Raw genomic sequence first — 230686 nt, 5'->3', positions numbered from 1 at the left:
CAGCAGTGACAGCCCCTGCAGCAGGCCAATGATCAGCCGGTCCGCATCGCCGAACAGAATGGCGGTGGACTTGACGCCAATCTTGAGGTCGTCGTCGCGATCCACCATGGCGTAGTAGGTATCGTAGGCCACGGTCCACAATAGATTGGCCAGAAACAGCAGCCAGGCATTGGGCATCAGTTCGGCTTCCAGCGCGGTAAAGGCCATGGGGATGGCCCAGGAGAAGGCGGCGCCGAGCACGACTTGGGGCAGGTGGGTGTAACGCTTCATGAAGGGGTAGCAAAACGCCAGCAGCAGGCCGCCGAATGACATCAGCACAGTGGTGTAGTTGGTATAGAGCACCAGTATGAACGCCAGTATCATCAGCACGGCGAACAGGTACAGTGCCTCGCGGCTGCTGACCCGGCCTGAGGGTATCGGGCGCGCTTGGGTGCGTTTCACATGGCCGTCGACCTTGCGGTCGGCGAAGTCATTGATAACACAGCCACCGGCGCGGGTCAGCACCACACCTGCGGCAAAGATCAGCAGTATGTCGAGTGGCGGCACGCCGTCGGCGGCTATCCACAGGGCCCAGAAGGTCGGCCACAACAACAGGTAGATGCCAATTGGCTTGTTGACCCGAGACAGCTGGATATAGGCGTCCAGGCGATCACGCAGATGCTCGAACAGACTTTGGCTAGCGGGTGGCTGATGCATGGGCGTTATCCGTTGTGGCTCCGATAGCGGGGATATTCGACGTGCCGGAGCGCGGGCAGGAACACCTCGCACACCAGCAGGGGCTTGTTGGCGAGCCGGAACACCGAACGACGGGCCCAGAGCGGGTCGCTGCCGTGCAGGCGCAGCTGGCCGATCTGCAGTGGCTCGCGCTGCATCGACAGGTCGCTGAACAGCAGTGTCCCCAGGGAGCGGCTGCCCACGCCCCTGAGCTGACGCTGGGGCCCAGACAGGGTATCGATGGGAAACACCGAGCGGGCATAGACCCAGGGCTCACCCTGGCCCAGTAGCTGCACCTCGCGGATCAGCGCCTGGCGCCTTGGTGGCATGCCCAGAGCGCGAGCTTCGGAGCGGGTCGGACGGGCATAGCCCAGACGCACCAGCCGGACACTGAACTGGCCGTGGCTGGCCCGTGTCAGCCGCTTTGTCAGGCTGCCGCGATCCTGCAGCCAGTTGCGCCAGGGCTGCGGTGCGGCCAGCCGGGACGGTCGCCTGAAGGCGCGCCAGCGGGCCGGGAAATGGTTGCGAGTCAGGGCTTGAGCGGGTGTCACGGCAGGCTCCAGGCCAGGAAAGGGGCCTATCTTAGCACTCAGGTTGCTGGGCTCAAGCGGGCGCGGGCATACATCTTCGTGCCCAGGCTGTGGTAGCATCGCGCGATGAACGAAAAGACGACAGAATTGAGTGCCGAACAGGTACGTGCGCTGACCGAGCGCTGGGTTGAGGTCATGGTGGTGGGGGAGAATCTGTGCCCCTTTGCCGCGGCGGTACTCAAGCGTGAGCAGCTGCGTTTTGCGGTTTCACAGGCGTGCAGCGCCGAGGCCGTGGCCCGTGATTTCCTGCAGGAACTGGCCCTGATCCAGCAGGCGCCGGAAGAGGAGATTGCCACCACGCTGCTGATCCTGCCCACAGCCCTGGGTGACTTCTACGATTATCTGGACGCGCTGGCGCAGTGCGAGGCGCTGATCGCCGAGGCCGGGCTGGAGGGCGTGTTTCAGCTGGCCAGCTTCCATCCGCGCTATCGCTTTGGTGGCGTGCCGGCCGACGATATCAGCCACTGGACCAACCGCTCGCCCTACCCGATGTTTCACCTGCTGCGTGAAGGCCAGATGAGCCGCGTGCTGGCGCACTATCCCGACCCGGACGCCATCCCCGAGCGCAATATTGCCCACCTGCGGGCGCTGGGCCGCGAGGGGCTGATCCGGCTCTTCCCGCCCTTCGCCGATTACTGCTGTTAACCTGGCGGACAAATAGGTTCCCTCCCTATTTGTCCGTCACGCCATCAAAACGGGCGCAGGTGCGTGGACATGCTGGTTTTGATGGTGTTCGCATTGGCCTGCGGCCAATGATGAAGCATCCCTGCTTCATGCATTAACCCGCTGGGTTAATAAACGGCGGCCTAACGGCAATGGCCGCGGCGCTTTAGGCTACCGCGGCCATTGTATGCTGTGCCTGTGAGCGACGCGACTCAGGTGTCGTCGTCGTCGTCGGGGGCATCGGTTTCTTCACGCACGGTGCGACGCATTTCCTGCAGGCTTTGATGACGCACGTCTGTGCCGCTGACCAGATAGACCAGATGCTCGGCCAGGTTGCAGACGTGATCGCCGATACGCTCGAGCGAGCGCAGCACCCAGATCACATTCAGCACGCTGCTGATGGAGCGCGGGTCTTCCATCATGTAGGTGGCCAGCGAGCGCATGGCTGAACGGTATTCCTGATCCACGGCCTTGTCCTGCTTGGCAACCTGGTAGGCCAGGTTGATATCGCTGCGGGCAAAGGCGGTCAGGACATCGCGCACCATGACGCGTACCAGGCTGCCGATATGGCGAATTTCCTGGTAGCCGCGGGGAGACTCGCCCCCCTTCACCAGCTCAATGGCCTGACGCGAGATGCGGGTCGATTCGTCGCCGATACGCTCCAGATCCACCACGGCGCGGGAGATCGCCATGATCATGCGCAGGTCGCTGGCGGCGGGCTGGCGGCGGGCGATGATGCGGGTGCAGTGCTCGTCGATCATCAGCTCCATGTCGTTGGTCTGCTTGTCGCCGCGCAGTGAGCGTTCGGCCAGATCGCTGTCGCCGTTCAGCAGGGCTTCGATGCTGTCCTGCACCTGGCGCTCCACCATGCCGCCCATGGTCAGCAGTTCGGTCCGGATCTGCTCCAGATCTTCGTTGAACTGCTGGGAAATGTGGGTGCTGTAGCCGTCTTTTTCATATTCCACGGTGTCTTTCTCCGTAGCGGTTATTCGGGTTATCGCATCGTTAGGGGCAACAGCATCAGCCGTAACGGCCGGTGATGTAGTCTTCGGTCTGCTTCTGCACCGGCTTGGTAAAGAGGGTGTCCGTGACGCCAAACTCGATCAGGTCGCCCATGTACATGAAAGCGGTGTAGTCCGATACGCGGGCGGCCTGCTGCATGTTGTGGGTGACGATGGCGATGGTGAAATCCTTTTTCAGCGAATGGATCAGCTCCTCGATCTTCAGGGTCGAGATCGGATCCAGTGCCGATGCCGGCTCATCGAGCAGCAGGACTTCGGGCTTCACGGCGATGGTGCGGGCGATGACCAGACGCTGCTGCTGACCACCGGACATGCCCAGTGCGCTTTCGTGCAGCCGGTCCTTGACCTCGTCCCAGAGGGCGGCGGAGCGTAGCGCCCATTCCACGGTCTCATCAATCAGGCGCTTTTTCTTCAGGCCCTGAATGCGCAGGCCGTAGGCGACGTTTTCGTAGATGGACTTGGGGAAGGGGTTGGGCTTCTGGAATACCATGCCAACGCGACGGCGCAGCTCGGCGACATCCACGCCGCGGCCGTAGATGTTGCTGTCGTCCAGCAGAATCTCGCCGTCAATGTGGCAGCCGTCCACCAGGTCGTTCATGCGGTTGAAGCAGCGCAGCAGTGTCGACTTGCCGCAACCCGACGGGCCTATAAAGGCGGTGACCCGGTTCTTCGGGATCAGCATGTTGATGCCGTGCAGCGCTTCCTTGTCGCCGTAGCGCAGGCGCAGGTCATTGACCTTGAGGGTGATTTCCTCGTCGTCCATGTTCAGCACACGGGGGTCGCGCTTGAGCGAGGAAATGTCGATCGCATGGGATTTCATATTGCTAGTCATGTCTCAAACCTTTGTTAAGTCAGCGCGTCAGGCCGGCGTTACATTTCAAGCGCTTTGTACTTCTCGCGCAGGTGGTTGCGAATCGCGATGGCCGAGAAGTTCAGCAGGGCGATGACCACCACCAGCAGCAGCGCTGTGGCATAAACCAGCGGACGGGCCGCTTCCACGTTCGGGCTCTGGAAACCCACATCATAGATGTGGAAGCCCAGGTGCATGAATTTCTGATCCAGGTGCAGGTAGGGGTAGTTCATGTCCAGCGGCAGGCTCGGTGCCAACTTGACCACGCCCACCAGCATCAGCGGCGCCACTTCACCGGCGGCGCGGGCAATGGCCAGGATAACACCGGTCATGATGGCCGGGCTCGCCATGGGCAGTACCACCTTCCACAGGGTTTCGGCCTTGGTGGCGCCCAGTGCCAGCGAGCCTTCACGTACGGCGCGGGGGATACGGCTCAGCCCTTCCTCGGTGGCGACGATCACCACCGGTACTGTCAGCAGCGCCAGGGTCAGGGAGGCCCACATCAGGCCGCCGGTACCAAAGGTTGGCGAGGGCTTGGCTTCAGCGAAGAAGAGGTCATCGATGTTGCCCCCCAGGAAGTAGACGAAAAAGCCCAGGCCAAAGACGCCGTAAACGATGGACGGCACGCCAGCCAGGTTGTTGACGGCGATGCGCAGCACGCGGGTGGTGAAGCCCTGGCGGGCATATTCGCGCAGGTACACCGCGGCGATAACCCCGAACGGCGTCACCATCACGGACATCAGCAGCACCATCATGACGGTGCCGTAGATGGCCGGGAAGATGCCGCCTTCGGTGTTGGCTTCACGGGGATCATCGGCGATGAATTCCCAGATCTTGGCCGCGTAGTGCACGACCTTGTCGCCCAGATGCATGCTGTTGGGCAGGAAGGCGCGCACAACCTTGGACAGCTGCACTTCCACGCTGCGACCGTCGGCTACTTCGGCCACGAAGCTGTCGCGGTTCAGTGCATTGCTCAGTTCCAGCAGCTGTACCTGCAGAACTTCGTACTCGGCATCGAGCTCGTTGCGCCTGGCTTCAATGTCGGCATAGGGCTGCGGATCTGTGACGTTTTTCAGCTCCAGTGAGCGCTGCTTCAGGCGCAGGCGCTCCAGTTCATAGTTGATGGAGCCGATAACGCCTTTCTGGATATCCTCAATCTGGGCATGCAGATCCTGGGCGCGGCTGATGCGACGCTGAAAGTCCTGCCACAGCGCATCATATTCCGGGCCTGGAGCGTAACCGTCATGCTGGGCGACCAGTTCGCCGTCCTGCTTGATGGCCTGCAGATAACCGTAGAGGTTGCCCCATTCGCGCCGTTCGGCGACAAACATCATCGCCGGGTAGCTGCGTTCGGTGACGCGGTCGTCCAGCGCCCAGACGAAGTCGGCGCCGGTGATATCGCGGTTACCGACCTTGAACAGGTCGCGTTTCATGTGTTCCAGGCCTGCGGGCACATCGACGCCGGAATCGCGCAGCTGGGCGGCGGGTACAAACTCGGACTCCACCAGTTCGCCCACCAGCACGGAGCGCTGTCCGCTCTGTTCGTAGCTGGCGCTGAGCACGTCGGCGGGCCAGAAGTGGCCCAGGCCGCGCACGGCGATCAGGGCCAGCAGGCCCAGTACCATGATGATACAGATGGCCACGGCGCCGGCGTTGAGCCAGACCCAGGGGGAGCCGGAGCGGGTCCAGTCGGAAACGGAAATTCTCATCACATTAATCCTCAGTCACCCGATTACAGAGAGCCATATTTCTGGCGCAGATGCTGGCGAATGCTCTCGGCCAGGGTGTTCACCATAAAGGTGAACATGAACAGAACGAAGGCGGCCAGGAACAGGATGCGGAAATGGGTGCTGCCCACTTCGGACTCCGGCATTTCCACCGCGATATTGGCGGCCAGGGTACGCATGCCCTCAAAGATGTTTACATCCATGATCGGGGTGTTGCCGGTGGCCATGAGTACGATCATGGTTTCACCCACCGCACGGCCCATGCCGATCATCACCGCCGAGAAGATACCGGGGCTTGCGGTCGGCATGACCACGCGCACCAGCGTTTGCCAGGGCGTTGCACCGAGCGCCAGTGAGCCGTAGCTCAGGCTCTTGGGTACCGCGAAGATGGCATCCTCGGTGATCGAGAAGATGGTCGGGATAACGGCAAAGCCCATGGCGATACCCACCACCAGAGCGTTGCGCTGGTCGTAGCTGATGCCCATGGTCTGGCTGACCCACAGGCGCAGGTCGCCGCCGAACAGCAGGTTTTCAACCGGGCTGGCCAGTGCAAAGCTGAGCCAGGTTCCCAGCATGACCACCGGAATCAGCAGGGCGGCATCCCAGCCATCGGGCAGCAGGAAGCGGATGCGATTGGGCAGTTGCGCCCAGCCAAAGGCGAAGGCCAGGATCGATGCCGGGACCACCAGCAGTATCAGGAAGACCGCGGCCAGGTTGAGCTCCATAAAGGGCGCCAGCCAGAGTCCGGCCAGAAAGCCCAGAATGACCGTTGGCAGGGCTTCCATCAGTTCGATCACGGGTTTTACCTTGCGGCGCAGCCCCGGAGCCATGAAGTAGGCAGTGTAGATGGCGCCGCAGATGGCCAGCGGGGTGGCCAGCAGCATGGCGTAGAAGGCGGCCTTGAGGGTACCGAACGCCAGTGGCATCAGGCTGTATTTGGGCTCGAAGTCATTGTTGGCGGCGGAGGACTGCCATACGTAGGCCGGTTCTTCATACCCCTCATACCAGACCTTGTCCCAGAGCGCGGTCCAGGAAATATCCGGGTGCTCGTTGTGAATGGCCCAGAAGCTCAGGTTACCGTTGCGTTCCAGCAGCATGGCGTTGGAGCGTGGTGCATAGGCGATCTGGTTGGCGGGACCGTCGAGCAGCTTCTCGCTCAGTACCGTGCGCTGCGCCGTGGTGTTGAACAGTTTCAGAGTGCCTTCGCTGTCCAGGGTGGCAAAGCCCTTGCGGCGATGTTCGGTGGTAAAGCTCGACAGGGTGCCGCCATCGGTGTCGAAGTTGCGAATGGGGGTCAGCTGCCAGCTGCCCTGCTCATCACGCACCAGGAACCACTGGGAGACGCGGCCCTTGCTGTCGGCCAGCATCAGCGAGTTGCCGCCCAGCAGCAGTTCAAATGCTTCTATGTCGCCATTGGTGGCGTTGATGATCTGGGTGATGCTGGCGTCATTCGGTGCCTGCAGATCAGCCACGGCGAGCTTGCCGCCCTGGGCGGCGATCAGCAGCCAGCGACGATCCGGCATCAGCAACAGCTTGGTGGCCTTGACGTTGGGCTGTGCCAGACGGGTTGTTTCGATGCTGGTTTCCACTTCACCACTGAGGAAGTTCTCGCTCAGTTCGATATCGGTGCGGGTCAGGCTGCTGGCGTTGCCGCCGATCAGGCGCCAGTTGTCGCCATCACCGTTAACGGTCAGCAGTTCCAGCGGACCGTCGCCCATCGGGATGGGGTCGGTGCCCAGCGGATAGACCAGTTCCGGCGACAGCACGCGGACGCCATCGGGGTAGGAGGCCTTGTAATCGTGGCGCAGTACCAGGGCATTGCCGTTGCTCAGACCCAGCGCAAACAGGCGACGGGCGTCGGAGATGAGGGCAAAGCTGCTGATGGATACGCCTTCGGGCAGGTCCAGCGACTGCTGCCTGACGATGTCACCGCTGCGGGTGTCAAAGAAGATCACCTCGGCCGCATCGGTCAGACGCAGGCCAATCTCTGCCTGCTCTTCCATGGCCAGATAGAGGGTCTTGCCCTGACCCGGCAGCGGGTAGGGGCTGACGACCTGGCCGTTCTGCTGCCAGGGCTCGACGGCGGCGGAACGAAACAGCGGCATTACTTCATACAGCAGATAGAAAAAAATCAGCAGAATAGCGACGATAACGCTGATGCCGCCGATGCTGATACCCAAGGTAGCAGCCTTGTCCTTGAACGCACGCATCTTGCGCTTGCGTCTGGCGGAGGGCGTATTGAAGTCGAGCTCGGGTACGCTAACTGTGGCTTCGTTGCTCATGACACTCGGTTCCCGGAAGTCCTGAATATACGGCGGCTACAATAATGCAGTTATGTGACGCTTTTGTTACATGCCGCGAACAATAAAATGCAGGGATGCTGTCGCCAGCACCCCTGCATTTCGTAACACCCCATGTCGCTCCGGTAGCGGCTTAAAACCGACCGGGGGAGACTGTGTTACAGGCCCAGGTCAGCCATCTGTTTTTCAACAACTTTGGCGGGCAGCGGGATGTAGCCGTCTTTCACGACCACTTCCTGACCGGACTTGGACATGACCAGCTTGAGGAACTCGCGCTCCAGTGGCTGCAGGTCGGTACCCGGCTTCTTGTTGATGTAAACGTAGAGCGAACGTGCCAGCGGGTATTTGCCGGTAATGGCGTTTTCCGGAGTGGCTTCAACGAATTCTTCACCGGCCTTCTTGGCCAGCGGCAGGGCACGTACGGAAGCGGTCTTGTAGCCGATACCGGAGTAGCCCAGGCCGTTCAGCGAGGTGGAGACAGACTGTACAACAGAGGCAGAGCCGGGCTGTTCGTTAACGTTGTTGCGGAAGTCGCCCTTGCACAGCGCTTTTTCCTTGAAGTAACCGTAGGTGCCGGATACTGAGTTGCGACCGAACAGCTGGATGCTCTTGTCGGCCAGAGTACCGTCCAGGCCCAGCTGGCCCCAGTTGGTGACGTCATCAAAGGCGCCGCACTTGCGGGTCGACGAGAACACGGCGTCAACCTGGTCGATGCTCAGGCCGGCGATGGGGTTGTCCTTGTGGGCGAACACGGCCAGGGCGTCGATGGCCACGGCAACGGCGGTCGGCTTGTAGCCGTACTTCTGCTCGAAGGATTCCAGTTCCTTGTCCTTCATCTTGCGGGACATGGGGCCTATGTTGGAGGTGCCTTCGGTCAGGGCTGGCGGCGCAGTTGAGGAGCCGGCGGCCTGAATCTGGATATTGACGTTGGGGTACAGACGCTTGAACTCTTCAGCCCAGAGGGTCATCAGGTTGGCCAGGGTGTCGGAACCGACGCTGGACAGGTTACCGGAAACGCCTGAAGCCTTTTCGTATGTCGGCAGGTTGGGGTCCAGCAGATCGGAGGCGTTGGCAGTCAGGCAGGTTGCCGAGATGGCAACGGCTGAGAGCAGCTTTTTCATCGGTGTCATGGTTAGCTCCTGAAGAGTTGTAAGAGTCAGCGGTCACTATAGGGCTGATCCATGACACTAATGTGACAGCCTGCGAGGGCGGAGGGATTGCAGTGGGAGGCTGGCGCGCTGCAGGTAGTGATTTGTGCAGCTGCGAAGATTACACTCTGTGCATCCGAATAAGTGCATCCAAAAATTACAGGTTGGAATACAGATCATGTCCAGTGTTGATGAGCACAATCCGCTGCCCGACGGCGAGCTGAGCCTCAAGTTGCCGGCCAGCAGTCAGGCAACCAACATGTTTGGCGATGTCTATGGCGGCTGGGTGGTGGCTCGGGCCGTTGAGGCGGCGGAAATTCGCGCCGCCAAGATTGCTGAAGGCCGTATTGCCACGGTGTCGGTGGGGAGCATGGACTTTCTCTCGCCGGTGCTGGTCGGCACCATTCTCAGCTTCTATACCCGCGTGGTCGAACTGGGTAACAGCTCGGCGCGTATTCTGGTTGAAGTCTGGGGTCGTTGCCCGGATGGACGGGAACTGCGCAAGGTGACCGAAACCGAATGCGTCCAGGTGGCCATCGATCAGCACGGCCATATTCGCCCGCTGCCCACGCAGTAATCGTCTTTGCCGTTAAATGAGCCTGTTTCACCTTTGAGTGGCACCTCCAGCTGAACAATGTCGGGGTTTGATGGACTAACAGGGCCCCGCTTGGCCTGCGCTTTGGAGATGGCACACAGATGCGACGTATAAAACTACTCAGGATGGCGCTGTCGACCTTGCTCGGATGGCGCCGCCAGGGCTATTTCATTCCCTATCGCTACGCCGACCAGCTGCCGCTCGCAACGCCATCCTATCCTGCGCTGGAGACTCTGCTGGCGCGCCATGAACCGCAGTTCAGTCAGTTGCTCAGTGCACTGGATAGCTTCGCGCCACAGCTGCAGGGCTTCAGTAATACCCCGCCGCCGCTGCCACGCTGGCAGCAGAGCTGGTTTCCCCGTCTGGATGGCGCCATCGCCTACGGCCTGACCCGGCTGCAACGTCCGCGGATGATTATTGAAGTGGGGTCAGGTCATTCCACGCGCTTCTTTGCCAAAGCCTGCCGGGACGAGGGGCTGGATACTGAAATGATCTGCATTGATCCGGCGCCGCGGGCCGATATCCAGTCCCTGAACCTGACGCTGGTCCCGACGCCGGTACAGCAGGCAGACTTGGCCCTGTTCGAGCGTCTGCAGGCGGGGGATCTACTCTTTATTGATTCCAGCCATCTGCTGCTGCCGGGCAGCGATGTCGACTGGTTGCTGAACCGGGTCTGGCCGCGTTTGGCCGCCGGCGTGCTGGTGCACTTTCATGACATTCTGCTGCCCGACGACTACCCCGAGCAGTGGCACTGGCGCGGGTACAACGAACAGCAGGCAGTGGCGGTGTTGCTCAGTAGCGGCGCTGCTACACCGCTCTGGTCCAGCCATTACGCCGCCAGTCGCATGCAGCCCCAGTTGCAGCACAGTTTTGTGGCGGGGCTGCCAATGCCGGATGAAGCCCTGGAAACCAGCCTGTGGCTGCGCAAGGTCACACCGGCGCTGGATGCTATGTAGGACGCAGCGCGGAAGACTGTGTTTCTTACAGCGGCTGCAGGTTGGCGTAGCCGAGCATCAGCCACTTGGAACCCTCGTCATCAAAGTTCACCTGCACTCGAGCCTTGGGTCCAGAGCCTTCGTAGTTGACCACTATGCCTTCACCAAACTTGGCGTGGCCGACGCGCTGCCCCAGGGAAATGTTGGTGGCGGGCACCTCGGCGTTGGCCAGTGAGGAACCGCCGCCCTGAAACAGGGGCTCGCTCGGGCTTCGGGCGGTCAGCGGGCGGCGCACCTGGGCATTGAGGCGCACTTCCTCGATCAGCTCGGGCGGCACTTCCTGGATAAAGCGCGAGGCGCGGTTGAAGTTTTCCTGGCCGTGCAGGCGGCGTGATTCAGCGTAGGTCAGATACAGTTTCTGCTTCGCCCGGGTAATGCCGACGTAGCACAGGCGACGCTCTTCCTCGAGCCGGCCGGGTTCCTCGATCGACATCTTGTGGGGGAACAGACCTTCTTCCATCCCCGCCAGGAACACCAGCGGGAACTCCAGCCCCTTGGCCGAGTGCAGTGTCATCATCTGCACGCTGTCCTGGTGCTCGTCGGCCTGGGCATCACCGGCATCCAGTGCCGCCTGATCGAGAAAGGCGACCAGCGGCGTGCGGGCTTCACCTTCCTCGGTGTCGATATCTTCCTGCCAGCTGCCGGCAAACTGGCGCGCAGCGGTGATCAGCTCATCAAGGTTTTCGAGGCGAGACTGTGCCTTTTCACCCTTTTCCTTCTCGTGATGCTGTACCAGACCGCTGTGCTTGATCATGTGCTCGGTCTGCTCGTGCAGCTGGGTATCCCGAGTCTCAGTATCGAGCCTGTCGATCAGCTCAAGGAAGCCCCGCAGGGCATTGCCGGCACGGGCTGGCAGCAGCCCCTGCTCGATAATTTCGCAGGCCGCCTGCCACATGCTCAGTTCCTGCTCGCGGGCGTGCTGGCGCAGCAGTTCGATGGTACGGGTGCCTATGCCGCGGGTCGGTACATTGATCACGCGCTCCATGGCGGTGTCGTTGTGACGGCTCGACATCAGGCGCAGATAGGCCAGGGCGTTCTTGATTTCCAGCCGGTCGTAGAAGCGCTGTCCGCCGTAGATGCGATAGGGCACGCCTGCGCGGATGAGCATTTCCTCGAGAATACGAGACTGGGCGTTGGAGCGGTACAGCACGGCGGAGTCGACCCGCAGGTTGCCGTCCTGTACCCACTGCTGGATGCGGCCGACAATAAAGCTGGCTTCGTCCTGTTCATTGAAGGCCGAGTAGACCGACAGTAGCTCGCCATCGCTGCCTTCGGTCCAGAGCTGCTTGCCAAGGCGCCCCTGGTTATTGCCGATCACGGCGTTGGCCGCCTGCAGGATGTTTTTGGTGGAGCGGTAGTTCTGCTCCAGCTTGATGGTCGTGGTGCCGGGGAAGTGTTCCGGCAGGTTCTGGATATTCTCGATGCGGGCGCCGCGCCAGCCATAGATCGACTGGTCATCGTCGCCGACGGCCATCAGCTTGCGCTCTGTGCCACAGAGCAGGCGCAGCCAGGCGTACTGGATGGCGTTGGTGTCCTGAAACTCATCCACCAGCAGGTAGCGAAAACGCTCCTGGTAGTGCTTGAGCAGCGCCGGCGAGCGATCGCGCAGCAGCTCAAGACTGCGCAGCAGCAGTTCGCCGAAATCGATCATGCCGCCACGCTCGCAGGCCTGTTCGTAGGCTACGTAGATATTCAGCATGGTGCGCTGGAATGGGTCGTTGGAGGGCTCTATGTGGCGCGCACGCAGGCCTTCGTCTTTCTGGGCGTTAATAAACCACTGGAACTGTCGCGCCGGCCAGCGCTGTTCGTCCAGGTTCATTTCCTTGGCCAGACGCTTGATCAGGCGCAGCTGGTCGTCGCTGTCCATGATCTGGAAGTTGTCCGGCAGGCCGGCATCGCGCCAGTGCGAGCGCAGCAGGCGGTGCGCCAGGCCGTGGAAGGTGCCCACCCACATGCCGTGGGGGTTGAGTCCCAGCAGTTCTTCGATACGCCCGCGCATTTCCCGCGCGGCCTTGTTGGTAAAGGTCACCGCCATGATCGAGTAGGGCGAGATGTCCTCGACCTGGATCAGCCAGGCAATGCGGTGCACCAGCACGCGGGTTTTGCCGGAGCCGGCACCGGCCAGCACCAGCAGATTCTGCACAGGTGCAGAGACCGCTTCGCGCTGGGCATCGTTGAGTGAGTCAAGAATCGGGGTTAAATCCATGGCGGCAACAATCGGGCTCTGCGGTTGATCTCGGGGCCGTCTGCGCGTTAGTCGCGGGCGACCCCGGGAAGATAAAGGGCTGTATGGACGTCCAGTATAACCCGAACGACTACGATTGGCTGCCGCCCTGATTCAGGGCAGCTGCGAAGGCTGTTCTATGCGGTGCAGCAGAATGCGCTTGAGCTCGTCGGGGTTCTTGAGCTTCATTTCAACGCCCTGGCGCCCGGCCTGTTCGATACCCAGCCAGGGAATCAGGCGCGAGAGCCAGAAACGCATGGCGGCGGTGCGGGTCAGCTGTGACCAGACCTGACGCTCGTCGTCGGTGAACGGCCGTACAGCGTTGTAAGCCTGCAGCAGGGCAGCTTCACGTTCAGTGTCTATGCTGCCGTCTGGCTTGGTGCACCAGTCGTTGGCCACTATCGCCAGATCGTACAGCAGATAGGCAGTGGCGGCGTTGTAGACATCCAGAATGGCGCTCACGTCGGTGCCATTGAAGAGCGCGTTGTCGTGAAAGAGGTCACCATGGATCACGCCCATGGGCAGATCCAGTTTGGCTGCACGCAGGGCATCGAAGTTACGCACTTCGGTGCTGAGCAGCTGGGCTTCATCTTCCGGCAACAGGCGAGCAATCTGCTGGCTCTCGCGGCGCCACCAGAAGACGCCGCGGTGGGCCTGGCGGTGCAGATAGAACTCGGAGCCGGCCAGATGCAACTGGGCCAGGGCTGCACCAGCGGAGCTGCAGTGCGCCGGGCTGAGTTCTGTCTGGGACACATGCTGGCCACCAAAGCGCGGCAGCAGCAGCGCCGGGCGGCCGTGCAGTTGCTTCAGGGCAATGCCGTCACGGTCCTTGAAGGGTGCGGGCACCGGGCTGCCGCGCTCGGCCAGCCAGCAGGTCAGCTCGACGAAAAAGGGCATTTCATCCAGCGTAAATTCTTCGAACAGTGTCAGGACAAACTCCTGTTCGAGGCCGGCAGGGCTTTTAAGCGTGACAAAATAGTTAGTGTTTTCTATACCGCCTTCTATACCCTTGTGGGCGACCAGCGTGCCGAGATCAAAGTCGGCCAGCAGGCGGTTGAGGTCCTGAGCAGTTACTTCTGTATATACCGCCACAATATTACCAGCTGAAGATGACCCATTTGGGGATTAGCAGGGAGGATTCTTCGAAGCGGCTGAATTCACCGCTACCCTCGACCGGCACCAGATAATAGGGCTTCCCGACTTTGGGAACCACCTTGACCTCTTTCAGCACACCGTTGACGCGGTATTCGTAAAAGGCGCGTTCGTCGTTATGGCGAATGGTGATTTGCGGGGCGTCTTGCCCGAACTCCGGCAATGTCTCCGCCTGCGCCGGCGGCACCAGCAGAAGGCTGGCGAGCAACAGCAGTTTTTTCATCATATTTCCATATTCGTTGGTTGGCTGCGGCATATTTAATATGATTGTCAGCCCTGACACTATCCCCCGGCACTAACAATCATGGATACCGCTATGAGCGAGCAACACCCATCCCTCATTCTAGTCGACGGCTCTTCCTATTTATACCGTGCATTCTTTGCTTCCCAGCAGGCCGACATGCGCACCAAAGAGGGCTTTCCGACGGGCGCGGTGCGGGTGGTGACCTCGATGCTGCGCAGCCTGATCAAGCAGTACCCGAAAAGCCCGGTGGTGGTGGTGTTCGACGCCAAGGGCAAAACCTTCAGGGACGAGCTGTTTGCCGAGTACAAGGCCCAGCGGCCATCCATGCCCGATGACCTGCGGCTGCAGATAGAGCCGATTCACGACATCATCCGTGCCATGGGCCTGCCCCTGCTGATGGTGGACGGGGTCGAGGCCGATGATGTGATCGGCACTCTGGCGCGTCAGGCCAGCGCCCAGGCCATGAGTACGCTTATCTCCACCGGGGACAAGGATATGGCGCAGCTGGTGGACGAACATGTGACCCTGATCAACACCATGAACGATGTGCGCATGGATGCCGCCGGGGTGCAGGAAAAATACGGTATTCCCCCGGAACTGGTAATCGACCTGCTGGCGCTCATGGGCGACAAGGTCGACAACATTCCTGGCGTGCCGGGGGTGGGAGAGAAAACGGCGCTGGGGCTGTTGCAGGGTATTGGCGGCATAGCCGCGCTTTATGAAAATCTCGACAAGATTGCCACCCTGGGTTTTCGCGGTGCCAAGACCATGGCCAAGAAGCTGCAGGAAAACCGCGAAGCGGCGGAGCTTTCGTACCTGCTGGCGACCATCAAGACCGATGTCGAGCTGGATCAGGGCGTCACCGACTTTGGCCTGCCGACGCCGGACAATGAAAAGCTGCAGGAGCTGTTTGGCCGCTTTTCGTTTCGCAGCTGGATTCAGGAACTGGGCACCTCGTCGCGGGCACAGAGCATAGCGCAGGCCGCTGCCGATGCCACGGCGGGCACTGTGGCCACAGAACCCTCTCAGATCGAATACGAAACCTTGCTGGAACAGGCGGATCTGGACCGCTGGGTCAGCGCGCTCAAGGCTTCAAGCCTGTTTGCCTTTGATACCGAAACGACCAGTCTGGATTCCATGCAGGCGGAGCTGGTGGGTGTGTCTTTTGCCATTGAACCTGGCCGTGCGGCCTATGTGCCCCTGGCCCACGACTATGTGGGCGCACCGGAGCAGCTCGATCGCGCCGCCGTGCTGGCCCAGCTCAAGCCGCTGCTGGAAGATGCCAGTCTTGCCAAGGTCGGCCAGCACATCAAGTACGACATGAATGTGCTGGCGCGCTACGGCATCAAACTCCAGGGGGTGGCCTTCGATACCATGCTGGAGTCCTATGTACTCAACTCAGTGGTAACGCGCCATGACATGGACAGCCTGGCCGATCTTTATCTGGGACAGCAGACGGTGCACTTCGAGGACATCGCCGGCAAGGGCAAGAAACAGCTGACCTTCAACCAGATCGCGCTGGAGCAGGCAGCGCCTTATGCCGCCGAAGATGCCGATATCACCCTGCGGCTGCACCAGGTGCTGCATGCCCGCCTGAGCGAAGAAGGCTCGCTGCTGCAGGTCTTCGAGGAAATCGAAAAGCCGCTGATTCCGGTGCTGTCCCGCATTGAGCGCAACGGGGCCCTGGTGGATGCCAACTTGCTGGGCAAGCAGAGCGTGGAGATCGGCGAGCGCCTGGTGACGCTGGAACGCGAGGCGTTCGAGCTGGCGGGGCGGCCATTCAACCTCAGTTCCCCCAAGCAGCTGCAGCAGATTTTCTATGAGGAACAGAAGCTGCCGATACTGAAAAAGACCCCCAAGGGCGCGCCCTCGACCGCCGAGGAAGTGCTGCAGGAGCTGGCGCTGGATTACCCGCTGCCCAAGCTGATTCTGGAGCACCGGGGTCTGAGCAAGCTCAAGTCCACCTATACCGACAAGCTGCCGCTGATGATCAATCCGACCACCGGCCGCATTCATACGTCTTACCATCAGGCCATTACCGCCACCGGACGGCTGTCGTCCACCGATCCGAACCTGCAGAACATCCCGATTCGCAGTGCCGAGGGGCGGCGTATTCGTCAGGCTTTTATTGCGCCCGAGGGTTATCGCCTGGTGGCGGCGGATTATTCCCAGATCGAGCTGCGCATCATGGCGCACCTGTCGCAGGACCCGGGGCTGCTGAGTGCTTTCGCCAAGGGTGAGGACATTCATCGCGCCACGGCGGCGGAAGTGTTCAAGGTTGCACTGGATCAGGTCAGTATCGAGCAGCGGCGCAGCGCCAAGGCCATCAACTTCGGCCTGATCTACGGCATGTCGGCCTTCGGTCTGGGCAAGCAGCTCGGCATAGGCCGCAATGAAGCGCAGCAGTACATCGATCATTATTTTGCGACCTACCCGGGTGTGCAGCGCTACATGGATGACATTCGCGAGAAGGCGCGGGCCCAGGGTTACGTCGAGACGGTGTTCGGACGCCGGCTCTATCTGCCGGAAATCAATGCCAGCAATGGCATGCGCCGTCAGGGGGCTGAACGCACGGCCATCAACGCGCCCATGCAGGGTACGGCGGCGGACATTATCAAGCGTGCCATGGTGCAGGTGGCGCAGTGGCTGGATGATGCGGGGCTGGATGTCCGCGTCATCATGCAGGTGCACGATGAGCTGGTGTTCGAGGTGCGGGAGGATCTGGTCGATGCTTTCGTGCCGGAAGTGAAGGCGCGCATGGCCGCGGCGGCGAAGCTGGATGTGCCCCTGCTGGTGGAAGCGGGCGTCGGCCTGCACTGGGACGAAGCACACTAGTCGGCTGTCGGGAAGGGGCATTCAGGGGCGGTTCAGAGAATAACTTCTGGCCGCGCCGGAACTTTCGGTTCCTGGCAGAATCAACCGATACGCAGAGTCACATTTTCACATTTGTCTGTGCCATGGTAGTGATCTCTGACATAAGAAGCATGCGTTGAAGCCCTACAGCTGTCTGTAATTCCCCTTCCAGCCAGTTGCAGGGCTTCTTTTTGTGCTTCTGTTCCTGTTACCTGTGCGCTCAGGCGTCGTCGTCCAGGTCATCATCGTAGTCAGCATCAAAATCGGCGGCATCAGCGTCGATTGAGTCGAGCTGCAGCCAGCCGTTGAGGCGGCTGTGCAGTTGCTCGATGCCGCTTTTCTTCAGTGCCGAGAAGGTCTGGACGCTGACGTTGTCGCCCAGGCGAGCCTTGAGCTCCTTGCGCACGCTGAGCAGGGTGCTCTGGGCCGGACCGCGCTTGAGCTTGTCGGCCTTGGTCAGCAGTACATGCAGCTGCATGCCGGTGGATTCACACCAGCCCACCATCATTTCGTCGAACTCCTTCATGGGGTGGCGAATATCCATTACCAGCACCACGCCACGCAGGCAGCCGCGTTTCTGCAGATAGGCATCAAGGTGCTTCTGCCAGTGCTCCTTCATGGCCACCGGTACCTTGGCATAGCCATAACCGGGCAGGTCGACGATGCGCGTACCCGGAACATTCAGGTCAAAGAAGTTGATCAGCTGCGTGCGCCCCGGTGTTTTCGAGGTGCGGGCCAGCTTGGAATTGTTGGTCAGGGTATTGATTGCACTGGACTTGCCAGCATTGGAACGGCCGGCAAAAGCAACCTCGGCGCCTGCGTCTTCCGGGCACTGGCTCAGGCGAGCCGCACTGGTGTTGAAAACGGCGCTGTTGTACTTGATGGGCGTATCAGAGGTGGGCATAGAGGCTCGCTTTGGTGCCTTGGTCGGCGGCAGAACAGATTGTATCCGTTCCAGTTTATGTGGGTATTGGTTATAATGCCGCCAAATTTTACCTGTGGCTGCGTATAACTGCCAGTCAAGGCGATACACTGAATGCAAGTTTACGCCGGTGCGCCGGGGTAGACTCAAACTTTATCAAGCAAGAGTCTGGGCTAGTCGATGAATAAACTACTGATCAGCTTACTGGTGACCTTTGGAATTTCGGGCGTAGCTCAGGCCGCAGGTGATGCCGCTGCCGGCAAGGCCAATACGGCTGTGTGCGCCGCTTGCCATAGCGCCGACGGCAACAGTGCCGTACCGAACTTCCCCAAGCTGGCCGGGCAGAACGAAGCCTATTTGCTCAAGCAGCTCAAGGAAATCAAGGCCGGTTCCCGCCAAGTTGTTGAAATGACCGGATTGCTGGGCGGTTACAGCGATCAGGATCTCGCCGACATTTCAGCCTACTTTGCCAGCCAGAAAGTACAAATTGGTCAGACGCCGGAAGATCAGGTCGCTGCGGGTCAGCAGATTTACCGCGCCGGTCTGAAAGACAAGGGCGTTGCTGCCTGCACCGCCTGCCATTCGCCCAATGGTACCGGTGTCGACTCGGCCGGCTTCCCGGCGCTGAGCGGCCAGCACGCCGTCTATGTTGAGAAGCAGCTGAAGGCATTTCGCGATGGCGCGCGCGCGAATGACCCCAATGGCATGATGCGTGACATCGCAGCCAAGCTCAGCGACACCGAGATCAAGGCCGTTGCTGCTTACGTTCAGGGTCTGCACTGATCTTCTGCGTTCAGCCAGGGTTTTGTTAAGGCAGCTTAGGCTGCCTTTGTTGTCTTGGAGATCCGTACCGGCAAGTGGCCATTGGCGGGGCCTGGCGAGAGTCGAGTACTTGTAGTGCCACAGTGAACTTTGGTGGCTGAAGAGAGTCCCCGTATATCTACAGTTTTCGGAGAAGGGAAGATGATTAGAAAATTCTGTGTGGGTCTGGTGGCACTGATGCTGTCGCTGACGGTTTGGGCCGCCGAGGCAGAACCGTTTCAGGACGGTGTGCAGTACGAAACGCTGCCCTTCGCGGTGAAGACGGCGGATCCCGCCCGGGTTGAGGTCACCGAAATGTTTGGTTACCTGTGCCCGCACTGCAACAGCTTTGAGCCGCTGGTCGCAGGCTGGCACAAGCGCCAGAACGCCGACGTGCAGTTTGTGCGTGTGCCGGTGGTCTTCGGACGCAGCTGGGAGCCTTTTGCCCGTGCCTATTACACCGCTGAGCTGATGGATGTGGTCGACAAAAGCCATCAGCAGATGTTCGACGCTATTCACCTGAACAAGCAGCGCTTTTCCAAGCCGGAAGACATGGTGGAGTTTTATGGCAAGCTGGGCGTAGACCGCGAGAAGTTCGGCAAGCTGATGAACTCCTTTGCCGTCAACACCAAGCTGAATCAGGGCGAGTCCAAGGCCCGCAGCTATGAAATCACCGGCGTGCCGACCATGGTGGTCAATGGCAAGTATCGCGTTACCGCAGCCTCTGCGGGCGGTCACCGTCAGATGCTGGAAGTGGTCGACTATCTGGTCGAGAAAGAACGCAAGTCCATGTAAGACCCTGCGTGAACGTCAAAAGCCGTCGGACCTGTCCGGCGGCTTTTCTGTTTGTGGTGCTGCCAGCCGGGTCGCCTGTTATTGATGTGCGTTTCTTTACCTGCTCGCGACCAGCAGGCACACTTGGGCGCGGCAGGCTTGGCCCTCGCCTTTTAGTTTTAGTCAGTCAGACAGGATTCCCTACAGGTGCGACGACTTCTGCGCATAGTAAAGATTGCTCGAGTGTTGGCCCGCTATCGGCTGGATACCTTTTTTGATCAGATACCGCTGCCCTGGTATATGCGGCTGTGCCTGCGCCTGCTGCCCTGGCGTTACTTTATTGCCGTGAATCAGCCGCAGGGCGAGCGGCTGCGGCTGGCGCTCGAGGCGCTGGGACCGGTATTCATCAAGTTTGGTCAGATGCTGTCGACGCGGCGTGATCTGCTGTCGGATGAAATCGCGTTTGAGCTGCAGCGGTTGCAGGATCAGGTACCGCCTTTCCCGGGGGAGGAGGCACGCCTGATTGTGGAAAAGGCGCTGGGCAAGACAGTGGGCGAGCTGTTCGCGCAGTTTGAAGCCGAGCCGCTGGCCTCGGCCTCGGTGGCCCAGGTACATGTTGCCAGGCTGCATAACGGTCGCGATGTGGTGGTGAAGGTGGTGCGTCCAGGCATAGACCGCACCATCCGCAAGGATGTTGATCTGCTCTATACCTTTGCCCAGTTGTTGCAGTGGAGCTGGCCGGAAGGTCGCCGACTGCGCCCGGTCGAGGTGGTGCGCGAGTATGAACAGACCATTTTTGACGAGCTGGATCTGCGCAAGGAAGCGGCCAACGGCTCCCAGCTGCGGCGCAACTTCGAACAGTCCGAGATCCTCTATATACCCGAAATTTTCTGGGACCTGACGCGCCGCAACGTGCTGGTCATGGAGCGGATTCAGGGCATTCCGGTGGCGGATATCGAGCAGCTGCGGGCGCAGAACACCGACATGAAGGCGCTGGCCGAACGCGGTGTCGAGATATTCTTTACCCAGGTGTTCCGGGATAGCTTTTTCCATGCCGACATGCACCCCGGCAATATCTTTGTGTCGCGCGATAAGCCGTCACAGCCGCAGTACCTGGCGGTGGACTTCGGTATCGTGGGTTCACTGACACCGGAGGATCAGAACTATCTGGCGCGCAACTTCCTGGCCTTTTTCAAGCGCGATTATCGCCAGGTGGCACAGCTGCATATCGATTCCGGCTGGGTGCCGCCGGATACCAACCTGTATGCGTTTGAAACGGCCATACGCAGTGTCTGCGAACCCATTTTCGAGAAGCCGCTGAAGGATATTTCCTTTGGTCAGGTACTGCTGGGTCTGTTTCAGACCGCACGGCGCTTCAATATGGAAGTGCAGCCCCAGCTGGTGCTGCTGCAGAAGACCCTGCTCAATGTCGAAGGTCTGGGGCGGCAGCTGTATCCGGAGCTGGATTTGTGGAAGACCGGCAAGCCGTACCTCGAGAACTGGATGAAGAACCGTGTCGGTCCCAAGGCGCTGTTGCGTACGGTCAAGGAGCAGGCGCCCGAGTGGCTCGACAAGCTGCCCCATATGCCACAGCTGGTGTTCGACGCGCTGCAGCAGATCAAGCGCATGGACGCCCATCAGCGTGCCCAGCAGCAGCTGGGTCTGCAGGCGCAGGAGGCTGCCGCACGGCGTCGTCGGCGCTCCCGCGCTGCTGGTGTGGCGCTGCTGGTGCTGGCCGTCATGCTGGGTGCGGGGGATCCTGAGCCCTGGCTGCAACAGCTGTCGGCTGCTGGATGGCTGATGGCCGCCGGTGGCTTTTATCTGCTACTAATGCATTAGGCCTGCGGCCGTTGTGGCTTGGCGTTAACAGGGGCTTCGGTTATTCTTGCCTGCTCCAGTCGGTTTTAGGGTCAAAAAGAAGTTATGTCAGAACTCTGGCTCGATCAGGTGAAATGGAATAACGATGGCCTGGTTCCCGCCATCGCTCAGGACCACAAGAGCGGCCATATCTTGATGGTGGCCTGGATGAATCGCGAGGCGCTGCAGCTCACGGTGCAGGAGCAGCGCGGCATTTACTGGTCACGCTCGCGGCAGAAGCTGTGGCGCAAGGGCGAAGAGTCCGGCCATGTACAGCAATTGCATGAAATCCGCCTCGACTGCGACGGCGACGTTATTCTTCTCCAGGTGGAACAGCTGGGCGGTATCGCCTGTCATACAGGGCGTGCAAGCTGCTTTTACAGCGTGCTGGACGGCGCACACTGGATTCCGGTGGATCCGGTGCTCAAAGAGCCTGGCAGTATCTATAAAAAGTCCGAGAATCCGGCCGATGAATGACGTTTTGCAACAACTCGGTGTTTTACTGGAAGAGCGCAAGACGGCTGCGGCCGACAGTTCCTATGTCGCCAGCCTGCATGCCAAGGGTCTGAACAAGATTCTGGAGAAGGTCGGCGAAGAGGCCACGGAAACGCTGCTGGCTGCCAAGGATGCCAGCATCAGTGGCGATAACCGCGATCTGATATACGAAACGGCGGATCTGTGGTTTCACAGCCTTGTCATGCTGTCTCATCTGGGCGAGTCACCCCAGGCGGTACTGGATGAGCTGGCGCGTCGCTTCGGGCTGTCCGGGCTGGACGAAAAAGCCGCCCGCAGCAAGGATTGACGCATGACAGGCTGTATTTTCTGTCGGATTGCCCGGCATGAAGCTCCGGCCTGCATCCTGTACGAAGATGAACTGATTGTGGCGTTTCGGGACAGGGCTCCCAAGGCGCCTGTGCACTTGCTGGTGGTGCCCAGAAAGCACGTTTGCAATCTGGCGGATCTGCAGCGACAGGATCAAAGCTTGATCGCTCATATAATGATGAAATTACCGCAGATAGCGCGGTTGAGTGGCCTTGAGAACGGTTTTCGCACGGTGACCAACACGGGACCCGGCGGCCGCCAGGAGGTCTACCACCTGCATTTTCATATTCTTGGTGGCGGCACCTTGCCAGCCATATGATTCGGGAGAGATGTTATGGGTTTTGGTGGTATTAGTGTTTGGCAGCTGCTTATCGTGCTCGCGATTCTTCTGTTGCTGTTTGGCACCAAGAAACTGCGCAACATTGGTGGCGATCTCGGCGGTGCTCTGAAGGGCTTCAAGAAGGCGATGTCGGACGATAGCGAAGATGCCAAGGATCCGAAGAAGCTGGATAAAGAGGCAGACGCTCAGTTCTCCGAAAAAGTCGACACGGCGAAGAAAGAAGCCGTTAAAGACGACAAGAAGGCTGATTAATAAGCCAATACGGGCCCCTGAATGTTCGATATAGGCTTTGCTGAGCTACTTATTGTGGCTGTCGTTGCGTTGCTGGTGCTTGGTCCGGAGAAACTCCCGACGGCGGTGCGTACCCTCGGACTATGGATGGGAAAGTTCCGCCGCACGGTGAGCGGTATCCAGACCGAGATCTCGGAAGAGTTGCGGCTGGATGAACTGCGCCGTAATGCATCCATCGAGAAAGACCGGCTTGAGGAAGAACTCTCCGAAATGAAAACGCCTTACAAGTCTGTCAAGTCTGAGGTCAGTGATGCTGCGCCTTTCGGCGAGGCTCAGGTGCCGTCCGGTGACGACGCTGTAGCGGGTGGCAACGCCGCTGCGCGCGACAAGGCGGAGCCCTGATGGCTAAGCTGAATGAATCGGAATCCGGGGCGGAGGAGCAGCCGCTGATTTCCCATCTGGTGGAGCTGCGCCAGCGACTGATCTGGGCGTTACTCATCGTCATGCTGGTGTTTTTGAGCCTGTTCTATTTTGCCAATGACCTCTACGCTTATCTGTCCGAACCGCTGACTGCGCTCTTGCCACCTGGCACCAGCATGATAGCAACGGATGTGACCTCGCCATTCTTCGCGCCTTTCAAGCTGACGCTGGTGTTGTCGATCTTTGCCGCCATGCCTTTTATCCTGCACCAGATCTGGGGTTTTATCGCACCAGGCCTGTACAGCCATGAACGGCGTATCGCGATTCCCCTGCTGATTTCCAGTATCGCGCTCTTTTATAGCGGTATTGCCTTTGCCTACTTTGTAGTCTTTCCGCTGATCTTTGGTTTCTTTACCAGTGTCGGGCCGGAGAACGTCGCGGTGATGACCGATATCAGCAGCTACCTCAATTTCGTGCTCAAGCTGTTCTTTGCCTTTGGTATCGTGTTCGAGATTCCCATCGCGACCCTGCTGATCATCTGGAGTGGTCTTTCCACCGTAGAAGACCTGACGAGTAAGCGCGCATATGTAGTGGTGGGCTGTTTTGTCGTGGGCATGTTGCTGACACCGCCAGATGTGATTTCTCAAAGCTTGCTGGCGCTGCCCATGTGGCTGTTGTTTGAACTGGGTATTATTCTGGGGCGCGTTATTGTGCGCAAACCAAGTGAAGATGACGCTGAGACGGATGAGCAGGAATAGCGGGTAGCAGTAATCGCTCGGTAGGCTTGAGAGCTGAGAGCGGTGCTAGTGGTTAATACTTATATAAGGCGCCTGAATCAGGCGCCTTTTACTTTATAGGTGCTTTTGAATTTCTGGGTTCCTGGTTCTGTATTTGTAGCGCGAGGCGGTTTTTCAGCGAACGGGCCTGGCTTTGGTCAACTTCTGTATGCATGCCGCTCTATATTAGGCCCGCAGCCTGGGTTTTAAGCCCTAAAACCCCCTTTTTGGGTTTTATTACAGTTAATTACACGGGGGCTGTTGACTCTGATCTGGGGCAATGTAGAATGCGCACCTCGCTTAGGGAAAGCGGCTTTAACAGCCACCGAACAGAGCGAGGAAGTCGGAAGTAAGTGGTTGATTTTCAAGTGTTTAGCTTGATGAATCGGCCGGCAGTATCGGCTTGTGAGTCACTCGTTTTTCTCCTCGGCTTCGGTCGGAAATGTTGAAAAAAAGAGTTGACTTAAAACACCGAGGCGCTAGAATATGCGCCTCACTTGAGACACGGGATCAGCGGCAACGATCCTCGAGTCCAAGCGCTCTTTAACAGATTGATCAGATAATTCGTGTGGGCGCTTGTCAGGATAAGGCATAAATAGCTTTATCAAGGTAAGCAACCCTAATGTGAATTCATTTAAGTTGTTATAGCTTGAGTCAGAATTATCGATACTTCGGTATCTTGATTTAAAACTGAAGAGTTTGATCATGGCTCAGATTGAACGCTGGCGGCAGGCCTAACACATGCAAGTCGAGCGGTAGAGAGAAGCTTGCTTCTCTTGAGAGCGGCGGACGGGTGAGTAACGCGTAGGAATCTACCTGGTAGTGGGGGACAACATTCGGAAACGGATGCTAATACCGCATACGCCCTAAGGGGGAAAGGAGGGGATCTATTTATAGACCTTTCGCTATCAGATGAGCCTGCGTAGGATTAGCTAGTTGGTAGGGTAAAGGCCTACCAAGGCGACGATCCTTAGCTGGTCTGAGAGGATGACCAGCCACACTGGGACTGAGACACGGCCCAGACTCCTACGGGAGGCAGCAGTGGGGAATATTGGACAATGGGGGCAACCCTGATCCAGCCATGCCGCGTGTGTGAAGAAGGCCTTCGGGTTGTAAAGCACTTTCAGTGGTGAGGAAAGGGTAGCGGCTAATAACCGTTACCTGTGACGTTAGCCACAGAAGAAGCACCGGCTAATTCCGTGCCAGCAGCCGCGGTAATACGGAAGGTGCGAGCGTTAATCGGAATAACTGGGCGTAAAGCGCGCGTAGGTGGTTGAGTCAGTCAGATGTGAAAGCCCCGGGCTTAACCTGGGAACTGCACCTGATACTGCTTAACTAGAGTACGGTAGAGGGCAGTGGAATTTCCTGTGTAGCGGTGAAATGCGTAGATATAGGAAGGAACACCAGTGGCGAAGGCGACTGCCTGGATTGATACTGACACTGAGGTGCGAAAGCGTGGGTAGCAAACAGGATTAGATACCCTGGTAGTCCACGCCGTAAACGATGTCGACTAGCCGTTGGGAGACTTGCTCTCTTAGTGGCGCAGCTAACGCAATAAGTCGACCGCCTGGGGAGTACGGCCGCAAGGTTAAAACTCAAATGAATTGACGGGGGCCCGCACAAGCGGTGGAGCATGTGGTTTAATTCGACGCAACGCGAAGAACCTTACCTACTCTTGACATCCAGAGAACTCGCTAGAGATAGCTTGGTGCCTTCGGGAGCTCTGAGACAGGTGCTGCATGGCTGTCGTCAGCTCGTGTTGTGAAATGTTGGGTTAAGTCCCGTAACGAGCGCAACCCTTGTCCTTATTTGCCAGCACGTAATGGTGGGAACTCTAAGGAGACTGCCGGTGACAAACCGGAGGAAGGTGGGGACGACGTCAAGTCATCATGGCCCTTACGAGTAGGGCTACACACGTGCTACAATGGCCGGTACAGAGGGCTGCAAACCCGCGAGGGGGAGCCAATCTCACAAAACCGGTCGTAGTCCGGATCGCAGTCTGCAACTCGACTGCGTGAAGTCGGAATCGCTAGTAATCGTGGATCAGAATGCCACGGTGAATACGTTCCCGGGCCTTGTACACACCGCCCGTCACACCATGGGAGTGGGTTGCACCAGAAGTAGCTAGTCTAACCTTCGGGAGGACGGTTACCACGGTGTGGTCCATGACTGGGGTGAAGTCGTAACAAGGTAGCCGTAGGGGAACCTGCGGCTGGATCACCTCCTTAAACGACATGGCTTGTTCTGGCATAGCGTCCACACGAATTATCTGATCTTGAAGTTAAAGCGAGTGAGCTTTAAACAGTGTGTCCTGTTCACAGGGTGCATGATTTAAAGCTTCAATGCTTTATCGCTCTTTAACAATGTGGATTCGAATTAATTCGAGATATGTCTTGTACTGTAGTACAAGCGCCAATGGCGAAAAATCTTATCGAACTCTCGTCCTTACCAGACGCCTTCGGGTTATATGGTCAAGTGACGAAGCGTGCACGGTGGATGCCTTGGCAGTCAGAGGCGACGAAAGACGTGGTAGCCTGCGAAAAGCTTCGGGGAGGTGGCAAACAACCTTTGATCCGGAGATGTCTGAATGGGGAAACCCACCCAGTTTACTGGGTATCTTTTAGCTGAATACATAGGCTTTAAGAGGCGAACTCGGGGAACTGAAACATCTAAGTACCCGAAGGAAAAGAAATCAATTGAGATTCCCTTAGTAGCGGCGAGCGAACGGGGATTAGCCCTTAAGTTGGTTTGGTGTTAGCAGAAGGCGCTGGAAAGTGCCGCCGTAGTGGGTGATAGCCCCGTATGCGAAAACGCCTTATCAATGAAAACGAGTAGGACGGGACACGTGTTATCCTGTCTGAACATGGGGGGACCATCCTCCAAGGCTAAATACTCCTGACTGACCGATAGTGAACCAGTACCGTGAGGGAAAGGCGAAAAGAACCCCTGTGAGGGGAGTGAAATAGACCCTGAAACCGTGTACGTACAAGCAGTGGGAGCGGTTCTTGAGACCGTGACTGCGTACCTTTTGTATAATGGGTCAGCGACTTAATTTCAGTAGCAAGGTTAACCGTCTAGGGGAGCCGTAGGGAAACCGAGTCTTAATAGGGCGTTTAGTTGCTGGGATTAGACCCGAAACCGGGCGATCTATCCATGGGCAGGTTGAAGGTTGAGTAACATCAACTGGAGGACCGAACCGACTACCGTTGAAAAGTTAGCGGATGACCTGTGGATCGGAGTGAAAGGCTAATCAAGCCCGGAGATAGCTGGTTCTCCTCGAAAGCTATTTAGGTAGCGCCTCATGTCTCACCACCGGGGGTAGAGCACTGTTTCGGCTAGGGGGTCATCCCGACTTACCAACCCGATGCAAACTCCGAATACCGGTGAGTGCAATCATGGGAGACACACGGCGGGTGCTAACGTCCGTCGTGAAAAGGGCAACAACCCAGACCACCAGCTAAGGTCCCAAAGTTATCACTAAGTGGGAAACGATGTGGGAAGGCTCAGACAGCTAGGAGGTTGGCTTAGAAGCAGCCACCCTTTAAAGAAAGCGTAATAGCTCACTAGTCGAGTCGGCCTGCGCGGAAGATATAACGGGGCTAAGTGATACACCGAAGCTGTGGATGCCATTTATGGCATGGTAGAGGAGCGTTCTGTAAGCCGTTGAAGGGAAAGCTGTGAGGCATCCTGGAGGTATCAGAAGTGCGAATGCTGACATGAGTAACGATAATGGGGGTGAAAAACCTCCACGCCGGAAGACCAAGGTTTCCTATCCAACGCTATTCGAGGTAGGGTGAGTCGGCCCCTAAGGCGAGGCAGAAATGCGTAGTCGATGGGAAGCAGGTTAATATTCCTGCACCGGCGGTAACTGCGATGAGGGGACGGAGAAGGCTAGGCGAGCGCAGCGTTGGTTGTCTGCGTTTAAGGATGTAGGTTGGGGGATTAGGCAAATCCGGTCCCCCTTAAGACTGAGATCTGATGACGAGGTTCTTAGGAACTGAAGTCGTTGATGCCACGCTTCCAGGAAAAGCCTCTAAGCTTCAGGTTACCGCTGACCGTACCCAAAACCGACACAGGTGGTCAGGTAGAGAATACCAAGGCGCTTGAGAGAACTCGGGTGAAGGAACTAGGCAAAATGGTGCCGTAACTTCGGGAGAAGGCACGCTCCTGATGGTGACCCCCTTGCGGGGTGAGCTGTTGGGAGTCGAAGATACCAGGTGGCTGCGACTGTTTATTAAAAACACAGCACTCTGCAAACACGAAAGTGGACGTATAGGGTGTGACGCCTGCCCGGTGCCGGAAGGTTAATTGATGGGGTTAGCGCAAGCGAAGCTCTTGATCGAAGCCCCGGTAAACGGCGGCCGTAACTATAACGGTCCTAAGGTAGCGAAATTCCTTGTCGGGTAAGTTCCGACCTGCACGAATGGCGTAACGATGGCCACACTGTCTCCACCCGAGACTCAGTGAAATTGAAATAGCTGTTAAGATGCAGTTTACCCGCGGCTAGACGGAAAGACCCCGTGAACCTTTACTATAGCTTCACAGTGGACTTTGACATTACTTGTGTAGGATAGCTGGGAGGCTTTGAAGCGTGGACGCCAGTCTGCGTGGAGCCAATCTTGAAATACCAGCCTGGTACTGTTGAGGTTCTAACTCTGGACCGTAATCCGGTTCGAGGACATTGTGTGGTGGGTAGTTTGACTGGGGCGGTCTCCTCCCAAAGAGTAACGGAGGAGCACGAAGGTACCCTCAGCATGGTCGGAAATCATGCATTGAGCGCAAGAGTAGAAGGGTGCTTGACTGCGACACTGACACGTGGAGCAGGTACGAAAGTAGGTTCTAGTGATCCGGTGGTTCTGCATGGAAGGGCCATCGCTCAACGGATAAAAGGTACTCCGGGGATAACAGGCTGATACCGCCCAAGAGTTCACATCGACGGCGGTGTTTGGCACCTCGATGTCGGCTCATCACATCCTGGGGCTGAAGCCGGTCCCAAGGGTATGGCTGTTCGCCATTTAAAGTGGTACGCGAGCTGGGTTTAGAACGTCGTGAGACAGTTCGGTCCCTATCTGCCGTGGGCGTTTGAGATTTGAGAAGAGTTGCTCCTAGTACGAGAGGACCGGAGTGAACGAACCTCTGGTGTTCCGGTTGTCACGCCAGTGGCATTGCCGGGTAGCTACGTTCGGACGGGATAACCGCTGAAAGCATCTAAGCGGGAAGCCCCCTTCAAGATGAGATCTCACTGGGGCCTTGAGCCCCCTAAAGGGCCGTTTAAGACTAAGACGTTGATAGGCGGGGTGTGTAAGCGCTGCGAGGCGTTGAGCTAACCCGTACTAATTGCCCGTGAGGCTTGACCATATAACGCCCAAGGCGTTTGGTTGCCTGCTCCGACTGAAAAGAACGAGCAGGCGAAAAGCACGAGAGAGACGAGATTGACGCATTGGCACGAGCTTGTGCTGCAGACAAGACACCGCACACTTTCAACAGAAAGCACGTACCCTCGAATTAAGCTACGTCGCGACAGACCACCATCTGTCGCGGCCAGAATCCATATTGTACAAGTTTTGCTTGGCGACAATAGAGCTGTGGAACCACCTGATCCCATCCCGAACTCAGTAGTGAAACGCGGTATCGCCGATGGTAGTGTGGGGTTTCCCCATGTGAGAGTAGGTCATCGCCAAGCATTTAATAACGGAAACCCCGGTCTCGATGAGGCCGGGGTTTTTCCGTATGGGGTATTGTTCAGCGATGACCCTCACATGGGGACGGTAGACAGCGCCGTTTGCGGCCGCCCAGCCATGTGATAGTAGGGTCAAAACGGGACTTGTCGAAGCGCAGCTTTGACCCGGTTTGACGACCGCGGCCTCTATTTAATGGGTAAATGGGCCCGCGGGACGGCTCGCCAGCGAGGCGCCAAGCATTTATTCAACGAAAACGCCCCGACCTCCGGTCGGGGCGTTTTCGTATGTGGAATTTGAAAATCCGCGGTAAGGGCCGGCTGATTTGTCCACTCAGGCAGCCGTGCCAGGCATCTAATCTGCTGTGTTTTAGCGGCTAGGCCAGGAACGTTGGTCGCGGCTGCTGCCTTCGGAGCGATTTATCCAATATTGGATCTTGAACGGGTTGCCTAGGCTGGCGACAGGGGGAGAGCCTGAGTTGCGGCTAACCTGGAAGCGGCCGTCACAGCCCAGGGTTTCGTCTTTGGGGGTTACCGATATTCGCCCGGCGCCGACACCGCGGGCAGAGTCAAGTTTGCCGGATATCCTGAGCTGGGGTTCGTTGCTGAAAATGCCTACACCACCGTAGATCCAGGTATCTCCTCGCACGGGCATCTGGTGACTGAATTCGCCGCTGGCATTGAGTGTCGTGCTGAAGTTGAACGTCGGTGCTCTTCCCAGCGAGCCTTCAAGTTTTCCATTCGTAACCTTCAGGCTGATCAGGTCCTGATAGCGGGCGCAGTCGATTTCAACCGGACCTGCGAGGGCGCCATAGGCCACCTTGTGGGAATAGGCATTGCGGGCCAGTCCCTGCCAGTTGCCACTGAGCGTCATCTGATTGAGTTGATCCGGCGCCGGCGGCTCATACCAATAGCTGGGGGATGCGCAGCCGGTCAGCAAAGCGGCGGTAACTATCAATTGAGTTATGTGCAGCGGTTTCATCGGGCGCTCCTGCAAACTTGGTGTTACTGGTCAGACTCTGTCCAGGTTGCTCGGTTCACTGTGTATCATCTATCTATCGGAGAATTGAGTTATGTGCCTCATGCCTCATGCCTAAGCACGGGCGCAGGGTAAGTTTATGTTTTGTAATAATTATTGAGCTGACCCCAGAGGGGTCGCAGCGTTTTGGAGGCGATGCGTCAGGCCTGCTGAAGAAGTAAGGCTGTGTTGCGCGTGGACACTGGGTCGCCAATCGACTAGAATACTGCCGGTTTGCCTGCCCGCAGGGGTGGCTAAGCCCCAAATTATATAGAGCGAGGTAAAGTTTCGGTTTTACCTCGCTTTTTTGCACCTGTTCATTTTTGTATCGGCTTGTTTGTAACGCATCACGCGGGGGAGGTTCACTTGACGAGACCAGCCATTTTGGCCCTTGAAGACGGTAGTATTTTCAGGGGGGTGGCAATTGGTGCCGACGGACAATCCAGCGGGGAAGTTGTTTTTAACACCTCCATGACCGGATATCAGGAAATCCTGACAGATCCGTCCTACTGCCGTCAGATCGTAACCCTGACATACCCGCACATCGGAAACGTAGGTACCAACGCCGAAGACGAAGAGTCTGCCAAGACCTGGGTTTCCGGTCTCGTCATTCGCGATCTGCCTTTGCTGGCGAGCAACTTTCGCAGTGAGCAGTCGCTGGATACCTACCTGAAAGCCAAGAATATTCTCGGCATCGCCGATATCGATACCCGTCGTCTGACCCGCATTCTGCGGGAAAAAGGCGCGCAGAATGGCTGCATCATGGCCGGTGATTCGGTTGATGAGGCTGTTGCGCTGGCTGAGGCCAAGGCGTTTCCGGGCCTCAAGGGCATGGATCTGGCCAAGGTGGTTTCTACCACTGAGGCGTACAGCTGGAACTCCTCAACCTGGACACTGGGTGTGGGCCATGTTGACAAGGACCCGTCCGAGCAGCCATTCCATGTTGTCGCGTACGACTACGGTGTGAAGCGTAATATCCTGCGCATGCTGGTTGAGCGAGGTTGCCGTTTGACGGTTGTACCGGCTCAGACGCCCGCCGCTGAAGTGCTGGCGCTGAATCCGGATGGCGTTTTCCTGTCCAACGGCCCTGGTGACCCAGAGCCCTGTGATTACGCAATTCAGGCGATCAAGGCGATCTGCGAGACAGATGTACCGGTTTTCGGTATCTGTCTTGGGCATCAGCTGCTCGCGCTGGCCTGCGGTGCCAAGACGGTGAAAATGAAATTTGGCCACCACGGCGCCAACCATCCGGTACAGGATCTGGACTCATCCCGCGTGATGATCACCAGCCAGAACCATGGTTTTGCGGTGGATGAAAGTACGTTGCCGTCCAACGTCAGGGTGATTCATAAGTCGCTGTTCGATGGGTCTTTGCAGGGCATTGAACTGACGGACCGTCCGGCCTTCAGCTTCCAGGGACACCCTGAAGCCAGCCCGGGACCGCAGGACGTGGCGCCGCTGTTCGATCGCTTTATCGAGCAGATGCAGGCCCGCAAGGACGCCTGAGCAACACGCAGTTACAGCTAACAGATTTGACTGGTTTATATCGATGCCAAAACGTACGGACATTAAAAGTATTCTGATTCTAGGCGCAGGGCCGATCGTAATCGGCCAGGCCTGTGAGTTCGACTATTCCGGTGCTCAGGCCTGCAAGGCGCTGCGTGAAGAAGGTTACCGGGTCATCCTGGTGAACTCCAATCCGGCCACCATCATGACCGATCCGGCGATGGCGGATGCGACCTATATTGAGCCTATCAACTGGAAAACAGTTGCCAAGATCATTGAAAAAGAACGCCCGGATGCTCTGCTGCCCACCATGGGCGGCCAGACTGCACTGAACTGTGCGCTGGATCTGGACCGCGAAGGCGTACTGGCCAAGTTCGGTGTCGAGATGATCGGCGCCAGCCAGGATGCCATCGACAAGGCCGAAGACCGCGAGCGTTTCGACAAGGCGATGAAGTCCATTGGTCTGGCATGCCCACGTGCAATGATTGCCCACAGCATGGAAGAGGCGTTGCAGGTTCAGGCGTCCATCGGCTACCCGGCCATTATTCGCCCGTCGTTCACCATGGGTGGCTCAGGCGGTGGTATCGCCTACAATCGTGAAGAGTTCATCGAGATCTGCGAGCGAGGTCTGGATCTGTCCCCGACCAGCGAGCTGCTGATCGATGAGTCTCTGATCGGCTGGAAAGAGTACGAGATGGAGGTCGTTCGCGACAAGAACGATAACTGCATCATCGTCTGCACCATCGAAAACTTCGATGCCATGGGCGTACACACCGGTGACTCCATCACGGTTGCGCCGGCTCAGACGCTGACCGACAAGGAATACCAGCTGATGCGGGATGCGTCCATCGCTGTCCTGCGCGAGATTGGTGTTGAAACCGGCGGTTCTAACGTCCAGTTCGGTATAGACCCGAAAACCGGCCGCATGGTCGTGATCGAGATGAACCCGCGTGTTTCGCGCTCGTCTGCGCTGGCGTCCAAGGCAACCGGTTTCCCGATTGCCAAGATCGCCGCCAAGCTGGCCATCGGTTACACCCTGGATGAACTGCAGAACGACATTACCGGCGGTCGCACACCGGCGTCCTTTGAGCCTGCGATCGACTACGTCGTTACCAAGATTCCGCGTTTCACCTTTGAAAAATTTCCCCAGGCCAATGATCGTCTGACGACCCAGATGAAGTCGGTCGGCGAAGTTATGGCCATCGGCCGTACACAGCAGGAATCGCTGCAAAAAGCACTGCGCGGTCTGGAAGTGGGTGCAACGGGTCTGGATCCGATCGTAGACCTGGAAAGCGAAGACGCCCGCAGCGATATTATCCGCGAGCTCAAGCAGCCCGGCGGCGAGCGTATCTGGTACATCGGTGATGCCATGCGTCTGGGCATGAGCGTAGATGAAATCTACGAACTGTCGGGCGTTGATCCCTGGTTCCTGGTTCAGATTGAAGACCTTATCAAGGACGAAGCGCGCGTTTCCAACATGGCCCTGTCCGATATGGACAAGGACAAGATTTACCGCCTCAAGCGCAAGGGCTTCTCTGATGCCCGTCTGGCCAAGTTGCTGGGCGTGAGCGAGAAGCAGTTCCGCAAACAGCGGCACAGCCTGGGCGTGCGCCCTGTCTACAAGCGTGTGGATACCTGCGCGGCGGAATTCGCTACTGACACGGCCTACATGTACTCGACCTACGAGGAAGAGTGCGAGGCCAACCCGTCAACGCGGGACAAGATCATGGTCATCGGCGGCGGTCCTAACCGTATCGGTCAGGGCATCGAGTTTGACTATTGCTGCGTCCACGCGGCCCTGGCTGCCCGTGAAGACGGTTTCGAGACCATTATGGTCAACTGTAACCCCGAAACGGTTTCCACCGACTACGACACCTCTGATCGCCTGTACTTCGAGCCGATCACGCTGGAAGACGTACTGGAGATCGTTGAAGTCGAGAAGCCCAAGGGCGTGATCGTGCAGTACGGTGGCCAGACGCCGCTGAAACTGGCGGTGGCCCTGGAGCAGGCCGGTGTGCCCATTATCGGTACCAGCCCGGAAGCCATTGACCGTGCAGAAGACCGTGAACAGTTCCAGCAGATGCTCAAGCGTCTGGGCCTGAAACAGCCACAGAACGCGACTGTGCGTAGTCTGGAAGCGGCCGTGATCGAAGCGGCCAAGATAGGTTACCCGCTGGTCGTGCGTCCGTCCTACGTCCTCGGTGGCCGGGCGATGGAGATTGTTTACAAGGAAAGCGAACTGCGTCGCTACATGACCAACGCGGTCAAGGTTTCCAACGACGCGCCTGTGCTGCTGGATCACTTCCTGAATGCTGCTGTTGAAGTCGATATCGATGCCATCTGCGATGGCAAGACCGTCGTGATCGGCGCCATCATGCAGCACATTGAACAGGCCGGCGTACACTCCGGCGACTCCGCCTGCTCGCTGCCGCCTTACAGCCTGGCGGCCGATGTGCAGGACGAGATGCGCGAACAGGTCAAGAAGATGGCACTGGAACTGGGTGTTGTCGGCCTGATGAACGTACAGCTGGCTTACCAGGATGGCGAAATCTACGTTATCGAAGTCAACCCGCGTGCATCCCGTACCGTGCCTTTCGTCTCCAAGTGCATCGGCGTGTCGCTGGCCAAGATTGCGGCCCTGGTGATGACCGGCAAAACCCTGCAGGAGCTGGGCTTTACCGAAGAGATTGTGCCGACCAACTTCTACGTCAAGGAAGCGGTATTCCCGTTCAACAAGTTCCCGAGCGTGGATCCGATTCTGGGCCCGGAAATGAAGTCGACCGGTGAAGTCATGGGTGTTGGCGAAACCTTCGGCGAAGCCTTCATGAAAGCCCAGATTGGTGCCGGCGAAAAAATGCCGAAGAAAGGCAAGGCCTTCATATCGGTACGCGATGTCGACAAGGCGGGCGTGGTCAAGGTGGCCAAGTCTCTGCTGGACCTGGGCTTCTCCCTGGTGGGCACGGGCGGCACCGTCAAGCTGCTGGCCGAGCATAACCTGCCGGCGACGGCGGTGAACAAGGTCATGGAAGGTCGGCCGAATATCGTCGACATGATCAAGAACGATGAAATCGTTTATGTGATCAACACCACTGAAGGTCGCAAGGCGATTGCAGACTCGTCTGAAATTCGTCGCAGCGCATTGCAGCACAAGGTGCCGTACACCACGACTTTGGCAGGCGCAGAAGCCATGACCATGGCGATGGAATACGGTGAAGAGAAGGTGGTGCGCAGCCTTCAGGACTTGCATGCAGGTATTGCGAAATGAAACGAGTTCCCATGACTGTCGGCGGCGAACTGGCTCTGCGTGCAGAGCTGGATCGTCTGAAGTCCAAAGATCGTCCGCGTGTTATCGCGGACATCGCCACTGCGCGTGCGCACGGTGATTTGAAGGAAAATGCCGAGTACCACGCGGCGCGGGAACAGCAGGGCTTCATCGAAGGCCGGATTCAGGAACTTGAGTCCAAGCTGTCCCAGTGCCAGGTGATCGATGTCACTACGATCCCCCACAGTGGCAAGGTGTTCTTCGGCGCGACTGTACTGATTGCCAACGTCGACAGCGGTGATGAGGTTCGTTATCAGATCGTTGGTGACGACGAGGCCGATATCAAGCTGAGCAAGATTTCGGTGAATTCACCGATCGCGCGCGCCCTGATTGGCAAGGAAGAAGGCGATATCGCCTGTGTGGCGACCCCGGGCGGTGAGATCGAGTACGAAATCGTCGAGGTGAAGCACATCTGATTGTGCTGTGGCATAAAAAAACCGCCTGCTGGCGGTTTTTTTTATGTGCTGCGAAGGCTTAGCGCAGCAGGTTAGACAGCTTGGGGTTGGGTTCCAGCGCCTTGCGGTAGATCAGGGCGATGTTGCCGATCTCCTGTACCAGTGTGCACTCCACAATGGTGCAGAGCTCCTGGATAAGCTGTTTCTTGATTTCGCGCTCGCCAACCGCAAACTTCACCTTGATCAGTTCGTGGTCGTCCAGGGCACGGTCGACTTCCAGCTGCAGGTTTTCGGTCAGTCCCTTACCGGCAACGGTCACGATCGGGTTCAGTTTGTGGCCGATGGTGCGCAGCTGCTTCTTTTGCTCGGGCGTCAGGCTCATACTAGAATACGTTGCCTCGTGATTGTGTGGGTCGGGCTTGCGTGTTAAAACGGGCCACGATGAAAACAATCAATCATTTTACCTGAGTTGCCCATCGCTGAGTAGCGTTGCAACCATTGATCGGTCTGGAATTACAAGTGGCAAGATCTAAAAGCAGTGGTCAGTGGTTAAAGGAACATTTTGATGACCGCTACGTCAAACAGTCGAAATCCGACGGTATGCGCTCCCGCGCCAGCTACAAGCTGAAGGAACTGAACGACAAGGATCGGTTACTGCGCCCGGGCATGACAGTGGTCGACCTGGGCGCAGCGCCCGGTGGCTGGTCCCAGGTGGCCAGCGAACTGGTGGGGGACAATGGTCGCGTTGTGGCGTCGGACATACTGTCGATGGACTCGCTGGCCGGTGTCGAGTTTGTACAGGGCGATTTCACCGACGAGGCCGTGCTGGCGCAAATTCTGGCAGCGCTGGGGGATGCGCCGGCAGACCTTGTAATTTCCGATATGGCCCCCAATATGAGTGGTATGTCCGGAATAGACCAGCCTGCAGCAATGTATCTGGTTGAACTGGCGCTGGATATGGTGCGTCAGGTGCTTAAACCAGGCGGCTCTTTTCTGGTCAAAGTGTTTCAGGGAGAGGGGTTCGATGCCTATCTCGCGGATGTGCGGCAGAGCTTTACCAAGGTAGTGACCCGCAAGCCCGATGCATCGCGCGCGCGCTCCCGTGAGGTCTACCTGCTCGGCACAGGCTTCAAGGGCTAAACAGTCCGTAGTACCGCGCCGGCCTGGCTGTCATGGCACAGGGTGGTGAGTGAAGTAGTCAGGCCAGTTAAACTGGTGTACTTTTGAAGCGCGAATTTTCGTGCTTGAGCGTCAATTGAGGGTAGTCCTTTGAACGATATGGCAAAGAATCTGGTCCTCTGGCTGGTTATTGCTGCGGTCCTGCTGACCGTTTTCAATAACTTCAATGCCGAGGGAGATTCCCGCAGACTTACATATTCCGACTTCGTGGCAGAAGTCCAGGCTGACCGCGTGTCCAAGGTTGTCATCGATGGTTATACCATCCAGGGGCAGCGGCAGAATGGGGAGCGGTTCGAGACTATTCGTCCTGCACTGCAGGATCCCAAGCTGGTTGACGACCTGCTGCTGCACAAGGTCATCATTGAAGGCAAGCAGCCTGAGCAGCAGAGCATCTGGACCCAGCTACTGGTGGCGTCATTCCCGATACTGGTGATCATTGCTGTTTTCATGTTCTTTATGCGCCAGATGCAGGGCGGTGGCGGTGGCAAGGGGCCTATGTCCTTTGGCAAGTCGAAAGCCCGCATGATGAGCGAAGACCAGATCAAGACCACCTTTGACGATGTGGCCGGTGTGGAAGAGGCCAAGGAAGACGTCAAGGAACTGGTCGATTACCTGCGCGATCCCGGCAGGTTCCAGCGGCTCGGTGGCCATATTCCGCGCGGTGTACTGATGTCTGGTAACCCGGGTACCGGTAAGACACTGCTGGCCAAGGCGATCGCCGGCGAGGCGAAGGTGCCTTTCTACAGTATTTCAGGTTCGGACTTCGTCGAGATGTTTGTCGGTGTGGGTGCGTCCCGTGTCCGTGACATGTTCGAGCAGGCGAAAAAGAATGCGCCCTGCATTATCTTTATCGATGAAATCGATGCTGTTGGCCGTCACCGTGGTGTTGGCATGGGCGGCGGCAATGACGAGCGCGAGCAGACACTGAACCAGCTGCTGGTTGAGATGGACGGCTTCGAAGGTACTGAGGGTGTCATCGTCATCGCCGCCACCAACAGGCCTGACGTGCTTGACCCTGCACTGCTGCGTCCCGGCCGTTTCGACCGCCAGGTACATGTCGGCCTGCCGGATATCCGTGGTCGCGAGCAGATTCTCAAAGTGCACATGCGCAAGGTACCGCTGGCAGACGACGTCAAGCCTGCACTGATTGCCCGTGGCACGCCCGGCTTTTCCGGTGCTGATCTGGCCAACCTGGTGAACGAGGCGGCGCTCTTTGCTGCCCGTGACAGCCGTCGCACCGTTGGCATGCTGCAGTTCGAAAAAGCCAAGGACAAGATCATGATGGGCGCCGAGCGCAAGTCCATGGTCATGTCCTACAAGGAACGCCTGAATACCGCCTACCATGAAGCCGGCCACGCTATTGTCGGGCGCCTGATGCCCGAGCACGATCCGGTGTACAAGGTGTCCATTATTCCCCGCGGCCGGGCACTGGGTGTGACCATGTTCCTGCCGGAGGAAGATCGTTACAGCCATAGCCGTCGCACGCTCATTTCCAATATCTGTTCGCTCTATGGCGGCCGTATTGCGGAAGAGATGACCCTGGGCAAGGATGGCGTTACCACCGGTGCTTCCAATGACATTCAGCGTGCCACCAGTCTGGCGCGCAGCATGGTCACCAAATGGGGCCTGAGCGAAGAGCTGGGGCCGCTGTTGTATGACGATGAAGACGGCGACCCGTTCACCCGTGGTTATGGCGCACCTGCCAAGCAGACGTCTGAAGAAACCCAGCGTAAAATCGACTCGGTGGTGCGCAGCATCATTGATGACTGTTATGTTGAGGCGCACCAGCTGCTGGAACAGAATCGCGATATTCTCGAAGCCATGGCGCATGCACTGATCAAGTACGAAACCATCGATTCAGGCCAGCTGGATGAACTGATGGCTCGCCAGCCAGTGACACCGCCGGATGACTGGGTCGACACCGACAGCAGCGCTCAGGCGACTGAAGCTGCCGATGCCGATGAGAAGTCTGCACCTGCGGCCGAGGCGCAGTCAGGCGACAAGGATGAGCAGTCGAACGTCGATGCCGGGAAGGAAGAGACCCCTCCGGCGGAAGATCCGGATATGCCGGAGTCAACGGATCCCAAGTTGCACTGATCTAACCGGCACTGATTAGTATCGAAAAAGGCTGGCCCGGCAGGGCTGGCCTTTTTGTTTTGGAGGCAATGGTATTGAGTAACACCAAACTGAAATGTGGCGCACGGGAGCTGGATCTGTCCCGGGTGCAGGTCATGGGTATCCTGAATGTAACCCCCGATTCTTTCTCGGACGGTAACACCCTGTATCAGGCCGGGCAGCCCGCCTGCGAGAAAATACTCGGGCGCGCAGCCCGGATGGTGCAAGAGGGCGCGACTATCCTCGATCTTGGCGGTGAGTCAACCCGCCCAGGCGCTGTGCCTGTCAGTATGCAGCAGGAGCTCGACCGAGTGCTGCCGGCACTGGAGCTGATTCAGCGCGAGCTGGATGTTATTGTCTCGATTGATTCCAGCACGGCACAGGTATTCATCGAAGCTGCAAAGCTGGGCGCGGGCATGCTCAATGATGTCCGTGCGCTCGGCCGTGATGGTGCTCTGGCGGCTGCAGCAGCAACCGGGCTGCCGGTTTGTCTGATGCACATGCAGGGCAATACGCCGGCGGACATGCAGCTGGCGCCACACTATGAGGATATCATTGCCGAGGTTGGCGACTTTCTGCGCCAGCGCGTGCTGGCCTGCGAACTGGCGGGAATCAGTCGTGATCGTCTGTTGCTGGATCCGGGCTTTGGCTTTGGCAAGACACTGGAGCACAACCTGCGCCTGCTGAACCAAATGCAGCGCCTGCAACAGCTTGAGTTGCCGCTGCTGGTTGGCACCTCGCGCAAGAGCATGATTGGCCAGGCGCTGGACCGTCCGGTGGATCAGCGCCTGGCGGGCGGGCTGGCAACGGCGGTGATTGCGGTGCAAAAAGGTGCGAAAATTATCCGTGTACATGATGTGGCGGCAACGGTGGATGCGGTGCGCATGACCGAGGCTGTGATGATGGAATCAAAGGGAGAACAGGCGTGACGAAACGTTATTTTGGCACGGACGGCATACGCGGCAAGGTGGGGCAGCACCCGATTACACCGGACTTTGTGCTCAAGCTGGGCTGGGCAGCGGGCAAGGTGTTTGCGCGTTCCGGGCAAAGCCGTATCCTGATCGGCAAGGACACCCGCATCTCGGGCTACATGTTTGAATCGGCGCTGGAAGCGGGGTTGTCCGCCGCCGGTGTGGATGTGTTGCTGACCGGTCCGATGCCGACCCCGGCCATTGCCTACCTGACCAAGACCTTTCGTGCCGATGCGGGCATTGTGATCAGCGCCTCGCATAATCCGTTTTACGATAATGGCATCAAGTTTTTCTCGGCATCGGGCACCAAGCTGCCGGATGAGGTTGAGCAGGCAATCGAGGCTCAGATGGATATTGCCATGTCCACGGTGGAGTCCCATGAGCTGGGCAAGGCCCGTCGTATCGACGATGCTGCCGGGCGCTACATCGAATTCTGCAAGGGCACGGTCAGCGGGGCCCTGAGTCTGAAAGGTCTGCGTATTGTGCTCGACTGTGCCAATGGCGCCACCTATCACGTCGCCCCCCAGGTGTTCGAGGAGCTCGGTGCGCGGGTGATTCGCATGGCGACATCCCCCGATGGTATCAATATCAATGCTGAGTGTGGCGCTACCGATCCGGCCGCCTTGCAGCAGCGCGTGCTGGCGGAAAAGGCGGATATAGGCATAGCACTGGACGGTGATGGCGACCGGATCATTATGGTGGATGCCGCCGGTAACGTGGTGGATGGTGATGAAATCCTGTTTATTATCGCGCGCCAGATGCAGCTGCAGGGGCGACTGACCGGCGGTGTTGTAGGCACCCTCATGAGTAATTACGGGCTTGAGCTGGCACTGCAGCGCAATGATATTCCCTTTGTGCGGACCCAGGTTGGGGACCGCTATGTGCTGGAAGAACTGGGTCGCAGGGACTGGTTCCTGGGGGCCGAGAATTCAGGTCATGTGATATGCCGCCATCTGACCAGCACCGGTGATGGCATTGTTGCCGGGCTGCAGGTGCTCAAGGCCATGGTGGAAAGCGGCGATACCCTGGCACAGCTGAAAGCCGGCATGAGCAAGCTGCCGCAGGAAATGATCAATGTGCGGATCGCCAAAAAGGTGGATATCAGCGGGGTTGCCGAGATTGACCAGGCAGTGGCCCGGACTGAGGCGCGGCTGGGTAATTCCGGACGCGTGCTGCTGCGCCCGTCGGGCACGGAACCTGTCGTGCGGGTCATGATCGAGGGTGAGGATGGGCAGCTTGTGGCAGAGCTGTGCCGAGAGCTCGCCGATGATGTTGAAAAAGCATTGCAAGCGCTTGTATCTTAAGGTCGCCTCAGTTAATATTTGCGCCTCTTTCGAGAGGGGACACCGATGCGTAAGAGTATCGTAGCTGGAAACTGGAAGATGAACGGCAACCTGGCAGCGAATGCTGAACTGGTTACAGGCCTTCTGAGTACGCGTTCTGGCAGTGATAACGTCGACGTATTGGTCTGTCCACCTGCGGTATATATACCTCAGGTCGCAGCCTTGCTGCAGGACAGTAATATTTCCCTGGGTGCGCAGAATGCATCCGCTTTCGAAAAAGGCGCTTATACCGGCGATCTTTCGCTCTCCATGCTTGCCGAGTTCGGTGTCCAGTACGTTATTCTGGGGCATTCCGAGCGTCGCGCACTGTTTGGCGAAGATGATGCCCAGGTCGCCGACAAGTTTCGCGCTGTCGTGGCTGCAGGCGTTACGCCGATTGTGTGTATCGGCGAAACGCTGCAAGAGCGTCAGGCGGGTCAGACGCTGGACGTTGTCAGTCGTCAGCTCAGGGCGGTGCTTGACGTTGCCGATAAGGCAACGCTGGCAAATGCCGTTGTCGCGTACGAGCCTGTATGGGCCATAGGTACGGGATTAACAGCAACACCGGAGCAGGCGCAGGAAGTGCATCAGGCGCTACGCGCACTGATTGCCGAGTACGACGCCGCTGCGGCGCTGAAAGTGAGAATTTTGTACGGTGGCAGCGTGACTGCCGATAGCGCGGCGCAGTTGTTTGGAAAGCCCGATATCGATGGCGGTCTGGTAGGTGGAGCCTCTTTGAAGGCAAAAGATTTTCTTGCGATCTGCAGTGCAGCTGCAGACGCATCGGCAAATGGTTGATTAAATGGAAACTCTGGTTCTGGTTGCACACGTGCTGCTCGCCGCTGCGATTATCGCACTGGTTTTGCTGCAGCAGGGTAAAGGTGCAGAAGCAGGCGCTGCCTTTGGTGGTGGTGCTTCCCAGACCGTATTTGGCAGTCAGGGAAACAGCAGTTTCCTGGGCCAAATGACCGCAGTGATGGCGGTGGGTCTGTTTGTTACCAGTTTTGTTTTGGCCGTGTTCGCTAAGGACAAGGCCGAAACGGTTGGCGATGCTGGTATTCCAGCGCCGATCGTGATCGAGAGCAGTGCGGCGGAGCCGCAACTGCCGGTACTGGAAAGCGCACCTAAGCCAGCGGCTGATGCCGATGTGCCTAGCGCTGAGTAAGTACCAACCTGGTGTTGCCCAAGTGGTGGAATTGGTAGACACGCTATCTTGAGGGGGTAGTGTCCCTAGGACGTGCCGGTTCGAGTCCGGCCTTGGGCACCATATTGAAAGAAAGACAGGAAACGTGTAATATAACGCACCTGTTTGTTGCGGGGTGGAGCAGTCTGGTAGCTCGTCGGGCTCATAACCCGAAGGTCATAGGTTCAAATCCTGTCCCCGCTACCACCTTATTCGTGTATCTTCGAAAAGGCCCCTCTTTAGGGGCTTTTTCGTAGGTAAATCAAGGCATTGGTGCCGCGATCAATAATGGGTCCAACAGAGACCCATTTTTTGTTTCCGGCGTCCGAATCGGTGCTTGCCAACAAGAGGTTTGCCGGTGTCAGCAAAGCTGAAATTGCTACATGAATTGATTGAGCCGGGCGTTATATCGCTTGGATTCGAGCTGTGGGGCATCGAATATCTTGCCCACGGTGTTCACAGTGTACTGCGTGTCTATATTGATGCTGAAAACGGCATTACCGTTGATGACTGCGCCAAGGTGAGTCATCAGATCAGCGGTGTGCTGGATGTTGAAGAGCCTATCAGTGGCCAGTACAACCTGGAAGTTTCATCCCCCGGGCTGGACCGTCCCCTGTTCACGCTTGAGCAGTTTGTCGCTTTTACCGGCCACAAGGTTGAGATACGCCTGAGAGTGCCGTTTGAAGGGCGCCGCAAGTTCAAGGGGCTGCTTAACGGCGTCGAAGGTGACGAAGTCCTGGTGGTCGTAGATAAAGAAGAATATCTGTTGCCGATCGATTCCATCGATCGCGCGAACGTAGTTCCGCAGTTCTAAGGAACGCGAAGGATTGAGCGAGGCAGTGGCATGAATAAAGAGATTCTACTGGTAGCAGAAGCAGTTTCGAACGAAAAGGATGTGCCCAAACAGGTCATATACGAAGCGATCGAACTGGCACTGGCGACAGCGACCAAAAAACGTTACGACGAAGAGGCTGAAATCCGGGTTGAGATCGACCGGGTCACCGGCGATTACGACACTTTCCGTCGCTGGCTGGTTGTAAGCAATGAAGGTGTGGCGGCGCTCGGTACCGAGTTGACGCTGCAGGAAGCGCACGAGCTGGATATTAACCTCCAGCCGGGCGATCTGTATGAGGAGGCCGTTGAATCCGTCAAGTTTGGTCGCATTGCCGCCCAGACAGCCAAGCAGGTTATCGTGCAGAAGGTACGTGAAGCTGAGCGGGCCAAGGTCGTTGCCATGTATCAGGATCGCGTGGGCGAACTGATCTCCGGCAGCGTCAAGAAGGTGACACGTGACAATGTTATCGTCGATCTGGGCAACAACGCCGAAGCCCTGCTGCCGCGCGAATTTCTCATCGGTCGGGAAACCTTCCGCATGGGCGATCGCGTACGCGCCATTTTGCATGAAGTCCGTGCCGAAGGTCGTGGCCCTCAGCTGGTACTGAGCCGTTCCTGTTCCGCGATGCTGATCGAGCTGTTCCGCATCGAAGTGCCGGAAATCGCCGAAGAAGTGCTCGAGATCCGTGCGGCTGCACGTGATCCGGGGTCGCGCGCCAAGATCGCTGTCAAAACCAACGATGGCCGTATTGATCCGGTGGGCGCCTGTGTCGGCATGCGCGGTGCGCGTGTTCAGGCGGTGTCCAACGAGCTCAATGGCGAGCGTGTGGATATCATTCTGTGGGATGACAATCCCGCGCAGCTGGTTATCAATGCCATGTCTCCGGCGGAAGTCGCGTCTATCGTCATCGACGAAGAAACGCACTCCATGGATGTGGCTGTCGCGCAGGAAATTCTTGCGATGGCAATCGGTCGCGGTGGCCAGAACGTGCGTCTGGCCAGCGAGCTGACCGGATGGACGCTGAACGTGATGACCGAAGAAGCGGCGGCTGAAAAGCAGGAGTCGGAACTCGGTTCTATCATGGAAATCTTCACGCGATATCTGGATGTCGATGAAGATATGGCCGAAGTGCTGGTCGCCGAAGGCTTTACGTCCCTTGAAGAAGTGGCGTATGTGCCGGTTGATGAAATGCTTGAAATTGATGGCTTTGATGAGGACACGGTTGAAGAACTGCGTTCGCGAGCCAAGGATGCCCTGCTGAACCTGGCGATTGCCAGTGAAGAGGTGCTTGAGAACGCAGAGCCTGCGGCGGATTTGTTGGAAATGGAAGGTATGGATCGTCATACCGCCTTCCTGCTGGCAGCCAAGGGTGTGATCACGATGGAAGACCTGGCAGAACAGGGCGTCGAAGATCTGCTGGATGTTGAAGGCATCGATGAAGAGAAAGCCGCAGTACTGATCATGACCGCCCGGGCTCCCTGGTTTGCGGACGATGAGTCTGGGTCAACGGATTAGGAGAGAAAACCAATATGGCAGAAGTAACAGTACAGCAACTTGCCGATGTGGTTGGTGTTTCCGTCGAGCGTTTGCTTAAGCAAATGCAGGAAGCAGGTATCAAAGGTAAGGCCGATGGCTCCAAGGTTTCCGAAGGCGAGCGCCAGGATCTACTGACATACCTGAAGCGCAGCCACGGTGAAACCACGGATTCCGGTGAACCTAAGAAAATCACACTCAAGCGCAAGACGACGTCGCAGCTGAAAGTCTCCGGTGCCTCCGGCAAGAAGAAGACGATCAACATCGAAGTGCGCAAAAAACGCACCTACGTCAAGCGTGCCGACGCTGACGGCGACGCGGCTCCGGCGGAACAGGTAGCAGAGCAGACGACTGGCGCCGCCGTTGAGCAGGCCGCAGCGCCTGCACCGGCCGCCGCGGCTGCAGCCCCGGTTGCCGCGCAGCCTGCCGCTGCCGTCGCACCGGCCGCGATCGACACCAAGTCGGTCAAGGCTGTTGAAGGCGAAGAACAGCTGGCACCGCCTGCATCCAAGGCAGATCCTCGTGAAGAGGCGCTGCGCAAGGAGAAGAAAAAGCAGCAGCAGCTGGCGCGCCGCACCACTACGGATGACAAGAAACCGTCCCGTGGTGCCAAGTCTGCCCGAGGCCCGAGTCGCGGCTTCGGCGGCGATGACCGTGACGGTCGTCGTGGTGGCAAGCTCAGCCGTGGTCCTGGTAAAGGACGTGCGCGCGGTGGCAAGCCGAACGTACATGGCTTTAAAGAGCCCCAGGCGCCGCAGGTGCATGAAGTTCAGCTGCCCGAGAGTCTGACGGTGGCGGAACTGGCCAAGAAGATGTCGGTCAAGGCGGCCGAGGTCATCAAGGTGATGTTCAAGATGGGCGCCATGGCGACTATCAACCAGGTCATCGACCAGGATACAGCGTCGCTGATCGTGGAAGAGATGGGTCACGTTGCCAAGCCGATGCAGGAAAATGCGGTTGAATCGGCGCTGATGGAAACTATCCAGCAGCAGCAGGGCGAAACCCAGGGCCGCGCGCCGGTCGTGACCGTTATGGGTCACGTTGACCACGGTAAAACATCACTGCTCGACTACATTCGTACCACCAAGGTGGCTGCGGGCGAGTCCGGTGGCATTACCCAGCATATAGGTGCTTACCACGTCGAAACTGACAATGGCATGATCACCTTCCTGGATACACCGGGACACGCGGCCTTTACCGCCATGCGTGCCCGCGGTGCCAAGCTGACTGACATCGTTATCCTGGTTGTGGCTGCGGATGACGGCGTTATGCCGCAGACCGAAGAGGCTGTACAGCATGCGAAAGCGGCTGGCGTGCCCCTGGTTGTGGCCGTTAACAAGGTTGATAAGGAAGACGCCGATCCGGATCGTGTCAAAAACGAACTGGCCCAGCGCGATGTTATCCCGGAAGACTGGGGCGGCGAAGTTCAGTTCGTCAACGTCTCTGCCAAGACAGGCGAGGGCATCGACAAGCTGCTTGAAGCCATCCTGCTGCAGGCTGAAGTACTGGAACTGAACGCTGTGCCTGAAGCTCCGGCCCAGGGTGTTGTGGTCGAGTCCCGTCTGGACAAGGGCCGCGGTTCGGTTTCCACCGTGCTGGTTCAGAACGGTACCCTGCGCAAGGGCGACATCGTCCTGGCGGGTCTGCACTATGGTCGTATTCGTGCCATGCGCGATGAGAGCGGCAAGGATATCGAAGAAGCAGGTCCGTCCATTCCGGTGGAAATCCTGGGTCTCGATGGCACGCCGGGTGCCGGTGACGACTTTGCATCCGTCAGCAGCGAGAAGAAAGCGCGTGAAGTTGCACTCTTCCGTCAGGGCAAGTACCGCGAGATCAAGCTGGCACGTCAGCAGGCTTCCAAGCTGGAAAACCTGTTTGCCAACATGCAGGCCGGCGATGTGAAATCGCTGAATATCGTCCTGAAAGCGGACGTGCGCGGATCCCTCGAAGCCCTGTCCCAGGCGCTGGAAGATCTGTCCACCGACGAAGTGAAGGTCAATATTGTTGCCGGCGGTGTCGGTGGTATCTCCGAGACCGAGGCACATCTTGCCGTGGCATCGAGCGCCCTGATCATCGGCTTCAACGTGCGTGCTGACAACCAGGCCAAGGCCATTGTCGAACGTGAAGGTCTGGAACTGCGCTACTACAGCGTTATCTACGACATCATTGATGACGTTAAACAGGCTATGACCGGCCTGCTGTCACCGGAATTCCGCGAGCAGATCGTTGGCATCGCCGAAGTGCGCGACGTCTTCCGTTCACCCAAGCTTGGCCTGGTGGCGGGCTGCATGGTTACGGAAGGCACCGTGCACCGCAACAAGCGTATCCGCGTGCTGCGTGAGAACGTCGTGGTCTACGAAGGTGAGCTTGAGTCGCTGCGTCGCTTCAAGGATGTCGTGCAGGAAGTTCGTCAGGGTATGGAATGCGGTATCGGCGTCAAGAACTACAATGACGTCAAGGTCGGAGACCAGATCGAAGTCTTCGATACCATTGAAGTTCAGCGGACACTCTAAACGCCATGGCACGAGAATTTACTCGAACTCAGCGGGTAGCGGACCAGGTCCAGAAGGACCTGGCCCAGCTGATCCAGCGACAGATCAAGGATCCGCGCCTAGGCATGGTTACCGTCAGTTACGTGAAGGTAGCCAAGGACCTCGGTTATGCCGACGTCTATGTCACCGTCATGGCGTTTGGCGCCCAGACCGATGAAGAGCAGACAGTGAAAGAATCACTGTCTGTCCTCAACAAGGCTGCTGGCTTCCTGCGCCATGAGCTGGCGCGCGGCATCAAGCTGCGTGTCATGCCGGAACTGCGTTTTCACTTCGACGAGTCCGTCGACCGTGGTCGCCGTCTGCACAGCCTGATTACTCAGGTGAATCAGCCGGAGCCGGGTTCTGAATCGACCGATGATTCAGCGGATAAAGCGGACGAGGAATAAGGCATGACCGAGGGCAGAAAACGCCGCGGTCGGGCGCTGGACGGCATTCTATTGCTGGACAAGCCCGCCGGGATAACCTCCAACGGCGTACTGCAGCGGGTCAAGCGTCTGTATGGCGCGGCCAAGGCCGGTCATACAGGTGCGCTGGACCCTCTGGCAACCGGCATGCTGCCGATTGCATTCGGTGAAGCCACCAAGTTTTCCCAGTTCCTGCTGGATGCCGACAAACGCTATCTGACCACGGCCAAGCTGGGTATCCGCACGGACTCCAGTGACGCCGATGGTGAGGTGGTGGAAACCCGTCCGGTACCCGTTTTGGATGAAGCGCAGATTCTGGCGCTGCTGGTTGAGCACTTCTCGGGTGAAATCGAGCAGGTGCCCTCCATGTTCTCGGCCCTGAAGCACAACGGTCAGCCGCTCTACAAGCTGGCGCGCAAGGGCATTCAGGTCGAAGTCAAATCACGCCGTGTCACTATCTTTCACTGCCGTCTGACCGCCTTGCGCGAGGACGAAATCGAGCTGGATATCCGTTGCTCCAAGGGCACCTATATCCGCTCCATCGTGGAAGATCTCGGGCTTTTGCTGGGGTGTGGTGCTCATGTGAAACAGCTGCGTCGTCTCGATGCGGGGCCCTACAAGGCTGAGCAGATGATCACCCTCGATGCGCTGCAGGACCTGGCCGCTGAACAGCCGCAGGATGACGGGGAAAAGGGCATACAAGCCCGGCTTGATAGGCTATTATTGCCGGTCACCAGCGCCCTGGAAGATATTCCTTCCCTGACGCTGGATGGCGCACAGACGCAGCGTATCCTTATGGGGCAGCGTCTGGCATTGCCGGAGCAGGCTCCGGCAGAACTGATAAAGCTGATTGCAGGCGAAACCGGAGTCTTTCTGGGGATCGCCGAAATATCGGATGACCGCGTTCTGCGCCCCCGCCGCTTGCTGGCGACGGGCTGAAACGGTTATCGATAGCCCGGGTTGTCGCTCCCTGAGTGGCGGGCATGATGATTGGCGTTGTACTGATAATATGCTCGGTGCATCGTTTCTTCCTAACAGGCGGCACTAGCCGCATGCATATTAATATTGGAGCTGGATACAATGGCATTAGCTGTAGAGAAAAAAGCAGAGATCGTTAAAGACTTCGCCCGCGCTGAAGGCGATACAGGTTCTCCTGAAGTTCAGGTTGCCCTGCTGTCTTTCAACATCCAGGGTCTGCAGGATCACTTCAAAGAGCACAAGCACGATCACCACTCCCGTCGTGGTCTGATTCGCATGGTTAACCAGCGCCGCAAGCTGCTGGACTACCTGAAGAAGAAAGATGCTGATCGCTACCTGAAGCTGATCGCGCGCCTCGGTCTGCGCCGCTAAGTTGATGTTTCTGAGGCCATACAATGTATGGCCTCAGTTTTATCCGGCTAAGACGTTTTATCCGGATAAGCGTTACCGGGAGTGAAAGCTTCCGCGAGCAAGGATAGAACCCGCCCTTGATCGGGCGAGACCAACGCCCTGATATCATCCCAGACTGTTCATCCCGCCCGTACTCAATTGCGCTTTGCGCCAGAGTGCAACTGAGTACTGGCTTTTAACGAAGGACTGAATGCGACGGAGTGGTACAGGGGACGATTCTTCGAACAGATGAGGTAATCTATGTTTCAAGTAACAACCAAGACATTCGAATTCGGTGGCCAGCAGGTTACTCTGGAAACCGGCCGCATCGCGCGTCAGGCGACCGGTGCCGTCATGGTGACCATGGCTGGCGTACAGGTTCTGTGTACCGTTGTTGGTGCCAAAAGCCTGCGCGAAGGTCAGGACTTCTTCCCGCTGTCCGTGCACTACCAGGAAAAATACTACGCCGTAGGCCGTATCCCCGGTGGTTTCTTCAAGCGTGAAGCCCGCCCGACCGAGAAAGAAACCCTGACCTCGCGTCTGATCGACCGTCCGATCCGTCCGCTGTTCCCTAAAGGCTACATGAATGAAGTACAGGTTATCTGTACCGTCATGTCCGCTGACAAGGTCAATGATCCCGATATCGCTGCACTGATCGGTACCTCTGCGGCGCTGGCCATTTCCGGTCTGCCGTTCCAGGGCCCGATTGGTGGTGCGCGCGTAGGCTTCACCGAAGCTGCCGGTTACATCCTGAACCCGACCTACGAACAGCTGGCAACGTCCGAGCTGGACATGGTTGTGGCCGGTACAGCTGATGCGGTACTGATGGTTGAGTCCCAGGCGCAGGAACTGTCCGAGGACGAAATGCTGGGCGCGGTACTCTTCGCCCACCAGGAAATGCAGGTTGCCATCACCGCCATCAACGACCTGGTGGCTGAAGCCGGCAAGGCGAAGTGGGACTGGCAGGCACCGCAGAAAGACGAAGCCCTGATCGCCCAGGTGCGTGGTCTGGTCGGTGAAGGCGTCGCTGCTGCCTATCAGGTGGCCGACAAGGTTCAGCGTCAGAACGCCCTGGGCGAACTGCGCAACCAGGCTGTTGAAGCCCTGGCCGGTTCCGAAGAAGGCCAGCCGAATGCCCGCGCTATCGGTGGCATCATCAGCTCGCTGGAAAAGGAAATCGTGCGTAACCGCATCATTGAAAGCCAGCCGCGTATCGATGGCCGTGACAACAAGACGGTGCGAGCGATCGACGTTCAGATCAACACCCTGCAGGGCGCACACGGCTCTTCCCTGTTCACCCGTGGTGAAACTCAGGCCATGGTCACCTGTACCCTGGGTACCAGCCGCGATCAGCAGATGATCGATGCCATCGAAGGCGAACGCAAAGACCCCTTCATGCTGCACTACAACTTTCCTCCGTACTCCGTGGGTGAAGCCGGCCGCATGATGGGCGCGGGTCGTCGCGAAATCGGTCACGGCCGTCTGGCACGTCGCGGTGTTGCTGCCGTACTGCCGACGCAGGACGAATTCCCGTACACCATCCGTATAGTGTCCGAGATCACTGAATCCAACGGCTCCAGCTCCATGGCCTCTGTTTGCGGTGCTTCGCTGTCCATGATGGACGCGGGCGTGCCGTTGAAAGCACCGGTCGCCGGTATCGCCATGGGTCTGGTCAAGGAAGGTGATCGCTTCGCCGTTCTGACTGACATCCTGGGTGACGAAGATCACCTCGGCGACATGGACTTCAAGGTTGCCGGTACCGATGCAGGCATTACTGCGCTGCAGATGGATATCAAGATCACCGGTATCAACGAAGAGATCATGGAGATCGCGCTGGAGCAGGCGTGTGAAGCACGCAAGCACATCCTCGGCGAGATGGCCAAGGTCATCGGCTATGCCCGTCCGGAACTGCCGGACAACGCACCTGCCATGACGCAGCTGAAGATCAACCCGGAGAAAATCCGGGACCTGATCGGCAAGGGCGGCGCGACCATCCGTGCGCTGACCGAAGAAACCGGCGCCATGATCGATATCGACGACAACGGTACCGTGCGTATCTACGCCGACAACAAGATCGCTGCCAAGGCCGCTATCGAACGTGTCCAGGCGATTACGGCTGAAGCTGAAGTCGGCAAGATCTACGAAGGCAAGGTTGTGCGCATCGAAGATTTCGGTGCCTTCATCAACATCCTGCCGGGCAAGGATGGTCTGGTGCACATCTCTCAGATCGCTGACAAGCGCGTTGAGAAGGTCACCGACTATGTGAACATGGACGACATCGTCAAGGTTAAAGTCCTGGACGTAGACGTGCGTGGTCGCATCAAGCTGTCCATGCGTGACATGGTTGCAGACGAGTCTGCTTCCTGAGGCTGACCGGCTGAGATAAAAAAACCGCCTGAAAAAAGGCGGTTTTTTTTGGTCTGCATTTTGTGCTGTCTTTAGGTGAGCGGTGCGGCCGGGGTGCTTTCGCTGCGCATCAGTGAGTAGATGCGAAAGCCGTAAATGGTGACCAGGGTGCCCATCAGGTCGAAGATGACGCTGAGAACCGCCTCGACGGCCGGGGAGCTGGAGCCCGCGCTTTCCGCCAGGTACAGCAGGGGCGCTTCAACCAGGAAGAGACCGCCAAAGATGATCAGCAGGCCTTTGAGCAGCAGCCAGAAATAGGCTTCAGACTCGTCCCAGCTCTGGCGCAGCGAGGCCACCGGTTTCTTGTCTTCCAGCACGCAGATGTAGTCGGCAAAAACCAGCCGTACGCCGACATAGATGCCCGGTACGATCAGCAGCATCAACCCCAGGGTAACGGCGAAGCCGCTCAGCAGGTAGGTAATCAGCAGTCGACGCCAGTATTTGAGGCTCAGGGCCACGGCCTGGAAGGCGCTCAGCGGTCGGTCGTCCACCGCTGACTGCAGGAACAGAATGGTGGCGCCCCAGTATAGCGGCAGCATGGTCAGGTTCAGCAGCATCAGCAAGCCGGTGCCGGTATGCATCTGGCTGCTGTCCGCTTCGACACTGGCCTCCAGCAGCAGGCCGAGCAGGTTCAGGCCGATGATAAAGGGCAGCTGAATACGCGCAATGGTGCCCAGGTGACGGCGAAAGAAGAACAGGCTCTGGCGGATATATTCAAAAGTCATGGCGATGGATCAGGCTCCTGTTTTGGCTTCGGCCAGCAATACCAGCTTGAAGCTGCCGTTTTCGGCCAAGGTCTGGATGCGTCTAAAGCGCGATGCGGCGCGGCGCTCCAGCATGATTTGTCGGTTGACCACAAAGGCGGCAATGCCGCCCCGGCCGAGCAGGCGCGCAGCTGCGTTCAGAAAGCGCTCGGTCAGGTCATCTTCCACGCTAAAACCGGCATGGAAGGGCGGGTTGCACAGAATCAGCTCGAAGGGACCCTCGATACCCGCGCCGCAGCTGGCGGGGATCACTTCGCCGGCGATGCCCTGGGTCGCGAAGTTTTGCCGGCAGGCAGCAATGGCGGCGGCATTGTTGTCGGTGGCGGTAATAGGTACGCCCAGACGCGACGCCTGTACCGACAGATAGCCGTAGCCACAGCCCAGGTCCAGAATGCGTTTGGGCGGTGCTGGCAGTTCGGCGAGAAAGCTGTCGAGCTGTTGCACCAGGAAGGCGCTGCCGCGATCGATCTTGTCCCAGCCAAAGACGCCGGGCTTGCTCCAGTAGCTGAAGTGCTCATCGCTGCAGGCGGGGCGCAGCTGTTGGTAGTCCTTGTCATCCAGGTGCGTGCCGGGCTGCTCGGACTTGGTGAAAAGGCCGCGCCAGCAGTTGGCACTGGCCTTTTCGGTGTCGCCCTGGCCTGCGAAGAGTGCCCGGGTACGATCGAGATAGCCCTTGATACCCTCGCCCTTGTCACCGCTGAGAATCAGCTGGCCGCCGGGTTTGAGTACGCGCACCGCTTGGTTGATGTTGTGATGTACCAGCGCCTTTTCCTTGGAGACGCGATAGAGCACCCGGGCGATGGAGCCATCGGCAATGCTGCTCAAATCAAAGTCTGACCAGTCGGCCTGCCAGCCGCGGGCGCGGGCGGCTTCCACCAGATCGAGACGATTGCCGATCATGCGGATGTTGCTGCGCGGTGCCAGCTGGCTGCCGAGCAGATTCTCGTCGGCGAGCCAGAGGCTGTCCGCAGGAGCATCCTGTACGAAGGGCAGCAGCAGATCGAAGGCCGGATCGCTCATGGCTTGATACTGGCGATCTCAGCGACGGTGAGCTCGCGGTATTCACCGGGGCTGAGTGCCGGGTCCAGGCTGATGGGGCCTATCTGCTCGCGGTGCAGTGCGGTGACCCTGTTGCCGAGGGCCGCAAACATGCGTTTGACCTGGTGATAGCGGCCTTCGGTCAGGTAGACGATGGCTTCATTGGGGCTGAGTATGTCCAGCTCGGCGGGCTTGGTCAGTTTGTGTTCGCCGTGCAGCTTGAGGCCGTCGAGGAAGGCTTGCACCGCAGAGGCATCAATCGGATCGGCGGTTTCGACGCGATAGCGTTTGGGCAGCTTGTGACGCGGCGAGGTAATACGGTGCGACCATTTGCCGTCGTCGGTCAGCAGAATCAGCCCGGTGGCATCGATATCGAGCCGGCCACAGCAGTGCAGCTCGTCGTTACGGGGAATATCCACCAGACTGTTGATGGTCGGGTGACTGGGATCATCGCTGGCGCTGACATAACCTTCGGGCTTGTACAGCATCAGATAGCGCGGCCCAGGCGCGCCTATGGGCTCGCCATTGAGGCAGACACTGTCGACTCCAGGCTCAATGTGCTGGGCGGGATTCAGCGTTTCACTGCCGTTGAGGCTGACTTCACCGCGGTGCATGATGCGGTGTATTTCCTTGCGCGAAATCCCGGTTGCCTGGGATAGATACTTGTCCAGTCTCATAGCTGCCCTGAGTGCGGTGTAAATGCGGCTAGTATACCTGAGCCCCGGGCGGTTTTGTCGGCCCGAAATTGTGTACAAAACATGAAATGCGCCGCCGCTTGGGCTAAAATGGCGCCCTGCCAAAGACCTCTTATGGAACTCATGTGAAACTGTTTGTCGATAACCTTACCAACGTCGATTTCTCCTACCTTCATCCGCAGCGCGGCTTGCTGGGAGAGTCCTGGCTGGTACAGCTGGTACTGGACGGCCGGCTTAACGATCAGGGCATGATCTGCGATTTTGGTATCGTCAAAAAGGCCGTCAAGGCCTGGATGGACAAGCATATCGATCATGCGCTGCTGGTTGCCACCGGGCTGCCCCGTTTGCAGCATGCCCGGCAGGATGGTGAAACCCGCATCGACTGGCTCTATCCCGATGGCCAGCATTTTTACTGCCGTTCGCCAGAACAGGCTATCACCCTGGTGGGCGAGCCCGATATCAATCCCCACACCCTGGCCGCCTGGTGCAAGGAACAGCTGCTGGCGCTGTTTCCCGATGAGGTGCAGGGGCTGGAGCTGGCCTTTGTGCCCGAGCGCATCGACGGTGCCTTTTATCACTACAGCCACGGCCTGCACCAGCACGATGGCAACTGCCAGCGTATCGCCCACGGTCACCGCTCGAAAATAGAGATTCATCTGAACGATCAGCGCGAAGAAGCACTGGAGGCGGTCTGGGGTGAGCGGCTGCGCGATATCTACATCGGCACCCGTTCCCATCTGATCAGCGAAGCCGACGGCATGCACCACTATCGCTATGACGCGCCCCAGGGCGAATTCGAGCTCAAGCTGCCGGCGCAGTATTGCTACGATATCGAGACCGAAACCACGGTCGAGCAGATTGCCCAGCACCTCGCCGTTGCCATCAAGCAGGAGCATCCCGACTCGGACGTGCAAGTGCGAGCCTTTGAAGGCGTCGGCAAAGGTGCTATCGCCGTCGCCTAACCGCCGACCCCGTCACCCACTTTGGTTGCCATGCGCTGACCGAGCCCCGGCACGCTGTAGTCGCATACCCCCTCCGGGAAGATGCGTTGCAGCCGTGCCTGGTGCGGCTGCATGTCGACGGGGGCATAGAGCCCCCGCGCCAGGGCTTCATCGACACTGATCAGGCTGCATTTGAACAGATCCCCCCGCAGATCCTCCCCCGCCACCGAGCGCGGCGTACCATAGATCGGGTACTGCTGCATGCAGCGTCCCGGTGTTTTGCCGTTCCAGCTGCCGTCCCACACATCCTCTCCCGCGGCCAGCAGGGTGCCGTCCGCCCCGAAACACTGGTCCTGGGCGGTTTGTGGGCGTTTACCCTCTCGCAGCCATAGCACGAGCGTATCCAGCGCCTGGGGAACGGGGTTGTGGGGAGTGGCGGTAATCCAGATCAGCTGATTGTCGGCATAGCCGCGCTGCTGCAGCCGCATGCGGGTGCTGAAGGCTGCGCTGGCGTGATGCATGTCCAGTGCCGGCTCCAGGTAATGGCGCAGGTCAATCACCGGAATGGACAGCTCGCCGGTAAACACCAATCCGGCCTGGACCGCAGCCTGAATGGCGGCGGGATCGCCCTGGCTGCGTGGCGCCGGGGTGTAACCGGCATCATCCGACAGCTGCATGTTGTGATGGCTCCAGGGGCTGAAGGCGAACAGGTCGTCATCGCCATTCAGGTGCCAGAAGCGTTCCTGTCGCATTTCAGCAGGCGGTTTCCAGCCCCCGATATTGGCATTCAGGTGCACGAAGGTATCGACGCCGAGCTCGCCGTCCCGCAGAGCCTGCAAGCCATATTGCACGCCGACATTGTCCCAGGTCTGGCGGGCGTAGCCGTTTTCGTCGGCCCCGTAGATATGGCGCAGTTCCTCCCAGTGGGACCAGTGTACCTGGCGGCTGATATCGGGGCTGAAACGGGGTTCGAAATGAACAAAGCGCGGATTGTTGACCAGTGGTGTCAGGCCGCGCCAGGCCAGGCTGCATTCGCTGGCCCCCAGCGGCCAGTGGGGGGCCCGACCGCGGATAATCATGGCCAGCTCGTACAGCCAGGTGCGGTTGTCGTGCACACCGTCGCGGCTGTTCAGGCCGGCGACCTTGCGCCGGGACGGCCAGCTCCAGGTCTTGCGGGCGGTCTGGTCGAAGTAGTATTCCAGCAGTTCACAGTCAAACGCATAGATCGTCTGGGTGAGCATGTCGGGGTAGGCGTAGAGCGCGATGCCGGCATCCAGCAGGCCGGTACCGTTCTGGCCGATCAGGTATTGCTGGATAGCGCCGCCGGAGCCGCCAATCCCCAGGGTAAACTCCGGTGTGCCGTAGCGGGCGACAAACTGGCGTTTGACCCTTGATGCCGTCTCTTCGGCCAGCCAGATATTGTAGTGGTTGGAGGTCTGGTTGCCGCTGGAATAGGCGAGAGCATAACCCTCGCGCAGCTGGTCGATGCGCCGCTCCGGCAGGTCTGTATCCCGCAGCCGGCCCTGACGATAGCCAATGCCCACACCGCCGCGAAACTGATAGATGAGCTGCTGGTTCCAGTACTGCATGTCCGGCGTCTCGGGGGTATCGTTGGGGCCGCGCAGGGTGGTGATGTTGTAGATAAAGCGGTTGATTGTGCCTGCTTCGCTGCGCACGACAAAGTCGATGTCCTGGCCGTTGATGCTGATGCGGGCTATATCGCCGCTGGCCTGTTCGAGCGGGTAGAAATTGTCGGTGCCTGCGCGATTGTAGTAGTAGCTTACCCGGGTGGGGTGCAGGCAGTCCTTGCTGTAGCCAAGCCGCTGCCGGGTTTTCCTGCCCTGTTCGTCGAGTGCAAAAACTTCGATGCCATAACCGTCCTGATTATCCACCAGTGGCTGGCCCAAGCCCGAATCCTCACCGTCGCAGGCGAAGGGGTACTGCAGCGGGCCTGCATAGATGGGTGTGTAGGGGCCTAGGTCACCAGGCTGGATGGGGTACGGGAAGGGGTCCGGCGGACGTTGCCATTCCCGTGGATGGGGGCCGCTGTAGCTGGGCATTGGCAGGTGGGGCTGAGGCTCCATGCCAACCACGGTGGGCATGTCCTTGTAGCGGCTGTTACCGGGCAGCCAGTTCGGCAACTGATTCCAGAACCAGATCGCCAGCACCAGCAACGGGGTCAGCAGTAGAGCCATGATTTTGGCGAATTTCATACCGTCCCTCCAGACTGAGTCGGGGCTCGAACGTTACGGCAGCCATATCAGGTGTCGTACAGGCTATGACATCGATGCGGCACCCATGGTTACGCAAAGTAATGCTTATTGGCGGGACAGCAGTTCGTCGCCGGGATCAGGCGCGGTTATCCGATAGATGCAGTTTAGACGTACTGATCAGGACTACGGAGAGTAAATGAGAGCAGGCGTTACGGGGCGGAGGCGCTTAGCAGGAGGTCAGGGGCATCCGTAATCCTGTACATAAAAAAACCGGGAGCTAATGCTCCCGGTTGTTGTTCTGCATGCAAGACCGGGTCGCTGGAGGCGGCCTGGTCGATGGCGCTTAGTCGCGTTCGATAGCCAGTGCAGTCCCCATGCCGCCACCGATGCACAGTGTGGCCAGGCCTTTCTTGGCATCGCGCTTGATCATTTCATGCACCAGGCTGACCAGCACGCGGCAACCGGAGGCACCGATCGGGTGGCCCATGGCGATAGCGCCGCCATTGACGTTAACGATGCTGGTATCCCAGCCAAGGTCCTTGTTGACGGACATGGCCTGGGCGGCGAAGGCTTCGTTGGCTTCAACCAGTTCCAGATCGCCGATGCTCCAGCCAGCCTTTTCCAGCGCCTTGGTGGTAGCACAGATCGGACCTGTACCCATGATGGCAGGATCAACGCCGGCAGAGGCGTAGGCCTTGATACGGGCCAGCGGCTTGAGGCCCAGCTCCGCGGCTTTTTCGGCCGAGCACAGGATTACGGCGGCAGCACCATCGTTAATAGTGGAGCTGTTGCCCGCAGTAACGCTACCGTCACGCTTGAAGGCAGGACGCAGCTTGCCCAGGGCTTCGGCAGTCACACCAAAGCGCGGCTGCTCGTCGGTGTCGAACACCACCGGGTCACCCTTGCGCTGCGGGATGCTGACCGGAATGATTTCATCCTTGAACCGACCGGAGGTCACAGCGGCTTCGGCCTTGTTCTGGGATGCAGCGGCAAAGGCATCCTGTTCTTCACGGGTGAAGCCGTATTTTTCAACGATGTTCTCGGTGGTGATACCCATGTGGTAGTTGTTGAACGCGTCCCAGAGGCCGTCCTTGATCATGGTATCAACCATACTCCAGTCGCCCATGCGGGCACCGTTACGGGAGTTGGGCAGTACGTGCGGGGAAGCGCTCATGTTTTCCTGACCGCCGGCAATGATAATGTCGGCATCGCCGCAGCGAATGGCCTGGGTGGCCAGCTGCAGGGCCTTGAGGCCGGAGCCGCAGACCTTGTTGATGGTCATGGCCGGTACTTCGTTCGGCAGACCACCGTTGAGGGCAGCCTGGCGTGCAGGGTTCTGACCGCAGCCGGCAGCCAGGACCTGGCCGAGGATGACTTCGTCAACCAGGGCGGGGTTAATTTGAGTTTGTTCCAGCAGGGACTTGATGACGGTGGCCCCGAGATCGGCCGCAGAGATGGCAGCTAGGGATCCATTGAAGGTGCCAATAGCCGTACGGCCAGCAGCTACAATTACGACGTCGCGCATTAGGTGTGCCTCTAATTGTTGGTAGCTTTTCATTGTGGTGCTGAGGGCTGCCTGCAATATGGCTGAGCGTTACCGGGCCGGAATACTGCTGTTGGCAAGCGCACTGCGGGCTTGCTTCAAACCGGCTGGTGGTCATGCTGCTCAGGCTAAATCGGGCAGACTCCTGTGGACCATGATAACGGGGGAATTTGACCCCATTATTGCAGTGGCGAAATACAATTTGAGCCCCGGCGACAAGGACGAGTTGCTGCCGTGACCGCCACCTGCAGATCCATGTCACATTTTTATATTTCATTTTTTAAGTAATGCGACCGGCCCAGTCTGCGCGAGCTGTTCTCTGTTTGTCAAGCGCACAGCTTGCATGCAGGCCACGTACTGTGCCGTCGGGCGGGAATAGAGGGGTATGTCGATGGCTGCCGACAGGCCGGCAGCCATCGGGGGATCAGAGGTCGAGTTCGAGATTGTCGATCAGGCGCGCGGCGCCCAGATAGGCGGCGCTGAGTATGACCAGTTGAGTGTCGGTTGCATTGGCTGGCTGCAGATCGCTGCGGCGCACAATGCGCATGAAGTCACCCTTGAAGCCAACTTCTTCCAGCTTTTGCAGTGCCTGGGTCGCCAGCTGAGCGTAGTCCCTCTGGCCCGCCTGAATGGCCTGTGCGGTTTCACGCAGCACCTGGTTCAGGGTCGGTGCCACCGCCAGTTCGGCCGGGCTGAGGTAACCGTTGCGTGAACTCAGGGCCAGGGCTTCGTTGTCGCGCACTATGTTGACGCCGTGAATGTCGATGGGCATGCACAGGTCGGCCACCATGCGGCGGATAATCAGCAACTGCTGATAATCCTTGCAGCCAAAGAAGGCGGAATCCGGCTGCACTATGCCGAACAGCTTGCTGACCACAGTGGTAACACCGCGAAAGTGCCCTGGCCGGGTGCTGCCGCAATGCATGTCCGACAGGTCGATGACCTCGACAATGGTCTGATGGTCGCGACCGTTGGGATAGATTTCGGCTTCGCTGGGAGTGAACAGATAGTCGCAGCCGGCGGCGGCAAGCTTGGTCTGGTCGGCTTCCAGCGTGCGGGGATAGTTGTCCAGATCTTCGTTGGGGCCAAACTGCAGCGGATTGACGAAGATGGTAGCCACAATGATGTCGGCGTGCAGGCGCGCCTGATTGACCAGCTCGATATGGCCGGCGTGCAGGTTGCCCATGGTGGGAACCAGACCTATGGTCTTGCCCGCGCGGCGGGCAGCGTTCAGCTGCTCGCGCAGAGCCTGAATGTGATGAAGTGTCTGCATATCACGCGAATCCATGCTCGTCGGCGGGGAAGGTGCCAGCGCGAACCTGGTCGCCATAGCTCTGCAGGGCGCCGGCAATGCTGCCGGCTTCGGTCATGAAGTCTTTCACAAAGCGCGGCTTGCGGCCCGGTGTAATGCCGAGCATGTCGTGCAGCACCAGTACCTGGGCATCGGTCTGCTGGCCTGCGCCTATGCCAATAACCGGAATGCTGACGGCGCGGGAGATCTCGCCGGCCAGCTGGGAGGGGACACACTCGAGCAGCAGCATGCTGGCGCCGGCCTGCTCCAGCAGGATGGCGTCGTCGAGCATTTGCCGGGCGCTGGTTTCGTCGCGGCCCTGCACTCGGTAACCGCCCAGACGATTGACCGCCTGAGGTGTCAGACCCAGGTGGGCACACACAGGTACACCGCGATCCGCCAGTAGCGTTATGCTCTCGGCCAGCCAGGCGCCGCCTTCGATCTTGATAATATGGGCACCGGCCTGCATCAGAATGCCGGCGTTGAGCATGGCCTGTTCCGGGGTGGCATAGCTCATGAACGGCAGATCGCTCATCAGCATGGCGCCCTGGTTGCCACTGGCGACACAGCGCGTGTGGTAGGCCATTTCGTCGACCGTCACCGGGAGGGTGCTGTCGTGACCCTGTAGCACCATGCCCAGGGAATCACCCACCAGAATGACTTCGATACCGGCGCTACTGACCAGCTGCGCGAAACAGGCATCGTACGCGGTCAAAGCCGCGAACTTCTTTCCATCCTGCTTGAGGGCAGACAGGGTATGCAGAGTGACGTTGTTCATAGGGAACTCGGCTTTTCGTTTGACTTCAACGGTTCCGGATTATAACGAGATCCGTTCCAGTGTGCCTATAGGGCATTCAGATAACAGCGCTGCCAGCGAACGTCCGCCGGGCAGTTGCAATTCAGGGGCTATTTCACTCAGTGGCCAGAGCACGAAGTTACGTTCGGGCAAGCCCGGATGCGGTACCGACAGTCGCTTGCTCTGGATCAGCTGGTCGCCATAGAGCAGCAGATCAAGGTCGAGCGTGCGTGGCCCCCAATGCTCCAGCCGTACACGCCTGTGTTGTTGCTCCAGTGCCTGGAGTTCATCCAGCAGGCGGTGAGCATCCAGCGTCGACTCGAGCAGTGCGACAGCGTTGATATAATCCGGCTGATCCTGCGGCCCCATGGGAGCCGAACGATACAGGCTTGAATGGGTCAGCAGCCGTGTGTCGGGCAGGATTGCAAGTTCCTCCAGCGCGCGGGCAACATGCTGTTGCGGGCTGTCCAGATTACTGCCAAGGCCAATATAACAGCGCATGGCTTCAGGCATCGTGCGGACGGCTGCGGGGCTTGCGCCGGCGCTTGCGGGGTTTGGCGACGCTGGGGGCGAGGTCTTCCTGCAGTGTCTCGCGATCATCGCCATTGGCGCCCTGATAGTCGGTCCACCACTGGCTCAGACCGCCGAGGTCCTCACCGCTGGATTCGCGCAGCAGCAGCAGATCATAGGCCGCCCTGAAGCGTGGGTGTTCCATCAGGCGTTCGGCACGGCCGCCCTGACGCTTGGGCAGTCGCAACTGCAGCTCCCAGATTTCGCGCAGCGGAGTGGAAAAGCGGCGCGGTATCGCGATTTGGCGAATCTGGGCGGCTATAACCTCATTGGCGGCTTCATGCAGCGCCGGTAATGGCGGCAAGCGACCTTCCTTCATCAGGCTGTTCAGGCGTAGCTGCATCGGATACCACAGCAGTGCGGCAAACAGGAATGCAGGCGTGACGCTCTTGCCCTGCTCCAGTCGACGGTCGGTATTGCGCAGTGCCTTGAGAATCAGCTCCTCCACCGGCATGCCGGCAGCAGGGCCGCGCTCAATCGCATCCTGAACCTGCGGGAACAGTTGCTCGAACAGACCGTAGGTCTGCATCTGCTTGTAAGCGGCAACACCGTGGCCCGACTGCAGCAGCTTGAGTACTTCATCAAACATGCGGGCGGCGGGAATGTCTCGCAGCAGCGGGGCCAGCTGGTGGATGGGTGTGGCGGTGGCAGGTTCGATCTCGAAACTCAGCTTGGCGGCAAAGCGCACCGCGCGCAGCATGCGCACCGGGTCTTCGCGGTAGCGCGAGGCCGGATCGCCGATCATGCGAATGACCTTGTGACCGATATCGCGGTAACCACCGGCGAAGTCGTGGACGCTGTGATCCTGGGCCGAGTAATAGAGCGCGTTGATGGTGAAGTCGCGACGCAGCGCATCTTCACGCAAGGTGCCATAGACATTATCACGCAGAATCATGCCACTGGCGGCCTGGCGACCATCCTGGCCATCTTCGTTGCGGTCTTCAGTGTCATGTCCGGCACGGAAGGTCGCAACTTCGATCACTTCGCGGCCAAAGCGCACATGCACCAGCTTGAAGCGCCGACCGATCAGACGCGAGCGGCGAAACAGCTCCTCGGCCTGTTCCGGCGTGGCGGAGGTGGCAACATCAAAATCCTTGGGACGCAGACCCAGCAGAATATCGCGTATGCAGCCGCCCACGAGATAGGCTTCATGGCCGTCATCGTTGAGGCGATGCACGACTTTCAGCGCATTCTCATCGAGGTGCTGGCGGGGGATGTTATGTATGTCTCGGGTGATGACGCATTCAAGCGTGCTGCCGTCAGAGGCAGACTTGTCATCAGTATCCAGCTTGGGTGCCATATATCTTCTACGCAGTAGCAGGGTGGCGCCAATAAGGATAACCGCAATAGCCGCGGCTATGAACAGGCTCATATCCATAAGTGTTTGTTTTTTGTTCGCCCAGGCGGTGGAAGTGGCGCATCATATCACTCTTGCCGGCTCAGTATAAGAGTGGCCGTTTGGTGAGATGCTAAGCGGGATTGGCGGATCGGAGGGATGACGGAAAAAGAGATGGTTTAGCTGACCACCGTGATTAGAACGCAACCTGTAACTTATTTTTATTCAGGCAGTGCGATTCCGAATCTAGGGTTTGGGGACCTTCGTGACAACGCACGGCAGTCAGCTACAGACCTCGGTGTTATTTTTATTCGAGGTAGATTACCTGGGAGCCTGACCGAATTTATTTTTATTGTTAGTCGGGCGTGGCAGGTAACAGTGTTGTTGTTCTGGCCAGTAATAGAGCATTCATTGTGCCAGTTTTCGTAACATTATGGTTTTAAACGGTTTGTTTATTTTATCGAGTCATTGGTGTGCGGCGGGCAACGCCAAAGTGTTACCTTTTGGAACGCTTGGGTAGCACTTTTATGGGTAGCAGGGTAACAGCCCGACAAAGTGACAGTGGGGTCCAGGACCTTTTTTCCAGGCCCAGACAGCTGCTTTCACGTGACGACGGCATGACGATGGGATGGTCCGAAGGACAGGGCATGCTGCGTAAGTGTCGGAGCAGCTATAAAGAAGGACCTGGGAGAATTCAGAGACGCTGCAGGCAGGATTCGTGATAACAGAACGCAGTGAAAAGTAGTGAGCTGTGACGGCGAAGGCAGATAGAACAGTAGCTAAAGGGCTGGTAGGGGCTGTACAGGATCGGTATGGGTGAACAGAGGGTATTCGAGGAGGTTCTGGTAAAGGAGATGGGTGGCTGACCACCTGACAGTGACATCATGACCTGGTGTTATTTTTATTCAGGTACTAGGATCGAGATCCAGATGGCATTGTTCGGTGATCAGCGCAGGCCTCATTTATTATTTTTGTTAGAGGCGGGCTACTCGTACGAAACCTCCGCAGTTATTTTTATTCTGGAGGTGTCGCCGGTAAATATTTTTCTTCTTGTTGTTTCTTATTCTTGTTTTTCTATGGCTATATAGAATGCAGAGCCTGTGCCATATTTTTTAACTTGTTGTTTTGTATCGAATATTTGTTTTTTTGTTGCTTCCAATATCGCAAGGTAACAACGTTTTGTTACCTCAGGGAACGTCTGGTGTGGGGCTATGGGTCTGTAGGTAACACCTTTGCGGTAACACTTTGTTACCGCAGCGCGACCCATGCGTTACTTGCTGCGACTTTTTCGCGGTATGCCAAGCTTCTGGCGTCTTTCCCACAGGCACTTGCGGCTGACACCCAGCTTCTTGGCCAGGTCTGTTTCGCTCATGCGGTTCTGGTTTTCCAGCACGAAGCGCTGAAAATAGTCGTCCAGCGACAGGCCTGTCTGGGGCTCGCGCCTGTTGCCGGCGTTGGCGGTTTCGCCCGACGAGTAGGCGTAGCTGCGCTCAAACTGATGCAGCTTAGAGGCGGGCTCCAGGTCGAGGCCGAGCAGTTCGGTGGTGATCAGCAGGTCATCTGCCAGTATCAGTGCTCGCTCGATGGCGTTTTCCAGTTCACGCACGTTGCCGGGCCAGTGATACTGGGTCATGGCCTCCATTGTACCTTCGCTGAATCGTGCCGTTGCCAGGCCCATCTTGGTACAGGCCCGTTGCAGGAAGCGGTTGGCGAGTATAACGATGTCATTGCCGCGATCACGCAGCGGCGGCATGCGCAGCTCCATAACATAGAGGCGGTAATAGAGGTCCTCACGGAAGTCGCCGTTGCGGGCCATTTCCTTCAGGTTGCGATGTGTTGCCGCGACAAGGCGCACATTGACCTGGGTTGAGTGGACGGCACCGACGCGACGGATTTCACTTTCCTGCAGGAAACGCAGCAGTCGGGCCTGTGCTTCGAGCGGCAGTTCGCCGATTTCGTCAAGGAAGAGGGTGCCGCCATTGGCCGCTTCGATCAGGCCGCTGCGTGCACTGTTGGCGCCGGTGAAGGCGCCTTTTTCGTGGCCGAACAGCTCGGACTCGATCAGGGTGTCGGGGATGGAGGCGCAGTTCACCGAGATCAGCGGCGCCTTGGCTCTGTCGCTCTGCTCGTGAATGGCGCGGGCCACCAGTTCCTTGCCGGTACCGGATTCACCCAGCACCAGCACAGTGGCATCGGTACGGGCGACCTTGTCGATTCGGCTCAGCAGCTCCTGCATGGGCGGGCAGGAACCCAGCAGTTCGCTCTTGCTGCCTTTGGCGGGTGCGGCGGGGCTGGCATCGGTGGCCGCGACCTTGCGGTTCAGCACATTCTCGATGGTGCGCAGCATTTCGTCATGATCAAACGGCTTGGCGATGTAATCGACAGCGCCCAGCTTCATGGCGTCTACGGCGGAGCGCAGGCTGGCATAGCTGGTCATGATGAGTACTGGCACCTGTTTGGCCAGCGGGATCAGTTCGGTGCCCGGAGCGCCAGGCAGGCGCAGGTCACTGATAATTACGTTGTAATCCTGCAGTTTGAAGCGGCTGGTGGCTTCGTCAACGGAGCCCGCATCATCGACCTGGTAGTCGTGACGTTCAAGCAGGCGGCGCAGGGCTGTACGGATTATCGTTTCATCTTCAACAATCAGAATACGGCTCATTCGGTTCGACCTTGGTTCCTACGTACAGGACATGGCGCGCGTCAAAGCTCGGACGGCGGAAGTCCAGGTAAGGTGATTACCACTAGAGTGCCTTTATTCTGTTTCTTGTTGGCAGGGCTGAGTATCTCGATATTACCATAGTGTTCTTCGATAATATTGTAGACCAAGGCTAAACCCAGTCCGGTTCCCTTGCCGGGGTCCTTGGTGGTGAAAAACGGCTCAAACAGTCGGTCCTGCAATTCGGCCGGGATGCCGCTGCCTTCGTCGAGCATGCGGATGATGACCTTTTCGTCTTCCCGCTCGGCGCTGATGCTGATCAGTCCCTGCTCCGGCGACGCGTCGCAGGCATTGTTAAGCAGGTTAACGAAAATCTGCAGCAGTTGCTGCATGTCCCCCACAACCTGCAATGCCGGCGGCACGTCATTTTGATAGCGCTGGTGCCTGCCTCGGGTGTCGAGCGAGACTAGCTGGATGGCTTCGGTGATACAGGCATAGATATCGACGGGGTCGTGCTGAGTGCTGTGATCCTGGCGGCCCGTATGGGCAAACCGGACCAGAGACTGCACTATACGGCTGATACGTTTGGTCTGATCCAGAATCTGCTCGCCGGATTCGAGTACCAGCGGACTCTCGGTCTCAAATTTCAGGTTCTGTGCCAGGCAGGCGATGCCGGTCACCGGGTTGCCGATTTCGTGGGCCACGCCTGCGGCGAAGCGCCCGATGGAGGCCAGGCGCTCATTGTGTGCCAGCTTGTCGGCCAGCATCAGGGTATCGGACTCGTCTTCCAGCAATATCACCATGCCTGCATGGGCTTTTTGCTCATTGAGCTGAGCCTTGTGCAGGCTGAACCAGCGCGGCTGTCCCTGCACGACCAGCTTCTGGCTCTCCAGGTGTGACTGATCTCCTTCGGTAAAACGGGTGAAGAGTTCACCCCAGGGGGACGGCAGCGAGGCGGGGCGCCAGGTCAGGACATCGTCGACGGACAGGCCTGTGTAGTGTTCGATTTCCGCGTTCCAGAACAGGATGCGACCATCGCTGTCCAGGGTGCAGACGCCTACGGGCAATTTTTGCAGCGTCAGGCGGTGGTAGCGCCGCAGTTCGTCGAGTTCCGCCGCCAGGCCCCCTAGGCGCTGGTGGTACTGCTCGAGCTGCGATTCCAGCAAATGCACATCGCGGGCCCTGAAGCCCTCGATCGGATCCTGTCGATCCAGCGGTTCCAGAATGGTGGCGGCTTCTACCGGCCCGACCAGGCCGGACAGGTGCTGCTCCAGCTGAGTGCGCAGGCGCAACAGGTCCAGCGGTGACAGAACCTCATAGTTGATACCCAGCTGGGCGATGGCGCTTTGCAGCTCGCGCTGCGCCGTTTCTGCGCCAAAGCGCGGGCGCAGCAGAGCCTCGAAGTCTTCCACCCGGGTGGCGTTGAGGCGAATGCCCATGGGTTGCTGCATGACATTCAGCATGCAGGCATCGGCGGCCTTGCGTTCTTCTTCGCCGGTGGGAAGCAGGCGCGATGTCACCACCAGTACAACGCAGTTGAGCAACAGGGAAAGTACCGCCGACTGATGCCAGTCATCGGTATTGATGTCGAAGTCCAGCACACTGATATTCTGATCCAGCAGCATCGGCAACAGCATGGTCAGCAGCCAGCAACCGGTACCGGTACAGAGGCCCAGCACAAAGCCCCAGCGGTTGATGCCGGCCCAGAACAGGGTCGCGAGCAGGCCGGGCAGAAACTGCAGAAAGGAAATAAAGGCGATCAGACCGAGCAAATACAGGGTTTCTGGCCGCGCCAGCAGAGTGTAAAACAGGTAGCTGGCGCTCATCAGCACCAGAATGAGGATGCGTCGCAGCCACAGCAGCCAGTTGTAGAAACGCACATTGTCCGGCACCCGCGTGATAGGGAGCAGCAGGTGGTTCTGCAGCATCGAGGCCATGGACACAGTAGCAACAATAATGACGCCGCTGGCCGCCGACAGGCCGCCGAGAAAGGCCAGCAGGGTCAGGGTACGTGAGTCCAGCACCACGCCTATATTGAGCACCAGGTATTCGGTTACGTTGGTGGCTTCAAGCTTGATACCGGCCCAGACAATAATGGGCACCGTTATCGCCATCAAAAACAGGTACAGCGGCATCAGCCAGGAGGCCTTCTGCAGGCTCAGGGCGGACGAGTTTTCGGTGAACGCCAGGTGGAACATGTGCGGCATGACAATGGTGGTGGCGAAAAACGCCAGCAGCAGGGTGTTCCAGTTCTCGTTCTCCGGGATGTGCTGAATGCGCTGCAGCGCGGCGGGATTGTCCGTCAGCCATTGCTCCAGCCCGCTGGGGCCGCCGAAAATGCTAAACAGGGCGTACCCGGCAATGGTCAGCAGAGCGACCAGCTTGACCAGGGACTCCACCGCCATGGCGACCACAAGGCCGTTATTGCGGTTGCGCAGCGAGGCATGGCGGGCGCCGAACAGGATTGCGAACAGCGCCATAACGGCGCAGAAAGTGGCGGCGATAAGATCACGCGGGGCATCATTATTGAGCAGGTAGAGTGAGTCGGCCACCGCCTGGATCTGGATCGCAATCAGCGGCAGGGTGGCGGCGACGACCAGCAAGGACGTCAGGGTGCCAACCGGGCCGCTGCGAAAGCGAAACGAAAACAGGTCGGCCAGCGAGCTGAGTTGGTGGGTGCGGGCAATCCGCAGTATTGGCACCATGATGGCCGGCGCCAGTACAAAGGCCAGGGTGGCGCCCAGGTAGGAGGTCAGATAGGTGATGCCGGCATCCTGCACAATGCCGAAGATGCCATAGTAGGTCCAGACACTGGTATAGATACCCAGTGATAGTGCATGTACCAGGGGGTGGCGTACCAGGCGTCGGGGCAGCTTCCCCTGTTCGGTCAGATAGGCGGCGCCAAACAGCAGCAGCAGGTAACTGACGCCGGCAATGAAAAGAGCATGAATACTAAACATCCTGATGACCCCGTCGCATATCTATAAACCAGCTCAGGGCGATCAGCACCAGCCAGATAATAAAAGGCCGGTACCAGTGGGCGTCGGGCTGTAGCCACCAGTCGAGCAGCAGCGGGCCGGCCAGGTAAAAGCCAATAATCATTAACAGGGCGGTGCGGTGCAGATACATAGGTCTCCTTCGCCTGCGGACCACGGCAATCCGCGGGTTTTGGGGATTGCATCCATATTCCAGTGTTCCACGGCCCATCGCAACAGCTCGGCGCTACTGGCATCACGCAGCCCAGTAGCCGGGCGCTGGCCCAGAAACTCAAGTGCGGCGATCAGTGCCGGAACGGGGTTAGTAGCATCCAGTGCCGGAGCATGGCTTTGCTTGCTGAGTTTCTGGCCGCTGGCGGTTGTCGCCACCGGAATATGGGCATAGGCCGGTCGGGTATAACCCAGATAGCGCTGCAGCTGAATCTGACAGGGCGTCTCATCGAGCAGATCACTGCCGCGAACCACATGGGTGATGGCCTGGGCGGCGTCATCCACCGCCACCGCCAGCTGGTAGGCAAAGAGCCCATCGCGGCGCCGGATCACGAAGTCGCCGTGATCCTTTGTCAGGTTATAAGGGTGTTCGCCCTGAATGGCATCCAGCAGTTCAATAGCACCGACTTCACAGCGCGTACGCATGGCGCAGGCCATTGTTGCGGGCGGGTGTTGGGCGAGGCAGTGGCCATCGTAACGGTTAGTGCCGCTGCGGTTGAAAATCTGTTTGCGCGAACAGCCGCAGCGATAGGCCTGCTGATTCTGTTCCAGCTGATCAATGGCATGGCGATAGAGTGCGCTGCGCTGACTTTGGTACAGCACATCACCGTCCCAGTCGAAACCGAAGGCTTCCAGGGTCGATAGAATCAGGGCGCTGGCGCCAGGTTGTTCGCGGGGAGGGTCCAGGTCTTCGATACGGACATGCCACAGGCCCTGGTGGGCACGAGCATCTGCATAACTGGCAAGGGCTGCCAGCAGTGAGCCGAAATGAAGCGGACCTGTGGGGGATGGAGCGAAACGTCCGATATAGCGCAAGGGTCAGGGTCCTACGCCGTTTCCGGCCGCCGCAGCGGCCGGTTCAGGAAGGGTCAGCCGCCGAGCTGCTTTTCCTTGATTTCTGCCAACGTTTTGCAATCGATGCAAAGCGTTGCGGTGGGGCGTGCTTCAAGGCGACGGATGCCGATTTCGATACCGCAGGCATCGCAGAAACCGTATTCGTCATCATCAATGCGCTCAACCGCTTCGTCAATCTTGCGGATCAGCTTGCGCTCGCGGTCGCGGGTACGCAGTTCGAGGCTGAATTCCTCTTCCTGGCTGGCGCGGTCGCTGGGATCGGCAAAGTTGGATGCTTCTTCCTGCAGATGATGGATAGTGCTGTCGACTTCCTCCATCAGCTGCCGTTTCCAGGCATTCAGAATCTGTCGAAAATGCTCGCGATGAGCATCGCACATATACTCTTCGCCCGTACCAAGATCGTAGGGCTTAAAGTGCGTAAACTGAGAATCATTAGTTGGCATAGTCTTGCCTCACGTCTCCGAGTTCTCCGAACTGTCAAAGTCCGGTTCGGTTATCCCTTCTGCCTAAAGCCGTGCAAGCGCCGGCACTGGAAGGCGACGAAGTTACCAGAACCCTTTTCAATAGGCTAGCCTTTATAACCAAATTAGCCAGTGCAGTCGCGCTAGCGCCACAGGGCGCTCGTGGCGGTATAATCCCGCGCTTTTAGGCCGAGGAGCAGACGCCGATGACAGCGCGCTGGAGTGACCGGGTTGGTGATATCGAATCCTTCAAGGTGATGGATTTGCTCAAACGTGCCCGCGAACTGGAAACCCTGGGGCATGATGTGGTGCATATGGAGGTGGGGGAACCTGACTTTCCGACCGCCGCACCTATAGCCCAGGCAGCTCGAGTGGCAATCGAGCAGGGGCACACCCAGTACACGCCGGCAACAGGCATTCCTGAGCTGCGCGAGGCGATCGCCGGCTTTTATCAGCAGCGCTACGGCCTGGATATAGCGCCGCAGCGGATCATTGTTACCGCGGGAGCCTCCGGTGCCCTGCTGATGGTGTTTGCGCTGCTGGCCAACCCCGGCCAGACATTCATGATGAGTGACCCGGGTTACCCCTGTAACCGGCAGTTTCTGCGCCTGATCGAGGCCCGAGCCCAGCTCATTCCGGTGGATGCCGATTGCAACTTCCAGCTTACGCCGGCGCAGGTCAGGCAGCACTGGCACAGCGAGACCGCCGGTGTACTGCTGGCATCGCCGGCCAATCCGACGGGGTCGGTGCTGAATGCCGCCGAGCTGGCGGCGCTGGCCGAGGTGGTACGGCAGCAGGGTGGTCACCTGGTGGTGGATGAGCTGTACCACGGTCTGACCTATGGTTTCGATGCGCCGACGGTATTGCAGGTGGAGCCCGATGCTTTCGTGATTAACAGTTTCTCGAAATACTTTGGCATGACTGGCTGGCGACTCGGCTGGATAGTCGCACCGGAGCAGGCGGTGCCGGAGCTGGAGAAGCTGGCGCAAAACCTCTACATCTCGCCCTCGACGGTATCGCAGCATGCGGCTCTGGCGGCCTTCAAGCCCGAAACCCTGGCTATTCTGGAAGCCCGTCGGCATGAATTTGGCGCCCGGCGTGATCGCCTTGTCTGTGGTTTGCGCGAGCTGGGGCTGGGCGTGCCGGTAGCGCCCGAGGGGGCTTTTTACGTGTACGCCGATGTCAGTCATCTGACCGACAATGCCTTCGAGTTCTGCTGGGACCTGCTTGAATCCGAGTATCTGGCCGTGACGCCGGGGCTGGATTTTGGTCAGTACCGGGCCAATGACTTTATCCGTTTTTCCTATACCACCAGTCTTGAACGCATTGAACTCGGGCTGGAGCGTCTGCGCCGGCGGCTGGCCCGCTGATGCAGCTGACCGATCTGATAGAAGGGCGCCTGCTGCGCCGCTACAAGCGTTTTCTGGCCGACGTTGAGTTGTCGGATGGGCGCTGCGTCACGGTGCACTGCCCCAATACCGGTTCCATGCGCAACTGTGCCGAGCCTGGCAGTCGGGTCTGGCTGCTGGATTCCGGCAACCCCAAACGTAAATATCCGCTTGGCTGGGAGCTGGTGGAGGTGGAAGGGCGTCATCTGGCCTCAATCAATACCGGGCGTGCCAATGCGCTGGTGCGCGAAGCCATTGAGCAGGGCCGGATTGAGGAGCTGGCCGGCTATCGCAGTATTCGCCAGGAAGTGCCCTATGGCGAAGAGCGCAGCCGCATTGATCTGGTGCTCAGTGAGGGCGCCGTTGCCGATGCCTGGATTGAGGTCAAGAACGTGACCCTGCTCGAAGCGGATGGCTGGGGCAGTTTTCCCGATGCGGTGACGCTGCGCGGGCAAAAGCATCTGCGAGAACTGATGCTGCTGGCCCGCCAGGGTGTGCGGGCGGTGCTGCTGTTCTGTGTGCCCCACGGCGGTATCGAGCGGGTACGGCCTGCCGATGCGATAGATCCGGCCTACGGGCGGTTATTGCGTGAGGCGCGTGATGGCGGCGTGGAGCTGTTAGCTTATGGCGCCATGCCGACACCTGATGAGCTGGTGCTGAGTCGCCGGCTTGAGATCGTGCTCTAGAGCAGCACTATCTGGCAGTCTATCTGACTGAATGCCACCTGGTTGAGCGCCTGACCGTTGCAGGGGCCGGCGATACATTCGCCGGTGTCTATCTTGAACAGGGCACCGTGGGTGGCGCACTGAATATAGTTGCCTTCAAAGTCGAAAAACTGGTCGGGCTGCCATTCGAGCTCGACACCTCGATGGGGGCAGCGGTTCTCGTAGACGAAAAAACGACCGTTATGGTGTACGGCAACCAGTGCGCGGCCATCCAGGGTAAAGCCGCGGGCACTCTGGGCCGGAATCTCGCTGATGTTGCAAAGGACAGTCATATTGAATCCAAAGTGAGCGGGGATAACGCAGACTTGAGGCCTCTTCACCCACAGTGGGGCGGTCGGCCTCTATAATGCGCATCCACGAATGCTAAGAGAGCCGGAACCTGCGTGCAAGGCCCGATACCCCGCAAGACACTGAGCCCCTTGTTGCTGATGCTGCTGCTCTCGGGCGCGGCACACCTTCTGCTGGCCGCCTCCTGGCTGGCGTCGGGGGACGGCCCCAGTGCGGGCGCAACCAGGGGGCGTACTGCCGGCGAGTCACATATTCAGATACAGATGGCGGCGCCAGCCCCGGACGCGGTAGTGGCTCCGGCGCCTGAAGATATGCCGCTGCAGCCAGCGCCAACGCCAGAACCTGCGCCTGCAATAGAGTCAGCAAGAGCGCTTGCGAGCACTGCCGCTCCCGTCAAAAATACTGCACAGCCACAGCCACAGCCACAGCCACAGCCACAGCCACAGCCACAGCCACAGCCACAGCCACAGCCACCCGTATCCGAACCTGAACCCGAGCGTCAGCCCGAGCCGGATCCTTTTCCGGATCCTGTGCCTGCACCGATAGCGGACTCAATGGTGGCTGATGCTGGCGGCGCGGCCTCTGCGGCTTCTGCATCAGTTGTGGCGCCGGCGCTGGCCGGCGCCCAGGAGGCAGATGGACCGATCGAGCAGCAACAGGCCAGCTGGCGCAGCCCGCCCCAGCCGCCGGCGTATCCGCCACTGGCACGGCGTCGCGACCAGGAGGGGGAGGTGCTGCTGCGGCTGGATCTGGATACCCAGGGACGGGTAACGGCGGCACAGGTGCTGCAATCGTCCGGTTATCCGCTGCTCGACAGGGCTGCACTGGCGGCAGGCTCGGGCTGGCAGTTGCTGCCGGCACGAATCAATGGCGTCGCGGTGACCTCCTATGTGAGAATCCCGGTTCAATTTCGGCTGGACCAGTGACCCTGACTCAATGATATCGAGCGTATGCATGTCCGCGCACCGGCTGGGTCTGCTGTTATGGCTGCTGTTGTTGCCCGTGGTATTGATTTCCCTCTGGGTGGGCCCTGTCTCGCTGTCGTCTGATGCGCTGTTGCAGCCGGGCTCGCGGGACTGGCTGATTCTGTTTGAGCTGAGGCTGCCGCGATTGGTGATGTCGCTGGCGGCGGGCGCCATTCTGGCCATTACAGGCGCGTCCATTCAGGCGCTGTTTCGCAATTCGCTGGCTGACCCCGGCCTGATAGGCATCAGTGCCGGTGCTGCGCTGGCGGCGGTGGCGGTACTGGTCTTCGGCGGCGCCTGGCTGCTGGGACCCTTTGGGCCTGTGCTGGTGCCGCTGGCAGCATTCGCAGGCGGCTTGCTGGTGACGGCACTGGTGCTGCGCATAGCGCGCACGCCACGCGGCGTTTCGGTGACGACCATGCTGCTGGCGGGTATTGCCCTGAACAGCATTGCGGCGGCCGCCATTGGTGTCATGAAGTATTTCAGTGACGAGCTGTCGTTGCGTCAGGTGACCTTCTGGCTACTGGGGAACCTGCACAGCACCGACTGGGGCAGTGCTCTCTTGCTGCTGGCTATCGGTGGACCTGTGTTGCTGCTGTTGCTGCGCGAGGGTCAGCAACTCAATCTGCTGCTGTTGGGAGAATCTCAGGCGCGCTTGCTGGGCGTCGTCACATCGCGTCTGCGCCGCCGGCTGGTACTGCTGGTGGCTCTGGGCGTGGGTACTGTGGTGTCCCTTGGCGGTTTGATCGGCTTTATCGGCCTGGTGGTACCGCACCTGGTGCGGCTGCTGTGTGGGCCGGACAACCGCGCCTTGCTGCCGCTATCGGCGCTGCTCGGTGCGCTCTTGCTGACACTCGCCGATATTCTGGCACGGCTGCTGGTGAGCCCGGCGGAGCTGCCTATCGGCATCGTCACGGCGCTGATTGGCGGGCCTTTCTTCCTGTTGATGATTCTGTACCGGCAGCGGGGGCGCGTATGACGCTGCAGGCGAGTGCTTTGAGCGTGCAGCGCAGTGGCCGTTTTCTGCTGGACAGGGTCGATGTCAGTCTGACGCCGGGCTCCCTGACGGTCGTGCTGGGCCCCAACGGTGCGGGCAAGTCGACCCTGCTGCATGTGCTGGCGGGGCTGGAGCGGGCGGATACGGGCAGCGTGCGGCTGAATGATCAGCCGTTGCTTTCGATGGATTCACTTGAACGTGCCCGCAGGCTCGCGGTCATGACCCAGGATCAGCCGCTGGATTTTGCCTTTAGCGTCGAGGACGTGGTGTCGCTGGGTGCTTACCCTCTGGGGCTGGGACGGGCCGAAGAGCGGGCGCATTGCCGCAGCGGGCTGCAAAGACTGGAGTTGCAGACGCTGGCAGCGCGTAACTATCTGAGCCTGTCCGGTGGCGAGCAGCAGCGGGTACAGCTGGCGCGGGTGCTGGCGCAGTGCGGTGAAGAGACGGCGGTGCTGCTGCTGGATGAACCGGTTAGCGCAATGGATTTGAGGCATCAGCACCTGTGCCTGCGGCAGTTGCGTACATTGGCGGATGCCGGGGCGGCGGTGTTGGTGATTCTGCATGATCTGGCGTTGGCGGCGCGTTATGCCGACCGGGTACTGCTGCTGAAACAGGGGCGAGTACTGGCGCAGGGAGCCATGCTGGAGACCATGACGCCATACTGCCTGAGCACGCTGTTCGACGTCCGTGTCGAGGTCGCTCTGGTAGAGGGTGTACCGCGCTTTAGTTCGTCATTCGCCGATGACACCGTCCTGCCTTAGCCGGTCGGTGAGCAGATACAGGGCTTCATCATCGTCGGTATAGACGGCCACTGTGCGCTCCAGTTCGTCGTCCTGCAGCGGGTGCTGCATCTTCTTTTGCTGGTGCATCACGCTCACATCGGCATCGGATGCATCCACTCCTTTGGCTTTTCTTCGCTTGAGACGGGCTTCGATCAGCTTCTGTTCACAATGACAGCTGATAATACGGAAGGGTAGATCCAGTGAGGTGGCCAGTTCAGCGTAACTGGTGCGAGGCCGCTGGCGGATGAAAGTGGCATCGACCACTACCGAATAACCGGCGCGCAGCATTTCGCGCGTGGTATCGAATAGCTGGTGGTAGGTGCGAATGTTCATTTCCTGGCCGTAGAGGTCGAGCTTGCCACCTTTGAGACTAAGCTCGCGGTACAGGCGCTTGCGCTCGATATCGGAGCGGATGCGGATGGCATCAATGCGTTCCACCAGCTGGCCGCTGATATAACTCTTGCCGCTGCCGGACAGCCCGTGCATTAGCAGCAGAGCAGGCTTGGGTGTGCGGGCATAGTGCTGCGCCAGCTTGAGGTAGCGGCGAAAGGTTTCGAGATCCGGGTGTTCGCCCAGCATCGCGACCTTCGCCCGCACCATGGCGCGGTAAGCCTTGTAGAAGTTGAGCAGCTTGAGGCTCTTGTAGTCGCCGGTGAGTTCGAGGTAGCGGTTTAGCAGGCGGTGGGCCCAGCGGAACTGGCCATTGGCTTCCAGATCCATCAGCAGGAAGGCCAGGTCGCAAATGGTGTCGATCCAGCGGAACTGCAGATTGAATTCGATGCAGTCGAATAGCCGCAGTTCGTTGTTGTGCAACGTAATGTTGGCCAGATGCAGGTCGCCGTGGCATTCGCAGACATGGCCTTCGGTCTTGCGCCGGCGCAGAACGTCGGTCAGTTCGCGGAACTGCTGTGAGGTTTGCTGTGACAGCTTCTGCACCGCGGACCAGTCGTCGGGGTCGTCCAGCACATCGCGCAGGTGCAGGAAGTTGTCCGACACCAGCTCCCAGATATTCTCCGGCTCGCCCCAGGGGCTGTCGGAGGCGACCATCGGGACCGCCGAGTGGAAATGCGCGATCTGGGTGGCCAGAGCATCGATCCAGTCGGGTTCGAAGCGTTTCTGCTGCAGCAGCAGATCGAGCCGCAGGTCGGTATCGAACTGGTGCATGCGCACGGCGTATTCGAAGGCTTCATCTTCGCCGTTGATGCAGGGCTGCTGAGGCGTACCTGTGATGGCGACGACCTCCAGATAGAGGTCCGGTGACTGACGTCGATTCAGGCGCAGCTCTTCCTCGCAGAAATGCTGTCGCTTCTGCAGGCTGGTGAAATCGAGAAAACCAAAGTCGACCGGCTTCTTCACCTTGTAGGCGTAGTCGCCGGTGAGCAGGAGCCAGGAGATGTGCGTCTCGATGACGCGAATATCCTTTGTCGGATGCGGGTAGGCCGCAGGGTCACAAAGTGATTGAATAAATTCAGGAAACATAGAATCCCGGTATCGCGCAATTAGGTAAGGAATTATACTGAGCCGATGACAAAAAAGAGAGCCTCCGCTGCAAAACCCTCCCGTTCCGATGCCAGGCGCAAGCCTGTTCGCAAGCGTCCACGGGGACGTTTTTGGCCTTCCCTGTTCAAGTTCCTTTTTAAACTGACACTCGTGATGAGTGTCTTTGTTGCCATTGGCATGGCCTACCTGGACATGCAGGTGCGCAGCAAGTTTGAAGGTAAACGCTGGGCATTACCAGCCAAGGTATACGCTCGTCCGCTGGAATTGTATCCCGGACAGCCGCTGGCGATGGACGATCTCAAGGCGGAACTGAACAGCCTGGGCTACCGTTTTGTGCGCAGCGCCAGCGCGCCAGGTCTGGCCGAGTGGGCCAGCTCCCGCGCCCGGGTGCATAGCCGCGGCTTTACCTTCCCCGACGGCTTTGAACCCTCGCGGCAGCTGTTACTGGATTTCAGCGGTGGTAGTTTGAGCCGTATTAGCGACGAAGAAGGTCGTACTCTGCCGCTGGCACGGCTGGAACCCTTGCTGGTGGGCGGCATTTATCCCAACAGTAATGAAGATCGCGACCTGATCCGGCTGCAGGACGCGCCGCCCTATCTGGCCGAGGCGCTGATCGGTATCGAGGATCGCAGCTTCTACGATCACCACGGCATCTCGTTCAAGGGTATTGCCCGGGCCATGTGGGTTAACTTCCAGGCCGGTCGTTTCGTTCAGGGCGGCAGTACCCTGACGCAGCAGCTGATTAAGAACTTCTATCTCACGGCGGATCGCACGCTGCTGCGCAAGCTCACCGAAATCCCCATGGCGGTGTTGCTGGAACTGCATTACGGCAAGGACGAGATTCTCGAGGCCTACCTTAACGAAGTCTATCTGGGGCAGTCCGGCTCCCGGGCTGTGCACGGTTTCGGGCTGGCCAGCCAGTATTACTTTGGTCGTCCGCTGCAGGAACTGCAGCTGCATCAGGTAGCGCTGCTGGCCGGGCTGGTAAAAGGGCCATCCTTCTATGATCCGCGCCGCAACCCGCAACGGGCGAAAGAACGTCGCGATCTGGTGCTGACTATCCTGGCCGAGCGCAATGTCATCAGTGCAGAGCAGTTGGCCCAGGCACAGGCTGAAGGCCTGGATGTGGTCAAGGAAAAGAATCTGCACAAGGGCGCCTACCCCGCCTATCTGGACCTGGTAAAACGCCAGCTGCGCGAAGACTATCGCGACGAAGACTTGAGTTCCGAAGGACTGCGGGTGTTCACCAGCATGGACCCGGTGGTACAGGGCCGTGCTGAAGAGGCACTGGTGGCGACCATGGCCAAGCTGGAAAAACGCTATGGCAAGAAGGTGGATGGCCTGGAAGGCAGCATGGTGGTGACCGATCCACAGACCGGCGATGCGCTGGCGCTGGTGGGTGGTCGTGATACTCGCTTCCAGGGCTTTAACCGGGCGCTGGATGCGGTACGTCCCATCGGCTCGCTGGTAAAACCGGCGGTCTATCTGGCGGCGCTGGAGCAGGGCTACACCCTGGCCAGCACGCTGGAAGACAAGGCACTGCGGGTAAAACTGCCCAATGGTGATCTGTGGGAACCGAATAACTTCGACCGGAAATCCCACGGGCTCGTACCTCTGCACCGGGCGCTGGCGTTGTCGTACAATCTTGCCACCGCCAAACTGGGCATGGATATTGGTGTCGAACGGGTAGTGGACATGCTGCATCGTCTGGGCATTGAGCGCGACCTTAAGGCCTATCCGTCGCTGCTGCTGGGTGGTCAGGGCATGTCGCCGTTTGAAGTGGCTGGCATGTATCAGACCATTGCCGCCAACGGTTTCCAGACGCCGCTGCGGGCGATTCGGATGGTGACGGATGCACAGGGGCAGGAGCTCTCACGCTATCCGTTCCAGGTGCGTCAGACGGTGCCGGTGGAGCTGATCCACCTTATTCAGTACGCCATGCAGGAAGTGGCCCGCGAGGGCACGGCACGGTCGGTGTATCAGCAGTTGCCGGCCAACCTGAACGTGGCGGGCAAGACGGGCACATCCAACGATCAGCGTGACAGCTGGTTTGCCGGCTTTACCGGCAACCGTCTGGCGGTGGTCTGGCTGGGCCGGGATGACAACTCGCAGCTGCCCCTGACGGGCTCCAGCGGTGCCCTGCAGGTATGGACGGACTTCATGCGTCGGGAGAAGCCGCAGCCTTATCTGGCGCGGATGCCGGATGGTATTGAGTATGTATGGATAGATGAAGCGACGGGGCTGCGCTCGGATCAGCGTTGTGAAGGCTCGCGTCAGCTGCCGTTCCTTTACGGCACTGCGCCGCAGCAGGCGGTAAGCTGTGGCTTTAATGATCCGGTCGGAGAATCTCTCGAGTGGTTCAGAAACTGGTTTAGATAGGAAATGACTATGTACCCTTACAGACTTCTGTCGCTCGCCGCCGTTCTGCTACTGGCAGGTTGTGCCGGCCCTGGTATCTATCTGCCGCCGGTTGAGGATCGTTCGGCGCCGCTGAGTCGTGCCCCCCAGGCGGCGCCGGTAGAGCAGGATACCGGTGTGCGGGTGACGCCCTTGTACGATGAACCGGTCGTGCGCCAGCAGCGTCTTGGCAGTGACAGCGGTTTCTCGGTGCAGCCGCTGTACCCGTCGGGCAGCAATGACCGCACGTCGGACTATTCGAATCCTCAGCAGGGGCAGCTACAAGGCCAGCTGCAGGAAAATACCCAGTACGGCAGTGGCCAGAGCAGTTTTCAGGGGAGTAGCGAAGCGCCTGTATCGGCGAATCCTGCGGTGGTTGCGCTGCTCGACAGCGCTCGCCAGCAGCAGGGTGCAGGCTCGCTGGCCGCCGCCCAGACAAGCCTTGAGCGTGCTCAGCGCATAGCGCCGCGTGATCCGCAGGTTTACTACCAGCTGGCGGATATACAGCGCCAGATGCAGAAGTACAGCGAGGCCGAGCAGCTGGCACTTCGCGGTGTCGCTTTGGCGGGTGGCCAGTCTGATACCCTGCGCAAGCTCTGGTTGCTGATCGCGTCTGTGCGCAAGGATACGGGGAACCTGGCTGGCGCGCGGGACGCACTGGAACAGGCCAGGCGCTACTAAGAGTCCATCATTTCCTGTCGATCATTACCCGTTCTGTTACCTGTGCCGCGCAATCTCAGCGGCGCAGGTGGTTCAGGATATCCAGCGTTGATACTACTCCCGCCAGCTCGCCATCCCGGGTAACAAACACCCGGTGAATGCGGTTGCTGCACATGATGTCTATCGCTTCATCGAGTGATGCGTGCTGATCCAGCGCGATGATATGAGGCGTCATTATTTCACACACCAGATGCTGCCCATGCTGGTCACCGCCTGCCAGCCCTAACTGCTCCGGCGTCATGCCTTCCAGCCCGCTGTAATAATACTGCGTCAGGGGATTTTCCTCGATGGAGTGCTGCGCACTGCTGTCAAAGCGCAGGATGTCCGTGAGGCTGACCACACCCTTGAGATTGCCGTGGCTGTCGATGACAGGCGCGCCGCTGATGCGGTGAATGTTGAAAAACTCGATCAGGCTGTGCAGTGACCAATGCTCGGATACCTTGAGCAGGTCGCTGGACATCACTGCGGCAACGGTTGCCTTGTCTGGCGTATGCATAGTGCGCGATTCCTTGGACTTTTATTTTTGTCTTTTGGGTATTGGCTTTGGACGGCGGCTGATTGAGCTACTGGCAGTTTAGCCGAGTTTGGAGAAGGAATTCTGGGGACGAAATCGCACTGAGCAGACGCAAGCCCGGTCAGAACCGGGCAGCGTTTCTTATCAAAAAAGGCGCGAAGCCAAGAGGGAAAGGCGAGACGCCGTTGCGGCCTCAGGCCCTTGCCTGTGTGGTACGGCTAAAGCTGTAACCGCACAGAATGATGAAGCCTGCCAGCGCGAAGCGATAGAGCGCATCCTGCTGCAAACCCGCCATAAGGGGGGCCGGCCCAAACGCCAGCAGACCGCAGGCGAGCAAAAGCGTACCCGCAAGCGCGTACAGTCGCGTGGGCCCCCGGTAGGCCTTGAGAACGCCCGCCAGCAGTGCCAGGCAGGTGAGCAGCGCCAGGCCCTGACTGTAAAGCCCCCCTATATCCGAGCGGCGTACCAGCTCGAACAGCGCAAACAGACCCAGCATCCAGCGTCCCCAGGCGGCGCGTGACCACTGCCTGTTCCAGCCGTGGGCGATGGCGACGCTGGCGATCATGGGTAGCCCAGCGTAGTACGCCAGGTTATCCAGCATCAACTGCAGGGTTTGCTGTTCTGAACCTGTGCGGGTCAGAACAAGCCGCCCCAGCGCCGCCAGCGCCAGCGACAGCGCGCTGAGTGCGAACATGTAATGCAGGCTGCGCTGGGGCAGTGGCTGCGCCTGGCGATACAGCAGGGCGGCAATCGCGAAGCCTCCGAGCAGTAGTGCCAGGTTAGCGAGCAGGCTACTCATTTCAGAGGCTGGCGAAGACACGGTCGGCGGCGGCCAGCGTGAATTCAATATCCTGCTGGGTGTGTGCGGCCGACATAAAGCCGGCTTCAAACGCAGAGGGCGCCAGATACACGCCTTCGGCCAGCATGCCGTGGAAGAAACGGCCAAACTTGGCGGCGTCGCATTGCATGGTCTGGGCAAAGCTGGTGACTTCGTCCTGTTCGGTGAAGAAGAGTCCGAACATGCCACCGACACGGCTGGTGGTGAAGGGAAGGCGATGACCCAGAGCGACAGCCTCAAGGCCTTCGGTGAGCAGCTCGGTTTTGGCGCTGAGCTGCTCATGAAAACCCGGTACCGAGATGGCATTCAGCATTGCGAGCCCCGCGGCCATGGCCAGCGGGTTACCCGACAGGGTGCCCGCCTGATAGACAGGCCCCAGGGGCGCTATATGGTGCATGATTTCGCGCTTGCCGCCGAAGGCACCAACGGGCAGGCCGCCACCAATGACTTTGCCCAGGGTGGTGAGGTCGGGCTTAACGCCGAAATAGGCCTGAGCACCGCCGAGTGCGACGCGAAAGCCGGTCATGACCTCATCGAAAATCAGTACGCTACCGTACTGGTCGCAGACCTCGCGCAGACCTTCGAGGAAGCCCGGCAGCGGCGCAATACAGTTCATGTTGCCGGCAACCGGCTCCACGATGATACAGGCGACCTGGTCACCCACGGTGGCGAAAGCCTCGCGCACACTGTCGATATCGTTGTAGTTCAGCGTAATGGTGTGTTCGGCCAGGGCGGCAGGTACACCCGGAGAGTTGGGCTCACCGAGTGTCAGTGCGCCTGAGCCGGCCTTGACCAGCAGTGAGTCGGAGTGACCGTGGTAACAGCCCTCGAATTTGACGATCTTGTCCCGCCCGGTGTAACCGCGGGCCAGACGAATTGCGCTCATGGTCGCTTCAGTGCCGGAGCTGACCATGCGTACCATTTCGATGGATGGCATCAGCGCGCAGACCTTGTCGGCCATGTCGATTTCGATCGCCGTGGGGGCGCCAAAGCCGGTGCCGTGATCCAGCGCCGCGCGGATGGCATCAATTACAGCCGGGGCACGGTGGCCCAGAATCATCGGTCCCCAGGAGCCCACGTAGTCAACGTAGCGCTGGTCATCTTCGTCGAACAGATAGGCGCCAGAGGCGTGCTTGAAGAACAGCGGGGTGCCGCCGACGCCCTTGAACGCGCGAACCGGCGAGTTGACGCCGCCGGGTATATGCAGCTGGGCGGCCTGGAACAGGGCTTCGGAACGGGACATACGCATAACTCCCTTACTCTAAAATGCTCAATCAGAACTGTTGGCTGAACAGCTGTGCCTGGCGCCGAATGTCGGCTGCGGCAAACAGCGCGTGAATAACGGCGACCATACTGGCGCCGGCTTCAATTACCTGGCGGGCATTATCCATACTAATGCCGCCAATCGCCACCACGGGCAGACCCAGCTCCTGGGCGGCCTGTGGCAGCAAGGCCAGGGGTGCAGGTCGGGCGTCGGGCTTGGTGCTGGAGGTGAAAAACGCACCAAAGGCCACGTAGTCGGCTCCTTGTGCGCGGGCTTGTAGCGCCAGCGTCAGGGAGTCGTGGCAGGTCACGCCGATAATGGCATCAGCTCCGAGCTGTGCGCGGGCGGCGGCCACTGAACCGTCGGTTTGGCCCAAATGGACGCCCTGGGCTTGGCAGGCAACTGCCAGCGGGAGGTCATCGTTGATCAGCAGCGGCCGTTCGAATTCGTCGCAAAGCTCACGCAACAGAGTGGCCTGGCGCAGGCGTTTCGTGCTGTCGACGCTCTTGTCGCGGTACTGCACTACGCTGGCGCCGCCCTCCAGTGCCGCCCGAACCTGGCTGAGCAGGGCGTTGTCGTCGGGCATCAGGTTGCTGTCGGTAATGGCATAGAGGCCATGGAGTGTGTAGGCGGTCATGGTTTTTCCGTGGTGTGTTGTTGTATCAGAAAACAGTGGACGGACTCAGAGTGTCTGATGGTGCAGATAGTAGGCTTCGATCTGGGCACGGGTCAGAACGCCGATAATGTCACCACGGTTACTGTTGACGCAGAGAATATCGGTTTGGCGCTGTTGCATGCAATCGGCGGCTTCCTGGAGGGTAGCGCGAAAGCTGATTTGCACTGGGTCGCGGCGATGCGCCGGCAGCTCCAGCAGGTCTATGTCGGCGTCGGTTTCGACCTGTTGCAACCAGAGCATCAGTTCCGAGCGCGGCAGCAGCGCGCGCAGGGCAGGATCACTGATCAGTATCCAGTCGGAGCTTTGCTCTGACAGGAAGACCGCACGGGCCTTGGATTCCCGAGTAGCTGCCTGCAGGAAATTTCGTTGCATCAGACTGCCGACGGCGGCCCGGGACAGCGCCTGGGCCAGGGGTGACTGAGTTTGGTCGAGACCCTGGGCACGCAGTAGCGACTGAAAGATTGAGGGCAGCTTGAACAGGTGTCGTACGGTGAGGTTGCTGATAACGATGGCCAGCATGGCGGGCAGAATGATATGGGGGTTGCCGGTCAGTTCCAGCAAGGCAATCAGGGCGGCAAGCGGTGCATTGAGTACGGCACCCATCATGGCACCCATGCCGATCATGGCATAGAGGCCGACCTGGGACAGCATCTGATCGTTGAACAACTGGGCGAGTGAGCCGATCAGGGCGCCGGCCAGGGCGCCGATAAAAACGGTAGGCCCAATGAGTCCGCCGGGGATGCCAAGGCCCAGTATGACAGGTGTCAGCAGCCACTTGGCCAGCAGCAGGCCTGCCAGCCAGAGCAGCGGCTGCTGGCCCAGCAAAGTCTCACTGACGGTGTCATAGCCCACGCCCATAACCTGCGGGTACAGCAGGGCAACGCTGCCGGTCAGGATACCCGCCAGCAACAGCCGCCAATGCAGGGCTATGGCACTAAAGCTTGCCGTATACAGCATGATGCGGTTGAAACCGCCGGCCAGCAGGCCAATCATTACGCCCAGCAGCATGACCAGTGGAATTTCACTCAGATCACCAATACTGAACTGGGGAACGCTAAACAGCAGCGTCGAGCCTATACTGGCGCGGATCACCAGATCCGCCGTGACGGCCGCCACCATGATGGGGGCGAAGCCCAGTACGGTATATTCCAACAGCACCACTTCCATGGCGAACACTACGCCTGCCAGCGGTGTATTGAAGGCGGCTGATATGCCTGCTGCCGTGCCGCAGCCGATGAGCAGGCGCATGGAGTTGTTGGGCAGTCGCAACCACTGGCCAATCAGGCTCGCGCCGCCCGCACCCAGATGGATGGCGGGCCCTTCGCGCCCGACCGAGTGACCGCTGAGCAGCGCCACGGTCGCGCTGGCGAACTGGACCAGCAGATTGGGCGCCGGCAGTTGTCCCTGATGGTAGCCCAGGCGTTCCAGCACATGCACGACGCCCACCTTGCGATGGGCGGCTGCCAGGCGCCAGAACAGTAGTATCAGCACCAGGCTGCCGGCGACAGGCAGCAGAAAATGCAGCGAGGCTGGCAGCGCCTCGAAGTTTTCCGGATCATGCCCAGGTAGATAGAGGCCCAGCGGAATTTCGATCAGCAGGCGAAATGCCATAATGATGAGCCCGGCGAAGAGTCCGGAGAGGACTCCCAGCAGCAGCATTTGCGGCAGCGAGTCGATATGAGCCAGTCGATCGCGGAAATGCTCCAGCGATAAGAGGTCCTTGCGTATCAATGGGCAGGGTTCCGATAGTTTTTAGGCTGTGTGCTTTGTATGATTAAGGGTAACAGTTTTCGACTCTCAAGAGAGGTGGATGTGATTAAGGTAGGTATCGTAGGCGGCACTGGCTATACCGGTGTAGAGCTGTTGCGGATTCTGGCGAATCATCCCGATGTGAAAGTCGATGTGATCACCTCCCGCTCCGAGGATGGTATCAAGGTGGTGGACATGTTCCCGAACCTGCGCGGGCATTATGACCTTGCCTTCACGGTGCCGGATGTCGAGCGGCTGGCGAGCTGTGATTTGGTGTTCTTCGCCACTCCCCACGGCGTGGCCATGCGCATGGCGCCTGAGCTGGTGGCGTGCGGCGTGCGCGTTATCGATCTTGGCGCTGACTTTCGGATCAAGGATATTGATCTGTGGTCGCGCTGGTATGGCATGGAACACACGGCGGCGGCGCTGGTGGAGCAGGCCGTGTATGGCTTGCCCGAAGTGAACCGCGAGCAGATTCGTACAGCACAGATGATTGCCTGCCCGGGCTGCTACCCGACCGCAGCGCAGCTGGGCTTTTTGCCGCTGATCGAAAACGGTCTGGTGGATACGCGCCGGCTGGTGGCCGACTGCAAGTCCGGCGTCAGCGGCGCCGGGCGTGGCGCCAGTGTGGGTGCGCTTTTGTGCGAAACCAGCGAGAGCATGAAGGCTTACGGTGTGGCCGGGCATCGGCACCTGCCGGAAATCAAGCAGGGCCTGAGTATTATGGCTGGGCGTCCTGTAGGGTTGACCTTCGTGCCGCACCTGACACCGATGATCCGGGGCATCCATGCCACCCTGTACTCCGTACTCAAGGATCCGAACGATGGACTCCAGGCGCTGTTTGAGTCCCGTTATGCCGGCGAGCCCTTTGTCGATGTAATGCCGGCGGGCAGCCATCCGGAAACCCGTAGCGTGAAAGGTGGCAATGTCTGTCGTATCAGCGTTTTCCGTCCGCAGGATGACGATACGGTGGTGGTGCTCTCGGTAATCGATAACCTGGTCAAGGGCGCGGCCGGGCAGGCAGTGCAGAACATGAATATCATGTTCGGGCTGGATGAGCGCGCCGGTCTCAACCAGGTTGGCCTGATGCCATAATACTTGACTACTTTAGTTGGGTAAGAAAGAATAGTGGCCTGATTGACGTATAGTTGGAGTAGGTATGACTGAGTCCTTTGAGCAGATATCCCCGATGGTCTTCACAGACGCGGCGGCTGCGAAGGTGAGAAGCCTGATGGAGGAGGAAGAAAACACCAACCTCAAACTCCGGGTTTACATCACTGGAGGAGGTTGTTCTGGCTTTTCCTATGGTTTCACCTTTGACGAAGCGGTAGCCGAAGATGATACCGCCGTGGATAACGACGGTGTCATGATGGTGGTCGACGCCATGAGCTATCAGTACCTGGCGGGCGCCGAGGTTGACTACAAGGTTAGCCTGCAGGGTTCCCAGTTCGTGATTAACAACCCCAATGCGGCCACGACCTGTGGTTGCGGATCGTCTTTCTCGATCTGATCTGCAAGACGGACAGCGCTCGCTGTCCGTTTCTTTGCTCGTACACTCTGTTTAAATCCAATCGCTAATAATTTCAGCGTCGAGCCTTGCGCTGGACGTTATTCTTGCGCCTGTGCGTTTTCCGGATCAGGTAACTGCGTCGCCAGAATGGCTGCACTCAAGGGATAGCTCAAGGGATGGCTCGGAGGAAATAGCGCAGAGGGGCAGTTCAAGGCAGAGTCGTGCTCAGGGGGAATAGATCCCACCGAGAATACGTTCACCCCGAGCGCCCGTTACGCTGGGCATGTTGCCGGCGAGACTATCCAGTCTGCAGCCGGCCAGCCAGGCAAAGGCGCACGCCTCGACCCAGTCGGGATCGAGACCGAGCGATGCAGTGGTGGCCAGGGCATAAGGTTTCAGCAGTGCTTGCAGACGTTTCGTCAGCAGACTGTTATGGCTACCGCCGCCACAGAGAAAGACTTCACTGCCAGTGGCCGCTACTTGCTTGATTTCATTACTGATAGTGACCGCGGTGAGTTCCAGCAAGGTGGCCTGAATATCTTCCGGTGCCCGGTTATCAAAGCCGGTTTCCACAAGACGCTGCTGCAGCCAGTCGGGATTGAACTGCTCGCGTCCGGTGCTCTTGGGAGCTGGCGCGCTGAAGAAGGGCAGCCGTAGCAACTGTTGCAGCAGCTCAGGCACCAGGGTGCCGGTGGCAGCCCAGGCGCCATCGCGATCGTAGCTCAGTGCCTGGTGGCGATGAATCCAGTAGTCGAGCAAGACATTACCCGGGCCTGTGTCGTAGCCGATGGCCGGTTGCTCGGTATTGCCGGGCAATAGAGTGATATTCGCCATGCCGCCGATATTCACGATCACGCGGTGGGTACCGGGTGCGCGAAACAGGGCATCGTGGAATGCGGGCACAAGTGGAGCGCCCTGGCCTCCGGCTGCCATGTCCCGACGCCTGAAGTCCGCGACCACACAAAGCCCGGTGCGCTCGGCAATCAGATTCGGATCGCCAATCTGCAGTGTAAAGCCGGCTTCGGGGCGATGACGCACCGTTTGGCCGTGGCTACCGATGGCGCGGATACGCTGTCGGTCGAGTTGATGCTGATCAATCAGGTTATTGGCGGCCGTGGCGAACAATTCCGCCAGTTCCAGATCCAGTCGGCCGAGGCGTTCGATCTCGTCAGCACCAGGATGCATCAGCGCCAGGGTTTGCTGGCGCAGAGGTAGCGGAAAGGGCTCGCTATGGCTGGCCAGCATGGCACAGCCGGCGGCGTCGAATTCAAAGGCAACGGCGTCAACGCTATCCAGGCTGGTGCCTGACATGAGTCCGATATAGAGCGGCCGCACTGCGCTTACTCGGCGCTGGCGACTTGAGTTTTGGAGTAGGTCTCAAGTTGCGCCATCAATGCCTGAGAGGTCGCCTGGAAGGACGCACGCTCGGTCTTGGGAACCGGATCTGCATGGGGCAGCTTTACCGTCACCGGGTTCTTGTGAACACCGTTCACCTGAAATTCGTAGTGCAGATGTGGGCCTGTGACCATGCCGGACATGCCAACATAGCCAATAAGCTGGCCCTGCTTGATCCGACTGCCGACCGACAGGCCTTTCTTGAAGCGGGACATGTGGGCATAGAGGGTGCTGATGTTATTGCCGTGCTGCAGAATGATGACGTTGCCATAACCGCCTTTCACGCCCCGGTAAATGATCTTGCCGTCGCCGGCAGCCTTGATGGGGGTGCCGGTGCTGGCGGCGTAATCAACACCCTTGTGGGCGCGGATCCTGTTCAGCACGGGGTGACGGCGGCTCAAATTGAAGTTCGAGCTGATACGGGCAAAGTCGACAGGGGTGCGCAGGAAGGCTTTACGCATGCTCTCGCCCTTGGGCGTGTAGTAGCTGGTGTTGCCCTTGGAGTCGGTGTAGCGAAGCGATGTGAAGGTATCGCCCTGGTTGGTGAATTCGGCTGCGACTATGTCACCGACGCCGATGACCTTGCCTTCGAATCGTTTCTCTTCATAGATCACACGAAAGCTGTCGCCCTTGCGGATATCAAGCGCGAAATCCACATCCCAGCCGAACAGTGCGGCCATTTCCATAATGGTATTGCTGGGAAGGCCGGCTTTTTCGCCGTCGAGGAAGAGCGAGTTCTGGATGGTGCCCTGGGCAAAGCGATGTTCGATTTCGGGTTCCTGTTCGACAATGTCGATGCTGTAGCTATCGCCATCCTGTTCGAGCAGAACCTGCTTCAGCGGATTGATCAGGTGCTTGAGCTTCTTCAGTTCACCATTCTGGATCAGAAAGGACAGCGACTCACCGGGGTACAGGCGCGACAGGGCTTCGCTGTCTTTGGTCGCTGCGCTGACAGTAAAAACGTCACGGGCCGAGAGACCGGCGCGCTTAAACAGGGTGCTGAGGTTGTCGCCGCTGGTAACCTTGTAGTTAACCCAGTTGTCGGCTTTGGGAGCTGTTTCGGCGACAGCCTGGGCGGTTGTATCTGTGCTGGTGGCCAGTGCCGGTGCGCTGTCGTCTGCGTCAGAGCTATCCGTTTCTGCACTCGGGCGCTCTTTGGCTGCGTTCTTTAAGAGCGCGGCGGCGGGTGCAGTGTTCCGCAGTGCAGGCTCTGCTGCGTCCTTTTCGAGGTTGAGATCAAGTTTCAGGGTTTCCTGCTGACTGCTCCTGGTCAGGGATGGGTCGCCCCGGGTGGCCGAAACCTCCTCGGACGGAACCAGCATCAGGGTGAAACCTATAATGACGGCGCAAACAGAAACCGCGACCAAATGCACGGCGGGGAGACGATTACCTATAACTTTAATGATGTTCAACACAATGCTACCCATATACAGAAAATCCAGCGCTGGTCTATTTAACCGCAAACTTTGATGGATTGCCAAAATAGAATATCGGCTGTGACAACAAAACCTTGATAGTGGTTCGCGCTGGTTTGTTTGCATGCTGGCGGGAAGGTAGAATACCGGCCCTAAAGTTGGCCGAATTCTGGGTATTCGAAAGCAATGAGCGAAATGACACTGTTACAGGATCTCAAGGCGCGTGGCTTGATCGCGCAGACCACAAGCGAAGACGAGCTTGATCAGCATCTGAATGAGAACAGTGTCACGCTTTATTGTGGCTTTGATCCCACGGCAGACAGTTTGCACCTGGGGCACCTGGTGCCGCTGCTGATGCTCAAGCGTTTTCAGGACTATGGGCATCGTCCTATTGCGCTCGTCGGTGGTGCAACCGGCATGATTGGTGACCCGAGCTTCAAGGATCAGGAGCGCTCCCTTAATACGTCTGATGTTGTGGAGCGGTGGAGCAACTGCCTCAAGTCACAGATTAGCCGCTTCATTCATTTCGGCGACACCGAAGGCGGCGCCATCCTGGCTAACAATTACGACTGGACTGCCAGCATTGATGTGCTCAGCTTCCTGCGTGATATTGGCAAGCACTTCACCGTTAACAAGATGATTGCCAAGGAGTCAGTGCGCCAGCGCATTGAGCGCGAAGGCTCGGGTATATCCTTTACCGAATTCACCTACCAGATTCTGCAGTCCTACGACTACCAGCACCTGAACAAGACCTACGGCTGCAGCCTGCAGATCGGTGGTTCGGATCAGTGGGGCAACATCACCGGTGGCATCGATCTGACGCGTCGCGTCAATGGCACCCATGTTCATGGCTTGACGTTGCCGCTGATCACCAAGGCTGACGGTACCAAGTTCGGCAAGACCGAAGGCGGCGCTGTCTGGCTGGATGCCAACAAGACATCACCCTATGCCTTTTACCAGTTCTGGCTGCAGACGCCGGACGCTGACGTTTATCGTTTCCTCAAGTTCTTTACCTTTATGTCGGTGGCCGATATAGACGCGCTTGAGCAAGAAGATGCGGAACGCGAAGGCAAGCCGATGGGGCAATCGGTACTGGCGCGTGAAGTAAGCACGCTGGTGCACGGTGAGGAAGGCTTTGTTGCCGCCCAGCGTATTACAGAGGCTCTGTTCTCCGGAGACCTGTCTAATCTTGGCGAAAACGACTACGAGCAGCTGAGTCTTGATGGCTTGCCATCCTCGGTACTCAGCACCGAGGGGCTGGCAGACACGCCGCTGACGACTCTCTTTGCCGATGCGGGCCTGGCGGCATCCGGCAAGCAGGTAAAGGATGCGCTGCAGCGCAAGGCGGTTATTGTTAATGGCGAAGAGTTCGGTATGGATGACAACCTGAATGCGTCAGGGGTCTTCAATGCTGAGCGCGCTCTGTTCGGGAAGTACTTCCTGGTGAAACTGGGCAAGAAAAAACACCACCTGTTTGTTGCAGGCTAAAAGCTGCAGGCTCGCGCCACGCGCGGCTAGATGATTCCCTTGAAAGGCGCCTGATTCAGGCGCCTTTTCTTTTATGGGCGTTTCGACTCTTGGCTCTGGCGATCCGAGGTGGATTTTCTATCTGCTTCGCAGTCGATAGAAAGGGCTTGCGGTCGACTGCTGTGTGTAATTCGAACCGTGCTGCGCCCGCAGCCTGGGTTTTAAGCCCTAAAACCCCCTTTTTGGGTTTTATTACAGTTAATTACACAGGGGCTGTTGACTCTGATCTGGGGCAATGTAGAATGCGCACCTCGCTTAGGGAAAGCGGCTTTAACAGCCACCGAACAGAGCGAGGAAGTCGGAAGTAAGTGGTTGATTTTCAAGTGTTTAGCTTGATGAATCGGCCGGCAGTATCGGCTTGTGAGTCACTCGTTTTTCTCCTCGGCTTCGGTCGGAAATGTTGAAAAAAAGAGTTGACTTAAAACACCGAGGCGCTAGAATATGCGCCTCACTTGAGACACGGGATCAGCGGCAACGATCCTCGAGTCCAAGCGCTCTTTAACAGATTGATCAGATAATTCGTGTGGGCGCTTGTCAGGATAAGGCATAAATAGCTTTATCAAGGTAAGCAACCCTAATGTGAATTCATTTAAGTTGTTATAGCTTGAGTCAGAATTATCGATACTTCGGTATCTTGATTTAAAACTGAAGAGTTTGATCATGGCTCAGATTGAACGCTGGCGGCAGGCCTAACACATGCAAGTCGAGCGGTAGAGAGAAGCTTGCTTCTCTTGAGAGCGGCGGACGGGTGAGTAACGCGTAGGAATCTACCTGGTAGTGGGGGACAACATTCGGAAACGGATGCTAATACCGCATACGCCCTAAGGGGGAAAGGAGGGGATCTATTTATAGACCTTTCGCTATCAGATGAGCCTGCGTAGGATTAGCTAGTTGGTAGGGTAAAGGCCTACCAAGGCGACGATCCTTAGCTGGTCTGAGAGGATGACCAGCCACACTGGGACTGAGACACGGCCCAGACTCCTACGGGAGGCAGCAGTGGGGAATATTGGACAATGGGGGCAACCCTGATCCAGCCATGCCGCGTGTGTGAAGAAGGCCTTCGGGTTGTAAAGCACTTTCAGTGGTGAGGAAAGGGTAGCGGCTAATAACCGTTACCTGTGACGTTAGCCACAGAAGAAGCACCGGCTAATTCCGTGCCAGCAGCCGCGGTAATACGGAAGGTGCGAGCGTTAATCGGAATAACTGGGCGTAAAGCGCGCGTAGGTGGTTGAGTCAGTCAGATGTGAAAGCCCCGGGCTTAACCTGGGAACTGCACCTGATACTGCTTAACTAGAGTACGGTAGAGGGCAGTGGAATTTCCTGTGTAGCGGTGAAATGCGTAGATATAGGAAGGAACACCAGTGGCGAAGGCGACTGCCTGGATTGATACTGACACTGAGGTGCGAAAGCGTGGGTAGCAAACAGGATTAGATACCCTGGTAGTCCACGCCGTAAACGATGTCGACTAGCCGTTGGGAGACTTGCTCTCTTAGTGGCGCAGCTAACGCAATAAGTCGACCGCCTGGGGAGTACGGCCGCAAGGTTAAAACTCAAATGAATTGACGGGGGCCCGCACAAGCGGTGGAGCATGTGGTTTAATTCGACGCAACGCGAAGAACCTTACCTACTCTTGACATCCAGAGAACTCGCTAGAGATAGCTTGGTGCCTTCGGGAGCTCTGAGACAGGTGCTGCATGGCTGTCGTCAGCTCGTGTTGTGAAATGTTGGGTTAAGTCCCGTAACGAGCGCAACCCTTGTCCTTATTTGCCAGCACGTAATGGTGGGAACTCTAAGGAGACTGCCGGTGACAAACCGGAGGAAGGTGGGGACGACGTCAAGTCATCATGGCCCTTACGAGTAGGGCTACACACGTGCTACAATGGCCGGTACAGAGGGCTGCAAACCCGCGAGGGGGAGCCAATCTCACAAAACCGGTCGTAGTCCGGATCGCAGTCTGCAACTCGACTGCGTGAAGTCGGAATCGCTAGTAATCGTGGATCAGAATGCCACGGTGAATACGTTCCCGGGCCTTGTACACACCGCCCGTCACACCATGGGAGTGGGTTGCACCAGAAGTAGCTAGTCTAACCTTCGGGAGGACGGTTACCACGGTGTGGTCCATGACTGGGGTGAAGTCGTAACAAGGTAGCCGTAGGGGAACCTGCGGCTGGATCACCTCCTTAAACGACATGGCTTGTTCTGGCATAGCGTCCACACGAATTATCTGATCTTGAAGTTAAAGCGAGTGAGCTTTAAACAGTGTGTCCTGTTCACAGGGTGCATGATTTAAAGCTTCAATGCTTTATCGCTCTTTAACAATGTGGATTCGAATTAATTCGAGATATGTCTTGTACTGTAGTACAAGCGCCAATGGCGAAAAATCTTATCGAACTCTCGTCCTTACCAGACGCCTTCGGGTTATATGGTCAAGTGACGAAGCGTGCACGGTGGATGCCTTGGCAGTCAGAGGCGACGAAAGACGTGGTAGCCTGCGAAAAGCTTCGGGGAGGTGGCAAACAACCTTTGATCCGGAGATGTCTGAATGGGGAAACCCACCCAGTTTACTGGGTATCTTTTAGCTGAATACATAGGCTTTAAGAGGCGAACTCGGGGAACTGAAACATCTAAGTACCCGAAGGAAAAGAAATCAATTGAGATTCCCTTAGTAGCGGCGAGCGAACGGGGATTAGCCCTTAAGTTGGTTTGGTGTTAGCAGAAGGCGCTGGAAAGTGCCGCCGTAGTGGGTGATAGCCCCGTATGCGAAAACGCCTTATCAATGAAAACGAGTAGGACGGGACACGTGTTATCCTGTCTGAACATGGGGGGACCATCCTCCAAGGCTAAATACTCCTGACTGACCGATAGTGAACCAGTACCGTGAGGGAAAGGCGAAAAGAACCCCTGTGAGGGGAGTGAAATAGACCCTGAAACCGTGTACGTACAAGCAGTGGGAGCGGTTCTTGAGACCGTGACTGCGTACCTTTTGTATAATGGGTCAGCGACTTAATTTCAGTAGCAAGGTTAACCGTCTAGGGGAGCCGTAGGGAAACCGAGTCTTAATAGGGCGTTTAGTTGCTGGGATTAGACCCGAAACCGGGCGATCTATCCATGGGCAGGTTGAAGGTTGAGTAACATCAACTGGAGGACCGAACCGACTACCGTTGAAAAGTTAGCGGATGACCTGTGGATCGGAGTGAAAGGCTAATCAAGCCCGGAGATAGCTGGTTCTCCTCGAAAGCTATTTAGGTAGCGCCTCATGTCTCACCACCGGGGGTAGAGCACTGTTTCGGCTAGGGGGTCATCCCGACTTACCAACCCGATGCAAACTCCGAATACCGGTGAGTGCAATCATGGGAGACACACGGCGGGTGCTAACGTCCGTCGTGAAAAGGGCAACAACCCAGACCACCAGCTAAGGTCCCAAAGTTATCACTAAGTGGGAAACGATGTGGGAAGGCTCAGACAGCTAGGAGGTTGGCTTAGAAGCAGCCACCCTTTAAAGAAAGCGTAATAGCTCACTAGTCGAGTCGGCCTGCGCGGAAGATATAACGGGGCTAAGTGATACACCGAAGCTGTGGATGCCATTTATGGCATGGTAGAGGAGCGTTCTGTAAGCCGTTGAAGGGAAAGCTGTGAGGCATCCTGGAGGTATCAGAAGTGCGAATGCTGACATGAGTAACGATAATGGGGGTGAAAAACCTCCACGCCGGAAGACCAAGGTTTCCTATCCAACGCTATTCGAGGTAGGGTGAGTCGGCCCCTAAGGCGAGGCAGAAATGCGTAGTCGATGGGAAGCAGGTTAATATTCCTGCACCGGCGGTAACTGCGATGAGGGGACGGAGAAGGCTAGGCGAGCGCAGCGTTGGTTGTCTGCGTTTAAGGATGTAGGTTGGGGGATTAGGCAAATCCGGTCCCCCTTAAGACTGAGATCTGATGACGAGGTTCTTAGGAACTGAAGTCGTTGATGCCACGCTTCCAGGAAAAGCCTCTAAGCTTCAGGTTACCGCTGACCGTACCCAAAACCGACACAGGTGGTCAGGTAGAGAATACCAAGGCGCTTGAGAGAACTCGGGTGAAGGAACTAGGCAAAATGGTGCCGTAACTTCGGGAGAAGGCACGCTCCTGATGGTGACCCCCTTGCGGGGTGAGCTGTTGGGAGTCGAAGATACCAGGTGGCTGCGACTGTTTATTAAAAACACAGCACTCTGCAAACACGAAAGTGGACGTATAGGGTGTGACGCCTGCCCGGTGCCGGAAGGTTAATTGATGGGGTTAGCGCAAGCGAAGCTCTTGATCGAAGCCCCGGTAAACGGCGGCCGTAACTATAACGGTCCTAAGGTAGCGAAATTCCTTGTCGGGTAAGTTCCGACCTGCACGAATGGCGTAACGATGGCCACACTGTCTCCACCCGAGACTCAGTGAAATTGAAATAGCTGTTAAGATGCAGTTTACCCGCGGCTAGACGGAAAGACCCCGTGAACCTTTACTATAGCTTCACAGTGGACTTTGACATTACTTGTGTAGGATAGCTGGGAGGCTTTGAAGCGTGGACGCCAGTCTGCGTGGAGCCAATCTTGAAATACCAGCCTGGTACTGTTGAGGTTCTAACTCTGGACCGTAATCCGGTTCGAGGACATTGTGTGGTGGGTAGTTTGACTGGGGCGGTCTCCTCCCAAAGAGTAACGGAGGAGCACGAAGGTACCCTCAGCATGGTCGGAAATCATGCATTGAGCGCAAGAGTAGAAGGGTGCTTGACTGCGACACTGACACGTGGAGCAGGTACGAAAGTAGGTTCTAGTGATCCGGTGGTTCTGCATGGAAGGGCCATCGCTCAACGGATAAAAGGTACTCCGGGGATAACAGGCTGATACCGCCCAAGAGTTCACATCGACGGCGGTGTTTGGCACCTCGATGTCGGCTCATCACATCCTGGGGCTGAAGCCGGTCCCAAGGGTATGGCTGTTCGCCATTTAAAGTGGTACGCGAGCTGGGTTTAGAACGTCGTGAGACAGTTCGGTCCCTATCTGCCGTGGGCGTTTGAGATTTGAGAAGAGTTGCTCCTAGTACGAGAGGACCGGAGTGAACGAACCTCTGGTGTTCCGGTTGTCACGCCAGTGGCATTGCCGGGTAGCTACGTTCGGACGGGATAACCGCTGAAAGCATCTAAGCGGGAAGCCCCCTTCAAGATGAGATCTCACTGGGGCCTTGAGCCCCCTAAAGGGCCGTTTAAGACTAAGACGTTGATAGGCGGGGTGTGTAAGCGCTGCGAGGCGTTGAGCTAACCCGTACTAATTGCCCGTGAGGCTTGACCATATAACGCCCAAGGCGTTTGGTTGCCTGCTCCGACTGAAAAGAACGAGCAGGCGAAAAGCACGAGAGAGACGAGATTGACGCATTGGCACGAGCTTGTGCTGCAGACAAGACACCGCACACTTTCAACAGAAAGCACGTACCCTCGAATTAAGCTACGTCGCGACAGACCACCATCTGTCGCGGCCAGAATCCATATTGTACAAGTTTTGCTTGGCGACAATAGAGCTGTGGAACCACCTGATCCCATCCCGAACTCAGTAGTGAAACGCGGTATCGCCGATGGTAGTGTGGGGTTTCCCCATGTGAGAGTAGGTCATCGCCAAGCATTTAATAACGGAAACCCCGGTCTCGATGAGGCCGGGGTTTTTCCGTATGGGGTATTGTTCAGCGATGACCCTCACATGGGGACGGTAGACAGCGCCGTTTGCGGCCGCCCAGCCATGTGATAGTAGGGTCAAAACGGGACTTGTCGAAGCGCAGCTTTGACCCGGTTTGACGACCGCAGCATACTTGTCTGCGGGACGGCTCGCCAGCGAGGCGCCAAGCATTTATATCACGACTGCTCGTATTCAGGAACTGCTGCGATGATCTGTAACGATGTAATCTGGTTCGGTACTGAATCGCTGGAGAGGTAGCTTGAGGATACGCCGCTGGCCGGCTCAGAAAACCAGTTGCAGATTATAGGCGATCAAAGCGCAGGTGCTAGCGAGGTTGCTACAACCTGGGAGGTACCGAACTTGGCAGGAGGTGAGAGTTTTCTGCAGCACATAAAAAAACGCCCCCGAACCATCCATGGCTCGGGGGTGTAAAAGTGAGGTGCTTATGGCATCCCTGCCGAGCGGGTTGCTTCCCTGCAACCTTCAGATCCTTCTGAATCCTCATGTAGCTAGTATGGACTTTTACCGTGAAAGCTCTATAGGAAAAAGTCCTAAAGTTCGCTCCAGGGCTGTGAATAGTCCTCTGTGATCCAGCCGGCACCGGTGAGCTAGCTGGATCAGGCGAAGCTTTGGCTCTATATGCTGAGTGTGTGAATTCTGTGTATAAAATGTTTGTGGATAACATTGGCTAGCGTTAAGTCCGGCCTATTACTACACCGGGTACAATTGCTGATCAGAATTTCTTATCCCTTATGACATGGGGCTTGGCGGTAGTTCACAGATAGTTGTTATCAGGTTATTCACAGGCTTGTGCAGGCTTTTTGTGAGCAGTTGTCCCCTGGCCTGAGCTTCAGTTTATGTACAAGGGGTTATTCACAGGCTCATTCAGGTAGCGACAGAGTGTCCAGTTTTGCGGTTTTGGCTGCGTTTGTTTCACCCAAGGGGATCTGCCCAGGTGACGAGAACTGTGGGCTTTCCCTGATGGTTTGCGCGAGACGCTGCGTGGCCTCGTTAGTGTCCTCTGCGACGAAGAGGGTTGTGTCGGTCTTTGGCAGCGGAGGCAGGCCTGATTCTACAATGACCATGCCGGGCTCCAGTGTTGAGCGCGGAATCACACCGATCCCTATACCTGCCCGTACTGCAGCCAGTACCCCGGCGCGGCTCTGGCTGATAAAGGCGATGCGATAGGCCTTGTCGGTTTGCTGCAGGGCAAGGCTGGCGGAGTCCCGGTGAAAACAACCCTCGACAAAAACCGCCAGTGGTAGTGGATCGCGTTTATGGACGTCGTGCCGCTCAGAGCGGATCCAGACCAGTTCGTCCGGTTGCAGGCGCAGGCCGCCCTCGGATTGTGCCGGCATCTCGACCAGTGCGAGATCCAGCTTGCCCTCATTCACCAGGGATGCCAGGTGCTGGGGTCTGTGATCGCAGGTTACCTCCAGTTGCGCTTGCGGGTACGACAGAACAAAGGCTTCCAGAATTGGGGTCAGGGTGCGTGTTGCATATTGATCGTGGGTACCCAGGCGAACCTTGCCTGCAATATCGACGTTGTGGAACGAGCCCAGAATACGGTCGTGCAGATTAAGTAATTGGTGTGCATGGCTAATCAGCTGCTCGCCGGCGGGCGTTAGGCGCACACCGTACTGCCCGCGCACCAGCAGTTGAGTGTCAACCAGAGACTCCAGCCGGCTCAGCTGCATGCTGATGGTGGAGGGCGCACGATGCAGTTGGCTGGCGGCGGCGGTGAGGTTGAGTGTCTGTGCGGTAATGACAAAGGTGCGCAGCAGGCCGATCGGTAATTCAGGCATTTTCAGTTATCAATGATTCAGAACGAGATGATCAATATTTATCGATTTACCGAATAAAGGCAAGGATTTAAGGTGACAGCTTGTCGGCTCCGCTATTGGCGGGGTTTTTCGGTTCTGAGGAAATTTTAAGTATGCGCATGGCAGCGATATTTGGCCTGAATCAAGTCGTAAGTCACGGGTTTGGCGTTTTCCTGTTTGCGGCGCTGCTGCCTCTGATGCGGGAGTCGATCAATATATCTAACTGGCAGCTGGCCGCCATTGGCGCTCTGACCCAGCTGTCTTATTTGGCGGGTGCTCTGCTGCTGGGGCTTATTGGGCACCGTGTCGGCACGGTACGTTTGGCACTGGTGACCACTAGCCTGACAACGGCGCTGCTGTTTCTGATGTCCCAGTTGCGTGATCCGCTGCACATCACGCTGGCGCTGATTATTCTTGCGGCCAGCGCGTCTATCAGCTGGGGCACTATCGTGGAAATAATCAGCCGCTATGCCAGCAAGGCGAGCTGTTCGACCAGCATGTCCTGTGCCTCCAGCGGAACCGCCTGGGGCTATGGCGCGAACGGTCTGTTGATATTGCTGGTCGTACCTTTGTTTGGCTGGGAGAGCAGCTGGGTTATCGCAGGTGTCATAGGCGTGATAGCGCTGATGCTGAGCTGGAGGCTACTGAGGGGGCTCGAGCCCACTGTGGTTGCTGCAGACTCGAGTGCGGATACGGCAGCCATTCCAGCGATGCGCCTGCTGGGAGTCATCCTTGGTGAGCGCACTGCCCTGTTCGCCTGCCTCATTTGTTTTCTGGTGGGCTTTAGCGCAATGCCGTTCTCTGCCTGGCTGAATATCTACCTGGGCGAGCTGGGGCTTCCTGCGGCCCTGGGTGGCTATACCTGGACAGTGGTCGGCGTTACCGGAATGATCGCAGGTCTGTTAATTGGCAAGCTTGCCGATCGCAAGGGGCACGGCACGGCCTTTACGGTGATATTCAGTGGCTTTGCCATTGGCCTGCTGGCGTTCATGTTCGATCCGGCGCGCTGGGCGTTGCTGGCGGGGTTCGGTTACGGGCTGATGTATTTCCCGATGTGGGGTGTGGTAGCTGGCTGGGTGAGCCAGTATTACGGTTCTACCGCAACCATGCAGATCAATGGTGTCTGCATGGTCACCTTCGGCCTCGGTGGTGCCCTCGGTAATCTGCTGGCGGGCTACCTGCGCGAAGCTACAGGTTCACTCAATCTGGTGTACGACATCCTGACGGTGACGGCCTTGCTGCTGGTCGCGCTGGGGCTGTTTATCAGATACACAGGCAAAGGCACGGCGGTTACAGAGGGTGCCATCCCCCCGTTGTCGGATGCGGCCTGATGGAGCTGGCGGTATAGGGCATGAGCGGGGCTTGGGTCGGGTTTGTGTATTCGCAGGTAGACTGGTCTTAATACCAAACGCAGCGACGCTTACCCTAAGGGTTAGCCACGAGATGTGGCTAACAACCCAACTCTGCTTCGATGGAGCCTCTGATAAAGGTGAGGGTGGGGAGGCGATCCAGTACCATCTTTTTATCACTGTTTATTAGCAAACCACTGCTCAAGGAACTCTATACACTGGACGAGTTTTGAGGGCACAAAATGTCGCGCAGGGTACAGGGCGTAGAGCGTTAGATTGGGTTTGTTAAAATCCCCCAATACTTCAACAACCTCTCCCTTTTCAAACGACTCGCGGCAAACAAAGTCCGGAATAAATCCAACGCCTTGATTCCGCTTAATCGCCTCCATCATGAAAATGGTACTGTTAACCCGCAATGTTCCTCGAATGGCGACACCGTCTTCAATGGGCCAAATATTTTTCCCCTGGAAATAACTGTATACAAAGCAGTTATGTTCTTTCAGGTCCCGTGGCAAATTAATAGCGGGGTGGTTGTTTAAATACTCCGGCCCCACACAGACTCTGTACTTGAAACGAGTCAGGGGGCGCCCGACGTAATTCGAATCGATTGGACGACTGGATGCCCGAAATCCCAAATCAAAACCCTGTTCCACCAGGTCAACACTTTCATCCCCCAGGTGAATGTCTAGCTCAATGTCTGGGTAAGACTGCATAAAATCGGCGAATAGTGTTGATAAGTCAACCAGGCCTAGCGCCATTGGTGCATTGATCTTCAATTTACCACGGGGATGCTGTTGAAGGTCTTGCACAAAATTATCTGCTTCATCAAGCTTTTCTAGTATTTCCCGTGCTCGTTGCAAATACCCCACACCCACATGGGTCAACTGTAGATTGCGTGTTGAACGGTGCAGCAAGCGAGCGCCCAGTGCATCTTCAAGACGGCTGATCTCCTTGCTAATCATGGATTTGGATGAGTTTGTCTGCTCTGCCACTCGAGTAAAGCTGCCCAAATCAGCCAGACGTACAAATAGTTGAAGCGCTCGTAGTTTATCCATAAAGGGATTTCATCCAAGAAAAAACAAAAGATTGTTTCCATATAGAGAACAGCTGGTTTTTATTCTAGTTATATATGTGCACAAATAAAAGCCCTAAACTTTGTCATGTCGTCTTTAGTCATCGCTTCAAGCAGTACTCATACCAACGATTTAATCACTGATTAACTCAAGAACGAGGGCAATACCATGTACAGGCTTTACTATGTTCCCGGCGCATGCTCCCTGGCTACTCAAGTGGTTATCCACCAACTGGGTCAAGCTGTTGAAATAATTAACAAGCAGCAGGTGAGTGACTTTAACGTCATCAATCCTACCGGTATGGTTCCGGTACTTGTCGATAACGGAAAAACACTACTGGAAGGAGCGGCTGTGATGTTATACCTGCTCAATAAACATCAGAATACCATGCTGCCTTCCGCAGGCGCGGCTCGTGAAAAAGCAATTCAAGACATTATGTTTTCCAATGCCACTATGCATCCGGCCTATGGCCGTTTATTTTTTATCGCTCAGTACATTACCGATGAGAAAGTCAAACAATCATCCTTCGAGGCGGCGGCTCAGGCTATTACCCGTCTATGGCAGGTCGTGGAGCAGCAACTGGCTACGCAAGATTTTCTTGGTGGTGATCAGCCTTCGGCCGCTGATATTATGCTGACGGTATATTCCCGCTGGGGAGCAAGCTTTCCCGTCGAGATCCCGTTGGGGCAGAACACCAGAAAAATGGTGGATGCGGTACAGGCAATGGCCAGCTTTCAACGTGCTCTTACTGCCGAACAGCGCCAATCAGCGGCTTAGAGCTATTAGCTACTGACTCTTAGAATAATCGCTCAAGGCTACCTGCGATAGGAGAGAGCATGCATGGAAAATACGGCATATACCGGTGATTTCGGTTCGAAAGAATTTTATTCAGTGATGACCCTTGTACAGGACTATTTTGATGGCTTGCACTATGGCGAGGTATCGAAGTTAAAAGCCATTTTTCATACGGATGCGTTTCTTAAAGCGCCTGGCTTACGACGTAGTCTTGATCAGTGGCTTGACGCTGTCGCCAGTCGACCTGTACCTGATCAGCAAGGGCGGCCTTATGACTTCAAACTAATTTCCATTGAAATCATAAAAGACCAGGCCATGGTGAAACTAGAATGTCCACTATTTGATCATTTCTATGTCGACTTCCTGAGTCTTCTGAAAGAAAACGGGCGTTGGTTAGTGGTCAACAAAATGTACTCTGATTTACGGGAAGATTTTCCATTAAAACGCTAAGGATAGAAATGGTCCACGATGTGGTATGTTCTTGGTGCCCAATAGGATATGCAAACCTGCAGCAAGCGCTTCGAAATCTGAGCATTGAGGCCTATATCAATTTTTTGCCCTATGAACTTAATCCTGACATTGGGCCAAAGGGTGAGGATATTGGCGATCATCTTGGGCGCCGTAACCAATGGGGTCAATCGAAACGGAATGACTATCGCACAAATTTATTGGCGGTGGCTAAGCAAGCCGGTGTTTGTATCGATTTCTCTAAGCGAAGCCGTTATTACAATAGTTACAAGGCGCATCTCTTGATGCACTGGTGCGAAGGCTACAACAGACAACAGGCCATGAATGAGATGATGATTGATGCCTATTTTAAACAGGGCCTGGATATCAGCAGTACTCAAGTACTACTGGATCTTGTTGAGCAACTGGGTTTGGATCGATCAGAAGGAGAACAGGTGCTGATATCGAATGAAATAAATCAACAGCTACTAATAAAAAAACAACGAGTGCAGAAATTAATGCTACCCGGCGTGCCAGCATTCGTTTTTAATGGAAGCACTTTGGTTGGCGGCTCTAATTCGGTTGAGTATTTTGAGAAAATAATAATAAGCGTAACGAAAAAGTCAGCCTAGACTAAGACCCCTCTAAAAGAGAAGGAAAATTATGCCTTACGTTAATATTAAAATAACCGATGAAAATGTCACTAAGGAACAAAAGCAGGCGCTCATCAAAGGCACCACTCAATTGTTAGTGGATGTACTTAATAAAAATCCGAAAACCACCTTTGTCGTGATCGACGAGGTGAGTACTGATAATTGGGGTGTCGGCTACGATCAAGTGACGCTAATTCGCCAATTAGCGGATGAGTGAGAGGTACTCGAAGGGCGAACCCTGGTTCGATGGAGTCTCTGCCAAACGTTCAGACACAAAAAAGCCTCACTATCACTAGCGAGGCTTCCTGACGTATACAGGTAGCGTGGTGCCCGGAGGCGGGCGGCATTGCCGGGAGTATTTTTAACTCTAGGCGCCGTGACAATGACTTAGCAGGGTTTTCCAGACACAAAAAAGCCTCACTATTACTAGCGAGGCTTCTAAGTAAGGTGGTGCCCGGAGGCGGAATCGAACCACCGACACGAGGATTTTCAATCCTCTGCTCTACCGACTGAGCTATCCGGGCACAACGGCGGACAATTAAACACGCATGTTCGAAGACTGTCAATCCATAAGGCGATTAATTGTTAAATCAGGGGTTTAGGGGCTGTTGGCGTTTGGGGATGCGTTCTGTTGCTCTGCAAAATCCCTCAGACAATGAAGCGGACGCCGCTCAGGGTGGTTCCCTTTGCAAGTTCGCTGAAGCCGTATGAGGGGTTATGCAGCGCAACCCTGACGGGCCGGGGCTGTGTTCGCACAATACGGCGTTGCTCATCGCTTATTTGGAACAACCAAACCGCGCAATTCGCGCCTTGTCTTGTGCGAGCACAGTCCCGGCAGGACATATCCTCCAAACGCCAATAGCCCCTAGGCCTCGATGCCGTACTCTTTGCGGTAGTTCAGTATGGCGTCGATCTGTGGCTCCATACCGCCTTTTTCCTGCAGGTAGGCGATCACATCGTTCAGGGTGACGATACTGGCCACCGGCATGCCGTAATCGCGTTCCACTTCCTGAATGGCCGAGAGTTCGCCCTGGCCGCGTTCCATACGGTTCAGTGCAATCACTACGCCGGCAGGGGTGGCTCCGGCCTTGCTGATAATCTGCATCACTTCACGGATGGCGGTGCCGGCGGTGATGACGTCATCAATGATGAGGATCCGACCCTTGAGCTCGGCGCCGACAAGGTTGCCGCCTTCGCCGTGTGCCTTGGCTTCCTTGCGGTTGAAGACATAGGGCACATCGCGCTGGAAATCTGTGGCCAGGGACACCGCTGCGGTAGTGGCGAGCGGGATGCCCTTGTAGGCAGGCCCAAACAGAACATCGAAGGGGATGCCGGCGTTTTCGATAGCCGCGGCATAGTATTTGCCCAGCCGGGCCAGAGCATCGCCACTGTTAAACAGGCCGGCATTGAAAAAGTAGGGGCTGGTTCGGCCGGATTTGAGTGTAAACTCGCCAAAACGCAACACGCCGCGCTCGATGGCAAACTCGATAAAGGCTCTCTGGTAGTCCTGCATGGGGCTCTCCGCACTAAAAACTGGTCGGCGCCTATGATATCAGCGCCTTTGGCTGCGCTCTATGGCGATTAAGGCCTGCAGAAATTTCAATTTCGGTCGCTACGCTATACAATTCGTACTTTGTTTCAAGACATTCGCTATTTCGCGCGCTTTACAGGATCAACAGACATGCGTGTCATCACCTTCAATACCCAGGGTATTGAACAGGCTACTGATAGAGGTTTTTTCGATTGGATGGTTCGCCAGGACGCCGATGTGGTGTGCCTGCAAAATCTGCGCGCGAAAGAATACCAGCTCGATGCCGATCGTTACCATCCCAAGGGATACCATGCGTTTTTCTTCGATGCGTTCGAAGACGGCTACAGTGGTGTGGCGATCTATACCCGCGAGCTGCCCAAGGCGATCATGACAGGCCTTGGGTTTGAGCTGTGCGACTCCCACGGGCGTTTTATCCAGGCGGATTTCGACAAGGTCAGCGTGGCGTCCATGTCTATTCCTCCCGGACTGAAAAGCCCTGAAGATCAGATCCGCAAGGAAGAGTACATGGAACTCTTCATGGGGCATCTGAAGAAGACATTGCGCAAGCGCCGTGACTTCATCTTCGCCGGCACCTTCCATATCGCCCACAAGGCGGTTGATCTGAGCAACTGGTACGCCAACCAGAGCGTTTCCGGCTTCCTGCCGCAGGAGCGTGTATGGATGGAAGAAGTGCTGGATGAAATGGGATTTGTCGATGCATTCCGCCGTGCCAACAAGGCGGAGCGCCAATACAGTTGGTGGCCTGATTACAACCGTGCCTGGAACCTGAACGAAGGTGCGCGGCTGGACTACCAGATCACCACCGCGAACCTGCGCAACAACGTCAAGGCGGCACGCATTTACCGTGACGAGCAGTTCTCGCAGCATGCGCCTGTCATCGTTGATTACAACATCGGCTAACGCTATGCCATTCGCGACCTTAAGAAGGTTTGCGACATAAAAAAGGGAGCCTGTTCTGGCTCCCTTTTTTTGCTACTTGTATGGCCGCCGCGGGCTTAGCCTGCCAGTGCGGCTTTCTGCGCCTCGACCAGTTCACTGATACCCTTGCGCGCCAGATCCAGCATGGCGTTCAGTTCATCCTGGGAGTAGGTCGCACCTTCTGCGGTACCCTGAACCTCAACAAAGCCACCGCTGCCGGTCATGACCACGTTCATGTCGGTGTGGGCCTTGGAGTCTTCGGCGTAATCCAGATCCAGTACAGGTACGCCTTCGTAGATGCCGACGGATACCGCTGCCAGCATATGCGCTATAGGGTCGCCCTTCATGGCGCCGTGCTTGTCTTTCTTCAGCACATTGATGGCATCCTGCAGCGCGACAAAAGCGCCGGTGATGGATGCCGTGCGGGTGCCGCCGTCGGCCTGCAACACATCGCAGTCGATGGTGATGGTGTTTTCGCCGAGCTTCTTCAGGTTCAGTGCTGCGCGCAGTGAACGGCCGATAAGGCGCTGGATCTCGACGGTACGCCCGCCCTGCTTGCCGCGGGCGGCTTCACGGTCGGTACGGGTATTGGTGGAGCGGGGCAGCATACCGTATTCGGCCGTTACCCAACCCTGGCCGCTGCCGCGCAGGAAGCGAGGCACGCCACGCTCAACGCTGGCGGTGCAGAGTACCTTGGTATCACCGAATTCAATCAGCACTGAGCCTTCGGCATGCTTGGTGAAATTGCGCGTAATTTTGATATCACGCATCTGATCCGGCTGGCGTCCGCTCGGGCGAAGTTTTTTAAGTCCCAGGTCCTGCAGCTGGTCGGAGATGCTCGAACTCATTGTGATCTGTTACCTTCATCTTTGGAGAGAGCCCGGCGGTGTAGTGACGCAGGCCAGGCTGTTAGAATGGTTATCCGAACAGCCAATTCTAATCGAGATCGGACGACATGACACGCAGTATGACGGCCTTCACCCGCCAGGAGACCCAGGGCGACTGGGGCAGCCTGGTATGGGAAATTCGCTCGGTAAACCACCGCTACCTCGAACCCCACCTGCGCCTGCCGGACAGCCTGAGGGAGCTCGAAGGCAGCCTGCGCGAAAAGCTGCGCCAGTCGCTGAGCCGTGGCAAGGTTGAGTGCACGCTGCGGTTTGTGCCGGAAAACCAGCAGCAGACGCTGAGCGTTGACCGTGCCTATGCCGCCCAGCTGGTGGCGGTGGCCGAAGAGCTGGGCCAGATGATCAGCGATCGCCAGCCGATCAATCCGCTGGAAGTGCTGCGCTGGCCCGGCGTCCTGCTGGAAAGCGAGTTGGATATGGATGCCGTTAAAAAGGCGGCATTGAAACTGTTCAATACAGCACTGGATGATCTTGCCCAGGGTCGCGCTCGCGAGGGTGCGGAGCTGGCGCTACTGATCGCGCAGCGTCTGGACAGTATCGACCAGGTGGTAATCCAGGTGCGGGGGCGTCTGCCCGAGATAATGGCAGCGCAGCGCAACAATCTGCGCAACCGCCTCATCGAGTTGCGGGCTGAACTTGATGAGACGCGAATCGAGCAGGAAATCGCTCTGCTGGCCCAAAAGGCCGATGTAGACGAAGAACTCGACCGTCTCGACACCCATGTGCAGGAAGTGCGTCGCGTCCTTAAACAGAAAGAACCCGTGGGCCGTCGCCTCGACTTCCTGATGCAGGAACTCAACCGTGAAGCCAACACCCTGTCATCGAAATCCATCGTTGCCGACACAACCCAGTGCGCTGTCGAACTCAAGGTGCTGATCGAACAGATGCGAGAACAGATCCAGAATATAGAATGATACTTCTCTGTGTGGAGCCTACCACTAAGTGACGCGAGCAGAGCCTGTCCAGATTCGCGGCAATTACTCCGCCGAGGCTCTGCTTGCACGGATACGGTCTGAACGATTAGCGATCAGGAGAGGCCGCAGGCAGGCCGGGTAGAGTCTCAGAGCAAGCTCAAGCTAAGCCGGAGCTGGATTACATGAACGGATTTTATGGAACTAATAGTTCCCATTTTGGGAATTATAGCTATACTTCCCTTGCCGGGAAATCGAGGGCGGCATGGGCATGAAGGTCTTAGGACGAGACAAGCTTACAAAGTTCTGGGCCCGGCATGCCAATGCAAAGAAAGCGTTGGAGGCCTGGTTCAGTGAGGCGGAGAACGCCACCTGGCAAACATCGCACGATATCAAGGATCGATTCGGGAGTGCGGATTTCCTCGCAGACAACCGCGTTATCTTCAATATCAAGGGCAATCATTACCGTCTGGTCGTGAAGATACGCTACCAGAACGGCATTGTTGTGGTCGAATGGGTCGGAACCCATGCCGAGTATGACAAGCAGAGTTTTTAGGCAGGAGTCGGCGATGAGCCACATCAAACTGATCAAAACAGATCTGGAACACGAGCAGGCGCTTGAACGCCTGATGAGCCTGATGGATCTTGACCTTGAGGCTGGCAGCCCTGAAGCAGACGAACTGGATGTGCTGGCGTTGCTGATCGAGCGCTTTGAACAGGAGCGCTACCCCATCGATCTGCCCGACCCTGTCGAGGCCATCAAGTTTCGGATGGAGCAGCAGGGGTTGACCCGAAAGGACCTGGTGCCCTTTATCGGCTCGGCATCCAAGGTATCCGAAGTCCTTAATGGCAAGCGTACACTGAGCCTGAATATGATCCGCAAGCTCAGCGATGGACTGGGCATTGCTGCTGATGTACTGATCAGGGAACCGGCTCAAAAGTGCGTGAGCGAGCACGAGATTGACTGGCAGGCGTTCCCGTTGTCGGAGATGCGCAAGCGAGGGTACTTCGAGGGCTTCACCGGACCGTTGCAAGAGTTGCGTGAGTATGCGGCCGAGCAGGTAGGACAGTACCTGTCGGGCATAAAAGAAGGTTTCTCACTGCAGCCAGCGCTGCTGCGCACCAGTGCCCACCTGCGGTCCAACGACAAAGAAACGGATCCCTATGCCCTCTGGGCCTGGCAGGTGAAAGTCCTGAAGTTGGCACAGAAGGATCAACTGGAAGCAGCCTATCAGCCAGGCACTGTAAACCTGGAGTTCATGCGCAGACTGGCGCAGGAGTCGTGGTCGGACCAGGGACCGCTGATTGCCAAAGAATATCTGAACAAGCATGGCATCCATCTGGTCACTGAACCGCACCTGCCGAAAACCTACCTGGATGGCGCTGTGTGCAAAACCGATGATGGGCGGCCGGTCATCGCGATGACACTGCGACATGATCGGCTGGATAACTTTTGGTTCACGCTTATGCACGAGCTGGCGCATATCGCGCTGCATCTGGATGGTTCAGAGACCTGGTTTATAGACGACCTGGATGCGTCGGTTGCCGACCCGATGGAGCAGGAGGCCGATGAGCTCGCGCAGGAAGCTCTCGTGCCTGCAGAGTACTGGTTGCCCGCAAGCTTTCTTGATACGAGCGCTATCGCTGATGCCGCGCAAAGACTCAATATCAGTCCCTGCATACTGGCAGGTCGCATGCGGCACGAATCCGGGGATCATCTGCTTTTCGGTCCTCTGTACCGAGACAAGGTGAGAACATTGTTTGAATCAGGGGCGGACTGCTGAGCAGCTTTTAGCAATAATCAATCGCACCTACAAAAGAAGGTGAGGACGAAAGTCTATAAACATCAGCTAATTACAATTACTAGGCTTAGGTAAATTTGTCACGCTTAGTAATGGGATCGTAGCTATTGGGCAGGATGTCCCGACTGCCGGACTAGAATGGAGCTCGACAACAGATTCGATAAAGGAACTTCGATATGCCCCTTGATCTGACTCAGGATGAAACGCTCAAGCAGGCGCTTCAAGCCATCGAGCCGCGCAAGAAGAACCCCAAGTGGCTCGCTGCTCTGGACGAGTTTCTGCCGTATGTGCAGCAGGCTGATCTGGCAACTCGTAGCAGTCGTGAGTTCCATCAGAAGCTCTGGGAAGACAATCCGGTTAGCGGTGTCGGAATGGGGACGGTCGACATCACTAGCGCCCTGGATGACGCAGGCTTCCGACAATGGCTGGCTGAGGCGTCGTTGGCGCCGTTACCGGAGACGGTTGAAGAGCGGGTTAGCCATTTCAAGAACCTGCATAACGAGTTGGCCACGCGCTTGAAGGACTTCTCCAGCCGTACCCCTTGGGTGAAGATATTTCGTGTACTTGCCGCATTCTTCCCGCGTTACTTTAGCACCATTACATACAGCCGAATGTCACTGGAATGCCACAAGGCACTGTTTGGCCCACAAGGTAGTCGTGACTCTATAGTGGTCCAGGCTGAGCTAATGATCCGTCTTGAGCAGATCCTGGGCGTTTGCCAAGACGACTTTGGTGAGCTGGCGGAACGGATGACGCTGCCATGGTATCTATACGAAACCCATGTTTACGCCGCCAGTCGTGACAAGGAGACCGAAACCACCAGCCAGCAGGGAGGCATTCAACTCAAGCCGCTGCCGGCAATGCAACGCCGCAAGGGCTTCACCAGCATCAGGGGCGGTATAGCGACGCTGCTGAGTGCGATCAGCTTTGTGGAGACGGGGGTCAGTCGTGAGGAGCTGATGGATCATCTGCGAGCGGAATTTCCGGACCTGAAAGAGAGCTCTCTGCGTACCACTATCAACGTACTCAAGAACGAGTTCTACGTGATTCAGGAAAAGGACAACTCTTTCACGCCGACTACTCGGGGCGAGGTCTTTCTGGCGTCGAACGATCCACAGGAGCTGATACCGCTGATCATCACACGGACGCTGGGGGTCGATCATCTGCTGAAGTTGTTGCAGGAAGATCCCAGCCCTTCTTCTGAGCTGGTACTGAGGTTGCAGCAGGTCAATCCTGGCTGGACATCCGATTTCGGGCCCAGGGTCATTCTAAAATGGTTGAAGGACTTCGATTTGCTGCAGGCCGACAGCCTTGGGGTCTACAGCCTTACCGAGGCAGGCCGTTCCTGGGCCGAGCAGATAGACTGGGAACCCGAAAGCCTGCCACGCAATGATGCTGAAGAGGTGCCTGAAACGCTGTCTCCGAGCGTAACACTCGACATCGGGGCACTTGACCAGGCTGCTCTGCTTGAGGGCGTCACAGGTAAGACGGCATTCTCAAGGCATATCGTAAGCCAGCTGCATATCGGCCTTTGGGCACATCCCCGGCGTCACTTTGCAATCCTGGCGGGGTTGTCCGGTTCCGGCAAGACGCTGCTGGCAAAGCGCTATGGCGAGGCCCTTGCTGCGCAGTACTCTGAGACGCCCTCGCAGAACCTGTTTATCCAGGCCGTGCAGCCCGGCTGGTACGACCCGACGCCGCTCCTTGGCTATATCAACCCGCTGCAGCCAGACACCTATGTGCGCCCGCCGCTGCTCGACTTTCTGCTGCGTGCAGCACAGCACCCGGATCAGCCCTTTACGGTAATTCTGGACGAGATGAACCTCTCCCACCCCGAGCAGTATTTCGCGCCGGTGCTGTCGGCGATGGAGTCGGGCGACCAGCTGAGGCTGCACAACGAAGGTGATGCGTTCGATGGCGTACCCGATACCATCGCCTACCCGGCCAATGTAGCTTTTGTCGGTACCGTCAATATGGATGAAACTACCCATGGCCTGTCGGACAAGGTGCTGGACCGGGCATTTACGCTGGAATTCTGGGATATCGACCTCACCAGCTATCCAAACTGGGGAGGTCATGGCCTGGGGGTTGATCAGGTCAAGCATACCCAGGACTGCCTGCAGGCCCTGGCAGAGGTGCTGTCCCCCATGCGGCTGCATTTCGGCTGGCGTACTGTCGAAGACGTGCTGACCTACCTTGCATTAGCGAGCAAGAACAATGGCTATGGCTTTGCGGTCATGCTGGACGATGTGATCTACGCCCGGGTGTTGCCGAAGCTGAGAGGATCGGAAAGCGCACGACTGCACGATACCCTGCAGCGCACGATGGCGGTGCTGGAGGAGCATGGCCTGAGTCGGAGCAGGGCCAAGGTAGCTAGCCTCAGGAACGACCTGGCAGAATCCGGCATGATGCGGTTCTGGCGGTGAACTCCAGCCTCAGTGTCTATGAGGCTCGCAAGGGCGATCTGGTGCTTATTGGTGAGATGCTGGAGGACGGTTGCCTGTACGGGCTGCATGAGGGGCGCAGTTACCGTATCCGCATAGATCAGTCAGATGCGCAGCTATTCGTCGACGATGCACCACTCAGCAAGGATCCGACCGGGCTTTACTGGTGCTGGGAGCCCGGCTTTTTTGCCGGCGAGGTGGTGGCTGAGCTAGAGCTGCCTGGGCAGCGCGATCCGTGGCGCTTTCGTCTCGAGGTATCGCCTCATCAGAACAAAACTGGCAAAGCACAGTACTTGGAGTATATCGAGCAGATCGCGGATTATGATATCGATCTGCTGATGGGTGCGGAGCCCGGCCGTACGGGCCTTGGCGGCCACTCCTGTGACCTGCAGCTGTGGATCCGCTACGTTCGGTTGCGCAGTTTCATTACGCGCTACCTGGCGGCATTGAGAACCGTTGCCGAGCGTCCGGTGGTGCGCCTCAGTCATCGCCGGGAACAGGTGCCAATACAACTGGCCCGGCGGGTCGATAATCAGAGTATCCGCCGTCTTGCCGCGAATCCGCAGCTCCTGAGTGCCATTGCCCGGCAGCAGGGCAATGCTGGTGCGGTTGTACTGGACGATAATCGCCTCGACGTGCCTTTCATCGAACCCACCCTCGACAACCCAGCCAACCGGCTCATGGCCGGGCAGCTCAGCGACGTGCTGCGCCTGACGGTCTGGTTGACCGAGCGTTTGACGAGTTTGCGGCTGAGCCCGAGTGATACCCAGACCGATCTCGCTGCCCGGCTGCCACGGCGGGCCGCGTTTCTGAGCGCTACGCACAAGCGCTTGCTGAAACTGTCCCGCAGCCAGCCGTTTAGTGGCGCCAGGCAAACTTGGGGCGATGTGGCTGGCCTCAATGCGGTTTCCGGCCACCCGCATTATGACTTGGCCTATCGCCTCGGTACTCGGATACTCCGTAACGGGTTGTCCGAACAGACTGTCGACGAGCAGCACTATTTGGCCCCGACCTGGCAGGTATACGAGAACTGGTGCTTCGTTGTGTTGGCGCAGGCGCTGGAAGGGCAATTGCCAGAGTTCAAATGGCGACTGCGCAAAGGCGCCAGTTACGCAGATCGACTGCTCGAAGGAGCTTGCGGTGCTGCGAGAATACGACTCTATTTCCAGCTGACCTGCCCATCGCTGGGTAACACTAACAGTCACGGGTACTGCTCCATCAGCCGCGAGCGACGCCCTGACCTAGTGTTGGAGTACAAGTACAACGACGAGATTCGATATCTATGTCTGGACAGCAAGTACACCGCATCAAGAGCCGGCATCCTCGACGCGATGGCATCGGCCCACGTCTATCACGATTCGATCCGCGGTAACGGCCAGGCGCCAGTGATATCTGCACTGCTGGTGCCGGCGAACCAGGGTGCTGAACTGCTGGAACAGCAAGACTACTTCGATAACCACGGTGTAGGGGTCTATCGTTTGTTTGAGCGCAGTCAGGCGAATAGGCTGGTGGGGGGGCTGATCGAAAAACTTGAACTGCGGCTAGCGACCGCCGTGGTATCGGCTGTCGTGACCAGTTGAAGAGCAAGCAAGTTGTTGGTCGTGTCCGGACGCATACCCTCGCCCCGTAGGTCTACTGGTCGATCAGGTAGGCGGCAGCAGCGCTAGTAACGGAATCCTCACCAGTGATTGTTTGGTTGTCTGGCGTCAACGGCGCGGAGTGAGTATCCATGGTATCGTCCACAGGCTCAGGGACATCACCGTCAAATATTAAGCTTGGAGGCGTCGTCCCCATTAGCACCTTGAGTTTGATGGCCCGGCGACGAGGTGGCTGCGTTGCCAAAGTGAACGCGGAATCGATTGTATCGAGCAGGAGTTTCCTTATGGTTTCGTACCTTACTCGACGCGTTCTCGACATAATGGGGCAGGGAAAATCAGGCCCTGCCTGGATTGAGGCTATATCGTCGGCGAAACTGTCTGCTCTTAGACGCAACTCCTGAGCGTTACACCGTGGGTGACGTAAAGTTGCTTCGACAACGTGGCTGAGCAGTTCCAAAAACGCCTTGAGCTGTGTTCTGTGTCCCGCCTGAAGCTCCAGAAATTCGAAAAGAATGGTAGCGGCACCCTGCAGTTCGGTATTTGGATTGGCGAGAAAGTTTTTAAAACGCTGAAGCCCTTTTCGGAGGAAGGCTCCTCCCTGCGAGCACATCAGCAATAGGTCGTACGCCCCTAGCGAGATAAAGTCGCGATTTGCAACGAACTCTTGAACGGACGCTATGTGGTAAGCCCGAGCCATGATCGAGTCTTGCTTTGCTGCTTGATATAGCAAAACCTGCGGCCAAACCGTGTATATCTCTAAGATTTCCACGACCATCTGGGCCAGGCGTCCATCCACTGTTAGCAAGGTGGCGTCTCGTTCTGCTGCCAATAACACGGCTGAATACTCTTCTTCAGCCAAAACGCTGTCGAAATTGTGCAGCTTCGGTGGCAGGGTTTGTGGGCCATAGGCGGGGACCACTTCACAATACTCGTGAACCGTGGCAACTATGTTCCTACAGTAGTCTATCCGTCGTTCCCTGTCTTTTTCAGTGAACTCTATGTACTGCATGGAATCTCCAGCATCGTATACTTGGCCGCTACTCCGCTCTGATTGAGCCTCCTCCAGCTTTGATTCCAGTAATGCGAGGGTTTGATTCGAGCAATAGACCTTGGGCAGCACCGCCAGCGCCCTTTGGCATCTCAGCCACACCAATTCAGCTAGGGTGGCCGCGTCAACCACATATGAGGCGTCTTCGCGCTCTAGAAGTGTTATTGCCGCTTGGCGCCCATCTATCGTGCCGGAACACACGAAGAGCGGAACATCATCGCTGGACCAGCCATTTACGATGTCGACGACGTTCCTGTTCAGGAGTAGGGATAGTATCCCCAGTGTGAGAGGTCCCTCTCCATAGCTTCTAAATACTGTATTGATGTGCTCGGTCTGCCTTTTCAGCATCGCATGCATGTGTGAAAAATCGGTCCCTTGTTTAGTGCGAGCGATGGGTACCGACGCGATGACCGCATCGCTTGTTAGCGACGTTCTAAACTTGCCTTCTGCCACCTGCAGCAAATATCGATACACCGATGTAATTGCCTGAACGCGATACTTCCTATAGGTGCCAAATGGCCCTGGATGTTCGATGACGTCGCCAACCTCGGCCCCGAGGAGCCAATCAACTTCTGGGCTTTCTGCTGAATAGAAGCTATCGCGGGCCGGAAGAGGGGCTGTGTTCTGCGGGTCTATTGCTACAGTAATGATGTCACCATACTCCGGCTCTAGGCGTACGGCCGTGCCTTCTGTGACGGAGGGCAATACTTCTTCCATATCGGTGAGGTCGGCGGGTGCCATGACAATACCCATGAAATAGCAGGTGGCTGCCTCAAGCTCGTCTAGGTGCTGGCGGAAAAGCCGGTACAGCCGCTTCATACCTGATAGCGGCAGACCGTATTTAATTTCAAGAGCCGCTATCTGAGTGATTTGCGTATGTGTACCTTCGAGGGCTTCAGGAAGTCCCGCCAGTGTCAGATGGAAACGGTGTAACTTTTTCGTTTTGAGGTCGAGCGAGAGCCGCAGCAACCATCCCCCAGCGACGTTCGGTGAGCGTTCGCACTGAACCTCTGCGAGGGGATCGAGTAACTCGAAATCGGCAGCGATCTGCCCCAGTTCCAGCGCCAGACTGCGTAACTGGTCATCGGCCGCCCAGTCTCCGGGCAACGACCGAACCAGTTCGAGGGCCCTGCGTCGTTCTCCACTTTTGACAAAGCACGCGAGCAAGCGAGCGTGCAGAAAAGAACGCTGCCCTTTATCCGCGAAGCGTTCATAGTACTGTGAGGCTTCTCGGTAGCGACCCACCATGTAGAGCAGTTCTGCCACATGCAAGACATCTGGGCCTGGACTACCGTCGTCCAGCAACTCGATGGCGTGAGACACTGTGGCGTCACACTCGGCTTCTTCGCCGGCGCGGTGGAGGATCTGGGCTGCACCGCAGACCAGTGGCAAGCTGTCGGACGTGCTGACGTTCGCCTGTTTGACTTCGAGGATGGCTTGCTCTCTGCCATCTCGGGACCACCAGAGCGCATCCCATTTTAACGCGACTATAAGACTTTCCGTCTCATAATCGAGAAAAGGTAATCCCGCTACTGTTTTCGCAACGGCATTCATAAGATCAATGTCACCGGAATGGGCTGCGGCTTCCGCAACCAGGAAGAGCGACTCTTTGTCGAGACTGGCTAGCCAGTCTCGACCATCCCGCAGTAGCTCATCGATCCGGTTCAGGCATCGATAGGCCTCCAGTGCAACTCGTTTCAATCTTGGAGACAGCATGTCCGCGCTTCGGGCTTCATCGAACAGGTCCAAGGTATCACCCGGTCGGTTTAGGACAATGTAGGCGAACCCTAAGTGCGCTGCGGCGTCTTCCCGGCCTTCGGGGATTTGAACCGGCCAAAGCCGCTCTTGTCGTGGGGTTAGTTGGGCCACAGCTTGATCGAGTGCAGAGATTTGGTCCGCTGGAAGTAAGCCATAATGACACCTGATGGGATCCGTGGTCGCCGCTTCGAGCGTAAGTGCCAGAGCTACTCTCCTCACGAAGAAACCGGCGTCGGGGTTCTCAAGAGCTCGGCGTATCAGTGCGATGGCGCCATCTAAATCGCCAGCTTGCTGCCGAGATATGGCAACAAGCTGGAGCACATCGCAGTTGTCGCGAATAGCGACGGGTGCATCGGTTATTCCAAGGTGCTTGCCAGTAAGCATTTTGGCATTGGCGTACGCCAGCCAGACGTGTGCGGAGGCCGGAAAGGACTCCAATGCGCGTTCGCCTGCTTCGATCGCCGTCGGAATGTCACCTCGAAGAAGCTGGCCGCGAATGCCGGCTGCAGCCATTTTTTCATCATCGGGGTAAAGCTCCGCCCCCTTCAAAAAATCGGCTGAGGCCGAGGCGTCATCACCTAGCTGCCAGGTGCAGATCCCTCGTTGCACGTACCATCGGGCCTTTTGATGGTCGTCAAATACCTCGAAGGTTGACGCTAATCGGTTTATATCATCTAAGGCGTCACGAAATTGGCACTGTTTAAGCCGTTCATTGACGGCATCTAGTTGATTAGAGAGGTACGACCCTACGGCTTCTGGGCGGCTGCCTGGCAGGCCAGATACAACGTCGAGCAATGATTGCATGCTCTTCATTTGGACCATTAGCGCAACACTGCTCTCTTCCTGGCGAGAAAACATAGCCCCTGGGGCATTGGGGGCGTAGTCTCGCTGGAGCTCGCCGCTCTTTCGTATGTAGCGACAGAGATCGTTCCAGAACTGGACGATGACAGGGAATCCGCTCGCTTTGACTCGTTGATCCGAGAGGTCCTGTACTTCCCGAATTAGCTTTACGTCGCTCTCTGCTGTGGTGGCGACGATGAGTTTAGCGATAGGCACATTGGCCTTATCTGCACGTTCGATTTCGGTGACGACGTGTTTGAGCTTCAATGCGCCGTCTACGTACCGCTTGCACTGGATGCCAATGCGGCCCTGGGCTGAATCCACGAAGACATCAATACCGGCCTGCGCTTGCCCTCTGCGACCGTTGAGAGTGGGGGTTTTGTCGTCGTACACATCACCGTAAATGTTCGCACACATGTCCTCGAAAGCTGATTCGTCCGTGGGCTTCGTGATCTCGAATTGAACGGTGTGCATCCTTGCTCCTTGTTGTGACTGGATTTTGACTTCCGCTTAAGGCCACCAGCGTACTTCGAATTCTCCTTTACGTTAACACTAGGGGGCATCATTCGAGTATAAGCGGATGCAACTGCATCCGCGGGCGCCTGATCAGCGATGTACAGCTGGCCGGTAAACTCTGACGTTAACTGGCGTGTGAGGCGATCGCTTATTTTGTGTACTTCCAAGTTCGGGCGCTGGTTTTACCTGCGAGCCCTGTCATGACGCTACCCTGCAAACGCCCACCGCTTTTGGCTTTGCCTCCTTTGCGCCGCTTTTTGTGGGCCTGCTTCCGCAAGCGCTGCTTCATACGAAGGACCAGGGAGTGCAGATATGCATTGCTGCGCATCAGCGCGTTGAGCTCAGCGCTTGCGCGTTCGTCTCCATTGAGAACCTTCCGTGCCAGGCGATTCGCCAGCTTCTGAATTTGAATCTTTTGTTCCGGCGTGAGCTTTTTGGACATCGTTGTCACCTTATTTCCCTATAAGAGTTCGACGTGATCGGATACGCGAGCGGAGGTATCAGACCTGAAACGACATTCATCCTTCACAATCTAGCAGAGCTGCAGGGCATCGACCGAGAGGTTGGTTGTGCCCGGCCTCCGGGCCCGAGTCCAGTGGTACCAGTTCCTGATTCTTTGTCAGACTTGATGTGTCGTGTCGGCCAGCTGATTGATCTGCAGCATGTGCAGCTTCGGTTTGACTCCAGCGAACCTGGATGCTGGTGGCTCGGGAGCACTGTAAATCTAACTTGCTGGTAACCAAATCGGTAACCGTTCTTCGACTTTGAGCGACTCTGGTCCTCATAAGCCTTGTCATTACTGGATTCTGTACTTTGGATAGGTATACAAATTCAGAATATTGAGTAGTTCTCCTGGTGTTACGCCTCGGTTACAAGAGCTGTTGTCCTGTATTCAGGGAGCGCGCAATACCTGGGTGCACTGCTGCGGCATTGGTGGCGGCGTGGGTTTGGGGGTTACTTGTGGCTTTGGCGGTGCCGTACCGCGCAGTTGGGCGTAGAACTCGTCGCTGAACCACCAGTCCAGATCGTCGCCACAGGGTGCGTTGAGCACCGGCTGCTGTGGCACGCAGTTTTTGTCGCCGGCAGGGCAGGCCAGACGCACATGGAAATGATAGTTGTGTCCCCACCATGGGCGTATTTTGCGCAGCCAAGCGTTAGCGTTGCCGGCACTAGCGCACAGCTCGCGCTTGATGGTGGGATGAACAAAGATTCGCTCGACCCTGGGATCTTCAGAGGCCAGGCGCAGTATGCGTGGGGTTCTCTGATCCCAGTTCGCCTCGATCAGGCGGTGCGCCTTTGCATCGGCGAGGGGGACTGCTGCGATATTGTCGCGCTCCCACGGAGTCAGTGGGCGAGTGAGTGCTCGCTCATCCTGCGAGTACCAGATATCCGCATCCAGCCCCAGCTGGTGGCTGCGGTGGCCGTAGCTGAAAGGGCCGCCACGGGCCATGGACATATCGCCTATCTGCAGCTGGCCAAGACCCTGCTGCGCCACCTGGGTGGAAAAGTCCTTCAGGAAACCGATCAAGGCCGGATTGCCGTAATGGCGATCACGTCCGGTGCGCATAAGCTGGAAACCCTCGCCGCGAAGCGGCATTTGCTCGGCGCCGCTGAGGCAGCCATTGGTGTACTGGCCAATGCTCGCGGAAGGCTGCGAGGACGGTGCCTTGACGCCTTCCCAGAGATTGGCGGCACTGGCTGCAGCGCCGCTGAGTACTAGGGCGCCGCCGACGAGTATCGAGTAAAGGGGTTTCATAAGCATAAGCGCTCTAGTGCCGGGTCCAGGCTCACAGTATAGGGCTGCATCTAACGCGTCTGAAAACGGGAACTGTTCCAGGCAGGAGCCCCCGCTGTTAGACGCGGATTAAGGGCCGTGTTTGACGATGTGATCAACGAGACGGGAAGCCGTAATCCTTGGCGCCTATTCGGCCTGCCGCCAGAACGAGGACTTGCGGCCGTGTTTTTCGCGCAGCGCCCCCTCGAAACCCGCCCGGTCAGAAAAAGGATGGTAGTTCGAAATGTCGGCATCAAGCTGGCTAAGGTTTTTGTAGTAGCGGGCCGCGTGACCGTAGGCCTTGCTGCGGCTGTTGTCGAGTATGTCTTCCAGCAGGGTACGGTAGCAGATCGCCGCCGCCAGGGCGTGGCCGCTGTGGCTGAAGGTCTGCGCCCACCGTGCCAGGGTGTTGTAGCCCACAGAATCCAGGCTGTCGGCCCGCTCCAGTGCTGTCTTGGCCGCCAGATCCTGTGCATCCAGTGCGATCAGGGTCGCAATGGCGGTGTAGAGACTGCCGGCTGCCAGCGCCCTGTCGATAGCGCCGTCGCGCACGGCGTCTTTTTCGTGCTCAGGCAGCACGTCCAGCAGGGCCTGCAATTTGTCGAAGCTGGGGTCGGCCTCATAGGCGCTGCGCCTCAGGCTGATCAGCTCGTAGGTCTGGCCGAGCAGCGACAGGGTTTTGTCGAGCAGGCGTCCATGGTCGGATGCGAAACGGGCGCTCCAGGGCTCCTGCAGCCATTTCAGCGCGCTCTGACCGTCGTCAACCGATAGGCAGAACTCAATAATACTGCGCTTTTGCTGCTCGTTTGGCTGCGGCGAGTGCAGCAGCGTTGCGCGTTCATACAGGCGGACGTCGCCGAGTGCCTCGGCGACCGCGGTCAGTCCCAGGGTCGCCTTGAACTCTGCATGGTTGTAAGGATCATCGCTGTCATCTTTACCCGCGGCACCTTTGATGTCTCCCTCGAAGCGCCAGGCCAACTGCGTGAGCTCCTTTTTGGATAGCAATGCCGAGGAGTTCGGTATCAGGTTGTCCCAGATGGCGTAGTCGTTGGCCTAAAAGCGGGCATAGATTTCCTGTGGCCAGTCGGTTTTGCAGCTGTTTGTCCGGCGCCATAGGGTCGCGGCATGCAGCCAAAGCTGGACCGCCTCCCGGTAGGCGTCGCCAATCGAACCGCTGGAATCGTCGGCGCGGTCAAAGCTGTTCGGGTGCGTGGCGCAAAACAGGTCTGCCAGCTCGAAGGCGACCTTTGGGGCCTGTTCAAGCAGAGGTTCTATATCCGTGACAATGGCTTCAAGCGTCAGGCTGAATCCGTGGCTTTCCCGGTAGGGAATAAAACGTCGGCCGCGCTTGATCGACTGGATACGTTTTTTGAGCGACCGGGCGAGCGCTGTCGGGTCGCTGCGCAGCAGCTGGCTTTCGATACGGTGATCGATGTCCGCGTGCCGGCCATGGATAGACTCGATGAGATCCGCGAGGCTGTCCACCGGCATGGATCTGAGTAAGTGTTTTAGCTCTGCGTTCAACAGACCGGCTCCTTTTGCTTGGGAGGCTGGACGAAAAGCCCGATGGTAACGGGTTGGCTTGCCGCCGTGAAGTAGTGTCTGTTTCCGGGTATTGCCTGCGCGGGTTGTCGTTTTGATGTCATTGATTGTCGATTGAGTGCCATCCTGACCGGGGCGCTTCGCCTTAAACTCGTGCAGAGGCTGTCGCCTGGGCAGCTGCAACGACGTTAGGAACAGAGACATGATCGACAACAGTGCTGCTTTTGAAACCGCAGGCTACGGCCGTTACCCTGTGTCCCATCTGCCGCTTCGCATCGAGACGGGCCCCGAGTCTCTGCGTCTGGTCTGGGACGATGGCCGCGAGAGTGAGTTCCACTATCTGTGGCTGCGGGACAACTGCCCCTGTGCGCAGTGCGTGTCGTCGCTTACGCGGGAGCAGCTGTTTGAGATCTGTGATGTACCGCTGTCCATCCGGCCAGAAACCGCGCAGCTGAACGGCGACTACCTGGAGGTTCAGTGGCAGGGCGACGGACACAGCAGCCGCTTTCACCCCGGCTGGTTGCGCACCCATTGCTACAGCGAGCAGGCGCGGGCCGGGCGGCAGTGGCAGCCCGAAATTTGGGACAAGGCCACGATCGAAGCCAGCCTGCCCAAATACGATTACGCCGACATGATGCAGGATGATGCGGTCTTGCTGTGCTGGCTGCGCAAGCTGCGTGATTGCGGTATTTCCCTGTTGCAAAATACCGATACAAGACCCGGCACTCTGCAGCAGGTGGCCGAGCGTATTTCCTTTATTCGGGAAACCAACTTCGGCACCCTGTTCGATGTGCGCTCCAAGCCCGATGCCAATACCGCGGCCTACACCACTTTGCGTCTGCCGCTGCATACGGATTTGCCGACACGGGAGCTGCAGCCAGGCCTGCAGTTTCTGCATTGTCTGGAAAATGACGCCAGCGGTGGCGAGTCGATTCTGGTAGATGGCTTTCGCATTGCCGAGCATATGCGTGAAGAATATCCCGACGACTTCGATGCCCTCAGCCGCCTGCCGATGGATTTCTACAACAAGGATCGCAACAGCGATTATCGTTTTCGCGGGCCTGCGCTGGTGCTCGATGGTCAGGGCACGGTGATCGAGGTGCGTTTTGCCAACTTCCTGCGCGGCCCGCTGGATGTGCCGGCCGACCAGGTGGTACGGCATTATCGCGCTTATAGCACCTTTATCCGCCTGACCCGCGAGCCCCGCTTCCAGTTTGAGTATCGCCTGGTGCCTGGCGACCTGCTGGTGTTCGACAATCGCCGTGTGCTGCATGCGCGCCGCGCGTTTGATTTGCAGCAGGGCCAGCGTCATCTGCAGGGCTGCTATGTCGATCGTGACGAACTGCTGTCTCGTATCCGGGTGCTGGAACGCAGCCTTTAATTCGCCGTCGCTCGGCGTTGCTCCCCCGGCGTCATGTCGAAATGACGCCGGTAGCTGCGACAGAAGTGCGATGCGGATACAAAGCCGCAGGCGCCGCCCACTTCGCTCACACTCAGATCCGTTTCCTGCAGCAGCTGCCGGGCCCGTTCGAGGCGCAGCTTCAGGTAATAGGCCGATGGTGATGCCTCGAGAAAACGCTGACACAGACGCTCCAGCTGACGCAGGGAGATAAAGGCGCTGCGGGCCAGGTCCGCCGGCGTCAGCGGCGTTTCGATATGCTGCTCCATCAGGCCCAGCACTCTGATCAGGCGTGGATGATGAATGTTGAGCTGTCGCGGCAGGCCGATGCGCTGTCGATCCGAGGGCGGGCGTATGCCGTTCTTGATGCACTGATCACAAATCTGCAGTGCCAGCGCGGTGCCCGATTGTTGCTGAATCAGGTGCAGCATCATGTCGGTGGCGGCTGTGCCGCCGGCGCAGGTAATACGGTTGCGGCCGATTTCGAACAGTTCCGGGCTGATCAGAATATCGGGGTAAATTTCCTGGAATGCCGGTACGGCTTCCCAGTGCAGCGTCACTCTGTGACCTTTGAGCAGACCTGCGCGGGCCAGCAGATGGCAGCCGGTATCCAGCGCGCCCAACAGGCTGTTGCGCCGGTTCAGGCGGCGTAGCCAGTCGACAGCTTCCGGGCTCTGGTGGCGTTCGGGGTGAAAGCTGGCATTGACGAACAGATTGCGCGGTGTGTCGACCGCATGCATGTCCTGATGCGTTTGCAGTGCCATCTGATTGCTGGCCACTACGGCCTGGCCGTTTTCGCTCAGGCACTGCCAACGATACAGTTCACGACCTGCCAGGCGGTTGGCGATGCGCAGCGGCTCTATGGCCGACAGCAGCGACACCATGGCGTATTCCGGCAATAACAGAAAGGAGACGGTGGTAACGCCATCATCATCGGGATGCAAAATGGGGGGCACAGTGGTCGCCACGGCAGGGCCTGCAAGTACCGGCGTCTTTGCGGTGGCTGAAGAGGTGCTGTGTGTGGCGGTTCTGGATTGGGTAGAGAGTACGGATGGGTGCATGTGAACTCCCTGTTATTCCCCGTCGATAAACGAAAAGAGCCGCCGAATCTTGAATCACGGCGGCTCGGTTATAGCAGGCCGATAGGAACTGCCTGCTAGTGACTCAACTGCCTGTTAGTCGCTCTGGGTCACAGGGCGTGGAGCTGGCACCGCATCTGATTCCTGCCACAGGGATTTCAGTACCCCGAAGGTCATGGCCAGAATGACCAGGCTCAGGGGCAGTGCTGCGGCCATCAGGGCGGTTTGCAGGGCGCTGAGACCGCCGGCCAGCAGCAGTACGGCGGCGACCAGTCCGATCACCACGCCCCAGAATACGCGGAACAGCTGCGGCGGTTCATCATTTCCCAGTGACAGTATGGTGGTCAGTACCAGGGTGCTGGAGTCTGACGACGTCACGAACCAGCTCATCAACAGGAACACCAGCAGCGCTGAAATGATCCAGCCCAAGGTACCTTCACCGGCGATGCCATCGGAGCTGGCGAAGAGTGCCGCCGGCAGGTTCCAGGCATTGACCAGATCAATCAGGCCTGCAGTACCGGGGCCGCCCGTGGCGTGCAGTTCCTGCCACAGCGCTGTACCGCCAAAAATGCCTAGCCAGATAAAGATCACCAGTGTTGGCACCAGCAGCACGCCGAGAACGAATTCACGCAGGGTGCGGCCACGGGATATGCGGGCGATGAACAGGCCGACAAAGGGTGCCCAGGCCAGCCACCAGCCCCAGTAGAATACGGTCCAGCCATTCTGCCAGGCTGCGGGGCCCGCTTCTTCCGGGAACCAGAGACCCATCTGTACAAAGCTGGTCAGATAATCCCCCAGGGACTCGGCAAAAACGCTCAGCAGCCAGCTGGTGGGGCCGGCGAACAGGAAAAAGGCGATTACCAGCAGCGAGATAATGATGTTCCACTGCGAGATGATCTTGATACCGCGATTGACGCCTGACATGGCCGACAGGATGGAAATTACCGTAATCACGGCAATCAGTATCAGCTGGGTCTGGAGGCCCGGGTCCACGCCAATCAGACGTTCAAGCCCCACCGACATCTGGCTGACACCCAGCCCCAGGGAGGTAGCGACACCAAAGACGCAACCCAGCACGCCGAGCAGATCGACTACATGGCCGATGGGGCCGTAGATGCGATCACCAATAAAGGGGTAGAGCGCCGAGCGCAGTGCCAGCGGCAGTTTCTTGCGGTAGGCGAAGTAAGCCAGTGACAGGCCGACGATGACGTAGACAGCCCAGCCGTGGAAACCCCAGTGGAAGAAGGTGACGCGCAGCGCATCGACCGCACGGTCGTGACCGATGGCGGTGGCGCCGGCCATGTCGGCGTAGGGGTTGTTGGGGTAGCCAAAGGCGCCGCTGTTATCGAGGTAGAAGAGCGGCTCGGCGACGCCGAAAAACAGAATACCGATGCCGATGCCGGCGGAAAACAGCATCGAGAACCAGGCAAAATTGCTGAACTCGGGGCGGCTGTCGTCATCACCCAGGCGAATATGGCCATGGCGGCTGAATACGATGTAGCAGCAGACGAGGATCAGGAAAACCACTGTTACCAGGTAGTACCAGCCAAAGGTGGCTTCGATCCAGCTGCGGGCGCTGCCAAAAATGCTGCTGGCAAGCTCTGCATTGATACCGGTGAACAGTACGAAAGCGAGAATCAATGCGGCCCCGCTGATAGTCATGCCTTTGTGCATGCCTTTGAAAAGGCCCTCTTGGGCCAGGGAGTCGGCCCTGAAAGCGGGACTGCCACTCTCAGGACGTTGTTGTTGTTCTATCGACATTGGGGTTGTCTCCGGTGAGCTATAAGTCGGGTCAAAGTCAGTGCTATATGGATACGCAATCTCCTGGGGGATAGACAAAAGCGGCGTGACGACAGGGCACTGCTGTCACGCCGCAGCTTTAGCGGCGGATGCCGTGTTCGTCGCGGTATTCCTGCAGCGTTTGCATGATGCGGATCAGGCAGTCGTCACGTTCCTGAATCAGGTCGTTGATCGAGGCGCCATTGGCCTGGGTCAGGCAGCCGGCCACCATATCGTCTTTGAGCTGCTGTGTCAGTTCGGGTGCTTCGAGCCGGGTCCAGGGTTCCTTGAGAGAATCCTCAAAATGGTCCAGCAGGTGTGCCATGCCGCCCTGTCCGCCGCCCAGGTGGTAGGTCAGGCAGTGGCCCATGATGGCCCAGCGCAGACCCGGCCCGTAGGCGATGGCCTTGTCGATGTCTTCAACCGAGCATTCATTGTTGGCCACCATGTGCAGCGCTTCGCGCCACAGGGCTTCCTGCAGGCGGTTGCCGATAAAACCCGGCAGTTCCTTGTCCATCTTGGCGACCTGTTTCTCGATCGCTTCGTAGAAGGCCGCGGTCCAGTCGACCACTTCCTGGCTGGTGCGCTTGCCGCCACAGACTTCGCAAAAAGGCACCAGGTAGGGCGGGTTGAACGGGTGGCCGACGACGAAGCGATCGGCCTGATGTTGTACTTCAACCGCCATGTCGGACATGGCAAAACCCGAGGTGCTGGAAATGATCACGACTTCCGGCGGTGCCAGGCGATCGAGTTCGACGAACAGGGCGCGCTTGGCGTCGAGGTTCTCCGGCGTGCTTTCCTGAATCACTTCGACGCTGTTGACCAGCTCTTCCAGGCTGTCGGCAAAGCGCAGTCGCTGCGGGCTGGCACCTTCGCGCAGGCCGAGTTTCACCATGGTGGGCCAGATATGGTCCACCATCGCCAGCAGTTTTTCGCGCGCGTTGGGGCCTGGATCATAGGCGACCACATCCATGCCCATTCTCAGAAAGTGCAGCGCCCAGGCGCCGCCGATAACGCCGGTGCCAAGAACGCCGGCCTTGGTGACTTCAGTAGGTAAAGGACGATTCATCGTGTGTGCTCCGTAAGTGGCTGAATATGCGGGAATGGCAGGGATTACTGCGTGCCGCGCAAACGCAGCTTCTGGCGGGCTTCATTCGGGCTGAGAATGCGTGAGCCCATGTTCTCGACGATATTCACGGCACGCTCGACCAGCTGGCCGTTGGTGGCGAATTCGCCCTTGCCCAGATAGAGGTTGTCTTCCAGCCCAACACGGACATGGCCGCCCAGCAGCGTTGATTGTGCCGCCCAGGGCAGCTGCTTGCGGCCCAGGGCAAAGGCGGTCCAGTTGCTGTTGGCGGGCAGCATGTCGACCATGCCCTTGAGCAGGCTCAGTTCCGGCGGAGTGCCCCAGGGGATGCCCTGGCACAGCTGGAACATGGCGTTGTCGTTGATCAGGCCTTCTTTCATCATCTGCAGCGCGAACCAGAGGTTGCCGGTGTCGAAGATTTCCAGCTCGACGGTGACATCCAGCTGCTGGATGCGGGCTGCGGCCTTGCGCAGCATGTCCGGCGTTGAGATGTACACCAGGTTGCTGTCGCCGAAATTGACCGAACCGCAATCCAGGGTGCAGATCTCGGGCTTGAGTTCTTCAATATGCACCAGACGCTCAAGGCCGCCGACCAGGTCGGTTTCGGGGCAGAAGGCGGTGGGGTTTTCTTCCGGGCCTATATAAAGATCGCCACCCATGCCCGCCGTCAGGTTGATGATGACGTCGCAGTCGGCGGCCCGCAGGCGTTCGCAGACTTCGGCGTACAGATCCAGGCGACGGGAGCACTGCTTGGTTTCGGGGTCGCGCACATGCATGTGGGCAATGGCGGCACCGGCGTTCCAGGCCTCGATGGCGGCATCGGCGATCTCTTTCGGCGTGACAGGCACATGGGGGCTGCGGTCGGCTGTATCGGCGGCGCCGGTAACAGCGCAGGTGATGATGACGTCCTGATTCATGGCAATTCTGACTCTTGAAGTGTTTTGTTGTAGCGCCGGGTGCTGTACCTAAGAGATCTTCGGTGCGCCCGGCTTGTGACTAAAGTTACGCGGATGAATGGGATGTTTTTGTCTGAAATCGCAGCTTAATTGCCTGTATGCGATTAAGCTTTCTCACTGACGTAATTGGATAAGACGAGTCTGTTTACGACAGTCAAAAGGGCGAGGGGCAAGGTAAAAGGGAGAAGAGCAGGTTCAAGGTACAAGGTGAAAGGGGGCAAGAGCAGGGGCGAGGTGCTTAGAGCTTTCAGCCGTAAGCTGTCAGCTTACGGCTGAAAGCTGCTGGTTTACCAATTCCCAATCACCAGAGGACACCCCCCAGCGTAGAAGCCGCGTCTCGCTGCGAAGCTTTTCAGCGTTCCCGGCTGGGACTCTTGGCAAAGCGCTGCTGGTAGCTGCGGGTGAAATGGGACAGGGAAACGAAACCGCAGGCGACCGAGATATCGGTGACGCTCTGGCTGGTTTGCTGCAGCATCCAGCGGGCCTGATCCAGGCGCAGGTTGCGGTAGTAGGCGCTGGGGGTCTGTTGCAGATAGTGGCGGAACAGGCGCTCGAGTTCACGCCCGGAGAGCTGCAACTGGGCTGCGATTTCGCTGATGCGCAGCGGCTCCTCCAGGTTGTGTTCCATCAGTTGCACGGCCTCAACCAGGCGCGGATTGCGGCTGTCCAGGCGCTTTTGTATCGAGGTGCGCTGAGGATCGCTGTGGGCGCGCTTGTGGGTGTAGATCAGCTCGTCGGCCACGGTAGTGGCCAGGCCGTTGCCGTGCTGGGTACCGATCAGATACAGCATCATGTCGAGCCCCGACAGGGCGCCGGGGCAGGAAAAGCGGGCGCGATCCACCACCAGCAGTTCCTGCACGAAGGCCACCCGGGGAAAGGCCTCGGCGGTGCTCTGCAGGTTCTCCCAATGCAGGGTGGCACGGTAGCCATCCAGGATGCCGGCGGCGGCGGCAATGTAGGCGGCGGTGTCCTGGCAGCCGATATCGGCGCCATGGCTGGCCTGCTGGCGGATAAAGCCCAGTAATGCCGGTGTGATGCGGGCCTGGGGATCATAGCCTGCGCAAATGATCAGGGTGTCACCGGCCGGAGTATCGCGAATGCCGGCATCGCTCATGATCTCGAGGTTGTCGCTGCTGGCGACCAAGCCACCCTTTTCGGAGATCAGCTGCCAGCGGTACAGCTCGCGGTTGCTGCTGTGATTGGCATGGCGCAAGGGGTCGAGCATCGCGGTCAGGCCGAACAGCGAGAAGCCTGGAATCAGCAGAAAGCTGATGGTTTGCGGGTAGGTGCGGGGGCGGTCTCCAAACATCGATGCACTGGGTCCTGGGCTGTCCTGGCGAAAACGCACATTTAATAGGCGGATTCAGGCAAATTTTGTGGGGCGGGCGGGTTAGCATTGCCCAAAAGCCGCGTCGGCGCAATCCCAATCAGAGGTGCAAGATGACAACTGAACTCACCGTGTTCGAGGGGCCCGTTCAGCCCGAGTGGATCGACTACAACGGCCACATGAACGATGCCTGCTATGTGCTGGTTTTCAGCCAGGCGATCGATGAATTCATGCTGCAGATTGGCCTTGATGCCGTCTTTCGCGAGGCGCATCAGGTCTCCATCTATACGCTGCAGAGCATGGTGCACTACTTGCAGGAAGTGAGTTTGGGTGAGCCGCTGCGGGTAGAGGCGCGCTTGCTTGAAAGCGACGCCAAAAAGCTGCGGGTATTTTTCACCCTGCGTCACGGCGAAACCGACGCAGAGCTGGCGGCGATGGAAACCCTGTTGCTGCACATGGACATGGCGGCGCACCGCGGGGCACCTATGCTGCCCGACACCGAGGCGCGGGTCCAAGCACTGCAGCAGCACCAGGCGGGCTCGGACTGGCCGGCACTGGCCGGGCGCAGCATCGCCCTGACACGCCCGCGCAGTTGAAAAACCGCCCGGCCCTTTTGCACAGTGCGCAGGTTGCTGAAAGATGATCCTTTGGATGCCAGGCTGGTTCCTGTATGCAGCTGGCCCCTTCGTCCGGTGTCACCAAGGGCCGCTGTCATGTCGTTGTCATGGAATCGGTCTAGGTTATTGACCTCTGTCATATTGAGCGGAGTGATTTCGATGTCCGAGCGACCTTTTACGCGGGCGACACTGGCCCTGCTGGTGGCCGCCGCCGCCAGCACGGCGCAGGCGCAGTCTTTCAATCGCATTGCCAGTTTCCCGGTGACGAACAATTTTTCTGCCAGTCAGGATGCTGCGCAGGAAACCTCGGCCGAAATCATTGCGGCTTCCGCGGATGGCCAGATGCTGATTTATTCGGACAGCCCGCGCGGCGGTCTGGGCTTTGTCGATATCAGTGATGCAGCCAAGCCCCGCGGGGCAGGCTTTGTGGACATGGGCGGCGAGCCAACCGCGGTGGCTACTGCCGACGGCATGGCACTGGCGGGCGTCAATACCTCGCCCAGCTATACAGCGCCTTCGGGTTTTCTGGCGGCGGTTTCGCTGCAGGATCAGACCGAAAAGGCACGTTGTGATCTGGGCGGACAGCCGGACTCGGTGGCGGTGTCCAGAGATGGCCGCTTTGCCGCCGTGGCGATAGAAAACGAACGTGACGAAGGCTTGGGTGACGGCGCCCCTGGGCAGTTGCCGGCGGGCTTTCTGGTCATACTGCCGCTGCAGGACGGTATACCCCAGTGCGACGCGCTGCGCCGGGTCGAGCTGACCGGGTTGGCGGAGGTTGCCGGCGAGGACCCCGAACCCGAGTTCGTGGACTTCAACGATCGCAACGAGATTGTGGTCACACTGCAGGAAAATAATCACCTGGTGATCGTGGCTGCCGACAGCGGCGAGATTCTGCATCACTTCAGCGCCGGGCGCGTGCACCTTGCTGGTATTGATATCGAGAAAGATGGGCAGCTGGATTTCAATGGCAGCCTGAGTGATGTGGCGCGTGAGCCCGATGCGGTGAAATGGCTCGACGACGAACGTTTCGTTATCGCCAACGAAGGCGATTACCAGGGCGGTTCCCGCGGCTTCACCATCTTCCACAAGGACGGCCGAGTGCTGTTCGAATCCGGTGCCGACTTCGAGCAGCGCATAGTGGCGGCCGGTCATTACCCGGAAAAGCGTTCTGGCAAAAAGGGCGCCGAACCTGAAGGCGTGGCCGTGGGCGTATTCGGGGACGAGCGCTATATCTTCGTGCTGTCCGAACGGGCCTCTGTTATCGGTGTTTACCGCGATACCGGCGCTGCGCCTGAGTTTGTGCAGCTGTTACCCTCCGGCATAGCGCCTGAATCCGCAGTGGTTATTCCGTCCCGTGGCTTGCTGGCCAGCGCCAACGAAAAGGATCTGCTCGAGGATGGCGGTGCCCGCGCCCATGTCATGCTCTATCGCCTGGAAGACAGGGCTCCCGTCTACCCGCAGTTGCTGTCTGAGGCTGATGCCCAGGGTATGCCGGTGGGCTGGGGTGCCTTGTCCGGCCTGACGGCGGACCCCGGCAAGCCCGGTCTGCTCTATGCGGTTAACGACAGCTTTTACAGCCAGCAGCCGACGATCTTTAGTATTGATGCCAACAGCACACCGGCCCGTATTACCGCGGCGACCCGCGTGACCCGAGAGGGCAAGACGGCGGAGAAACTGGATCTGGAAGGTATAGTGGTCGATGGCCAGGGTGGCTTCTGGCTCGCATCGGAGGGGCGCACGGACAAGGGTATCCCCCACGCCATTTACCACACCGATGCCCAAGGCGAGATTGATCGCACTCTGAGCTTCCCGCCCGAGCTGCTACAGCATGAGAGGCGCTTTGGTGCTGAAGGTATCACCCTGATCGGAGACACTCTCTGGATCGCCCTGCAGCGCTCCTGGAAAGATGATCCGCAAAATACCGTCAAGCTGGTGTCCCATGACCTGAAAACCGGCCAGTGGGGCGCCGTGCGCTATCCGACCGAAGCGGCGTCTCAGGGCTGGGTCGGGCTGTCCGAAATCAGCCTGGGGGCAGACGGTGTCTACATTATCGAGCGGGATAATCAGATCGGTGAACAGGCCGCCATCAAGCGTTTGTACCGGGTGGCACTGGATGAGCTCAAGCCTGCGCCGCTTGGCGGCGAGCTGCCGCTGGTCAGCAAACAGCGGGTGCGCGACTTTATCCCCGACCTCAAGGCGCTGAATGGTTTTGTGGTCGACAAGATAGAGGGCTTCACCCTGGATGCCGCCGGCAACGGTTTTGCGGTAACCGATAACGACGGCGTGGATGACAGCTCTGGAGAGACCTACTTTATCCGTACCGGGAAGCTGTAACCGGGAAGCACTTTTCGAATAGTCAGAATCCGCAGTGTCTCAGGGCGCTGCGGATTTTTTGCGTATGAGTCGGTGCCGGGCGCGTAAGTGCTTGTCGGCAAACAGTCAGGTCACGCTGCCCAGCCGCAATCTGGCCAGGCTCTGGGCCAGCGCCAGGGCGCAGAGTACTGGATCTATTGTCGGCAGATTGAAACTGCGCTGCAGGTCTGCTGCCCGGCCGGTGAGGCCGCCTGAGCCCAGCACAATGGTTTTGGCGCCATCCTGCTCTATCGCGGCACGGACACAGGCGGCTATTTTCTCTGCAACCAGAGTGTCAGTGCCTGCCGCCTGTGCCACGCCAATACCGGCGGCGCGCACGCTGCAGGTCTGATCGGCAGCGCCGTAGCGCGTCAGCATGGCTCGAATCCCTGGAACGGCGGCATGCACGGTTGTGATTATGGCAAAGGGCCCGGGCAAGGCGCGTGCAGCGAATAGGGCTGCTTCGCACAGGCCAATGACGGGTACCCGTACCGATTCACGCAATGTCTGCAATGCGATGTCATCGAAACAAGCCAGTATCAGGGCGTCGTAGCCCTGACAGGCGCCGCTGTTCGCCAGAGCCAGTAATTGAGCGGAGGCAGCATCGCGATCCGCCTGGCGCTCGATGGCATGGGGGCCTGCCGGCGGGTTGATGCAGTGCAATTGGGTTTGGGCCGATATGGCGGTGCCAGCCAGTTGCTGCATCTGGCGAGTCAGTGCGGCATTGGTATTGGGGTTGATCAGCAGAAGCCGCAGCGGGCGGGTGTTGTTCATCAATATCTCCGAATGGGGGCAGGAAACAGGCGGCTCCTGCGTAGGTGTTAATGGGGTGCTTTGGCAGCTTTGCCTTTACACGGGTGGATGAAGGCGCAAGGATACAGTGTCGGTCGGGGTGCCATCCTGGCGGCCAGATCAGGATCGGAAACCGTTCGACGATTTATTTGCGAGGTTTTCCGATTTTGCCGATAATGTGTGGACTTTATAAGGATGTTGGGTCGCAATCATGTACTTTACGCGCTTTGTCGTAATGACCTGCCTGCTGTCGCTTTTCGGTCTTCAGACCATGGCGGACACACTGCCGCAGCCTTCAGGCCCAGTGATTCTTACTCTGGAAGGTGCCCTGAGCAACACCAATGGCAATGGCGTTGCTCGCTTTGATCGCGAGATGCTTGAAGGTCTATCCTTGCACCGCACGCGCACCGGTACGCCCTGGACTGAAGGCACGATCGATTTTGAGGGTCCGCTCGGGCGTCTTGTGCTCGATTTTGTCGGTGCCAAAGGCGAAACTCTGATCGTGACGGCACTGAATGATTACAGTGCTGAAGTGCCATTGGCCGATTTCTATACCTATGATGTAATCTTGGCGCTGAAAATGGATGGTGACTACATCCGGATTCGTGACAAGGGGCCGATATTCATTATCTATCCGTTTGCGGATTTTCCCGCACTGCAGACAGAAGTTATCCATAACCGGTCGGTCTGGCAGCTTAAAAGCATCCGTGTAAAGTAATAGCTACGGATGGGCGGCGGAGGATAAATATTGCGATTTCCAGTACCTGCTTGGTCTTCGGCCAAGCCTAGGCGTGGCTCCGTTTTATTCCTGCTGGTTGTCTCGCTGGTGTGTCTGCTGGCCTCGCTGGCGCTATTCAAAACGCTGGTGGATCGCCAGCAGGTGCTGTTCGAGGTTGCCACCGAAGAAGCACTCTGGTCTGCCTACCAGGTTGACCGCGAAAGCCTGAAACTCAAAAACGCCATTAACAACTATGCCAGTCGTCAGGGCGAGGAGCTGCTGGACGAGGTGGAGGTGCGCTTTGAGATTCTCTACAGCCGCGTCGGGTTGCTGGAGCAGGGCGAACTGGGTGCGGTGTACCGGCGTGAGGCTGAGCTTGCACGCCGGGTAACCGGTTTTCGCACCGCGATTAGTGCCATGGAAGTGGTGTTGCCGTCATTGCGTGAGCAGGAACCTATTGCCACCGCCGGGCTGATCGCCATGGCTACCGAGATTAATGACAGCGCAGAAGCGCTGATTTTCAAGGTGCTGCAGCTGCGCGCCGAGCAGAAAACCGCCAGTCGTAACGAGTTTTTCGAGTTGCTGGGTTACCTCGGCAGTATGGGCGCCCTGTTGTTGTTTGGTATTGGTGCCATTATCGCGCTGCTGTTTCGACAGATGATACTTGAACAGCGCTCCCGCGAGCAGGCCGAGCAGCTCAGTGAGAAACTCAAAATCAGCGCCGCCGAGGCCGAGACCGCAAACCAGGCTAAATCGGAATTCCTGGCGACCATGAGCCATGAGATTCGCACCCCCATGAATGGCGTGATTGGCATGAGCAGCCTGCTGCTCGACACGCCGTTGCAGCCACAGCAGCGTCACTATGCGAGAACCATCGGCGAGTCCGCCGATGCCCTGCTGAAAATCCTCAACGATGTGCTGGATATCTCCAAGATGGAGGCGGGCCGGCTTGAGCTGGAGCAAACCGAGTTTGATCTGCAGGAATTGCTCGCCGGCAGCGTTGAGCTGCTGGCCGTGTCGCTGGACAGCAAGCAGGTTCGCCTGAGTCTTGAGGTCGAGACGGCCGTACGCGGTCATTACTGCGGCGATGCCGGGCGTCTGCGTCAGGTGTTGCTGAATCTGCTGGGCAATGCAGTGAAATTCACCGAACGGGGCCATGTGCGGTTGCGGGTCAGCCCGGTGCCCGGTGAGAGGCCGGGGTGGCAGAGTCTGCTGTTCGAAGTCGAAGACACCGGCATAGGCATAGCACCGCAGGCGCAGTCCCGGCTCTTTGCCATGTTTGTGCAGGGCGATGCCGGCACAGCCAGGCGCTATGGCGGCACCGGGCTGGGGCTGGCGATCTGCCAGCGCATTGTCGAACAGATGCAGGGCACCATCGGCTTTGACAGTCAGGCGGGCAAGGGTAGCCGGTTCTGGTTTCGGCTTGAACTGGAACGCAGTGAGCCCGGTGAAATAACGGTCGAGGGTGCCGATGAAGACGCCATTGTTGCAGCGCTCAGAGCGCACCCCATGCGGTTGCTGGTGGTCGAAGATAACCGGGTCAATCAGCAGGTGGCTCAGGGCATCCTGGCCTTTTTGGGGCAGCACAGCACGCTCGCCGAGGATGGTGTCCAGGCGCTGCAATGTCTGAACCGCAGCCATTTCGATATGGTGCTGATGGATGTGCAGATGCCGAACATGGACGGGCTCGAAGCCACCAGGGCGATCCGTCGCCTGGCTGGGCCGCACAAGGCCGTGCCCATTATTGGCATGACCGCCAATGCCATGGAGGCGGATCAGCGTGCCTGCCTCGATGCCGGCATGGATGCCTGTCTGCCCAAGCCGGTTCGACGCCAGAGCCTGGCCAGTATGCTGCATCGCATGTCCCGGCCGTTGCCGCATGGCAGCGAGCCTGCTGTGCATGCCAAGCCTGTGTCCGCAGACACTGTCGTTGAGTTGCCGGGAACGGGTGGCTTCCCGGGGGCGCAGGATATGGCCAGGCTGCTTGATGCTAGCCGGCTGGACACCGCTTTGCTCGGATCCCTGGCGGACACAATAGGTACCGATGATTGTCTCGATTTGCTGGCTGACTTTCGTGCCAGTTTGACCGATTACCGCTCCCGCCTGCAGGTCGCGCTGGACCAGGCCGACCGGGCTGAAATAAAGCGTCTGTGCCATGGTGCGCGCGGGGCTGCCTTGAATCTGGGCTTTGCGCAGCTGAGCCGCGAGCTGGCGGCGGTGGAGGCCTCCATCACCCAGGGAATCGAGATCGATGTGCCGCTGGCGCAGTTGCAACACGGCTTTGAGGCCGCAGAAGCCATAACGGCGCCGGCCATTTTGCGTCAGGTGCTGGATGCGACCGATGTCTAGGGTTCGGCGCCGGGCGCGGATTGGTTTATCATGTGCGCCTGTCAGCCATATGTTTACCCGGAGCGGCTAAATGAGCCTTAAAGGAACCCTGTACATTATTTCGGCACCTTCTGGCGCCGGCAAGACCAGCCTCGTGCGCCAGTTGCTGTCCCGGGACGCTCAGGTACGGGTCTCGGTTTCCCACACCACCCGGGCAATGCGCCCCGGCGAGGCCAATGGAACGGACTACAACTTCGTCACCCAGGCCCAGTTCAACGATATGATCAATGACGGACAGTTCCTGGAGTTCGCCGAGGTGTTCGACAACAAGTACGGCACCTCCCAGACCTGGGTACAGCAGGAGCTGGACCAGGGTACCGATGTCATCCTGGAAATTGACTGGCAGGGCGCAGCACAGGTACGCCGGCTGATGCCGGAGGCCGTGTCCATTTTTATACTGCCGCCGTCCCGTGAAGCACTGCGTGCGCGCCTCACCGGCCGTGGTCAGGATGATGTCAGCGTTATCGAACGACGCATGGCGGATGCGGTGAGTGAAATGAGCCACTACGCCGAGTTTGACTATATGGTGATCAACGATGAATTTGATCTGGCCCTGAGTGAACTTCAGGCGGTGCTGGTGACGCGCAGGCTGCGGCAGTCTGCGCAGCAACAGCGGCATGCGGGGCTGATCACGGATCTCTTGTCAGAATAGCCGTACTCGCGTAGACTGCCCCGTCTTTTTGTTTGCAGATTACTACCTTTTCGAGGTTCAAGATGGCACGAGTAACAGTTGAAGATTGCCTGGAAAACGTTGATAACCGTTTCGAACTCGTTATGGTTGCAGCAAAACGTGCGCGTCAGCTGGCCACCGGTGGCAAAGAAGCCAAGGTTGACTGGGAAAACGACAAGGTTACCGTCGTTGCCCTGCGTGAAATCGCTGAAGGTTTTACCGACAAGCGCGTACTGGATGACCAGGAAGAAGACTGATCTTCCAGAAAGCTTCGCGATACGGCATCATTTCAGGTAAAACTCGAGGGTATAGCCGACGCTAGCCCTGTATTGCCGGAGTCTCGATGCCAACCATAGACGCACTTTGTCAGCGACTGACCGAATATCTCGAGCAGGAACAGATCCGCAAAGTGCGGCGCGCCTACTATTTTGCCGAGCAGGCGCACGACGGGCAGCGGCGCAAGAGCGGCGAGCCCTATGTAACCCACCCCCTGGCGGCGGCCGGCATTCTGGCCGGCATGCACATGGACCATCAGAGCCTGATGGCGGCCATGCTGCACGACGTTATCGAAGACACCGAGATCAACTATGACTCCATTGAGTCGCAGTTCGGCAGTGCGGTGGCCGATATCGTCGACGGCGTCTCCAAGCTGACCCATCTGGAGTTTGAAACCAAGGCGGAAGCCCAGGCGGAAAACTTCCAGAAAATGGTGCTGGCCATGGCCGAGGATATCCGGGTTATCCTGGTGAAACTGGCTGATCGGTTGCACAACATGCGCACTCTCGGTGCCATGCCTGCGGTAAAGCAGCGGCGCATCGCCCGCGAAACCCTCGATATCTACGCCCCCATTGCCGCCCGTCTGGGCATGCGCGACCTGCAGGTTGAGCTGGAGGATCTGGCGTTCCAGTCCTATTACCCGATGCGCGCCCGTTATATCCGTCGCGCGGTGGTGAAAGCGCGCGGGCAGCGTCGTGACATCATTACCGAAATTCAGCAGACAGTGCAGCGCCGGCTGGATGAGGAAGGCCTCAAGGCTGTGGTCACCGGGCGGGAAAAACACCTTTACAGCGTCTATCGCAAGATGCGCCAGCAGCGTAAATCCTTCTCCGAAATCATGGACATGTTTGCGTTTCGCATCGTCACCGAAAAGGTGGACGACTGCTACCGCATTCTGGGCGCCGTGCATAATCTCTACAAGCCGGTGCCGGGCCGTTTCAAGGACTATATCGCCATCCCCAAGGCCAACGGTTACCAGTCGTTGCATACCGACCTGTTCGGCACCCGCGATATCGCCCTCGAAATGCAGATCCGTACCCGCGAAATGGATGCCGTCGCCAGCCAGGGCATCGCCGAACACAGTCATTACAAGGCCTACGGCGGTTCCGATAGCGCCGTGGGCTCCTACAACCGGGCTCGCAAGTGGGTGCAGGGGCTGCTGGAAATGCAGCGCAACGCCGGCGACTCGATGGAATTTATCGAGCACGTTAAAAAGGACCTGTTCCCTGACGAGGTCTATGTGTTCACGCCCCAGGGGCGGATTCTCGAGCTGCCCCGCGGTGCCACGCCGGTGGACTTTGCCTACGCCGTGCATACCGACATCGGCAACTCCTGCGTGTCCTGTCGTATTAACCGGCGCCTGGCGCCGCTGTCCGAGCCACTGTTCAGTGGTGCCACGGTTGAAATCATCACCACCCCCAGCGCTCAGCCCAACATGGCCTGGCTGAACTTTGTCGTTACGGGCAAGGCGCGCGCCAGCATTCGTCACTTCCTCAAGAATCAGCAGCGTCACGAGTCGGTGGAACTGGGACGGCGGCTGCTGAATCAGTTTCTGGGCAACTATGGCATCAGCCTGGACGAGGTGGAACGTGGTCGCCTGGCGGCCCTGCTCAAGGATGCGGAACTGCGCGTACTGGATGATCTGCTGGAAGATATTGGCATGGGCAACCGCATGGCCTATGTGGTGGCGCGACGCCTGAAACCCGAAACCCCGGTCGAGGAAGACGAACTTGCCCTGGTGCGCCGTGGCAACAAGCCGCTGGCGATTCAGGGTACCGAAGGCATGGTGCTGAATTATGCCAAGTGCTGCCATCCGATTCCCGGCGACACCATCATTGCCCATATCAGCACCGGCCGCGGCCTGGTGATCCATCGCACGGACTGCCGCAATATCGGCCATCTGCGCGATGATCCGGAGAAATGCATTTACCTAGAGTGGTCCAAGAGCATCGATGACGAATTCCGCGTCAGCCTCAGGCTCGAGGTCATGTCCCAGCGCGGCATTATCGCCAGCCTCGCGACCACCGTGGCGACAGCCGGTGCTAATATCATTAAGATCGACAGCGGCGAGAAGGATGGTCAGCTGAGTCAGGTACTGCTGGATATCTCGGTGCAGAACCGGGTGCATCTGGCTTCGGTGATGAAAAAGCTGCGTGTCATCAAGGCTGTGAATCATATCCAGCGTCAATAGGCGACGTTGATGGCTGTTCAGGCCAGCGCCCTATAAGGCCTGGTAGCAATATGCCGGAGTGTCAGCTAACTGGATGTTGACCGAACAATCGAAGGGAGAATACGATTTGGCAATTGGTGTACGTTCCCTGGAAGGTGACGCCCAGTACGAGGGTGTAGCCCGTCTTCTGCTGATGCATGATGGTGATGGCAAAGTGCTGGTGCTGCTGCCCTGGGAAGGTTTGCTGAACCTGGAGGCCATCTGGAAGGGCTCTGGCCGGCAGCTGCAGCCGGCCCGCAGCGAGGACGCGCTGCGCTTTTTCAGCCAGCCCGGGCTGAACCAGGAGGCGGGTCTGCGCAAACTGTTTTCCCTGCCGCTCTACATAGATCTGTCACTGCAGTCCCGCGTTGAGCTTAAAGCCTACGAGCCCCATAGCGACCGTAGTTTCAGTGTGCCCGGTGCCTGGTTGAGCGAGGGTCATATAGAGGCGTATCCGCTGGCGCTTACCCGTGCCGATATAGATGCCAGACAGCCCGGTGGTGACGATCGCGCCGTGATCATCCGGGCGGTGGAAAAATTCACCGCGCTGCGTATTCGTCAGCGGCTTGAAGATACCCTCGGTTTGCCGTCATTTTCGCCCACAACACAAAAAATTCTGATGATGCGCTGCGATCCCGAAGCCGGCGTGGATACGCTGGTGCCGGTGGTGCGGCTGGATCCGAGCCTGTCGGCCCAGGTCATGAGCTGGGCGTCTTCGTCCTATTATGCAGTGCCTGGCAAGGTGCACTCGCTGGAAGACGCCATTATCCGCGTGCTGGGGTTTGATCTGGTGATCAATCTGGCACTGGGTGTGGCGCTGGGCAAAACGCTGCAGATGCCAAACGACACACCGCGGGGCGCGACCGATTACTGGCAGCAGGCGGTTTATACGGCGACCCTGGCCGAACGGCTATGTCGCAAGATGCCGATGGCTGAAAGGTTGCGACCCGGGCTGGCCTATCTGGCCGGGCTGCTGCACAACTTTGGTTATCTGGTCTTGGCGCACCTTTTTCCGCCGCATTTCTCGCTGCTGTCACGCTATATCGAGGCCAATCCGCATATGGGGACTGAATATATCGAGAAGCAGGTGTTGAACGTCACACGCGAGCAGGTGGGCAGCTGGTTGCTCGAAAGCTGGTCAGTGCCGGCGGAGGTGTGCGTGGCGGTGCGGCGTCAGAATGAGGTCGATTATGACGGCGAGCACTCTGGCTATGCCCGCCTGGTGCATCTGAGTAACCGTCTGTTGCGCGAGCAGGGCCTGAGCGATGGCCCCATCGAGAATATCCCGGCGGGGCTGACTGAGTCCCTGGGCTTGAGCCGTGGCGTGATCAGCGAAGCCATGGAGGATGTACTGGCGTCACGGGATGCGCTGGGGGAAGTGACCCAGGTATTTGGCGGCCAGCGCGCGAGTTAGGGCAGCCTGTCGGCCTTTCCCTCGCTACGGCCGGCCAAAGCCCGAAAGGTTGCTAGTCGCTCGCGTCCAGGCTCTGCTCCAGCGCCTCAAGGGCTTCCTGCTGCTCCAGCCAGCTGGCTTCAATCTGCTGTGACTTGCGGGTCAGGTCGGCCTGCTGGCCCAGCAGGATTTTGAGTTTTTCCCTGTTGGCATCCTGATAGATCTCGCTGTCACCCAGCTGGGTCTCGACCTCGTTCAGTTGCGAGCCGCACTGCTCGAGCTGCTGTTCCAGCTTATCGATGTGCTGGCGCAGGGGTCTCAGTTTGGCCCGGTTCTGTGCCTCCAGCCGTTTTTGTTCCTTGCGATCGGCGGCGCTGTTGCCGCGGCTGAGATCCGTTTTCTCAACCTCGGCCGGCGCCTGACGGCGACGATCGCCCAGCCAGCTGTGGTAGTCATCAAGGTCGCCATCGAACGGCTGAGCCTTACCGTCAGCCACCAGCCAGAACTCATCCACGGTGTTGCGCAGCAGGTGCCTGTCATGGGACACCAGAATCAGCGCGCCTTCGAACGTTTGCAGCGCCAGGGTAAGGGCGTGGCGAACCTCCAGATCCAGATGGTTGGTGGGCTCGTCCATCAGCAGCAGGTTGGGTCTTTCCCAGGCGATCAGCGCCAGTGCTACGCGGGCCTTTTCGCCACCGGAGAAACGCTTGACTGGTTCCATGGCGTCGTCGCCGAAAAAACCAAAGCTGCCAAGAAAATCACGCACCTGCTGTTCGCTCGATTTAGGCGAGAGGCGTTTGATATGCAGTAGCGGCGACGCTTCCAGGTCCAGTGCTTCCAGCTGATGCTGGGCAAAGTAGCCGACCTTGAGGTGTTCACCGCCACGCTGCTCGCCACTGAGCAGGGGCAGGTCGCCCACCAGGGTCTTGATCAGGGTCGATTTGCCGGCACCGTTGGGGCCCAGCAGGCCAATGCGCGCGCCGGGCGCCAGGGACAGATTAAGCTGTTGCATGATCGGTTTGCCGGCGTAGCCGCAGTCGGCCTTGTGCAGTGTCAGCAGCGGATTGGACACTTTGTCTGCCGGGGTAAAGCGGAAACTGAACGGGCTGTCCACGTGGGCCGGTGCGATCAGCTCCATGCGCTCGAGCTCTTTCAGGCGACTCTGGGCCTGCTTGGCCTTGGTCGCCTTGGCGCGGAAGCGGCGGACAAAGCTTTCTATTTCGGATACGCGCTGCTGCTGCTTCTGGAACTGGGCGTCCTGCTGTGACAGACGTTCGGCACGCATGCGCTCAAAGGCGCTGTAGTTGCCCTTGTACAGATCCAGCTGCTCGTGGTGCATATGCACTATATGGCTGACCACATTGTCGATAAAGTCGCGGTCGTGGGATACCAGCAGCAGAGTGCCAGGGTACTGGCGCAGCCACTGTTCCAGCCAGAGGGTCGCATCCAGATCCAGGTGGTTGGTGGGCTCATCGAGCAGCAGTATATCGGAGCGGCACATCAGCGCCTGGGCCAGGTTGAGACGAATACGCCAGCCACCGGACAGATCTCCCACCGGGCGGCTGGCGTCACCGGGCATAAAGCCCAGGCCGTTCAGCAACAGGTGTGCGCGGGCTTCGGCGCTGTAGCCGTCAATGCTGTCCAGCCTGGCGTGGAGTTCACCCAGGTGATGGTGCTGCTGGTCGGCTTCGGCCGCGGCTATCTCCCGCTCCACCTGGCGTAGCTGGGCATCACCATCCAGTACATAGTCGAGTACCAGGCGTTCAACCGACGTGACCTCCTGCGCCATGTGTGAGATGGTCAGGTTGCCGGCGATCTGCAGGTCGCCGGAATCCGGCTGCAGCTCGCCCAGGATCAGTTTGAACAGGCTTGATTTGCCGACGCCATTGGCGCCGATGATGCCGGTTTTCCATCCATGATGGATGGTCAGGTTGGCCTGATGCAGCAGACGCTGGATGCCGCGCTGCAGGTTAAGCTGGGATATCTGAATCATGGTGGCGAATTTTAACAACCTGTCGAGATTAAGACTAATTCAATGGCACTGATCACGGGCCCGCTGTCGCGAGACGGATACACTCGAACTCAGTCTCCCGGCGATACGGGAGTCGTCCGATGAAGCTGCACAACGACCTCTGGGACTATGCGCTGCAACTCTATGCCAAGCCGGGTGTTGAATCGGCGTGCCTGCAATTGCAGCAAGAATGGTCGCTCGGTGTTAACCGCTTGCTGTTCTGCTGCTGGCTGGCGACCGAAGGCCGGGCATTGCAGGCCGAACAGCTGAGCACCTGTGAAGCGTCGCAGTGGCAGCACAGTACCACAGAGCCGCTGCGTCTGCTGCGCTACCGGGTTCGGGCTCAGCGTCAGCATGAGCCCGAACTGGAGCTTTGTTATCAGGCGCTGCGCCAGGCGGAACTGGCCGCTGAGCAGGTGGAGCTGGCCTGGCTGTTTGCACTCGGGCGTGACTGGCCGGTGGTGGCGTCTGTCGCCTGCGAGGATCTGTTGCTGCAGAACATTGGCCAGTACCTCTGCTGCGAAGGTATCGAGCCAGAGCCTGGGCTGTTGGCCGTATTGCAGGTTCTGGTGCAGGCAGCGGCGGGGCCAGTGCCTGCTCGGCGGGTGCTGCAATTGCAGTGGTAATGGCGTGAACTTTAGAGTTAAATCGGTCACTAAACAACGACATTCAGCATTATCAGTAGGGAATTTGGGATGAAAAAAACGTTTCTGGCAGTAGCCATGGCCTCTCTGGTCGCAGTGACATCGGCCGCACAGGCTGACGCGCTGGATACCGAAGACAAGAAGCTGAGCTACAGCCTGGGTCTGATCCTTGGCGACAAGCTCAAGCAGGATATTGATACGCTGGACATCGATGCCTTCCGACAGGGCGTTGAAGCGATTTACAAGGGCGAGGAGCCCCTGCTGGATCAGGAGCAGGTTGGGCAGGTGATGCAGGCCTTCCAGATGAAGAAGATGGAAGAACAGCGTCAGGAGTTCGCCCAGGTCGCTCAGGACAACCTCGACAAGGGCGCGGCCTATCAGGCTGATAACGGCAAAAACAAGGCGGTCACCACCACTGAGTCCGGTCTGCAGTACGAAGAGCTGACCGCAGGCAAGGGGGCAAACCCCGCCGCCGCCGATACCGTTAAGGTGCACTACAAGGGTGAGCTGATCGACGGTACCGAGTTCGACAGTTCCTACTCCCGTGGCGAGCCGGTGTCCTTCCCGCTGAACGGCGTGATTCCGGGCTGGACAGAAGGTCTGCAGCTGATGAAGCAAGGTGGTAAGGCGCGTCTGGTAATTCCGGCTGACCTGGCTTACGGCCCCGGTGGCATGGGCAATGCGATTGGTCCCAACGAAACACTGGTGTTTGAAGTCGAGCTGCTGGAAATCAACCCCCAGGCAGAAGCTCAGGCAGAAGCTGCGGCCAAGTAATCAGCCGATAGCGCGTGCAATATCCGCAAACCCGCAGCTTGAGCTGCGGGTTTTTCGTTGTGCAGAGGAAAGTATTACCGCAGAGATTTAGCGCAGGCGGTTGATAAGGCCGTTGGAACCGATGGCGTAATAGCCGTCGGTGGCGAAGGCGACGGCGTACACGGCGGTGCTGGTCGGGCCGTAGGCGGCGCGCTTGTGTAGCTCCCAGCGGCGCAGCTCCTCGCCGCTGGCGACATCCCAGAGTTGCACGAAACCTGAGGCACTGCCGGTCAGCAACTGTTCGCCATTACTGGAAAAGCGCGCGCTGAGAAAGCTCATGCGACGCTGAAACAGGCTGCCAAAGTCGGACAGGGTATGCAGTACTTCGCCGCTGGCCGTATCCCAGATGACCGCCCGATCGAGATTGCCGGCACTAAAGGCCAGGCGGCTGTCGGGGGACAGCGCCACAGTATCGACCACATTGCCAAACTCCAGCGTCTGTAGCAGCGCGCCGGACTGCAGGTCCCAAAGCCTGGTCTTGTAGGCGTCGGAGCCGGTCAGGGCCAGGCGACCATCCAGACTCAGGTCTACGGCGCGAACCCGTGCATCGTGACGCAGGCTGCGTTTGACGCCGCCATTCTTGATATCGAAATAGACGGCTTCGTGGTTGGCGAGCCCCAGCAGGGCATAGTCGGCGCCACGGCTGAGATCCATGGCCAGAATTTCGGCCGGTGAGCTCCAGTACCACACGGCCTGGCCACTGATCAGGTTCCATAGCACCAAGTCCTGCTGACCTGCGGTGGCGGCGAAGCTTTCGTCGGGTGACAGCGCGGTGGCGGCGATGATGGAGTATTGGCCCGGTTGGTGGTTCCAGCTGAACAGACGAGCGTTGCTGCTGGTGTCCCAGAGGCTTGCGCCATGCTGAATTGAGCCGATCACGCCAAAGCGGCCCTGTTCGGACAGGCTGGCAGAGTAGGCGCCCTGCAAGGCATATTCATGCCATGAGACCGGTGCTTCGGAGCGGCTGCAGCCTGTCAGCAGTAATGCCAGAGTGGCCACCATACCGGCGGCCAGGGTGGTGCGCATGCCTTATTCCCTGTTTTCGGCCAGCACCAGGTCGCGGTGTGAGTTGTGCAGAATTTCGATCATGCGGTCTTCAAGGTCAAAGCGCTCTTCGAGCATCTCGCCGAGGCGGGACAGCTGGTCGGAAAACTCGCGTACCTGACGCAGCGTCAGCTCGGTCAGGCGGCTGGCGCAATTGTCGTTGAAGTCCAGCGCGAAGTCGGTGCTGCGCTGAATCAGCGGGAACAGTTTCTGGGCCTTTTCGAGGCTGCCGTCTTCAAATTCGCTGCCTTCGCGCAAGAGTTGTTCGTAGACCTCGAAATGGCCGGAGGACAGGTAGTCCATCAGCAGGTCGCAGAAGGCTTCGGTGCGGGGCTTGAACTCTTCGTTCAGGGCCAGTGTCGGGAGTGCGACGAAACGACTGATAAGCAGCTGTCGCTCCTCCAGCAAGTGATCAATGATCTCGCTGACACCGCCCCAGCGTTCTTTCGCAGTGCGACATTTTTCCAGCATTGCTTGGCTCCTTATCTCAGTCAGACCCAATACTAATCCCAACGCGAAGGCAGGCGCAATAGAACCCGGATAATGGTCTGACGGCGGCTCGTGGTAATTGCGCCTGACGCCTTAACGCTGCTGCGGCCCCGGGCTATACTGGCCCGTCTGCCAGGGTCATGAAAACGTAAGGGATGGGAACAGAATGCTGCGAAGACTGCTGTTTGGACTGATGCTGGGGTTGTTGATGCTGCAGCCGGTATGGGCGGCCGAAGATGAGTCGGGCGCATCCGATTATGTCGGCTATATCGAACTCAAGCCGTTTGTAGCCAATTTTGGCGGGGCTGGACCGCTGCGGTTCATAAAGTGCGAGATCACCCTTCAGGTTGGCAGTGAGGAGGGGCACCATGCGGTGAATTACCACCTGCCCAGTATTCGCAATGACATCGTTTTTCTGCTGAGCGCGCAGGATGAGGCGGCGTTGTCGAGCGCAGACGCGCAGGCGGCACTTGCCAAGGAGGTGCTGACGCAGGTGCAGACGATGCTGCAGGAGGAAGAGGGCACTCCTTTGGTGACGGATCTGTTTTTCACCAGTCTGGTCATTCAGTAGCGCTGCGGCCATGAATGCGTTCTTCTGTCAGGTGCCATGTATCGTGCGCCTGACAGAAGGGCTGCCGTTTTTGCTGTGTTCTGGTTGCTTATTGCGCCAGATAGTCGGCCAGGTAGTGATCGAAGTCGAGGCTGTCTTCGGCTTCGATGCGGGCCTGGTCGTTGAGTGAACTGCCGGTCAGCTCGCTAAAATAGGCTTGGCGTTTCTCGCTCAGGGGGGTTTGCAGCAGGGTTTCCCGGTGCGCGAGGCTTTGGGCCAGGCTGAACTCGCTGTGGCTGATCTTCTGTTGCTGCAGCAGGGTTAGAATCTGCGCCGAGGGTGTCAGTGCCGGATCGTCCAGTTTCAGGCGCTGTGCCGCAACGGCATCGCTGAAGGTGTTGCCGTGTTCGTTCTTGTCCAGCACGGCGGCGGTTTGACTGACCATATCCAGAATGTCTTGTCCCCACTGCGCCAGTGAGCGCTCGCTATCATTGCATTGCAGTGTCAGGCCAGGCTCACGGCCGCGTGTGACCACCCGCTTGAGGTTTTCGCTGATGCGTTCGCATTCGTCATCATCAATCAGCTCGTCGCCGGCCAGCAGGCAGGTCACGAGGAAGGCATCCATAAAGTCGGCCTGTTGCTGATCAATGCCCAGCGGCAGTAGCGGGTTGATATCGGTGTTGCGGATCTCGACATATTCCACGCCGCGGGTGTGCAGTGCGTGCAGCGGCTTTTCGCCGGAGTGGGCCACGCGCTTGGGGCGGATGTCGCTGTAATATTCGTTTTCGATCTGCAGAATGCTGGTGTTGAGCTGGCGGTACTCGCCATCGACCTTCAGGCCGATGGCATCATAGCGCTCGTACGGGGTGTGGATGGCCCGATGCAGCGATGCGGTGTAGGTCTGCAGGTGGTTAAAGCAGATGCCCAGGGATGACTGTGCCTTGTTGGAATAGCCCAAGTCGCTCATGCGCAGCGAGGTGGCGTAGGGCAGGTAGAGAGTGTCCTCACCCAGGGTCTCGAGCTGATGGTCACGTCCCTTGAGGAAGGAGCTGCACAGGGCCGGAGAGGCGCCAAACAGGTACAGCAGCACCCAGCCGTAGCGGCGGAAGTTGCGTATCAGGCGGAAGTACTGCTCCGAACGGAAGTCCTGCAGGCTGTCTCGATTCTGCTGCAGCGCCTGCAGCGCCGGCCAAAGGGCTTCAGGCAAAGAGAAGTTGTAGTGAATGCCGGCGATGGTCTGCATCATCTTGCCGTAGCGATGCTTGAGCCCGGTACGGTAGACATGTTTGAGCTGGCCGACATTGGAGCTGCCGTAGCGGGCGATGGGGATGCTTTCTTCATCCGGAATATCGCACGGCATGCTAGTACACCAGATCAGTTCGTCGCCCAGGGGGCCGTAGCCGAAACGGTGCAGATCCGCCAGAAAGGACAATGCGTCCCCCGAGCGCTTGAACACCGGTGTGATGTATTCCAGCAGGGCTTCGGAATAATCCGTTGTTATATAGCTGTGGGTGAGCGCTGCGCCCAGCGCACGGGGGTGCTCCGCCTGGGACAGATGCCCTTGGGCGTCTACACGCAGGCCTTCCTTTTCGATGCCGTGCAGGATGCCCTTGAGCAATGCTGCCTGACCATTTCGGACCAACTGGTCCAGCTGCTTTTGAAGTGCTGCAGACAAGTTCCTGCCCCTTTAGCGTGAGAAACGGCGGTTATTATAAACCAACCGGTCAATAATTAAGACGGAGAAAGCGTGGGGCTGTTTCCGCCATGAATTCTGCTCGATTCAGCCTTTGCTGAGTCCGGCGGCTCTAAGCTTGGCGGCCAGGGTTCCTTCGGCAGGGGTAGCGGCTTTTGCAATCGGCCTGGTTGTGGACTGGGCTGCGGGCTTGGACGCGGCGTTGGTGGTTTGTGGCGGGCTTTGCGCTTCAGGGCTCTTGTCCTGCGATTTCATGCTCAGGGCAATGCGCTTGCGTTTGGCATCCACGCTGAGCACCCGTACCTGCACAATCTGGCCGGTACTGACGAGGTCATGGGGGTCTTTCACAAAGCGGTCGGCGAGCTCAGATATATGCACCAGACCGTCCTGGTGTACGCCTATATCCACGAAGGCGCCGAAGTTGGTGATATTGGTGATAACCCCCTCAAGCTGCAGGCCGGTTGTCAGGTCGCCCATGCTGGTAATGGCGTCGTCGAAGCGCGCGCTGTGGAATTCAGGGCGTGGGTCACGGCCGGGCTTTTCCAGTTCCCGTACTATATCGGTCAGAGTGTAGTCGCCAAAGCGGTCCGAGCGCAGGGCGCCGAGGTTGAGTTGCGCCAGGCGGCCAGAGTCGCCGATCAGCTGAGCCAGGGAGCAGCCCAGCTGGGCCGCCATGCGCTCGACCAGCGGATAGGCTTCGGGGTGCACGGCGGAGTTGTCCAGCGCCTGATCGCCGTTGCGAATGCGCAGAAAACCGGCGCACTGCTCGTAGGCCTTGGGGCCCAGACGCGGTACTTTCAGCAGCTGCTGGCGGCGGCTGAAGGCGCCCTGCTGGTTGCGGTGTTCGACAATGTTGCTGGCGACGCTGCGGCTCAGGCCTGCGATCTGGCTGAGCAGCTCCACCGAGGCGGTATTGAGATCGACGCCGACATGGTTGACGCAGTCCTCAATCACCGCGTCCAGCATGCGGGCAAGCGCGCTCTGATCGACATCGTGCTGATACTGGCCTACACCGATGGCCTTGGCTTCGATCTTGACCAGTTCGGCCAGCGGATCCTGCAGGCGTCTGGCGATGGAGACCGCGCCACGGATGGTGACATCGAGATCGGGAAACTCCTTGGCGGCCAGCTCCGACGCCGAATAGACCGAGGCGCCGGCCTCGCTTACCACCACAGGCACCAGCGAGAGCGTGGGTTCTTTTTCGGCCAGTTCGCGGGCCAGCTGTTCGGTTTCGCGCGATGCGGTGCCGTTGCCGATGGCAATCAGCTCGACATTATGGCTGCGACAGAGCTTTGCCAGAGTGGCCAGTGCCTGATCCCAGCGCTTGCTGGGAGCATGGGGGTAGAGGGTTTCATAGGCCAGCAGCTGGCCGGTGGCATCGACCACGGCGGCCTTGACGCCGCTGCGCAGGCCAGGGTCCAGCCCAAGAGTTGCGCGCTGGCCGGCCGGGGCGGCGAGCAGCAGATCCCGCAGGTTGCGGGCAAACACCTGGATGGCTTCGGCTTCGGCAGCGCTGCGCAACTGGCGGACCAGGTCGTTTTCGATGCCCGGCAGCAGCTTTTGGCTCCAGCATTGCTGCAGGGTTTCATCGAGCCAGAGCTGTGCCTTGCCATTGCCTGAGCGCAGCTGCCAGTGTCTGGCGATCCGCTGAGTGCCTTCCTGTTCCTGGCCTTCGGGGGGCTGCAGGCTGTAGCGCAGCACGCCTTCCTGATGTCCGCGCAGAATCGCCAGCGCCCGGTGTGACGGAATGCGCCCGCAGCGCTCGCGATAGTCGAAATAGTTGCTGAATTTTTGCCCTTCGGTTTCCTTGCCCTTGGCCACAGTGACCACCAGTTCTCCCTGCTGCCACAGCCAGCTGCGCACCTGCGCGAGCAGATCGGCATTTTCGGCCAGGCGCTCGATCAGTATATGACGTGCGCCCTCCAGCGCCTGGGCGGAGGTTTCGATACCGGCCGAGGGGTTTACATAGCTTTGTGCCTGCTGTTCCGGCGAGCCCTGGCCCTTGCTGCCGAGCAGGGCGTCGCTGAGAGGTTCGAGGCCGGCTTCGCGGGCCTTCTGGGCACGGGTCCGGCGCTTGGGGCGAAAGGGCAGATAGAGATCTTCGAGCCTGTTTTTGGTATCGGCGGCAAGAATCTGCTGTTCCAGTTCGGCGCTAAGCTTGCCCTGGCTGCGGATGCTCTCCAGAACGCTGTTGCGCCGTTCCGCCAGTTCACGCAGATAACCCAGGCGCTGTTCCAGGGTGCGCAGCTGGGTATCGTCCAGAGCGCCGGTGATTTCCTTGCGGTAGCGGGCAATAAAGGGCACCGAGGCGCCTTCATCGAGCAACTGTATGGCGGCATTAACCTGTTCGATGCGGGCATTCAGCTCGCTGGCAATCAGCTTTTCAATCTGCATGGTAAATCTCTTGCCAGGTCGCCCGGCGGCTTGGGCGCAGGGTGCTGGAGTTGAACGAGTGGGCAGTGCGATACAGCACCCTGGAAGCTACCGCTAAGCATGAGCCAGTCAGTGGAACTCTGGCACACAGTAAGGGCGCGGCGACGCTATTTCAAGTTCATGCAGGCCAGCGCATAATGAGGCCTGACTATGAATGATACTCAACGAGCTTCCCAGACTTCGATATCACCTGTACGGGCGCAGCGTCCGGTGGCGGTCATACTGCTGTTGCTGCTGTTCCTGTTTCTGATGGCACAGGTGTCTGTACTGGTGCGCCAGCAGGCGATACAGGATGCGGCATTGCGCAGTGCCGCAGACATGAACCGCTATACCCTGAGCCTGCAGCAGAAGCTGGATCGCTACAAGGATCTGCCCCAGCTGCTGGCGTCCCATTCGGAGCTGCTGAACGCGCTGGGACATCAGGATGGTGCCGATACGCGCATGCGCGCCAACCTCTATCTCGAACAGGTCAACAGCACCATCGGTACTACCGATGCCTACCTGATGAATGCCGCAGGGGAGACCATTGCCGCCAGTAACTGGTCGCAGGAACGTACCTTTGTTGGTCAGAATTTTTCCTTCAGACCCTATTATCGGCAGGCGATGGCGGGTCATGCCGGGCGCTATTTTGCGCTGGGCACCACCTCGAAAAAGCGCGGCTATTTTTATTCCTATCCGGTACGCCTCGCCGGCAGGATTGCGGGCGTGATCGTCGTCAAGATTGACCTTAATGACATAGAAGGAGACTGGAACGATCCGCTGCTGGATATACTGGTGACCGATGAAGACGGCATTATCGTGATCTCCACCCGGCCGGAGTGGAAATTCCGCACCCTCAGGCCGCTGACTCAGCCGGATCTGTATCGCATCGTCGACAGCCTGCGCTACGGCGTCCAGGAACTGACATCGCTGGATATCCTCTGGCGTGACAAGGGCCCGGATGGCAGCCAGCTGATTACGCTGGTGGAGGGTTCGCGGCAGGGTAATCCGAGTCTGGATGGCGTGCGCACGCGCCATTATTTGCTGCAGAGCAGCCCTGTGCCCAATAGCGGTCTCAGCGTGGCGGTGCTGGCGAGCATGAAACCGGTGGAGCAGCGAGTGTTCCGAGCCCTGTTGCTGACGGCCATTATCTATTTTGCCTTGCTGCTGCTGGTGCTCTTTGTGCTGGCGCGCAATCGCATCACGCAGGAGCGGGCACTGTTCAGCCAGCGTGAGCTGCATGCGCTGGAAGAAAATGATGCCCGTATCCGCGCCATTATCGACAATACCCAGGCTGGGCTGATTACGCTGGACGGCCAGGGGCGTGTCGAGTCCTGCAATCCGACGGCGGAAAAGCTGTTTTACTACAGTGAAGAAGACATCCGCGGCCAGTACTTCAGCAAACTGCTGGCGCACCCGGACAGGCCCGTGTGCTGGCAGCACATTACCACCGAGCCCGATGACGGTACGCGGGAGCTGCATATAGAGGCGACGGCGCGGCGTGCGGACCAGTCGCTGTTTCCGATTGAACTCACTATCGGGCGCATGGCGGCCAATGGCGAACGGCATTTCATTGTGACGATTCACGATATTACCGAGCGCAAGCAGCAGGAAACACAGCTGCAGCGGGCGCAGCTGCTGCTCGAGAGTCGGGTGGAGCAGCGCACCCAGGATCTCACCCTGGCCAATGCGCGCCTGCAGCAGGAAATGACCCAGCATCAGCAAACCCAGAATGAGCTGATCCAAACCGCCAAGCTGGCGGTACTGGGGCAGATGTCGGCCGGGATCAACCATGAACTGAACCAGCCCCTGACCGCCATTCGCAGCTATGCCGACAATGGCCGCGTCTTTCTGGAGCGAGACAGGCCCGAGCGTGCCCTGGCCAATCTTGAGGAAATTTCGCAACTCACCGAGCGCATGGCCAAGATTATCCATCCGCTGAAGGAGTTTGCCCGCGTTAGCAGCGGGGCGCCGGAGCCTGTGTGTTTGAAGGCGGTCCGCGATGGTGCCATGTCGATCCTGTATGGGCAGCTGGATCGCCAGTCAGTGAGCATTCACTGGCCTGTGGGGCTGGAGCGCGTCTATGTGCTGGGGGATATCCTGCGCCTCGAGCAGGTGCTGGTGAATCTGATTGGCAATGCCATGCAGGCACTGGAAGATCAGCCCGGCGGCCGCATCGACATAGGCCTTGAATACAGCGATGATGCCGTGCAGCTGAGTGTGCGGGATTCAGGCCCTGGTATTTCGCCTGAGTATCTGGAGCATCTGTTCGAGCCTTTTTTCACCACCAAGAAGGCTGGTCAGGGGCTCGGGCTGGGGCTGTCGATTTCCCACCGCATTGTTGAAAGCCTCGGCGGTTGTCTGCGTGCCAGCAACCACCCCGATGGCGGTGCCTGTTTTACACTGGTGTTGCGGCCGGTATCGCACCCCACGATCACCGAATAGCCCGCTTGGGCCCTGATATTGAGTGAACCCATTTGCCTATGTCGATGAACAAGAACCTACCCAGTCGCCCCATAATCCTGGTTGATGACGAGAAGCACATTCGCCTGGCGGCGGGCCAGACGCTGGAGCTGGCCGGTTACGATGTGACGACGCTGGAGCGGGGCGAGCGGGTGCTGGAACTACTCAGTGACGACTGGAACGGGGTGCTGATTTCCGACATCAACATGCCTGGCATGGATGGGCTCGAACTACTGGAGCGGGTGTGCGCCATAGACGCGGACCTGCCGATGATCCTGATTACCGGCCACGGTGATATTTCCATGGCAGTGTCCGCCATGCGGGCCGGCGCCTACGACTTTATCGAAAAACCCTTTGCGGCAGATCTGTTGCTGGATGTAGTGCGCCGGGCCATGGAGAAGCGCGCCCTGACCATTGAAAACCGGCGCCTTAAACTTGAGCTCGAAGCCCAGAGCGCGCCTGGACCGCGTCTGCTCGGCAATGCACCGGCGGTTATCCAGTTGCGGCGCTTGTTGCACAGCATTGCGGATGCGCCGGCGGATATCATGATTCAGGCGGAAACCGGTGCCGGCAAGGATTTGATGGCGCGCTATATCCATGAGCACAGTGGGCGGCGCGATCACAATTTTGTCGCCATCAACTGCGGTGCCGTGCCGGAGAGCCTGATTGAGTCCGAGCTTTTCGGGCATGAGAAAGGGGCCTTTACCGACGCCCGCACAAGGCGTATCGGCAAGTTCGAACATGCCAATGGCGGCACCCTGTTCCTCGACGAAATCGAGAGCATGCCGCTGGCGCTGCAAATCAAACTGTTGCGGGTGCTGGAAGAGCGCGCCATTGAGCGTCTGGGATCCAACGACGTCATAGCGCTGGATCTGCGCGTGATCGCGGCCACCAAAACCGACCTCCGGGCGCTGGCGGCCAAAGGCGAGTTCCGAGAAGATCTGTACTACCGGCTCAACGTGGTACGGCTCGATATACCGCCGCTGCGTGAAAGGCGCGAGGATATAGGCCTGCTGTTCCAGCACTTTGCGCTGGTGGCTTCGGCACAGTACAACCGCGAAATTCCGACGCTCTCGGCCGCGCGCCTGCACAGTCTGATGCTGCATGACTGGCCCGGTAACGTGCGTGAACTGCGCAATCTGGCCGAACGCTATGTGCTGCTGGGGGAGTCCGGCACCTTTGATTTCGATAACCGTCTGATTATCGACAGCGACGGCGGCGCTACCCTGTCGTTGCCGGATCAGGTAGAGCGTTTTGAAAAAATGCTGATTCAGGCGGCACTGTCGCGTACCGGCGGCTCGATTCGGGACACCCTCGAGTTTCTGGGCCTGCCACGCAAAACCCTCTACGACAAGATGAAAAAGTACGGTCTGGACAAGAGTGATTTCAAGTAAGCGAGCTGCCTGGGTCAGGCTTGGGTGGAAACCCGCCCAAGGCTGCCGGGCCCCCGATTCGCTTCTTTCTTCTGCGTGTCTTAAACGCAGGTTTGGCGGCTGATCGAGTGTAGCAATAACGGCCGTAACGGCCGCTGCAGTGTTTACGCGGCCTCGCGAACGGCTATTTTCGGCTTATTCCCTGCTTTTTCCTGCCTGAGCGGCCCTGGGGCCCTGCTGCATCGAAAATGGGTGCTTATCCGCACATTGTCATTGTTTTTATGGGTGACTTTCCGTCATTTTCCGCTGTTTTTTTATTTCACTGCTACCATCAACAGAGCTTATGAGCGCTGCTGGCCTTGCTTATGCTGGGTTTTTATATTCTTGGCACGCCCTGTGCTTATTTGTATGTGTTACACGTTCAGGTGAGCCTTGCCGCGGTTGGCAGGCAGCTCACAAGTACACACCTCTATGGAGACACAATAATATGAAAAAACTCACTCTGGCCCTTTCTGCTCTTGCGCTGTCCATCTCTGCCACTACGGCGTTCGCCTCCTGTGAGAGCGGTGAGATCGTTGCCAAGCTGAGCCATGTGACCGGCGGTACAACCCACCCCAAGGTGGTTGCAGCCAATAATTTTGCCCAGCGCGTCAACGACGAAATGAACGGCGTGATGTGCGTTGAGGTGTTCCCGAACTCCACCCTGTTTGGTGACAGCAAGGAGCTTGAAGCTCTGCTGCTGGGTGACGTGCAGATTTTGGCGCCGTCGCTGTCCAAGTTCGGCTCCTACAGCCCCAAATACGGCGTCTTCGATCTGCCGTTCATTTTCAAGGACATGGATGCGGCCATTCGTTTCACCAAGTCCGATGCTGGCAAGGGCCTGCTGAACGAAATGCATGATGTCGGTTTTGTCGGTCTGGGGTACTGGATGTCCGGCATGAAATACTTTTCGGCCAACAAGCCGTTGATCGCACCGAGCGACGCCAAGGGCATGAAGTTCCGCGTGCAGACCTCAGATGTGGCCAAGGCCATGATCGAGGCGATGGGGGCATCGCCGCAGCCAATGGCCTTTGCCGAGGTCTACGGTGCCTTGCAGACCGGCGTGGTGGATGGTCAGGAAAACACCTGGTCCAACATCTACACCCAGAAATTCTTCGAAGTGCAGGACAGCGTGACCGAAACCAACCATCAGTTGCTGGCCTACCTGTTCATGACCTCGACCGAGTTCCTCGACAGCCTCACGCCTGAAGCGCGCGAGCAGTTCCTGACCATCGCCGATGAAGTGACCCAGGCGGCCAACGAAGAAGTGAAGGCGGCGGAAGCAGCAAACCGTGCCAACATCCTGGAGGCCAAAGGCAAGATCAACACCCTGGATGATGCTCAGCGCCAGAAGTGGGTTGATACCATGAAGCCGGTTTGGGATCAGTTCGAAGGCGAAATTGGTGCCGATTTGATCAAAGCCGCAGCCGGTTCCTGATGGTTGCGCCCGGCATCAGCGACTGATGCCGGGCATGGGCTCAGGCCGTTCTGGTCCGGGCCCGTTCACCCCGGTTAGGGGCAGTCCTGTACTGTCGCTGCCATCAAGCTGTTTCCTTTAATTTTTTCCAGGCTGGCCACGGCCTGATTCCTGAATGGTGTCTCCTATGGACTACTGGCCGCACTTATATCTACTGGTCTTCATCATTATCCTCTGGATTCTGGAGAAGCTGTTTCCCACGGCGATGGCCAAGGCCGAAGAAAACCTGCTGGTGCTGGTGATCAGCTCCATCATGCTGGTGTCATTCGGGCAGGTGATTGCGCGTTACGGCTTCAACACCGGCTGGTCTGCCGCGCTTGAGTTCAACACCCTGGCGTTTTCCTGGCTGATTCTGTTGGGCATGAGCTATGGCATCAAGACCGGTATTCACCTGGGTGTGGATATCTTGCTCAATGCGGTACCGCACAAGCTGTGCAAGGCTTTGTCGCTGTTTGGTGCCTTTGCCACCCTGATGTACGGCCTGATCCTGCTCGACTCCACCTGGCTGGCAATGCTCGGTGTTGATGTGCGCGGCGGGGCCATCGAGTACTGGGCCAAGATGTACAAGATCGGCATAGGCGTGGAAGAACTGCGTTACCCCGAATTCATGCAGGAAACCTTTGGCTTGCAGCCGCGTGTACACCGCTGGCTGGTGCTGCTCATATTGCCGATCAGCCTGGCGCTGCTGGTTTACCGTTCATTGCAGGCGTTCATTGATATATGGCAGGACAAGCGACCCATGCTTATCAGCGGGCATGAGGCCAAGGATCTGGTCGAAGAAAACCTGAACATATTAAAAGACTGAGAGCGGGGAGCCTGCTGTGGATGCAATAATTCTGTTTGTGATGGTGCTGGTCCTGCTGTTTCTGGGCCTGCCCGTCGGTATATCCCTGGGGTTGTCTTCAATCCTGTATATCACCTTTATCTCCGCCGATTCGCTGTCCTCTGTGGCGATATCGCTGTTCGGCGTCGGCCAGCATTACACCCTGCTGGCCATTCCGTTTTTCATCCTGGCCTCGGCCTTTATGTCGACGGGCGGCGTGGCCAAACGGCTGATTAATTTTGCGATTGCCGGTGTGGGGCATTTTCGCGGTGGCCTGGCCATGGCGTCGGTACTGGCGTGCATGATGTTCGCAGCGCTGTCCGGCTCCTCGCCGGCCACGGTGGTCGCTATTGGCAGCATCGCCATTGCCGGCATGCGCCAGGTGGGTTACTCCAAGGAATTCGCCTCCGGTATCATCGCCAACGCCGGTACCCTGGGTATCCTGATTCCGCCGTCCATCGTCATGGTGGTCTATTCCGCCGCTACCGATGTGTCGGTCGGCCGGATGTTCCTGGCGGGCGTGATTCCGGGTTTGATGGCCGGCTTCATGCTGATGCTTGCCATCTATGTGGTGGCACGCATCAAGAACTTGCCGGCGGAGCCCTGGAAGGGCTTTGGCAATATCGTGAGCGGCGGCAAGGAAGCGGGCTGGGGTCTGTTCCTGATCGTGATCATCATGGGCGGCATTTATGGCGGTGTCTTTACACCGACGGAGGCGGCGGTGGTGGCAGCGGTTTATTCCATGCTGATCGCACTCTTTGTGTATCGCGACATGGGGCCGCTTAAGGGGATACCCTGGGTGGCAGAAACGGATTCTGCCATCGCCCGGGTAGGCTTTAACGGCAGTGTCTATGGCGTCTCATTCTTTCTTGTATGGATGATCATGTCGTTCTTTGCGACCGCCCAGAGCGAAACGACCGGTGTTGGTGAGCGAGCGGCCTGGGGCCTGGGCATGAGTCTGGTGATTGCCCTGTTCTACATATACAAGCGAGGCAAAGACCTGGATGCCTCCATGCTGCGCTGTCTGGGGTCGGGTCTGCCGGTCTGGAGTCGTAACCTGGTGGCGGTCGGACGCTGCTTCTTCCCGGCCATTCTGGGAGGCGAAAGCCGCAAGGTGATTCTTGACGGCACCAAGACCACGGTGATGCTGATGTTTATCATCGCCAACGCCTTGCTGTTCGCCCATACGCTGTCGTCTGAGCGGATTCCACAGATGGTCACCGAGTGGATGCTGGGTGCGGGGTTCAACTGGTTTACCTTCCTGATTGCGGTTAACGTGCTGCTGCTGATTGGTGGCCAGTTCATGGAGCCTTCAGGCCTGCTGGTGATTGTGGCGCCAGTGGTATTCCCCATCGCCATGGCGCTGGGTGTGGATCCGATTCACCTGGGCATCATCATGGTGGTCAACATGGAAATCGGCATGATCACGCCGCCCATAGGGCTCAACCTGTTCGTGACCTCGGGCATTACCGGCATGAGTCTGGCGCAGGTCGTCAAGGCGGCCATGCCGTTCGTGGCGGTGCTGTTTGTGTTCCTGATCCTGGTGACCTACATCCCCTGGCTGTCTACCTTCCTGCCGTACAGCATCATGGGGCCGGAGCTTATTACCAAGTAAAAGCTGCGCGCCTGGGGGCTCGCTCCTGCGCCGCTTGTTCGTTCTGAAAGCCACCTGCTCGCGCAGGTGGCTTTTTTCGTTGGGGCGCAGGGCGCAGGTTACTGCGCGCAAGGATGTCCAACCTCTGTCAGAAGGCTATAATAGCCGCCTCTTGGAATCAGTCAGGGCAAGACAGTGCTAGGTTCTCTTGCGGCAATTTGGGGTTTCAGCGGCATTGCGCTGCTGTTTGGCAGTGCCATTTATCGTTTGAGCCAGATCAGCTGGCAGATGTTCGGTCAGCCGTTGAGCGCCTACCATTGGGTCGCGCTGGTCTTCAGCCTCGTGTTCATGGGCTTTTCCGAAGGCTATCGTGGATTTCAGTGTGGTTTTTCTCCGCGCGTGGCGGCGCGTATCCATTATCTGTCGCAACATGTCACGCCGCTGCGGCTGCTGTTGGCGCCGCTGTTCTGCATGGGCTTCTTTCATGTGCAGCGCAAGCGCCAGATCATCACCATCTGCCTGACCCTGGGGATCATTGTGCTGGTGCAGCTGGTGCATTTGCTGGCTCAGCCCTGGCGTGGCATTGTCGATGCCGGGGTGGTGCTGGGTCTCGTCTGGGGCATAGTCTCGCTGGCTGTCTTTACGCTGCAGGCGTTTTTCAGCAGCGATTTCCGTCATTCGCCGGAAACGCCCTGAGTCGCCATGCGCGCAGGCGCGCCTGCATTTATATGTTTTTCCACAGGTTTTTCATAAAACGGCAAAGAGCCTGTGGCAGGCTGAAACAGGCGACAGAGACGGGGTTCTGAAGCTTTTGTGCACTGCACAAAAAAGAGCTTGATCCTGTCTGTGTTCGCTCTATAATCAGCCTAGTTATGCGGTGCACAACAACTTGAACTTGGGAGAAAAGTGATGACCAATTCCGTAGATTTCCAGAAGCCTTTTGAAGCTATGCAGACTCTGATGAACATCCAGGTTGCTGCTATCACCAAATCTGTTGAACAGCAGAAGAAAACCGGCGAAGAGTTGGCTGCCTTCTTCAAGGTTGAAGTTGAAAAAGCCAAAGAACTGAAATCACCTGAAGACCTGATCAAGTTCAATGTTGATACCAACACGGCTCTGTTCGAGCTGCTGAAAGGCCAGGGCGAAGCTTTCACCGCTATCGCTACTGAAGCCCGTGACGCTGCTACTTCCGAGTTCAGCAAGCTGTCCAAGTAAGTCGACGGGTTGTGGTCTGACCCCGCCTCGCAGCATTGCTGCAGGGCAGAGTCCGGCAAGCCGCACACATAAAGGCCTCGCAGATGAAAATCTGCGGGGCCTTTTTGCGTCTGGGCACAGGATTCGAGGGCGCAGCTGGAGCCTGTATCGGGCCTTGCCGGAGTGGCTGAAGACGCTTGTGAACGGCCTGATTAATATTTATTGTGCAGCGCACAAATCAGTTGTCAGGCGACTGCGGATGGGTATAATCAGCATTATTGTGCAGTGCACAATTAACTGAAGAGGATCGATATCATGAGTGCCAACGCGACTATCAAGACCGCTTTTGAAACCGTGCAGTCTCTGGTTGAACTCCAGACCAGCACCATCAGCCAGTCGATTGAACTGCAGAAGAAAAACGGCGAAGAACTGGCCGCTTTCTTCAAATCCAATGCCGACAAGGCCAAGACCCTGAAAACACCGCAGGATCTGGTGACTTTCAATCTGGATTCCAGCAAGGCACTGTTTGAAATGATCAAAGCCCAGGGCGAAGCCTTCTCTGGTTTGGCAACCAAGGCGAGCGAAGCTGCCGCTGCGAAGCTGGCCAAATAAGGGCTGATATTAGCCTGTAAAAAAGCCCCGACGGTTCGCACCGCCGGGGCTTTTTTGCTTTTGAGCAGCTAGCCCAGGAACAGGCGGTAGGCGGTATTGTCTGTTTCATCCCAGAAGTTGTAGCCGATCTCCGTCAGGAAAGCCTTGACCTGCTCATGCTCCTCGGCGGGAACCTGCATGCCCACCAGCACGCGGCCGTAGGCTGCGCCATGGTTGCGGTAATGGAACATGGATATGTTCCAGCGCCCGCCCAGCTTGCTGAGGAATTTCATCAGCGCCCCGGGGCGTTCCGGAAACTCGAAACGAAATACCACTTCATTGTTCACGGCTGCAGGTGCGTGGCCGCCCACCATATAGCGGATGTGCAGCTTGGCCATCTCGTTGTCGGTCAGATCGATGACTTCGTCGAGGTGTTCTCGCAGTTCACTCAGCAGGGCGGCACGGCCGGGGCCCTGGGGGCTGGTCTGGATGCCGGCAAAGACAATGGCTTCCTTGTCGTCGCTGTAGCGGTAGTTGAACTCGGTGATGTTGCGCTTGCCCAGAGCCGCGCAGAACTTGCGAAAGCTGCCGGGGCGTTCCGGTATGCGGGCGGCAATGATGGCTTCGCGCTTTTCGCCGACTTCAGAGCGTTCGGCGATATGGCGCAGGCGGTCGAAATTGACGTTGGCGCCGGAGTCGATGGCAATCAGGGTGCGCTCGCTGCACTGTTCGCGCGCGACATATTTCTTCAGGCCGGCCACGCCCAGGGCGCCGGAGGGCTCGCAGATCGAGCGGGTGTCATCGAAGATGTCCTTGATGGCCGCGCAGATTTCGTCGGTGGTGACGGTGATGACTTCATCGACATACTGCCGTGCCAGATCGAAGGTGTGCTGACCTATCTGGGCCACGGCGACGCCTTCGGCGAAGATGCCAACCTGTGACAGCTTGACCCGTTCATCCGCGGCCAGCGCAGCATGCAGGCAGGCGGAGTCCTCGGACTCGACGCCTATGACCTTTACGTCGGGACGCAGGTACTTGATGTAGACCGCGATACCGGCGATCAGGCCGCCACCGCCCACGGGCACGAAAACGGCATCAATGGGGCCGCTTTCCTGGTGCAGTAGCTCCATGCCAATGGTGCCCTGACCGGCAATGACATCGGGGTCATCGTAGGGCGGTACATAGACCAGGCCCTTTTCTTCGACCAGTCGCTCGGCGTGGGCTTTGGCTTCTTCAAAGGTATCGCCGTGCAGTATGACCTTGCCACCCAATGCCTTGACGTTGCTGACCTTGATGTCGGGCGTGGTCTTTGGCATGACGATGGTCGCCTTGACGTTCATGTGGCGGGCCGAGTAGGCCAGGCCCTGGGCGTGGTTGCCGGCCGAGGCGGTGACCACACCCTTGGCTTTTTCTGCGGCGCTGAGCTGGGCCATCTTGTTATAGGCGCCACGCAGCTTGAACGAGAACACCGGCTGCAGGTCCTCACGCTTGAGGAGTACCCGGTTGTCCAGCCGTTCAGACAGGCTGCGGGCATAATCCAGCGGGGTCTCGATGGCTACGTCATAGACACGCGCCTCCAGAATCTTCTTGATATATCGATGAGCCATGGGAATGCAGTGCCATAAGTTAGGTCTGGCGGCGCAGGTCGCGGCCGCAAAGAGCAGGAAATGGTATAAGCTGACACCGCTTTCGTCTACAAGCGCGCCGGCACAGAGCGTATAATTTCTCGCCTTACTAGCATATGGGTTCAAGTGTGATGACGCAGGATGAAATGAAGCAGGCTGTTGCGCGGGCGGCTCTGGACTATATCAAGGCTGGCCTTAAACCTGAGTCCATCGTTGGGGTGGGCACGGGCTCAACGGCCAACTTCTTTATTGACGAGCTGGCGGGCATCAAGCATCTGTTTGAGGCGGCGGTGGCCAGCTCAGAGGCCACTGCCGAGCGGCTGCGCGGCCATGGTATCCCGGTGTACGACCTCAATGCGGTGGCGGGGCTGGATACCTATGTTGATGGTGCCGACGAGTTTGATGCCGGTCTGAACCTGGTCAAGGGCGGCGGCGGCGCCCTGACGCGGGAAAAAATCGTCGCGGCGGCGGCCAAGGAGTTTGTCTGTATCGTCGATGAATCCAAGCAGGTGCCCTGCCTGGGTGCCTTCCCGTTGCCGGTTGAGGTGATTCCGATGGCGCGCTCGCTGGTGGCCCGCGAGCTGGTACGCATGGGCGGACAGCCGGAGCTGCGCGAAGGCTTTGTCACCGACAACGGCAACCTGATTCTGGATGTCTACAATCTGAAAATCCGTGATCCCAAGGCATTTGAAACCGAGCTTAACAACCTGGTCGGCGTCGTCACCAACGGGCTCTTTGCCCGCCGCGGGGCGGATGTCGTGCTGATGGGAACTCAGGCAGGCGTTGAAAGCCTCAAACCGCAGTAATCCATGTGGCCTGCTGCTTCCCGGACTGCGCGTTTGGGAGGCGGTAGGGCGTGACTGTCAGTGCTTGAGGGTGTCTATGATCGGGCAGTCTGAAACAGGTCCTTCGCCAGAGCACAGATCGGACAGTTGATGCAGCGAGTGCTGCAGTTCACGTAGCTGTGAAATCTTGTCTTCGATCTGCTGAATGCGCAGATCCACCTTCTGCTTGACCTGCGCCGACTCGGCGTTGGGGTCGAGCAGCAGCAGTTCCTGAATTTCATCCAGGCTAAAGCCGAGCGATTTGCAGCGCACGATAAAGTGCAGGCGTTCAAGGGTGTGTGCGTCATAACAGCGGTAGCCCGATGGCAGGCGACCGAGGGGTGTGATCAGGCCGCGGCGTTCATAATACCGAATGGTTTCGACGCTCAGGCCCGATCCTTTGGCTATATCGCCAATGCGCAGCTGACTCATGTCAATTGCCCGACTGCAGCGGCAGTCTTACCACTGTACGATCTTGATCAGCGCGATGCTGACCGGCATAGTGATCCAGAGCAGTGCCAGCAAATTAATGAAAACCCAGCCATAGCCCGCAGGATCACGGAAGTTCTCGTCGTGATGTGCCATCTTGTATCCCTGTCTGTTTAAGTTTTAAAAGCAGTAATTGTCGCGATTCTACCAATAAAATAGTGGCCTTTATAGTTGTATGCGCCGCCACCGTTGCGGGCATCAGTTGGCCTTGAGCAGGCTGTAGCAGCGCGCCTGATCCAGCGGCTTGCGGATCAGCGCACCTATGCCGGTAAAGAGCAGCGCCGACAGCGGTGGCAGCAAGAGCCAGCTCAGCGGATGCAGTGTCAGCGGTATCTGCAGCACGCGGGCGCTGATCAGCCAGAGGATGGCCTCGCTCGCCACGGCGGCCAGGGCGCCGCAGATCAGGCCGAGCCAGAGCAGTTCAAGCAGATCCAGCTGACGGCTTTGCCCCGGCGTCGCGCCCAGGGTTTGCAGTAGGGCACTTTCATAGCGGCGTCGTTCCAGCTCCTGCATCAGTGTCACCACCAGCAATAGCAGTCCCGCCAGCAGTGTCAGCAGCAGGATCATGCTGGAGCTGTCCACCAGCTTCTCGATCAGCGCCTGGGCCTGATTCAGCAGCTGGTCGATATCGATCAGGGTCAGGGTTGGAAACTGCTGCAGCAGCGTGCGGGCAAGTGTGCGCTGCTCACCGTCCAGGCGTAGCGCCGTGATATAGGTGGCCGGCAGGCTATCCAGCGCCCCGGGCGAGAAGATCACGTAGAAGTTGGGGGTGAAGGATTCCCACTGCACCGCGCGTATATTGCTGACCTGTGCCTGAATCAGCTGGCTGCCGATCTGAAACCCCACCCTGTCGCCGGTACTGACCCCCAGGGCCTCGGCCAGGTCCTGCTCCACCGATATCAGCGGCTCGGCTGGCGTTCCCTGCCACCAGTTGCCACTGAGCAGGCTGTTATTCTCCGGCATCTGCTCAGCCCAGGTCAGGTTCAGTTCGCGCCTGAGCGCATTGTGGCGGCGTTGCTCTGTCGTCAGGTCGGTTTCGGCCAGCGGCGTGTCGTTGAGGCTGCTGATGCGGCCGCGAATCATCGGATAGAGAGTAGGGCTCAGAGTATTGCTGGCAAACAGCTGATCCAGTGGCTCTTTTTCCCAGGGCTGAATATTGATCAGAAAATAGTTCGGCGTATCCGGCGGGAACTGAGTACGCCACTGCTGCAGCATGTCGCCGCGGGCAATGATCAGGGTCGCCAGCAGGGTCAGCAGCAAGGTCATGGTGGCGGCCTGCAAACGGTGCCATTTGCGCTGCTGGCGAATGCGCAGCAGCAGCAGGCTGCCAAGGCGCATGCGGTGACGTAACCCTTCGGCCAGGCGTTGCAGCAGCGCCTGGGCAAGCCAGCCGACGACCAGGCCGCTGAGGGTCAGGGCGCCGAGTAGCAGCAGGGCCAGTGTCAGGGATTCGATATAGATACTCATCAGCCCCGCCAGCAGCCCAAGGCCCAGCAGTTGAAACTGGCGTGAGCGGATATTCGAGGGCAGGCTGGTTTCACGAAACAGTGCAACCACGGACACCTGACTCAGGCGATAGAAGGCCGGCAGGCCCAGTGTGGTCAGCAGCAAGAGGCCGATCAGGGCGCCGCTGCTCATGGCGGCGAAGCCTGCCTGAGGTACGGGTTGTGGCAACAGGTCACCTATGAGCTGCACCAGCAGTTGCTGCAGCCCAAAGCCCAGCGCCGTGCCGAGCAGGGCGCAGATGATCCAGCCGAACAGCAGCTGGTAGCCGTAGAGCAGCAGTAGCTGGCGATTTTCCAGCCCCAGGCTCAGCAGCAGGGCGGCGCGCGAATGCTGCGCCGCATTGTAGCGTCTCAGGCTCAGGGTAATTGTCAGGGCACCCAGCAGCAGGGCAAAGAGAGCACTCAGGCGGAGATAGAGCTCGGCGTTGCGCAGCGCGCGCCCGGTCATGGGCTGGTCGGCGCGTAGGGAATAAAGTCGTTCGTCCGGCCCGAGATTTGCCCGCAGCTGTTCTTCCAGGGTCGCGACAGCGTCGGCAGGCCCGGCGAACAGCTGGCGGTATTCAACCCGGCTGCCCGGTGCTATCACGCCGGTAGCCTCCAATGCATCGGAGCGCATGATCAATCCCGGGCTGAAGCTGCGAAAGCCGCTGCCGCGATCCGGTGAACTCATCAGGCGGTGGCTGAGACGAAACTGACTGTATCCCAGCTGTACCGTATCGCCGGGCTCAAGCTGCAGCATTTCAAAGATGCGGGGTTCGGCCCAGGCGGTACCCGGTTCAGGGATGTCCGGGTGCTGCGCGGGTTCCGTGACAATGCTGCCGCGCAGCGGATAGGGATCGGTCACGGCTCGCACCGAGACCAGCATCATTGCATCGCCGGCTTCGATCATGGTGGGGAACTGCGCCACCCGGCTGCTGCGAAGGGTGCCTTGGGCTTCCAGCACTGCAGGTTCCTCGGCGCGCAGTACCAGATCGGCGCCGAGCAGTTCGGCGGTGCGCCGATTGAGGCTTTGCTCCAGCCGGTCGCCCAGCTGGGTCAGCAGTGAAATCAGGGTGATGGCTACCAGCAGGGCCGCCAGCAGGGCGCGCCATTCGGGGCTGCGCAGGCTGCTGAAGGCCTGCTGGCGGGCAAGTCGCAGTACCGCCTGGCTCATGGTGTGGTCTCCAGCAGTTGACCCTGACGCAGTTGCAGGCGACGGGAACAGCGACTTGCCAGCTGGCTGTCGTGAGTAATCAGAATCAGCGTGGTCTGTTGCTGGGCATTCAGGCCGAACAGCTGATCGACAATGCTGGCGCCGGTTTCGCTGTCCAGGTTGCCGGTGGGTTCATCGGCGAAGAGGATATCGGGGCGGGTGGCGAAGGCCCGCGCAATGGCGACGCGCTGCTGTTCACCGCCGGATAGCTGGCCTGGCAGATGTCCGGCTCGGCTCGCCAGACCTACCTGGGATAGCCAGTGCTGAGCCTGCTGTTCGCTGTCGGCTTCGCCGCGAATTTCCAGCGGCAGGCGCACATTGTCCAGCGCGCTCAGCTCCGGCAGCAGATGGAAAGACTGAAACACAAAACTGACTGAACGGGCCCGCAGGCGGGCGCGGGCTGTCTCGTCCAGGTCCGCCAGGTTGCTGCCGGCGAGCCGGATCATGCCGCTGCTGGGTTGATCGAGCCCGGCCAGCATACTCAGCAGGGTTGACTTGCCGGCCCCGGAGGGGCCAATAATGGCAAGGCTCTCGCCGCGGCGAACTTCAAGATTGAGGTTCTCGAACAGTTGCAACTCACCGCCCTGGGTGTGGAACTTTTTGCTGACCGCGTGGGCCGAAACGACAACTTGATCTGGTTTTGGAGAGTCCATGTTCCGCCTGCTGCTGTTTGTCTGTGTGTTATTAGTGCCCGGTACCGGGGCGGCACAATCCATTCTGGTTCTGGGTGACAGCCTGTCCGCAGCCTATGGCATGCCGGTTGAACAGGGCTGGGTTGCCCTGATGCACCAGCGTATCACGCAGCAGTCCGCCGATATTGAGGTTGTTAACGCCAGTATCAGCGGCGAAACGACCCAGGGGGGCATTACCCGGCTGCCGGCCCTGCTGGCGCAGCATGAACCCGATATTCTGATTTTGGAGCTGGGTGCCAACGATGGTCTGCGTGGCACGCCTTTGCCAGCTATACGCCAGAACCTGAGTCATCTGATCACTCTGGGGCAGGAGGCTGGTGCAAGGGTGCTGCTGCTGGGCATTCGCCTGCCACCGAATTACGGTCCGCGCTATAGCGATGGTTTCTATTCTATCTTCGCAGAGTTGTCTGAGTCGCAACAGGTCGCGCGAGTTCCCTTTTTGATGGACGGTGTTGCGCTGGATCGAGCCTTAATGCAAAGCGATGGCCTGCACCCCAATAGCGAGGCCCAGCCGCGCCTGCTGGAAAATGTCTGGACGCAGTTGGATGTACTGCTGCAGGAACTGCTGCCGGCGCCAGCGACACAGGCGGTGACCGAGGCCGGTTAAGACGGATTGAAATCTTAGGCGCACAAAAAAGGCACCCGAAGGTGCCTTTTTTCATAACCGGTAACGATTAGCCAGCCAGGTTGGCGTTGGCGAAGTCCCAGTTTGCCAGAGCCCAGAAACCTTTCAGGTAATCCGGACGCAGGTTGCGGTAGTCGATGTAGTAGGCGTGTTCCCACAGGTCGACGGTCAGCAGAGCGGTCTGACCAGAGGTCATAGGCGTGCCGGCGTTGCTGGTGTTGACGATGTCCAGGGAGCCGTCGGCATTTTTCACCAGCCAGGTCCAGGAAGAACCGAAGTTGTTAACAGCCTTGTCGTTGAATTCGGCCTGGAAGGCTTCGAAAGAACCCCACTTGGCGTTGATAGCATCAGCGATCGCACCTGTGGGAACGCCCCCGCCGTTGGGGGACAGGCTGTTCCAGTAGAAAGTGTGGTTCCAGATCTGGGCGGCGTTGTTGAAAACTGGGCCAGCCGGAGCGGCCATGATGACCTCTTCCAGTGACTTGCCTTCGTATTCGGTGCCCGGTACCAGGCCGTTCAGCTTGACCACGTAGGTGTTGTGGTGTTTGCCGTGGTGAAAGTCCAGCGTTTCTGCAGAGATGTGTGGCAGCAGAGCGTCTTTGGCGTAAGGCAGTGGCGGTAATTCAAAGCTCATGATATTTCCCTTTTTTCTAGGTCGACAGGTTCAGTATGAAACTCGGTTTGTCGAGTCCGTGGGTTCGACAGACGAGAGACTATAGCACCGTTAAAGCACCTTTTCATGGCACAAGGTGCTGCGTTTTTTTTGCCTGTTTACGGTGGCCAAGTTGTAGTTTCAGCCACCCTGTTCTGAAGGCGACATCCGGCGTTTTGCGCCAGAGGATGGCTCCTGAATTAGTCCGCGGTTACGGTGGCGGTGGCTTCCAGCGCGAGGCGGGATCGGGCCATGTAGAGTGCCGCGATTGCCCGCCCTTCGCTGAATTCCTCGCGCTGTACCAGCGTTTCCAGGTCGGACAGAGGCCAGCGCATCGGCTCCAGTGGCTCGGGTTCGTCGCCTTCAAGGCGACTCGGGTAAAGGTCACGGGCCAGCAATACCGTTATGCGGTGTCCCATATAGTTGGGGGCACTGGTCATCTCTTTCAAGCGTTCAAGCTTTCTACAACCATAGCCGGCCTCTTCCTGCAGTTCGCGCAGGGCGGCTTCTTCCGCGTTTTCGCCCGGGTCGATAAGCCCCTTGGGCAGCGTGAGGGTGTATTCATCCAGCCCTGCGGCGTACTCGCGAATCAGCACCACATCACCGTTGGGCAGTATAGGTACGATCATGACGGCGCCGTGACCGCGCGTGGCCAGGCGTTCGTAGCTGCGCTCAACGCCATTGGAGAAGCGCAGCTCCAGCGCCTCAACATGAAACAGGCGGCTGCGTGCAACGCAGGTTACCTTCAATATCTGTGGTTTTACGGGCATACTGATTGTGACTCTGAGACTGAATTCTGACCTGAACCCGGACGATAACAATGCTGGACTGGCGTGCCGTCGATACCGTTCTGCTCGACATGGATGGAACCCTGCTGGATCTCCATTTCGACTCCTATTTCTGGCTGGAACACCTGCCTTTACGCTATGCACAGCTACGCAAGCTCGAGCCCGCAGACGCCCGGGAGTGGCTGCATCAGCGTATCACACAGGAGCAGGGCACGCTCAACTGGTATTGCCTGGATTACTGGTCCGAGCAACTGGGCGTTGATATTCCAGCGCTCAAGCGTGAAGTGGCTGATCGCATTGGTTTTAGGCCCCAGGTGCAAGACTTCCTGCAGCGCCTGCGACAGCGTGGAATGCGCTCCGTGATCGTGACCAATGCGCATCGCGACAGCCTGAATCTCAAGCTGCAGATCACCGGCCTTGATGCGCTGGTAGATGCGATTATCTGCTCCCATGATTTCCGCCTGCCCAAGGAGGATGTGCAGTTCTGGTCTCAATTACAGGCAGTGGAGCCGTTTAATCCGGCTCGCACCCTGCTGGTGGACGATAGTCTGCCGGTGCTGCGTTCCGCCGAGCGCTTCGGCATCGCCCACCTGCTGTCCATTGTCCAGCCGGACAGCCAGGCACCGGCACGCCGTATCGACGAGTTTCGGGCGATCGATCAGTTTGATGAATTATTCAACGGGGGTGACCAGCACAATGAGTGAAGCCCAGGAACACAGGGTGCGGCTCGACAAGTGGCTCTGGGCGGCGCGCTTCTACCGCACCAGGGCCACCGCCAAGGACATGATTGAAGGTGGCAAGGTGCATTACAGCGGCCAGCGCAGCAAGTGCAGCAAGCTGGTGGAAGTGGGAGCCATGTTGCAGATTCGCCAGGGAATGGATATGAAGGAAATCGAAATCCTGCAGCTGTCCGATCAGCGCCGCGGCGCCCCAGAGGCGCAGCAGCTCTATCGTGAAACGCCCGAGAGCGTTGCCAAACGTGAAAAACTGGCAGCGGAGCGCAAGCTCAATGGCGGCAGCAGCCTGAACCCGCGTCACCAGCTCAACAAGAAGGACCGGCGCCAGATTCGCAGTTTCAAGGAGCGTCAGGCCGAATGACTGGCCGTAAAAAACGGTAGCCGGCCGATGCCAGGCAGGCGCGCCAGTTGTTTGAACAGCGGTGCGCACAGCCGCATCAGCCTGATCGCGAGCCAGGCGCACAGTGGGCTGTAAAACGCCCAGGCCAGGGCAATCAGCGCGGTAAAGAGGCCGCCGACATAGTTGTCGCTGAACCAGTGCGCGCCGCCGACCATGCGGGGCAGGGTAAAGGCGATGGCCGTGATCAGCGCCAGCAGAGACGGCAGGCTGCGACGACTCAGTACGATATAACCCGCCCACAGCAGCAGAATGGCGGCGTGATCCCCCGGAAAACTTTCCTTTGAAGAATCCTTGGCGTCTATATGGGGTGCGAGTTCGCTCAGGCGATTCACCGGCTCCAGCACCAGTGACGGACTAAGCCCTGCCAGCTGAAACAGTTCTGTTACTTCGTGCAGTAGCTGGCGCAGTATCAGGGCGAAGAACAGCAGGGCGAAGAATCCCACCAGCGCCTGTTGCAGCTGCTCGCGGCGAAAGCCCAGGCCCGGGAAGGTCAGCGTTAGCAGAATCAGAATGCCGGGCAGCAGGTCGGCTGCACGCACGTTCATCCAGGCCCAGAAGCTGGTCTGGGCACCACTCTGGGCGATAAACCCATTCAGATAATAGAAGACGCTGCTGTCCAGCAGGCGCCACAGCTCCTTGCCGGCGGGCAACGCAAAGCTCAGCAGCAGTATGCTGGCACAGATATGCAGAGTGATCAGCGGCTTCAGCTTCCAGGAGCCTGGAAAAATGGAGATCTCGCGGGGCATGCTGGGTTCCAATTCGGTTGTGATAAAATGCCCCAAAATGGTAACACCGAGGCCCGGGCCACTCTAGGCCCTGTTGGCGTTTGACGCAGGACACCTCGTCCAGGCGTCACCGGGCCGGGTCAGAACTTGACGCTGACCTCGCCGCGCGTGCCTCGATGTTGCAAGACCTGAATAACCGCGCAGCCTGAGCTCCTTGCCGGAGTCTGATGTGCGGCGCCTGTTGCGAGATAGATCCTGATGAGTAATTCCGATCAGATACAGCCTGTGCTGTTCGACAAACTTGATATTCGCGGTGTCCTGGTGGGGCTCGGCGACAGCTACCAGCAGGTGCTGGGGCTACACGAGTATCCGCCATTGTTGCAACGGGTGCTGGGTGAAATGCTGGCGGCGGTGAGCCTGCTGAGCTCAACGCTGAAATTCGAGGGTCGCCTGATCCTGCAGGCGTCGGGCGAAGGTGCGGTACAGATGCTGATGGCCGAGTGCAACCATCAGCAGGATCTGCGGGCCATTGCGCGTTATGAGGGTGAAGTTCCGCAGGAGCAGGCCTTCAATGAGCTACTGGTCAACGGGCGCCTGGCGATCACCATTGAGCCTGCCGAAGGGCGACGCTATCAGGGCGTGGTATCACTGGAAGGTGAAACCCTGGCGCGTTGCATCGAAAATTACTTCAGCCAGTCCGAACAGCTTCCCACTCAGGTGCATCTGGCGGCGGATGGTCAGCGTGCAGCGGGCTTACTGCTGCAGGTGATGCCAGCGGCGGGCACGGCGAAGGAAGACTGGTCGCATATTAGCCAGCTGGGCGCCACGCTGAAGCCTGAAGAACTGCTGACGCTTGACAGTGAAACCCTGCTGTACCGCCTGTTTCACGAAGAAAGCTGCCGTCTGTTTGATGCGCGCCCGTTGCGCTTTCACTGTGATTGCAGCCGCGAACGCTGCGGTAATGCGCTGCAGTTTCTGGCCCGCGACGAATTGCTGGACATTGTGGAAAAAGAGGGGTCGGTCGGCGTGAGCTGTCAGTTCTGCAATGAGCACCACAGCTTTGATGAAACGGATATTCTGAGCATGTTTTCAGACAGTGCAAATATTCCCAAATCTGACCTGCTGCACTGACGCTCAGACCGTGCGTCGGTGCCGCTCATAGAATAGTCAATGTGTTATTTTTTGTGCGATAATGCGCCTCCCCAAATAAGTACTATAACCGCGACAGGGGCGCGATTGGGTCTTTCATCTGCACGACAGCATCTGCTAGACAGGTAGCGTTATTGGCGCCTATGCCAAGGGAATCCAGTAATGACCATAGAAACTGAGAATACTGTACACACCAACCTGAGCCGCGCTCAGCTGGTTGAAAAGGCGATCGAACGCGGTGAAGGCCAGCTGGCCGACTCCGGCGCGCTGGTCGTGACCACCGGCAAGCGCACCGGGCGCTCGCCGTTGGATCGTTTCATCGTTAAAGAGCCAAGCACCAGCGATGAAATCGACTGGGGCAACATCAACCGTCCGTTTGACTCGGACAAGTTTGATGCGCTCTGGGAACGGGTTGAAGCCTATCTGGCCGATCGGGAGCAGTTTGTCTCGATGGTGCACGTGGGCGCCGATCAGGGTCACTACCTGCCGGTAAAAATGATGACGCAGACTGCCTGGCAGAATCTGTTTGGTCAGAACCTGTTTATCCGTCCCGCGGACTACAATCCCAAGGGCAAGGAAGAGTGGCAGATCCTCAACGTTGCAGGTTTCCGCTGTGACCCTGAGCGTGACGGCACCAACACTGATGGTTGCGTGATCCTCAACTTTGCCAAGCGCAAGGTACTGATCGCCGGTATGGAATATGCCGGTGAAATGAAGAAAGCCATGTTCTCGGTGCAGAACTTTCTGCTGCCGGAAAAAGACGTGCTGCCGATGCATTGCTCGGCCAATGTCGGCGACGATGGCAGCACAACGCTGTTCTTCGGCCTGTCCGGCACCGGCAAAACCACCCTGTCCGCTGATCCCGAACGCTACCTGATCGGCGATGACGAGCACGGCTGGGGCAAGGGAGTGGTCTTCAACCTCGAAGGTGGCTGCTACGCCAAGACCATCAACCTGAGCCAGAAAAACGAACCCATCATCTGGGATGCGATTCGTTTTGGTGCCATCGTTGAGAACGTGGTACTGAACGAAACCCGCACGGCGGATTACGCCGACACCAGTCTGACGGAAAATGGTCGCTGCGCCTACCCGCTGGAGCACGTTGAGAAACGTACCGAGCACAACCTGGGTGGCGAGCCGCAGGCAATCATCTTCCTGACCTGCGACCTGACCGGCGTGCTGCCGCCAGTGTCTATCCTGACCAAGGAAGCGGCGGCCTATCACTTCCTGTCGGGCTATACCGCGCTGGTAGGCTCTACCGAAATGGGTTCAGGCGGCGGTATCAAGTCGACCTTCTCCACCTGCTTCGGCGCGCCTTTCTTCCCGCGTCCGGCCCGTGCCTACGCCGATCTGCTGATCAAGCGTATCGAAGAGTTCGGCTCCAAAGTCTATCTGGTTAACACCGGCTGGACCGGCGGATCCTACGGTACCGGCGAGCGCTTCAGCATCCCGACGACCCGCGGCATTATCGCGGCGATTCAGAGCGGCGCCCTGACAGACGCCGAGACCGAGCACCTGCCCGGCCTGAACCTGTCGGTGCCAAGGGCCGTGCCTGGCGTGGAAACCAACCTGCTGAACCCACGTAACACTTGGGCGGACAAGGGCGCTTTTGACGCCACCGCCAAGGATCTTGCCGGGCAATTCGTTGAGAACTTCCGCAAGTTCAGCGGTGTTGACGAGAAGATAGTGGCAGCAGGGCCGAGTCTGTAAACGACTCTCGCAGCTTAAAAAACCCGCCCGGGGCTTCCCCTGAGCGGGTTTTTTGTTGTCCGGAGTTTGTCGGGTGGCTGCTATTAACTGACCTGCAGCTTGAGGCCCAGTGACTTGAGGTATTCGGCTTCCTGTTCCAGGTCGGCCTGTGTCAGCGGTTGCTGTTCCAGCCAGCCTGCGGGAAAGCGCAGCGACAGTTGCTTGTTATCGACAGTCAGCTGCAGGGGGGGCATCTTCACATGGCTGCGGTTGCGGTGCAGCAGGCTTGCCAGGCGCAGCAGAACCGCCAGGCGGCGGCAGGCCTGCTGGCGGCTGTCGGGCAGCTGTTTGAAATCATCCTTGGGGAATTTGCGGCGGTGACTGCGTGCCAGCAGCGCCAGCTGCTGGCGGTCCAGGTTGGTAAAGCCGGCGATATCGGAGTTCTGTAGCAGATAGGCGCTGTGCTTGTGGTACTGGGCATGGGAGATGGCACGGCCTATTTCATGGGTGTGCGCGGCCCAGCGCAGCATCTGGGCGTGCTGAGGATCGTTCAGCCCCCAGCTGTCGCTCACTTGCCCCAGCGCCTGCAGGGCGCTGCGCTCGACCCGCTCGGCCTGGTGGCGGTCTACATGGTAACGCCGCATCAGCATGCTGATGCTGCGCTCTCGGATGTCTTCGTGCTGCAGGCGTCCGGCCATTTCGAATAGTAACCCCTCTCGCAGTGCGCCCTCGGAACAGGCCATCTCGCGAATGCCCAGCGAATCAAAGGCAGCGCAGAGAATGGCAAGCCCTGCGGGCAACAGGGCTCGGCGTTCGGCTTTGACTTCGGTGATTTCATCGACGTGACGATAGCCGAGTATTTTCTGGCGTAGCTGATCCAGCGCCCGAGCCGTAATGTGCTCTTCGGTGAGCCCCAGGCTAATGCAGGCGTTGCGGATCGCCTTGATGGTGCCGGATGAACCGACGCAGTTACTCCAGCCCAGGCGTCTGTAGCGCTTCTGAATCGACATCAGTTCACGCAGGGCCGCGTAGGTCGCTTTCTGGAAGGCCGCCTTGCTGATCTGGCCGTCGGGGAAATAGCGCTGGGTAAAGCTCACGCAGCCCATTTCGAGGCTTTCGAGCGCGCGCGGCTGGAATTTCTCACCCAGTACCAGTTCGGTACTGCCGCCACCGATGTCGATGACCAGGCGCATGCCATCCTGTGGTGGGCGGGTCTGGCAGACGCCGAGATAAATCAGCCGGGCCTCTTCGCGGCCGGGAATGATTTCCAGGGATGTTTGCATGATATCTTCGGCCCGCTCGAGAAACTCGCGGCTATTGACGGCTTCACGCAGGGCATTGGTCGCAACAATGCGGATTGCCTTGCGTGGCAGGTCGGAAACACGCTGCGCGAAGCGGGCCAGGCATTCCAGACCGCGCTGCTGGGCCTCTTCGCTCAGCAGCTTATCGGCATCCAGACCAGCGGCCAGCTGGACCTTTTCGGACATGACATCCTGCAGCTTTATTTCGCCGTCTATCAGCTGGGCGACGACCATGTGGAAACTGTTGGAGCCAAGGTCGATCGCCGCCAGCAGGGATGGGGGTGTCGCTGTAGCGGATAGGGGGCTCGTATCATTCATCTTTCTGGTGCATACCATGCCACAGGAACAGAGCGGCTAAGAATATCAGAATAATATGACCATCGATGTTTTTCTGGCTGCGGTGAAGTCGCCTTTACAGGGCCTGAAAACGTCATGATCGGCGCTTAGTGTTCACATTTTTTTTTGTGCAATGGTATCATCGGCAGCAGTTGAGGATATCCCGGCATAATTGTCCCGTCTTACCGGGGTTTTTGGGTCGGAATTTCCGCAGAAGCACTAATATGAACACCTCGCGTGTTTGGAGAATGGTTCCTATGAGCGAAAACATCGTTAACGTCACCGATGCATCTTTCGAAGAGGAAGTGCTCAAAGCAGAGCGCGCGGTGCTGGTTGATTACTGGGCTGAATGGTGTGGCCCCTGCAAGATGATTGCACCGGTACTGGAAGAGATCGCCAAGGATTACGAAGGCAAACTGAAAGTTTGCAAGCTTAATATCGATGAAAACAACGAAACACCGCCGAAGTTCGGTATTCGTGGTATCCCGACCCTGATGCTGTTCAAGGGTGGCAATGTTGAGGCGACCAAGGTGGGCGCTCTTTCCAAGTCCCAGCTGGCTGCCTTTATCGACGCCAATCTCTGATTTGTAATCCGGAGGGCGGAAATGGGTCGGCGCCGCTGATTTATATTTCTTGCCCTCCAGTCTAGACAGCCGCGACCCAAGCCTTTATATTGACTGCGACTGCTGGGTACTTGTCACCCCCCTTTGACAAGCTTCAGACTCCCAGTCATTAGTATCGACCTCTGATTTTCTCCTGTTTTCCACTCTAACTTGGTCATTCGTGGCCCTTCTCCAAAGCATATGAATCTAACCGAGCTCAAAACAAAAAGCGTTCCGGAGCTTCTGGAAATCGCGCAAGAAATGGGAATGGACAACCTTGCCCGTTCTCGCAAACAGGATGTGATCTTCGCAATTTTGAAGAGACACTCCAAAGGCGGCGAAGATATCTCTGGCGACGGCGTTCTCGAGATACTGCAGGATGGCTTCGGCTTCCTCCGCTCCGCTGATTCATCCTACCTGGCTGGCCCTGACGATATTTACGTTTCACCGAGTCAGATCCGCCGTTTTAACCTTCGCACTGGCGATACCATTACCGGCAAGATCCGTCCGCCGAAAGATGGCGAGCGTTATTTCGCGCTGCTTAAAGTCGATGAGATTAACTACGACAGGCCGGAAAACGCCAAGAACAAGATTCTGTTCGAAAACCTGACGCCGCTGTTCCCGCAGGAACGTCTGCGCATGGAAATCGGCAACGGCAGTACTGAGGACATCACGGCCCGTGTTATCGACCTGGTGTGCCCCATGGGCAAAGGTCAGCGCGCTCTGATCGTTTCTCCGCCAAAAGCGGGCAAGACGCTGATGCTGCAGAATATTGCCAGCAGCATTACCCGTAACAGCCCTGATTGCCATCTGATCGTGTTGCTGATCGATGAGCGCCCCGAGGAAGTGACCGAGATGCAGCGCACCGTGCGCGGCGAAGTGGTTGCCTCCACCTTCGATGAGCCGCCGTCACGTCACGTGCAGGTCGCTGAAATGGTGCTGGAGAAGGCCAAGCGTCTGACCGAGCACAAGAAGGACGTTGTCATCCTGCTGGACTCCATCACGCGTCTGGCCCGTGCCTACAACACGGTTATTCCGTCGTCCGGCAAGGTGTTGACCGGTGGTGTTGATGCGCATGCGCTGGAGCGTCCCAAGCGTTTCTTCGGTGCAGCACGTAATATCGAGGAAGGCGGCAGCCTGACCATTATCGCCACCGCGCTGGTTGATACCGGCTCGAAAATGGACGAAGTGATCTACGAAGAGTTCAAGGGTACCGGTAACTCCGAAGTACACCTGGACCGCAAGGCTGCAGAACGTCGCATGTTCCCGGCGATCAATATCCGTCGTTCGGGCACGCGCCGTGAAGATCTTCTGACAACCGAAGACGAAATGCAGCGCATGTGGATTCTGCGTCGTCTGCTGGATCCGATGGAAGATACCTCCGCGACCGAGTTTGTCATCGACAAGCTGAAGGACTTCAAGACCAACAACGAGTTCTTCCTGTCAATGAAACGCCAGTAAGCGTTGTTCCTGAACTGGAAAAGGGTAAGCCTGTGCTTACCCTTTTTTGTACATGGAAGTACTGATCCTGCGAGTACAGTGACGTACTGGAGCAGGGTTTATGTTTGGAACGTCCGGTCATCCATTTGTGTATCTGCATGTCGGGGTTTTACGCCCCGGTGACGGTTTTGTCACAGATGCACTGCAACGACTGAAGTTTATCGATTATGTCCTCACCCAAATATAAAGATCTGCGTGATTTCATGGCGATGCTGGAAGCGCGCGGTGAGCTCAAGCGTATTTCCCAGCCGATCGACCCCAAACTCGAAATGACCGAAATCTGCGATCGCACCCTGCGTGCGGGCGGCCCGGCATTGCTGTTCGAGAACCCCAAAGGCTATGACTATCCGGTATTGGCCAATCTCTTCGGTACGCCGCAGCGGGTGGCGCTGGGTATGGGGGAGGAAACGGTCGAAGCGCTGCGTGAAGTGGGCAAGGTACTGGCACAGCTCAAGGAACCTGAGCCGCCCAAGGGCATGCGTGATGCCTGGGAAAAACTGCCGATCTTCAAGCAGGTGCTGAATATGGGGCCCAAGGTGGTGAAATCGGCTCCCTGCCAGACCCATGTGATCGAAGGCGACGATGTGGATCTGTACAAGCTGCCGATCCAGACCTGCTGGCCCGGCGATGCCGGTCCCCTGGTGACCTGGCCGCTGGTCATTACCCGGGGTCCTAACAAGGCGCGGCAGAACCTGGGCATTTACCGTCAGCAACTGATTGGCCGCAACAAGCTGATTATGCGCTGGCTGGCGCATCGTGGCGGGGCGCTGGATTTCCGCGAATGGAAGGAACAGCATCCGGGCAAACCATTCCCGGTGGCGGTGGCGCTCGGCGCTGATCCCGCGACCATTCTGGGGGCGGTAACGCCGGTGCCCGATACGCTGTCCGAGTACGCCTTTGCCGGCCTGTTGCGCGGCGGCAAAACGGAAGTGATCAGCTGTCTCGGTAATGATTTGCAGGTGCCGGCCAGCGCGGAATTCATCCTTGAAGGCCATATCCACCCCGACGAGATGGCGGATGAGGGGCCCTTTGGCGACCACACCGGCTACTATAATGAGGTGGATCGTTTTCCGGTGTTTACCGTTGAGCGCATTACGCACCGCAATCGGCCGATTTATCACAGCACCTATACGGGCCGCCCACCCGATGAGCCGGCGATTCTGGGGGTGGCACTGAATGAGGTGTTCGTCCCGATCCTGCAGAAGCAGTTTCCGGAGATTATCGATTTCTATCTGCCACCGGAAGGCTGCTCGTACCGCATGGCGGTGGTGACGATGAAGAAGCAGTATCCGGGTCATGCCAAGCGTGTGATGCTGGGTGTCTGGTCCTTCCTGCGCCAGTTCATGTATACCAAGTTTGTGATCGTCTGTGACGATGATATCAATGCGCGGGACTGGAACGACGTTATCTGGGCCATTACCACCCGCATGGATCCGTCGCGGGATACGGTACTGATCGACAACACGCCGATAGATTATCTGGATTTCGCATCGCCGGTGTCGGGTCTGGGGTCGAAGATGGGTCTGGATGCCACCAACAAGTGGGAAGGCGAGACCCAGCGCGAGTGGGGTGTGCCGATCCGCATGGATGACGAGGTCAAGGCCCGTATCGATGCCATCTGGGATGAGCTGGGTATTTTGGGTGACTGAGCAGCCCCGCCGGGTACTGCTGGAAGGTGTTGACCAGGTGATCGAGACCGGTCCCGGTGAAACCCTGCTGCAGGCGCTGGAGCGGCTGGGGTATGGCATGCGCCGCAGCTGTCGTAACGGTGTCTGCGAGATTTGTGAGGTCAGCCTGCTGCAGGGGGAACTGCAGCAGCGTTATCCAAGGCGTCATTTGTGTGTGTCACCGCTTGGTGGTGCGACGGGCGAAACGATTGCACTGGCCTGTACCAGCGTGCCACTGACCGACGTTAGCGTAAAGATAAAGGGACTTAAGCTCCCTGGAGAAGTAGTAGTGAAGAAACTGAACTGTGACATTACCTCGGTCGAGGTGCTTAACCGGGATGTGTATCTGGTTCGGCTGCGCCTGCCGGCTACCGCGTCACTGGCGCTGGAGTTCCAGGCCGGGCAGTATCTGGATATCTGCCTGCCCAATGGCAGAAATGCCTCGTTTTCAATCGCCTCTGCACCAGAGCTGGAGCGCATGCTGGAGCTGCATATTCGCCTGCTGCCGGACAGCGAGATGTCCTGTGCCGTGATGGCGCATCTGCAGCAGGAAAAAACGGTAGAGATTGAAGCGCCCAAGGGCGCCTGCTGCCTGCATGCAACAACGCTGGGCAAGGATGACCGGCTGGTGTTTGCCGCGGCCAGCACAGGTTTTTCCCAGATCAAGAGCATGGTCGAGCATCTGCTGGCTCGCCAGGTGAAAAACCAGATTCGTATCTACTGGGGCGCGCGGGATGCGGCCGATCTGTATCAGTTGGCGCTGCCTGAGCAATGGGCGCGGGAATACCCCAATGTGCATTTCGTACCGGTGGTGAGCGAGCCCGAATTGAGCCCGGACTGGGTGGGCCGCACCGGCCTGCTGCCCCAGGCCATGCTGGAAGACATGGATCACTTTGCCGATACCCAGGTGTATGCCAGCGGCTCGCCGGCCATGGTGTATGCACTGCTGGATGCCTGCGAGCAGCATGGCATGCATGCGGATCAGCTGCACTCCGATGTGTTTGCCTATGCCCCCAGGCCGGTCAAATAGCGTCAATCCTAGCAGCCTGTCGGGCTTTTCCGCAGTAGATCATTGTTAACTCCGACAGGCTGCCCTGCGCCACTGTGTAGATAAAACAGAAGCCATGCAAGATGGCTTCTGTCGGCAATGTCACTCTGGCGCTCTGGCGGAGGGGGCGGGTTGGTGATCCCTGAGGTCGGACAGCCTCCCTGGTTACTGCAGCATTTTCAGTAACTGGTCTTTGAGCTGCACTCGGCGCTGTTTCATCTGTTCAAAGTTATCATCTGACGTTGGAATATTGCGCATCTCCAGACCACGTACGCTGTGGTCGAGCTTGTGGTACTCACTGGCCAGTCGGGCAAAGGTTTCATTTTCCTCCTTCAGCTGGCGAATGCGTGCAGCATACTGGGGGAAATCTTCATAAAGGCTGTGGTTGAGGTCGGACATGGGGTGTCTCCATCGAATGGTCATCTGCGAGCCGAAGAGTGGATTCTTCTAATCCCCTATTAGCCAGTCTAGCTTTGCGGCCGTATCCTTGCCATGAGCTGTGTCTGGGGCGGTCTTCTCTTTCTCTTCTGCGCCCAGACATCTCGGGCTTTGTGCTTTGCGATGGCTCGACGATCGCTATGCCTTGCTGGCAACCGCAGGTCCGAGGCGCCGCAGATGCGAGGCGGTTCCGGTCGAGGGCGGCGTTATGCGCCGGAAAAGCCGGTAAATAATCGCTTTGCTGCAATACTGAGGGGTGTTCCCATGCTTGGGCATGGGACAGCCTCCTCGCCCTCTGTGTCCGGACGTTCGGGCGCCAGCGGTCAAGACACAATCCAGACGGCCTGGCGCCGGGGGGATTTATGGACAAACGACATTTCGAGCCGGAGAAAATTCGTAACATTGGCATCATTGCCCATATCGATGCCGGCAAGACGACGGCCACCGAGCGCATGCTGTTTTACAGCGGTATTACCCACAAGCTGGGCTCCGTGGATGATGGCACCACCACGACCGACTGGATGGATCAGGAGCGGGAACGGGGGATCACTATCGTCTCGGCGGCGATAACCACCCAGTGGCGTGATCACCAGATCAATATTATCGACACCCCGGGGCATATCGACTTTACCGCTGAAGTACAGCGCGCGTTGCGGGTACTGGATGGCGGGGTGGTGGTATTCGATGGTGTCCACGGTGTCGAGTCCCAGAGTGAAACGGTGTGGCGCCAGGCGGAGCGCTACCGAGTACCCCGCATTTGCTTTATCAACAAGATGGATCGCATCGGGGCAGATTTTCAGCAGGCGCTGGCCAGTATCCGCGAACGCCTGCATGTGACACCGGTGGCGGTGAACATTCCCATCGGGGCTGAAAGCACCTTTGTCGGCGTGCTGGACCTGCTGGACATGCAGCAGATTCGCTGGCCCGACGAGTACGGTGCTGCGCCTGTGCGCGAACCCATTAGCGAGGCCTTGTTACCGGCGGCGCTTGAGGCTCGCCGGGAACTGCTGGAGGCGATCTGTGAGACCGATGACGGACTGCTGGAGCAGTACCTGGCGGATGAGCAGGTAGCGCCGTCGCAGTGGCGCGCCGGCCTGCGTCGGGCAACACTGGAGAACCGGCTCTATCCCGTATTCTGTGGCTCGGCACTGCGCAATATAGGTGTGCAGCCGTTGCTGGATGCGGTGGTCGACTTGCTCCCGTCGCCCTTGGATCGACTGGAAGTGGTGGGGCACCACCCTGTCAGCGGAGAGGAAGAACACTGGAAACTCAGTCTTGATGAGCCCCTCTGCGCACTGGTCTTCAAAACGGTCACCGACCCCTATGCCGGGCAGATGGCCTATGTGCGGGTGTATTCCGGGCGTCTGAAAACGGGCGAGGCGGTATTTAATCCCCGTACCGGACACAAGCTGCGCATCGGTCGGCTGGTGCGGGTGTTCGCCGACCGCAGGGAGGATATCGATACGATTCCCGCCGGTGAGATCGATGCGGTGGTGGGGCTCAAGGATGCCATAACCGGGGATACGCTCTGCGCGCTGGATCATCCGCTGGTGCTGGAATCGATCCAGTTTCCGGACCCGGTGATCAATATCGCCATTGAGCCCTGTGCGGTGCGCGATCGGGACGAAATGAACCGGGCGCTGGCCCAGCTCAAGGAGGAGGATCCGACCTTTCATGTGCACTTTGATGACAACAGCGGCCAGACTATTCTGTCCGGCATGGGGGAGCTGCACCTTGAGATCCTGATGACCCGGATCGAGCGTGAGCACCACATCAAGGTGCGCAGCGGCCCGCCGCGAGTGACGTACAAGGAGACGGTCGCGGGTGCGGTCAGTCACATCGAGGGGCGTTACGTGCACCAGAGCGGTGGTCATGGTCAGTTTGGCCATGTGTATATCGACCTGGCCCCGGGTGAGCCTGGCTCCGGGCTGGTTTTCTCACAGCAGATCAAGGGCGGCGTGATTCCGGCTGCCTTTATTACAGCGGTGAAAAAGGGGGTTGAGGAAGCGGCGCAAACGGGTCTGATCGGCGGTCAGGAGGTGACTGATGTCGCCGTGACGCTGGTGGATGGTTCCACCCATAGCGTTGATTCCAGCGAACTTGCATTTAAAAATGCGGCCGTGCAGGCGTTCCGGGACGCGGCGTTGCAGGCGCAACCGAAGCTGCTTGAGCCGCTATGCAGGATCACCGTGGTTACCCCGCAAGAGAACCTGGGTGATGTGCTGGGGCAGCTCAGTGCGCGCCGCTGTGAAGTGCACAGCACTGTGCCGCGCGCCGATGGCACCCATGATGTTGAGGGGCTGGTGCCTCTGGCTGAAATGTTTGGTTATGCCACCGATCTGCGCTCAGTGACCCAGGGAAGAGCGCTCTTTACCCTGGAGTTTGATCATTATGCTGCGGTGCCGGACAAGGTGCTGCAAAAGCTCAAGCTAAAAGCCTGAATGCAAAACGGACCCTTGCGGGTCCGTGCTGTAGTTCGGAGTCTGTAGCCGGTATCAGGCGCTGATCGCTGCAGACTTGTCCGGCATCGGCAGGCTGGGCAAACCAGAACCGGTGGCGCTCAGGCCTTCCTGCAGCAGTGTGGCGACCTTGTCATGCTCACCCAGGTGTTGCAGCAGACGACAGAGTTCGGCGTAGGCATCGGCGCCTGGCTGCAGCGCAATGCTCTGCTCGAAAAAGCCGATGGCCTTGCCCCAATGTTCGTTGCGCATGGACAGACGACCGAGGGTCAGCAGCAGATCGGCGCTCTCGGGGTGGTCTTGCTGCCATTTGCGTGCGATTTCCAGCTGCTTGTGGGCGTTCTCACCCTGCAGGCGGCCGTATATCCGCACCAGGCTGTCGTTCCAGCCACGCTTGATCTGATCGCGCAGGAAAATCTCGGCGCGGGCTTCTTCACCCAGGGCGATCAGCTGGGAGACATAATCGCATACAAGGCTTTCATTGCTGGTCAGTTGGGTTGGCAGGTCCTGCCAGGCGCGATTCAGTACCTGCACACGGGTCTCGCGGTCGGTTTCAGCGGGCAGCTGGGCCAGGCTCTGACTAAAGATTTCACGATGGCAGCGCAGCTCGAGTGCCTGTAGCGACTCCTGGGGCAGTATCTTGTTCTGGCGCAGGGCGGGAAGCAGAGTTACCAGGTCCTGCCAGTCGCCCAGCTGAACCAGGCAACTGTGCAGCAGGCGCAGTACCTGGCTGTGTTTCGGCAGCCGTGTCTGCAGCGCCGCCAGAGTGGTGCGGCACTCGTCAAACTGGCCACGCTCGAACTGCAGCTGTGCCTGGGCAAGATCCACAGCGGTGGTGTTCAGCGGACTCTGCTGGCGCGCCTGCAGCAGCAGGGCATCGGCGCCCTTGTCGTCGCCCTGTTCCTCGGCGGCACGGGCCGCGGTGAGGTAGTTGATCAGCGGCAGTTCGGCCCGCGGTGCGGCCTGGCCCAGATAGCGCTGGGCTTTCCACCAGCTGCCATCGCTGAAGGCCTGCAGGCCCTTGAGGGTTTTGCGGTGGGCGCTGCGCAGTGCGCGGCGCTCACCCCAGTGGCGCAGCTCGGTCGTGGGGATGCGAGCCTTGGACAGCAGGCGCAGCAGTATATAAGCCGCGATAAAGCTGACCAGGCTAACCACCAGCAGAACCCAGAGACTGGTCTCGATGGTGGTGCTGTTATAGGAGACCAGAACATAGCCCGGATCCTGCACCATTTTTTCGCCCAGCCAGGCGCCCGCAAAGAGAATGATCAGTAAAAGCAGGAGTCCTCGTTTCATGTTACGCGGCTCCTTCCTGCTTCAGTTTGGTCATTTGCTGCAGGTAGGCCTTGAGGGTATTGAGTGAGCCGGAAATATCGGGCACCTCGGGTGAGACCTGCAGCAGCTTGAGTTCGGCAATACCGCGCAGCAGTGCATTGGTGGTGGCATCCTGCGGGTCGAAGTAGGTATCGATCCAGTTTTCCGCCTTGCCCAGTGCGCTATCGTAGGCATTCTGCTTGCGCTGCAACAGTGCGAGCTGTGCCTGTTCCAGCATCAGGTGCAGATTCTGCTGCAGGAAGAAGTGCTGCTCGGGCGAGAGCAGGGGTTCCACCGGCTCGTCGCGGTGCTGAATGATGATGAGCTGTTCGAACTTGCTTATGGCGCCGTCCAGGGAGGCCTTGAGGCCCTGGGTCCAGGACTCGGATACGCTGTCCGGCGTGATCTGTTCGAGCAGGGCAGGCAGTTCGCGCTTGTTGGTGACCGGCACCAGGTTCAGGCGGTCGACCTGGGTGTTGAGTGCGCCCAGTTGCAGGAAGGCGCCTTCGGTATCCAGACGCGGTACCGACTCGAGGGCGGCAATGTCCGCGGCCAGGGCCTTGCGCACGTCGTAGATTGACACATCGTCGGTTTCTTTCAGAATCAGGTCGGCGGACTTAAGCAGCTTGAGCGCGCCGTCGGTGGTCTGTTCCATCAGCACGCGCTGGTTGGCGAGGCGCAGCAGGTATTCAACTTCCGCCAGCAGCCAGTCCTTGCGCGAGCTTTGCTGGCCCGACATGACCTGCTGAATGCTCTGGGTCAGTCGTTCCTGCAGTGCCTCAATGCCGCTCTTGTCGGTCTGGGCCTGGGACTTAAGCGTCGCCATCTGCTGCTGCAGGCTGTCGATTTCCTGCGTCAGCTGCGCCTGGCCATCGGCCTGGGCGCTGTAGGCCTGCTCGCTGATCTGTTGCAATGCCTGGGCGTTGCCCTGTTGCCATTGCCAGCCCTGCCAGCCCAGATAGCCGATCAGCACCAGGGCGATAATCGACAGCACCAGTGCGGCCAGTGCTGGCCAGCGGCTGGCTGATTTTGCTTTTTCGGGGCTATCCGCGGACTTGGGCGGATTCTGTGTCGGCACCTCGGTTACTTCGGCGTCGATGATTTCAGGTGTCCGGTTTTCTTTGTTTCTATTCCCTGCGTCGCTCATCAGTCTTTTTCCGCGTCGATTTTAGTCAACAGCGCCCCGATCATGCTCTGGTCGTCGGGGCCGCTAGCAAGAATAACCTGTTTAAAGCCGGCCTCGCGGGCCAGGGTCGCGATTCGCTGGCTTGGAATCACCAGCGGACACCGCAGCAGTTGTGCCAGTCCCTCGGAATTCCCTACCTGCTTTGCCAGTGCGACAAGGTTACTCAGGCTTTCGCCACTGGTGATCAGGATAGCGGATAAGGGTAGGGCATAAATAGCACTTTCGATGCAGGCCGGGCTCAGCCGCGGCCGGGCGCGGCGGTACAGTATGGCCTGATCAACCCGGGCGCCACGGGCCTGCAGCTCGCTGGCGAGTGTCTCGCGGCCACTGTCACCGCGCAGGATCAGGATGCGCAGCCCCGCGACCTGTTGCAGTTCTGGCGCCTGCAACAGCGTCTCGGAGTCGTAGCCGCTGCTGCTGTGGCGGGCGTCCATGCCGTAGTCGTGCAGATGGGCGGCAGTGCTGGCACCGATGGCCATCCAGTGAATCCCGACAGGCAGCTGCGGCCAGTATTCGTCCACCAGATCGATACCCAGACGGGCGGCGTTGGCGCTGATCACGATCACGGCGTGGTACAGATCCAGATCCAGCACACAGCGTTTGGCGTGACTGAAGGCCGGATCCGGTTCTGCCAGCGGCTCTATGTTCAGCAGCGGCAGCAGCACAGCTTCCGCGCCCTGGGCGCGCAGCAGCTCAGCCTGCTGCTGTGCCTGGTGACTGGGTCTCGTTACCAGAATCCGCTGGCCGCTGAGCGGGCCAGGCTGGCGCTGTTCAGTCGGCATTCTGGTCATAAACGGCGGCCAGAATGCGATCGGCGCCGGCGGCCAGCAGGCGTTCCGCCAATTCAATGCCCATTGCCCGGCCCTGTGCGGGTGTGCCCTGGATTTCGTCGGTCAGCACCTGGGTGCCGTCGGGGCTGGCCACCAGACCGCGCAGCCAGAGCGCGTCCTGGGTGTCATTGAGGGTGGCGAAGCAGGCGATGGGCACCTGGCAGCCGCCTTCGAGGCGCCGGTTCATGGCGCGCTCGGCTTCCACGCACCAGGCGCTGGGCTGATGGTGCAGCGGTGCCAGCAGGTCACGGGTGCGCTGGTCGTTGAGGCGACACTCGATCCCGACAGCGCCCTGGCCGCCGGCCGGCAGGCTTTCTTCGGCGGGCATGGCGACACGGATCCGATCCTGCAGTTCGAGGCGAATCAGCCCGGCGCTGGCCAGAATGATGGCATCGAACTCGCCTTCGTCGAGCTTGCGCAGTCGTGTCTGTACATTGCCGCGCAGGCTGCGAATCACCAGATCCGGGCGTCGTGCCCGTAGCTGCGACTCGCGCCGCAGCGACGAGGTGCCGACCACGGCACCGGCGGGCAGATCATCCACACTGCTGTAGGTATTGGAGACAAAGGCATCGGTGGGATCTTCCCGCGGGCAAATGACCGCAAGGCCCAGGCCTTCGGGGAATTCCATAGGCACGTCCTTCATGGAGTGAACGGCGATATCGGCGTCGCCGTCCAGCATGGCATTCTCCAGCTCCTTGACGAACAGACCCTTGCCGCCCACCTTGGCCAGCGGGGTGTCGAGGATCTTGTCGCCGCGGGTGGTGAAGCCGATAAGCTCGACTTCAATGCCGGGGTGGTGGCGTTCCAGTTCGGCTTTGACGTACTCGGCCTGCCACAGGGCGAGCAGGCTTTTGCGGGTGGCGATGCGAATTTTATCGGTATTCATCAGGCTCTCGTTTTGACTGTCCCGGGTCTTGCGCCGGGTCCTGAATGGGGTTGCAGCGATTGTAACAGATCCCCCCGACACTCTGGACCGGTGCTGCGAAAAGCCGATGGCTGCGGCTCAGGATTTGCTTGTTAAAGATGTTATAATTCGCCACCAGTTTCAGCTGCCGGAGGCCCGGTGGTCACTCCAGTCAGAGGTTTTCCTGATGAGCAACAAAACCAATCAGCAATGGGGCGGTCGTTTCAGCGAGCCGACCGATGCCTTCGTCGCCCGTTTTACCGCATCCGTTGAGTTTGATCAGCGCATGTACCTGCAGGACATTCAGGGTTCCATCGCCCATGCCAAGATGCTTACCGCCGCCGGTGTACTGACCGACGCCGAGCGCGACGACATTATTCGTGGCCTGGGCGAGATCCGTGTCGAAATCGAACGCGGTACCTTCGAGTGGTCCATTGCGCTGGAAGATGTGCACATGAACATTGAGGCGGCGCTGACCCAGAAAATCGGTATTACCGGCAAAAAACTACATACCGGCCGTTCGCGTAATGACCAGGTTGCCACCGATATTCGGCTCTATGTCCGCACCGAGATTGACCGCATTCTGGCCGAAATCAGCCGTCTGCAGCAGGGCATGCTGAGCCTGGCCGAGCGCGAAGTCGACACTATAATGCCGGGCTTTACCCATCTGCAGACCGCCCAGCCGGTGACCTTTGGCCACCACGTCATGGCCTGGTTCGAAATGCTGAGCCGGGACTACGAGCGCTTTGTCGACTGCCGCAAGCGTGTGAACATCATGCCGCTGGGCGCCGCAGCGCTGGCCGGCACGACCTACCCGATTGACCGCAACATGACCTGCGAGCTGCTGAGCTTCTCGGCGCCGGCGGGTAACTCCCTGGATGCCGTGTCGGATCGGGACTTCGCCATCGAGTTCTGTGCAGCCTCCAGCATACTGCTGATGCATATGAGTCGCATGTCCGAGGAACTGGTGCTCTGGGCGTCGGCGCAGTTTGACTTCATCAACCTGCCGGATCGTTTCTGCACCGGATCGTCGATCATGCCGCAGAAGAAAAATCCGGACGTGCCGGAGCTGGTGCGAGGCAAGAGCGGGCGCGTGTATGGGCACCTGATGTCGCTGCTGACACTGATGAAATCCCAGCCGCTGGCCTACAACAAGGACAACCAGGAAGACAAGGAGCCGCTGTTCGATACCATCGACACCGTTAATGGCTGCCTGCGTGCCTTCGCCGATATGGTGCCAGCGCTGGAATCCCGCAAGGACAGCATGCGCAACGCCGCCATGCGCGGCTTCGCTACCGCCACTGATCTGGCGGACTACCTGGTGCGCAAGGGCGTGGCCTTCCGTGATGCCCACGAAATTGTCGGCAAGTCGGTGGCCTTTGGTATTGCCGAAGGACGGGATCTGAGCGAGATGACGCTGGTTGAGCTGCAGCAGTTCTCCGCGGAGATCGATGCCGATGTGTTCGAGGTGCTGACGCTGGAAGGCTCAGTGGCGGCGCGTGACCATATTGGCGGTACTGCACCGAACCAGGTGCGTGCAGCCGTGGTGCGTGGGCATGAACTGCTGGCGACGCGCGGCGACGTGGCATAAACGCAGCGGTGTTCCAAGCCGACCCCGGCGGGCTTTTAAAGTCCGCCGGGGTGGGGCCTTTAATTCAGAGTGATGTCCACCATCAGATCACTGGCGATGGCTTCCAGCGCCAGCTGCAGTTCGTCTATATCCAGCCCTTCGGGAGCCAGCAGGCTCGCCTGAGCCTTGAACAGCTGCTCGCCGGACATGGAGCCGGAAGTAAGTTCCGTATCCAGACTCTCCACGTTGATGTTCCGCGCGGCCAGTGCCTGAGCAATCTCCCGTACAATGCCGGGCTTGTCATGGCCTACCAGTTCAAGCTGCATAGGGCTGCGGCCGGTGTCGCTGGCGGCATCGTCATTGCGCTCGGTCATGACCTTGAGGCCCTGGCCCTGTAGCGCACTCAGCGCCTGCTCCAGAGCGCTGGCGTCGTCCGCCGGAACGCTGACGATCAGAATACCGGCAAACTTGCCGCCCAGACGCGACATGCCGGACTCAAGCCAGTTGCCGTTATGGCGGGCAATGGTCTGGGACAATATTTCCACCAAGCCGGGTTTGTCCGGGCCGATGACGGTTAATACCAGGGATGTCATCATGTTACGCTCCTGTATGCAGTTACCCAGCGCGCGGGCCGCAGAGTCGGCCGGCGTGCGCAATAGTGCGGGCTGTCCCTTGTCGGGCAGCGCCGGCGCCCAGTCCTGAGTGTGTCCGGTTTGTGTCCGGGTCGCAAGAGCAAAGCGGCCGCTCGCCTGAGGGGGCGCTGTGCAGTGTTTCCAGGTGTGTATTAGTTGGATGGCAGGGAGCTGATGTCATGTTCGATGTGTTGATAATGCTGTGGCCCGTGTTCGCATTGCTGATGCTGGGCGTACTGGCGCGCCGTTATAGTTTTCCCGGCGAGGACTTCTGGCCGCTGGCGGAGAAGGCGACCTATTTCGTGCTTTTCCCTGTGCTGCTGGTGGCCCGTTTGAGTCAGGCGGATATCAGTGATGTGCCCATTGGCGGTCTTGGCCTCGCTATCCTGCTGTTGCTGCTGGGCGGCACGCTGCTGTGCTATCTGTTACGGCCGTTGCTAAAGCTCGACGGCGCTGAATTTACCTCCTTTTATCAGGGTGGCGTGCGCTTCAATACCTACGTCGGGCTGGCGATGGTCGCGGCGATTTACGGCGATTCGGCACTGGCAGTGTCGGCGGTTATCATCGCCTTTATGATTTTGCTGCTGAACGTGTTCTGTGTACTGGCGTTTGCGTTTCATGCTGGCGGATCCCCGGGGTTGCGTCCGGTGCTGCGCAACCTGGTGCGCAATCCACTGATTCTGGCGTCGGTGCTCGGCCTGCTGCTCAATTACAGCGGCATTGGCATGCCGCTGATGGTGCGTCCGGTGGCTGAACTGCTGGGGCAGATGGCGTTGCCGCTGGGGCTGCTGGCGGTGGGTGCCGGGCTGAGCCTGAAGGCCTTGCGAGCGGTTGGGCCGGCGTTGCTGGGGGCGTCGGTCATCAAGCTGTTGCTGTTGCCGCTGCTGGCGCTGGGGCTGGCGCAACTGCTTTCGCTGGGGGATCAGACCCGCAATCTGCTGATTTTGTTTGCTGCGCTGCCCACTGCCAGCTCCGCCTATATTCTGGCGCGCCAGCTCGGGGGCGACGCCGCCATGATGGCGGCGATCATCACCGGTCAGACGCTGCTGTCCGCACTAACAATTCCGCTCATGTTGGGTTGGTTGACCTGAACTTGAAGGTGGCTTTTTTCGGGGTTCTATACGGTTGTGCGACGACAGCGCTTTTACCCCATGCCGGGTTAATCTCTGGCGCTTCCATGGTTTTTAAACAGGCTTGGAATCGAGTTGCTGGAGAATAGCGCGGTTTTTTTGCATTGAAGGCTAAATAAACCCGTGTTACGGCCGACAATTTAAAAAAATAGCCGGCAGTTGTTGCAATATTGCTGCAGTATGGAACACTACACGGCATTCTGATTCTCGGAGTTGCCGCATACAGTTATTACAACGGCTGCTCCTTCTTACCTGATAAGAGGATAAATGCGGCGTATGAAAAATGGTCCGGATCTGATGATGGTGATCGTTATGGTCTTTCTCATCGGTTCAATCATGACCGGTGTTTCGCAAAGCGACTTTCAGTTCGCTGCGCTGGTCGAACAGGTCTTCAGCAACAGCTGAGTTGCTGCGACTACAGCCTGTAGCCGCGACAATCCGTCACTATGCCCGCAAGCGGTATGTCCCAGCTTGCAACGGGTAGTTCGTCCACCCTCTGAATATCATGCGCCAGGCCGATCAGTTTCGGCCCCTGCGGACCTTTGCGCTGTTTAAAGCTGAAGGTGCGATCGTAATAACCCCCTCCCATACCCATGCGGGCACCGCTGGCATCAAACGCAACCAGTGGCAGCAATACCAGATCCAGCGCCTGGGGCGGTCGCTTGGGCGCTCCCCTGAGTTTGGGTTCCAGAATGCGGTAGATATTGCGCTGCATGGGAGTATTGCGATCATAAGGCACAAACCAGAGTCGGTTGTGGCGAATAGGGTGCAGCACCGGAAGGTAAACCTGCTTGCCCTGGCGCCAGCAGAGTTCGATTACCGGGGTAGGGTCAATTTCGCCATCATTGGGCAGGTAGAGTGCAATATGTCGGGCGCGATGAAAGGCGGGCAGTCGGCGCAGGTTGGCCAGCAGCTTGCGTGCGGCTTCGCGCTGCTGTCGGGCGCTAAGGGCTCGGCGGCGGCTGCGCATTTCACGCCTCAGAAGCTGGCGTTGATCAGGTGTAGGTAAGGACATGGGCAATAATCTGGAAGGGCTCCCCGGGAGTGCCGGTAACGATCGTGGCCCTGAACCCTAAGGTTCAAGGTGGGGGCCTTCGAATGCATCAGGCTTTCCGCTAAACGGACATGCTCACCAGCATCACAGAAGGCCTCCAGGGGTGTACTTATCGGCTCGAGGGACTTGAACGCCTGTCGAACACCCCAGGGAGTGGTTACCATTATACGCGTCTGCAATTGGATGTCAGGACTTGAAATTTAATTCAATTTAGCTAAGCGCGTTTTTATTTGGTTGATATTTAAACAATTTTTTCGCCATGAAGAATTTTCAGTCACCGGGTTCGCGATTTTCGAGCTTCGAGCGGCTCAGGGACTGATCAATCTTGCTGCCCAGGTGGCGCACCTGGTCTTCAATATGCTGCTGACTGTCAGCATGGCTTCTGAGCAGCTCATGGGCGATGTTCAGCGCCGCCATGACCGCGACTCGCTCCAGCCCAACCGTTTTGCCGTTGCCACGAATGTCGCGCATTTTCTGATCAAGGTAGTCGGCCGAGGTCAGCAGTTCGGCTTCAGCCCCCTCGGGGCAGGCAATCATGTATTCCTTGTCGAGCAGCTTGATCGTGACCTTGTGTGCGTCGGTTTTGCTCATGCATTTTGCTCCAGTGCCTTGAGTCGCTGAATCATTGATTCGACTTTGCTGCGGGTCTGGTCATTGAGTTGCAACAGACGGGCACGTTCATCCTTTAATTGCGTTTCCTGTGAACGCAGTCGCTGGTTTTCCTGTTCCAGCCGGTGACAGTGATCGAGCAGCTGATCGATTTTTCGTTCCAGGGCGTTGAAATAGTGGTCGTTCATGCTCAGTCCCGGCAATGTGATCAAGGGGGAAATATAAACAGCGCTTGGTTAAGGGTCAATGAAAGGCCCTCTCAGGCGCCGCTGTGCAATAGTGTTAAACCGGTCAGGCTGCTAGGATATTGGCAACAGAGAACCCCTGGTCGTGACCTGGTACACGTCCGCAGGAATTGAGCGAAGACTGATGATAGCAGATACCGAAAACCACGCCGCCCCGGCTGATTTTGATGACATTGCCAATGTGCTTGTCGGCGAAGGTGTACAGGAAATATCCCCGGCTGAACTGCATGGTCTGCTGAGCGGCTGCCTGGTGGCGGGTGCAAGGCCCGACCCTGCCGCCTGGCTGCAACTGGCCGCGACCTTTCTGGAGATCGGCGACTTTACCCAGGAAGCGTCCAAGGTGCGGGTGCTGGAGATGTTTGGGCAGGCGCTGGCGCAGCTTGAGGGCACTGAACTCGATTTTGATCTCATGCTGCCGGATGACGATGAACTGCTGTCGCTACGTGCGGCCTGCCTGGGGCAGTGGTGTCAGGGCTTTCTGAGCGGGTTCGGCCAGTACGGCAAGCAGACCGATGACAGTCTGTCGCAGGAATCCCGCGAGGTGCTGAGCGATCTGAGTGAAATTTCCCAGATTGTGGCCGATGACGACGACGGTGAAGAGGGCGAGTCCAACCTGATGCAGGTGGAAGAGTACGTCCGGATGGCGGCGCTGATGCTGTTTGCCGAATGCAACACAACGCCGGACGACAGCCCCGCTGAGCCGGCCGCACCCCAGACGCTGCACTGATGATGACATCACGCCTGCCCCAGAGCGAGTTTGCCGCCCGCCGTACGCGCCTGATGGCACAACTGCCGGCCGGCGGCCTTGCCATAGTTCCCGGGGCTTCCATGCAGACCCGCAACCGGGATGTCGAGTACCCTTTCCGTCAGGACAGCGACTTCTATTATCTCACCGGCTTCAATGAGCCGGATGCCGTGCTGGTGCTGTTGCCCGGTCGCAGCGATGGCGAGACGGTGCTGTTTTGCCAGGGACGGGATGCGGAAATGGAAATCTGGCACGGCTACCGTACCGGACCTGAAGGCGTGGTACAGCACTATGGCGCCGACGAGGCCCATGCCGTGGCGGAGATCGATCAGCGCTTGCCGGAGCTGCTCGATGGTCACCGCAGCATCTGCTACTCCATCGGCACTGATGAGGCTTTTGATGGCCGTGTGCGGCAGTGGCTCAAGACGGTGCGCTCGCGCTCCCGCCAGGGTGCCGTGGCGCCGGTCGAACTGCTGATGCTGGATCCGTTGCTGCACGAGCTGCGATTGTTCAAGTCCGAGGCCGAAATTGGCCTTATGCGAGAAGCCGGGAGCATTTCAGCCAAGGCGCATGAGCGCGCCATGCAGCGCTGCAGGCCCGGTCTGTTCGAATATCAGCTCGAGGCGGAAATTAGCCATCACTTTGCCATGCACGGCTGCCATCTGCCGGCCTATTCCTCCATCGTGGGCGGCGGCGCCAACGGCTGCATACTGCACTACACCGAGAACCGAGACCAGTTGCGTGCTGGTGATCTGGTGCTGATCGATGCGGGCTGCGAGCTGGAATACTACGCCGGCGACATTACCCGCACCTTCCCGGTGGACGGCCGCTTTGGCCCCGAGCAAAAGCAGCTGTATGAACTGGTGCTGCGCACGCAGTTGGCCTGCATCGAGCTGGTGCGTCCCGGTGTGCTCTGGAATGAAGTGCATGACCTGTCGGTGCAGATGCTCACCGCAGGCCTGGTTGAGCTGGGGTTGCTGGAAGGCGAGGTCGATGTGCTGATCGAAGCCGGTGCCTATCGCGAGTTCTACATGCACCGGCTGGGGCACTGGCTGGGCATGGATGTACATGATGTCGGCGACTACCGCGTTGCCGGTGAATGGCGCCCGTTGCAGCCCGGCATGGTGATGACGGTGGAGCCTGGGCTCTATGTTTCACCCCATAATGAGCGGGTCGAGCCGCGCTGGCGTGGCATAGGTATCCGCATTGAAGATGACGTGCTGGTGACCGAAACCGGCAGTGAAGTGCTGAGCGCGGCGGCGCCCAAGTCGGTGACCGAGATAGAGCAGCTGATGGCAAGGGCCCAACACTCCTGATGAAACCGCATTATGACCTGATTATCGTTGGCGGCGGCATGGTGGGCGCGAGTCTGGCCTGCGCCCTGGCACCCGCGGCCCGGACGCTGGGGCTGGACATTGCTATTGTCGAGCCCGTGCCGCTGCGCACGGATGACCTGGCCTATCAACCCAGTTACGACGCCCGTGCCACGGCGCTGGCCTATGGCAGTCGCAGTGCCTATGAGCGCATGGGTATCTGGCAGATGCTGGCGCAGCACATCACCCCTATCAGCGAAATTCATGTTTCTGACCGCGGCCACTTTGGGGCTTCGCGCCTCAATGCCGCGCAGCAACGGGTGCCGGCACTGGGTTATGTGGTTGAGAATCAGTGGCTCGGGCAGGTGCTGCTGAATCGGTTGCAGCAACCCGAGTGCGGCCGCATTGATTATCTCTGCCCGGCCGAAGTGGCGGAAATTATCCCCGGCGACGGCCAGATGAGCGTTACGGTCAATCAGGATGGCCGTGCAACAAGGCTGAGCTGCGAACTGGTGGTCATGGCCGATGGCGGGCGTTCCGAGTTGCGTGAGCGCCTGGGCATTGGCTATCGCTACAGCGCCTATGAGCAGCATGCACTGATCGCCAACGTCAGTCCGGATAGGCCGCACGGTGGCGTCGCTTATGAGCGCTTTACCGATCAGGGTCCCATGGCGTTGCTGCCGTTGCAGGATCAGGCTGCCCTGCACCGCTGCGGGCTGGTCTGGACGCTGTCGGATGGCGATACCCAGGCGCTGATGGAGATGGATGATGCCGACTTTCTGGCGCAGCTGCAGCAACGCTTTGGCTATCGCGCCGGCCGCTTTGTACAGGTAGGCGAGCGCCATGCCTATCCGTTGCAGCTGGTACTGGCGGAAGAGCAGGTGCGGGCGGGTCTGGTCGTGCTGGGTAATGCGGCCCATGCGCTGCACCCGATCGCGGGGCAGGGCTACAATCTTGCGCTGCGCGGCCTCGTCAGCCTGGCGGACCATCTGATTGCTGCCAAGAAACAGGGCCGCTCGCTGGGTGATCTGGCGGTACTGCAGAGCTACCATGAGCAGATGCGCAGCGATCAGCAGCGCACCATAGGCTTTAGCGATGGCACCATGAAACTGTTCACCAGTCGCAACCCGCTGCTGACCCTGGGGCGCAATCTGGGGCTGCAGGCGCTGGATATCTGCCCGACGGGCAAGACCCTGTTCGCCCGCAGCGCCATGGGGCTGGATACACCGGCGCCGGTGCTGCAGCCCTGGGAGGGGCGCTCATGAGCGAAACGATGGATGTTGATCTGGTGATCGTCGGCGCCGGTATGGTGGGTTTGACGGCGGCGCTGGCGCTGCGTGACTCGGGCCTCAGCATTATGTTGCTGGAGAGCCGGCCGGCGCAGTCGCAGAGTCTGCTACAGCAGGTGCAGGAGGCTGCGGGGCAGGGGTTTGATGCGCGAGTGAGTGCGCTGACCTGTGCCTCCGAGCAGATTCTGCGCTCGGTGGATGCCTGGCCGGTGATGCAGTCGCTGCGCCTGAGTCCCTACACCCATATGGATGTCTGGGATGGTGAAGGTACCGGCCGCACGCACTTTAGCGCCGCCGACCTGCATGAACCCTATCTGGGGCATATTGTTGAGAACCGCGTCATTCTGGCGGGGTTGCGCACGACCTTGGCCGAACAGCCGCATATTCGCCTGCTTGAAGGCGTAGAGGTGCAGGCGCTGTCCGAGCCCCGTACCGCTGCTGCCGGTTTCTGGCGCGAGCTGTCTCTGTCGGATGGCCAAAGAGTGCGTAGCCGCCTGGTGGTCGCAGCGGATGGTGCGCTGTCACGTACCAGGCAACTGGCGGCCCTGCCGACCTGGGAGTGGGATTATGGTCATCACGCCATCGTGACCACCGTGCGCACCGAGCGCAGCAATGGCGCTACCGCCTGGCAGCGTTTTACCGATGATGGCCCGCTGGCGTTCCTGCCGCTACGCGATGACGCCGACGATCATTTGAGCTCGATTGTCTGGTCGACCTCGCCGGAGCATGTGCGTGAGTTGATGGGGCTTGAGGATGCGGCTTTCTGCAAGGCGCTGGAACGGGCTTTCGAAGGCCGCCTGGGTGCAGTGGAATGGGCCGATCAGCGCCACAGCTTCCCGCTGCGCCAGCGCCATGCCAAGCGGTATGTGCAGGAGGCTTTCGCCGCTATCGGTGATGCGGCCCACACGATTCATCCGCTGGCGGGTCAGGGCGTGAACCTGGGTCTGCTGGATGCGGCGGTACTGGCGGAGGTTGTCGAAGCGGCGGCGGCCCGGGGGGATGATATAGGTGCGCCGCGGATTCTGCGTCGCTATCAGCGCAGGCGTCAGGGTGAGAACCTGCAGATGGCGGCCGGCATGGAGGGCTTCAAGCGCCTGTTCGAGAGCCAGCAGCCGCTGCTGGTGCTGGGGCGAAATTTCGGCATGCAGTGTTTTGATCGCTTGGGCGCGGTGAAAAATCATCTGGCGCTGGTGGCCATGGGCCTATCGGGCGAGCTGCCTGCGCGGGCCCGGCGCCCCTGCGGCGATTGATCTGCTGCGGGATAGTCTATACATTGGCGTCCCCCGTGGCGGGGCCCGGCTACGGCGGCAAGACAAGGTGCGCAGGCCCGCGGAGTCTGGCTGATTTATGTCTATACTGGGCCAATTGATGCGCTCTGGAGAGGCTCTCTGACGCAGGGCGTTAAATGTACCGGTTTCGGTGCTGTGTTGCAGCAGCACCCGCATTCGGGGCTGCCTGGCAGGCGCCGGATTAATAAAACTCGCAATCCTGAGAAGGGTAGGAAACGGAAATGAGTGAGATTCCAGCTGAATTGAAATACGTCGCCAGCCACGAATGGGTTCGCGTCGAGGATGACGGTACCGTGACTATTGGCGTTACTCACCATGCGCAGGATTTGCTGGGTGATGTAGTGTTCGTCGAGCTGCCGGATGTGGGCGCTCAGCTGTCCGCCGGTGATGACGCCGGTGTGGTCGAGTCGGTCAAGGCGGCATCGGACATCTATGCGCCGCTGTCCGGCGAAGTGGTTGCGATCAATGAAGACCTCGAAGACTCTCCTGAACTGGTTAACAGCGACCCCTTTGGCGATGGCTGGTTCTTCCGCATGAAGCTGTCCGATACAGTGGAACTGGATGAGCTGCTCGACGCCGATGGTTATAACGAGCTGTGCGAAGCCGAAGCCTGATCCAGGGGATCTGATCCCGGAGGCCTGCGTGGCCGCCTGACTGTCCCGGCCCACTGGCCGGGACAGTCATTTTCACATTCAAGCGCGGTGCCGGTCAGCAGACCCGGGTGCCGGCAAGACCTCAGGAAATGTAGTCATAGATATGTCACTGAAACGCTTATGCCTCAAACCGGGTGCCGAGAAACGCCTGCGCGGTGGTCATCTCTGGATTTACAGCAACGAGGTCGATAATCAGAAATCACCGCTCAAGAGCTTCGCGGCCGGCGAACAGGTGGTGGTTGAGTCCGATCGTGGCAAGGCGCTGGGCGTGGCCTACGTCAATCCCAATACTCTGATCTGCGGCCGCCTGGTGAGCCGCGATCTGGATTACAAGCTGGACCGCTCCCTGCTGGTACATCGCCTCAATGTGGCACTGTCTCTGCGTGAGATGTGCTTCAAAGAGCCCTGCTACCGATTGGTCTATGGTGATTCCGATGGTTTGTCGGGGCTGGTGATTGATCGCTTTCACGATATCTTCGTGGTGCAGATTTCCACCGCCGGCATGGAGGCGGTGATCGAAGAAATCGTCGCGGCGCTGAACAAGGTCTTCAAGCCTGAAGCCATACTGCTGCGCAATGACGGCAAGATGCGTGAAATGGAAGGCCTCGAAACCTATGTCGAGGTGGTACAGGGCGAAATTGCTGAGCTCAGCCCGCTGATCGAAAACGGCGTGTCCTTGCTGGCGCCGCTGCAGCGTGGCCAGAAAACGGGCTGGTTCTACGATCATCGGGTCAACCGTGCCCGTATGCAGGAGCTGGTTAAAGGCAAGCGCGTGCTGGACCTGTTCAGTTATGTTGGCGGTTGGGGCGTGCAGGCGCTGGCGGCCGGTGCCGAGATGGTCAGCTGCGTGGATGCCTCGCACTTTGCACTGGATGTGGCGCGGGAAAATGCCCGACTGAATGGCAAGGAAGATCGTTTCGATCCGCTGCACGGCGATGCCTTTGATATCTGCAAGGCGCTGGTGGCGGAGAAAGAGCGTTACGACGTGGTGATTGTGGATCCACCGGCCTTTATCCAGAAGAAAAAGGATATCCGCAACGGTGAGCGCGCCTACGCCCGTATCAACAACTTTGCCATGCGTCTGCTGAGCCGCGAGGGTGTGCTGGTGTCGGCTTCCTGCTCCATGCATCTGCAGCGTGAGAGCCTGGTGGATATTATTCGCAGCAACAGCCGCGAGCTCGACCGTAACTCACAGATTTTCGATCAGGGTCACCAGGGCGCGGATCACCCGCTGCACCCGGCGATTCCGGAAACGGATTATCTGAAAGCCCTGTTTGTGCGGGTGTTGCCGGTAAGCTAAGACCCGATAGATCAGCCCCAGGGCTGATCACAATCTTGGATCCGCTGGAGGGAGATACGCAGGATGCAGTACAAAATGCTGGGTGGCAGCGACCTCAGGGTCAGCCGTATCGCGCTGGGCACCATGACCTTCGGTAGTCAGAATACCGAAGCCGAAGCCTGGGAGCAGCTGGATTATGCCGCCGCTGCCGGGGTGAATTTTCTGGATACGGCAGAAATGTATCCGGTGCCCACATCGCCTGATTATCAGGGCGCCAGCGAGGCGGTTGTAGGTCGCTGGATGCAGGCACGCGGCAATCGCGAGCAGATGATTGTGGCCACCAAGGTGACCGGTCCCGGTGATCTGTGCCGTTATATTCGCCCGGATGTGGGACTGAGTGCGGCCAGTATCCGGGATGCCATAGAGGGCAGCCTGCGTCGTCTGCAGACCGATTATGTCGATCTGTATCAGCTGCACTGGCCCGAGCGACAAAGTAATTTCTTTGGTCAGCTGGGATATGTGCCAGGGGATGCTGCCGCTGACGGTGTGGCGATGGAAGAAACGCTGCGGGCTCTGAAGGTGCTGGTGGATGACGGCCGGGTGCGTTATGTCGGCCTGTCGAATGAGACGGCCTGGGGCACGATGGAGTTCTTGCGCCTGGCCGACAAGCTGGATTTGCCGCAGGTCGTCTCGGTGCAGAACCCCTACAGTCTGCTGAACCGCAGCCTGGAAGTGGGGCTTGCCGAAGTGATGCTGCGCGAAAATGTCGACCTGCTGGCCTATTCGCCGTTGGCCTTTGGTGTGCTCAGTGGCAAGTATCTGGACGGTGCCAGGCCAGACGGCTCGCGCCTCAAGCTGTACCCCAACTATCAGCGCTATCTGACCGAGCAGGGCCAGGCGGCGACCCGGGCCTATGTGGCACTGGCGCAGGATGCCGGGCTCGATCCATCACAGATGGCGCTGGCCTACGTCAATGGCCGGCCTTTCCTGGGTAGCAATATTATCGGCGCCTCGAAAATGGATCAGCTGCGCAGCAATATAGCGTCGCTGGATCTGGTATTGAGCGACGACATGCTGGCGCAGATTGAAGCCATTCACGCCCGTTATACCTATCCCTGCCCCTGAAAAGCGACCTGCGCTAGCGGCCTCGCTAACGCTTTTCGGCAGTATTCCAGGGCGCTGAGACGGTGCGGATACACTATCCGCGCCGCCTCACGCGGCCTCGTCTCGCCACTTCTAAATCGGCGTTCTTAGTCCCGCAGGCTGATGACCGGCCAGCCGCGCTCGGTCGCGGTGCGTGTCAGTATTTCATCGGCATCCACCGCGACAGGATTCTCCACCAGCTCCAGCAGTGGCAGGTCATTCTGCGAGTCGCTGTAGAAATAGCTGCCTTGCAGTGTGTGCTTGTTGTGCTGCAGCCAGTGGTGCAGGCGCTCCACCTTGCCTTCGCGAAAGCAGGGCGTGCCCGCGACCTTGCCGGTATAGCGCCCGTCTTCCATCTCGGGATCTGTGGCCAGCAGGGCATCGACACCCAGCTTGCGGGCGATGGGTGAGGTCACGAAATGGTTGGTGGCCGTGATGATCAGCAGAAAGTCACCACGGGCGCGGTGATCAGCCAGAAGTTTTAGCGCCTTGGGCAGCATCATGGGTTCGACGCACTGCTGCATGAAGAGGTCGTGCCACTGCTGTAGCTGCTGCGTCGAATGCTGGGCCAGCGGGCGCAGGGCAAATTCCAGGAATTCGAAGATGTCCATGGTGCCGGTCTTGTACTGCTGATAGAAGCGGTCGTTGGCCTGCTTGTACTCGGTGGCGTCGACGAGGCCCTGGGCGCACAAAAACTCGCCCCAGGCATGATCGCTGTCGCCGTTTAACAGGGTATTGTCCAGATCAAAAATGGCCAGGCTCAAGGTTGTGCTCCCCTTGGATACAAAAGGCCGATCATAGAGTGTCCGGGGCGGCCTTTCAAACACCGACAGGCGCTGTAAATTGCTGTTGTGAGTGGAGTTTGCGGAATTCGTGAAGTGTGGAACAATAGCAGCGAACTACTTCAGGATATAAACAGTGATTGATTCAGACGGGTTCAGACCGAATGTCGGCATCATTCTGGCTAACTCGCTGGGTCAGGTCCTTTGGGCCAGACGGATAGGACAGGATGCCTGGCAGTTTCCGCAGGGAGGGATTCAGGATGATGAATCTCCCGATGAGGCGATGTTCCGTGAGCTTCACGAGGAAATCGGGCTGCGGGCAAGCGACGTCGAAATCGTTGCTGTCACGCGCGGCTGGCTGCGCTACCGTCTGCCCAAACGAATGATCCGGCGCAATTCCCTTCCGGTCTGTGTCGGCCAGAAGCAGAAATGGTTTCTGCTGCGCATGCTCAGTGAAGATCAGGCGGTTACCATCGACCATACCCATTCGCCGGAATTTGATGGCTGGCGCTGGGTGAGTTACTGGTATCCACTGGGGCAGGTGGTGTCGTTCAAGCGTGAGGTGTACCGCAAGGCGATGAGGGAGCTGTCGCCCAAGCTGGCGCGAGTGGTCGCCCAGCAACGAAAATAACAACTATGGGGTGGGTCAATGCTCGAAATACTGCGCAAGATTGTACAGGAGGTCAGCGCAGCGCCGGATCTTGATTCGGTGCTCGACCTGATCGTGCGCAGAATACAGCGTGCCATGCGGACACAGATGTGCTCTGTGTATTTGTTTAATACCAAAAAGCAGCGCTACATCCTGATGGCGACCCAGGGGCTGAACAAGGATGCCGTGGGGACGGTCAGTCTGTCCGCCTCCGAGGGTATCGTTGGGTTGGTGGGTCAGCGGGCTGAGCCCATCAATCTGGAAGACGCCGCCAAGCACCCTGCGTTTATTTATCTACCCGGTACCGGCGAAGAGCGTTTTCACTCCTTTCTTGGCGTGCCGATCATCCATCAGCGTGATGTTCTGGGCGTGCTGGTAGTACAGCAAAAGGAACGCCGGCGCTTCGATGAAAACGAAGAGGCTTTTCTGGTCACGGTTTCTGCCCAGCTGGCAGGGGTTATTGCCCATGCCGAGGCAACCGGTTCCATTCAGGACGTCAGCGGCAGTCGTCGTGGTGCTGTGATTGAAAGCCGCTTTGAAGGCGTGTCGGCTGCCCCCGGTGTGGCCATTGGCCCTGCCGTGGTCATGGCGCCGCCGGCGGATTTGAATGCTGTCCCCGACAAGCCGGCGACTGATATAGAGGCCGAGATAGCGCTCTTTGTGCGCGCCCTTGAGTCCGTGCGTCACGATATCCGCGTGGTGGGTCGCACCTTGTCCAAACGCCTGCGTACCGAGGAGCAGGCACTGTTTGATGTGTATCTGCGCATGCTGGATGACAACGCCCTGGCCGGCGAAGTCGTCGACAAAATCCGTTTGGGTAACTGGGCGCAGGGTGCGCTGCGCGAGGTGATCAAGGCGCATATCCGCGAGTTTGACGCCATGGATGACCCCTATCTGCGCGAGCGAGCGACCGATATCCGCGATCTGGGGCGGCGTGTGCTGGCCTATATGCAGGAAGCCGCGCCCAAGCAGATCAACTATCCCGATAATACCATTCTGGTCGCGGATGAACTCACCCCGGCGATGCTGGGTGAAGTCCCCACCGAGAAGCTGGCAGGTCTGGTGTCGGTGCATGGTTCCGGTAACTCCCACGCCGCCATCCTGGCGCGCTCGCTGGGTATTCCCACCGTCATGGGGGTGCTGGATCTGCCCTATACCCAGATTGAGGCCCGGGTGCTGATCCTGGATGGTTACTCCGGGCGTGTGTACGTGAACCCGTCGGATGAAATTCAGCAGGTTTACCGTGACATCATGCGTGAAGACAGCGAAGTCGCCGCAGGCCTGGAGCAGCTGCGGGACAAGGCCGCCGAGACGTCCGATGGCTACAACATGCCGCTGTGGGCCAATACGGGCCTGGATATCGATGTGAAGCGGGCGCTGGAACGCGGTGCTGAGGGTATCGGGCTCTATCGTACCGAGATTCCCTTCATGATCCGGGATTTCTTCCCCAGCGAGCAGGAGCAGTTGCAGACCTATCGTTCTCAGTTGGCGGCCTTCGCGCCGCGCCCGGTGACCATGCGCACCCTGGATATTGGTGGCGACAAGGCACTGCCGTACTTCCCCATCAAGGAGGAAAATCCCTTCCTGGGCTGGCGCGGTATTCGCGTGACACTGGACCACCCGGAGATTTTCCTGGTGCAGGTGCGGGCCATGCTGCGAGCCAACGAAGGTCTGGGCAACCTGCGTATCATGCTGCCGATGGTGACCAGTGTGCATGAGGTGGACGAGGCCAATCGCATGATCGATCGGGCCGTGAATGAGCTGCGCGAAGAAGGTCATATCACCGAGCGCCCGCCGGTGGGCGTAATGGTGGAGGTGCCGGCGGCGGTCTATCAGGTGCGCCGTTTTGCCCGGCGCGTTGATTTTATTTCTGTGGGCTCCAACGACCTGACCCAGTATCTGCTGGCGGTGGATCGCAACAATCCCCGGGTCGCGGGTCTCTATGCGCCCTATCACCCGTCGGTACTGCGGGCGCTGGAATATATCGCCGAGGAAGCGCACAAGGAAAACGTGCAGGTGTCCATCTGTGGTGAAATGGCCTCAGACCCCTGCGGCGCCATTCTGCTGATGGCCATGGGGTATGATGTACTGTCGATGAACTCCACCAATATTCCCCGGGTGAAGTCAGCCATTCGTGGTATTACCCATGTGCGTGCCTGCGGTCTGCTCAGTCAGGTGCGGGGTATGGATGATGCTGAGGAAATTCATCTGCTGCTGCGTAACACTCTGCAGGAGTTGGGGCTGGGGCAGTTGTCGCGACCCACTCTTCCCCGATAGCCACAGTGCTTCAGTCGCGGGGTCTGGAGCCGAACAGCGGCAGCTGCAGTTCGTAGTGTCGTACTTCGGTGGGCCCTTTGGCATCGAAACTCTGCTCGTAAAAACAGCTGTTCCCCTGGTAGTCCTGCAGCAATACCGTGGTGGCCCTTGTGCCGTATGTCTCCAGCTGGATAAAGCAGGGTGACAGGCGGCGCTCCAGTTCAAGGCTGATGCCGGTGTCGGGCAGCTGTGCATCCGGCGCCTGGCTGCGTGCCGCCAGCACTTCGGTCAACTGCGCTGCCAGTAGCAGGCGGTCCTGGCGGGCGGAAATAGTGTCCAGTGCGGCGCTGAGTGCATCGCGCGCCTGGTGCACTTTCGGCCAGGGGCTGTCGAGCAGTGCGTTGCTCAGGCCATAGATGCCGGGGCGAAGGCGCTCGGGTACCCGTCCGCGGTTCGACAGATAGTACAGACCTTCGATATCCCCCAGCAGAAGATTGAAAGCACCGTAGTGTGGCCCCTGTTCGGCGTAGTGCTGACTGATGCTGTCTGCCGATTCCCCGGAGAGCAGAAAATCCCGCGTCAGGTGTCCGCGCGAGTGCAGTGCCGGGTTCGCCTCTGCGCGGCCATCACGGTAGTTGGTCACGGCGCTGAGTCTGCCGCTGCGGTGAATGCCGAGCCAGGTGCCGCCCTGTTCCAGGTCCTGCCCGGCGATCAGGTCGCTGTGCTGTGCCCAGGGTGCGGCTCCCAGGGTCGGGCGGCCATAGGCTTCATCGCGGTTGGCGATCAGCATCAGGTTGTAGTCGGGATGGGACTGGTAGGCGAAGGTCATCAGGCACATAAATCGACTCTCTGGCGAAGCGGCTTGCCCGCGGGCGCTGGTGTGCGGCGGATGTCGGTTGCCAGTCACGCCCCATAGGCTACTATAGCAGCCTGTCGGACTTCCCCTGGCTACGATCGGCCAAGCCCGGCAGGCTGCTAGGCGACTTTATCATTACTACTGCAGGGATGTTCCATCATGCTGTTGACCCTATCGATGTATCTGGCACTGGGTGCCGCCGCGGGTGTGACGGCCGGGCTCTTTGGTATCGGCGGCGGCTTGCTGATCGTGCCGGTGCTGGTATTTTCCTTTGGCGCCCAGGGAATTTCGCCGGAGATTCTCACTCACATGGCCGTGGCGACCTCGCTGGCGACCATTGTGGTCACCTCGATTAGCTCCATACTGGCCCACCACAAGCGCGGCGCTGTGCGCTGGGAGCTGTTCCGGCCGCTGGGGTTGGGCATCTTGCTGGGTGCCTTTCTGGGGGTCAAGACCGCCGGTCAGCTGCCGGGTGAAGTACTGCAAATGCTGATTGGCAGTTTTGCATTACTGGTGTCCCTGCAAATGGCTTTTGGTGCCAAGCCTTCGGAGAGCCCGGGGGACGCGCCAAAGCCCGCAGGGCTCGCCGTCGCCGGTGGCCTGATTGGCTGGGCGTCGGCCCTGTTCGGGATCGGCGGCGGTACCCTGACGGTGCCCTACCTGAGCTGGCGTCATGTACGCATGCAACAGGCGGTGGCAACCTCTGCCGCCTGCGGACTGCCAATCGCGCTGATGGGGGCTTTCAGCAATGTGCTGGAAGGCTGGGGACATGAGGCGCTGGTGGACTGGAGTCTGGGGTATGTTTACCTGCCGGCCTTCGCCGGTATAGTGCTGACCAGCCCGTTCTTCGCACGCCTGGGGGCACGCTGGGCCCACAGGCTGCCGGCGCCGGTACTGCGACGCATTTTTGCGGCTTTTCTCGCCCTGGTGGGCTTGCGTTTTCTGCTCGGCAATCTGCTCTGAACAAGGACTGAGTTACTTATGTGGGTACATGATATAAATCCGATCGCACTGGATCTGGGTTTTCTGCAGATACACTGGTATGGCCTGATGTATCTGGTGGGCTTTGCCGCCGCCTGGTGGCTTGGCGTGCAGCGGGCCCGGCGTGCGGGCTCTGGCTGGACCGAGCAGCAGGTGTCCGATCTTATTTTCTGGGGAGCCGTTGGGGTGGTGCTCGGTGGTCGTGCCGGTTACGTGCTGTTCTATCAGTTTGACTATTTTCTGGCCAATCCGCTGTGGCTATTCCATGTCTGGGAGGGCGGCATGTCCTTCCACGGTGGCCTGATCGGCGTGCTGGTGGCGCTCTGGCTGTTCGGGCGCAGGCAGGGCAAGAGCTTTTTCGAGATGGGGGATTTTACCGCACCGCTGATACCGATCGGCCTGGGTGCCGGTCGGGTGGGTAATTTTATAGGCGGTGAGCTCTGGGGGCGGGCGACCGACCTGCCCTGGGGCGTGGTGTTCCCGCGCGCCGGTGATGGCGTGCCGCGGCATCCATCGCAGCTGTATGAGTTTGCTCTGGAAGGCGTGCTGATGTTCGCGCTGCTGTGGTGGTTCTCGGCCAGGCCGCGCCCGCGTATGGCGGTGTCGGGACTCTTCCTGCTTTTATATGGCAGCTTCCGCTCGCTGATAGAACTGGTGCGCCAGCCTGATGAGCAGCTGGGCTTCCTGGCCTTTGACTGGCTGACGATGGGGCAGCTACTATCCGTGCCCATGGTGCTGATGGGGGCCTTGTTGATGCTGCTGGCCTACCGGCGGGCGGACTGCAGGGTCTCCTAATGTGCTGAGCGGTGCCGCGCCTGCTCAGGCCGCCTGGCTGATCAGGGCGCCCTGCTGTAAAAAGTAGCCAGGCGATCATCGTACGGCTTCGTATAGAATAGCCTCTGGCCTGAATGACCCGCATGATTTGAATGGGAGTAACGATGCAACAGTATCTGGATCTGATGCGCGATATTATCGCCAATGGCACCGACAAGGGCGATCGTACCGGCACCGGTACAAGGTCTTTGTTCGGGCGTCAGTTGCGCTTCGATCTGTCGGCCGGCTTTCCGCTGCTGACCACCAAGAAAGTCCATATCAAGTCGGTGGTGTATGAGCTGCTGTGGTTTCTCAGCGGCAGCACCGACAATAACTGGCTGCAAGAACGCGGCGTCAGTATCTGGAACGAGTGGGCGCTGGAAAATGGCGACCTTGGCCCGGTATACGGCAAGCAGTGGCGCTCCTGGGCCTGCCCCGATGGGCGCACGGTTGATCAGATTTCCGAGCTGGTGGCGCAGATAAAGCGCAACCCCAATTCCCGCCGTCTGATCGTCAGTGGCTGGAATCCGGCGGACCTGCCGGATGAAAGTCTGAGCCCGCAGCAGAACGTCGAAAACGGCAAGGCCGCGTTGCCGCCCTGTCATACTCTGTTTCAGTTCTATGTCGCCGAGGGTCGGCTTAGCTGCCAGCTGTATCAGCGCAGTGCCGATTACTTTCTTGGCGTGCCGTTCAATATTGCGTCCTACGCGCTGTTGACCCATATGCTGGCGCAGCAGTGCGATCTTGAAGTGGGCGACTTCGTGCACACCTTCGGTGATGTACACTTGTATCAGAACCATCTGAACAATCCGGCCATCGTCGATGAGCAGCTGTCCCGTGTGCCGGGGGTCTTGCCGCAGCTTAAAATCCTGCGCAAGCCAGCATCGCTGTTCGAGTATGAGTTTGAGGATTTCGACTTTGTTGACTATGACCCGCGGCCGGGTATCAAAGCGCCGATCGCAATTTGAGGGCATAAAATGAAAGTGGCAATTATCGTGGCGCAGGCCCGCAATCGGGTGATCGGCATTGATAACCGGATGCCGTGGCATTTGTCGACTGATCTTAAGTATTTTAAAGAGGTCACGTCCGGCAAACCTGTGATCATGGGGCGCAAGACCTTTGAGTCCATAGGGCGGCCCTTGCCGGGACGGAAAAATATTGTGGTGACGCGCAATGCAGCTTGGCAGCATGAAGGCGTTCAGACGGCGATGACGCTGCCGCAGGCTATTGGCCTGGCCAGAGACCACTGTGCCGAGTCCGGTGCGGCTGAGGTTATGGTCATTGGTGGTGGCCAAATTTATGCACAAGCCTTGCCTCAGGCAGATCTGCTTTATATCACTGAGGTGCAGGCGGAGCTGGAGGGTGATGCCACCTTCCCGGAGCTTGATCTGAGCGAATGGGTGCAAGCAGGCCCGTCGATTGATCATGTGGCTGACGAGCGAAACAGCCACGACTTCCGCATTTCAACGTGGCGCCGCACGCAGTAGCCAGTACCTGATCACCTCTATTGGCGCCGATATAACGCGGGGCCGGTCTTGTTTGTAAAAAAGGATTTACTCTATGACGACCCGATCGTTGTTGTCTATCCTGGCTGACGGCCTCTTCCACTCCGGACAGGAGCTGGGCGAGCAGCTGGCAGTCAGTCGTAGTGCGATCTGGAAACAGATGCGCAAGCTCGAAGAGCTTGGCATTGAAATCTACAGTGTGAAAGGGCGCGGTTATCGTCTCCCCGGTGGGCTGGATCTGTTGAGTGTTGACGCCTTTGCGGCGGCGCTGGACGGAAAAGTGGCCGCACAGCTGGGGGATATGCAGTTCGATCTGTCGATTCCGTCCACCAACCTGCTGGCCATGCAACAGCTGCAGCAACAGCCCGGGCACGGACGTCTGTATGTCGCCGAACAGCAGACCGCGGGCCGTGGCCGGCGGGGGCGCGCCTGGGTCAGCCCCTTTGCGCGCAATCTCTACTTTTCGCTGGTGTGGCGCTTCCCTCAGGGGGCGGCCTCGCTTGAGGGGCTGAGCCTTGCGGTTGGTTTGGGCCTGGCCCGTGGTCTGGCGCGCCTGGGCCTGGAGGGGGTTGAGCTGAAATGGCCCAACGACCTGCTGTGGCAGGGGCGCAAGCTGGCGGGTGTGTTGCTGGAAGTCAGCGGCGAAGCCTCGGGTGATTGTCAGGTGGTGACAGGTGTGGGGCTGAATATTGCCATGCCGCAGGAGTTGGCCACGGACATTGATCAGCCCTGGGTTGATCTGCAGCAGATCTGCGGCACAGTGCCGTCCCGTACCCAGGTGCTGGCGGCGCTGATAAACGAGCTGGTGCCAGTGCTGGCTGCCTTTGCCGAGTCGGGCTTTGAGCCGCTGGTGGATGAGTGGCAGGCGCTGGACGCCTGTCGTGATCAGCGCGTGTCGCTGAACTTTGGTCTCAATGCGGTGGAGGGGATCTGTCGCGGTGTGTCGGGCAGTGGTGCCCTGATGCTGGAGACTGCCGCAGGGCTCGAGAGCTTCCACGGGGGAGAAGTCAGTCTCAGGCGTCTGTCATGATTCTGGATATCGATATCGGCAACAGCTTCCTTAAATGGCGCTACGCCTGCCCTCAGCAAGGCTGGGTGCGCGGGCGCCTGCTCACGCGTCAGCTTGAGGCTGCTCAATTTGAGCCGGCACAGTTCGACTGCTGGCCTGATGGAATTTCCCGGGTGCGTGTGGCCTGTGTCGCAGGCACGTCGGTCGAGGCCCGGATCGCGGATTATTGTCGCCAGCGCTGGTCGCTGGAGGCGGAATTCGCCCGTGTGCAGGAACTGACGGCTGGCGTGCGCAACAGCTATGCCGACCCTGCTCGCATGGGGGTCGATCGCTGGATGGCTATGCTGGCGGGATACCATCAGGCCGGTGCTGAGGTCTGTGTGGTGGACTGCGGCAGCGCCATCACCATCGACTTTGTCGGCGCTGATGGTAGGCATCGTGGCGGTTACATTGTGCCTGGCGTACGCCTGATGGCCTCCAGTCTGCTGGCCAATACCGCCCGGGTAATCGCCGACCAGGCGGTGGATGAGTTTGATCTGACGCCTGGTACTCATACCTCGGCGGCGGTATTTCATGGTATCAACTTTGTATTCGATGCTATCGCTCAGCGTTTGCTGGCCCAGCTTGGGTCGGATTATCCGGGCGCTGTGCTGCTGATTACCGGCGGTGATGGCGAGCTCTTCACCCGTCTGGCGGCTCAGGGCGAGTACTGCCCTGATCTGGTGCTGGATGGCCTGCACTGGGCGCTGAACTAAGATGTTGCGCTGGCTGTTTCTGTTGCTGTTACTGGTGAATGCCGTGGTGCTGCTGTGGGCGGCGCTGATGCAGCGTGACGCTCGTGAATCGCTGCCCGAGAGGGTGGAGCAGGGCGCTTCGGTGCGGCTGCTGTCAGAGGTGGATGTAGGGCAGTTGCGGGAGCTGAGTCAGTCGCAGTTGCAGGCTCAGTCTGGGGTGCAGCAGTCGCTCTGTGTGTCCTATGTCGGCTTGCCGGCGCGTGCCGATGCCGAGCAGGTGGCGCAGCTGATGCAGCGCTATGGCCTGTTGCCGGTGATCGAGCAGGAGGATATTCGCTTGGCGGAGGGGTTTGAGCTGGTGCTGAATGTGCCTGCGGACCCACAGGAGCGCATTGCGCTGATCGAACGCCTGCAAGCGGTGGATGTGGTGCCCGAGAGCAGCCCTCAGGGCTCGCAGCTACGGCTGGGGCGCTATGACTCCGAGGCGCAGGCCGAGGTCGCTGCCGTGCGCTTTCGGGATACCGGTCTTGCCCCTGAGCTGAAGGTGCTTGATCGTACTCAAGAGCTGTTTGCGGTGCTGCTTCCGGTCGATTCTGATCGAGATTTGTTCAATAAAATCAATCGAGTGCTCGAAAAGTCGCACCCAGGCATAAAAATAGAGAAAAAAGTTTGTAAAGGGGTTGCAACACCATAAGTCGATCAGTACTATACGCCCCACTTCGACGCTGAGCCGGTATAGCTCAGCTGGTAGAGCAACTGACTTGTAATCAGTAGGTCCGGGGTTCGACTCCTCGTGCCGGCACCATGTTCAGCGGCGAAGTAGGTAGTAAGGTGAGGTTCCCGAGTGGCCAAAGGGATCAGACTGTAAATCTGACGCGCGAGCTTCGGTGGTTCGAATCCACCCCTCACCACCATCTACTACCAGATTTTGCCGGTAGGCGGGTATGGTATAGTGGCTATTACCTCAGCCTTCCAAGCTGAAGAGGCGGGTTCGATTCCCGCTACCCGCTCCAGCAGTTGTGCTCATGTAGCTCAGGGGTAGAGCACACCCTTGGTAAGGGTGAGGTCGGCGGTTCAATTCCGCCCATGAGCTCCATAATTTGATGAAGGGTAGATATAGAAATATGTCTGCCCTTTGTTGTATTTGTCGTTCCGGAATTTCATTCAACGCTATCAGGAATCTGGCTGATGGGTAAGAAAGCATTTGAACGTAACAAGCCGCACGTAAACGTCGGCACCATCGGTCACGTCGACCACGGTAAAACCACTCTGACAGCCGCGCTGACGCGCGTTTGTTCTGAGACCTGGGGCGGCTCTGCCGTTGCCTTCGACGGTATCGACAATGCTCCTGAAGAGCGTGAGCGCGGCATTACCATCGCGACTTCGCACGTTGAGTACGAATCTCCGAGCCGTCACTACGCGCACGTTGACTGCCCGGGACACGCCGACTACGTCAAGAACATGATCACCGGTGCGGCCCAGATGGACGGCGCTATCCTGGTATGTGGCGCAACTGACGGCCCTATGCCGCAGACTCGCGAGCACATCCTGCTGTCGCGTCAGGTTGGCGTACCTTTCATCGTTGTCTTCCTGAACAAGGCTGACCTGCTGGCTGAAGATTGCGGCGGCGTTGAGTCTGAAGAATACGCTGAAATGCTGGAACTGGTAGAAATGGAGCTGCGCGAGCTGCTTGATGCCTACGACTTCCCGGGTGACGACACGCCGATCATCGCTGGTTCCGCTCTGATGGCCCTTAACGGCCAGGATGACAACGAACTGGGTACATCTGCTGTCCTGAAACTGGTTGATGCGCTGGACAACTACATCCCGCAGCCTGAGCGTGCAATTGACCTGCCGTTCCTGATGCCAGTGGAAGACGTCTTCTCCATCTCCGGTCGCGGTACTGTTGTAACCGGTCGTGTAGAGCGTGGCATCCTGAAAGTGGGCGACCAGATCGAGATCGTTGGTGTTCGCGATACTCAGGTTACCACCTGCACGGGTGTTGAAATGTTCCGCAAGCTGCTGGACGAAGGTCGTGCAGGCGAGAACGTTGGCGCGCTGCTGCGTGGCACCAAGCGTGACGACGTTGAGCGTGGTCAGGTTCTGTGCAAGCCGGGTTCTATCAAGCCGCACACTCAGTTCGAAGGCGAAGTCTACGTACTGAGCAAAGAAGAAGGCGGACGTCACACTCCGTTCTTCAAAGGCTACCGTCCACAGTTCTACTTCCGTACCACAGACATCACCGGCGCCTGTGAGCTGCCGGAAGGTGTTGAGATGGTAATGCCGGGTGACAACGTGCAGATGTCCGTTACCCTGATCAACCCGATCGCCATGGAAGAAGGCCTGCGTTTCGCGATTCGCGAAGGCGGCCGTACCGTTGGTGCGGGTGTTGTAGCGAAAATCATCGCCTAATTGAAAATTAGGTGTTGCCAAGTGGTAGGGGCGGGCATATAATTCGCGTCCCTATTACGCAGTAGGCCAGTGGCTCAATTGGCAGAGCAGCGGTCTCCAAAACCGCAGGTTGGGGGTTCGAGTCCCTCCTGGCCTGCCACTTTCAATCGGAAGTGGCGTCAAATTAGCGCAAGCTTATCTTAGCTGAGGCTACAAAGTGATCTCTAAAGCAGTCCCTGTGGAATCAAAATTCGATGGCCTTAAATGGCTTGTCGTTGTCCTGGTGGTAGCGGCGGGTGTGGTTGGGAACTCCATGTTTTCCGATCAGTCACTGTTCTATCGCGCTGTTGCGCTGATAGTTCTGGCTTTGCTGGCTGGATTTGTGGCGTTAAACACTGCAAAGGGAAGATCGTTTTTTAACCTGTTCAAGGAAGCCAAGACCGAAATCCGCAAGGTGGTCTGGCCGACGCGACAGGAAACCCTGCAGACGACTCTGATGGTTGTTGTAGTGGTGCTGATTGTTGGGCTCCTGTTGTGGGGTCTGGATTCGCTTCTGGGTTGGTTTGTGTCTGGTGTAATCGGTTAAGGAGTTTTTTGTATGGCAATGCGTTGGTATGTCGTCCATGCGTACTCCGGTTACGAGAAGCGTGTAATGAACTCGCTGAAAGAGCGGGTTGAGCTTTACAACATGCAGGAGAAGTTCGGTGACATCCTGGTTCCGACCGAGGAAATCATCGAAATTCGTGATGGCAAGAAGCGCAAGTCTGAGCGCAAGTTTTATCCGGGCTACGTGCTGGTTCAGATAGACATGGAAGACGAGGCGTGGCATCTGGTCAAGAATACGCCGCGTGTATTGGGTTTTATCGGCGGTACCGCCGACAAGCCGGCACCCATCACCGAGAAAGAGGCGCAGGAAATTCTGCGTCGCGTCGAGAGTGGTGTCGACAAGCCGCGGCCGAAGACTCTCTTCGAGCCGGGCGAGATGGTACGTGTTGTGGATGGTCCCTTCGCCGACTTTAACGGTGTGGTGGAAGAGGTCAACTACGAGAAAAACAGGCTCCATGTGGCGGTGCTGATCTTTGGTCGCTCCACACCTGTAGAGCTGGAATTTGCTCAGGTCGAAAAGGCCTGATCAAACCCCTTTGAATTCGGATTGCCCTGGTTGCGTTTACGCAGCCGGGGCTTTCCATTGTCGAGAATGGGGAGCCGCAAGGCGTTTGAACCCTGAAGGAGTAGCTTAATGGCTAAGAAAATTAATGCTTATATCAAGCTGCAGGTAAAAGCTGGTCAGGCTAACCCAAGTCCGCCAGTCGGTCCTGCGCTGGGTCAGCACGGCGTTAACATCATGGAATTCTGCAAGGCGTTCAACGCCGCGACCCAGGGCATTGAGCCAGGTCTGCCGACTCCTGTTGTTATCACAGTCTACAGCGACCGCAGCTTTACCTTTATTACCAAGACGCCTCCGGCGGCCATTCTGCTGAAAAAAGCAGCGGGCCTGAAGAGCGGTTCCAGCCGTCCGAACACCGAGAAAGTCGGTAGCGTGACGCGTGCTCAGCTGGAAGAGATTGCGACCATCAAAATGCCGGATCTGACTGCCGGTGACATGGATGCAGCTGTTCGCACCATCGCGGGCTCTGCGCGCAGCATGGGTCTTGTAGTAGAGGGTGATGAATAATGGCTAATCTGTCCAAGCGTCAGAAAGCAATCAACGCAAAAGTCGTAGCGACCAAGCTGTACGCAATCGACGAAGCCGTCGCTCTGCTGACTGAACTCTCCACTGTGAAGTTCAAAGAGTCTGTAGACGTTGCTATCAACCTGGGTGTTGATCCACGTAAGTCCGACCAGGTTGTACGTGGTTCCACCGTACTGCCACACGGCACTGGCAAGACTGTACGTGTTGCTGTTTTCGCCCAGGGCGAAAATGCCGAGAAAGCCAAGGCTGCCGGCGCTGACATCGTAGGTTTTGAAGATCTGGCTGATTCCATCAAGGCCGGTAACCTGGACTTCGGTGTTGTTATCGCTACGCCTGATGCCATGCGTGTTGTCGGTCAGCTGGGTCAGATCCTTGGCCCGCGTGGTCTGATGCCTAACCCTAAGGTTGGCACTGTAACCATGGACGTCGCTACGGCTGTTAAAAATGCCAAGGCTGGTCAGGTACGTTTCCGTACTGACAAGAACGGCATCATTCACGCGGGCGTAGGTCAGGCTGACTTCGCATCCGGTTCCGTGAAAGAAAACATCGAAGCACTGATCGCCGACCTGAAAAAGCTGAAGCCAGCTTCTTCCAAAGGCATCTATGTGAAGAAAGTGACCCTGTCCACTACCATGGGCCCGGGTCTGACTATCGATCAGGCTTCCCTGAGCGTTTAAGTCACCCCTTGAAAGGTTTTTTGAGGGTCTTCGTGACCTGGTAAACAGATACGAAGGCCGTCAAAGACCGCAGGTGGTATGACCTGCACCAGTCAGTTGTCGGTGCAAGGATATACCTTAATGGTTTGCCGGCCTGCGCAGACGGTGAGATTCAAACCTTGGATCTATAAAACCACCGTGCTCAAGCCGGGTTCTGCATGACAGATCCCGGTTGTTGGTAAACAGTCGAAAGACTCAATCCAGGAGTTTATCGTGGCATTAGGACTAGAAGACAAAAAGGCGATCGTTGCCGATGTCCAGCTAGCTGCTCAGAATGCTCTGTCGGCCGTCGTGGCCGATTCCCGCGGTGTTACCGTTGGAAAGATGACAGAGCTTCGCCAGCTGGCTCGTGACAATGGCGTATGGCTGAAGGTTGTGCGTAACACCCTGGCCCGCCGTGCGATCGAAGGTACAGCTTATGAGTGTCTCGCAGACACTTTCGTTGGCCCGACTATCATTGCATTCTCAAACGAACACCCGGGTGCCGGTGCGCGCATTCTGCGTGAGTTCGCCAAGGGCAATGACAAGTTCGAGCTGAAGGCTGCTGCCTTTGAAGGCAACAAGGTAGACATCGCGATGCTGGCAAGCTTGCCGACATACGATGAAGCCCTTGCCAAGCTGATGAGCTGCATGAAAGAAGCCGCAGCCGGCAAGCTGGTACGTACCATCGCCGCCGTACGCGAGCAGAAAGAACAGGAAGCTGCCTGAGTTTCTCAGCTGCTTTGTTAACCGATTTTACGAGCAATCGCTCCAGATTTTCAGGAACTGAATCATGTCTCTGACTAAAGAAGATATCCTCAACACCATCGCTGAAATGTCTGTAATGGACGTTGTTGAACTGATTTCCGCCATGGAAGAAAAGTTCGGCGTATCTGCTGCAGCTGCCGTTATGGCTGGCCCAGCTGGCGATGCTGCTGCCGCTGTTGAAGAACAGACTGAATTTGACGTTGTTCTGACCGCTGTTGGCGACAAGAAAGTTAACGTCATCAAGGCTGTTCGTGCTGCTACAGGCCTGGGCCTGAAAGAAGCCAAAGAAGTGGTTGATACCGCTCCTTCTACCGTTAAGGAAGGCTTGAACAAGGACGACGCTGAAGCGCTGAAGAAAGCGCTGGAAGAAGCTGGCGCCACTGCAGAGCTCAAGTAATAGCGTCTATGCATTCAGAGCGGCTGAACGCTGTTCAAAGTGCTATGGCTGGTGGCGAATCGCCACCGGCCTTTTTCCGTTATTTATAGACAGCAAATAAATGACGGTGATACAGACTGGAAGGTCCCCTTCTGGGCTGGTTCGCAACTTGGTGCACATGCTGGGGAACACTGATGGCTTATTCATATACTGAGAAGAAACGCATCCGCAAAGACTTTGGCAAACTGCCACAAGTTATGGATGTGCCTTACCTGCTGGCTATCCAGCTCGATTCCTACCGTCGATTCCTGCAGTTTGGTGGAGACGCCGGCGAGCGTCGCGAAGAAGGTCTGCACGCTGCATTCAATTCCGTATTCCCGATCCAGTCCTACTCCGGCAATGCTGCGCTGGAATATGTGACTTATCGTCTCGGTGAGCCGGTTTTTGATGTAAAAGAATGCCAGATGCGTGGCGTGACCTATGCCGCACCCTTGCGAGTCAAAGTGCGCCTAGTGATTTATGATCGCGAATCCAGCACCAAAGCGGTCAAGGATATCAAGGAGCAGGAAGTCTACATGGGCGAAATGCCGCTGATGACTGATAACGGCACTTTTGTCGTTAACGGTACTGAGCGCGTAATCGTTTCCCAGTTGCACCGCTCACCTGGCGTGTTCTTTGACCACGACAAGGGCAAGACCCATTCATCCGGCAAGCTGCTGTACTCCGCGCGTATCATTCCTTACCGCGGTTCCTGGCTGGACTTCGAATTCGATCCAAAGGATAACCTGTTCGTACGTATCGACCGTCGCCGCAAGCTGCCTGCGACTGTGCTGCTGCGTGCCCTGGGTTATCAGACAGAAGAAATCCTGGATATCTTCTTCAATAACACTACCTGGTCCCTGACTGATGACAGCATCCGCATGGAACTGGTGCCGGAGCGTCTGCGTGGCGAAACCATGTCGTTCGAGATCAAGGATCCCGAAGGCAATGTAGTCGTTGAAGCAGGTCGCCGCATTACCCCGCGCCACATCAGCAAGATGGCGCAGGCTGGCATGACCGAGCTGGAAGTTCCGATGGAATACCTGGTTGGCAAGGCAATGGCGAAAGATGTCGTTGATCCGGCCACCGGTGAAGTCATCGCCCTGTGCAACGCCGAAATCACCGAAGATCTGGTGAACAAGATGCGTGCCGTGGGTCTGACAGCCTTCGAAACCCTGTACACCAATGACCTGGATACCGGTGCGTTCATCTCCACGACGCTGCGTGTCGACAGCACCCGCAGCCAGATCGAGGCGCTGGTCGAAATCTACCGCATGATGCGTCCAGGCGAGCCGCCGACCAAAGAGTCTGCCGAGTCCCTGTTCGAAAACCTGTTCTTCACTGATGAGCGCTATGACCTGTCTGGCGTAGGCCGCATGAAGTTCAACCGTCGACTGGGCCGTGACGAAATTACAGGGCCTGGCGTGCTGAGCAAGGAAGACATCCTTGCGGTCATGGAAACCCTGATCGCTATTCGCAACGGCGATGGCGTTGTCGATGACATCGACCACCTGGGTAACCGTCGTATCCGTTCCGTCGGCGAAATGGCCGAGAACCAGTTCCGTGTCGGTCTGGTCCGCGTTGAACGCGCCGTGCGTGAGCGTCTGTCCATGGCAGAGTCCGAGAACCTGATGCCGCAGGATCTGATCAACGCCAAGCCGGTTGCGGCGGCGGTGAAAGAGTTCTTCGGTTCCAGCCAGCTGTCCCAGTTCATGGACCAGAACAACCCGTTGTCCGAGATCACGCACAAGCGTCGTGTCTCCGCACTGGGCCCAGGCGGTCTGACCCGTGAACGCGCAGGCTTTGAAGTCCGCGACGTACATCCGACCCATTACGGTCGTGTCTGCCCGATCGAGACCCCTGAAGGTCCGAACATCGGTCTGATTAACTCCCTGGCTGTGTATGCGCGCACCAACGATTACGGTTTCCTTGAAACACCGTACCGTCGCGTTGTTGAAGGTCAGGTTACCGACGATATCGATTACCTGTCGGCGATCGAAGAGAACAAGTACGTCATCGCTCAGGCTTCGGCCACGATGGATGAGAACAAGCGCCTGGTCGATGACCTGGTTGCCGTGCGTCACCTGAACGAATTTACCGTTATGGCGCCGGACAAAATCCAGTACATGGACGTATCACCGCGTCAGGTGGTCTCCGTTGCTGCATCGCTGATTCCGTTCCTCGAACACGATGACGCCAACCGCGCCCTCATGGGTTCCAACATGCAGCGTCAGGCTGTACCGACACTGCGTGCTGACAAGCCGCTGGTAGGTACCGGCATGGAGCGCAATGTTGCGTCCGACTCCGGTGTCTGTGTTGTTGCCAGTCGTGGCGGCGAGATCGAGTCGGTGGATGCGGGTCGTATCGTGGTACGTGTGCACGATGACGAAGTTCAGGCGGGTGATGCCGGTGTCGACATCTACAACCTGACCAAGTACACCCGTTCCAACCAGAACACCTGCATCAACCAGCGCCCGATCGTGCGCCCGGGTGATGCTGTGCAGCGTGGCGACATCATGGCTGACGGCCCGTCCGTCGACATGGGCGAGCTGGCCCTGGGTCAGAACATGCGCATCGCCTTCATGCCCTGGAACGGTTACAACTTCGAAGACTCCATCCTCATCTCCGAGCGTGTGGTGCAGGAAGATCGCTTCACTACCATCCACATTCAGGAACTGACCTGTGTGGCGCGTGACACCAAGTTGGGGCCAGAGGAAATCACCTCCGACATCCCCAACGTCGGTGAATCCGCCCTGGCCAAGCTGGACGAGTCCGGCGTGGTACATATAGGTGCTGAAGTTGGACCTGGCGACATCCTGGTCGGCAAGGTAACACCCAAGGGTGAAACCCAGCTGACGCCGGAAGAGAAGCTGCTGCGTGCGATCTTCGGTGAGAAGGCGTCCGACGTTAAGGATACCTCCCTGCGCGTCAAGACCGGTACCATCGGCAAGGTTATCGATGTTCAGGTCTTCATCCGTGACGGTGTGCCCAAGGACGAGCGTGCGCTGTCCATCGAGAAGAGCGAGCTGAACGCCATTCGCAAGGACCTTAACGACGAATTCCGTATCGTCGAGCAGGCTACCTTCGAACGTCTGGCCAAGGTCATGGTTGGTCTCAAGGCTGACGGTGGTGCTGGTCTGGCCAAGGGCGAAGAGATCACCGAGTCCTTCCTGGATGCGCTCAAGCATTCCGAGTGGTTCAAGATTCGCGTGTCTGACGAAGCCGTATCCGAGCAGCTCGAACTGGCGCGCAAGCAGCTGGAAGAGCGTCGCGAGAACCTCGACAAGCGCTTTGAAGACAAGAAACGCAAGCTGCAGACCGGCGACGATCTGGCACCTGGCGTACTGAAAATCGTCAAGGTTTACGTTGCTACCAAGCGCCACGTACAGCCGGGCGACAAGATGGCAGGCCGTCACGGTAACAAGGGTGTTATCTCCGTTATCATGCCGGTTGAAGACATGCCTTACGATGAGAACGGCGAGCCGGTCGATATCGTACTGAACCCGCTGGGTGTACCCTCGCGTATGAACGTCGGACAGGTTCTCGAAACCCACATGGGTGCCGCCGCCAAGGGGCTGGGTCGCAAGATCAACGAGATGCTGGAAGTCGAGCGTGCCAAGGCCGAGAAGGTCAAGGAACTGCGTTCTTTCCTGGGCGAGATCTACAACGGCGATCACGGCGCGGGCAAGGCCTGCCGTCACGAAGGTCTGGAAGACTTCACTGATGCCGAGATCCTCGACCTGGCGCACAACCTGCGCGGCGGTGTACCGATCGCGACGCCGGCGTTTGACGGTGCCAAGGAAGTCGAACTCAAGACTCTGCTGCGTCTGGCAGGCCTTGATGAAAGCGGCCAGGTAAGCCTGTTTGACGGTCGCAGCGGCGAGAAATTCGACCGCAAGGTGACCGTGGGTTACATGTACATGCTGAAGCTTAACCACCTGGTAGACGACAAGATGCACGCGCGTTCTACCGGCTCCTACAGCCTCGTTACACAGCAGCCGCTGGGTGGTAAGGCGCAGTTTGGTGGCCAGCGCTTCGGTGAAATGGAGGTCTGGGCCCTGGAGGCGTACGGCGCAGCCTACACCCTGCAGGAAATGCTCACCGTCAAATCCGATGACGTCAATGGTCGTACCAAGATGTATAAAAACATCGTCGATGGTAACCATCAGATGGAACCGGGCATGCCGGAGTCCTTCAACGTGCTGATCAAGGAGATTCGTTCTCTCGGTATCGATATCGAGCTTGAGAACGATTAAGGATTAACACAATCACGTGGCGGGCGCTGCGCGCGTCTGCCCACTACTCCGCGAGGGGCCACCGAACATGAAAGATTTGCTGAATCTGCTGAAGTCCCAGGGACAGTCTGACGAGTTTGACTCGATCAAGATCTCCCTGGCTTCACCGGAAATGATCCGCTCTTGGTCATTCGGTGAAGTGAAAAAGCCGGAAACGATCAACTACCGTACCTTCAAGCCCGAGCGCGAAGGCCTTTTCTGCGCCAAGATCTTTGGCCCGGTAAAGGACTACGAGTGCCTGTGTGGCAAGTACAAGCGCATGAAGCACCGCGGTGTGATCTGCGAAAAATGTGGCGTTGAAGTCACCCTGGCCAAGGTGCGCCGTGACCGCATGGGTCATATCGAACTGGCGAGCCCGGTTGCGCACATCTGGTTCCTGAAATCCTTGCCGTCCCGTATCGGCCTGATGATGGACATGACGCTGCGCGATATCGAGCGCGTGCTGTACTTTGAGTCCTTCGTTGTTATCGATCCGGGCATGACCACGCTTGAGCGTGGCCAGCTGATGAATGATGAGCAGTATTTCGAAGCGCTGGAAGAATTCGGTGACGATTTCGATGCCCGCATGGGTGCCGAAGCCGTACAGGAACTGCTGCTGTCCATTAACCTGGAAGAAACCATCCAGCAGCTGCGCGAAGAGATCCCGGCGACCAACTCGGAAACCAAGATCAAGAAGCTGTCCAAGCGCCTCAAGCTGATGGAATCCTTCTACAAGTCGGGCAACAACCCGGCCTGGATGATCATGAGTGTGCTGCCCGTGCTGCCGCCGGACCTGCGTCCGCTGGTACCGCTGGATGGCGGCCGTTTCGCGACCTCGGATCTGAACGATCTGTACCGTCGCGTGATCAACCGCAACAACCGTCTGAAGCGTCTGCTGGACCTCAACGCGCCTGATATCATCGTGCGCAACGAGAAGCGCATGCTGCAGGAAGCGGTCGATGCGCTGCTGGATAACGGCCGTCGCGGTCGTGCCATCACAGGTTCCAACAAGCGCCCGCTGAAATCCCTGGCCGACATGATCAAGGGCAAGCAGGGTCGTTTCCGTCAGAACCTTCTGGGCAAGCGTGTCGACTACTCCGGCCGTTCCGTTATCGTGGTCGGGCCGTACCTGCGCCTGCACCAGTGCGGTCTGCCGAAGAAAATGGCGCTGGAACTGTTCAAACCGTTCATCTTCTCCAAGCTTGAGCTGCGTGGCTATGCCACCACCATCAAGGCTGCCAAGAAGATGGTCGAGCGCGAAGAGCCGCTGGTCTGGGATATCCTGGACGAAGTTATCCGCGAACATCCAGTCCTGCTGAACCGTGCACCGACACTTCACCGTCTGGGTATCCAGGCGTTTGAGCCGGTTCTGATCGAAGGCAAGGCCATCCAGCTGCATCCGCTGGTCTGTGCTGCCTACAACGCCGACTTTGACGGTGACCAGATGGCGGTACACGTACCGCTGACCATCGAGGCGCAGCTGGAAGCCCGTGCGCTTATGATGTCCACCAACAACATCCTGTCGCCCGCCAACGGCGAGCCGATCATAGTACCGTCCCAGGACGTGGTACTGGGTCTGTACTGGATGACCCGTGAGCGCGTTAACGCTCTGGGTGAAGGCATGGCCTTCGCGGACATTGAAGAAGTGGCCCGTGCCCACGGTGCCAAGCAGGTTGACCTGCAGGCCCGCGTCAAAGTACGTATCCACGAAGTTATCAACGACATCGAAGGCAACGTCGAAGAGCGCACAGAGATCAAGGAGACCACCGTTGGTCGTGCCTTGCTGTTCGCCATCGTGCCCAAGGGTCTGCCGTTCTCGCTGGTTAACCAGTCGATGAAGAAGAAGGCGATCTCGCGTCTGCTGAACGAGGCGTACCGTCGCTGTGGTCTGAAAGATACCGTTATCTTTGCCGATCAGCTGATGTACACCGGTTTCCGTCAGGCGACTGTGTCCGGTTCCTCTATCGGTGTGAATGACTTCGTTATTCCGGATGAAAAAGGTCGGATTATCGACGATGCCGAGAATGAAGTTAAAGAAATCGAGCGTCAGTTCTCCGACGGTCTGGTAACCCAGGGCGAGAAGTACAACAAGGTTATCGACATCTGGTCCCGTGCGAACGAAGTGCTGGCCAAGCGGATGATGGATAACCTGCGCACCGAGCCGGTACTGGATGCCGACGGTGAGATCGTCAAGGACAGCGAAGGCAAGGACCTGATTCAGGAATCCTTTAACTCTGTCTACATGATGGCCGACTCCGGTGCTCGAGGCAGCGCCGCTCAGATCCGTCAGTTGGCGGGTATGCGTGGTCTGATGGCGAAGCCGGATGGCTCCATCATCGAAACGCCTATCACCGCGAACTTCCGTGAAGGTCTGAACGTACTGCAGTACTTCATCTCGACCCACGGCGCACGTAAGGGTCTGGCGGATACGGCACTGAAAACGGCGAACTCCGGTTACCTGACACGTCGTCTGGTCGACGTCGCCCAGGATCTGGTTATCACCAACGAAGACTGCGGCACCGAAAACGGCCTGCTGCTGACGCCGCTGATCGAAGGCGGCGACGTAGTCGTACGTCTGGGCGATCGTGTGCTGGGTCGTGTCGTTGCCAACGATATCCTGGATCCGTCCGGCAAGGATGTGCTGATCGACGCCGGCACTCTGATCGACGAAGCCTGGGTACATCGTCTGGAGAATGACGAGCGTTATTCCTCAATCGACGAGATCGTGGTGCGCTCCGCCATTACCTGTAACGAAACCCACGGCATCTGTTCTGCCTGCTATGGTCGTGACCTGGGTCGCGGACATCTGGTTAACCGCGGTGAAGCCATTGGTGTAATCGCTGCTCAGTCTATCGGTGAGCCGGGTACCCAGCTCACCATGCGTACCTTCCACATCGGTGGTGCGGCTTCCAGGGCGGCGGCTGTTGATAGCATTCAGGTGAAGAACGGCGGCGAAGTTCGTCTGCATAACCTGAAGTTCGTAGAACGTCTGGATGGCAAGCTGGTCGCTACATCGCGTTCCGGTGAGCTGGGTGTGACCGACGAGCACGGCCGTGAGCGTGAGCGCTACAAGCTGCCGTACGGTGCCGTGATCAAGGTGAAGGAAGGTGCCATGGTGAATCCGGGCGACATCGTCGCCAACTGGGATCCGCATACGCATCCGATCATCACTGAAGGCGCGGGTCGTCTGCAGTTCCACGGCATGGACGACGGTGTTACCGTCAAGCGCCAGCAGGACGAGCTGACAGGTCTGTCTTCCATCGACGTACTGGAAGCCAAGGACCGTCCGCAGGCCGGCAAGGACATTCGTCCCATGATCAAGCTGATCAATAGCGACGGCAGCGACATGATGCACCCGGGTACCGATTCTCCGGTGCAGTACCTGCTGCCGCCCAAGGCGATTCTTAACCTGGCTGACGGCGCTGAAGTAGCTGTCGGTGATGTACTGGCACGTATTCCGCAGGAAGGCAGTGTCAACAAGGACATCACCGGTGGTCTGCCGCGCGTTGCCGACCTGTTCGAGGCGCGCAAGCCGAAGGAATCTGCGATCCTCGCGGAAATCTCCGGTGTCATGACCTTCGGCAAGGAAACCAAGGGCAAGCGTCGCATACTGCTGACGCCGCCTAATGGCGATCCGTTCGAAATCATGATGCAGAAGTGGCGTAACCTGAACGTCTTCGAGGGCGAGCAGGTTGAAACGGGTGAGGTCATCTCCGATGGTCCGTCGAACCCGCACGACATTCTGCGCATTCTGGGCGTCGGCGAGCTGGCCAAGTACATTGTGGCCGAGATCCAGGACGTTTACCGTCTGCAGGGCGTACTGATCAACGACAAGCACATCGAGGTTATTGTTCGCCAGATGCTGCGCAAGGTCGAAATCGTTACCTCCGGTGATTCCACCTTTATTCCGGGTGAGCAGGTTGAGTTCAGCGCTGTGGCAGAAGAAAACGCCGCGCTGGAAGCTGCAGGCAAGATTCCGGCTAAGTTCGAGCGAGTGCTGCTGGGTATCACCAAGGCATCACTGGCAACCGAATCCTTCATCTCCGCGGCCTCCTTCCAGGAGACAACCCGCGTACTGACTGAAGGTGCGGTAACAGGCAAGAAAGACTACCTGCGTGGTCTGAAAGAAAACGTTGTTGTTGGCCGATTGATTCCGGCCGGTACAGGTCTGGCGTATCACCGCGAGCGCAAGCGCAAGAAGCGTGCTGCCCAGGCTCAACCGGGTACAGCGACCGTGAGTGCGGAAGAAGTGCAACAGGCACTGACCGAAGCACTGAACGCTTCGTTGTCGGATTCTGAGTAATTTTTGGTCAGTAATTGACTATAGGGGTCGGAATTGATTAAAATTCCGGCCCCCTTGTGCTGGGACCAGCTGTCGAGCAGGGCGCTTTGTGCATTTTGCACCGACATATGGCTCCGGCTTTTTGGTGTTTATCCATTAATACGTGAAAACGTGGAGTTTGCTTAATGGCAACTATCAACCAGCTGGTGCGTTCGCCACGCAAACGCGCTGTTGAAAAAAGCGACGTTCCTGCTCTGCAGGCTTGTCCTCAGCGTCGTGGCGTATGTACTCGTGTATACACCACTACACCGAAGAAACCTAACTCAGCGCTGCGCAAAGTTTGCCGTGTGCGTCTGACGAACGGTTTTGAAGTGACGTCCTACATCGGTGGTGAAGGCCACAACCTGCAGGAACACTCTGTCGTACTGATTCGCGGCGGCCGTGTAAAAGACTTGCCAGGTGTGCGTTACCACACTGTACGTGGTGCTCTGGACTGCTCCGGCGTCAACGACCGTAGACAGGGTCGTTCGAAGTACGGAACCAAGCGTCCTAAATCTTAATCGTCGTCATTACGGCGAGGCTTTGTAGCGCAAATGGCTATCGGGCTAGACCGGACACGGTAAGAGTAAGGTCAGGCGAACCCGCATAAGCGGCATATCCTGAGTTAACCTGAAGACCTTTTTATAAATTGAGGGCTTATCAATGCCTAGAAGACGCGTCGCTGCAAAGCGCGAAATCCTGCCGGATCCTAAATTCGGTAACAAAACTCTGGCTAAATTCATCAACCACCTGATGGTCAGCGGCAAGAAATCTGTCGCCGAAAAGATCGTTTACGGTGCGCTTGATAAAATCCAGGAACGTACCAAAGCTGACCCGCTGGAAATCTTTGAGAAAGCACTGGAAACAGTACAGCCGATGGTCGAGGTTAAATCCCGTCGTGTTGGTGGTGCTACTTACCAGGTTCCTGTTGAAGTCCGTCCGTCGCGTCGTAACGCTCTGGCCATGCGCTGGCTGGTAGAGTACTCGCGCAAACGTGGCGAGAAGTCCATGGCCCTGCGCCTGGCGGGTGAGCTGGCCGATGCTGCTGAAGGTCGTGGCGCCGCTGTTAAGAAACGCGAAGACGTACATCGTATGGCTGAAGCCAACAAGGCTTTCGCTCACTATCGTTTCTAAACTGAGGATAGAGTCGTGGCTCGTAAAACTCCTATAGCACGCTACCGTAATATCGGTATCTGTGCACACGTAGACGCCGGTAAGACCACCACTACCGAACGTGTACTTTTTTACACTGGTCTGTCACACAAGATCGGTGAAGTGCACGACGGTGCTGCCACCATGGACTGGATGGAGCAGGAACAGGAACGTGGTATTACTATCACTTCCGCTGCGACGACCTGTTTCTGGGCCGGTATGAACCAGCAGTTCGAACCGCACCGCGTAAACATCATCGACACACCGGGGCACGTTGACTTCACTATCGAAGTTGAGCGTTCCCTGCGCGTACTCGACGGTGCCGTGGTTGTGCTGTGTGCCTCCTCCGGCGTGCAGCCACAGACCGAGACTGTATGGCGTCAGGCCAACAAGTACGAAGTTCCGCGCATGGTATTCGTCAACAAGATGGACCGCGCCGGCGCTGACTTCTACATGGTTATCGATCAGCTGAAGAAGCGTCTGGGTGCTGTTCCCGTGGCGATCAACCTGCCAATCGGTGCTGAAGACGAATTCAAGGGCGTTGTTGACCTGATTCGCATGAAAGCCATCATGTGGAATGAAGCCGATCAGGGCATGACCTACGAGCTGGAAGATATTCCGGCCGATCTGCAGGCGCGTGCTGAAGAAATGCGCGAGCAGATGGTTGAAGCCGCTGCCGAAGCCTCTGACGAACTGATGGACAAGTACCTTGAAGGTACTGAGCTGACCGTCGAAGAAATCAAGGCTGGTCTGCGTGCCCGTACCTTGCGCAACGAAGTCGTGCCGATCATGGCCGGCTCCGCGTTCAAGAACAAGGGTGTTCAGTTCATGCTGGACTCCGTGATCGAATACCTGCCGTCGCCGATCGAAGTTAAGGCGATTGAAGGTACTCTGGATGACAAGGACTCTACACCGGCGGTTCGTGCTGCTGATGATAACGCTCCTTTCTCCGCACTGGCGTTCAAGATCGCAACTGACCCCTTCGTTGGTACTCTGACCTTCGTTCGTGTCTACTCCGGTGTTCTGAATTCTGGCGACAGCGTGATCAACTCTGTCAAATCGAAGAAAGAACGTATCGGTCGTATGGTACAGATGCACGCCAACCAGCGTGAAGAGATCAAGGAAGTGTGCGCAGGCGACATCGCCGCACTGATCGGCATGAAGGACGTTACCACGGGTGACACTCTGTGCAGCCTGGACGATCGTATCGTTCTGGAGCGTATGGAATTCCCGGAACCGGTAATCTCTGTTGCTGTTGAGCCGAAATCCAAGGCTGACCAGGAAAAGATGGGTGTCGCGCTGGGCAAACTGGCCCAGGAAGATCCCTCTTTCCGCGTTGAAACCGATCAGGAATCCGGTCAGACAATCATCTCTGGCATGGGTGAGCTTCACCTGGACATCCTCGTTGACCGTATGCGTCGCGAGTTCAAGGTTGAAGCGAACATCGGCAAGCCGCAGGTTGCCTACCGCGAGAAGATCCGCAAGACCGTCGAAGCAAACCACAAGTTTGCCCGTCAGTCCGGTGGTCGCGGTCAGTACGGCCACGTTGTTGTGGAATTCAGCCCGTCCGATCAGGAAGGTCTGGAGTTCATCAACGAAGTCGTAGGTGGATCTATTCCTAAGGAATACATTCCGGCGATCCAGAAGGGCATCGAAGAACAGATGAAGAACGGCGTTATCGCGGGCTACCCGTTGATTGGCCTGAAAGCACGTCTGTACGACGGTTCCTTCCATGAGGTTGACTCCAACGAGATGGCGTTTAAAATCGCAGCTTCTCAGGCGTTGAAAAAATACGCTCAGGAAGCGAGCCCCTGTCTGCTCGAGCCGATGATGAAAGTCGAAGTCGTGACTCCGGAAGACTACATGGGCGATGTGATGGGTGACCTTAACCGTCGTCGTGGTCTCGTTCAGGGTATGGATGACACCGTCGGTGGCAAGGTTATTCGCGCTCAGGTGCCGTTGGGTGAAATGTTCGGTTATGCAACCGATCTGCGCTCGGCAACCCAGGGTCGTGCGACCTACTCCATGGAGTTTGATGACTACGCTGAAGCGCCTGCAAACATTGCAGAAGCGGTTATCAACCAGAAATAATTACGCCTAATTGATCAAGAGGTATTCGTTATGGGTAAGAAAGCATTTGAACGTAACAAGCCGCACGTAAACGTCGGCACCATCGGTCACGTCGACCACGGTAAAACCACTCTGACAGCCGCGCTGACGCGCGTTTGTTCTGAGACCTGGGGCGGCTCTGCCGTTGCCTTCGACGGTATCGACAATGCTCCTGAAGAGCGTGAGCGCGGTATTACCATCGCGACTTCGCACGTTGAGTACGAATCTCCGAGCCGTCACTACGCGCACGTTGACTGCCCGGGACACGCCGACTACGTCAAGAACATGATCACCGGTGCGGCCCAGATGGACGGCGCTATCCTGGTATGTGGCGCAACTGACGGCCCTATGCCGCAGACTCGCGAGCACATCCTGCTGTCGCGTCAGGTTGGCGTACCTTTCATCGTTGTCTTCCTGAACAAGGCTGACCTGCTGGCTGAAGATTGCGGCGGCGTTGAGTCTGAAGAATACGCTGAAATGCTGGAACTGGTAGAAATGGAGCTGCGCGAGCTGCTTGATGCCTACGACTTCCCGGGTGACGACACGCCGATCATCGCTGGTTCCGCTCTGATGGCCCTTAACGGCCAGGATGACAACGAACTGGGTACGTCTGCTGTCCTGAAACTGGTTGATGCGCTGGACAACTACATCCCGCAGCCTGAGCGTGCAATTGACCTGCCGTTCCTGATGCCAGTGGAAGACGTCTTCTCCATCTCCGGTCGCGGTACTGTTGTAACCGGTCGTGTAGAGCGTGGCATCCTGAAAGTGGGCGACCAGATCGAGATCGTTGGTGTTCGCGATACTCAGGTTACTACCTGCACGGGCGTTGAAATGTTCCGCAAACTGCTGGACGAAGGTCGTGCAGGCGAGAACGTTGGCGCGCTGCTGCGTGGCACCAAGCGTGACGACGTTGAGCGTGGTCAGGTTCTGTGCAAGCCGGGTTCTATCAAGCCGCACACTCAGTTCGAAGGCGAAGTCTACGTACTGAGCAAAGAAGAAGGCGGACGTCACACTCCGTTCTTCAAAGGCTACCGTCCACAGTTCTACTTCCGTACCACAGACATCACCGGCGCCTGTGAGCTGCCGGAAGGTGTTGAAATGGTAATGCCGGGTGACAACGTGCAGATGTCCGTTACCCTGATCAACCCGATCGCCATGGAAGAAGGCCTGCGTTTCGCGATTCGCGAAGGCGGCCGTACCGTTGGTGCTGGTGTTGTAGCTAAAATCATCGCCTAAGATCAGTTCGCTGATCTGAGGTGACGAAAAGGCCCTCTTCGGAGGGTCTTTTTTTATGCTCAGGATGAGCATGAGTGTGTCGGGCCAGGATGCCCACTTGTGGTCAAGTAGGGTGAAGCGTGTTCTGTTTCGGGCGAGGGTCAATTGTTGCTGTTTAATTAATAACCGCATTCACTTGACGCTGGTTGCGCCCCTGAGTAGAATTTGCGTCCCTTCCTAGAAGGGTATGCCGGCTTCGGCCGTTCAAAAACTTTGATTAAGTGTGATCAAAATGCAGAATCAGAAAATTCGAATTCGTCTGAAGGCGTTTGATCATCGCCTGATCGACTCTTCCGCTTTGGAGATCGTAGAGACTGCAAAGCGGACTGGTGCTCAGGTGCGTGGTCCGATCCCACTTCCCACCCGCAAAGAGCGTTTTACCATCCTGGTTTCTCCGCACGTCAACAAAGACGCGCGCGATCAGTATGAAATCCGTACTCACAAGCGAGTTCTGGACATCGTTGAGCCGACTGAGAAAACAGTTGACGCGCTGATGAAACTGGATCTGGCAGCGGGCGTTGAAGTGCAGATCAGCCTCGGCTAATTCAGCACTGCGCATTCTAATTTATATTCATGAAGCGCTGTTTGTGGAATGCCCTGTAAAGGGTAGCCGTAGTGGGTAACAGCCCCGTACACAACTGGCAAGAGGTTAAAAACATGACTGTAGGTCTAATCGGACGTAAAGCGGGCATGACCCGTGTCTTCACTGAAGATGGCGTGTCCGTGCCAGTCACCGTCATCGAGGTCGAGCCGAACCGCGTGACTCAGGTGAAAACCATTGAAGCTGATGGTTACACTGCTGTGCAGATCACCACTGGTGGCTGTAAAGCGAGCCGGCTGAGCAAGCCGGAAGCTGGTCACTTTGCTAAAGCTGGCGTTGAAGCCGGCCGCGGTTTGTGGGAGTTCCGCCTGTCGAATGACGAAGAAATCAACGTCGGCGATGCGCTGACCGTTGAGCGCTTCGAAGCAGGTCAGAAAGTAGATGTTACCGGTCAATCCAAAGGCAAGGGCTTCCAGGGCGCGATCAAGCGTTGGAACTTCAGCATGCAGGATGCGACTCACGGTAACTCTCTGTCTCACCGAGCTCCGGGTTCCATAGGACAATGTCAGACTCCTGGCCGCGTCTGGAAAGGCAAAAAAATGGCAGGTCACATGGGTGCTGAACGCGTCACTATTCAGACCCTTGAAGTCGTTCGCGTTGACGCTGAACGCAACCTGCTGTTGGTCAAAGGTGCCGTGCCGGGTGCTCCCGGCGGTGACGTAATCGTTAAACCGGCTGTCAAGGCTGGCGCCTAAGGGGAGGTTGACATGAATCTGAATCTAGCTGGAACTGCCGGTTCGGTTGAAGTATCCGACCTGGCTTTTGGTAAAGAATTCAACGAATCGCTGGTTCATCAGGTCGTTACGGCGTACCTGGCCGGTGGTCGTCAGGGTACCAAAGCTCAGAAAACCCGCTCAGAAGTATCTGGCGGTGGTGCTAAACCGTGGCGTCAGAAAGGTACAGGCCGTGCTCGTGCCGGTACCATTCGTAGCCCGCTGTGGCGCTCAGGTGGCGTAACTTTTGCTGCCAAAACACGCGATCACTCTCAGAAAGTAAACAAGAAAATGTACCGCGCAGCACTGCGTTGCATCTTCTCTGAGCTGGTGCGTCAGGATCGTTTGGTTGTAGTTGAAGATTTCGCTCTGGAATCTCCGAAAACCAAGCTGTTCATTGCCAAGCTGAATGAGTTGTCTCTGGGCAACGCATTGCTGATCACTGAAGACGTTGAGCAGAACCTGTATCTGGCTTCTCGTAACGTACCGCACGTTGACGTGCGTGACGCTGCAGGCATCGACCCTGTCAGCCTGGTTGGCTTCGAGAAGGTTCTGGTAACTGTGCCTGCTCTGAAGAAAATCGAGGAGGTACTGGCATGAACCAGGCTCGTATTTATCAGGTGCTAATGGGGCCACATATTTCCGAGAAAGCAACGATTGTAGCTGAGGGTTCTCAGCAGGTTGTTTTCCGTGTGGCTGACACTGCTACCAAGCAGGAAGTCAAAACTGCTGTTGAAGCGCTCTTTAATGTCAAAGTTAAAGGCGTCAACATCCTTAATATCAAGGGCAAGACCAAGCGCACAGCGCGTGGCCTTGGCAAGCGGAACGACGTTCGCAAGGCTTATGTATGCCTAGCTGAAGGTTCCGAAATTGATTTCCTGGCTGGCGAATAAAAGGGGTTGAATCATGGCAGTTATCAAGACTAAGCCGACCTCTGCTGGACGTCGTCATCTGGTCAAGGTTGTTAATCAGGATCTGCACAAAGGCAAGCCTTATGCACCCCTGGTTGAAAAACAGAGCAAGTCCGGTGGTCGTAACAACAACGGACGTATCACTACCCGTCATATCGGTGGTGGTCACAAGTCTCATTACCGTCTGGTCGACTTCCGTCGCAACAAGGACGGTATTCCTGGAGTGGTCGAGCGTCTGGAATATGACCCGAACCGTTCCGCGAACATCGCGCTGCTGAAATACGCAGACGGTGAGCGTCGCTACATTATTGCGGCCAAGGGTATTAAAGCAGGTTCGGTTGTGATTTCTGGCGTGGATGCTGACATCAAAGTCGGTAACACACTGCCAATGCGCAACATTCCAGTGGGTTCTACTATCCACTGCATCGAACTGAAGCCCGGTAAAGGTGCACAGCTGGCACGTTCTGCGGGCGCTTCTGCGCAACTCGTAGCGCGTGAAGGGACTTATGCAACCCTGCGTCTTCGCTCTGGCGAAATGCGCAAGGTGCTGGTCGAATGTCGTGCGACTCTGGGTGAAGTTGGCAACAGCGAACACAGCCTGCGTCAGCTCGGTAAAGCCGGTGCTAAACGCTGGCGTGGTGTTCGTCCAACCGTTCGCGGTGTTGCGATGAACCCGGTAGATCACCCGCATGGTGGTGGTGAAGGTCGTACATCTGGCGGTCGTCACCCTGTTACTCCATGGGGTGTGCCGACTAAAGGACATAAGACCCGTAAGAACAAGCGTACCGATAAGTTGATCATACGCCGTCGTTCTGCCAAGTAACTAACTTGAGGATACAGCTGTGCCACGTTCACTGAAGAAAGGTCCATTTATCGACCTTCACCTGCTGAAAAAGGTAGAAGCTGCAATCGAGAGCAATGACAAGCGTCCTTTGAAGACCTGGTCACGTCGCTCTACCATCTTCCCGAATTTCGTGGGCATGACGATTGCGGTTCATAACGGTCGCCAACATGTACCGGTTTTTGTTACCGAAGACATGGTTGGCCACAAACTGGGTGAGTTTGTTCCTACACGCACCTACCGTGGACATGCAGCCGATAAAAAGGCTAAGAAGAAGTAATGGGGGATAAGTGATGGAAGTTGCCGCTAAATTGAAAGGCGCCAGCCTGTCCGCCCAGAAAGCTCGTTTGGTCGTAGACCAAATCCGCGGTAAGGGAGTGGGCGAAGCTCTGAACATCCTGGCGTTCAGCCCGAAAAAGGGTGCGGCGATCATCAAAAAGGTACTGGAGTCTGCTATCGCGAATGCGGAGCATAACGAAGGTGCTGACATTGATGATCTGCGCGTTTCCACGGCCTTCGTTGATGAAGCGCCGAGCATGAAACGTATTAAGCCGCGTGCGAAAGGTCGTGCTGATCGTATTATCAAGCGCACCTGTCACATTACCGTCAAGGTTGCAGACTAAGCGCTGAGCTAGGAGAGTTCAAATGGGTCAGAAAGTACATCCGACCGGTATTCGCCTTGGCGTCGTTAAAGATCATACCTCTACTTGGTATGCAGACAAGGGCGAGTATGCCAGGAAGCTGCTCAACGATCTGAAGGTACGTGAGTACCTTGAGAAGAAGTTGAGCAATGCATCTGTTAGCCG

The 230686-nt window shown here is 58.2% G+C and carries 199 protein-coding genes, 8 tRNA genes, 6 rRNA genes and 1 other RNA gene (2 of these 214 cut by a window edge); 136 read left to right on the top strand and 78 right to left on the bottom strand.

Translation table 11 applies throughout. From position 1 onward, the window contains the following. Together ubiA and A8C75_RS22460 are read right to left on the bottom strand one after the other, a co-directional pair. Positions 1-696, bottom strand: the 5' portion of a protein-coding gene (gene ubiA / locus A8C75_RS22465) for a 4-hydroxybenzoate octaprenyltransferase (RefSeq protein ID WP_067386732.1). The gene continues 210 nt to the left of window position 1, outside the view; 696 of the gene's 906 nt are visible here — the first part of the coding sequence; the start codon lies at positions 694-696; its stop codon lies beyond the left edge, outside the window. A gap of 5 nt (positions 697-701) precedes the next feature. Beyond that, on the bottom strand, positions 702-1265 hold the full coding sequence (locus A8C75_RS22460) for a chorismate--pyruvate lyase family protein (RefSeq protein WP_067386730.1): 564 nt from the start codon (positions 1263-1265) through the stop codon (positions 702-704). A gap of 105 nt (positions 1266-1370) precedes the next feature. Here A8C75_RS22460 and A8C75_RS22455 point away from each other — a divergent pair, with 105 nt between their 5' ends. Then, positions 1371-1949, top strand: coding sequence for a DUF1415 domain-containing protein (locus A8C75_RS22455; RefSeq protein ID WP_067386728.1), 579 nt, complete (start codon positions 1371-1373; stop codon positions 1947-1949). A gap of 230 nt (positions 1950-2179) precedes the next feature. Here the strand turns inward: A8C75_RS22455 and phoU are convergent, their stop codons facing one another. The 5 genes from phoU to A8C75_RS22430 form a co-directional block, all read right to left on the bottom strand. Further along, positions 2180-2932 carry a phosphate signaling complex protein PhoU gene (phoU, locus tag A8C75_RS22450; RefSeq protein WP_067386726.1) on the bottom strand — a complete coding sequence of 251 codons (753 nt, stop codon included), beginning with the start codon at positions 2930-2932 and terminating at the stop codon, positions 2180-2182. A 55-nt stretch (positions 2933-2987) separates the two neighbouring features. Next, positions 2988-3821, bottom strand: a complete 834-nt coding sequence (gene pstB / locus A8C75_RS22445; protein WP_067386724.1) for a phosphate ABC transporter ATP-binding protein PstB — start codon at positions 3819-3821, stop codon at positions 2988-2990. A 38-nt stretch (positions 3822-3859) separates the two neighbouring features. Next, positions 3860-5548 (bottom strand): phosphate ABC transporter permease PstA, encoded by a 1689-nt coding sequence (gene pstA / locus A8C75_RS22440; protein ID WP_193788206.1) that lies wholly within the window; start codon positions 5546-5548, stop codon positions 3860-3862. Positions 5549-5571: 23 nt separating this feature from the next. After that, positions 5572-7848 (bottom strand): ABC transporter permease subunit, encoded by a 2277-nt coding sequence (locus A8C75_RS22435; protein ID WP_067386721.1) that lies wholly within the window; start codon positions 7846-7848, stop codon positions 5572-5574. A gap of 176 nt (positions 7849-8024) precedes the next feature. After that, complete coding sequence (locus A8C75_RS22430) at positions 8025-8996, bottom strand: PstS family phosphate ABC transporter substrate-binding protein (RefSeq protein WP_067386719.1); 972 nt, start codon at positions 8994-8996, stop codon at positions 8025-8027. A gap of 196 nt (positions 8997-9192) precedes the next feature. Between A8C75_RS22430 and A8C75_RS22425 the strand changes: the two genes are divergently transcribed. Continuing rightward, on the top strand, positions 9193-9591 hold the full coding sequence (locus A8C75_RS22425) for an acyl-CoA thioesterase (protein ID WP_067386717.1): 399 nt from the start codon (positions 9193-9195) through the stop codon (positions 9589-9591). A gap of 119 nt (positions 9592-9710) precedes the next feature. Continuing rightward, on the top strand, positions 9711-10565 hold the full coding sequence (locus A8C75_RS22420) for a class I SAM-dependent methyltransferase (protein ID WP_067386715.1): 855 nt from the start codon (positions 9711-9713) through the stop codon (positions 10563-10565). A gap of 25 nt (positions 10566-10590) precedes the next feature. Here the strand turns inward: A8C75_RS22420 and uvrD are convergent, their stop codons facing one another. The 3 genes from uvrD to A8C75_RS22405 form a co-directional block, all read right to left on the bottom strand. Next, positions 10591-12810: a DNA helicase II gene (gene uvrD / locus A8C75_RS22415; protein WP_067386713.1), complete on the bottom strand. Its 2220-nt coding sequence runs from the start codon at positions 12808-12810 to the stop codon at positions 10591-10593. Positions 12811-12942: 132 nt separating this feature from the next. Continuing rightward, positions 12943-13920: a homoserine kinase gene (locus A8C75_RS22410; protein ID WP_067386711.1), complete on the bottom strand. Its 978-nt coding sequence runs from the start codon at positions 13918-13920 to the stop codon at positions 12943-12945. A 4-nt stretch (positions 13921-13924) separates the two neighbouring features. Next, a complete protein-coding gene (locus A8C75_RS22405; protein WP_067386710.1) occupies positions 13925-14203 on the bottom strand; it encodes a DUF2782 domain-containing protein in 279 nt (92 codons plus the stop codon). Between the two features lie 93 nt (positions 14204-14296). Between A8C75_RS22405 and polA the strand changes: the two genes are divergently transcribed. Next, the gene (gene polA / locus A8C75_RS22400) at positions 14297-17059 is read left to right on the top strand and encodes a DNA polymerase I (protein WP_067386708.1); all 2763 of its coding nucleotides are present in this window, start codon (positions 14297-14299) and stop codon (positions 17057-17059) included. Between the two features lie 238 nt (positions 17060-17297). On the opposite strand, the gene yihA is transcribed toward polA, so the two are convergent. Then, positions 17298-17981 (bottom strand): ribosome biogenesis GTP-binding protein YihA/YsxC, encoded by a 684-nt coding sequence (gene yihA, locus A8C75_RS22395; protein WP_067386706.1) that lies wholly within the window; start codon positions 17979-17981, stop codon positions 17298-17300. A gap of 198 nt (positions 17982-18179) precedes the next feature. Between yihA and A8C75_RS22390 the strand changes: the two genes are divergently transcribed. From A8C75_RS22390 to rrf (A8C75_RS22335), 12 genes are all read left to right on the top strand, one after another. After that, positions 18180-18782 (top strand): c-type cytochrome, encoded by a 603-nt coding sequence (locus A8C75_RS22390; protein ID WP_067386704.1) that lies wholly within the window; start codon positions 18180-18182, stop codon positions 18780-18782. A gap of 180 nt (positions 18783-18962) precedes the next feature. Continuing rightward, a complete protein-coding gene (locus tag A8C75_RS22385) occupies positions 18963-19595 on the top strand; it encodes a thiol:disulfide interchange protein DsbA/DsbL (protein WP_067386702.1) in 633 nt (210 codons plus the stop codon). Positions 19596-19781: 186 nt separating this feature from the next. Further along, complete coding sequence (gene ubiB / locus A8C75_RS22380; RefSeq protein WP_067386700.1) at positions 19782-21413, top strand: ubiquinone biosynthesis regulatory protein kinase UbiB; 1632 nt, start codon at positions 19782-19784, stop codon at positions 21411-21413. A gap of 84 nt (positions 21414-21497) precedes the next feature. Then, positions 21498-21908 carry a phosphoribosyl-AMP cyclohydrolase gene (gene hisI / locus A8C75_RS22375; RefSeq protein ID WP_067386698.1) on the top strand — a complete coding sequence of 137 codons (411 nt, stop codon included), beginning with the start codon at positions 21498-21500 and terminating at the stop codon, positions 21906-21908. Next, a complete protein-coding gene (locus A8C75_RS22370) occupies positions 21901-22233 on the top strand; it encodes a phosphoribosyl-ATP diphosphatase (protein WP_067386695.1) in 333 nt (110 codons plus the stop codon). The genes hisI and A8C75_RS22370 overlap by 8 nt, the downstream gene beginning before the upstream one ends. A gap of 3 nt (positions 22234-22236) precedes the next feature. Then, complete coding sequence (locus A8C75_RS22365) at positions 22237-22572, top strand: histidine triad nucleotide-binding protein (protein WP_067386693.1); 336 nt, start codon at positions 22237-22239, stop codon at positions 22570-22572. 15 nt (positions 22573-22587) lie between these two features. After that, a complete protein-coding gene (gene tatA / locus A8C75_RS22360; RefSeq protein WP_067386691.1) occupies positions 22588-22845 on the top strand; it encodes a twin-arginine translocase TatA/TatE family subunit in 258 nt (85 codons plus the stop codon). Positions 22846-22866: 21 nt separating this feature from the next. Next, complete coding sequence (tatB, locus tag A8C75_RS22355; protein WP_067386690.1) at positions 22867-23226, top strand: Sec-independent protein translocase protein TatB; 360 nt, start codon at positions 22867-22869, stop codon at positions 23224-23226. Continuing rightward, positions 23226-24002: a twin-arginine translocase subunit TatC gene (gene tatC / locus A8C75_RS22350; RefSeq protein WP_067386688.1), complete on the top strand. Its 777-nt coding sequence runs from the start codon at positions 23226-23228 to the stop codon at positions 24000-24002. Before tatB ends, tatC begins: the two co-directional genes overlap by 1 nt. A gap of 705 nt (positions 24003-24707) precedes the next feature. After that, positions 24708-26248 (top strand): 16S ribosomal RNA (locus A8C75_RS22345). Positions 26249-26489: 241 nt separating this feature from the next. Beyond that, positions 26490-29378 (top strand): 23S ribosomal RNA (locus A8C75_RS22340). 209 nt (positions 29379-29587) lie between these two features. Beyond that, a 5S ribosomal RNA gene (gene rrf, locus A8C75_RS22335) occupies positions 29588-29703 on the top strand. The 16S, 23S and 5S rRNA genes sit together here, the layout of an rRNA operon. Before the next feature lie 364 nt (positions 29704-30067). On the opposite strand, the gene A8C75_RS22330 is transcribed toward rrf (A8C75_RS22335), so the two are convergent. Continuing rightward, positions 30068-30679, bottom strand: coding sequence for a hypothetical protein (locus tag A8C75_RS22330; protein ID WP_067386686.1), 612 nt, complete (start codon positions 30677-30679; stop codon positions 30068-30070). Between the two features lie 402 nt (positions 30680-31081). Between A8C75_RS22330 and carA the strand changes: the two genes are divergently transcribed. Genes carA through greA form a run of 3 tightly spaced genes read left to right on the top strand, consistent with a single transcriptional unit; the run spans position 31082 to position 35959 of the window. Beyond that, positions 31082-32221: a glutamine-hydrolyzing carbamoyl-phosphate synthase small subunit gene (gene carA, locus A8C75_RS22325; RefSeq protein ID WP_067386684.1), complete on the top strand. Its 1140-nt coding sequence runs from the start codon at positions 31082-31084 to the stop codon at positions 32219-32221. 43 nt (positions 32222-32264) lie between these two features. After that, complete coding sequence (gene carB, locus A8C75_RS22320; protein ID WP_067386682.1) at positions 32265-35486, top strand: carbamoyl-phosphate synthase large subunit; 3222 nt, start codon at positions 32265-32267, stop codon at positions 35484-35486. Continuing rightward, a complete protein-coding gene (gene greA / locus A8C75_RS22315) occupies positions 35483-35959 on the top strand; it encodes a transcription elongation factor GreA (RefSeq protein WP_067386681.1) in 477 nt (158 codons plus the stop codon). Before carB ends, greA begins: the two co-directional genes overlap by 4 nt. A gap of 58 nt (positions 35960-36017) precedes the next feature. On the opposite strand, the gene A8C75_RS22310 is transcribed toward greA, so the two are convergent. Continuing rightward, complete coding sequence (locus A8C75_RS22310; protein WP_067386679.1) at positions 36018-36320, bottom strand: YhbY family RNA-binding protein; 303 nt, start codon at positions 36318-36320, stop codon at positions 36018-36020. 137 nt (positions 36321-36457) lie between these two features. Between A8C75_RS22310 and rlmE the strand changes: the two genes are divergently transcribed. From rlmE to pnp, 15 genes are all read left to right on the top strand, one after another. Further along, positions 36458-37078: a 23S rRNA (uridine(2552)-2'-O)-methyltransferase RlmE gene (rlmE, locus tag A8C75_RS22305; RefSeq protein WP_067386677.1), complete on the top strand. Its 621-nt coding sequence runs from the start codon at positions 36458-36460 to the stop codon at positions 37076-37078. A gap of 138 nt (positions 37079-37216) precedes the next feature. Then, the gene (gene ftsH / locus A8C75_RS22300; protein ID WP_067387598.1) at positions 37217-39214 is read left to right on the top strand and encodes an ATP-dependent zinc metalloprotease FtsH; all 1998 of its coding nucleotides are present in this window, start codon (positions 37217-37219) and stop codon (positions 39212-39214) included. A 68-nt stretch (positions 39215-39282) separates the two neighbouring features. Then, complete coding sequence (folP, locus tag A8C75_RS22295) at positions 39283-40161, top strand: dihydropteroate synthase (RefSeq protein WP_067386676.1); 879 nt, start codon at positions 39283-39285, stop codon at positions 40159-40161. Continuing rightward, the gene (glmM, locus tag A8C75_RS22290) at positions 40158-41507 is read left to right on the top strand and encodes a phosphoglucosamine mutase (RefSeq protein ID WP_067386674.1); all 1350 of its coding nucleotides are present in this window, start codon (positions 40158-40160) and stop codon (positions 41505-41507) included. The genes folP and glmM overlap by 4 nt, the downstream gene beginning before the upstream one ends. A 45-nt stretch (positions 41508-41552) precedes the next feature. Beyond that, positions 41553-42323, top strand: a complete 771-nt coding sequence (gene tpiA, locus A8C75_RS22285; protein WP_067386672.1) for a triose-phosphate isomerase — start codon at positions 41553-41555, stop codon at positions 42321-42323. 4 nt (positions 42324-42327) lie between these two features. Then, positions 42328-42690 (top strand): preprotein translocase subunit SecG, encoded by a 363-nt coding sequence (gene secG / locus A8C75_RS22280; protein ID WP_067386670.1) that lies wholly within the window; start codon positions 42328-42330, stop codon positions 42688-42690. 16 nt (positions 42691-42706) lie between these two features. Then, a tRNA-Leu gene (locus A8C75_RS22275) sits at positions 42707-42792 on the top strand. Between the two features lie 46 nt (positions 42793-42838). Further along, positions 42839-42915 (top strand) — tRNA-Met (locus A8C75_RS22270). Between the two features lie 151 nt (positions 42916-43066). After that, entirely contained in the window at positions 43067-43522 is a 456-nt protein-coding gene (rimP, locus tag A8C75_RS22265; RefSeq protein ID WP_067386668.1) for a ribosome maturation factor RimP, read from the top strand. A gap of 30 nt (positions 43523-43552) precedes the next feature. Next, the gene (gene nusA / locus A8C75_RS22260) at positions 43553-45058 is read left to right on the top strand and encodes a transcription termination factor NusA (RefSeq protein WP_067386666.1); all 1506 of its coding nucleotides are present in this window, start codon (positions 43553-43555) and stop codon (positions 45056-45058) included. Positions 45059-45072: 14 nt separating this feature from the next. Further along, the gene (gene infB, locus A8C75_RS22255; RefSeq protein ID WP_067386665.1) at positions 45073-47589 is read left to right on the top strand and encodes a translation initiation factor IF-2; all 2517 of its coding nucleotides are present in this window, start codon (positions 45073-45075) and stop codon (positions 47587-47589) included. Positions 47590-47594: 5 nt separating this feature from the next. Next, positions 47595-48014: a 30S ribosome-binding factor RbfA gene (rbfA, locus tag A8C75_RS22250; RefSeq protein WP_067386663.1), complete on the top strand. Its 420-nt coding sequence runs from the start codon at positions 47595-47597 to the stop codon at positions 48012-48014. Positions 48015-48017: 3 nt separating this feature from the next. Next, positions 48018-48971, top strand: a complete 954-nt coding sequence (gene truB / locus A8C75_RS22245) for a tRNA pseudouridine(55) synthase TruB (protein ID WP_067386661.1) — start codon at positions 48018-48020, stop codon at positions 48969-48971. 141 nt (positions 48972-49112) lie between these two features. Then, positions 49113-49382, top strand: a complete 270-nt coding sequence (gene rpsO / locus A8C75_RS22240) for a 30S ribosomal protein S15 (RefSeq protein WP_067288535.1) — start codon at positions 49113-49115, stop codon at positions 49380-49382. 279 nt (positions 49383-49661) lie between these two features. After that, complete coding sequence (gene pnp / locus A8C75_RS22235; RefSeq protein WP_067386659.1) at positions 49662-51767, top strand: polyribonucleotide nucleotidyltransferase; 2106 nt, start codon at positions 49662-49664, stop codon at positions 51765-51767. Positions 51768-51838: 71 nt separating this feature from the next. Here the strand turns inward: pnp and A8C75_RS22230 are convergent, their stop codons facing one another. From A8C75_RS22230 to A8C75_RS22220, 3 genes are read right to left on the bottom strand one after another with little or no spacing between them, the layout of a single operon-like run. After that, complete coding sequence (locus A8C75_RS22230) at positions 51839-52531, bottom strand: YciC family protein (protein WP_067386657.1); 693 nt, start codon at positions 52529-52531, stop codon at positions 51839-51841. A 9-nt stretch (positions 52532-52540) separates the two neighbouring features. Beyond that, on the bottom strand, positions 52541-53590 hold the full coding sequence (locus A8C75_RS22225) for a methyltransferase (protein WP_067386655.1): 1050 nt from the start codon (positions 53588-53590) through the stop codon (positions 52541-52543). Continuing rightward, positions 53587-54285 carry a pseudouridine synthase gene (locus tag A8C75_RS22220; RefSeq protein ID WP_067386653.1) on the bottom strand — a complete coding sequence of 233 codons (699 nt, stop codon included), beginning with the start codon at positions 54283-54285 and terminating at the stop codon, positions 53587-53589. The genes A8C75_RS22225 and A8C75_RS22220 overlap by 4 nt, the downstream gene beginning before the upstream one ends. A 143-nt stretch (positions 54286-54428) precedes the next feature. On the opposite strand from A8C75_RS22220, the gene A8C75_RS22215 reads away from it, so the two are divergent. Beyond that, positions 54429-55265 (top strand): 6-carboxytetrahydropterin synthase, encoded by an 837-nt coding sequence (locus A8C75_RS22215; RefSeq protein ID WP_067386651.1) that lies wholly within the window; start codon positions 54429-54431, stop codon positions 55263-55265. On the opposite strand, the gene A8C75_RS22210 is transcribed toward A8C75_RS22215, so the two are convergent. Both A8C75_RS22210 and A8C75_RS22205 read right to left on the bottom strand, forming a co-directional pair. Continuing rightward, entirely contained in the window at positions 55262-57457 is a 2196-nt protein-coding gene (locus A8C75_RS22210; protein ID WP_067386649.1) for a DUF6351 family protein, read from the bottom strand. The two genes, A8C75_RS22215 and A8C75_RS22210, sit on opposite strands and share 4 nt — an antisense overlap. A 343-nt stretch (positions 57458-57800) precedes the next feature. After that, positions 57801-58982, bottom strand: a complete 1182-nt coding sequence (locus A8C75_RS22205; protein WP_067386647.1) for an acetyl-CoA C-acetyltransferase — start codon at positions 58980-58982, stop codon at positions 57801-57803. A gap of 58 nt (positions 58983-59040) precedes the next feature. On the opposite strand from A8C75_RS22205, the gene A8C75_RS22200 reads away from it, so the two are divergent. Continuing rightward, positions 59041-59238 carry a hypothetical protein gene (locus A8C75_RS22200; RefSeq protein ID WP_067386645.1) on the top strand — a complete coding sequence of 66 codons (198 nt, stop codon included), beginning with the start codon at positions 59041-59043 and terminating at the stop codon, positions 59236-59238. 186 nt (positions 59239-59424) lie between these two features. On the opposite strand, the gene panC is transcribed toward A8C75_RS22200, so the two are convergent. The 9 genes from panC to dksA form a co-directional block, all read right to left on the bottom strand. Then, complete coding sequence (panC, locus tag A8C75_RS22195) at positions 59425-60273, bottom strand: pantoate--beta-alanine ligase (RefSeq protein ID WP_067386643.1); 849 nt, start codon at positions 60271-60273, stop codon at positions 59425-59427. 1 nt (position 60274) lies between these two features. Beyond that, on the bottom strand, positions 60275-61069 hold the full coding sequence (gene panB / locus A8C75_RS22190) for a 3-methyl-2-oxobutanoate hydroxymethyltransferase (protein ID WP_067386641.1): 795 nt from the start codon (positions 61067-61069) through the stop codon (positions 60275-60277). Between the two features lie 39 nt (positions 61070-61108). Then, a complete protein-coding gene (gene folK / locus A8C75_RS22185; RefSeq protein ID WP_227819988.1) occupies positions 61109-61588 on the bottom strand; it encodes a 2-amino-4-hydroxy-6-hydroxymethyldihydropteridine diphosphokinase in 480 nt (159 codons plus the stop codon). Between the two features lie 4 nt (positions 61589-61592). After that, a complete protein-coding gene (gene pcnB, locus A8C75_RS22180) occupies positions 61593-63035 on the bottom strand; it encodes a polynucleotide adenylyltransferase PcnB (RefSeq protein ID WP_067386638.1) in 1443 nt (480 codons plus the stop codon). Positions 63036-64263: 1228 nt separating this feature from the next. Further along, positions 64264-65652: a sigma-54-dependent transcriptional regulator gene (locus A8C75_RS22175; RefSeq protein WP_067386636.1), complete on the bottom strand. Its 1389-nt coding sequence runs from the start codon at positions 65650-65652 to the stop codon at positions 64264-64266. Between the two features lie 41 nt (positions 65653-65693). Then, entirely contained in the window at positions 65694-68609 is a 2916-nt protein-coding gene (locus A8C75_RS22170; RefSeq protein ID WP_067386634.1) for an ATP-binding protein, read from the bottom strand. After that, positions 68602-68778, bottom strand: coding sequence for a hypothetical protein (locus tag A8C75_RS23740; protein ID WP_157890350.1), 177 nt, complete (start codon positions 68776-68778; stop codon positions 68602-68604). Before A8C75_RS23740 ends, A8C75_RS22170 begins: the two co-directional genes overlap by 8 nt. Then, a complete protein-coding gene (gene gluQRS / locus A8C75_RS22165) occupies positions 68751-69671 on the bottom strand; it encodes a tRNA glutamyl-Q(34) synthetase GluQRS (RefSeq protein WP_067386632.1) in 921 nt (306 codons plus the stop codon). The genes A8C75_RS23740 and gluQRS overlap by 28 nt, the downstream gene beginning before the upstream one ends. A 53-nt stretch (positions 69672-69724) precedes the next feature. After that, positions 69725-70153: an RNA polymerase-binding protein DksA gene (dksA, locus tag A8C75_RS22160; protein ID WP_067386630.1), complete on the bottom strand. Its 429-nt coding sequence runs from the start codon at positions 70151-70153 to the stop codon at positions 69725-69727. A gap of 224 nt (positions 70154-70377) precedes the next feature. On the opposite strand from dksA, the gene A8C75_RS22155 reads away from it, so the two are divergent. Then, positions 70378-71541, top strand: a complete 1164-nt coding sequence (locus A8C75_RS22155; protein WP_067386628.1) for a pyridoxal phosphate-dependent aminotransferase — start codon at positions 70378-70380, stop codon at positions 71539-71541. Further along, positions 71541-72245, top strand: a complete 705-nt coding sequence (sfsA, locus tag A8C75_RS22150) for a DNA/RNA nuclease SfsA (protein ID WP_067386626.1) — start codon at positions 71541-71543, stop codon at positions 72243-72245. Before A8C75_RS22155 ends, sfsA begins: the two co-directional genes overlap by 1 nt. On the opposite strand, the gene A8C75_RS22145 is transcribed toward sfsA, so the two are convergent. Then, complete coding sequence (locus A8C75_RS22145; RefSeq protein ID WP_067386624.1) at positions 72242-72556, bottom strand: Rieske (2Fe-2S) protein; 315 nt, start codon at positions 72554-72556, stop codon at positions 72242-72244. The genes sfsA and A8C75_RS22145 overlap by 4 nt on opposite strands. Before the next feature lie 111 nt (positions 72557-72667). Between A8C75_RS22145 and A8C75_RS23480 the strand changes: the two genes are divergently transcribed. From A8C75_RS23480 to A8C75_RS22130, 3 genes are read left to right on the top strand one after another with little or no spacing between them, the layout of a single operon-like run. Then, a complete protein-coding gene (locus tag A8C75_RS23480; protein WP_067386622.1) occupies positions 72668-73498 on the top strand; it encodes an energy transducer TonB in 831 nt (276 codons plus the stop codon). Positions 73499-73526: 28 nt separating this feature from the next. Continuing rightward, entirely contained in the window at positions 73527-74516 is a 990-nt protein-coding gene (locus A8C75_RS22135; RefSeq protein ID WP_067386621.1) for a FecCD family ABC transporter permease, read from the top strand. Beyond that, positions 74513-75295, top strand: a complete 783-nt coding sequence (locus tag A8C75_RS22130) for a heme ABC transporter ATP-binding protein (RefSeq protein WP_067386619.1) — start codon at positions 74513-74515, stop codon at positions 75293-75295. Before A8C75_RS22135 ends, A8C75_RS22130 begins: the two co-directional genes overlap by 4 nt. On the opposite strand, the gene A8C75_RS22125 is transcribed toward A8C75_RS22130, so the two are convergent. Next, positions 75266-76795 carry a bifunctional aminoglycoside phosphotransferase/ATP-binding protein gene (locus A8C75_RS22125; RefSeq protein ID WP_067386617.1) on the bottom strand — a complete coding sequence of 510 codons (1530 nt, stop codon included), beginning with the start codon at positions 76793-76795 and terminating at the stop codon, positions 75266-75268. The genes A8C75_RS22130 and A8C75_RS22125 overlap by 30 nt on opposite strands. 45 nt (positions 76796-76840) lie before the next feature. On the opposite strand from A8C75_RS22125, the gene mrcB reads away from it, so the two are divergent. Then, on the top strand, positions 76841-79195 hold the full coding sequence (mrcB, locus tag A8C75_RS22120; protein ID WP_067386615.1) for a penicillin-binding protein 1B: 2355 nt from the start codon (positions 76841-76843) through the stop codon (positions 79193-79195). A gap of 9 nt (positions 79196-79204) precedes the next feature. Then, positions 79205-79894: a tetratricopeptide repeat protein gene (locus A8C75_RS22115; protein WP_067386613.1), complete on the top strand. Its 690-nt coding sequence runs from the start codon at positions 79205-79207 to the stop codon at positions 79892-79894. 55 nt (positions 79895-79949) lie between these two features. Here the strand turns inward: A8C75_RS22115 and A8C75_RS22110 are convergent, their stop codons facing one another. The 5 genes from A8C75_RS22110 to A8C75_RS22090 all read right to left on the bottom strand — a co-directional run bounded on the left by A8C75_RS22110 (position 79950) and on the right by A8C75_RS22090 (position 84956). Continuing rightward, positions 79950-80429 carry a CBS domain-containing protein gene (locus tag A8C75_RS22110; protein ID WP_067386611.1) on the bottom strand — a complete coding sequence of 160 codons (480 nt, stop codon included), beginning with the start codon at positions 80427-80429 and terminating at the stop codon, positions 79950-79952. Between the two features lie 211 nt (positions 80430-80640). Continuing rightward, positions 80641-81246: a hypothetical protein gene (locus A8C75_RS22105; protein ID WP_067386610.1), complete on the bottom strand. Its 606-nt coding sequence runs from the start codon at positions 81244-81246 to the stop codon at positions 80641-80643. A gap of 1 nt (position 81247) precedes the next feature. After that, a complete protein-coding gene (gene hemL, locus A8C75_RS22100) occupies positions 81248-82528 on the bottom strand; it encodes a glutamate-1-semialdehyde 2,1-aminomutase (RefSeq protein WP_067386608.1) in 1281 nt (426 codons plus the stop codon). Positions 82529-82559: 31 nt separating this feature from the next. Then, entirely contained in the window at positions 82560-83186 is a 627-nt protein-coding gene (gene thiE / locus A8C75_RS22095; RefSeq protein ID WP_067386606.1) for a thiamine phosphate synthase, read from the bottom strand. A 45-nt stretch (positions 83187-83231) separates the two neighbouring features. Next, positions 83232-84956, bottom strand: a complete 1725-nt coding sequence (locus A8C75_RS22090; protein WP_084784200.1) for a chloride channel protein — start codon at positions 84954-84956, stop codon at positions 83232-83234. Positions 84957-85037: 81 nt separating this feature from the next. Between A8C75_RS22090 and argC the strand changes: the two genes are divergently transcribed. Together argC and erpA are read left to right on the top strand one after the other, a co-directional pair. Then, on the top strand, positions 85038-86069 hold the full coding sequence (argC, locus tag A8C75_RS22085; protein WP_067387594.1) for an N-acetyl-gamma-glutamyl-phosphate reductase: 1032 nt from the start codon (positions 85038-85040) through the stop codon (positions 86067-86069). Between the two features lie 64 nt (positions 86070-86133). Then, on the top strand, positions 86134-86484 hold the full coding sequence (erpA, locus tag A8C75_RS22080; protein WP_067296963.1) for an iron-sulfur cluster insertion protein ErpA: 351 nt from the start codon (positions 86134-86136) through the stop codon (positions 86482-86484). A gap of 225 nt (positions 86485-86709) precedes the next feature. Here the strand turns inward: erpA and A8C75_RS22075 are convergent, their stop codons facing one another. Then, positions 86710-87819 carry an anhydro-N-acetylmuramic acid kinase gene (locus A8C75_RS22075; protein ID WP_084784199.1) on the bottom strand — a complete coding sequence of 370 codons (1110 nt, stop codon included), beginning with the start codon at positions 87817-87819 and terminating at the stop codon, positions 86710-86712. 5 nt (positions 87820-87824) lie between these two features. Next, complete coding sequence (locus A8C75_RS22070; RefSeq protein WP_227819987.1) at positions 87825-89201, bottom strand: OapA family protein; 1377 nt, start codon at positions 89199-89201, stop codon at positions 87825-87827. Positions 89202-89480: 279 nt separating this feature from the next. Here A8C75_RS22070 and tyrS point away from each other — a divergent pair, with 279 nt between their 5' ends. From tyrS to rrf (A8C75_RS22050), 4 genes are all read left to right on the top strand, one after another. Further along, positions 89481-90782, top strand: coding sequence for a tyrosine--tRNA ligase (gene tyrS, locus A8C75_RS22065; RefSeq protein WP_067386599.1), 1302 nt, complete (start codon positions 89481-89483; stop codon positions 90780-90782). A 681-nt stretch (positions 90783-91463) separates the two neighbouring features. Next, positions 91464-93004, top strand: a 16S ribosomal RNA gene (locus tag A8C75_RS22060). A 241-nt stretch (positions 93005-93245) separates the two neighbouring features. After that, a 23S ribosomal RNA gene (locus A8C75_RS22055) occupies positions 93246-96134 on the top strand. 209 nt (positions 96135-96343) lie between these two features. Beyond that, positions 96344-96459: ribosomal RNA gene (rrf, locus tag A8C75_RS22050) — 5S ribosomal RNA — on the top strand. Between the two features lie 933 nt (positions 96460-97392). On the opposite strand, the gene A8C75_RS22045 is transcribed toward rrf (A8C75_RS22050), so the two are convergent. Beyond that, positions 97393-98316, bottom strand: a complete 924-nt coding sequence (locus A8C75_RS22045) for a LysR family transcriptional regulator (protein WP_084784198.1) — start codon at positions 98314-98316, stop codon at positions 97393-97395. A gap of 131 nt (positions 98317-98447) precedes the next feature. Here A8C75_RS22045 and A8C75_RS22040 point away from each other — a divergent pair, with 131 nt between their 5' ends. After that, positions 98448-99665 (top strand): MFS transporter, encoded by a 1218-nt coding sequence (locus A8C75_RS22040; RefSeq protein WP_067386598.1) that lies wholly within the window; start codon positions 98448-98450, stop codon positions 99663-99665. A gap of 194 nt (positions 99666-99859) precedes the next feature. On the opposite strand, the gene A8C75_RS22035 is transcribed toward A8C75_RS22040, so the two are convergent. Next, the gene (locus A8C75_RS22035) at positions 99860-100738 is read right to left on the bottom strand and encodes a LysR family transcriptional regulator (protein ID WP_067386596.1); all 879 of its coding nucleotides are present in this window, start codon (positions 100736-100738) and stop codon (positions 99860-99862) included. A gap of 186 nt (positions 100739-100924) precedes the next feature. Between A8C75_RS22035 and A8C75_RS22030 the strand changes: the two genes are divergently transcribed. The 4 genes from A8C75_RS22030 to A8C75_RS22015 all read left to right on the top strand — a co-directional run bounded on the left by A8C75_RS22030 (position 100925) and on the right by A8C75_RS22015 (position 102868). Next, entirely contained in the window at positions 100925-101533 is a 609-nt protein-coding gene (locus tag A8C75_RS22030; RefSeq protein WP_067386594.1) for a glutathione S-transferase family protein, read from the top strand. Positions 101534-101596: 63 nt separating this feature from the next. Then, positions 101597-102001, top strand: coding sequence for a nuclear transport factor 2 family protein (locus A8C75_RS22025; protein WP_067386593.1), 405 nt, complete (start codon positions 101597-101599; stop codon positions 101999-102001). A gap of 8 nt (positions 102002-102009) precedes the next feature. Beyond that, positions 102010-102630, top strand: coding sequence for a DsbA family oxidoreductase (locus A8C75_RS22020; protein WP_067386591.1), 621 nt, complete (start codon positions 102010-102012; stop codon positions 102628-102630). Positions 102631-102661: 31 nt separating this feature from the next. Continuing rightward, positions 102662-102868 (top strand): tautomerase family protein, encoded by a 207-nt coding sequence (locus A8C75_RS22015; RefSeq protein WP_067386589.1) that lies wholly within the window; start codon positions 102662-102664, stop codon positions 102866-102868. Positions 102869-103099: 231 nt separating this feature from the next. Here the strand turns inward: A8C75_RS22015 and A8C75_RS22010 are convergent. After that, positions 103100-103175 (bottom strand) — tRNA-Phe (locus A8C75_RS22010). A 341-nt stretch (positions 103176-103516) separates the two neighbouring features. Next, on the bottom strand, positions 103517-104164 hold the full coding sequence (gene pyrE / locus A8C75_RS22005; RefSeq protein WP_067386588.1) for an orotate phosphoribosyltransferase: 648 nt from the start codon (positions 104162-104164) through the stop codon (positions 103517-103519). Between the two features lie 168 nt (positions 104165-104332). On the opposite strand from pyrE, the gene A8C75_RS22000 reads away from it, so the two are divergent. Beyond that, the gene (locus tag A8C75_RS22000; protein WP_067386586.1) at positions 104333-105103 is read left to right on the top strand and encodes an exodeoxyribonuclease III; all 771 of its coding nucleotides are present in this window, start codon (positions 104333-104335) and stop codon (positions 105101-105103) included. A gap of 95 nt (positions 105104-105198) precedes the next feature. Here the strand turns inward: A8C75_RS22000 and rph are convergent, their stop codons facing one another. After that, the gene (gene rph, locus A8C75_RS21995) at positions 105199-105969 is read right to left on the bottom strand and encodes a ribonuclease PH (RefSeq protein ID WP_067386584.1); all 771 of its coding nucleotides are present in this window, start codon (positions 105967-105969) and stop codon (positions 105199-105201) included. A gap of 107 nt (positions 105970-106076) precedes the next feature. Between rph and A8C75_RS21990 the strand changes: the two genes are divergently transcribed. The 5 genes from A8C75_RS21990 to A8C75_RS21970 all read left to right on the top strand — a co-directional run bounded on the left by A8C75_RS21990 (position 106077) and on the right by A8C75_RS21970 (position 112763). Then, positions 106077-106940 (top strand): YicC/YloC family endoribonuclease, encoded by an 864-nt coding sequence (locus tag A8C75_RS21990; protein WP_067386582.1) that lies wholly within the window; start codon positions 106077-106079, stop codon positions 106938-106940. A gap of 262 nt (positions 106941-107202) precedes the next feature. Beyond that, positions 107203-107493: a type II toxin-antitoxin system HigB family toxin gene (locus A8C75_RS21985; protein WP_227819986.1), complete on the top strand. Its 291-nt coding sequence runs from the start codon at positions 107203-107205 to the stop codon at positions 107491-107493. A gap of 13 nt (positions 107494-107506) precedes the next feature. Continuing rightward, the gene (locus A8C75_RS21980) at positions 107507-108721 is read left to right on the top strand and encodes an ImmA/IrrE family metallo-endopeptidase (protein ID WP_067386580.1); all 1215 of its coding nucleotides are present in this window, start codon (positions 107507-107509) and stop codon (positions 108719-108721) included. Positions 108722-108915: 194 nt separating this feature from the next. Then, positions 108916-111165, top strand: coding sequence for an McrB family protein (locus tag A8C75_RS21975; protein WP_067386578.1), 2250 nt, complete (start codon positions 108916-108918; stop codon positions 111163-111165). Then, a complete protein-coding gene (locus A8C75_RS21970) occupies positions 111162-112763 on the top strand; it encodes a nuclease domain-containing protein (protein WP_067386576.1) in 1602 nt (533 codons plus the stop codon). The genes A8C75_RS21975 and A8C75_RS21970 overlap by 4 nt, the downstream gene beginning before the upstream one ends. Before the next feature lie 52 nt (positions 112764-112815). On the opposite strand, the gene A8C75_RS21965 is transcribed toward A8C75_RS21970, so the two are convergent. From A8C75_RS21965 to A8C75_RS21945, 5 genes are all read right to left on the bottom strand, one after another. Further along, complete coding sequence (locus A8C75_RS21965; protein WP_067386574.1) at positions 112816-116901, bottom strand: PIN domain-containing protein; 4086 nt, start codon at positions 116899-116901, stop codon at positions 112816-112818. A gap of 190 nt (positions 116902-117091) precedes the next feature. Next, positions 117092-117385, bottom strand: coding sequence for a hypothetical protein (locus A8C75_RS21960; RefSeq protein ID WP_067386573.1), 294 nt, complete (start codon positions 117383-117385; stop codon positions 117092-117094). A gap of 450 nt (positions 117386-117835) precedes the next feature. Next, entirely contained in the window at positions 117836-118699 is an 864-nt protein-coding gene (mepA, locus tag A8C75_RS21955) for a penicillin-insensitive murein endopeptidase (protein ID WP_227819985.1), read from the bottom strand. Positions 118700-118864: 165 nt separating this feature from the next. After that, complete coding sequence (locus A8C75_RS21950) at positions 118865-119695, bottom strand: DUF6880 family protein (protein WP_067386565.1); 831 nt, start codon at positions 119693-119695, stop codon at positions 118865-118867. A gap of 75 nt (positions 119696-119770) precedes the next feature. Then, positions 119771-120241: a DUF6880 family protein gene (locus A8C75_RS21945; RefSeq protein WP_157890349.1), complete on the bottom strand. Its 471-nt coding sequence runs from the start codon at positions 120239-120241 to the stop codon at positions 119771-119773. A gap of 220 nt (positions 120242-120461) precedes the next feature. Between A8C75_RS21945 and A8C75_RS21940 the strand changes: the two genes are divergently transcribed. Continuing rightward, entirely contained in the window at positions 120462-121640 is a 1179-nt protein-coding gene (locus A8C75_RS21940) for a gamma-butyrobetaine dioxygenase (protein WP_067386561.1), read from the top strand. Here the strand turns inward: A8C75_RS21940 and A8C75_RS21935 are convergent. The 5 genes from A8C75_RS21935 to A8C75_RS21915 form a co-directional block, all read right to left on the bottom strand. Then, complete coding sequence (locus A8C75_RS21935; protein ID WP_084784197.1) at positions 121637-122719, bottom strand: GlxA family transcriptional regulator; 1083 nt, start codon at positions 122717-122719, stop codon at positions 121637-121639. The genes A8C75_RS21940 and A8C75_RS21935 overlap by 4 nt on opposite strands. A gap of 114 nt (positions 122720-122833) precedes the next feature. Further along, entirely contained in the window at positions 122834-124498 is a 1665-nt protein-coding gene (locus tag A8C75_RS21930) for a BCCT family transporter (RefSeq protein ID WP_067386558.1), read from the bottom strand. Between the two features lie 118 nt (positions 124499-124616). Then, entirely contained in the window at positions 124617-125585 is a 969-nt protein-coding gene (locus tag A8C75_RS21925) for a 3-hydroxyacyl-CoA dehydrogenase NAD-binding domain-containing protein (protein ID WP_067386556.1), read from the bottom strand. 44 nt (positions 125586-125629) lie between these two features. After that, complete coding sequence (locus tag A8C75_RS21920; RefSeq protein ID WP_067386555.1) at positions 125630-126520, bottom strand: beta-keto acid cleavage family enzyme; 891 nt, start codon at positions 126518-126520, stop codon at positions 125630-125632. Positions 126521-126911: 391 nt separating this feature from the next. Continuing rightward, positions 126912-127868 (bottom strand): GlxA family transcriptional regulator, encoded by a 957-nt coding sequence (locus A8C75_RS21915; RefSeq protein ID WP_067386554.1) that lies wholly within the window; start codon positions 127866-127868, stop codon positions 126912-126914. Positions 127869-127999: 131 nt separating this feature from the next. On the opposite strand from A8C75_RS21915, the gene A8C75_RS21910 reads away from it, so the two are divergent. Beyond that, entirely contained in the window at positions 128000-128482 is a 483-nt protein-coding gene (locus tag A8C75_RS21910) for a thioesterase family protein (protein WP_067386553.1), read from the top strand. Between the two features lie 180 nt (positions 128483-128662). After that, positions 128663-130837: an esterase-like activity of phytase family protein gene (locus A8C75_RS21905; protein ID WP_227819984.1), complete on the top strand. Its 2175-nt coding sequence runs from the start codon at positions 128663-128665 to the stop codon at positions 130835-130837. Between the two features lie 105 nt (positions 130838-130942). Here A8C75_RS21905 and A8C75_RS21900 read toward each other — a convergent pair whose 3' ends face one another. Then, positions 130943-131629 carry an aspartate/glutamate racemase family protein gene (locus tag A8C75_RS21900; RefSeq protein WP_067386550.1) on the bottom strand — a complete coding sequence of 229 codons (687 nt, stop codon included), beginning with the start codon at positions 131627-131629 and terminating at the stop codon, positions 130943-130945. 253 nt (positions 131630-131882) lie between these two features. Between A8C75_RS21900 and A8C75_RS21895 the strand changes: the two genes are divergently transcribed. From A8C75_RS21895 to A8C75_RS21870, 6 genes are all read left to right on the top strand, one after another. Continuing rightward, positions 131883-132365 (top strand): putative pterin-binding protein, encoded by a 483-nt coding sequence (locus A8C75_RS21895; protein ID WP_227819983.1) that lies wholly within the window; start codon positions 131883-131885, stop codon positions 132363-132365. 30 nt (positions 132366-132395) lie between these two features. Further along, on the top strand, positions 132396-134714 hold the full coding sequence (locus A8C75_RS21890; RefSeq protein WP_157890348.1) for an ATP-binding protein: 2319 nt from the start codon (positions 132396-132398) through the stop codon (positions 134712-134714). A 70-nt stretch (positions 134715-134784) separates the two neighbouring features. After that, on the top strand, positions 134785-135405 hold the full coding sequence (gene gmk, locus A8C75_RS21885) for a guanylate kinase (RefSeq protein WP_067386544.1): 621 nt from the start codon (positions 134785-134787) through the stop codon (positions 135403-135405). Between the two features lie 62 nt (positions 135406-135467). Further along, complete coding sequence (gene rpoZ / locus A8C75_RS21880) at positions 135468-135680, top strand: DNA-directed RNA polymerase subunit omega (RefSeq protein ID WP_026291818.1); 213 nt, start codon at positions 135468-135470, stop codon at positions 135678-135680. 86 nt (positions 135681-135766) lie between these two features. Next, complete coding sequence (gene spoT, locus A8C75_RS21875) at positions 135767-137890, top strand: bifunctional GTP diphosphokinase/guanosine-3',5'-bis pyrophosphate 3'-pyrophosphohydrolase (RefSeq protein ID WP_067386542.1); 2124 nt, start codon at positions 135767-135769, stop codon at positions 137888-137890. 106 nt (positions 137891-137996) lie between these two features. Then, on the top strand, positions 137997-139322 hold the full coding sequence (locus tag A8C75_RS21870; RefSeq protein ID WP_067387591.1) for an HDOD domain-containing protein: 1326 nt from the start codon (positions 137997-137999) through the stop codon (positions 139320-139322). Positions 139323-139374: 52 nt separating this feature from the next. Here the strand turns inward: A8C75_RS21870 and A8C75_RS21865 are convergent, their stop codons facing one another. Next, positions 139375-141294 (bottom strand): ATP-binding cassette domain-containing protein, encoded by a 1920-nt coding sequence (locus A8C75_RS21865; protein WP_067386541.1) that lies wholly within the window; start codon positions 141292-141294, stop codon positions 139375-139377. Between the two features lie 119 nt (positions 141295-141413). Here A8C75_RS21865 and A8C75_RS21860 point away from each other — a divergent pair, with 119 nt between their 5' ends. Together A8C75_RS21860 and A8C75_RS21855 are read left to right on the top strand one after the other, a co-directional pair. Then, a complete protein-coding gene (locus A8C75_RS21860; protein WP_067386539.1) occupies positions 141414-141938 on the top strand; it encodes a TIGR02444 family protein in 525 nt (174 codons plus the stop codon). Positions 141939-142007: 69 nt separating this feature from the next. Continuing rightward, positions 142008-142730 (top strand): FKBP-type peptidyl-prolyl cis-trans isomerase, encoded by a 723-nt coding sequence (locus A8C75_RS21855; RefSeq protein WP_067386537.1) that lies wholly within the window; start codon positions 142008-142010, stop codon positions 142728-142730. Positions 142731-142817: 87 nt separating this feature from the next. On the opposite strand, the gene A8C75_RS21850 is transcribed toward A8C75_RS21855, so the two are convergent. Together A8C75_RS21850 and A8C75_RS21845 are read right to left on the bottom strand one after the other, a co-directional pair. Continuing rightward, entirely contained in the window at positions 142818-143795 is a 978-nt protein-coding gene (locus tag A8C75_RS21850) for a WD40 repeat domain-containing protein (protein WP_067386535.1), read from the bottom strand. A gap of 3 nt (positions 143796-143798) precedes the next feature. Further along, positions 143799-144284, bottom strand: a complete 486-nt coding sequence (locus A8C75_RS21845; RefSeq protein ID WP_067386533.1) for an Rsd/AlgQ family anti-sigma factor — start codon at positions 144282-144284, stop codon at positions 143799-143801. Positions 144285-144468: 184 nt separating this feature from the next. On the opposite strand from A8C75_RS21845, the gene A8C75_RS21840 reads away from it, so the two are divergent. Continuing rightward, positions 144469-144873: a flagellar basal body-associated FliL family protein gene (locus A8C75_RS21840; RefSeq protein WP_067386531.1), complete on the top strand. Its 405-nt coding sequence runs from the start codon at positions 144469-144471 to the stop codon at positions 144871-144873. An 88-nt stretch (positions 144874-144961) separates the two neighbouring features. On the opposite strand, the gene gshA is transcribed toward A8C75_RS21840, so the two are convergent. Further along, the gene (gene gshA / locus A8C75_RS21835; RefSeq protein WP_067386529.1) at positions 144962-146527 is read right to left on the bottom strand and encodes a glutamate--cysteine ligase; all 1566 of its coding nucleotides are present in this window, start codon (positions 146525-146527) and stop codon (positions 144962-144964) included. A 105-nt stretch (positions 146528-146632) separates the two neighbouring features. Continuing rightward, entirely contained in the window at positions 146633-148939 is a 2307-nt protein-coding gene (locus A8C75_RS21830; RefSeq protein WP_067386528.1) for a Tex family protein, read from the bottom strand. A gap of 189 nt (positions 148940-149128) precedes the next feature. On the opposite strand from A8C75_RS21830, the gene A8C75_RS21825 reads away from it, so the two are divergent. From A8C75_RS21825 to A8C75_RS21790, 8 genes are all read left to right on the top strand, one after another. Continuing rightward, complete coding sequence (locus tag A8C75_RS21825) at positions 149129-151402, top strand: ATP-binding protein (RefSeq protein WP_067386526.1); 2274 nt, start codon at positions 149129-149131, stop codon at positions 151400-151402. Between the two features lie 38 nt (positions 151403-151440). Further along, the gene (locus A8C75_RS21820) at positions 151441-152814 is read left to right on the top strand and encodes a sigma-54-dependent transcriptional regulator (protein ID WP_084784196.1); all 1374 of its coding nucleotides are present in this window, start codon (positions 151441-151443) and stop codon (positions 152812-152814) included. Positions 152815-153280: 466 nt separating this feature from the next. Then, positions 153281-154270, top strand: a complete 990-nt coding sequence (locus A8C75_RS21815) for a TRAP transporter substrate-binding protein (protein ID WP_067386522.1) — start codon at positions 153281-153283, stop codon at positions 154268-154270. Positions 154271-154436: 166 nt separating this feature from the next. Next, positions 154437-155114: a TRAP transporter small permease gene (locus A8C75_RS21810; RefSeq protein ID WP_067290983.1), complete on the top strand. Its 678-nt coding sequence runs from the start codon at positions 154437-154439 to the stop codon at positions 155112-155114. A gap of 16 nt (positions 155115-155130) precedes the next feature. After that, a complete protein-coding gene (locus A8C75_RS21805) occupies positions 155131-156747 on the top strand; it encodes a TRAP transporter large permease (protein ID WP_067386520.1) in 1617 nt (538 codons plus the stop codon). Positions 156748-156921: 174 nt separating this feature from the next. Further along, entirely contained in the window at positions 156922-157422 is a 501-nt protein-coding gene (locus tag A8C75_RS21800) for a hypothetical protein (RefSeq protein ID WP_067386518.1), read from the top strand. 213 nt (positions 157423-157635) lie between these two features. Continuing rightward, on the top strand, positions 157636-157941 hold the full coding sequence (locus tag A8C75_RS21795) for a hypothetical protein (protein ID WP_067386516.1): 306 nt from the start codon (positions 157636-157638) through the stop codon (positions 157939-157941). 294 nt (positions 157942-158235) lie between these two features. Further along, the gene (locus A8C75_RS21790; RefSeq protein ID WP_067386514.1) at positions 158236-158532 is read left to right on the top strand and encodes a hypothetical protein; all 297 of its coding nucleotides are present in this window, start codon (positions 158236-158238) and stop codon (positions 158530-158532) included. 68 nt (positions 158533-158600) lie between these two features. Here the strand turns inward: A8C75_RS21790 and ilvA are convergent, their stop codons facing one another. Beyond that, positions 158601-160118, bottom strand: a complete 1518-nt coding sequence (ilvA, locus tag A8C75_RS21785; RefSeq protein WP_067386513.1) for a threonine ammonia-lyase, biosynthetic — start codon at positions 160116-160118, stop codon at positions 158601-158603. Between the two features lie 149 nt (positions 160119-160267). Here ilvA and rpiA point away from each other — a divergent pair, with 149 nt between their 5' ends. Then, positions 160268-160942 (top strand): ribose-5-phosphate isomerase RpiA, encoded by a 675-nt coding sequence (gene rpiA / locus A8C75_RS21780; protein WP_067386511.1) that lies wholly within the window; start codon positions 160268-160270, stop codon positions 160940-160942. Positions 160943-160999: 57 nt separating this feature from the next. On the opposite strand, the gene A8C75_RS21775 is transcribed toward rpiA, so the two are convergent. From A8C75_RS21775 to A8C75_RS21765, 4 genes are all read right to left on the bottom strand, one after another. After that, on the bottom strand, positions 161000-161392 hold the full coding sequence (locus A8C75_RS21775) for a heavy metal-responsive transcriptional regulator (protein WP_067386509.1): 393 nt from the start codon (positions 161390-161392) through the stop codon (positions 161000-161002). A 27-nt stretch (positions 161393-161419) separates the two neighbouring features. After that, positions 161420-161545 (bottom strand): hypothetical protein, encoded by a 126-nt coding sequence (locus A8C75_RS24165; RefSeq protein ID WP_257737053.1) that lies wholly within the window; start codon positions 161543-161545, stop codon positions 161420-161422. A gap of 102 nt (positions 161546-161647) precedes the next feature. Next, positions 161648-164107 carry an ABC transporter permease gene (locus A8C75_RS21770; RefSeq protein WP_067386507.1) on the bottom strand — a complete coding sequence of 820 codons (2460 nt, stop codon included), beginning with the start codon at positions 164105-164107 and terminating at the stop codon, positions 161648-161650. Then, positions 164104-164799: an ABC transporter ATP-binding protein gene (locus A8C75_RS21765; protein ID WP_067386505.1), complete on the bottom strand. Its 696-nt coding sequence runs from the start codon at positions 164797-164799 to the stop codon at positions 164104-164106. The genes A8C75_RS21770 and A8C75_RS21765 overlap by 4 nt, the downstream gene beginning before the upstream one ends. Here A8C75_RS21765 and A8C75_RS21760 point away from each other — a divergent pair. After that, positions 164798-165445, top strand: coding sequence for an arylesterase (locus A8C75_RS21760; RefSeq protein ID WP_067386504.1), 648 nt, complete (start codon positions 164798-164800; stop codon positions 165443-165445). The two genes, A8C75_RS21765 and A8C75_RS21760, sit on opposite strands and share 2 nt — an antisense overlap. Positions 165446-165512: 67 nt before the next feature. On the opposite strand, the gene A8C75_RS21755 is transcribed toward A8C75_RS21760, so the two are convergent. Together A8C75_RS21755 and nudE are read right to left on the bottom strand one after the other, a co-directional pair. Continuing rightward, positions 165513-166097 carry a superoxide dismutase gene (locus A8C75_RS21755; RefSeq protein WP_067386502.1) on the bottom strand — a complete coding sequence of 195 codons (585 nt, stop codon included), beginning with the start codon at positions 166095-166097 and terminating at the stop codon, positions 165513-165515. A gap of 218 nt (positions 166098-166315) precedes the next feature. Continuing rightward, positions 166316-166885 carry an ADP compounds hydrolase NudE gene (gene nudE, locus A8C75_RS21750; RefSeq protein ID WP_067386501.1) on the bottom strand — a complete coding sequence of 190 codons (570 nt, stop codon included), beginning with the start codon at positions 166883-166885 and terminating at the stop codon, positions 166316-166318. Positions 166886-166935: 50 nt separating this feature from the next. Here nudE and yrfG point away from each other — a divergent pair, with 50 nt between their 5' ends. Both yrfG and hslR read left to right on the top strand, forming a co-directional pair. Further along, entirely contained in the window at positions 166936-167607 is a 672-nt protein-coding gene (yrfG, locus tag A8C75_RS21745; protein ID WP_067386498.1) for a GMP/IMP nucleotidase, read from the top strand. Then, positions 167600-168001 (top strand): ribosome-associated heat shock protein Hsp15, encoded by a 402-nt coding sequence (hslR, locus tag A8C75_RS21740; RefSeq protein WP_067386497.1) that lies wholly within the window; start codon positions 167600-167602, stop codon positions 167999-168001. The genes yrfG and hslR overlap by 8 nt, the downstream gene beginning before the upstream one ends. Here the strand turns inward: hslR and A8C75_RS21735 are convergent. Further along, positions 167989-168786 (bottom strand): phosphatase PAP2 family protein, encoded by a 798-nt coding sequence (locus A8C75_RS21735; RefSeq protein ID WP_157890347.1) that lies wholly within the window; start codon positions 168784-168786, stop codon positions 167989-167991. The two genes, hslR and A8C75_RS21735, sit on opposite strands and share 13 nt — an antisense overlap. Before the next feature lie 237 nt (positions 168787-169023). On the opposite strand from A8C75_RS21735, the gene hslO reads away from it, so the two are divergent. Further along, the gene (hslO, locus tag A8C75_RS21730) at positions 169024-169896 is read left to right on the top strand and encodes an Hsp33 family molecular chaperone HslO (protein ID WP_067386493.1); all 873 of its coding nucleotides are present in this window, start codon (positions 169024-169026) and stop codon (positions 169894-169896) included. Positions 169897-170076: 180 nt separating this feature from the next. Then, positions 170077-171624, top strand: a complete 1548-nt coding sequence (locus A8C75_RS21725) for a phosphoenolpyruvate carboxykinase (protein ID WP_067386491.1) — start codon at positions 170077-170079, stop codon at positions 171622-171624. An 83-nt stretch (positions 171625-171707) separates the two neighbouring features. On the opposite strand, the gene A8C75_RS21720 is transcribed toward A8C75_RS21725, so the two are convergent. Continuing rightward, a complete protein-coding gene (locus tag A8C75_RS21720; RefSeq protein WP_067386489.1) occupies positions 171708-173222 on the bottom strand; it encodes a Ppx/GppA phosphatase family protein in 1515 nt (504 codons plus the stop codon). Between the two features lie 275 nt (positions 173223-173497). Here A8C75_RS21720 and trxA point away from each other — a divergent pair, with 275 nt between their 5' ends. The 4 genes from trxA (at position 173498) to A8C75_RS21700 (ending at position 178039) form a co-directional block, all read left to right on the top strand. Continuing rightward, on the top strand, positions 173498-173824 hold the full coding sequence (gene trxA, locus A8C75_RS21715; RefSeq protein ID WP_020682427.1) for a thioredoxin TrxA: 327 nt from the start codon (positions 173498-173500) through the stop codon (positions 173822-173824). Between the two features lie 219 nt (positions 173825-174043). Then, on the top strand, positions 174044-175303 hold the full coding sequence (gene rho, locus A8C75_RS21710) for a transcription termination factor Rho (protein WP_067386487.1): 1260 nt from the start codon (positions 174044-174046) through the stop codon (positions 175301-175303). Between the two features lie 206 nt (positions 175304-175509). Beyond that, complete coding sequence (gene ubiD / locus A8C75_RS21705) at positions 175510-176991, top strand: 4-hydroxy-3-polyprenylbenzoate decarboxylase (protein WP_067386485.1); 1482 nt, start codon at positions 175510-175512, stop codon at positions 176989-176991. Then, positions 176984-178039 (top strand): 2Fe-2S iron-sulfur cluster-binding protein, encoded by a 1056-nt coding sequence (locus tag A8C75_RS21700; protein ID WP_084784304.1) that lies wholly within the window; start codon positions 176984-176986, stop codon positions 178037-178039. The genes ubiD and A8C75_RS21700 overlap by 8 nt, the downstream gene beginning before the upstream one ends. A gap of 183 nt (positions 178040-178222) precedes the next feature. On the opposite strand, the gene A8C75_RS21695 is transcribed toward A8C75_RS21700, so the two are convergent. Then, positions 178223-178456, bottom strand: a complete 234-nt coding sequence (locus tag A8C75_RS21695; RefSeq protein WP_067386483.1) for a YdcH family protein — start codon at positions 178454-178456, stop codon at positions 178223-178225. Positions 178457-178857: 401 nt separating this feature from the next. Between A8C75_RS21695 and fusA (A8C75_RS21690) the strand changes: the two genes are divergently transcribed. Beyond that, complete coding sequence (gene fusA, locus A8C75_RS21690; protein WP_067386482.1) at positions 178858-180936, top strand: elongation factor G; 2079 nt, start codon at positions 178858-178860, stop codon at positions 180934-180936. 54 nt (positions 180937-180990) lie between these two features. Here the strand turns inward: fusA (A8C75_RS21690) and A8C75_RS21685 are convergent, their stop codons facing one another. From A8C75_RS21685 to hemC, 4 genes are read right to left on the bottom strand one after another with little or no spacing between them, the layout of a single operon-like run. Beyond that, positions 180991-182247: a heme biosynthesis HemY N-terminal domain-containing protein gene (locus tag A8C75_RS21685; protein WP_067386480.1), complete on the bottom strand. Its 1257-nt coding sequence runs from the start codon at positions 182245-182247 to the stop codon at positions 180991-180993. Position 182248: 1 nt separating this feature from the next. Then, positions 182249-183412, bottom strand: a complete 1164-nt coding sequence (locus A8C75_RS21680; protein WP_067386478.1) for a uroporphyrinogen-III C-methyltransferase — start codon at positions 183410-183412, stop codon at positions 182249-182251. Further along, entirely contained in the window at positions 183412-184242 is an 831-nt protein-coding gene (locus A8C75_RS21675) for a uroporphyrinogen-III synthase (RefSeq protein ID WP_227819982.1), read from the bottom strand. The genes A8C75_RS21680 and A8C75_RS21675 overlap by 1 nt, the downstream gene beginning before the upstream one ends. After that, positions 184223-185167, bottom strand: coding sequence for a hydroxymethylbilane synthase (hemC, locus tag A8C75_RS21670; protein WP_067386473.1), 945 nt, complete (start codon positions 185165-185167; stop codon positions 184223-184225). Before hemC ends, A8C75_RS21675 begins: the two co-directional genes overlap by 20 nt. A gap of 205 nt (positions 185168-185372) precedes the next feature. Here hemC and argH point away from each other — a divergent pair, with 205 nt between their 5' ends. Further along, positions 185373-186776 (top strand): argininosuccinate lyase, encoded by a 1404-nt coding sequence (gene argH, locus A8C75_RS21665; RefSeq protein ID WP_067387586.1) that lies wholly within the window; start codon positions 185373-185375, stop codon positions 186774-186776. A gap of 59 nt (positions 186777-186835) precedes the next feature. Here argH and A8C75_RS21660 read toward each other — a convergent pair whose 3' ends face one another. Beyond that, complete coding sequence (locus A8C75_RS21660) at positions 186836-187351, bottom strand: glycine cleavage system transcriptional repressor (protein ID WP_067386471.1); 516 nt, start codon at positions 187349-187351, stop codon at positions 186836-186838. A gap of 215 nt (positions 187352-187566) precedes the next feature. On the opposite strand from A8C75_RS21660, the gene A8C75_RS21655 reads away from it, so the two are divergent. Both A8C75_RS21655 and A8C75_RS24055 read left to right on the top strand, forming a co-directional pair. Next, on the top strand, positions 187567-188478 hold the full coding sequence (locus A8C75_RS21655; protein WP_067386469.1) for an AEC family transporter: 912 nt from the start codon (positions 187567-187569) through the stop codon (positions 188476-188478). Between the two features lie 306 nt (positions 188479-188784). Beyond that, positions 188785-188922, top strand: a complete 138-nt coding sequence (locus tag A8C75_RS24055) for a hypothetical protein (RefSeq protein ID WP_227819981.1) — start codon at positions 188785-188787, stop codon at positions 188920-188922. Between the two features lie 10 nt (positions 188923-188932). Here A8C75_RS24055 and A8C75_RS21650 read toward each other — a convergent pair whose 3' ends face one another. The 4 genes from A8C75_RS21650 to A8C75_RS21635 form a co-directional block, all read right to left on the bottom strand. Further along, positions 188933-189487, bottom strand: a complete 555-nt coding sequence (locus A8C75_RS21650) for a 5-formyltetrahydrofolate cyclo-ligase (RefSeq protein ID WP_236954763.1) — start codon at positions 189485-189487, stop codon at positions 188933-188935. A gap of 61 nt (positions 189488-189548) precedes the next feature. Beyond that, positions 189549-189727: non-coding RNA, 6S RNA (gene ssrS / locus A8C75_RS21645), on the bottom strand. Between the two features lie 114 nt (positions 189728-189841). Then, positions 189842-190162, bottom strand: a complete 321-nt coding sequence (locus tag A8C75_RS21640) for a cell division protein ZapA (RefSeq protein WP_067386465.1) — start codon at positions 190160-190162, stop codon at positions 189842-189844. Next, entirely contained in the window at positions 190159-190368 is a 210-nt protein-coding gene (locus tag A8C75_RS21635; RefSeq protein WP_067290852.1) for a TIGR02449 family protein, read from the bottom strand. The genes A8C75_RS21640 and A8C75_RS21635 overlap by 4 nt, the downstream gene beginning before the upstream one ends. A 181-nt stretch (positions 190369-190549) precedes the next feature. On the opposite strand from A8C75_RS21635, the gene A8C75_RS21630 reads away from it, so the two are divergent. The 7 genes from A8C75_RS21630 (at position 190550) to A8C75_RS21600 (ending at position 198118) form a co-directional block, all read left to right on the top strand. After that, positions 190550-191152, top strand: coding sequence for a UPF0149 family protein (locus A8C75_RS21630; RefSeq protein ID WP_067386463.1), 603 nt, complete (start codon positions 190550-190552; stop codon positions 191150-191152). Beyond that, positions 191152-192486 (top strand): Xaa-Pro aminopeptidase, encoded by a 1335-nt coding sequence (gene pepP, locus A8C75_RS21625; RefSeq protein WP_193788205.1) that lies wholly within the window; start codon positions 191152-191154, stop codon positions 192484-192486. The genes A8C75_RS21630 and pepP overlap by 1 nt, the downstream gene beginning before the upstream one ends. Beyond that, positions 192486-193748, top strand: a complete 1263-nt coding sequence (gene ubiH / locus A8C75_RS21620; RefSeq protein ID WP_067386462.1) for a 2-octaprenyl-6-methoxyphenyl hydroxylase — start codon at positions 192486-192488, stop codon at positions 193746-193748. The genes pepP and ubiH overlap by 1 nt, the downstream gene beginning before the upstream one ends. Beyond that, positions 193745-195022: an FAD-dependent monooxygenase gene (locus A8C75_RS21615; RefSeq protein WP_120785222.1), complete on the top strand. Its 1278-nt coding sequence runs from the start codon at positions 193745-193747 to the stop codon at positions 195020-195022. Before ubiH ends, A8C75_RS21615 begins: the two co-directional genes overlap by 4 nt. Positions 195023-195282: 260 nt before the next feature. Beyond that, complete coding sequence (gene gcvH, locus A8C75_RS21610; protein ID WP_067386457.1) at positions 195283-195675, top strand: glycine cleavage system protein GcvH; 393 nt, start codon at positions 195283-195285, stop codon at positions 195673-195675. A 142-nt stretch (positions 195676-195817) separates the two neighbouring features. Then, positions 195818-197014 (top strand): class I SAM-dependent rRNA methyltransferase, encoded by a 1197-nt coding sequence (locus A8C75_RS21605; protein WP_067386455.1) that lies wholly within the window; start codon positions 195818-195820, stop codon positions 197012-197014. Positions 197015-197077: 63 nt separating this feature from the next. Beyond that, positions 197078-198118, top strand: a complete 1041-nt coding sequence (locus A8C75_RS21600) for an NADP(H)-dependent aldo-keto reductase (RefSeq protein ID WP_067386453.1) — start codon at positions 197078-197080, stop codon at positions 198116-198118. Positions 198119-198243: 125 nt separating this feature from the next. On the opposite strand, the gene A8C75_RS21595 is transcribed toward A8C75_RS21600, so the two are convergent. Next, entirely contained in the window at positions 198244-198900 is a 657-nt protein-coding gene (locus tag A8C75_RS21595; protein ID WP_067386451.1) for a histidinol-phosphatase, read from the bottom strand. A 154-nt stretch (positions 198901-199054) separates the two neighbouring features. Here A8C75_RS21595 and A8C75_RS21590 point away from each other — a divergent pair, with 154 nt between their 5' ends. Further along, positions 199055-199549, top strand: coding sequence for an RNA pyrophosphohydrolase (locus tag A8C75_RS21590; RefSeq protein WP_067386449.1), 495 nt, complete (start codon positions 199055-199057; stop codon positions 199547-199549). Between the two features lie 18 nt (positions 199550-199567). Then, positions 199568-201844, top strand: coding sequence for a phosphoenolpyruvate--protein phosphotransferase (gene ptsP, locus A8C75_RS21585; protein WP_067386447.1), 2277 nt, complete (start codon positions 199568-199570; stop codon positions 201842-201844). A gap of 10 nt (positions 201845-201854) precedes the next feature. Here ptsP and A8C75_RS21580 read toward each other — a convergent pair whose 3' ends face one another. Next, positions 201855-202661, bottom strand: a complete 807-nt coding sequence (locus tag A8C75_RS21580) for an NRDE family protein (RefSeq protein ID WP_067386445.1) — start codon at positions 202659-202661, stop codon at positions 201855-201857. A gap of 177 nt (positions 202662-202838) precedes the next feature. Here A8C75_RS21580 and A8C75_RS21575 point away from each other — a divergent pair, with 177 nt between their 5' ends. The 33 genes from A8C75_RS21575 to rpsC form a co-directional block, all read left to right on the top strand. Next, positions 202839-203642: a sulfite exporter TauE/SafE family protein gene (locus A8C75_RS21575; protein WP_067386443.1), complete on the top strand. Its 804-nt coding sequence runs from the start codon at positions 202839-202841 to the stop codon at positions 203640-203642. An 18-nt stretch (positions 203643-203660) separates the two neighbouring features. After that, a complete protein-coding gene (lgt, locus tag A8C75_RS21570; protein WP_067386441.1) occupies positions 203661-204455 on the top strand; it encodes a prolipoprotein diacylglyceryl transferase in 795 nt (264 codons plus the stop codon). 143 nt (positions 204456-204598) lie between these two features. Continuing rightward, complete coding sequence (locus A8C75_RS21565) at positions 204599-205441, top strand: thymidylate synthase (protein ID WP_067386439.1); 843 nt, start codon at positions 204599-204601, stop codon at positions 205439-205441. Between the two features lie 9 nt (positions 205442-205450). After that, positions 205451-205960 (top strand): dihydrofolate reductase, encoded by a 510-nt coding sequence (locus tag A8C75_RS21560; RefSeq protein WP_067386436.1) that lies wholly within the window; start codon positions 205451-205453, stop codon positions 205958-205960. Between the two features lie 73 nt (positions 205961-206033). Next, the gene (birA, locus tag A8C75_RS21555; protein ID WP_067386434.1) at positions 206034-207008 is read left to right on the top strand and encodes a bifunctional biotin--[acetyl-CoA-carboxylase] ligase/biotin operon repressor BirA; all 975 of its coding nucleotides are present in this window, start codon (positions 206034-206036) and stop codon (positions 207006-207008) included. Further along, a complete protein-coding gene (locus A8C75_RS21550; RefSeq protein ID WP_067386432.1) occupies positions 207005-207742 on the top strand; it encodes a type III pantothenate kinase in 738 nt (245 codons plus the stop codon). Before birA ends, A8C75_RS21550 begins: the two co-directional genes overlap by 4 nt. Before the next feature lies 1 nt (position 207743). Then, positions 207744-208415, top strand: a complete 672-nt coding sequence (locus tag A8C75_RS21545) for a hypothetical protein (RefSeq protein ID WP_067386430.1) — start codon at positions 207744-207746, stop codon at positions 208413-208415. A gap of 35 nt (positions 208416-208450) precedes the next feature. Continuing rightward, a tRNA-Thr gene (locus A8C75_RS21540) sits at positions 208451-208526 on the top strand. Positions 208527-208551: 25 nt separating this feature from the next. After that, positions 208552-208635 (top strand) — tRNA-Tyr (locus A8C75_RS21535). A 24-nt stretch (positions 208636-208659) separates the two neighbouring features. Then, positions 208660-208734, top strand: a tRNA-Gly gene (locus A8C75_RS21530). A gap of 8 nt (positions 208735-208742) precedes the next feature. Next, positions 208743-208817, top strand: a tRNA-Thr gene (locus tag A8C75_RS21525). A 92-nt stretch (positions 208818-208909) separates the two neighbouring features. Then, positions 208910-210133, top strand: coding sequence for an elongation factor Tu (gene tuf / locus A8C75_RS21520; RefSeq protein ID WP_067386410.1), 1224 nt, complete (start codon positions 208910-208912; stop codon positions 210131-210133). Between the two features lie 63 nt (positions 210134-210196). Continuing rightward, a tRNA-Trp gene (locus A8C75_RS21515) sits at positions 210197-210272 on the top strand. A gap of 57 nt (positions 210273-210329) precedes the next feature. After that, positions 210330-210698: a preprotein translocase subunit SecE gene (gene secE, locus A8C75_RS21510; RefSeq protein WP_067290783.1), complete on the top strand. Its 369-nt coding sequence runs from the start codon at positions 210330-210332 to the stop codon at positions 210696-210698. Between the two features lie 12 nt (positions 210699-210710). Then, positions 210711-211244 (top strand): transcription termination/antitermination protein NusG, encoded by a 534-nt coding sequence (nusG, locus tag A8C75_RS21505; protein ID WP_067386427.1) that lies wholly within the window; start codon positions 210711-210713, stop codon positions 211242-211244. Between the two features lie 108 nt (positions 211245-211352). Further along, the gene (gene rplK, locus A8C75_RS21500; RefSeq protein ID WP_067386425.1) at positions 211353-211787 is read left to right on the top strand and encodes a 50S ribosomal protein L11; all 435 of its coding nucleotides are present in this window, start codon (positions 211353-211355) and stop codon (positions 211785-211787) included. Further along, positions 211787-212482: a 50S ribosomal protein L1 gene (gene rplA / locus A8C75_RS21495; RefSeq protein ID WP_067386423.1), complete on the top strand. Its 696-nt coding sequence runs from the start codon at positions 211787-211789 to the stop codon at positions 212480-212482. Before rplK ends, rplA begins: the two co-directional genes overlap by 1 nt. Positions 212483-212734: 252 nt before the next feature. Then, positions 212735-213229 carry a 50S ribosomal protein L10 gene (gene rplJ / locus A8C75_RS21490; protein ID WP_067386421.1) on the top strand — a complete coding sequence of 165 codons (495 nt, stop codon included), beginning with the start codon at positions 212735-212737 and terminating at the stop codon, positions 213227-213229. Positions 213230-213293: 64 nt separating this feature from the next. Beyond that, positions 213294-213665: a 50S ribosomal protein L7/L12 gene (gene rplL / locus A8C75_RS21485; protein ID WP_067386419.1), complete on the top strand. Its 372-nt coding sequence runs from the start codon at positions 213294-213296 to the stop codon at positions 213663-213665. Positions 213666-213838: 173 nt separating this feature from the next. Continuing rightward, a complete protein-coding gene (gene rpoB / locus A8C75_RS21480) occupies positions 213839-217939 on the top strand; it encodes a DNA-directed RNA polymerase subunit beta (RefSeq protein ID WP_067386417.1) in 4101 nt (1366 codons plus the stop codon). Positions 217940-218006: 67 nt separating this feature from the next. After that, positions 218007-222260 (top strand): DNA-directed RNA polymerase subunit beta', encoded by a 4254-nt coding sequence (gene rpoC, locus A8C75_RS21475; protein ID WP_067386415.1) that lies wholly within the window; start codon positions 218007-218009, stop codon positions 222258-222260. 164 nt (positions 222261-222424) lie between these two features. Beyond that, positions 222425-222799, top strand: a complete 375-nt coding sequence (rpsL, locus tag A8C75_RS21470) for a 30S ribosomal protein S12 (protein ID WP_067290748.1) — start codon at positions 222425-222427, stop codon at positions 222797-222799. A gap of 142 nt (positions 222800-222941) precedes the next feature. Beyond that, a complete protein-coding gene (gene rpsG, locus A8C75_RS21465; protein WP_067386413.1) occupies positions 222942-223412 on the top strand; it encodes a 30S ribosomal protein S7 in 471 nt (156 codons plus the stop codon). A 15-nt stretch (positions 223413-223427) separates the two neighbouring features. After that, a complete protein-coding gene (gene fusA, locus A8C75_RS21460) occupies positions 223428-225521 on the top strand; it encodes an elongation factor G (RefSeq protein ID WP_067386411.1) in 2094 nt (697 codons plus the stop codon). A 30-nt stretch (positions 225522-225551) separates the two neighbouring features. Beyond that, positions 225552-226775 (top strand): elongation factor Tu, encoded by a 1224-nt coding sequence (tuf, locus tag A8C75_RS21455; RefSeq protein ID WP_067386410.1) that lies wholly within the window; start codon positions 225552-225554, stop codon positions 226773-226775. A gap of 271 nt (positions 226776-227046) precedes the next feature. Continuing rightward, positions 227047-227358 (top strand): 30S ribosomal protein S10, encoded by a 312-nt coding sequence (gene rpsJ, locus A8C75_RS21450; protein ID WP_067290898.1) that lies wholly within the window; start codon positions 227047-227049, stop codon positions 227356-227358. 113 nt (positions 227359-227471) lie between these two features. Beyond that, entirely contained in the window at positions 227472-228110 is a 639-nt protein-coding gene (gene rplC / locus A8C75_RS21445; protein ID WP_067290737.1) for a 50S ribosomal protein L3, read from the top strand. 12 nt (positions 228111-228122) lie between these two features. Further along, a complete protein-coding gene (rplD, locus tag A8C75_RS21440) occupies positions 228123-228728 on the top strand; it encodes a 50S ribosomal protein L4 (protein WP_067386408.1) in 606 nt (201 codons plus the stop codon). After that, a complete protein-coding gene (gene rplW / locus A8C75_RS21435; RefSeq protein WP_020682710.1) occupies positions 228725-229021 on the top strand; it encodes a 50S ribosomal protein L23 in 297 nt (98 codons plus the stop codon). Before rplD ends, rplW begins: the two co-directional genes overlap by 4 nt. A 13-nt stretch (positions 229022-229034) precedes the next feature. After that, the gene (gene rplB, locus A8C75_RS21430) at positions 229035-229862 is read left to right on the top strand and encodes a 50S ribosomal protein L2 (RefSeq protein WP_067386406.1); all 828 of its coding nucleotides are present in this window, start codon (positions 229035-229037) and stop codon (positions 229860-229862) included. Between the two features lie 19 nt (positions 229863-229881). Then, positions 229882-230160: a 30S ribosomal protein S19 gene (gene rpsS / locus A8C75_RS21425; RefSeq protein ID WP_067386404.1), complete on the top strand. Its 279-nt coding sequence runs from the start codon at positions 229882-229884 to the stop codon at positions 230158-230160. A gap of 10 nt (positions 230161-230170) precedes the next feature. Next, positions 230171-230503 carry a 50S ribosomal protein L22 gene (gene rplV, locus A8C75_RS21420; protein ID WP_439646781.1) on the top strand — a complete coding sequence of 111 codons (333 nt, stop codon included), beginning with the start codon at positions 230171-230173 and terminating at the stop codon, positions 230501-230503. Between the two features lie 22 nt (positions 230504-230525). Then, on the top strand, positions 230526-230686 hold the start of the coding sequence (gene rpsC / locus A8C75_RS21415) for a 30S ribosomal protein S3 (RefSeq protein ID WP_067290728.1). 520 nt of this gene lie beyond the right edge of the window; only the first 161 of its 681 coding nucleotides appear in the window; its start codon is at positions 230526-230528; its stop codon lies beyond the right edge, outside the window.

It is taken from the genome of Marinobacterium aestuarii, assembly GCF_001651805.1.
GTDB classification, from domain to species: Bacteria; Pseudomonadota; Gammaproteobacteria; order Pseudomonadales; family Balneatricaceae; genus Marinobacterium_A; species Marinobacterium_A aestuarii.
This window is presented reverse-complemented; position numbering and strand designations above follow the sequence as displayed.

Coding starts and splice junctions, on each gene's coding strand:
- A8C75_RS22000 (WP_067386586.1), top strand. CDS start 104,333: ATGCGTGTCATCACCTTCAATACCCAGGGTATTGAACAGGCTACTGAT.
- A8C75_RS21660 (WP_067386471.1), bottom strand. CDS start 187,351: ATGATGACATCCCTGGTATTAACCGTCATCGGCCCGGACAAACCCGGC.
- A8C75_RS23740 (WP_157890350.1), bottom strand. CDS start 68,778: ATGTATCTGCACCGCACCGCCCTGTTAATGATTATTGGCTTTTACCTG.
- tpiA (WP_067386672.1), top strand. CDS start 41,553: ATGCGTAAGAGTATCGTAGCTGGAAACTGGAAGATGAACGGCAACCTG.
- rplB (WP_067386406.1), top strand. CDS start 229,035: ATGGCAGTTATCAAGACTAAGCCGACCTCTGCTGGACGTCGTCATCTG.
- A8C75_RS21900 (WP_067386550.1), bottom strand. CDS start 131,629: ATGAACAACACCCGCCCGCTGCGGCTTCTGCTGATCAACCCCAATACC.
- A8C75_RS21990 (WP_067386582.1), top strand. CDS start 106,077: ATGACACGCAGTATGACGGCCTTCACCCGCCAGGAGACCCAGGGCGAC.
- A8C75_RS22435 (WP_067386721.1), bottom strand. CDS start 7,848: ATGAGCAACGAAGCCACAGTTAGCGTACCCGAGCTCGACTTCAATACG.
- rpoC (WP_067386415.1), top strand. CDS start 218,007: ATGAAAGATTTGCTGAATCTGCTGAAGTCCCAGGGACAGTCTGACGAG.
- nudE (WP_067386501.1), bottom strand. CDS start 166,885: ATGCCCGTAAAACCACAGATATTGAAGGTAACCTGCGTTGCACGCAGC.
- tatC (WP_067386688.1), top strand. CDS start 23,226: ATGGCTAAGCTGAATGAATCGGAATCCGGGGCGGAGGAGCAGCCGCTG.
- erpA (WP_067296963.1), top strand. CDS start 86,134: ATGACTGAGTCCTTTGAGCAGATATCCCCGATGGTCTTCACAGACGCG.
- A8C75_RS21725 (WP_067386491.1), top strand. CDS start 170,077: ATGACCATAGAAACTGAGAATACTGTACACACCAACCTGAGCCGCGCT.
- A8C75_RS21650 (WP_236954763.1), bottom strand. CDS start 189,487: ATGCGCAGCCGCCGCCGAGCCCTTAGCGCCCGACAGCAGCGCGAAGCC.
- A8C75_RS21675 (WP_227819982.1), bottom strand. CDS start 184,242: ATGACCAGAATGCCGACTGAACAGCGCCAGCCTGGCCCGCTCAGCGGC.
- mepA (WP_227819985.1), bottom strand. CDS start 118,699: ATGAAACCCCTTTACTCGATACTCGTCGGCGGCGCCCTAGTACTCAGC.
- rpsG (WP_067386413.1), top strand. CDS start 222,942: ATGCCTAGAAGACGCGTCGCTGCAAAGCGCGAAATCCTGCCGGATCCT.
- pstB (WP_067386724.1), bottom strand. CDS start 3,821: ATGACTAGCAATATGAAATCCCATGCGATCGACATTTCCTCGCTCAAG.
- A8C75_RS22145 (WP_067386624.1), bottom strand. CDS start 72,556: ATGACTGTCCTTTGCAACATCAGCGAGATTCCGGCCCAGAGTGCCCGC.
- rph (WP_067386584.1), bottom strand. CDS start 105,969: ATGAGTTCGAGCATCTCCGACCAGCTGCAGGACCTGGGACTTAAAAAA.
- lgt (WP_067386441.1), top strand. CDS start 203,661: ATGTGGGTACATGATATAAATCCGATCGCACTGGATCTGGGTTTTCTG.
- rpsL (WP_067290748.1), top strand. CDS start 222,425: ATGGCAACTATCAACCAGCTGGTGCGTTCGCCACGCAAACGCGCTGTT.
- gmk (WP_067386544.1), top strand. CDS start 134,785: ATGAGCCTTAAAGGAACCCTGTACATTATTTCGGCACCTTCTGGCGCC.
- A8C75_RS21940 (WP_067386561.1), top strand. CDS start 120,462: ATGATCGACAACAGTGCTGCTTTTGAAACCGCAGGCTACGGCCGTTAC.
- A8C75_RS21630 (WP_067386463.1), top strand. CDS start 190,550: ATGATAGCAGATACCGAAAACCACGCCGCCCCGGCTGATTTTGATGAC.
- A8C75_RS21845 (WP_067386533.1), bottom strand. CDS start 144,284: ATGCTGGAAAAATGTCGCACTGCGAAAGAACGCTGGGGCGGTGTCAGC.
- hisI (WP_067386698.1), top strand. CDS start 21,498: ATGTCAGAACTCTGGCTCGATCAGGTGAAATGGAATAACGATGGCCTG.
- A8C75_RS21825 (WP_067386526.1), top strand. CDS start 149,129: ATGAATGATACTCAACGAGCTTCCCAGACTTCGATATCACCTGTACGG.
- A8C75_RS24165 (WP_257737053.1), bottom strand. CDS start 161,545: ATGGCACATCACGACGAGAACTTCCGTGATCCTGCGGGCTATGGCTGG.
- dksA (WP_067386630.1), bottom strand. CDS start 70,153: ATGCCAACTAATGATTCTCAGTTTACGCACTTTAAGCCCTACGATCTT.
- spoT (WP_067386542.1), top strand. CDS start 135,767: ATGCCAACCATAGACGCACTTTGTCAGCGACTGACCGAATATCTCGAG.
- rplC (WP_067290737.1), top strand. CDS start 227,472: ATGACTGTAGGTCTAATCGGACGTAAAGCGGGCATGACCCGTGTCTTC.
- A8C75_RS22430 (WP_067386719.1), bottom strand. CDS start 8,996: ATGACACCGATGAAAAAGCTGCTCTCAGCCGTTGCCATCTCGGCAACC.
- A8C75_RS21640 (WP_067386465.1), bottom strand. CDS start 190,162: ATGAGCAAAACCGACGCACACAAGGTCACGATCAAGCTGCTCGACAAG.
- mrcB (WP_067386615.1), top strand. CDS start 76,841: ATGACAAAAAAGAGAGCCTCCGCTGCAAAACCCTCCCGTTCCGATGCC.
- birA (WP_067386434.1), top strand. CDS start 206,034: ATGACGACCCGATCGTTGTTGTCTATCCTGGCTGACGGCCTCTTCCAC.
- A8C75_RS22115 (WP_067386613.1), top strand. CDS start 79,205: ATGTACCCTTACAGACTTCTGTCGCTCGCCGCCGTTCTGCTACTGGCA.
- yrfG (WP_067386498.1), top strand. CDS start 166,936: ATGCTGGACTGGCGTGCCGTCGATACCGTTCTGCTCGACATGGATGGA.
- rbfA (WP_067386663.1), top strand. CDS start 47,595: ATGGCACGAGAATTTACTCGAACTCAGCGGGTAGCGGACCAGGTCCAG.
- A8C75_RS22030 (WP_067386594.1), top strand. CDS start 100,925: ATGTACAGGCTTTACTATGTTCCCGGCGCATGCTCCCTGGCTACTCAA.
- A8C75_RS22200 (WP_067386645.1), top strand. CDS start 59,041: ATGGCTGAGCGTTACCGGGCCGGAATACTGCTGTTGGCAAGCGCACTG.
- A8C75_RS21930 (WP_067386558.1), bottom strand. CDS start 124,498: ATGTCGATAGAACAACAACAACGTCCTGAGAGTGGCAGTCCCGCTTTC.
- A8C75_RS21860 (WP_067386539.1), top strand. CDS start 141,414: ATGAAGCTGCACAACGACCTCTGGGACTATGCGCTGCAACTCTATGCC.
- A8C75_RS22045 (WP_084784198.1), bottom strand. CDS start 98,316: ATGCCTGAATTACCGATCGGCCTGCTGCGCACCTTTGTCATTACCGCA.
- A8C75_RS21545 (WP_067386430.1), top strand. CDS start 207,744: ATGTTGCGCTGGCTGTTTCTGTTGCTGTTACTGGTGAATGCCGTGGTG.
- argH (WP_067387586.1), top strand. CDS start 185,373: ATGAGCAACAAAACCAATCAGCAATGGGGCGGTCGTTTCAGCGAGCCG.
- A8C75_RS22385 (WP_067386702.1), top strand. CDS start 18,963: ATGATTAGAAAATTCTGTGTGGGTCTGGTGGCACTGATGCTGTCGCTG.
- trxA (WP_020682427.1), top strand. CDS start 173,498: ATGAGCGAAAACATCGTTAACGTCACCGATGCATCTTTCGAAGAGGAA.
- rplW (WP_020682710.1), top strand. CDS start 228,725: ATGAACCAGGCTCGTATTTATCAGGTGCTAATGGGGCCACATATTTCC.
- A8C75_RS22230 (WP_067386657.1), bottom strand. CDS start 52,531: ATGACTTTTGAATATATCCGCCAGAGCCTGTTCTTCTTTCGCCGTCAC.
- rho (WP_067386487.1), top strand. CDS start 174,044: ATGAATCTAACCGAGCTCAAAACAAAAAGCGTTCCGGAGCTTCTGGAA.
- A8C75_RS22025 (WP_067386593.1), top strand. CDS start 101,597: ATGGAAAATACGGCATATACCGGTGATTTCGGTTCGAAAGAATTTTAT.
- yihA (WP_067386706.1), bottom strand. CDS start 17,981: ATGCCCACCTCTGATACGCCCATCAAGTACAACAGCGCCGTTTTCAAC.
- A8C75_RS21980 (WP_067386580.1), top strand. CDS start 107,507: ATGAGCCACATCAAACTGATCAAAACAGATCTGGAACACGAGCAGGCG.
- A8C75_RS24055 (WP_227819981.1), top strand. CDS start 188,785: ATGCGGCGTATGAAAAATGGTCCGGATCTGATGATGGTGATCGTTATG.
- A8C75_RS21685 (WP_067386480.1), bottom strand. CDS start 182,247: ATGAAACGAGGACTCCTGCTTTTACTGATCATTCTCTTTGCGGGCGCC.
- A8C75_RS21985 (WP_227819986.1), top strand. CDS start 107,203: ATGGGCATGAAGGTCTTAGGACGAGACAAGCTTACAAAGTTCTGGGCC.
- tyrS (WP_067386599.1), top strand. CDS start 89,481: ATGAGCGAAATGACACTGTTACAGGATCTCAAGGCGCGTGGCTTGATC.
- A8C75_RS22425 (WP_067386717.1), top strand. CDS start 9,193: ATGTCCAGTGTTGATGAGCACAATCCGCTGCCCGACGGCGAGCTGAGC.
- rplL (WP_067386419.1), top strand. CDS start 213,294: ATGTCTCTGACTAAAGAAGATATCCTCAACACCATCGCTGAAATGTCT.
- A8C75_RS21615 (WP_120785222.1), top strand. CDS start 193,745: ATGAGCGAAACGATGGATGTTGATCTGGTGATCGTCGGCGCCGGTATG.
- A8C75_RS21720 (WP_067386489.1), bottom strand. CDS start 173,222: ATGAATGATACGAGCCCCCTATCCGCTACAGCGACACCCCCATCCCTG.
- rpiA (WP_067386511.1), top strand. CDS start 160,268: ATGACGCAGGATGAAATGAAGCAGGCTGTTGCGCGGGCGGCTCTGGAC.
- A8C75_RS21905 (WP_227819984.1), top strand. CDS start 128,663: ATGTCCGAGCGACCTTTTACGCGGGCGACACTGGCCCTGCTGGTGGCC.
- nusA (WP_067386666.1), top strand. CDS start 43,553: ATGAATAAAGAGATTCTACTGGTAGCAGAAGCAGTTTCGAACGAAAAG.
- A8C75_RS22110 (WP_067386611.1), bottom strand. CDS start 80,429: ATGCATACGCCAGACAAGGCAACCGTTGCCGCAGTGATGTCCAGCGAC.
- panB (WP_067386641.1), bottom strand. CDS start 61,069: ATGAACAACGTCACTCTGCATACCCTGTCTGCCCTCAAGCAGGATGGA.
- sfsA (WP_067386626.1), top strand. CDS start 71,541: ATGCAGCTGACCGATCTGATAGAAGGGCGCCTGCTGCGCCGCTACAAG.
- A8C75_RS21695 (WP_067386483.1), bottom strand. CDS start 178,456: ATGTCCGACCTCAACCACAGCCTTTATGAAGATTTCCCCCAGTATGCT.
- A8C75_RS21550 (WP_067386432.1), top strand. CDS start 207,005: ATGATTCTGGATATCGATATCGGCAACAGCTTCCTTAAATGGCGCTAC.
- A8C75_RS22130 (WP_067386619.1), top strand. CDS start 74,513: ATGACGCTGCAGGCGAGTGCTTTGAGCGTGCAGCGCAGTGGCCGTTTT.
- A8C75_RS21605 (WP_067386455.1), top strand. CDS start 195,818: ATGTCACTGAAACGCTTATGCCTCAAACCGGGTGCCGAGAAACGCCTG.
- A8C75_RS21960 (WP_067386573.1), bottom strand. CDS start 117,385: ATGTCCAAAAAGCTCACGCCGGAACAAAAGATTCAAATTCAGAAGCTG.
- A8C75_RS21895 (WP_227819983.1), top strand. CDS start 131,883: ATGACCTGCCTGCTGTCGCTTTTCGGTCTTCAGACCATGGCGGACACA.
- A8C75_RS21910 (WP_067386553.1), top strand. CDS start 128,000: ATGACAACTGAACTCACCGTGTTCGAGGGGCCCGTTCAGCCCGAGTGG.
- thiE (WP_067386606.1), bottom strand. CDS start 83,186: ATGACCGCCTACACACTCCATGGCCTCTATGCCATTACCGACAGCAAC.
- A8C75_RS21925 (WP_067386556.1), bottom strand. CDS start 125,585: ATGAATCGTCCTTTACCTACTGAAGTCACCAAGGCCGGCGTTCTTGGC.
- rplA (WP_067386423.1), top strand. CDS start 211,787: ATGGCTAATCTGTCCAAGCGTCAGAAAGCAATCAACGCAAAAGTCGTA.
- pyrE (WP_067386588.1), bottom strand. CDS start 104,164: ATGCAGGACTACCAGAGAGCCTTTATCGAGTTTGCCATCGAGCGCGGC.
- tuf (WP_067386410.1), top strand. CDS start 208,910: ATGGGTAAGAAAGCATTTGAACGTAACAAGCCGCACGTAAACGTCGGC.
- carB (WP_067386682.1), top strand. CDS start 32,265: ATGCCAAAACGTACGGACATTAAAAGTATTCTGATTCTAGGCGCAGGG.
- hemL (WP_067386608.1), bottom strand. CDS start 82,528: ATGTCCCGTTCCGAAGCCCTGTTCCAGGCCGCCCAGCTGCATATACCC.
- A8C75_RS21600 (WP_067386453.1), top strand. CDS start 197,078: ATGCAGTACAAAATGCTGGGTGGCAGCGACCTCAGGGTCAGCCGTATC.
- pnp (WP_067386659.1), top strand. CDS start 49,662: ATGTTTCAAGTAACAACCAAGACATTCGAATTCGGTGGCCAGCAGGTT.
- A8C75_RS22015 (WP_067386589.1), top strand. CDS start 102,662: ATGCCTTACGTTAATATTAAAATAACCGATGAAAATGTCACTAAGGAA.
- A8C75_RS21790 (WP_067386514.1), top strand. CDS start 158,236: ATGAGTGCCAACGCGACTATCAAGACCGCTTTTGAAACCGTGCAGTCT.
- A8C75_RS22225 (WP_067386655.1), bottom strand. CDS start 53,590: ATGAGCGATCCGGCCTTCGATCTGCTGCTGCCCTTCGTACAGGATGCT.
- tatB (WP_067386690.1), top strand. CDS start 22,867: ATGTTCGATATAGGCTTTGCTGAGCTACTTATTGTGGCTGTCGTTGCG.
- A8C75_RS22390 (WP_067386704.1), top strand. CDS start 18,180: ATGAATAAACTACTGATCAGCTTACTGGTGACCTTTGGAATTTCGGGC.
- A8C75_RS21935 (WP_084784197.1), bottom strand. CDS start 122,719: ATGCACCCATCCGTACTCTCTACCCAATCCAGAACCGCCACACACAGC.
- A8C75_RS22105 (WP_067386610.1), bottom strand. CDS start 81,246: ATGAGTAGCCTGCTCGCTAACCTGGCACTACTGCTCGGAGGCTTCGCG.
- A8C75_RS21565 (WP_067386439.1), top strand. CDS start 204,599: ATGCAACAGTATCTGGATCTGATGCGCGATATTATCGCCAATGGCACC.
- tatA (WP_067386691.1), top strand. CDS start 22,588: ATGGGTTTTGGTGGTATTAGTGTTTGGCAGCTGCTTATCGTGCTCGCG.
- rpoB (WP_067386417.1), top strand. CDS start 213,839: ATGGCTTATTCATATACTGAGAAGAAACGCATCCGCAAAGACTTTGGC.
- A8C75_RS22405 (WP_067386710.1), bottom strand. CDS start 14,203: ATGAAAAAACTGCTGTTGCTCGCCAGCCTTCTGCTGGTGCCGCCGGCG.
- A8C75_RS21575 (WP_067386443.1), top strand. CDS start 202,839: ATGCTGTTGACCCTATCGATGTATCTGGCACTGGGTGCCGCCGCGGGT.
- A8C75_RS21975 (WP_067386578.1), top strand. CDS start 108,916: ATGCCCCTTGATCTGACTCAGGATGAAACGCTCAAGCAGGCGCTTCAA.
- A8C75_RS21815 (WP_067386522.1), top strand. CDS start 153,281: ATGAAAAAACTCACTCTGGCCCTTTCTGCTCTTGCGCTGTCCATCTCT.
- hslR (WP_067386497.1), top strand. CDS start 167,600: ATGAGTGAAGCCCAGGAACACAGGGTGCGGCTCGACAAGTGGCTCTGG.
- rplD (WP_067386408.1), top strand. CDS start 228,123: ATGAATCTGAATCTAGCTGGAACTGCCGGTTCGGTTGAAGTATCCGAC.
- A8C75_RS22365 (WP_067386693.1), top strand. CDS start 22,237: ATGACAGGCTGTATTTTCTGTCGGATTGCCCGGCATGAAGCTCCGGCC.
- gcvH (WP_067386457.1), top strand. CDS start 195,283: ATGAGTGAGATTCCAGCTGAATTGAAATACGTCGCCAGCCACGAATGG.
- A8C75_RS21655 (WP_067386469.1), top strand. CDS start 187,567: ATGTTCGATGTGTTGATAATGCTGTGGCCCGTGTTCGCATTGCTGATG.
- A8C75_RS22455 (WP_067386728.1), top strand. CDS start 1,371: ATGAACGAAAAGACGACAGAATTGAGTGCCGAACAGGTACGTGCGCTG.
- rplK (WP_067386425.1), top strand. CDS start 211,353: ATGGCTAAGAAAATTAATGCTTATATCAAGCTGCAGGTAAAAGCTGGT.
- A8C75_RS21965 (WP_067386574.1), bottom strand. CDS start 116,901: ATGCACACCGTTCAATTCGAGATCACGAAGCCCACGGACGAATCAGCT.
- A8C75_RS22210 (WP_067386649.1), bottom strand. CDS start 57,457: ATGAAATTCGCCAAAATCATGGCTCTACTGCTGACCCCGTTGCTGGTG.
- rpsJ (WP_067290898.1), top strand. CDS start 227,047: ATGCAGAATCAGAAAATTCGAATTCGTCTGAAGGCGTTTGATCATCGC.
- A8C75_RS21855 (WP_067386537.1), top strand. CDS start 142,008: ATGAAAAAAACGTTTCTGGCAGTAGCCATGGCCTCTCTGGTCGCAGTG.
- fusA (WP_067386482.1), top strand. CDS start 178,858: ATGGACAAACGACATTTCGAGCCGGAGAAAATTCGTAACATTGGCATC.
- panC (WP_067386643.1), bottom strand. CDS start 60,273: ATGCAGACACTTCATCACATTCAGGCTCTGCGCGAGCAGCTGAACGCT.
- polA (WP_067386708.1), top strand. CDS start 14,297: ATGAGCGAGCAACACCCATCCCTCATTCTAGTCGACGGCTCTTCCTAT.
- ubiD (WP_067386485.1), top strand. CDS start 175,510: ATGTCCTCACCCAAATATAAAGATCTGCGTGATTTCATGGCGATGCTG.
- folP (WP_067386676.1), top strand. CDS start 39,283: ATGGTATTGAGTAACACCAAACTGAAATGTGGCGCACGGGAGCTGGAT.
- hslO (WP_067386493.1), top strand. CDS start 169,024: ATGAGTAATTCCGATCAGATACAGCCTGTGCTGTTCGACAAACTTGAT.
- pstA (WP_193788206.1), bottom strand. CDS start 5,548: ATGAGAATTTCCGTTTCCGACTGGACCCGCTCCGGCTCCCCCTGGGTC.
- secG (WP_067386670.1), top strand. CDS start 42,328: ATGGAAACTCTGGTTCTGGTTGCACACGTGCTGCTCGCCGCTGCGATT.
- ptsP (WP_067386447.1), top strand. CDS start 199,568: ATGCTCGAAATACTGCGCAAGATTGTACAGGAGGTCAGCGCAGCGCCG.
- greA (WP_067386681.1), top strand. CDS start 35,483: ATGAAACGAGTTCCCATGACTGTCGGCGGCGAACTGGCTCTGCGTGCA.
- A8C75_RS21680 (WP_067386478.1), bottom strand. CDS start 183,412: ATGAGCGACGCAGGGAATAGAAACAAAGAAAACCGGACACCTGAAATC.
- A8C75_RS21820 (WP_084784196.1), top strand. CDS start 151,441: ATGTCGATGAACAAGAACCTACCCAGTCGCCCCATAATCCTGGTTGAT.
- A8C75_RS21580 (WP_067386445.1), bottom strand. CDS start 202,661: ATGTGCCTGATGACCTTCGCCTACCAGTCCCATCCCGACTACAACCTG.
- ilvA (WP_067386513.1), bottom strand. CDS start 160,118: ATGGCTCATCGATATATCAAGAAGATTCTGGAGGCGCGTGTCTATGAC.
- ubiH (WP_067386462.1), top strand. CDS start 192,486: ATGAAACCGCATTATGACCTGATTATCGTTGGCGGCGGCATGGTGGGC.
- A8C75_RS21735 (WP_157890347.1), bottom strand. CDS start 168,786: ATGCCCCGCGAGATCTCCATTTTTCCAGGCTCCTGGAAGCTGAAGCCG.
- A8C75_RS22155 (WP_067386628.1), top strand. CDS start 70,378: ATGACAGCGCGCTGGAGTGACCGGGTTGGTGATATCGAATCCTTCAAG.
- A8C75_RS22310 (WP_067386679.1), bottom strand. CDS start 36,320: ATGAGCCTGACGCCCGAGCAAAAGAAGCAGCTGCGCACCATCGGCCAC.
- ftsH (WP_067387598.1), top strand. CDS start 37,217: ATGGCAAAGAATCTGGTCCTCTGGCTGGTTATTGCTGCGGTCCTGCTG.
- pcnB (WP_067386638.1), bottom strand. CDS start 63,035: ATGGATATGAGCCTGTTCATAGCCGCGGCTATTGCGGTTATCCTTATT.
- A8C75_RS21810 (WP_067290983.1), top strand. CDS start 154,437: ATGGACTACTGGCCGCACTTATATCTACTGGTCTTCATCATTATCCTC.
- uvrD (WP_067386713.1), bottom strand. CDS start 12,810: ATGGATTTAACCCCGATTCTTGACTCACTCAACGATGCCCAGCGCGAA.
- A8C75_RS21770 (WP_067386507.1), bottom strand. CDS start 164,107: ATGAGCCAGGCGGTACTGCGACTTGCCCGCCAGCAGGCCTTCAGCAGC.
- A8C75_RS21840 (WP_067386531.1), top strand. CDS start 144,469: ATGCTGCGAAGACTGCTGTTTGGACTGATGCTGGGGTTGTTGATGCTG.
- pepP (WP_193788205.1), top strand. CDS start 191,152: ATGATGACATCACGCCTGCCCCAGAGCGAGTTTGCCGCCCGCCGTACG.
- A8C75_RS22220 (WP_067386653.1), bottom strand. CDS start 54,285: ATGAGACTGGACAAGTATCTATCCCAGGCAACCGGGATTTCGCGCAAG.
- A8C75_RS22170 (WP_067386634.1), bottom strand. CDS start 68,609: ATGTTTAGTATTCATGCTCTTTTCATTGCCGGCGTCAGTTACCTGCTG.
- truB (WP_067386661.1), top strand. CDS start 48,018: ATGACCGAGGGCAGAAAACGCCGCGGTCGGGCGCTGGACGGCATTCTA.
- folK (WP_227819988.1), bottom strand. CDS start 61,588: ATGCGCTGTTATATTGGCCTTGGCAGTAATCTGGACAGCCCGCAACAG.
- A8C75_RS21755 (WP_067386502.1), bottom strand. CDS start 166,097: ATGAGCTTTGAATTACCGCCACTGCCTTACGCCAAAGACGCTCTGCTG.
- A8C75_RS22205 (WP_067386647.1), bottom strand. CDS start 58,982: ATGCGCGACGTCGTAATTGTAGCTGCTGGCCGTACGGCTATTGGCACC.
- A8C75_RS22040 (WP_067386598.1), top strand. CDS start 98,448: ATGCGCATGGCAGCGATATTTGGCCTGAATCAAGTCGTAAGTCACGGG.
- rpsO (WP_067288535.1), top strand. CDS start 49,113: ATGGCATTAGCTGTAGAGAAAAAAGCAGAGATCGTTAAAGACTTCGCC.
- A8C75_RS22420 (WP_067386715.1), top strand. CDS start 9,711: ATGCGACGTATAAAACTACTCAGGATGGCGCTGTCGACCTTGCTCGGA.
- infB (WP_067386665.1), top strand. CDS start 45,073: ATGGCAGAAGTAACAGTACAGCAACTTGCCGATGTGGTTGGTGTTTCC.
- nusG (WP_067386427.1), top strand. CDS start 210,711: ATGGCAATGCGTTGGTATGTCGTCCATGCGTACTCCGGTTACGAGAAG.
- A8C75_RS21775 (WP_067386509.1), bottom strand. CDS start 161,392: ATGAGTCAGCTGCGCATTGGCGATATAGCCAAAGGATCGGGCCTGAGC.
- hemC (WP_067386473.1), bottom strand. CDS start 185,167: ATGAATACCGATAAAATTCGCATCGCCACCCGCAAAAGCCTGCTCGCC.
- A8C75_RS21560 (WP_067386436.1), top strand. CDS start 205,451: ATGAAAGTGGCAATTATCGTGGCGCAGGCCCGCAATCGGGTGATCGGC.
- A8C75_RS22070 (WP_227819987.1), bottom strand. CDS start 89,201: ATGCTGGTTCCGTCCGAGGAGGTTTCGGCCACCCGGGGCGACCCATCC.
- A8C75_RS21915 (WP_067386554.1), bottom strand. CDS start 127,868: ATGTTTGGAGACCGCCCCCGCACCTACCCGCAAACCATCAGCTTTCTG.
- A8C75_RS21920 (WP_067386555.1), bottom strand. CDS start 126,520: ATGAATCAGGACGTCATCATCACCTGCGCTGTTACCGGCGCCGCCGAT.
- A8C75_RS22175 (WP_067386636.1), bottom strand. CDS start 65,652: ATGAGCCGTATTCTGATTGTTGAAGATGAAACGATAATCCGTACAGCC.
- A8C75_RS22035 (WP_067386596.1), bottom strand. CDS start 100,738: ATGGATAAACTACGAGCGCTTCAACTATTTGTACGTCTGGCTGATTTG.
- tuf (WP_067386410.1), top strand. CDS start 225,552: ATGGGTAAGAAAGCATTTGAACGTAACAAGCCGCACGTAAACGTCGGC.
- A8C75_RS22125 (WP_067386617.1), bottom strand. CDS start 76,795: ATGTTTCCTGAATTTATTCAATCACTTTGTGACCCTGCGGCCTACCCG.
- A8C75_RS21865 (WP_067386541.1), bottom strand. CDS start 141,294: ATGATTCAGATATCCCAGCTTAACCTGCAGCGCGGCATCCAGCGTCTG.
- A8C75_RS22370 (WP_067386695.1), top strand. CDS start 21,901: ATGAATGACGTTTTGCAACAACTCGGTGTTTTACTGGAAGAGCGCAAG.
- A8C75_RS21830 (WP_067386528.1), bottom strand. CDS start 148,939: ATGCAGATTGAAAAGCTGATTGCCAGCGAGCTGAATGCCCGCATCGAA.
- A8C75_RS21795 (WP_067386516.1), top strand. CDS start 157,636: ATGACCAATTCCGTAGATTTCCAGAAGCCTTTTGAAGCTATGCAGACT.
- A8C75_RS22135 (WP_067386621.1), top strand. CDS start 73,527: ATGTCCGCGCACCGGCTGGGTCTGCTGTTATGGCTGCTGTTGTTGCCC.
- A8C75_RS21760 (WP_067386504.1), top strand. CDS start 164,798: ATGTTCCGCCTGCTGCTGTTTGTCTGTGTGTTATTAGTGCCCGGTACC.
- A8C75_RS21765 (WP_067386505.1), bottom strand. CDS start 164,799: ATGGACTCTCCAAAACCAGATCAAGTTGTCGTTTCGGCCCACGCGGTC.
- A8C75_RS21850 (WP_067386535.1), bottom strand. CDS start 143,795: ATGCGCACCACCCTGGCCGCCGGTATGGTGGCCACTCTGGCATTACTG.
- A8C75_RS22020 (WP_067386591.1), top strand. CDS start 102,010: ATGGTCCACGATGTGGTATGTTCTTGGTGCCCAATAGGATATGCAAAC.
- rpoZ (WP_026291818.1), top strand. CDS start 135,468: ATGGCACGAGTAACAGTTGAAGATTGCCTGGAAAACGTTGATAACCGT.
- A8C75_RS22330 (WP_067386686.1), bottom strand. CDS start 30,679: ATGAAACCGCTGCACATAACTCAATTGATAGTTACCGCCGCTTTGCTG.
- A8C75_RS21635 (WP_067290852.1), bottom strand. CDS start 190,368: ATGAACGACCACTATTTCAACGCCCTGGAACGAAAAATCGATCAGCTG.